The sequence below is a fragment of the Stenotrophomonas sp. SAU14A_NAIMI4_5 genome, assembly GCF_003086795.1.
Lineage (GTDB): Bacteria > Pseudomonadota > Gammaproteobacteria > Xanthomonadales > Xanthomonadaceae > Stenotrophomonas.
In genome coordinates this window covers 2,340,965-2,530,568 of the sequence record NZ_CP026003.1, presented here as the reverse complement: position 1 = coordinate 2,530,568, position 189,604 = coordinate 2,340,965, and the positions used below count along the sequence as shown (strand labels likewise).

Genomic DNA, 189,604 nt, shown 5'->3' with positions numbered 1-189,604 from the left:
CCTACAACCCGACTCTGAAGGCCTTTGCAGAACGTCTCAGCGAGAAAGGAAAGCCATTCAAGGTCATCATGTGTGCGCTGATGCGCAAGCTCATACACCTGGTCTGGGGAGTACTGAAGAGCGGCCGACCGTTTGAGCCTGAAGTCGTCCTTGCCTAGGCAAGGACGACACGGTATCTACAGATCACTCGGTGGCCGGGCTGCGCTCGTCACGCACCGAATAGATCACCGAGAAGATCTTCCAGCCCTGTTCGGTGCGGATCAGCTGCCACATCTCCTTGCCCCAGTTCTGCTTCACGCCATCGGACAGGAACGTGTAGTCGAAGGTCAGAGAGGCGGCGTCGCCATCGGTTTCGATCTTCGGGTTGGAGAAGACCTCTTCCTTCGGCGTGGACGAGGCCACCGCGTTGTCGATGAGCGAGATGAAATTGTTCGAGGGAATCTGCCGCGCCTTGATCGCGTCGGGCTTGGTCCTGCGGATGTCCTGCAGGCGCACGTCCTCGGAAACGAACTGCCAGCCGATGTCCTCGGGCTTGTCCGAGAAGAACAGGCTCATGTAGGTGGGCTTGTCCTTGTTGACCAGCGCGGTGCGGAAGGTCTCCAGCACCTGCTCGATGGCTTTGACGTCCTCTGCATGCGCGGTTGCCTGCGCACCGGCATGGCCGGCGGCCAGCACGCCTGCACAGAGAAGCAGGGCGAAGCGTCCGACGGCGAAGCGCGCGCGCATCAGCGGGCGGGTAGTGCGGTCATCCATGGCATCCGATCCTCTCGTGCCTCGTGGCACCGGCGCCAATCTAGCATGCGGGTGAACGCGCGCTGCGGTCGGTTCACCGCAGGCGGCATGTCGAACAGCTCAGGCAGCAGCCTGGCAACACTCACCCCGCGTGGGTGTCGACGGCCCGTCTGCGCCGGGCCAGATACACACGGAAGGCCAACAGCGCTGCGAAAGCAATGACTGCCGCCTGTGCTGCGGGCGAGGGCGTTGCCCCTGCCTGCGGCCAGAAGCAAAGCCAGCCGGCAAACGCGGCCAGCGCGGCCAGCACAAGCAGGAGCAGCCTCTTTGCCAGCGACCGTGAGAACGGCAGCGCGATCAGGGGCGCTGAAAGCAGAAGGAAGCCAGCACCCGTGACGCCCGCGCCGGTTCGGCCCAGGCCCATCTGCCCGAAGACCGCGATGGCGACCATGCACAAGCCCATCAGTGCGGCGCAGCCAGCGACGATCAATGCCACCGCGTTGCCAATCCTGCCGAGCGCCCGGGGTGGCTGTAGATTCGTTGGCTTCTGTCCGACGGGGCCGCGTCCGTCCATGAGATCGATCGTGTGCGGGGGTGTCGTGGGCAAGTGTGCCCGGAACGTCCGCCGGTGTCCAAGCTGCTTGACTGTTCTTCGCGAAAGGCAGCCGAGCATGGCTCGGCTCTACAGAAGAGCGAGGGGCAGCCGACTGCCTGCAGATCGCGTCGCTTTCGCAATTCTTGCATTGCTGCTGCGCCGCTCGAACGCATGCCGCCGCAGGTCACCCACTATGCGTGCAAATTGCGACACGCATCGGTGTTTCGCAGTGTCCCTCCACCGCATCGCCAAGGCATTCGCGACAGCGCGTTACCCGTCAGCACAGCGGCCCGCGTTACAGCGGCAGCTCCCACTGCAGCCGTACGCTGGGGACCGACTGCCGCGCGCTGCGAACCACCTGGGTGCCGCCATCGCCGAAGCGCCATTGGCCGCTCTCGCTGTCCCGGCCGAGCAGGGTGCTGCCGGTCAGCCGTAGCTTGCCACGCCCGTGGGTGCTGTACTGCACCCACGCCTCAAGCTCTCGCCGGTAAGCGGCGATGTCGATTTCGCCCAGACTGTAGCGGATGCGCCCGCCGCTGCGGTACGTAAATGCCAGACCGCTGCTCCAGCGCGGGGTGATCCGGTAGTCCATGGCCGCGCTGGCAGTGAACGGCACCTGGTCCTGGATGCGGTTGTCGGGCCCGGGGACACCGCGCACCCGTGACTGGTTCCAGGTGGCGTTGCCGCGCAGTTCGATTTCAGGTGCATCGGGCAGCACGCGGGCCAATGGCATCTGTCCGTCGAGTTCGATACCCCAGGCAATGGCGCGGCTGCCGTTGACCGGGGTGGCGACCCAGCGCCCATCACGCAGCAGGGTTACGGTGCGGATGGGTGAATCGATGCGGCGCAGGTAGCCGCCGATGCTGCCTTGTGTGCCTTCGCGGCCGTGCAGCTCCCAGGCAGTGTCCAGGCCCCAGGCCAGTTCCGGGCGCAGTGCCGGGTTGCCGATCTCGTCCGGGTTCAGTGCGCGGTTGTTGGTGGAGGTGTAGGGCCGTGGCACCAGCAGACGCAGCTCCGGCGCGCGGAAGGTGCGGCTGAGGGAGACGCGCAGCTGGTCCTTGCCCTTGGCCCGCTTCCACAGCCCCTGCAGCACCGGGGTGAACACGCTGGCGCGATTGCGCACGGGGGCAAAGTCACGCCCTTCGCTGGTGGTCTGCAGCCGCTCCCAGCGGCCGCCGAGGTAGAAGGCGCTGTGCTCGCCCAGGGCGAACTCATCCTGCGCGTATACCGCAACACGCTGCAGGCGTGCATTGAAGGAGAGATCGCTCGTTGAACCGGCTGCGCCATCGAAGCCCTGCAGCTGCTGCAGGCGCGATTCGCGACGGTCGTCCAGGCTGCCTTCGGCGCCGACCTGCAGGGTATGGCGGCCGCGCGCAGGCAGGGTCCATTGCGCGCGGCTGCTGCTGCCCAGGACATGCAGTCGCGCATCGGTGTGATCGATCAGGTTGTCCTGCCCATCCTGTGCCTGGCCCTGCTCGCGGAAGCGATAGTTTTCGCGGTTGCCGTCCACGGCGCCGCGCACCGTGAGGGTGCCGCCGCGCTGCAGCTGGCGGGTCCATTCCGCGCTGGCCTGCCCTTGGTCCAGGCGCAGGCGCGTGCGCTGGCGGTAGTGCGGCGTGCGCAGGGCGGGTCCACGCTGGGTGTCCCAGTCGATCACCATGTCGCGACGGAAGTCGGACGCATCCAGCAGTGCCTGCAGCGAAACCGTATCGTCCGCCGTGGCATTGAGGGTCATCGAGGGTGACAGCGAAACGTTGTCGCGGCGACCGGTGGCGCGCAGCTGGCTGTTCCGCAGCAGCAGTGGCTGCCCATCGGCATCCCAGGCCTGTTCGCTGCCGTGCTCTTCCACCAAGAACGCGCGTCCGGTGGCGGTTGCCGTAAGTGCATGGTCGACCCGCGCGCCTTGGTGCGTCTGCCGCCAGCTGGCCGTGGGCGTGCTGCGTGACTGGCTCCCGGCCCAGGACAGGGTCAGGCGTTGGCTGTCCTTGGGTGCGGTGGCGCGGGTGACGATGTTGAGGGTGCCGGCGATGGCGCCTGTTCCGTGATCGACGGTGGGCGCACGCAGGATCTCGATGCGTTCGATCTGATCGGTGGCCAGCGAATCGAGGCTGAACCCGGCGGGGGCGCGCTGCCCATCCAGCAGTATCTGGGTGTAGCCGCTGCCCAGCCCGCGCAGCGATACCGCGCCCGGGCGTCCCGGTGCGCCGCTGGAGACGCTCAGGCCGGGCAGGCGCTTGAGCGCCTCCAGCAGATCGGTATCACCGTGGCGCCTCAGGGTTTCGTGATCGACGACGATGCGGCTGGCCAAATCATCACGCCGCGCGTCATAGCGCTGCGTCTGCACCTGCACGGCCTCCAGTTCGGTGGTGGCCGGCGCCGATGGTGCGATCTGCGCAGCAGCGGTGGCGGCGGGCCAGAGCAGGCAGCCGATGGCCAGGCGGGTGCTGGCTTGCAGGCGGCGTGGCGGTCGCTGCGTGGAAGAGCCTTGCATTCTCGTTGGATTCCTTTCTGATGGCGAAGCGGCGGGCAGCAGCGGAGCCTCCCGCGGCCGGGCATCGAGTCACTTCGCTTCGGGTGGCAACGCGCGGCGGGCGCGTCAGCGGGTTACTGCAGCCAGGCCTGCGGATCGACGCGCGTGCCGCTGCGCAGCAGTTCCATGTGCAGATGGGGGCCGGTGGTGCGGCCAGTGTTGCCGGTGCGGGCGATGACCTCGCCCTTGCGCACGCGTTGACCGACAACCACCTCGTAGTCCTGCAGGTGGGCAAGCAACGTCTGCCAGCCACCTCCGTGGTCGATGACCACCACGGTGCCGTAGTTGGGGCCATCAGGGTAAGTGCGAGTGGCGGCGATGATCGTGCCATCGGCCGGCGCCTGCACGGGTGTGCCACGTCGCGCTGCAAAGTCCACGCCACGGTGGGCGCGTTGGCGGAAGTCCGACGCATGGCCGAACACGCTGGTGACCCGCGCTTGGGCAACAGGCGCGGCAAAAGCGGGGGCCAGCGGCACAGTGGCTTCCAGCAGCGTGACCGATGCGGCCTGCAGCGGTACGGCCAGCGATGGCGGGACAGCGGTGGCCGCCGCCTGCACGGCAGCCAGGCAAAGGGTGGCGGTCACACCGGACGCGGCCAGCAGCAGCGTGATGGCCTTGCCGGGATGGCGGCCTGCATCGCCCTGCAGCATGTGCCGCAGGCGCAGCTGGTGGCCGCCGGGATCGCGGTGTGACAGTGCGCTGGCAGGCCGCAGTGCAGTGGCATGGCGCAGCGTTTCCACGTAGGCCTGCGCCAGCAGGCGGCCATCGCCAGCGGCGGGCGCTTCGGCCAGCGCACGGGCATCGCACTGCAGTTCGGCTGCGAGCTGTACGCGCGCGGCAATGCGTTGCACGAAGGGATTGAACCAATACAGCGCGGCTACCAGACGCATGATGCCGGCGCGCAGTGGATCACGGCGGTGCAGGTGCGCGGCCTCGTGGCCGATGACCAGGCGCAGTGCGCGATCCGGCAGGGTGAGGCTGGCTGCAGGCAGGAGGATGCGTGCATGGGGCCAGCCGACGGCGAACGGCGTGCCGCCGCCTTCCGTGCAGCGGACAGCGATGCCTGTGGCCTGCAGCTGCCGTACCGCCTGCCGTGATTCTGGGCCCGGCAATTGCGACGTCTGCACGGGGTGACTGCTGCGCAGCACCGCCTGCAGCCGGCGCGTGGCCAGCGCCCAACGTGCCAGCCAAAGCAGCACGCCGCCGCCATACACCGCCCATAGCAGGGCCGGCAGGCCTGCCGCCAGTGACATGCCGAGCGCAGACGCGGGCTCGGCTGCGGGCAGCACGCGGTCCGGCAGCGCGTGCAGTGCGACCGGCAATGCGCCGGTCAGCTGCGGCAATGGTGCGTGCTGAAGCGGCAACAGCAATGCCAGCACGGGCGGCAGCACTGCACACAGCCACGCACCCAGCCAGTAATGCGACGACGCGTGGGAGAGCCGCAGCCTGCGCTGCAGTGCCTGTGCTGCGTACCAGGCCAGGCCAGCGCCGAGCAGGCTGGTTGCAAGCGCGGCCCCCCAGGTGGCGGCTGCCGGCAGGCTCATGGCTGGCCCTCGTCATGTGCACGCAGCAGGGCCTGCAACTGCTCGATCTCCTGGCTGCTGAGCAGCCGGCTGTCAGCGAAGGCCTGGCTGGGCAGCGGCCCATCGATTTCCAGCACGCGGCGCGCGAAATCCGTGCTGAGTGCTGCCAGGGTGGCCACTTTGCCGACCCTGGCGCTGTACACGTTGAGTCCGTGCTGGCTGCCTTCCTTCACCAGGCCCTTGTCGACCATGCGCTCCAGCGTCTTGCGGGTAGAGGAGTACGACCAGTCCAGCGTGGCGACAGCGGCGTTGTGCAGTTCACGTGCGCTGCAGGCGCCGTCGCGCCAGAGGCACTTCAACAGTTCCAGTTCGGCATTGGAGGGGGTGGGTGCGGAGGACATCATCTGGCCTGGCGTTTGATCGATGTCGCAAGTCTGCGACACATGTCGCACGCAACGCAAGTCGGTCGGGCATCACGGCGCGGCGCGAATTGTGCTGACGATCCACTCCGCATAGCGCGAGATGCGTACGTTGTGGACCACCTGGCCGTAGAACCCTGCGTCCAGCGCGTGTTCCGGCACGGCGGTGATCCACGACGCCAAGCCGATGACGTGCCAGCCTGTCTGATCCTGGAGCAGCAACGGGCCGCCGCTGTCGCCGTTGCCGATCACGCCTTCCAGCGGCAGACCGGTGCCCGGGCCATCGAAGCGATACCAGAGATAGCGGTCGTTGCCGCCGGTCACCGCGTTCTCCGCGCGGCGCAGATCGCCCCGGTGAGGCGCACGTGGCACCAGCCCGGTCAGACCGGTACCGGTCGCGCCCTTGCCGACCAGGGTGGCGATCCTGCCGGCTTCGTCCTGCCCTCGGTAAAGGCGAAACGGCGCAACGTCGCTGACCGGCGTGGCCAACTGGATCAACGCAATGTCATCGGAGGCGGCGAGGAAGGCGTGGATCGGGCCCGGGTTGCCGGAGGCCAGAGCCGCCTGGCCCAATGCATCGGGCATGCGCCGGTAGCCCGGATGCACGACCACGCGTTCGACGCGGTAGGCCTGGCCGTTGATCTGCACCTCGGCATCCATGCCCTCCATCGGCGCGGCGTGTGCGGCGGTCACCACCCAGCGCGGCGCGATGAGCACGCCGTGGCCTTCGCCGGGCATGTCGGCCAGGGCCGGGAAGGCGGAGGCCGCAACGCGGTAGGCGCTGTCATCCACATCGCTGCGGATGACGATGGCGCCAGCGGTGAAGGGCAGGGTGGCGATAGCGAGCAGAAGCCAGCGGTGCATGGGTCGGTGCAGTCCTGTGCGGGTCAATCCGCACCGTAGCCCGGTTCCGGCCCCGGGAACACCTGTGTGCGACGAAGGGGCGATCCGGTGTGATCAACCGGGAGGAATGAGGGGTGACGACCGCCACTCCGGCAGACCGACCGCGCGGCGGGTGCGCGTCACGATGGCGGCGATCTCTGCCTCGAAGCCGCCGCCGGGTTGCAGCCGTGACGTGAGCTCGGCACAGTTTCGCTTCAGCACATCGACCCATGGCGCTGTGTGGCTTTCCTCAGCGACCAGGGCCAAGTGCCGGCGAGCCTCGCCGTACGCGCCCGCCAGCCCGGCGGCTATCCCGGCATGCATGTGCTCCCGGATGCCCGGTTTGGGGTGACGGCTCATCAACGCACCTACCTGTCCCGGGGTGGGGAAGCGGTCACGCAGGGCCAGCACCTCGGCGGCCGCCTGCTCGGCCAGTGCCTGTGCGGCCACGGTAAATTCAGCGGTATCGGTGAAGGGCTGGAACGGGGCGACGCGGTGGCCCGCATCGAAGGACAGGAAATCCTTCTCTTCCCAGAGCCAGCACGCGCCGACATTGAGATAGCTGCCCCTGCTCCATCCCGAGGGCTGGAACTCGATCACCCCGACCCACCAGCCGTGGTCGTCAAGCCAGGTGCGTGAGCGACCCTTCTGCACGCAGCTCAACGGGCGCAATGTGGATCTTGCCGCCGCAGTCAGCAGGCGGGTGTGTTCCGGTGTCGGCATCCCCAGCGTCCTTGCGAGTGGCGTGCCGACGAGTATCGCAGAGCACATCGGGCGTGTGGCCCCGGTACGTGCCGGGGCCTCGATGCATCAGCGCAGCACCGCGTCAAACGTGTCCGGGTTGCCGTCGTTGGCGGCCGCCGGTACGTTCAGCAAGCGGGCCAGCAGCGGGTAGACATCCACGTTGTCGAAGCCCTCAACGGTCCTGCCCGCCTGGAAGGAAGGGCCGGTGGCCACGAACACCGCGCGCATCGACGGCTGGGTGTTGTCGTAGCCGTGGGCGCCGCGGTAGGCATGGGCGTGGCGGGCGAGCATGTCGGGCGTCAGTGCATCCCAGCCTTCGTCCATTTCGCAGATGATCGGCGGCGTGCGCGGGTGCTGGCCATACTGCCAGCGCGGCGGCAGGTCGGCGCGCTTCCAGCACTGGTAATGGTCGTGCCGGCCGATCAGGGCCTGCTCGGCCTCGCGCTCGCGACCGGGCCTGGCCTGGAAGCCGACCGGCTGGCCCACGCTGGTGGCCACGGCAACGGCCGGGTCGACCATGCGTTCGGTATCGAGCACGTGGCCTTCCGGCAGCTCGGCCATGCCGTGGTCGGACACCAGCACGATGTTGGTATCGCTGGCCAGGCCCCGCGCGCCCAGGCCGTCCAGCACCTGGCCGACGATGGCATCGGCGCGCTGGATCGCCTGGCGGTACTCGGCTGAGTCCGGCCCGTAGGTGTGGCCGGCCTTGTCGACGTTTTCCATGTACAGCGTGGCCAGGCGCGGCGCCTGCGGGCCGGTCTGCGACAGCCAGCCCAGCACGGTCTGCACGCGGTCTTCCAGAGCGATGTTGCGGTCGTAGACCTGCCACTGGCTGGGCCGCACGCCCTGGATGGCGGCCTCGCTGCCGGGCCACGACCAGGTGGCCGTGCGCACCCCGGCCTTCTCGGCGCTGACCCAGATCGGTTCGCCGCCCCACCAGCGCGCGTCGGTGACGGCGGCCGGGTTGCTGATCTCGAACCCACCCAGCTGCGGGTCCTGCATGCTGTTGTGGATGATGCCGTGGTGGCCGGGACGCAGGCCGGTGACCAGGGTGTAATGGTTGGGGAAGGTCAGCGACGGGTAGGACGGCGTCATCCAGCGCGCGCGCACGCCACCGTCGATCATCCGCTGGATGTTGGGGGTGAGACCGCGATCAAGCGCATCGGCGCGCAGGCCGTCGATGGAGACCAGCAGCAGGCGCGGTGCGGGCTGGATCGCGGCTGGGGGCGTTGCAGCGGCCTGGCGGGGCGACGGCGTGCTGCACGCCATCAGGGAGAGGGCGGCGATCGAGCCGCAGAAAAGGCGGATGTTCATGGCCCATCCTAGCCTTGCGCGATGACAGGTCTAGGTCGGATGTGGCCGTAGAGTCGAGCTTGCTCGACTGTTTTTCCGCAGTCGAGCAAGCTCGACTCTACCGGGCGAGGGCCTGCCAATCGCGTTCCGGCTGCATGCCGAGGCTTTCGATGAAGGGCGCCAGGCCCGCATAGAACGCCTGTGGCACGGGATTCTTCGCGCCGTCCCATTCCAGCTGGTTGCACTGGAAGCAGACCTCCAGCGTGTGGGTGCGCGTGTTCCCTTTGTAGAACTCGAAGCGGTGATGGGGCTCGAAGATGCAGGCGGCGACCCACTGGCTGACATAGGGATCGATGCCCTCCAGCGTGGCCAGGAACGGCTGTTTGTCATTGCCGGCCAGTACCACTTCGCGGTACCTGCGCTCCGGTGGCGGCGTGCCGCTGTTGATGCCTTCGTTGGTGTCGTATCGATAGGAATGCTCAACGACCACGATGCGGTCGGCGTCGCGGGCCACTCGGGCAATATCATCCAGCATGGGTTGGCCCTCGGCATTCGGTGGCCTGTCTTCGATGGCCAGCGGGTCTTCGCTGGCGGCGGCCGGTGGCGGTGTCGTCGCCTGTGGGGTGCACCCGCAGACCACGCCCAGCAGGACCGGAATCATCATTCGCCCCAGCTTGCCGACGAGGAAGGGGTAGAGGCGGGTAGCAGGCAATCCGTTGCGGGTGCTGGGCATGGTGGGGGGGCTGGTGGTGGGCGTGGCCCTGGGTAAGGGTGACTCTACCGGAGGGTGGGCGCGGGCGGATGGGTCTGGTCGACCGAGGTCAAGCGCTACCAGAGCAGGCCTGCCTGGGCGGTTGACGTTATGGACGGCCGGGCGCAGGCTGGCCGGGCATGCTTCCTGGACCGAAGGGAGACTTATGACTGCAAGCGCGTCCTTCCACCCCACGCCGGAAACCCAGGGCCACTCGCGCCTGTGGAGCGTGTTCTGGCTGCAGGGGGTGATTCCCAGCAACATCCTGTGGGCCGTTGCCCTCTGGGCCCTGGCCAACCAGCGCACCACGCTGCTGCTGGCGGTGTTTGCGGTGCTGCTGCTCTACACCGGCTGGATCATCCCGGCGGTGTGGCGGGCTGCACCAAGCGCACGCACCCCCAACCTGGGCGTGGCCGCACGCGGGCTGACCGTGGCCTGGGGGCTGAACACCGTACTGGTGATCTTCTTCCTGACCCTGCAGCTGGTGGCTCAATAGAACTGAATGGGTTCGCCGCTGCGGTCGAAGGCGGCGAAGCGGCCGATCTGGCCGTCATGGATGGCATTGACCATCAACTGCAGCGGACGGGCGGCTTCATCGCTGTTGGGTGCAAACCCGGCACGGCCATCCATCGCAGCCACGAACACCAGGTCCCAGTCGATGCCGGTGCGGGTCGATTCGGTGGCCAGGGCCTGGAAGCTGGGTATCTCCGCGGGCAGCTTGTCCACGCACAGTACCGGTGACAGGGTGCCGCCTTCGCGACGGTCATGCCGCTCGCGCTGGTCGGTGGTGGGCGCCTCGGGCAGGTCGGCACGCACGAACACGAACAGCAGGCGCTGCGGCTCAGCCTGTTCGCCTGCGGCGTGCAGAAGCTGCTGGAAATCGTTCATCATCATGAGGGTTGTCACACATCCGCTGCACGGAAAGCCGCATGCTGCCACAACGCGTGCGCTGCCGGGCCGGCGGCAATTGATTTAAGTCATGCCCAAGGCAAGAGCGGCCGCGTAATCTGGCAACTGTTCCGGCAGGCGAGGAAATCCGGGCCATTCCGGGCACGGGCAAGACGGTGGAGCAACAAGGTGGACCAGCCATGAGCCAACTCACCGACGGATTCGGACGCAGCTTTCCGTACCTGCGCCTGTCGCTGACCGAAGCGTGCAACTTCCGTTGCAGTTATTGCCTGCCCGATGGCTACCAGGGTGAGGGCCGGCCGCGCTTCCTGCAGGTGGACGAGATTGCGCGCCTCGTGCGCGCGTTTGCGGCGCTGGGCATGAGCAAGATCCGCCTGACCGGCGGCGAGCCGAGCCTGCGCAAGGACCTGGAACAGATCATCGGCACCGTGGCTGCGGTGCCAGGCATCCGCAAAGTGGCCATCACCACCAACGGCACCCTGCTGCCGCGGCGCCTGCCCGGCTGGCACCGCGCTGGCCTGACCGCGCTGAACGTGAGCATGGACAGCCTGCAGCGCGAGCGCTTCCACACCATCACCGGGCACGACCGCCTGCCCGAGATCGAACAGGGCCTGGCCCTGGCACAGGCGCTGGGCTTGCCGTCGATCAAGCTCAACGCAGTGCTGCTGCGCGGGCTCAATGACGATGAACTGCCGCAGTGGATGGACTACCTGCGCGACCGGCCTTTCAGCGTGCGCTTCATCGAACTGATGCGCACCGGCGACAACGAAGCCTATTTCCAGCGCCACCACCTGCGCGCCGATGTGGTGATCGAACAGCTGCTGGCCGCTGGCTGGCAGGAGCGCCCGCGGGCGGCCGATGCCGGCCCGGCGCGCGAGTTCGGCCACCCGCAGCACCGCGGCACCGTGGGCATCATCGCGCCGTATTCGCGCGATTTCTGCAAGGGCTGCAACCGCCTGCGGGTGACCGCCAAGGGCGACCTGCGGCTGTGCCTGTTCGGCGATTTCGGCGTGCCGCTGCGGCCGTTGCTGCAGAGCGACGATGACCATGACGCGCTGCTGGCACGCATCACCACCCAGCTCGGCCTGAAAGCGGCCGGGCACGGATTGCACCAGGGCCAGACCGGGCTGACCCCGCACCTGGCCTCGATTGGAGGATGAGCACGACCATGACTGGGGAATTGAACGCGGCCTTCCACATGGCCGATGTCCGCGACAAGCGCATCACCCGCCGCCGCGCGGTGGCAGTGGGCGAACTGCATGCGGGGCCGGTGGCCTACCCGCTGATCGTCGAGCGCCGCCTGCCCAAGGGCGATGCGCTGGTGATGGCCGAGATTGCCGGCCTGCAGGGGGCGAAGATGGCGTCGATGCTGATGCCGCTGTGCCACCCGCTGTCGCTGGAACTGGTGCAGGTGTTCTGCGCACCGGTGCCGGAACGGCAGTCGATCCGGGTCTGGTGCGAGTGCGCCAGCGAGGCACGCACCGGCGTGGAGATGGAGGCGCTGGCCGGTGTCAATGCGGCCCTGCTGACCCTGTACGACCTGAGCAAGCCGGTGGAGCCGGCGCTGCGCATCGAAGGCATCCGCCTGCTGTTCAAGGAAGGCGGAAAGCGCGGCGTGTGGCTGCACCCCGATGGCATGGACGAGGCCGAGCAGGCGCGTTTCAAGCCGCGTGCACCCAGGGGCCTGGAAGGCGCCCGTTGCGCGGTGATTACCCTGAGTGACCGCGCCAGCGATGGCACCTATGCCGATGCATCCGGCCCGAAGCTGGTGTCCGGCCTGCAGGCGCTGGGCGGTGAGGTGGTGGCGGCCGAGGTGCTGGCCGATGGCATCGAACCGCTGGCCGGCCGTCTGCGCGCGCTGGCCGAGAGTGGCGTGCGCCTGTGCATGTGCACCGGCGGGACCGGCCTGGGGCCGCGTGACCTGACCCCGGAGGCGCTGCAGTCGCTGGATGCGCGCCCGGTGCATGGGCTGGCGCAGATGGTGCGCGCGCTGAGTGCACAGCACACGCCGATGGCCTGGCTGAGCCGGGCCGAAGTGGTGCAGCTGGGCGGCATGCTGGTGTTTGCCCTGCCAGGCAGCCCGCGTGCGGCCGCGCAGTGCCTGGACATCCTGGCGCCGGTCCTTGGCCACGCGCTGGCGATGGTGGACGGCGGCGGCCACGGGAGCGCGGCATGATCCCGTACAGCGAAGCATTGCAGCACCTGCTGGACGCGGCGTCGCCGTTGCCGGCCGAGCGCCTGCGCCTGCACGATGCGGGCGGGCGCACCCTGGCCAGCAATATCATCAGCGCACAGTCGCTGCCGCCGTTCGACAACTCGGCCATGGATGGTTTTGCGCTGCGTGCCGAGGGCAACACTTTCGACGCCGGCAGCGAATTTGCCGTGCAGGGCTGGCAGGCGGCCGGCGATGCCGGTGCCGAAGCAGGCGAGGGCGCCTGGGAAATCATGACCGGCGCACGCATGCCGGCCGGCCTGGATACAGTGGTGCCGGTGGAGCAGGTGGAGATCCTGCAGAGTCATGAAGGCCGCCCGACCCGCATCGCCCTGCGCGCCGAGGTCAAGCCGGGCCAGCACGTGCGCCTGCGCGGCCAGGATGTAAACGAAGGTGAGTGCGTGCTGCGTGCCGGCGACGTGCTGGATATCAACGCCCGCACCCTGCTGCACGCCATCGGTGTAGGCGAGGTGGCCGTGGCCGCGCGCCCGAAGGCGGCGGTGATCGCCACCGGCAAGGAACTGGTGACCGACGAGGCGCAGGCACTGGAATCGGGCCAGATCCGTGACAGCAACCGCCCCTACCTGGTGGGGCGCCTGCAGGCGGCCGGCGCCGAGGTGGTCTGGCAGGGCACGGTCGGCGACGACGTGGCCGCCTTCAATGCCGTGCTGGACCAGGCGCTGGACGCCGGTGCGCAGCTGCTGATCAGCACCGGTGCGGTGTCGGCCGGGCGCTACGATTTCGTGCCCGACGCGCTGCGTGACCGCGGCGCCCGCATCATCTTCCACAAGGTGGCGATCCGCCCGGGCAAGCCACTGCTGTTTGCGGTACTGCCCGGCGGCGCGCTGTATTTCGGCCTGCCGGGCAACCCGGTGTCGGCGGCGGTGGGCCAGCGCTTCTTCGTTGAACCGGTGCTGCGGCGGCTGCTGGGGCTGGCCGCGGAAACGCCGCTGCAGCTGCCGTTGCAGGCCGACGTGCGCAAGCCCGAGGGCCTGCGCTTCCACGCCCGTGCGCGGGTGGAAGTGGACGCGCAGGGACGCCTGAGCGCGCGCGTGCTGTCCGGCCAGGAGTCGTTCCGTTTGATGTCCATGCTGCGGGCCAACGCCTGGGTGGTGCTGGAGGCCGAGGGCAACCTGGCCGCAGCCGGTACGTATGTGCGGGTGCAGGGCTGGGGTCACCACGAGCCGGTGCAGCTGGTAAGCGAGGAATCATGATGAAACAGGTGAACCTGCAGTTGTTTGGTGCGTTTTCCGACCTGGATGCGAGCCGCGAGATCACGGTGGACGTCGCCGGGGCCACGATTGCCGACCTGCGCCAGGCGCTGCGCGAGCTGCTGCCGGTGCGCTGGCCGGGCTTCCGTGCCGGCCTGCTGGACTACTCGGCGTTCGCCGACCAGCAACAGGTGCTGCGCGACCACGATGCGCTGCCGGCCGATGGCCGGGTGGCGATCCTGCCGCCGGTCAGTGGGGGTTGAGATGAGCCATCCCACGATCGCGAAGGTGGTGGACCGCGCACAGGCGGCGATCGACCCGTCCGAGGGCATCGCCGCGGTGTCCGACCCCGGCTTCGGGGGTATCGACGTATTCATCGGCAAGGTGCGTGACCTCAACCAGGGTCGCCCGGTGCTGGGCATCAGCTATGACCTGTTCGAGCCGCTGGTGCTGAACGAGGTGCAGCGGCTGGCCGCCGAGGTGCAGGCCGCCTACGGGCCGAAGCTGAAGCTGTATGTGGCCCACGCCAAGGGCCGCCTGGCGGTGGGCGAGGTGGCGGTGGTCGTGGCCGCAGGCAGCCCGCACCGCGATGAAGCCTTCCGTGCCTGCCGGCAGCTGATCGAAGCGGTCAAGCACCAGTGCCCGATCTGGAAGCAGGAGCATTACCAGGACGGCGACAGCGAATGGACCGAAGGCTGCAGCCTCTGCCATGCCGACGACGCGCCGGTGCATGACCATGCCCATGAATGAATCCACTCCACTGGCAGCCACGCATGGCGGGGGTCTACTGACGGTGGGGCCCAGTAGATCCACGCCATGCGTGGATGAGGGCGTGGCGCTGCCATGAGCGCGCCGATGGCCGGCATCGTGCTGGCGGGCGGGCTGTCCAGCCGCATGGGCCGCGACAAGGCGATGCTGCCCTGGCAGGGGCGGATCCTGCTGGAACACATGCGCGGCCTGCTGATGCTGGCAGGTGCGGAGCGGGTCTGGGTGAGCGGTCGCTACCCGGCCTTTGATGGCATTCCCGACCGGGTGGCGCGCTGCGGCCCGCTGGGCGGCCTGTACAGCGTGGCCCTGCAGATGCCCGATGGCCCGGCCTGGGTGGTGCCGGTGGATACGCCCCGGCTAACCCCCCGACTGCTTCAGCAATTGCGTGATGCGCAGTCTGGCCGCTGCACGATCTATGACGGTCATCCGCTTCCGATGCTGTTTTATGTGGACAATGAAAGCCGTACAGTCCTTGAAAGCATGATCCACGATCCCCTTGGCCCGCGTTCGCTGCAGGCCCTGCAACACCGTCTGGGCGCACACGCGGTGCGCCTGTCCCCCGCCGACGAAAGCGCCCTGGTCAACTGCAATACCCCCGCCCAGTGGGAGGATGTCGCCTCATGAAGGTGCAGCTGCAGGAACAAGCGATGCGTCTGCGCCTGGATGAGGCTGAACTGGCGCAGCTGCTGGCCGGTGAATCGGTCGAGAACCTGACCCGGTTCGGCGGCAACGGCGGCTGGGGCACGGCGGTGTCGCTGCACGGCGGCGACCAGGCGGTGCTGCTCGATGGTGGCACCTACTGCCGGCTGGTGCTGCCGCGTGCGGCGGTGGACGGCTTGGCCGGGCGCCTGCCGTGCCGTGATGGGCTCGGCTTTGCGCTGTACCTGGATGACGGCACCACGCTGCAGCTGCAGTTCGATGTGGACGTGCGTGACAGCGTGCGCCAGCGCGGCGTGAGCCGCCGCGGCAGTACCGAGTCACCGATTTGACATTTGTCAGGGGCAGGGTGGAAACCCGCCCCTGATTGATCCAGATCAACCCCGTCATCGCGCAGTGCGGGCCTAATGAGGCCCATGACGACGGGTTACAACTTGAAAGCAGTACCCACGTCATTCCACAGCCCTGGAGCCATGTATGACCGTCGGTAGCGATCCTGTTGTCCGAAGCACTGCCAGTCCCGGCCGCGTCATCAGCGACTGGGCGCCGGAAGACGCTGGCTACTGGGAGCGCACCGGCAAACGGGTCGCCACCCGCAACCTGGTCATCTCCATACCGTCGCTGCTGCTGGCCTTCGCGGTCTGGGTGCTGTTCTCGGCAGTGACCATCAGCCTGCCGAAGATCGGCTTCAGCTTCAGCACCGACCAGCTGTTCTGGCTGGTGGCCCTGCCCAGCCTGTCCGGCGCCACGCTGCGCATCTTCTATTCCTTCGTCATCCCGATCTTCGGTGGCCGCCGCTGGACGGCGCTGTCCACCGCCTCGCTGCTGGCACCGACAATCTGGTTGGGCTTCGCCGTGCAGAACCCGGCCACCCCGTACTGGGTGTTCGTGGTGATCGCGATCCTGTGTGGCTTCGGCGGGGCGAATTTCTCTTCGTCGATGTCCAACATTTCCTTCTTCTACCCCAAGCAGAAGCAGGGCCTGGCGCTGGGCCTGAACGCGGGCCTGGGCAATGTGGGCGTGTCGGTCGCCCAGGCGGTCATTCCGCTGGTGATCACCGCGGGCGTGTTTGGTGCGCTGGGTGGCGCGCCGCAGCCGGCGGTGGAGGGCGGGGCACCGCTGTACCTGCAGAACGCCGGCTTCATCTGGGTGCCGGCCATCGCGGTCTGCGCGGTGGCGGCCTGGTTCGGCATGAATGACCTGACCAGCGCCCGTTCTTCGTTCGCCGAGCAGGCGGTGATCTTCCGCCGCAAGCATAACTGGCTGATGTGCTGGCTGTACATCGGCACCTTCGGTTCCTACATCGGCTTCTCGGCCGGCTTCCCGATGCTGGTCAAGAGCCAGTTCCCGGATGTGAACCCGCTGGCCTACGCCTTCATCGGCCCCCTGCTGGGCGCGCTGATGCGCTCGGTGGGCGGCAGCATGGCCGACCGCTGGGGCGGCGCGCGCCTGACCTTCTGGGTGTTCGCGCTGATGATCGCCGCGGTGTTCGGCGTGCTGCACTTCCTGCCCAGCCATGGCCAGGGCGGCAACTTCTACGGATTCCTGCTCAGCTTCATGGCGCTGTTCGTGCTCAGCGGCATCGGCAACGGCACCACCTTCCGCATGATTCCGGTGATCTTCCGCACCCTGCATGAGCGCTGGTCGGCCAACGACAGCGCCGAGGGCAAGGCCGCCGCCGGGCACCAGGCCAGCATCGAATCGGCCGCCGTGGTCGGTTTCTCCGGCGCGATCGGTGCCTACGGCGGCTTCTTCATCCCCAAGAGCTACGGCTCGTCCATCACCTTGACCGGCAGCCCCGACATGGCGCTGTACGGATTCATCGCTTTCTACTTCACCTGCCTGGCCGTGACCTGGTGGTGGTACTACCGGCGCGGTGCTGAAACCCCCTGCTAGGGGCAGCCCAGCTGACAACCCGAGCAGTGCACCGAAGCCAATGAACACCCCAGCCACGATGCCGATGTCCGCAAAGGGAGATCCACGATGAGTTATTTCCTTGATCGCTTGCAGTTCTTCAAGCGTGAACCCCAGACCTTTGCCGATGGCCATGGTTTTGCCAAGAGCGAGGGGCGCGACTGGGAAAACAGTTACCGCCAGCGCTGGCAGTACGACAAGATCGTCCGCTCCACCCACGGGGTGAACTGCACTGGTTCGTGCAGCTGGAAGATCTACGTCAAGAACGGCCTGGTCACCTGGGAAACCCAGCAGACCGACTACCCGCGCACGCGCCCGGACCTGCCCAACCATGAACCGCGTGGCTGCCCGCGTGGCGCCAGCTATTCCTGGTACCTGTACAGCGCCAACCGCCTGAAGTACCCGCTGATCCGCGGCACCCTGCTGCGCCTGTGGCGTGAAGCCCGCAGGAACATGGCGCCGGTGGATGCCTGGGCCAGCATCGTCGAGGACAAGGACAAAGCGCGCTCGTACAAGACCCGCCGTGGCATGGGCGGCTTCGTGCGCCTGCAATGGGAAGAGGCCAACGAGATCATCGCCGCCTCCAACCTGTACACGGTGAAGCAGTACGGGCCGGACCGCGTGGTCGGCTTCTCGCCGATCCCGGCGATGTCGATGGTGTCCTATGCCGCGGGCGCGCGTTACCTGTCGCTGCTGGGCGGCGCCTGCCTGTCCTTCTACGACTGGTACTGCGACCTGCCACCGGCCTCGCCGCAGATCTGGGGCGAACAGACCGACGTGCCCGAATCGGCCGACTGGTACAACAGCCGCTACATCATCGCCTGGGGCTCGAACGTGCCGCAGACGCGCACGCCCGATGCGCACTTCTTCACCGAGGCGCGCTACAACGGCACCAAGACGGTGGCGATCTGCCCGGACTATTCCGAGCTGGCCAAGCTGACCGACCACTGGCTGCACCCCAAGCAGGGTACCGACGCGGCACTGGCCTTTGCCTTCGGCCATGTGATCCTGCGCGAGTTCCATGTCGATTCGCCTTCGCAGTATTTCCAGGACTACTGCCGCCAGTATTCGGACATGCCGATGCTGGTGCGCCTGGAGCGCCGTGACGATGGCCGCCTGGTGCCGGGCCGCTTCCTGCGCGCCAGCGAACTGGGTGGGCTGGGCGAGGCCAACAACCCCGACTGGAAGACCCTGGCCTACGACGAGAGCAGCGGCCAGATCGTGGTGCCCAACGGCTCCATCGGCTTCCGCTGGGGCGAGAAGGGCAAGTGGAACATCGAGGAAAAGGAGAGCAACGGCGCCGATACCCGTCTGCGGCTGAGCCTGGCCGACGGCCATGAGGGCATTGAAGCGGTCAGTTTCCCGTACTTCGGCGGCATCGAGACCGACGGCTGGACCGCGGCCCCGGCCGAGGACGTGCTCGACCGCAACATCCCGGTGCGTCGTCTGGCCCTGGCCGACGGCGGCGACACCCTGGTAGCCACGGTCTACGACCTGCTGCTGGCCCAGTATGGCGTGGACCGTGGCTTCGGCGGCGGCAACGTGGCCACCAGCTTCGACGACATGGTACCGGGCACCCCGGCCTGGCAGGAACGCATCACCGGCGTGTCGCGCGCTGAAGTGATCGAGATCGCCCGTGAGTTCGCCCGCACCGCCGACAAGACCCACGGCCGCTCGATGATCATCGTCGGCGCGGGCATGAACCACTGGTTCCACAACGACATGAACTACCGCGGCCTGATCAACATGCTGATCATGTGTGGCTGCGTGGGCCAGACCGGTGGCGGCTGGGCGCATTACGTGGGCCAGGAAAAGCTGCGCCCGCAGACCGGCTGGCAGCCGCTGGCCTTCGGCCTGGACTGGAGCCGCCCGCCGCGCCACATGAACGGCACCTCGTTCTTCTACTTCAACACCGGGCAGTGGCGCTACGAGAAGCTGCAGGTGGACGAGCTGCTGTCACCGCTGGCCGACGCCAGCAAGTACAGCGGCAGCCTGGCCGATCTGAACCTGCGTGCGGTGCGCATGGGCTGGCTGCCCAGTACCCCGCAGCTGGACCGCAATCCGCTGCAGCTGGTGCGCGAGGCTGAAGCGGCCGGCGTGGCCCCGGCCGACTACGCGCTGGGCAAGTTCAAGGACGGCTCGCTGGACTTCGCCTTCGCCGACCCGGATGCACAGCAGAACCACCCGCGCATGATGTTCATCTGGCGCTCGAACCTGCTGGGTTCCTCGGGCAAGGGCCATGAATACATGCTGCGCCACCTGCTCGGCACGCGCCATGGCCTGCAGGGCAAGGACCTGGGCGAGATGGGCGCGATCAAGCCGCAGGAAGTGAAGTGGCATGACGAAGCTCCGGAGGGCAAGCTGGACCTGCTGGTCACGCTCGATTTCCGCATGTGCACCACCGCGCTGTATTCGGACATCGTGCTGCCCACGGCCACCTGGTACGAGAAGGACGACCTCAACACCTCGGACATGCATCCCTTCATCCACCCGCTGTCCAAGGCGGTGGACCCGGCCTGGGAATCGCGCAGCGACTGGGACATCTTCAAGGGCGTGGCACGCACCCTCAGCGACATGGCACCGGGCGTGCTGGGCGTTGAAAAGGACCTGGTGCTGGTGCCGACCCTGCATGACACGCCCAATGAGCTGGGCATGCCGTTCGGCGTGGCCGACTGGAAGAAGGGCGAGTGCGAGGCCATCCCGGGCCAGACCATGCCGTCGATGACGGTGGTCGAGCGCGATTACCCCAACCTGTATCGCAAGTTCACCTCGCTGGGCCCGCTGCTGGACAAGCTCGGCAACGGTGGCAAGGGCATGAACTGGGATACGAAGCACGAGATCGATTTCCTCGGCAAGCTCAACCATACCGTGCACGCCGAGGGCGTCAGCCAGGGACGACCGGCCATCGAGACCGCCATCGACGCGGCCGAAGTGATCCTGCACCTTGCCCCGGAGACCAACGGCCACGTGGCAGTGAAGGCCTGGGAATCGCTGGGCACGTTCACCGGCCGCGAGCACACCCACCTGGCGGTGGGCAAGGAACACGAGGCGATCCGCTTCCGTGACATCCAGGCGCAGCCGCGCAAGATCATCTCCTCGCCGATCTGGTCGGGCCTGGAGGACGACAACGTCAGCTACAACGCGGGCTACACCAACGTGCACGAGCTGATTCCGTGGCGCACCGTGACCGGGCGCCAGCAGTTCTACCAGGATCATGAGTGGATGATCGACTTCGGCGAGGCCTTCATGAGCTACCGGCCGCCGGTCAACACGCGCACGGTGGAGCCGCTGCTGAACCAGCGCCCGAACGGCAACAAGGAGATCGTGCTGAACTGGATCACCCCGCACCAGAAGTGGGGCATCCACAGCACCTACAGCGACAACCTGATCATGCAGACGCTGTCGCGTGGCGGCCCCATCGTGTGGCTGAGCGAGGACGACGCGCGCAGTGCCGGCATCGTCGACAACGACTGGATCGAGCTGTTCAACGTCAACGGTGCGATCGCCGCGAGAGCGGTGGTCAGCCAGCGGGTGATGCCCGGCATGGCGATGATGTACCACGCCCAGGAACGCATCATCAACGTGCCGGGCTCGCAGATCACCGGCACCCGTGGCGGCATCCACAATTCGGTCACCCGCATCGTGCTCAAGCCCACCCACATGATCGGTGGCTACGCGCAGCTGGCGTACGGTTTCAACTACTACGGCACCTGCGGCACCAACCGCGATGAGTTCGTGATCGTCCGCAAGATGGACAAGATCGATTGGCTGGATGGCGAGGCCGTTCCGGCCGCCGCCAAGGAGGTGGTGTGATGAAGGTCCGTGCACAGATCGCGATGGTACTGAACCTGGACAAGTGCATCGGCTGCCATACCTGCTCGATCACCTGCAAGAACGTCTGGACCTCGCGCGAGGGCGTCGAGTACGCCTGGTTCAACAACGTGGAAACCAAGCCAGGCATCGGCTACCCCAAGGAGTGGGAGAACCAGGACAAGTGGAATGGCGGCTGGGTGCGTACCCGCGCCGGCAAGCTGGTGCCGCGCGCCGGTGGCCGCTGGCGGATGCTGGCCAAGATCTTCGCCAACCCGGACCTGCCGCAGATCGACGACTACTACGAGCCGTTCGACTTCGACTACCAGAACCTGCACACCGCTAAGGACAGCCAGCACCAGCCGACCGCGCGGCCGCGTTCGCTGATCAGCGGCGAGCGCATGCAGAAGATCGAGTGGGGCCCGAACTGGGAGGAGATCCTCGGTTCGGAGTTCAGCAAGCGCTCGCGCGACTACAACTTCAATGAAGTGCAGAAGGAGATCTACGGGGCCTTCGAAAAGACCTTCATGATGTACCTGCCGCGCCTGTGCGAGCACTGCCTGAACCCGGCGTGCGTGTCGGCGTGCCCGTCCGGTGCGATCTACAAGCGCGAGGAAGACGGCATCGTGCTGATCGACCAGGACAAGTGCCGCGGCTGGCGCATGTGCGTGTCGGCCTGCCCGTACAAGAAGATCTACTACAACTGGAAGAGCGGCAAGTCGGAGAAGTGCATCTTCTGCTACCCGCGCATCGAGATGGGCGAGCCCACGGTGTGTTCGGAAACCTGCGTGGGCCGCATCCGCTACCTGGGTGTGATGCTGTACGACGCCGACCGGATTGCCGAGGCCGCTTCGGTGGCCGCGGAGAAGGATCTGTACCAGGCACACCTGGACATCTTCCTGGACCCGGAAGACCCGGCGGTGATCGCTGCTGCGCGCAAGGAAGGCATCCCGGACAGCTGGCTGGAAGCGGCCAGGCAGTCGCCGGTGTACAAGCTGGCCATCGACTGGAAGCTGGCCCTGCCGCTGCACCCGGAATACCGCACGCTGCCGATGGTCTGGTACGTGCCGCCGCTGTCGCCGATCCAGTCGGCCGCCGAGCGGGGCCGCATCGGCATGAGCGGCGAGCTGCCGGACGTGGCGTCGCTGCGCATCCCGGTGCGCTACCTGGCCAACCTGCTGACCGCGGGCGACGAAGCGCCGGTGGTGCGCGCGCTGGAACGGCTGATGGCGATGCGCGCCTGGCGCCGGGCCAAGAACGTGGATGGCGTGGAGGACACCGCGGTACTCGACCAGGCCGGCCTGAGCATCGCCCAGGTCGAGGAGATGTACCGCTACCTGGCCATCGCCAACTACGAGGACCGTTTCGTGATTCCCACCGGCCATCGCGAGTACGCCAGCGATGCCTTCGGCGAGCGCGGCGGCTGCGGCTTCACCTTCGGCAACGGCTGCAACGGTGACAGCCCGGCCGACCTGTTCGGCCAGCGCAAGACCACCAGCTTCGTGGTCAACAACGGGCCGAATCACCGGCGCCGCAAGGAGGTGGTCGAATGAGCGTCCTGAAGCTGGTCGGGGTGCTGCTGGATTATCCCCGCGAAGAACTGTGGCAGCACGGCGACGAACTGCTGGCCGCCTGTGACCAGGCCACGTTGTCGGCTGGCCGCCGCCAGCAGCTGCGCGGTTTCGTGCAGCAGCTGCTGGACAGCGATCCGCTCGACGCGCAGGCCGCCTGGCTGGCGACCTTCGACCGCGGCCGCTCGATGAGCCTGTTGCTGTTTGAACACATCCATGGCGAATCGCGTGACCGTGGCCAGGCCATGGTCGACCTGGTGGAGACCTACCGGCGGGCCGGTTTCGAGCTTGATGCCCGCGAACTGCCGGACTACCTGCCACTGCTGCTGGAATTCCTGGCGCACCGGCCGCAGGAGGAGGCCCGCGAATGGCTGCACCACATCGGCCATATCGCCGGGATGCTGGCCGCACGTGCGGCCGAGCGCAAACTGCCGCATGTGCCGCTGCTGGAAATCCTGGTGGAGGCCGGCGACGGCAAGATCAACCTGGAGGCGCTGCGGCAACGCGCCAGCGAGGAACCCCGCGACGATACCGCCGAGGCGATGGACCGGTTGTGGGAAGAGGAGGCGGTACGCTTCGGCGCCGAAGCCCCTGCCGAAGACTGCAAGCCACCGACGCGCTCGCCCGGCCGTCCCGTGCACCGTGAGGTCCAGCCATGAACTACTACCTGCATCAATTCGCCTTCCAGTACTACCCGTACATCGCCGTGGCGGTGCTGCTGATCGGCAGCTGGGCCCGCTATGACAAGGCCATGTACACCTGGCGCACCGGCTCCAGCCAGATGCTGTCGGACAAGGGCATGCGCATCGGCAGCAACTGCTTCCACATCGGCATCCTGGCCATTCTCGGTGGCCACCTGGTGGGCCTGCTGACCCCGCATGCGGTGTACGAGCACTTCATCACCTCCTCGCAGAAGCAGGTGCTGGCGATGGTGGTGGGCGGCGTGTTCGGTGCCCTGTGCTTCATCGGCATCAGCATCCTGCTGGTGCGCCGGCTGTTCAATGCACGGGTGCGCGCCACCGGCAGTTTTGGCGACACGCTGGTGCTGGTGCTGCTGTTTGCCCAGCTGTGCCTGGGGCTGTACAGCATCCGCATCTCGTCCGGGCACCTTGATGGTGGGGTGATGGTGCAGCTGGCCGAGTGGGCGCAGCATATCGTGACCTTCCGTGCCGGTGCCGCCGACTACATCGAGGGTGTCAGCTGGGTCTACCAGATGCACATCTTCCTGGGCCTGACCCTGTTCCTGATCGCACCGTTCACCCGCCTGGTGCACGTGTGGAGCATTCCGATCAGCTACCTGTGGCGGCCCTACCAAGTGGTGCGCCGCCGCCAGGCCCCGCTGCGTTACGGTCCGCGGGAGTAAGCCATGGGCAGCCTGCCGAAGTTCCTGCCGATCACCGTGATCGACTCCAATGCCCCGGTTCCGGCCGAGGCCCATTCGCACCACCACGAGGCGGGGGCGCAGGGGCCGCGCTCGCTCGGGCAACCGGCGCCGTGCCGGCTTTACGTGGACGAGACCGCGATCAGCGAGGCCGACATCGCCCGCGAGATGCAGCACCACCGGGCGATGCGTCCGGAACAGTCGCGGGCCGAGGCGGCACGTGCGCTGGTGGTGCGCGAGCTGCTGCGCCTTGAGGTGCAGCGGTTGGGCCTGCACGCAGCGCAGGGTGGCCGGGTGAGTGACGAGGAAGTGCTGATCCAGCAGCTGATCGAGGACGCGATCGAAGACCGCGTGCCCAGCGACGAGGACTGCCGGCGCTATTTCGAACAGAACCCGGAACGCTTCCGTTCGCCCGATCGCGTGCGCCTGCGCCATATCCTGCTGGCGGCACCGGCCGATGACGTGGCCGGGCGGCTGGATGCACGCAACGAAGGCGAGCGGCTGGTGGCCGAGCTGAAGGAGGCTCCGCACCTGTTCGCCGACTTCGCCCTGCGCCATTCGCGCTGCCCGTCCAGCAGCGACGGCGGTGATCTGGGATGGCTGCAGCGTGGCCAGACCACGCCCGAGTTCGACCGGCAGGTGTTCCGGCTGCGCGAGGGCCTGGCCGGTTTCCCGGTGGAATCGCGCTGGGGCTACCACGTGGTCTGCATCGACGCGCGCGAGGAGGGGCAGCCGCAGCCTTTCGAGGCGGTGCTGCCGCAGATCCGCGACTACCTGGAACTGCAGGTGCGCCAGCGCGAGGTGCAGGCCTACCTGCTGCAGCTGCAGGAACGCTACCCCGTGCGCGGGCTGGATGAGATCGAAGCTGAAGCCGGGAACGGCTGACCCACTCTTGGGAAAGGAGATTGCATGAACCAGGCCCTTGCCCCCGTCAGTGCCGGGCAGCAGCAGCGTGCGCTGTGGCTGAGCACCTTCGCCTTCACCGTGTGCTTCGCGGTGTGGATGATCTTCTCCATCATCGGCATCCAGATCAGCGAGCAGCTGGGGCTGAACGACACCCAGTTCGGCCTGCTGATCGCCACCCCGGTGCTGACCGGATCGATCAGCCGGGTCTTCCTTGGCATCTGGTCGGACCAGTTCGGTGGCCGCAAGGTGATGGTGCTGGTGATGCTGTGTGGCGCGGTGGCCACCTGGATGCTGACCTACGCCCACACCTACACCCAGTTCCTGTTCGCTGCGCTGTGCGTGGGCATTGCCGGTGGCAACTTCTCGGTGGGCGTGGCCTATGTGTCCAAGTTCTTCCCGGCCAGCAGGCAGGGCACGGCACTGGGCATCTTCGGCGCGGGCAACATCGGTTCAGCGGTGACCAAGCTGCTGGCGCCGCTGGTAATGGTGGCGGCCGGCTGGACCATGGTGGCCAAGGTCTGGGCGGTGGCGCTGGCGGTCACCGCTGTGCTGTTTTTCCTGTTCAGCAAGGAAGACCCGTCGCTGGAGCAGCGCCGCCGTGACGGCGTCAAGCCGGTGCCGTTCGCCGAGCAGATGGCACCGCTGAAGAACCTGCAGGTGTGGCGCTTCTCGCTGTACTACTTCTTCGTGTTCGGCGGCTTCGTCGCCCTGGCACTGTGGCTGCCGCACTATCTGGTGGGCGCCTACGGCATGGACGTGGGCCACGCCGGCATGCTGGCGGCCTGCTATTCGATTCCGGCCAGCCTGTTCCGCGTGGTCGGCGGCTGGATGGCTGACAGGATCGGTGCGCGGCGGGTGATGTACTGGACCTTCGGCGTCTCGGCCATCTGCACCTTCCTGCTGGCCTATCCGGATACCGAGTATGTAGTGAAGGGCATCCACGGCCCGATCCACTTCCACCTGGCCATCGGCGTGGTGATGTTCACCGTGCTGGTGTTCGTGCTGGGCTTCTTCATGTCGCTGGGCAAGGCGGCGGTCTATAAGCACATTCCGGTGTACTACCCGCAGCACGTGGGTGCGGTGGGCGGCGTGGTCGGCATGATCGGTGGCCTGGGTGGCTTCATCCTGCCCATCGTGTTCGGCGCGCTGAACGATGCGCTGGGCATCTGGAGCAGCTGCTTCATGCTGCTGTTCGTGCTGGTGGCCACGGCGCTGGCGTGGATGCACTTCGCGATCCGCCGGATGGAGCGCCGGCATTTCCCGCAGATCGACCGCGAAACCGACCTGCCCGAAGCCATCGACGCGGCCGCGGCCGATCGCGCACGGCAGCAGCGTCACGCTTGATTTCAATCAGGACCCTGCGCAGAGGAACGCTGGAAAATGTCCGCCATGAGCTTCCCCGTCGATGCAAGCGAAGACACCGCACTGAAGGCTGCATTGCTGCAGCAGCCGCGCCACGTACTGTTTCCGGCCGCCGACCAGTTCAGTGCCGGCTTCGGCGAAAGTGGCTGGCGCGCAGCCGTGCGGGCCAGCAACGAGCACCTGATTCCGCGCGGCCTGACCCTCGGGTTCCAGGCGGGGCGGGCAGGGCAGCTGACCACCGCCAACATCTATCTGGATACGCTGTTGACCGCCCTGCGGCGCCAGGCCGATGTGCTGGCCGACGACCGCGAAGTGGTGGCCATGGTGCTGCAGCTGGGTCTGGCCGAGGTACTGGGTGCCAGCGCGCTGGGCCAGCTGCTGGATGCCGTGCCCCAGCATCTGCGCACGGTGGCTCGGCCGCAGGTGGAAGTGCGGCTGGATGCCGGTAGTACGCTGGCCCCGGCGCAGCTGCGTGCGGTGGGCTGTACCCGGCTGACCGTGATCGATCGTGCCGATGCAATGGGGCCGACCCTGCTGGCGCAGTCACGCCAGGTTGGGTTCACTGCGCGCTACTACCAGTTGCGGGTGCCATCGCTCGCGGATCAGGGCTTCATCGAACGCGTACATGAAGTGCTGGCCGAGGCACCCGAACGGGTGCTGCTGCCCGCGCCGTGCGGGTTGCCGGAGCAGCCGGCGGCCGGGCAGTGGCTGCAGGCCTGGCGGCTGCTTGGCGATGCCGGCTATGTCGCCATCGGTGGCGACCACTACCAGCGCGGTGACCTGCCCGATCCCAACGGGCCCGGCGATGGCCAGCGCCATTGTGACCTGGCCGGCGTGCCGCGCCGCGACCGCAGCGACTTCGTCGGCCTGGGGCTGGCGGCCTGCAGCCAGATCGGCGAGGTGTTCTACCGGCTGGAGGACGACCTTGCACAGTGGCAGGCACGCCTGCAGGCCGGCCAGATCGGCGTGACCGCCGGGCTGATCCTGTCCGAGCAGGAGCGGCTGTCGGCCGAGGTCGCGCAGAGCCTGGCCTGCGACCATTCGGTGGATGCCGCCGCCTTCGAGTGGCGCAACGACGTCGCCTTTGATGATTGTTTCGCCGAGGCCACGCCGGAACTGCAACCGCTGCTTGCGCGCGGCTGGGCGCACTGGGATGCGCGCGTGCTGCGCCTGGCTGCGGAGGGGCGGCTGCTGTGGCGTATGATGGCGGCATGTTTCCGGCCGGCGGTCGCCAGCGCTTGAGTGTCGCTCCGATGTCCATGAATCCGCCTTCCCGCGGCCGCCTTGGCCAGGCCACACCGAACCCCGCCGCCGCCGATGACGGTGATGCGCTGCATTTCTGCAGCACCTGTGCGTTTTCCGATGCCTGCATCTCGCAGGGCTATGACAAGACCGCGCTGGGTGACCTGCACGTGCTGGTCGACCATGTGGGTCCGTTCCATGCCGGTGACTATATCTTCCGTGCCGGCGAACAGTTCGATTCCATTGCCGCGGTGCGTGCAGGCATGGTCAAGACCTTCGTCGATGACAGCCAGGGCAACGACCAGGTGCTCGGCTTTGCCCTGCCGGGTGAAGTGATCGGCCTCAATGCGATCCACGGTTCGCGCTTCCCCTGCAATGCGGTGGCGCTGGATACAGTGCACCTGTGCCGCATTTCGTTTCCCAAGCTGAGCCTGCTGGCCACGCGCATGCCTGGGCTGCAGGCCAAGCTGTTCAGCCTGCTCAGTGCGGAGATCGGCAAGGTCGCCACGCTGGCCGCCAACCACCGCACCGAGGAGCGCATGGCCGCGTTCCTGCTGGACATGTCCGCGCGTTACGCGCGGCGCGGTTTCTCCGCCACGCGCTTCAACCTGACCATGGCCCGCACCGAAATCGCCAACTACCTGCGCATGGCGCCGGAAACCGCCAGCCGTGTGCTGCGGCGCTTGAGCGATGACGGTGTGATCGCGGTCAAACAGCGCGAGATCCTGCTGCTGCAACCTGAGCGCCTGGCTGCGCTCGCCATGGCCGACGAATCCGAACCAGACTGATACCCACCGGGAGCCGATGATGAAGCGTGCAGGACTGTTGTTACTGGGGGTGCTGGCCGCGATGCCGGCCTGGGCCGCCGACCTGACGGTGTCGGCGGCGTCGAGCCTGACCGAGAGTTTCCGCGAACTGGGCGCGGCCTACGAAAAGGCCCATCCGGGCACCAAGGTCGATTTCAACTTTGCGGCCTCCGGCGTGCTGCTGCAGCAGATCAGCCGTGGTGCGCCGGTGGATGTGTTCGCCTCGGCCGACGAAACCACGATGGACCAGGCCGGGCAGCAGAAGCTGCTGGCGCCCGGCACCCGCCAGGTATTCGCGGTGAACGCGCTGTGGGTAGTGGTGCCACCGCAGGCCAAGGCCGCACCGCGTGCGCTGAAGGATCTGGCCGGTGCCGGCGTGCAGCGCATCGCGCTGGGCAACCCGGACAGCGTGCCGGTGGGCCGCTACGCCAAGGGCACGCTGGAGAAAGCCGGGCTGTGGCCGGCGGTGCAGGGCAAGGCCATCACCACCCAGAACGTGCGGCAGTCGCTGGACTACGTGGCACGGGGTGAAGTGGATGCCGGCTTCGTCTACGCCACTGACGCGCAGGCGATGCCGGACCGCGTGCGCCGCGCCTTCGAGGTGCCGGTGAGCGGGCGCATCGCCTATCCGCTGGCGGTGATCCAGGCCAGCACTCATGCGGTCGAAGCGAAGCGCTTCACCGCCTTCGTCCGCTCGCCGCAGGGCCAGGCGATCCTGGTCAAGCACGGGTTCGGCAAGCCCTGAGGCATGGATCTGGACTGGAGCGCGCTGGGCTTGTCGCTGAAAGTGGCCGGCTGGGCCACGGCGATCAACCTGGTGCTGGGCGTGGCACTAGGCGCACTGCTGGCGCGCCGGCGCTTTCCCGGCCGTGAGCTGCTGGATTCGGTGCTGACCCTGCCGATGGTGCTGCCGCCGACGGTGCTGGGCTACTACCTGCTGGTGCTGATCGGCCGGAATGGCCCGATCGGCGTGTGGCTGCAGTCGTGGTTCGGCATCAACCTGGTGTTCACCTGGCAGGCGGCGGTGATTGCCGCCGCGGTGGCCTCGCTGCCGCTGGTGTTCAAGCCGGCGCGGGCTGCGTTCGAAGGCGTCGATGGCCAGCTGGAAAATGCTGCGCGCACGCTGGGCGTGTCCGAGGCGGCGGTATTCTTCCGCATCACCCTTCCGCTGGCCTGGCGAGGCATTCTCGCCGGGCTGCTGCTGGCCTTTGCGCGTGCGATGGGCGAGTTCGGGGCCACGCTGATGGTGGCGGGCAGCATCCCGGGCCGCACCCAGACGCTGTCCATCGCCATCTACGAGGCAGTGCAGGCCGGGCAGGATGGCAAGGCCAATGCGCTGGTGATCCTCACCTCGGTGGTGTGCATCGTCATCCTGCTGCTGGCCGCGCGGCTGGTCGGCGGGCGCCGCCAGGAGCTGCGCGATGTGGCTTGACCTGCAGGTGCACCGGCCGATGCAGGCGGCGACGCCGCAGTTCGTGCTGGACGTGGCGCTGCAATGCACGCAGCGCCAGGTGGTGCTGTTCGGCCCCTCGGGCGCGGGCAAGAGCCTGACCCTGAAAGCGGTGGCCGGCCTGCTGCGGCCCTGGCGTGGCCATGTGCGGCTGCAGGGCCAGGCGCTGTTCGACAGCAGCAGCGGGATGAACCTGCCACCGCAACGGCGCCGGCTGGGCTATGTATTCCAGGACTACGCGCTGTTCCCACACCTGAGCGTGCGCCAGAACGTGGCCTTCGGCCTGGAACGTGGCTGGTTCAATCCGCGCCGTGGTGCGCGCATCGACGCGGTGGAGCGCTGGCTGCACGCGTTCCGTATCGATCACGTGGCCGACCTGCTGCCGTCGCAGGTCTCCGGCGGCCAGCGCCAGCGTACCGCGCTGGCGCGCGCCCTGGTGACCCAGCCGCAGGCGCTGCTGCTGGATGAGCCGTTTGCCGCGCTGGACCATGACCTGCGCCAGCACCTGCGGCAGGAACTGCAGGCGGTGCTGGTTGAAACCGGCATTCCGCTGCTGCTGATCAGCCACGACCCGCACGACGTGGACATGTTCGGCCAGCAGGTAGCACGCATGGTGGACGGCCGCATCGTCAGCGATTGAGGTAGTGCCGGCCGCTGGCCGGCAACCCCGCAATCCTGAGGAGCCGGCCAGCGGCCGGCACTACCGATCAGCGGTCCGTTGCCCACTGGATGAATGCCCAGCGCCGGGTCGGGGCCATGCCGAACCGATGCTGCGGCGCGCAGCCCGCCGGGCATGGCCCGGCGCTACCAAGGGCAGCAGCGTGCCGCAGGCGGTAGCGCCGGGCCACGCCCGGCGGAATGGATCCCGGCGTCAGTACAGCTCGCAGTGCGTGCGGCCTTCACCGCGCAGCGCGTCCCACTGCCCCTGGCCCCCGATCGCATCGATGGCCTCGCGTACCGCGCCTTCCAGATGCCGCTTGTTGCCACACAGGTACAGATGCCCACCACGTGACAGCAGGTCGCGCACGTCGTCGGCGCGTTGCTGCAGCACGTGCTGTACATAGACCTTTTCGGTGCCGTCACGCGAGAAGGCGGTGTGCAGCCCGGCCAGCAGGCCGCCAGACTGCCAGTCCTGCAGCTGTTCGCGGTACAGATAATCGTGCTCGCGGTGCTTCTCACCGAACACCAGATGCACATCGCGCGCACAGGCGCCGGCCTGCAGTTCCTGCATCAGGCCCATCAGTGGTGCGATGCCGGTGCCGGTGCCGACCATCAGCAGTGGCGCGTCGGGGGCGTCGGGCAGATGGAAGCCGGGGTTGGAGCGGCAGTACACGCGGGCATGGCCACGGCCATGCAGCAGGCTGCCGGTGGCCGTACCGAAGCGCTCGCGGCCGCGCAGGGTGTAGCGCACTTCGCGCACGCACAGGCTTACCTGGTCATCGCCAGGATGGGAGGCAATCGAATAGGCGCGGGGCAGGCGCTGCGAGAGCAGGCCGCACAGCCGTTCCAGCGGGACGCTGTCCGGGGTCGCGTGGTCCTGCAGCAGGTCCAGCATGTCCAGCCCGTGCAGGTAGGCGTCCATTTCGCGTTTCTGGCTGACCTTGAGCAGGCCCTTCAACGTCTCGCTGCCGCTGAGGCGGGCCAGCTCGCGCAGCACGCTCTTGCTGTGCAGGCGCAGTTCGCGGTCCTGCAGGGCGGTGATGGCAGCAGGATCGCCGTACCACGTGGCCAGCGCCTGCAGCAGTGACGGATCGTTGTCGGGCACTACGTGCAGGGTGTCGCCGGCCCGGTAGGCCATGCCGCTGCCGGCGATCTCGAGTTGCAGGTGCCAGGCCGCCGGCCCATGGCTGTTCAGGCGGCGGCGTTCGAGGATGGGCGCGGCGAAGGCGTTGTCCTCACCATAGGCCGTCACCTGCAGCCGCAGGTCCTGGCCGGCGGCCAGATCCCCCTGCAGCACCTGGCCCAGCACCGGCCGCCATTGCTGGAAGAACTGTTCGTAGCCGAGGTCGGCATCCACGCGATGCAGCAGAGGGATGGCCTTGCGCTCGCTCAGCGCCGTGTCCAGCGCCTTGGTGAAGCCGCAGAAGCTGGGGTAGCCGGTGTCGCCGAGCCCGAACACTGCGTAACGCAGGCCCGGCAGCTCGGTGATCTGGCGGAGGCTGTCGAAGAACTGCTCGCCGTTGGCCGGCGGCTCGCCATCACCGAACGAACTGGAGATGGCCAGCAGCACGTCGCCGTGGCCGAGGCTGGCGACATCGATCTGGTCGAACGGCAGGACCTGCGGCGCGTGCGGCTGCAGGTCCGGGTCCGCGCCCAGGCGCTGGGCCAGGGCGCGGGCATTGCCCGATTCGGAGGCGAAGCCCACCAGCAGTCGACCGATGGGGAGCCCCGACAGGTGGCTGGCGGGCAGCGCGTTCATGCGGCTTCGTAGAAGTCGTCGAAGGTTTCCTTGCTGAACTCGACCAGGTCGTAGTTCTGCATCAGATCGTTCACCACGCGGCGGATGCTGATGTACGAGGTGATGTTGCCCTCGGCGTCAAACAGGGGCTGCACGGTGGTATCGACCACGTAGAGCGCGCCGCCCTTGCCGAGGTTCGGCACGATGCCGGTCCAGATCTTGCCGGCCTTGATGGTGTCCCACATGTCCTTGTAGACGGCCTTGGGCACGTCCGGGTGGCGGACGATGCTGTGCGGCTGGCCGATCAGCTCCTCGCGCGCAAAGCCGGTGAGCGTGCAGAACAGGTCGTTGGCATAGGTGATGTTGCCCTGCAGGTCGGTGGTGGAGATCACCATGACGTTCTGCAGGGCGTTCAGCAGCTGGGCGTTGTCGGGGGTGTAGCTCATCGCAGGTCCTCTGGAAGCCGGCAGCGCCGGTGTTGGGGTTCCTGCATAGAGATACGCGCCCGGTGAATGCTGCGGATTGATATTGGTCAAGTGCAGCCGGGTGAGGCCCTGCGACCGGGTGACGCAGGGTGCCCGCAGCGGTGCGCACCCAACGTTGCGTACTGAACTGATGACGCGCTGTCACAAACAAATCGCCATCGCTTCACGGCTGTTTGATATGGAACAGTGCACATTCGCGTAGAGCCTACGCAAACGTCCCCCACGTTCCGCGACGACTTCCTTCCCAGACCTGGCGCCCATTCGGGCGTGGCTGGCGTCTGCCTGACTGATTCAGAGAAGTTCACCATGGCCCTCGACCTCGTCGCCGATTCCCTGCACGATCCCGTTGCAGAGACTGTCCTGCCCGCCCTCGACCTGGTGCCGATCGGCACCCGCCGTGGCCCATCACAGCCGATCGAACTGCCGGAGCTGGTGCAGCGGGTACTGTTCGTTGCCACCGAAATGGCGGACTTCATCAAGGCCGGCGGCCTGGGTGATGTGGCAGCCGCGCTGCCGCGCGCGGTGCGCAGCGGCTGTGATGCACGCGTGCTGTTGCCGGGCTATCCCGAAGTGCTGCAGCGCCTGCCGCATCTGCGTGAGGTAGGTCGCGTCGCCGGGCGTGCCGGGCTGCCGGCCTGCACCGTGGCCATGGCGCTCCAGGCCGATGGCCTTCCTATCTATGTGCTGCTGTCGCCGGCGCTGTACGAGCGCGAGGGTTCGCCCTACGTGGATGCGCAGGGCCGCGAATGGCAGGACAACGCGGTGCGTTTTGCCACCTTGTCCCATGCCGCTGCGGAAGTGGCCGCCGGTCGTGCCGGGCTGGACTGGGCGCCGCAGCTGCTGCACCTGAACGACTGGCCGGTGGCGATGGCCGCTGCCTATGTACGCTGGGATCGAACCGCGGTGCCGACCCTGCTGACCATCCACAACCTGGCCTACCAGGGGCTGTTCCCGTTTGCTCTGGCGCCGACCCTCGGCGTACCTGCGGAGCATCTGGACGAACTGCATTTCCATGGCCATATGTCCTTCCTGCAGGGCGGCATTGCCAATGCCACCCGCCTGAACACGGTCAGCCTGCGCTATGCGCAGCAGATCACCGCTGCCGAGGATGGCTGTGGCCTGCACGAACTGCTGGCGCAACGCGCTGCCGGTGGACACCTCAGTGGCATCGTCAACGGCATCGACGCCAGCTGGGATCCGCGCCGTGACATTCACCTGAAGGCACGTTTCAGCATCGGCCAGTGCGCGGGCCGTGAAGAGAATGCGCAGGCCGTGCGCCAGGCCTTTGGGCTGCAGCCCTCGTCGGGCCCCTTGTTCGCCGTGGTCTCGCGTCTGGTCCATCAGAAGGGCCTGGACATCACCTGTGACGTCGCCCCGCAGATTGTGGCGGCCGGTGGCCAGCTGGTGGTGATCGGCGGTGGCGAGCCGCAGGTGGAAGCGCAGGTGCAGGCACTGGCCCAGCGCTACCCCGGGCGGGTCGGCGCCTTCATCGGCTTCGAGGAGGGCCTGGCGCGGCAGATGTTCGCCGGCGCTGATTTCCTGCTGATGCCCTCGCGCTTCGAACCCTGCGGCCTCAGCCAGATGTATGCACAGCGCTTTGGCTGCCTGCCGGTCGCGCACGCGACGGGCGGATTGGTTGATACGGTCGAGGACGGCGTGACCGGGTTCCTGTTCCATGGTGCCAATGCCGATGGGCTGCGCCGCTGCGTGGAGCGGGCGATGCGCACGTTCCGGCTGCCGGCACTGATGCACGCGATGCGACGTGCGGCGATGCTGCGTCCGGGCGGTTGGGAAACGGCCGGCAAGGCCTACCTGGCGCTGTACCAGCAGACCTGCCAGGTGGCTGCATGAACGACGAGGGGCGGGGTGCGGTGGCATTCGACTACGACGCGGTGACGCAGGGTGATGAGGTTGCGCCGATGGCGGCCGAGTTGCAGGCGCTGGTGCAGGGTCGCCCGGCCGATGCGTTCGCCTGGTTGGGCCCGCATGCCGATGGCAACGGTGGTCGTGTGATCCGCGCGCTGGTTCCGAACGCACAGCGGGTGGAGGTGATCGAGGGCAGCGGCCGCCGCTGGGACCTCCGTTGCACTGATCTGCCGGGCCTGTTCGAGGGGCGCGCCGGTGCCGACGCGGTCCCGCTACTGGCGCTGCACTTCCCCGATGGCGTCGAGCAGGTGCACGACGCATATGCGTTCGGCCCGCTGCTGGATGAGGCGCTGCTGCAGCGTATCCACCAGGGCGACGCCGAAGCGGTGCGCGCGCTGGGCGCTACCGAAATGACCGTTGAAGGCATCGAGGGCGTGCGTTTCGCCGTCTGGGCACCGAACGCGCAGCGCGTGGCGGTCGTCGGCGACTTCAATGGCTGGGACGGTCGCCGCCACCCGATGCGGTTGCGCCATGCCGCAGGCGTGTGGGAGCTGTTCATCCCCGGGGTGCGGCCGGGCGCGTGCTACAAGTTCCGTCTGATCGGCGCAGACGGCCAGACCCTGCCCGACAAACTCGACCCGATGGCACGCTGGGCCGAGCGCTCACCCGCCACCGCCTCACGCGTGGTGTCTGCCGCGCCGCTGCAGTGGACCGACCAAGCTTGGCTGCAGCGGCGCAGCCGGCAGGGCATCAACGCGCCGTTGTCCATCTATGAGGTACACGCGGGATCCTGGCAGCGCGCCGAGGATGGCAGCGTGCTGGATTGGGATGCACTGGCGGATCGGCTGATCCCCCACGTCACCGGGCTGGGCTTCACCCACATCGAGCTGCTGCCGATCAGTGAGCATCCCTTTGGTGGCTCCTGGGGCTACCAGCCGCTGGGCATCTACGCACCGACGGCGCGCTACGGCACCCCGGAAGCCTTTGCCCGCTTCGTGGACCGCTGTCACCAGGCCGGTCTGGGCGTGATCGTTGATTGGGTCAGCGCGCATTTCCCCGACGATGCCCACGGTCTGGCGCGCTTCGATGGCACCGCCCTGTACGAACACGCCGATCCCCGTGAGGGCAAGCATGCCGACTGGGACACGCTGATCTACAACTACGGCCGCAATGAAGTGTCGGCCTACCTGATTGGCAGCGCCCTGGAGTGGATCGAGCACTTCCACATCGACGGACTGCGCGTGGATGCAGTGGCGTCGATGCTGTATCGCGATTACAGCCGCCCCGAGGGGCAGTGGGTGCCCAATGCACAGGGCGGCCGCGAGAACCTGGAGGCGGTGGCCTTCCTGCAGCGCATGAACCAGACCCTGCGCGAGCGTTTCCCGGACGTGCTGGTGATCGCCGAGGAGAGCACGGCCTGGCCCGGTGTGACCAATGCGGTGGCCGGCGGCGGGCTGGGCTTTACCCACAAATGGAACATGGGCTGGATGCACGACACGCTGCACTACCTGCAGCGCGACCCGGTGCATCGCCCGCATCATCACAGCGAGATCAGCTTCGGCCTGGTCTATGCCTTCTCAGAACGTTTTGTGTTGCCGCTGTCGCATGACGAGGTGGTGCACGGCAAAGGCTCGCTGCTCACCAAGATGGCGGGCGACCGCGTCCAGCAGTTCGCACAGCTGCGGGCGTACTACGCCTTCATGTGGGCGCACCCGGGCAGCAAACTGCTGTTCATGGGGGGCGAGTTCGGTCAGTCGGGCGAGTGGGCACACCAGCGCGGACTGGAATGGGAGCAGGCGGCGACAGCCGAGGGCGGCGGATTGATGCGTCTGGTCGGTGATCTGAATGCACAACTGCTGCATCAGCCCGCACTGCATCGCGATGAGCGCGACGAGCGCGGCTTTGCCTGGAGTGTGGCCGACGACAGCCGTAACAGCGTTTACGCCTTCATCCGGCAGGACCCGACCGGCGACGCACCGGCGATGCTGGTGGTCAGCAATTTCACGCCTGTGCGCCGCGAGGGCTACCGCGTTGGCGTACCCGAATCCGGCCTGTGGTCGGAGCGGTTGAACACCGACAGCCACCATTATGCAGGCGGCAACGCCGGCAATCTGGGCGCGGTGGCCACCGATGCGAGACCGATGCACGGGCACGCGCAATCACTGCGACTGACCCTGCCGCCGATGTCCACGCTGTACCTGCAGGTTGTCGCATGACCGCTGCCGGTCGTCTGGGTGCGTGGCCAGCGGGCGCGGGGATGGTGGAGTTCAGGCTGTGGGCGCCTGACATCAGCCAGGTGGAGCTGGTACTGGGCGGCGCCACGTTACCGATGCTTCGGCAGGCCGATGGCCTGCATTGGATCCGCACGACGGCGGGGCAGGGCGATCGTTATCGCTTCCGCCTGCCGGATGGCAGCGAGGTGCCGGATCCCGCTTCGCGCTGGCAGCCCGAGGGTGTTGAAGGCCCCAGCGCCGTCCTGGCCGAGGATGCGTATGCCTGGCAGACGCGGGATTGGGGCGGCGTCGCCTGGCCGGACATGGTGATCTACGAGGTGCACGTCGAGGCAGCCGGCGGATTTGCCGCGCTGACGGCGCAGCTGCCGATGCTGGCGGCGACGGGCATCACCGCCATCGAGCTGATGCCGGTGGCGCAGTTCCCAGGGAGCCGCAACTGGGGCTATGACGGTGTATTTCCCTACGCCCCGGCACAGGCCTATGGCGGACCCGAAGCACTGAAGCGATTCGTCGATGCGGCGCATGCCGCCGGCCTGGCGGTGCTGCTGGATGTGGTCTACAACCACTTCGGGCCACAGGGCAACCATCTGGCGCAGTATGCCAAGGACTTCTTCCACAGCGGTCGCAACACCCCGTGGGGTGAGGCCATCAATTTCGAACAGCCGCATGTGAAGCGCTTCTTCATCGACAACGCGCTGATGTGGCTGCAGGAGTATCGGTTTGACGGGCTGCGCCTGGATGCGGTGCACGCCATCGATGATGACCGCTTCCTGCAGCAGCTGAGCGATGCGATCCGCACCGAGGTGCCGCGCGCGCACCTGGTGCTGGAAAACGAGCGCAACCAGGCGCGCTGGTTGCGAGGCGCCTACCAGGCGCAGTGGAATGACGACTTCCACAATGCGCTGCATGTGCTGCTGACCGGCGAGCACGAAGGTTACTACGCCGCCTACGCGGGCCGTGCCGAAGCGCTGCTGGCGCGCTGCCTGGCTGAGGGCTTCGCCTGGCAGGGTGAGCCCGACCTGCATGGCGAGGCCCGTGGCGAGGCGAGTGGCGACCTGCCGCCGTCGCGTTTCGTCGTGTTCGCGCAGAACCACGATCAGGTTGGCAATCGCGCCTTTGGTGAGCGCCTGAGCCAGCTGCTGGAGCCTCCGGCGCTGCGCATGGCCACCGCGCTGACTGTGCTGACGCCCATGGTGCCGCTGCTGTTCATGGGCGAGCCGTGGCAGGCCACGTCACCGTTCCTGTTCTTCACCGATTACCACGCGCCGCTGGACGAAGCAGTGCGCGAAGGGCGTCGACGTGAGTTCGCTGGCTTCAGCGCATTTGCCGACGCCGCCTCGCGGGCGCGGATTCCCGACCCGAATGATCCCGCGACGCTGCAGGCATCGTATGTGCCGCCACCGGCCGCCGGATTTGCGGCACAGGACTCGCTGGCGTGGCTTCGCGATCTGCTCGCCCTGCGCCGACGCTGCCTGCAGCCCGGGCTCGAGCAGGCGCGCTCGCTGGGCGCGACGGTGCTGGGCACGGGCGCGGTGCAGGCGGGGTGGCAGTTGCCTGTCGGGCAATGGTGGATCGCCATCAACGCAGGGCCTGCCGAAGTGCCGCACTCGCTGCCTGACGGAGAATCGCTGCTGGATCTGCCCACCGGCCCGTGGCTGCAGGCGGGCGGTGGTCTGCAGCTGCGCTGGCTGCCGGCATGAGCGGCGATATAGCGCTGCAGGCAGCCGCGCGTTCTGCGGGGCTGATGCCGCAGTGGGAGGATGTTGCCGGGCGGCATTGCGAGGTGGCGCCGGAGGTGCTGCGCGCTGTTCTGCAGGTGCTGCAGCCGCAGGCGGAAACGGCGGGTGCGCTACTGCACACCGCGATCTGCGGGGAGGCGGTGGTCCTGCCGGGTGCTGCAGGCGCAGCGTGCTGGGTCGATGAGACCGGCCGGCAATGCGATGCGCAGCAGGATGCGGCTGGGCGATGGCCGGTGCCGCTGCAGCCTGGCTACTGGCACTGGCAGCAGGGGCCGCGTCGCATCGCGGTCGCCGTCGCACCGCAGAAGGCTTGGTGGCCCGCGCATCTCGACCGAGGCTGGGGCCTGGCGGCGCAGGTCTACAGCCTGCGCAGCGCAGGCGATGCCGGCATCGGAGACAGTGCCGGTTGTGCACCATGGCTGCAGCGGCTGGGGCAGCACGGTGGGCAGGCGCTTGCGCTCAGCCCGATGCACGCCGGCTTGCCGCCGGGTGCCGGCTACAGTCCATATTCGCCCAGCGACCGCCGCTGGCTCGACCCGCTGCAGGCCTCGTTGTTGCAGGCGCTACCGGATGCCGCCCGCGCCGTGCTGTCGGAGGATCCAGCGCTGGCCGAGGCGGTGAACGCTGCTACGGCCGCGCGGCGGATCGACTGGCCCGGTGCGGCTGACCTCAAGTGGCGCTGGCTGCTCGCCACGCGACGGCAGCTGCAGCAGGCGCAACCCGATCTGTGGGCCGAGGTCTGCCAATGGCAGGACCAAGCAGGCGCGGCGCTGCAGGAATACGCTGCGCTGGCGGCCGATGCCCGCAGTGGCAACGCGCAGGACCACGCCTTCGCACAGTGGGTCGCGCAGCGCTGCTGGACACAGCTGCACTCGCAGGCCCGCAGCAATGGCGCGGCCATCGGCCTGATTGCCGATCTGGCGGTGGGCTGCGCACCCGACGGTGCCGAAGCGCGAACGCAGGCCCACGCCATGCTGGCCGGCCTGGAGCTGGGTGCGCCACCTGATGCCTTCAATACCCTGGGCCAGGCGTGGGGCATCACCAGCTTCTCGCCGCTGGCCCTGCGCAGCCAGGGCTATGCGCCCTTCATCCACCTGTTGCGGGCGGTCATGGCCGGCCGTGGTGGCGTGCGCATCGACCATATCCTCGGCCTGCACCGGCTGTGGGTGCTGCCGCAGGGCGCATCCGCCCGCGACGGGGTCTATCTGCAGTTTCCGCTGCAGGATCTGTTGAACCTGCTGGTGCTGGAATCGTGGCGGCACCAGTGCCTGGTGATCGGTGAGGACCTGGGTGTGGTTCCGGCAGGCATCCGCCAGCAGCTGGCCGCGCGCGGTGTGCTGGGTGTGGATGTCCTGCCGTTCACCCGTGATGCGGCGGGCTTCCTGCCTTCCGAACGCTGGCGCCGCGACGCCGTCGCCATGCCGTCGACCCACGATCTGCCGCCGCTGGCCGGCTGGCTGCGCGGGCGTGATCTGCGCTGGCGCGCACGGCTGGGCGAAATCGAAGACCTGCCCTCAGCACTGGGGCAACGGCGCCTGGATGCCGTGGCCCTGTCCGACCTGATTCATGGAGATTGCGTGGAAGACGATGCACTGGGCCTGCTGGCCAGGACCCCCTCGCGGCTGGCCCTCCTTCCATTGGAAGACGCGCTGGGACTGCGTACACAGGTCAACCTGCCGGGTACCGTCGGTGGCCACCCGAACTGGCGGCGGCGCTTGCCGCTGCACTGGAATGAGGCCGCACTGCAGTCGCGGCTGCAGCGCGTCAGCGCGGGTCGCGACGGAGGCCACGCATGACCGCACTTCGCGCGACCGCACGCCTGCAGCTGCATGCCGGCTTTGATTTCGATGCAGCGGCGGCACAGGCGGACTATTTCGCCACGCTGGGCGTCAGTCACCTGTATCTGTCACCCATCGCCGCAGCGATGCCGGGTTCCACGCACGGTTACGACGGCATTGATCCCACCCGGATCAACCCGGAACTGGGCGGCGCGGACGGCTTCCTGCGGCTGGCGCGTCGCGCCCGCGAGCGTGAGCTGGGGCTGCTGCTGGACATCGTGCCCAACCATCTGGCCGCCGCGCCGCAGAATCCGTGGTGGTCGGACGTGCTGATGCACGGGCGGCGCAGCCGCCATGCGCAGTGGTTCGACATCGACTGGGAGGCGGCCGGCGCGGGTCAGCGGCTCTGGCTGCCCGTGCTTGACCGACCGCTGCAGGGGGCCATCGAGGCTGGCGTTCTGCGAGTAGAAGAGTTCAAGGACCAGCCCTGCCTGGTCCATCACGATCTGCGCCTGCCGTTGTCGCCGCGCAGCTATCCGTTGCAGCCTGGCGCCCGCCAGGGCTGGATCGAGCGCTGCAACCGCTCCGCGGAGCGCATGCACATGCTGCTTCAGCGGCAGCACTATCACCTGGCGTGGTGGCGTACCGGCGGCGACCAGGTCAACTATCGGCGCTTCTTCGACATCACCTCGCTGGCCGCGTTGCGGGTCGAGCGCGAGGACGTCTTCGATGCCGTGCATGCGCTGCCGCTGCGGCTGGTGCGCGAGGGCTGGGTGGATGGCCTGAGGATCGACCACATCGACGGTCTGGCCGATCCAGGCGGTTACCTGCAGCGGCTGCGGGCACATCTCGATGCCGCCGCAGAAGCCTGCGGTCGTCGTGGTGCGGACATCACCCTGCACGTGGAAAAGATCCTCGCCGAGGGTGAGGCATTGCCTGCCGGCTGGGCGTGCAATGGCACCACGGGCTACGACTTCATGGACCAGGCCGGTGCGTGGCTGCATGCACCCGATTCGGCGAAGGCCTTGAGTGACCAGTGGCAGGCGCGCTCAGGCGACACGCGCAGTCTGGAGCAGGTGCAGCAGACGGCCCGCGATGCACTGCTGGATGGATCGCTGCACGCAGACCTGCAGCGACTGCTGGTCTGTGTGCGGCAGACAGTCGGTGAGGCGGCAGGCCTCAGTGACATCAGCGACGCGATGTTGCGTCGGGCACTCTGCGCGCTGCTGCGCCACTATCCGGTCTATCGCCCCTACGCATTGCAGACAACGGCCGAGCGGAGTTTTCTGGCCAGGGCCGAAGCAGCTGCCGTGCAGGGTCTCGACGCCGCGGGGCGCGCGGCCGTGAGCCTGCTGGTCAGCGCCCTGCAGTCGCCCGAGAGCCAGGAACTTCGCGTGCGGTTCGGCCAGCTTTCGGCACCGCTCAATGCCAAGGCGGTGGAAGACACGGCGTTCTATCGCTACTTCCGTGCGCTGTCACGCAACGAGGTTGGAAGCGATCCGCAGCGCATCGGGCTTGACGGCGAAGCGTTGGTTGAAATTGCCGCGGCCCGTGCGCGCCAGCACCCGCTTGCGATGCTGGCCCTGGCTACACACGACCATAAACGCGGCCCGGATGTGCGTGCGCGCCTGGCGCTGATCAGCAGCGATGTCGGGGCATGGCAGTCGGCGCTGGCCGATTGGGAGCAGCAGTGCGCGGCGGCAACGATGCCTATGCCATTGCCCGCTGCCGAAAGCTATGCGCTGTGGCAGGCGCTGGTCGGCGCCTGGCCGATGCACGGCGCGCCCGCCGCGGACTTCCCACAGCGCATGGACCAGTGGCTGCGCAAGGCGCTGCGGGAAGGCAAGCGGATCAGCAGCTGGCTCGATCCCGACCTCGCCGTTGAAGACGCCGCGCAGCAGTGGCTGCAGGCCTTGATGCAAGCCAGGGAACTGCAGGGCGTGCGCGATGCGATGACGGGTTTCGTGAGGACGCTGGCAGCCGCCGGTGCCAGCAACGGGCTTGCACAGCTGTGCCTGCAGCTGTGCCTGCCGGGTGTTCCCGATATTTACCAGGGCACCGAGTTCTGGGATCTCAGTCTGGTCGATCCGGATAACCGGCGCCCCGTGGATTTCGCACAGCGCGCACAGGCATTGGCTGATGATCGATCGTGGTCGGACTTGCTGCAGGACTGGCACGAAGGCGCGCCGAAGATGCGCCTGCTCTCGCAGCTGCTGCAGCTGCGGCGCGAGCATCCGGCGTTGTTCCTGTGCGGAACGCTGCGGAACCTGTCCGATCCCGCTTCAGCAGATCTCGTCTTCGTGCGTGAGCACGCAGGACAGGTGCTGCTGGTGGCGGTGCGCAGGGCGAGTGCCGAGCGATGCCCCGGTCCTGCCCTTGCGTGGACCGAGGACGCGGAGCAGCGCGTGACGGCGGTGCCGCAACGAACGATGCACAACGTGCTGGACGGTCGCACGGAGATTTTCAACGGTTCCGCCTCGGATGCGCTGCTGTTTGACGGCAGCCCCGTTGCGGTGTGGATCAGCCAGGAGAGTGGGGCAGATGGACAGCAGTGAGCGACGCCGACGCATCGAGATGCTGGCGCACCAGATCTGGGAGGCCGAGGGCCGCCCGGATGATCAGGAACAACGTCATTGGCACATGGCCGAGCGTTTGGTGGAAGCAGAGATAGCAGCCCTACATGCGGGTAAGGACGAGAACGATGGCAACCCGTAAGTGGACCCAGACCTCGCGCGTCCGCGAGGGCAGGCCGTTCCCGCTGGGTGCGACCTGGGATGGGCTGGGAGTGAATTTCGCGCTGTATTCGCGCCATGCCACCAGGGTGGAACTGTGCCTGTTTGATGCGCGCAACCGCGAGATCGAGCGCATCGCGCTGCCGGAGTACACCAACGAGGTGTGGCATGGCTACCTGCCGGATGTGCGCCCGGGCCAGCGCTATGGCTACCGCGTGCATGGCCCCTATGCGCCGCAGGATGGGCATCGCTTCAACCCGAACAAGCTGCTGCTGGACCCCTATGCCAAGCAGATCGTGGGCGAGATCAAATGGGCGCCGCATCTGTTCGGCTATACGCTGGGACACCGCGATGGCGATCTGAGCTTCGACCGCCGCGACAGCGCGCCGTACATGCCGCGCTGCGCGGTGATCGATCCGGCGTTCAGCTGGGGCAGCGAGCGCGCGCCCGCAACGCCCTGGGACCGCACGGTCATCTACGAAGCACACGTGCGTGGACTGACGATGCAGCATCCGGGCGTCCCCCAGGCCGAGCGCGGCACCTTCTCGGCGCTGCGGCACGATGCGGTGGTGGACCATCTGGTGTATCTGGGGGTGACGGCCATCGAGCTGCTGCCGGTGCATGCCTACGTTGATGACCAGCAGCTGCTGGAGCGCGGCCTGCGCAATTACTGGGGCTACAACACCATCGGCTTCTTTGCGCCGCAGCCGCGCTATCTGTCGCTGGAGACCGTGGCCGAGTTCAAGCAGATGATCGCCCGCCTGCACAGTGCCGGCATCGAAGTGATCCTCGACGTGGTCTACAACCACACCGCCGAGGGCAATGAACTGGGGCCGACGCTCTCGTTCAAGGGCATCGACAATGCCAGCTACTACCGCCTGGCCGATGACCGCCGCTTCTATATCAACGATACCGGCACAGGCAACACCTTCGACCTGACCAACGCCGGCGCCCTGCGCATGGTGATGGATTCACTGCGCTACTGGGTGACCGAGATGCGCGTCGATGGCTTCCGTTTCGACCTCGCCACCATCCTTGGGCGCGAGCGCCATGGCTTTGATCCGTCGGGCAGCTTCCTCGATGCGGTGCGCCAAGACCCGGTGCTGAGCCAGGTGAAGCTGATCGCCGAGCCGTGGGACATCGGCCCCGGCGGCTACCAGCTGGGTCAGTTCCCGCCGGGATGGGCCGAGTGGAATGACCGGTTCCGTGACACGACCCGTGCGCTGTGGCGGGGTGATGCGGGCCAGTTGCCGGAGTTCGCGGCCCGCTTCACCGGGTCTGCGGACCTGTTCGACCACCACGGCCGCCGGCCCTCGGCCAGCATCAACCTGGTCACAGCGCACGATGGCTACACCCTGCACGACCTGGTGAGCTACAACGACCGCCACAACGAGGCCAATGGCGAGGACAACCGAGATGGCCATTCGCACAACCTGTCGTGCAACCACGGCGTGGAAGGCGATACCGACGATGCGGGCATCCTCGCCCTGCGTTCGCGGCAGATGCGCAACCTGCTCGGCACGCTGCTGCTCGCGCAGGGTACGCCGATGCTGCTGGCCGGCGATGAGTTCGGCCATTCGCAGCAGGGCAACAACAATGCCTACTGCCAGGACAATCCGCTGAGCTGGATCGACTGGGAGCGCGCGGCGCAGCCGGGTCCGCAGGCGCAGGCGGCCTTCGTTCGGCGCGCGTTGGCATTGCGCCGGCGTTATGGACTGCTGCGACGCAATCGCTTCCTGACCGGCGACTTCGACGCGTCGCTCGGAATGCGCGACATCGAGTGGCGGCGCCCCGATGGGGAGCCGATGGGCGAGGGCGACTGGCACAACCCCGAGCAGCGTGCGTTGCTGATCGTGCTGGACGGCCGCAGCCCGGACAGCGGACTGCGCGAGCCCGGGCGCCATGTCAGCCTGGCCCTGCTGCTGAACCCGAGCGATCAGCAGCAACGGTTCCGCCCTTCCGACGAGACGTTGTCGTTCCGTCGCGTAGTCCTGCAGACCGATGACGCGCCACTGGAGATGGATGAGGAGGGGCAATGGACCTTGCCCGCCCGCAGCCTGTGCCTGCTCGCATCCAGCAGCGCAGCGTGATGCTGCGGCAAGGGTAGCGCCGGGCCATGCCCGGCGGGTGCCGCGTCACCCCAGCACGTACCGCAGCACGCCCGCCGACACCACGCCGATCAGCACCGTCGGCAGCATCGACAACCGCGTGGCGGCCAGCAGGGTAATGGCCAGCGCCGCCAGGTCGGCCGGGTTGTCTGCCACGAAGTCCGGTGCGATCACCGAGATCAGCACGCAGCCCGGCGCCGCCTCCATCACCGTCACCGCGCGCCTGCTCAAGGTGCGGTTGCGCAGGGCGAGGTAGCCGACGATGCGGGTGAGATAGGTGACCGCGGCCATCAGCACGATGGTCAGCAGCGCGGTCCAGTGGATCAGTCCGCCGAGGATCATGCTGCGTCCTCCGCCAGCAGCCACGCCGCGGCCAGGCCGGCCAGCGGGCCGCTGGCCACGTACCAGGCGCCGGGTACCAGCAGGTAGGTGCCCGCCGCCACCACCAGGCTGACCAGCCAGGGCCGCGCGGGCTTCATGCCCTGCCACATGCCACGCAGCAGGACCAGGAACACGGCCGGGAAGGCCATGTCGAAGCCATAGGCATGGATGTCGCCCAGCAGCGGCCCGACCAGTGCGCCGAGGGTCGTGCACACCACCCAGACGGTGTAGAGGCCGGCCGAGACACCCAGGTAATAGGCCAGGCTGAAGCCCAGCGCCCGCCGGCGGGCATCGGCCACGCCCAGCGCCCAGCTCTCATCGCACATGAAGAACAGTGCGGGCAGTACCCGGCGCCGCGGCAGGTGCTGCAGCAGCGGGGCCAGGCTGGCGCCCATCAGCAGGTGGCGGCTGTTGACCAGCGCGGTGATCGCCACGATCAGGGCGATATGCGGCGGCGAGGTCCACAGCTCGACGGCAGCGAATTCCGAGCCGCCGGCGAAATTGAGACCGGTCATCAGCGGTACTTCCAGGGCGCTCAGGCCCTTCTGTGCGGCCTGCGCACCCAGCACCAGGGCGAACGGCAGGAAGCCGATCATCACCGGGACGGCGGCGCGCAGGCCGCGCAGGAATTCGGCACGCGGCGCGGTGTCGCAGGCGGGGTCGGGCAGGGGCAGGGTGGTGCGGGCGTCCATGGAGCGATCGCGTGTGTGGGGACGACCATGCTAGCGGCGAAGCCGCAGAATCGGGTTGCGTTGATGCCGCAATGATCCGACTATTTGAAATCCTGTGCGCTCTTGTGCCAATCCGGTGAAATGCCATGCAGAACGAGCTTGACGCCCTCGACCGCCGCATCCTCGATGCCCTGCAGCGCGATGGCCGGCTGCAGAACCTGGAGCTCGCCCGCCAGGTGGGCCTGTCACCCTCCGCGTGTCTGCGCCGGGTGCGCCTGCTGGAAGAGGGCGGCTACATTGATCGCTACGTGGCGCTGCTGAACCCGGCCAAGGTGGGCCGGGGGTTCACCGTGTTCGTGCGGGTCTGGCTGCGCGGGCAGGACGAGGACACCACCAACCACTTCATCAACAGCATCAAGTCCTTCCCGGAAGTACTCGAGTGCCACCTGATGGCGGGCGACTGCGATTTCCTGCTGCGGGTGGCGGTGGCCGATCTCGATGCCTACCGCCAGTTCCAGATCCGGCACCTGAACCGGATCGCCGGCGTGCAGAACACCAAGACCGAGATCCCGATGCAGCGGATCAAGCAGACCACCGAATTGCCGCTCTGAAACCCGGCCCTCAGCCGGCCTGGCCGCGCTCGCTGGTGATGCGGGCGCCTTCGCGCATCACCAGGGTCACCGGGGTCTTTTCCACCACCTCCAGCAGCCGCGACCACTGCGCATCGCTCAGCTCGGCACTGGCATGCAGCACCCGGTGCACGTGCAGGCGACCGTCCTCGTCGCGCTCGGAGCGCAGCTCGGCACCAAATTCGCCCAGTTCCCAGCCCTTGCGCTGGGCATACATGCGCAGGGTGATGGCGGTGCACGACGCCAGCGAGGCCAGGTACAGATCGAAGGGGGCAAAGCCGCGGCCCTGTCCGCCCAGCGTGGCCGGCTCGTCGGCGTCGACGCTGAAGGTGCCGTTGCTGACGTGATGCAGGTAGTTGTCGGCGGTGGAGATGATGCGGGCGTAGGCCATGGTGGGACAGGGGGGAGTGGAGACCGGGAAATGGTACCGCCGCCGGCCCGGCGCGGGCGCGCGTGCGCGGTCGTCACGCGCTCTTGTAGGCCGATTGGCCACCCTTTGCCTGCAACAGTCGGAAGTGCCGCCTGGACAGGAGCGTTGTACGTGTTGGAAGCCGTTGATAATCCGGGCCTGGAAGGCGTGCGTGTACTGGTGGCGGAAGATGAATTCGCCATCGCCATGTTCCTGGTCGACTACCTGGAACTGAAGGGCGTGCAGGTCGTCGGGCCTGCGGGCGACCTCGCCGCGCTGGGCAGGCTGGTGGATGAACAGCCCATCGATGTGGCGCTGCTGGATATCAACCTGGGTGGCCAGCAGGTCTACCCGCTGGCCGATCGCCTGGTCGAAGCCGGCATCCCCTTCCTGCTGACGTCCGGCTATGACGACAACGTGCCCAGCCGTTTCGCCGACGTGCCGCGCTGTGCCAAGCCCTATCACATCCAGGCGCTGGCCCAGCAGCTGGAGACGCTGGTGCAGGCCACGCGTGCGGCCGCAGGTGGCCAGTGAAGGCTGCACATGGGTAGCCGATTGCAGATGAGCTCGCCCGTGGCGACCACGCCGGTGCTGCCGACGTCGCCGCCCCTGCACGCGCTGCGTGGCGGCATGGCCGAGCGCATCGCCGCCCACGACTGGTCGGCGACGCCACTGGGTGCACGCGAGGAGTGGGCACCCCACCTGCGGGCGACCGTCGATCTGATGCTGGCCCACGGCTTCCCGATGATCGTGCTGTGGGGTGAGGAACTGGTCCAGCTGTACAACGATGGCTACGCCGAGATCCTGGCCGACAAGCACCCGGGCGGCCTTGGCCAGGCCACGCGTGTCTGCTGGCCGGAGGTGTGGCACATCAACGGCCCCATCTATGCCCGCGTCTGGCAGGGCGAGACCATCACCTACGAGGACAAGCTCTACCCGCTGGCCCGCCAGGGCGTGCTGGAAGACATCTGGTTCACCATCACCTACAGCCCGATCCGTGACGCCGGCGGGCGCATCGAAGGGGTGCTGGTGACCATGTTCGAAACCACGTCCGCGCACACGGCGCACGCCGCGCGGGCGCACGAGCAGCAGCGCCGGCGGCAGAGTGACGAACGCCTGTCACTCGCCTTCCAGATGCTGCCGGTGGGGCTGTGCATCGTCGACACCGAGGGTCGGGTGCTGCAGTCCAACGAGCAGATGCGCGCCTACCTGCCCACCGGTGAGCTGCCTTCGCGTGACACCGGCAACATGCAGCGCTGGCAGGGGTGGCACGAGGATGGCAGCGCGATTGGGCCCGAGGACTTCGCGGTCGCCCGTGCGCTGCGCGGCGACACGGTGGTGCCCGGGCTGGAATTCCAGTTCACCCACGATGATGGACAGGTGCGCTGGACACGCATCGCAGCGGCGCCGCTGCGTGATGCGCAGGGCGAGGTCACCGGCGTGTTCGCCATCGCCATCGACATCGACACGCTGAAGCGTGCAACCGAGCGCCAGGCCGTGCTGTTGGCCGAGCTGCAGCATCGGGTGCGCAACATCATGGCGATGATCCACGCCATTGCATGGCGCACGCAGGAAACGGTAAGCAGCGTCGAAGAATATGCAGAGCGCCTGTGCGGCCGCCTGATGTCGCTGGCCCGCACGCAGGCGCTGCTGACGCGCGCCGACAATGCCGGCGTGTGCCTGCGCGGCATGCTGGACGAGGAAATATCGGTGCAGGTGCATCGATCGGACCAGTACGGGCTGGAGGGCCCCGACCTGCTGCTGCCGCCGAAAGCGGCCGAGGTGTTGTCGCTGGCCGTGCATGAGCTGGTGACGAACTCGCTGAAGTACGGCGCCATCAGCAGGAATGGCCGCATCAGCGTGTCGTGGTCCGTGCAGGCGGAGGACGGGGGTAGTCCCTGGCTGGCGCTGCATTGGTGCGAGAACCATGTGACGGTTTCGGACTGGTCGCCGCCGCAGCGGCGGGGCCTGGGCTGCTCGCTCATCGAGAAACGCGTGCCCTACGAACTGGCGGGCAGCGGGCAGCTGCAGTTCCGCGCTGACGGCGTAGATGCCCATATCCGCTTCCCGCTGCGTGAGCGCGACAGCCTGCTGCAGACGGACGCGCCGGCCACGGGGTGAGCAGTCGTCGGCATTGGCCGCGCCGGGTGCACGGCCTGTGCGATGATCCGGGGCATTGAAGCCATGGATGAGGATGCAGCACATGAACGAAGGGATGCAGTGGCTGGTGCGCGGTCCGCGCGCGTCTGTCACGGGGGACGCCATGCACGTACGTCGCTTTGCCGGCGCATTGTCTGCATTGATTGTGGCCGCGCTGGCCCTGCCCCTGCAGGCGGCACCCGCGCCGCCCAGCCTGGTGCAGGCGCTGAAGGCGGCCGAGGCTACGCTGCAGCTCATTCCGGGCGATGACATCGAACTTGACTTCCGACCTGCATGGACTGGCGTGGCCGATCTGGATGGCGATGGCCGTTCTGAGATCATCTACTTCTACACGTCCACCTACACCGGGGGAACGTTCGCACAAAGAAACGTCGTTGCCGTGATGACGGCACTGACGCCGGATGATCCACGCGGCAAGGAGAATCCGAAGAGCCTGTCGCCGGTGGATGCAGAGGATTACGCGGCCATCCGTGCATCCGGCTATGCCGATGATGCGGGCATGCAGATACCGGGTGCGGTGCAGTCCATCCGCATCGAGGGCAGCCGCATCATCGTCGACTTCATCGTGACCGCCGGTGCGACGGTCTGCGAGATACCCCGCGGCTTCCGCCACGTCTGCCCGCCAGAGGGGCCGTATCAGTGGGTCCTGCACTGGACGCCGGGAAAACTGACCCGGCAGGAACCGTAGCGTCGAGCTTGCTCGACTGATCCAACTCTTTGTAGAGCCGAGCCCATGCTCGGCTGCTCCCGCTTTTTGTAGAGTGGAGCTTGCTCGACTGGCTTGCAAGAAACAGTCGAGCAGGCTCGACTCTACATCGCTCACCGGAGGGCTGGATCATGTGCCTGCAACCGGCTCGTGCAGCGGACACCGATTGTGCTGCGACCGGTGCGCACGCGAGGCGGCCATGACGACCTTGCGTGCGCGGTTAAGCGCACCCAGCGGCCGATGTGCTTCCAGCGCGTGCCATGGACTGAACGCCAGCCGGTCTTCGACGCCCGGTGATTCCGCATCATCCCAGCTCACCTGGGGCGGAACATGCAGCTCGGCCACGGCAATGAACGGGCTCTGCTCCTGTGGCCATTCCACCGAGGCATCCTCGATGGGCATCGCTTCTTCGTCCCGGCACAGCTGCGCACACAGCTCCCAGACCAGATCGCCGCGCCCGCTCGCAAGCGCCTCCTGGATGGCATCGCGCTGGCTGTCCTCGCTGTTCTCTACCGGTGCACCATCCAGTGCCTGCAAGGTCGCCGACACAGGACGCAGGCAGAACTTGGCCACGTAGGGGCCGAAGCGGAACGGCACCTGGCTGAAGAAGGTTTCCCCCATCGGGTGTGTCTGCGGTTCGCCGCCCATCCCCTTGATCTTGCCGCTGCCGCCGCCTGCGGCTTCCAGCAGCCTTTCACCGCCGCGGAGGGCGGCCGAAATCACTGCCTTGGTTCGCGGCATGCGCTCGGTGGTTGCCGCCAGCAGCTTTGTTGAACGGAGAAAGCCTTTTGGACCCGGGCTGGTGAAGGCCGGGCCGTTCACCATCAGGAAGTCCTGGCTGTGCTGTTCTTCGCTCTCCGCAACGCGGGCGCCGCTCACACCAAGGATCTTGATGGCGATGGCCCGCGGCGTGGACACCGTGTCCGGCAACTGTTCGGCGGGCGGGGAAGAGAAGCGAACGACGGCCTCGTACGTAGCAGGCGCAGCGAAGAGTCCTTGTGCCAGTTCCTGTGGCAGGCCATCAGAAACCTTCAGCCTGCCCTTGAGAAGCGCTTGGCCTTTTGCATGCACGGCACGATGCGCATGGCCTTCGGCTGCGGCCACCGTTCGCGCCATGCCGAGGAACACCTCGCGCAGCGCGTCGATGGTCTCGGCCTCGTCAGCCTCTGGCTGCTCCATGCCGGCGTGGAAGGGAACGGGCGGAAGTAGCGTGCGCATGGCTGTCTCCATCAGGGATGAAGCCAGCATGCGTGATTGCGGTTATCCGACAGTGCAGGGCCGGCATGGGCCCCTTTCACGACCCATGCGCGGGCGCCTACGATGCCTCAGGCAGGCTTGGGCGTCTCGCCGTCACCGGCTTCCGGCAGCGGCGGCAGGGTCGGGTCCACCGTCACCGGCCCGTCGCTCTTCAGCAGGGCGGCGGCCTCCTTGTCGCTGGCCACGGCCGGCGGCGAACCGCGCAGCGGCATGTTCGCCGTCTCCTTCACGAACATCATGGTGATCAGGCCGATCACTGCCGCAATCATCAGGTAGTAGGCGGGCACCAGCGGATCCCCGGTACGCTCGACCAGCCAGGCGGTGACCAGCGGCGTGGTACCGCCGAACAGCGACACCGACACGTTGAACGCGATCGACAGCGCGCTGTAACGCACCGGCGTGTAGAACAGCGCCGGCAGCGTGGACGGCATTGAACTGGTGAAGCACACCAGGGCAAGGCCCAGCAGCATCAGGCCGAGGAAGATCAGCCAGTCGTTGCCGCTGCCGATCAGCAGCAGGCACGGCACGGCAAGCACCAGCAGCGCGATGCAGGCGCCGATGATCATCGGCCGGCGGCCGAGCTTGTCGCTGAAAAGACCGCCGACGATGTTCAGCGGCATCATCACCAGCATCACGATGATGATCAGCAGCAGGCCCTTGCTCTCCGCATAACCCATGGTCACGCTCAGGTAGCTGGGCATGTAGGTCAGCAGCATGTAGTCGGTGACGTTGAACACCAGTACCAGGCCCATGCACACCAGCAGCTGGCGGCCATGCACGCGGAACAGGTCACCCAGGCCCGGGCGGTCATGCTCGCGCTTCTCGGCTTCCTCGGCGAAGGCGCGGAAGGCCGGGGTCTCTTCCAGCTTCATGCGCATGTACAGGCCGAGCAGGCCCAGCGGACCGGCGACCAGGAACGGGATGCGCCAGCCCCAGTCCAGCATGTCCTCGCTGCTCAGCAGCATGTGCAGCGCGGTGACCGTGCCGGCGCCGGCGATGTAGCCGCCCAGCGTGCCGAACTCCAGCCAGCTGCCCATCAGGCCGCGGTTGCGGTCGGTGGAATACTCGGCGATGAAGGTGGCCGCGCCGCCGTACTCGCCACCGGTAGAGAAGCCCTGCACGACGCGCGCGAGCAGCAGCAGGACCGGGGCCCAGATGCCGATGCGTTCGTAGGACGGAATCAGGCCGATGGCAAAGGTGCCCAGCGCCATCAGGATCATGGTGAAGGCCAGCACTTTCTGCCGCCCGTAGCGGTCACCCAGCGGACCGAACACGAGGCCGCCCAGCGGGCGCACCAGGAAGGCCACGGTGAAGGTCGCGAACGCGGCGATCACCTGCGCGGTGGGATTGCTGGAGGGGAAGAAGACCTGGCCGATGGTCACGGCAAGGTAGCCGTAGACGCCGAAGTCGAACCATTCCATCGCATTGCCCAGTGCAGCGGCACCGACGGCGCGCTTGAGCATGGGCTTGTCGACGACGGTGATCTCGTCGACCTTCAGGTGGCGGCGGCGTTTGAACCAGCCGAAATGGGCATGGGCATCGGAGTTGTCCTGCATGGGGACGTCCTTTCTGTTCTTGGAGGGGGAGTGCGGAATAGGCGGTGTGGTGTGTCCCGGAAATCGGAAACGGCGATGCTGGCGCAACTGGCGCAGGGGCATCGAAGCGGGCGGTCCACGCTGGACCAGGACGTACGGGAAAAGATCACGCACGGGAAACTACGCCGTGGATCGGCGAGGGCTGGTGAAGATCAATGCCAGCGGTGATGGCAGATGCCGCCGATCAGAACGGGCTGACCGGACCAAGCGGGGTGCGCATCGAAAAAAAGTGAAGATCAGCGCCTGAGCGGCGTCATCCACCCGGATCCTGCACGCGGCGAAGGAATGAGGGGGTGGGAGCGGGTGTGGCAAGCGGTACGCCGGTCGGCCGTGCTTCCCACGTAACAGGCGTGCCTGCCACGTAGTACGTCGTGTCGATCATCGGTTCATGATAACGGTTACGGCGTGAACATGCAGCGAAGCGGGCTGTAGCGGACGCTGTGTTCCAACCTGCCTGTTCATGTGCGTGCTTTGATGTCGCCTGCTGCGATGACATGCTGTGGACGCAGTGTGGCCGCATCGCTCACAACGCAGCCTTTACGGTGGTGGCGAACCAACGCAACCGGAGCATCGCATGACCCGTCGCATTCCCGAAGGTACCCTTGTCGTCGTCACTGATGGTGGTTCGGCGCGCGTGTTCACCAACGTCGGCACCGATCATCAGCTCACGCTGAAGCAGCAGGGCGAGCTGCGCCTGCAGGACATCAGCGAGCAGGGCGTGTCGGGACAGGGGCCTGCCGGTGCCGTGCCGAAGGATATGTCCATTTCCCAGCTCAACGAAGCGACGTTCGCCAAGCAGGTGGCCGAGCAGTTGAACGAGGATGCGTTGAAGAACCGCTACTCGCACCTGATCCTGGTGGCCGATCCGATCACCCTGGGCCGCATCCGCCCGCTGCTGCACAAGGAAACGCAGGCGCGGCTGCTGGATGACCTGGCCAAGAACTTCACCAACGCACCGCTGGAAGACATCCAGCGCGCACTGGCGGCGTAACGGCATGCCCTTCATGCGCGACCACCAGGCCGCCGAGCCGGCCCGCAGCGATGTCGATGCGCAGGCCGGCTGGCTGCTGATCGAATTCGGTGCGCCGTGGTGCGGCCATTGCCAGGCCGCGCAGCCGGCGCTGCAGCAGTTCGTGGACGCGCATGATCTGCCGCACTGGAAGATCGAGGATGGCAAGGGCAAGCCGCTGGGCCGCTCGTTCCAGGTGAAGCTGTGGCCGACGGTGGTACTGCTGCGCGACGGCCAGGAAGTGGCACGCGTGGTGCGGCCGGTGGACAGCGCCGATCTGTCCACCCTGGTGGCAGCGCTGCCGACGTAGCGTCGAGCTTGCTCGACGGCTGTTGCCTTTGCCTTTCGCTCTGGTAGGCGTCGAGCCTGCTCGACGGAACGGCAAAAGGCGGTCAAGCAAGCTTGACCACTACGGAGCGCAGCCCCGCCGCAGCGCTATAATCCGCCGGTGCTGTCGCTCTGCTTGAATTCCGATGACCTCTCCGCTTTCCGCTGAATCCCCGCGGCTTCACGCCGCACCCGCGATCTGGGATGACCTGCTCGCCCATCGCTTCGAGGCCATCGAGTCCGCCTTGCCCGAGCTCCTCGCACCGCAAGACGCCGAGGGCGGTGCGCGTGCACTGGCCCTGCTTGCGCCGCCGCAGGCGCTTTCGATCAATGCGCTGTGGCAGGCTCTGGGTGTGTGGCAGCGGCAGGTTCCGCAGGCTGATGCGCCACTGATGCTGGCCGCCTTGGTGTGGGACCGCATCGCCGTCGATCTGCGCGGCTCGGGCTGGACGTCAACGGTGGGCGAGGGCGCCTGGTCCAGCGTGCATGCCGCGCAGACCGCGCTGTTCGTCCACGCCATTGCCCTGGCCGATCGCGGGCCATTGCCCTGGCCGCTGCTGCACCAGCTGATGCGCAGCGTGGCGGCGTTCGGTGTGCCGGTGTGGATGAGCGACTGGATGCACGATGGCTTCCATCCCGCCGATGGCGCCGGCCCGTGGCGCGACATGCAGGCCCTGCTCGGCGCGTGGATGGCCGAGGCGCCGCGCCTGCCGGAGCTGCCGGCGCAGATGCCTGCGTCCTGGTCTGCCGCGATTCCGCCGCCGCCGGAACTGGATGAGGAGGGCGACCCGATCGCGAGCGACGAGGCTTCGCCGCAGCCGGCACTGGCCTGGCTGCAGATGGGCCTGCAGGCTGCAGGGCACGCACTGCCGCTGCTGGACACCTACGCGCGGCTGCGTACGCCGCGCTGGGGCGGCAGCCATGAAGAGATTCTGGCGCTGGCCGAGGGTCCCCTGGCCGAAGGCCTGGACGCATCGCAGCGCAACCAGCTGCGCATGATCGTGTGGCTGGATGCCATCGACGTGGACAGCATCGACACCGACGACCGCAGCGCGGTGCAGCAGGCCTTCGCGCGCGGCATGGAACTGCTGGCCCAGCCGCAGTCGGCGCTGGAGCGGACGGGTATCCATCTGCAGCTGGCCGAGCTGGCATCGCGGGTGGACAACGCCGAAATGGCTGCGGCGTACTACGCGCAGGCGGCCGACCCGAGCGTGCCGCGCGGTTTCGATGATCATCAGCTGATGCGCATGCTGCATGCAGCCGCGGCAACTGGCATGGGTGAGTGGCTGGCGCCGGTGGTGGCACGGCAGTGGCGAAACTCGGCCTGGGCGGCGGTAATGCAGGGCGTACTGCGCGACACCGGTTGGTGCGGGGTGACGCCGGATGCGGCGCAGGCCGAGGCGGCCTGGCGCCACGCGGCCGCGCTGATGGCGGTGCCGGCGCCGGGCGCGGACTGCCCGTTCAACGACGTCTACCATGCCTTCGACGAATCGCTGCAGCACACCGCGCTGCTGCACATGGCGCAGGTCGGTGCCGAACTGGGCTTCCCGGAGATGCAGGCCGCGCTCGGCTACCACTACTTCGAGCACGCGCCTGCCTACGATCCGGCGCTGGCCATCCAGTGGTACCGCCGTGCGGCCGAGCGGGATAGTGGCCGCGCGCTCTACAACCTCAGCCTGGTCTACGACCGTGGCTTGGAGGAGGGCGGGATCGCCGGCATCGGCGCGGACGAGCTGGTGCATCTGTCCAATGCCTGCGAGCTGCGCTGCCTGGAGCTGGCGGCGACCGAAGAAGAGTGGGGCGAGCGTCTGCAGCGTCGCGTCCGCAGCTGCGTAGCGGGTGCGGGGTACTACCTGCGCACGCAGGTGCCTGCCGAGGGGCGCCTGCCGCGCCTGCTGGATACGCTGGAGTTCTGGGGTGGACAGGCGTGGACGCAGGCGGCCTGGATGCTGGCGCAGTACTACGCCGCGCGCAGCGAGGTCGAGTTTGACCGCGCGGTGTTCTGGGCCGAGCGCGCCTGCGCGCAGCAGCCGGAAGAGGACGAGGTGCAGGCGTTGCGCACGACCCTGCAGCGCGGCCTGTTTGGCAGCCGCCGCTACCGGCAGGCGATGGAACGCGTGAGCGACGGCCTGCCAGCGCGGTGACGCCCTTGTAGAGTCGAGCATGGCTCGACTGCTCTTGTAGAGTCGAGCCTATGCTTGACTGCTGTTCCAGCCGAGCATGGGCTCGGCTCTACAGAAGGCGTCAGCCGAGCGTCGGCCCGGCGCTACGCCGTCCGCTGCACCTTCACCGCGAACTGCTCCGGCCAGTCGCGGTACAACGCCACCTGGCCCTCGCGGCGCACCGCAGAGACCGCGGCGGCATCGATCTGCCCGATCAACCAGCGGCTTTCCTCGGTGAACACCCGCTCGCTCTCGCACAGCACGCCGTTGGCCGGCATGCCGCGGTCGGCCGGCACATACATCGCCGCGCGGCCGTAGTTCACATCCACCGACGGGCTCCAGCTGGCCATGCCGGCGGTGGCCGAGACCAGCACCGGTAGCTGGTTTTCCAGCGCACGCGCCTGCGAGCCGATGCGCACGCGGTGGTAGCCGGCCTCGGTATCGGTGCAGCTCGGTGCCAGCAGCAGGTCCACGCCGGCCTCGGCCAGCTGCCGGGCCAGCATCGGGAATTCGGTGTCGTAGCAGATCAGGATGCCCAGGATGCCCAGTGGCGTCTCGAACGTGCGCAGGCCCTCGCGGCCACCGGCGATGTTCCATTCCTCGCGCTCGAAGCGGGTCATGATGAGCTTGTCCTGATGGCCCAGCAGGCCCTGCGGGCCGAACAGGAATGCGCGGTTGCGGTACTGGCCATCAGCGTCCAGCACCGGTGCCGAGCCGGGGCAGAACCAGACGCGATGGCGCTGGGCGATCTGTGCGCACAGCGCCAGCCAGCGCGGCAGCAGCGGCTGGATACCGGCCATGGACGCGGCCAGGTTGCCGCGCTCGTCCGGCGGCAGCTGGCCGGTCAGGGTCATCGCCGCGTACTCGGGCAGCAGCACCAGCTGCGCGCCGGCCGCGGCGGCTTCTGCAACGTGGGCGTCCAGGTGGGTGGCGTAGTCGTCCCACTGCTCGATCAGCTCGATCGCGTACTGGCTGGCAGCGAAGCGGATCATGCGGTCAGCGCCTTCAGCCAGAACGACATTGGCTTGGCAGTCTTCTCGCTGTGGCCGACGTCGCGCCAGGTGAACGACGTGCTCAACTCGGGGTGATGGACGTAGCCACGGTTGTGCCAGAACGCATCCAGCGGCTGGTAGTCGGCCGGGCGCAGCGGATGGTCAAGCGGGCGCTGCACCGCGCTGAAGCAGCACAGGTCGAAGCCGGCCTGCCGGGCGTGCGCCTCGCGTGCCTCGAAGAAACGCACGCCCAGGCCCCGGCCGCGGTACTCCGGCAGCAGCACCGATTCGCCGAAGTAGAAGATCCGGTCGGTGTCCCAGGCGCTGCCCAGGAATGGCGCCTGGAACTCAGCGGTCTCCTCGCGCATGGGGATTCCCGTGGACGCGCCGACCACGCGGTCGCCATCCTGGGCCAGCACGATGATGCTGCCGGCGGCCGCCGCGTAGGTGGCCGCGTAGCCGCGCTCGTAGGCCAGGTCGCCTTCATAGAGATACGGGAAGTCACGGAAGACGCGAATGCGCAGGCGCGCGAGGTCGTCCAGGAAGGGGGTTGCTGCCAGCCCCTGTAGCGTGGTGATGCGCACGTTCGTTGTCGCCCATGGATACTGGGGGTGAGTATAGGCTATGCTCCCCGGCCCGCCCATCCCCAGGATCCTCCCATGAGTGCCACCGACGTCATCCGCGCCTACTACGACGCCTTCAACAGCGGCGATATCGAGGCGTTCGTCGCCCAGGTCACCGACGACGTGGTGCATGACATCAACCAGGGCGGCCGCGAAGTGGGCAAGGACGCGTTCCGTGCGTTCTGCCAGAAGATGGCGCGTTCCTACCGCGAGCAGCTGACCGACATCGTGGTGTTCGGCAGTGCCGATGGCAGCCGTGGTGCCGCCGAGTTCACCGTCAACGGCCAGTACCTGGCCACCGACGAAGGTCTGCCTGAAGCGCACGGCCAGCCGTACGTGCTGCCGGCGGGTGCGTTCTTCGAGATCCGTGACGGCAAGGTCGCGCGCATCACCAACTACTACAACCTGCCGCACTGGATCGCCGCGGTGGGTGGCTGAAGAGAGGGAATCGAGGGAGCCGGGCAGGGCCCGACTCCCTCGTTGCACGCTTACCAGCTGTAGCTCACGCCCACCTGCGCGGCATTCTGGTGGTAGCCACTGGCGCGCTGCAGCGACAGCCCGCCCCAGATACCCACACCGCTGCCGAACTTCACCGACGCACCGGCACTGAACTCGCCACGGCTGCGCGGGATGCGGGCATCCACCACCTCGTCGTCCATGCTGATCTGCGACTCGGCGCGGGTATGCAGCCAGTTGGCGGCCAGATAGGGCTGCACTTCGGCAACACCATTGCCCCAGCGGGTCACGCCGGACAGGCGCAGGCCGGCGCGCCCGAACAGGCCATCGGCGTTCTCGGTACCGACCACGGTGCCGTTGGTTTCGGTGTGGCGATCATCATCCCAGCGGCTGTAGCCGACCTGCAGCTGCGGTTCCAAGTAGATGCCGCCGTTGCTGGCGCCTCCCAGGCGGAAGGCATAACCGGTTTCCACCGCGCCCTGCCAAGCCCGGCTGTCGTAGCGCTCGCCGGCCAGGCCGATGCCTTCCACACGGTTGCGGAACTGCGCACGCTGCACCGAGCCATCCACGTAGAAGCCCGCATACGGGTCGGCGCCATTGCCGCCGCGCCACGTGCCATACAGGCCCAGCGCCTCGCCCTTCACCTTGCCGCGGGCGTAGTAGCCGGTCAGCTCGTTGGTGGAGGTGCTGCTGGCATTGCCGGTGGACAGCATCACGCCCACGCTGCTGCCGGAATCGAGGCGCCACAGGTCGGCACCCACCGTGAGTGCCTGGCTGTTGCCACGGATGTCCAGCTGCTGGCTGACCGCATCGAAGCCGTTGCGCGAACCATCCACGCGGGCCCACGCGCGACCCGCATTCTGACCAGCATGGCGATCGTGGTAGCCAAGGCGGAACATGGTCTGCGCCGCCTGCAGGTTGGCCAGGTAGGCGCCGGGCTCGGGGCGCAGTACCGGGTCGGGATCCGGACCCGGACCCGGACCCGGAAGTTCCGGGTTGCACTCGGGCAGGCTCGGATCGACCTCGCACGGGTCCGGTGCGGTCGGCAGCACCGAACGCAGGTACCAGTTGCCATCGGTGCCGGTGCCCTTGTGCAGGAAGTACTCGTACTGGCCGCCGACCGCGCGGCCAGCCAGGTTGAACTGGCCGTTGGACGCGCCAGCCACGCTGATCAGCTCGATACCGTTGACCGTCTGCGCGCCTGCGCCGCCGACGTTGTTGACCCGCACGTTGGCGGTGCCGCTGGTATCACCACCGATGACCAGCTTGTCGCTGGCAGCATCGTCGCCGGCCAGCACGGTGTTGAACAGGAAGGTGCCGTCGTTGCCGGTGAAGTTGCCGGACACGTTGAGGGTGTGGAAGGCGGAGCCGTCGCCCAGTGCGATTTCACTGCCACTGCCCAGAGACAGGCTGCCGGTGCTGCTGTCGCCGCTCAGCTGCCAGCGGGCGTTGTCCAATGCCATCGAAGTGATGTTCTGGGTGGTGCCGAGCAGGCTGGCGTTGTTGGTCAACGCAATGTCCACTGTGCTGCCGCCGGTGTTGATGATGTTACCGGTGAGGTTGGAGTCGTCGACGGTGAAGCCGACTTTGGCTGCCGTGGAGGTTACTTCAAGCAGGTTGCCGTTGCTGCCGACGACTTCGGCGCCATTCTGTGCCGTGAACAGAATTTCAGAGTCGTTGCGGCCAGCGCGTGCTGGGCCGACAAAAAGCGCCGATCCAGCCATGCCTTCCACCCGCGAAGCGTCAATTACAACCTTTGCTGGGTCGTTGAGATTTACCGCTGTTTCGAACGCAAATATCCCATTCTGCTCACCAGTGATGGTGCTGCCGTTGGCGATCAGCACTTCTGAGTTTCCAAGTACCAGCATTCCGTTGCCGCCAAGTGCGCCCGGCGTGCCGTCCAGGCGGCCCAAGACTTTGGTGTTGTCGAGATTCAGCGTTGCGCGTTGTCCTGGTTCGCGGATCGACAGACTGATTCCAAGACCAAGCCCAGTGATTGTACTGTTGCTGATGTTGGCCGCGGGCGCCGATAGGCCAGTCGATATCGCCGTTGCAAGGTTCACGCCTCGGCCGTAAGCGTTCTCCACAACGGTATCCGCCATTTCCAACGTGCTGTTCAGTACTCGTACGCCGCCGGAATCTGCTGACGAGCCGGATATCTGGGCGCCGGACAGTCGGACATTCGATTCGCGCGTCGCATCAATATTCAACGAACTGCCACCCGGATTGATGACAAGCGTCGCTCCGTTAAGATTCCAGTCTTCAGGTGTGTCACCGGGCTGCACCGTGGCACTTTGCCCCGGGGTAAGCGAGCGCGCATATGCCGGTGCGAAAGCCAAGGCAAGAGAGCTGGCCACAGCCAGTGCGAGGTAACGACGAACGGCGATCTTCATGAGAAAGCTCCTTTTGGAATCCAACTTCAGGAAAGGGCCGCGTTTACTTCGCTGCGCTGTTGCACCGCCTCTGCGAGGCGACAGACCGTAAGGACGGCGCCCTTCCAATGGGGTTACAGGGTGTCATGCGCATCTAACGCGCATGACACCCCGAAAGCACGGTTTGCCGGCTCGATTACCAGCTGTAGCTCACGCCCACCTGCGCGGCGTTCTGGTGATAACCACTGGCGCGCTGCAGCGACAGCCCGCCCCAGATGCCCACACCGCTGCCGAACTTCACCGAGGCACCGGCACTGAACTCGCCACGGCTGCGGGGGATGCGGGCATCCACCACCTCGTCGTCCATGCTGATCTGCGACTCGGCGCGGGTATGCAGCCAGTTGGCGGCCAGGTAGGGCTGCACTTCAGCCGCACCATTGCCCCAGCGGGTCACGCCGGACAGGCGCAGGCCAGCGCGCCCGAAGAGGCCATCGGCATTCTCGGTACCAACCACGGTGCCGTTGGTTTCGGTGTGGCGATCATCATCCCAGCGGCTGTAGCCGACCTGCAGCTGCGGTTCCAGGTAGATGCCGCCGTTGCTGGCGCCTCCCAGGCGGAAGGCATAACCGGTTTCCACCGCGCCTTGCCAGGCCCGGCTGTCGTAGCGCTCGCCGGCCAGGCCGACGCCTTCCACACGGTTGCGGAACTGCGCACGCTGCACCGAGCCATCCACGTAGAAGCCCGCATACGGGTCGGCGCCATTGCCACCGCGCCATGTGCCATACAGGCCCAACGCCTCGCCCTTCACCTTGCCGCGCGCGTAGTAACCGGTCAGCTCATTGGTGGAGGTACTGCTGGCATTGCCGGTGGACAGCATCACGCCCACGCTGCTGCCGGAGTCGAGGCGCCACAGGTCGGCACCCACCGTGAGTGCCTGGCTGTTGCCACGGATGTCCAGCTGCTGGCTGACCGCATCGAAGCCGTTGCGCGAACCATCCACGCGGGCCCACGCGCGGCCGGCATTCTGGCCAGCATGGCGATCGTGGTAGCCCAGGCGGAACATCGTCTGCGCGGCCTGCAGGTTGGCCAAGTAGGCGCCCGGCTCAGGGCGTAGCACCGGGTCGGGATCCGGACCCGGCAGTGACGGGTTGCACTGCGGCAGGCTCGGATCGACCTCGCACGGGTCCGGCGCGGTGGGCAGCACCGAACGCAGGTACCAGTTGCCATCGGCGCCGGTGCCCTTATGCAGGAAGTACTCATACTGGCCGCCGACCGCGCGGCCGGCCAGGTTGAACTGGCCGTTGGAGGCGCCGCCCACGGTGATCAGTTCGATACCGTTGACCGTCTGCGCGCCTGCGCCGCCGACGTTGTTGACGCGCACGTTGGCTGTACCGCTGGTGTCACCGCCGATGACCAGCTTGTCGCTGGCGGCATCGTCGCCGGCCAGCACGGTGTTGAACAGGAAGGTGCCGTCGTTGCCGGTGAAGTTGCCGGACACGTTGAGGGTGTGGAAAGCAGAGCCGTCGCCCAGCGCGACTTCACTGCCACTGCCCAGTGACAGGCTGCCGGTGCTGCTGTTTCCGGTCAGCTGCCAGCGGGCGTTGTCCAGTGCCATCGAGGTGATGTTCCGGGTGGTGCCGAGGAGAGTGGCGTTGTTGTTCATTGCAACGTCCACTGTGCTACCTCCAACACTCACGATATTGCCAGTGAGGTTGGAGTTGTCGACTGAGAGGCCGACGACTGCCGCAGAAGCATCAACAAGCAGCAGGTTTCCATCACCGCCAACCAGCTGCGCATTGTTCTGTACCACGAACTGGGAAACGACCGCTTCTCTGCCGCCACGTGGGTTGGACACATGAAGCGCAGATCCGGTGCGGCCCTCGACGCGTGAGGCGTCGATGATGATATGTGTCTCGTCGTCCGCGATGGCGTTCTCAGCGTGGTAGATTCCGTGGTTGTCGCCCACGATCTGGCTGCCGTTCCTAATGGTGACGTCGGCAGCGCCAAGAACAAGCAGGCCATGGCCGCTGAATTGCTGTGAGGCATCCTGGGCTGTAGCATCGACCAGTGTCTGGTCAAGTAGTAGTGTGGATCGCTGGCCCGCGTCGCGAGTACTGACGCTGATGCCGATGCCAACGCCAAAGAGCTGACTGTTCGTGATCGTTGCGTTTGATCCTGCCAGGCCGGTGCCGACACCACCTACCAGCGTAAGGGCGCGGCCTGTGGTGTTGCTGATGGAAGAATTCGCCATTGTGAGCGAGCTGTTACTGAACCAGATGGGCGATTCGTGGCCTGCATTGTCTGCTGCCCCAGTCATTGTTAGACCATCGATCTGAACGGTCGAGCCGCTGCTTGCAGCGATTCCCAGCACGTCACCGCCAGGAACAACCCTGAGGCTCGCGTTATCCAGCGTCCATCCTTCTGGTGTATCCGCGGTGCCAACTGAGGCGCTGTTTCCTGGGCCGAGGTGCCGGGCTTGCAGCGGGGATGCAATGCAAAGAGCGGCTGTGACAGCCAGTGCAAGCGAACGACGGACAGCGTCTTTCATGACGAAACTCCTGTTGTGAGAGTACTTCCGGAATACACCCGTACAGACTGCGTCAATCTGTATCAGGCGCTAAGAGGGCGTGACGCGGGTGTGACCCGACAGTGGTTCCTGACAAAGGTGATGCGGCAATCCCGCTCCCTGCCTTGGCACGCAATCGTCTTAATTTCGGGCCCGTCCACTCTGCGGCGCTTAGGTGGCGGCACAGTGTCATCACCGGTGACGCCGGCAGAAATACAAAAAGTTGCAGATGAAAAACGGACTGATTCTGTCGCGTATGGAACGGTTCAGCTGCACCGCAACATGCAGAGTCAAGGGCGTGATGCTAGGCTCCTGAGCACCACCTGAATCGATCCAAATGCCGATGCCCCTGTCGCAACGTCGTTTCCTGCTCGCTGTCGCTGCCTCGGCGATGTTCGCTTCCGGTCTGGCCGGTGCTGCCCCTGCGCGGTCCGCCGCCGACAAGGCCTATGCCTCGGTCGACCCCTTCATCGGCACCGGTGGGGAAGGGCATACCTACCCGGGTGCCACGGTGCCGTTCGGCATGGTCCAGCTCAGCCCGGACACGCGCATCCAGCCACGCGAAAAGGCCTATGGCTGGGCCGCCGGCTACCGCTACGACGACAGCAGCATCGTCGGCTTCTCGCACACGCATTTCTCCGGCACCGGTCATTCGGACCTGGGCGATATCCTGGTGATGCCGTTCACCGGCGAGCCCGGCCTGGAACGCGGCGATCCGGAAAAACCGCGCAGCGGCTATGCCTCGCAGTTCCGCCATGACGACGAGAAGGCCGAGCCCGGCTACTACGCCGTCACCCTCGACGATTACAAGGTGCGCGCCGAGCTGACCACCAGCGCCCGCGTCGGCGTGCATCGCTACACCTTCCCCAAGGGCACCGACGCGAAGATGCTGCTGGACATGCGCACCAGCATGTACGACTACCCGGGCAAGATCCTGTGGTCGCGGGTGCGCGTACGCGACGACGGCACCGTCACCGGCTTCCGCGAAACGCGCGGCTGGGCGGCGGGGCGCCAGCTGTATTTCGCGATGCGCTTCTCTCGGCCGCTGACCAGCCACGAGCTGCACAGCACCGAGAAGGACATCGTCTACAAGGGCTTCGCGCCCCCGGGTGAGAAGGACCCGAAGCAGCGGGCACAGATTGAGGGCCGGCAGCTGGTCGGCACCTTCGAATTCGGCAAGCTCGATGCGCCGCTGATCGTCAAGGTCGCGATCTCGCCGGTCAGCGAGGCTGGTGCCATCGCCAATCTCGACGCGGAAGTGGCCGACTTCGACTTCGACCGTGTGCGTGCGCAGGCGAAGCAGGAGTGGACGAAGGCGCTGTCGGTGCTGGATATCGATGCGCCGGAACATGCACGCCGCAGTGCCTACACCGCGCTGTACCACACCATGCTGGGGCCGACGCTGTTCATGGATGCCGACGGCCAGTATCGCGGCGCCGACAATGCCGTGCACAAGGCCGAGGGCTATACCAACTACTCGACCTTCTCGCTGTGGGATACCTACCGCGCCCTGCATCCCTTGCTGACCCTGGTGCAGCCGGAGAAGCGCAACAGCCACTTCATCAATTCGATGCTGGCCCACCACGACCACAGCCCCTACGGCATGCTGCCGGTGTGGTCGTTCCACGGCCTGGAAGACTGGTGCATGATCGGCTACCACGCGGTGCCGGTGATCGCCGATGCCTACGTCAAGGGCATCCGTGGCTTCGACGCCGACAAGGCGCTGAAGGCCATGGTCGAGACGGCCAACTACGGCCCCTACGACGGCATCGCGCAGTACCGCGAGCTGGGCTATGTGCCGATCGACGAGGAAGGCGAGGCCGCCAGCAAGACGCTGGAATATGCCTTCGACGACTGGACCATCGCGCGCATGGCGCAGGCGATGGGCAAGACCGACGTGGCCACCACCTTCGACAAGCGTGCCGGCAACTGGCGCCATGCGTTCGACAAGGACACCGGCTTCATGCGCGCGCGCAAGCGTGATGGCAGCTTCCGCACGCCGTTCGACCCGAGTGCCAGCGGCTACGGCACCGACTACACCGAAGGCAACGCCTGGCAGTATTCCTGGTACGTGCCGCAGGACGTGGCCGGGCTGGCCGCAGCGCACGGTGGCAGCGACAAGCTGCTGGCGCGGCTTGACGAGGTGTTCAACGCCAAGGTCGATCCGTCCATCTTCGAGCACATGGAAGACATCACCGGCCTGATCGGCTGGTACGCGCACGGCAACGAACCCAGCCACCACGTGGCCTACCTGTACTCGTACGCAGGCCAGCCGTGGCGCAGCCAGGCCCGTCTGAAGCAGATCATGGACACGCAGTACGCCGACCGCCCGGATGGCCTGGCTGGCAACGATGACGTCGGCCAGATGTCGGCGTGGTACGTGTTCACCGCGCTGGGCTTCTATCCGGTGGCGCCGGGTTCGGGCGAGTACATCCTCGGCCGTCCGTTCCTGCCGAAGACCGCGATGCGCCTGCCGAACGGCAAGACGTTCACGATCGTGGCCAACGGCCTGGACGACAAGCACACCTACGTGGGCAGCGTGAGCCTCAACGGCAAACCGCTGCAGCGCACTTTCCTGCGCCATGACGAGATCCTGGCCGGTGGCGAACTGACCTTCACCATGCAGGCCGAACCGAACAAGGAATGGCCGGGGCAGGGGGCGCAGGCGCCGTACTCCATGAGCCGTTGATGCGGCACGCATGACGCTGCTTTGGTAGGTGCCAACCTTGGTTGGCACACGGGGAACCACGGCGCCAACCAAGGTTGGCGTCTACCGGGTGCGGAACCGCATTCCTACCCGTGCGCCACCCATCGGTGCACTGCCGATCTCCAACGCGGCGTCATGCCGCTGCGCGATCTCGGCCACGATGGCCAGGCCCAGGCCACAGCCATCGCCCTGGCTGCTGGCGCGGTAGAAGCGTTCCGTGACGCGGCCACGTTCGGCCGCGTCGATGCCGGCGCCATCATCATCCACCCAGACCTGCACGCCGTCCGCATCGCGTTGCACGCTCAGGGTGATCATTCCGCGCACGGCGCCATAACGCAGCGCGTTGTCCAGCAGGTTGCCCAGCGCTTCGCGCAGCAACGGTGCATCACCCCGCACCGGCACGCCTTCGTCCGGCCCCTCGTAGCCCAGGTCCACCCCGGCAGCCAACGCCCGGTCGGCGTAGCGTTCGACCACGGTGCGCGCCAGCGAGGCCATGTCCAGTACCTGCAACGGCAACGAAGCGCCCTGTGCATCTTCCGAACGGCTGAGCAGCAGCAGCTGGTTGACCAGGTGCTGCAGCCTCGACAACCCGGCCAGCGTTCCGGACAGCGCCAGCTGTTGCGCCTGTGGATCCTGCTGCCGCAGCGAACTCTCCAGCTCCACCTGCATGGCCGCCAACGGCGTGCGCAGCTGGTGTGCGGCATTGCTGACGAAGCGCCGCTGCGCCGCCTGCATTGCATCCAGCCGCTGCAGCAGTGCGTTGTAGGCCTCCACCGCGGGCCACAGCTCGCGCGGTGCCTCCTGCTGCGGGTCCAGAGGCGCAAGCGGGTCCGGTCGCGGGCTGGCCAGTCGCCGCGCCACCTGGTTGGCATGGCGCGCTGCCGCGCCAGTGCCCGACCAGGCCAGCCAGGCCGCCAGCGCGAGGATGGCGGCCTGGAACGGTACGCTGGTCATCAGCAGCTTGCGCTCCAGCCGGTGCCGCTTGCGCAGCGTCTCGGCCACCCGCAGGCGCACCTGATGCCCGCTCGTGGTCGGCACCAGCACCTCCACCATGCGAACCGCTTGCCCGCGCAGCCGCGCATCGTAGTAGACGGCGTCGTCATCGGCGGTCTGTGCGGGCCGCGGTAGTGCCTCGGCCAGATCGCCATACAGCCGCGCGCCGCTGGCATCGACCACTTCGCCATGTACTTCATCCACCGTGTCCCAGGTGAACATGCGTGACATGGCCGGCGTCACGTCCATCACCGCGCGACCATCCTGCTCCTTCACCAGCTCGGACAGGGACATCGCCGAGTCCAGCAGCCAGCGGTCATAGACCTGGCCGGCAAAGTAGCGCGCCAGCGCGAACGAGCCCACCGCACTGCACAGCAGAAGCACCAGCAGCGGCAGCCACAGCCGTCGCAGCAGCAGCCCACGCAGGCTCGCCACACGCTCAACCATCGATGGCCTCCAGCCGGTAGCCGAGGCCACGCAGCATGCGGATGCCTACATCCGCGCCGGCCTGTTCGAACTTCCGGCGCAGGCGGCTGACGTGCACTTCGATCACGGAGAGGTTGGCCTCGTGGTCCCAGCTGTACAGCGCGTCGAACAGGCGCTGCTTGGTCACCGTACGTCCGGGCTGCTGCATCAGCGCATCGACCAGGGCCAGCTCGCGTGCGGTCAGCTCGATGCGCTGGCCGTCCACCTGCACCTCCTGGCGGATGCTGTCCAGGCACAGGCGGCCCAGCCGCTTCTGTGCGGGCGCATCGCCGCGGCGTCGCGCCAACGCGCGCAGGCGCGCTTCCAGTTCGCCCAGCGCGAAGGGTTTGGCCAGGTAGTCGTCGCCACCGCGGTCCAGGCCGAGGATGCGGTCCTCCACGCCATCGCGTGCCGTGAGGATCAGCACGGGCAGGCTGATGGCCTGGCCGCGCAGGCGCGACAGCAGGTCGAGGCCGTCTACATCGGGCAGCGACAGGTCCAGCACCATTACGTCATACGGCGCAGCAGCGAGTGCCGCCGGCGCCAGCAGGCCCTGCGCCAGGTGGTCACACAGATGGCCGGCGCCCTGCAGGGCGCGCACCAGGCCGTCGGCCAGGGCCGCGTCGTCTTCGATCAACAGGATTCGCATTGCAAGCTTCGCGCAAGGTTCGGGAAAGTTTGGCGCAAGTGCGTCACCTTACCGTGGCGCGCATGAATTTCCTCCCTCGTTCGGCGGCCCTGCTGGCCGCACTGGCGTGTGCACCTGCGGCGTGGGCGATCAGCCTGCAGGACGCGCAACGTGCCATGGATGCGCACAACCCTGACCTGCGCGCGGCGGCGCTGGAACTGCGCGGTGCGCAGGGTGACGCGCTGACCGCTGCATTGCGGCCTGCACCGGAACTGTCGCTGGGCACCAGCAAGATCAGCCCGAAGCACGGCGTCGGCAGCGGCCGCTGGCAGGACAAGCGCGTCGACAGCACGGTCGGCCTGGGCTTCACCTGGGAACGCGGCGGCAAACGAATGCTGCGCATGCGCCAGGCCGATGCGCTGGTGGAGGCGGCCGGGCTGGAACAGCTGGACATGCGCCGCCGGCAGCAGGTGGCCCTGCACGAAGCCTATTTCGGGCTGAAGGCCGCGCAGGATGTACGGGACATCGCCGAGGCCAACCACCGCAGTTCGGCCGAGCAGATGGCCGCTGCGGAGCGGCAGGTCGCCAGCGGTGCGATGGCACCGGTGGATCGTGCCCGCCTTGCCGTGGATGACCTCGCAGTGGCCGATGCGGCCCGCGACGCGGCGCTGGACCTGCGCGATGCGCAGCACACGCTGGCCCTGCTGCTGGGCAGGGAGGAAAGCGCCTCTCTCAGTGCGGACGACGCCTGGCCTGACGCCAGCAGGGAGCCGGCTGGCAGCGCTGCCGATCCGCAGCAGCGGGTGGACCTGCGTGCCGCGCGTTCGCGCCTGGCCGCGGCCGATGCGGGCGTGGCACTGGCACGCAGCGAGCGCCGCCGCGACATCCAGTGGGGCGTGGAGGCCGAGCGCGAGCCGACCGACATCAATGGCGTGACCTGGGGTGTGTCGGTGACGATCCCACTGGGGGCGCCGTCGCGCGCGCAGGGCGGTATCCAGCGCGCCGAGGCCGACCGCGATGCCGCCGCACTGGAACTGCATGCGCTGCAGCGCCAGACCTGGGCCGAGCTGGACCAGCTGCAGGCCGGCGCCGAAGCCGCCGCGCAGCGCCGCCGGGATTACGAGGGACTGCAGGCCGACAGTGCACGCAAGGCCGTGCAGGGCATCGAACTGGCCTATCGCCGGGGTGCCGCCAGCCTGACCGACCTGTTGGATGCGCGCCGCAGCTGGCGCGAGTTCGAAGCCGCGCTGATCCAGGCGCGTGCCGACCACGCCATTGCACTGGCGCGCTGGAGCGCCGCCACGTCCGTAGCCGAAGGAGAGACCCTGTGAACCCGCATGCCGCCACTCAACCGCGTGCGCGCCGCGCACTGCTGCCTGCGCTGCTCGCGCTGGCCCTGCTGTCCGGCTGCGGGCGTGAACCGGCCACCTATGCCGATGGCGCGCCGGTGGTCAGTGCCGGGCAGATCCAGTTCCCGGCCGACAGCCGCCAGCTGGACGTACTGCGCAGCGAGGCGGTGAGCGAGGGCGCCAGTGCATCGCTGCAGCTGCCGGGCCGCGTGGTCTGGGACGAGACCCGCTCCAGTGCGCTGCGCGCGCCGTTGCCGGGCCAGGTCTCGCGCATCGAGGCGCAGCCGGGGCAGAAGGTCAAGGCGGGGCAGGTGATTGCCTGGATCACCTCGCCGGAGTTCGGCCAGGCGCAGGCCGAAGGCGTGCGCGGGCGCGCCGAGCTGCAGCAGGCCCGCCGCGAACTGGAGCGCACCCGCGAACTGCATGCCGCCGGCGTGGCCTCGGGCCGCGAACTGGACGAGGCCGCAGCACATTTCGCCGGCAGCCAGGCCGACCATGCACGCGCCGCTGCGTTCGCCACCGCCTATGGCAATGGCAATGGCAACCGCGTGGACCAGCGCCTGCCGCTGCGCGCGCCCATCGACGGCGTGCTGGTGGAACGGCGGATGAGCCCGGGCATGAACGTGGGCCCCGATGGCGAGCAGCCGCTGGCGGTGATCGGTGATCCCGACCGCCTGTGGCTGTTGCTGGACATTCCCGAGAGCCTGGCCGGGCGCCTGCAGGCCGGCCTGCAGGTGCAGGTGCCGGCTGCCGATGGCAGCACGCTGCAGGCGACCCTGCAGCATGTGGATGACTTCGTCGACAGCGAGCGCCGCGTGGTGCAGGCGCGTGCCGAACTGGACAACCACGGCCGCAGCTTCAAGGCCGGCCAGTACGTGCGCGCCCAGGTGGCGCTGCCGGCGCAGGGCGGCGTGTCGCTGCCGGATGCTGCCGTACTGCTGATCGATGGCAAGCAGGTGGTGTTCGTGGACGAAGGCAAGGGCCACTACGCGCGTCGCGCCGTGCAGGCCGAGGAGCTGGGTGACGGGCGCCTGTGGGTGCGCGAAGGGCTGGCGGCCGGCAGCCGCGTGGTGGTCGAGGGCGGCCTGCTGCTGCAGCAGCTGGTGGACAGCGCACCGGCACCGGCCCCGGCGACGGCGGCCTCCGCAGCTGCCGCTCCCGCCAAGGGGCATGCCGCACCATGATCGATCGCCTGATTGCCTACTGCCTGCGCCAGCCGCTGATGGTGATGCTGGCGCTGCTGCTGTTCATCGGCGCCGGCATCGCCGCGTTCCGCGTGCTGCCGGTGGAAGCCTTCCCCGATGTGTCCGACACCCAGGTGACCGTGGTCTCGCTGCATCCGGGGCGCGCCGCCGAGGAGGTCGAGCGCGAAGTGACCATGCCGCTGGAAGTGGCCCTGTCGGGCATCCCGCACTCGGTGCGGGTGTTCTCGCATACGCAGTTCGGCCTGTCGATGATCATCCTGACCTTCGACGACAAGGCCGATGACTACTTCGCGCGCCAGCAGGTGATGGAACGCCTGCAGGGCGTGGACCTGCCCGGGGGCGTGACGCCCGAACTGGAGGCGATGAGTTCGGCGGTGGGCGAGATCTACCGCTACGTGCTGAAGGCCCCGCACATGAGCCCCACCGAACTGCGCACCGTGCAGGAGTGGGTGATGGAACGTGGCCTGCGCACCGTGCCGGGCGTGGCTGATGTGATCAGCTTCGGCGGCTATGCGCGCACGTTCCAGGTCAAGCCCGACCTGGACAAGCTGCGTGACCGCGGCATCAGCCTGAGTGAGTTTTCCGAAGCACTGGAAAAAGGCAGCTCCAACGCCGGTGGCGGCTACGTGGAGCGTGGCCAGCAGCAGTTCCTGATCCGTGGCGTCGGCCTGATGCGTTCCCCGGCCGACATCGGCAGCGTGGTGGTCGCGCAGAAGGGTGGCACGCCGGTGCTGGTGCGCGACCTGGCCAGCATCGCCGATACCGGCCTTCCGCGGCAGGGCCTGGTCGGCCAGGACGACAACGATGACGCGGTGTTCGGCATGGTGCTGATGCGCAAGGGCGAGAATCCGTCCGATGTGCTCGACGCCCTGCATGCGCGCGTGGCCGAGATCGAAGCCAACCAGCTGCCGGCAGGCGTCAGCATCGAGCCGTTCTACGACCGCTCCTGGCTGGTCTCGACCACGCTGAAGACGGTGTTCCGCAACCTGCTGGAAGGTGCGGTGCTGGTGTTCCTGGTGCTGTGGCTGTTCCTTTACAACGCCCGCGCCGCGCTGATCGTGGCGGCGATGATGCCGCTGGCCCTGCTGTCGACGTTCCTCGGCCTGCACCTATGGGGCGTGCCGGCCAACCTGCTGTCGCTGGGGGCGATGGACTTCGGCATCATCATCGACGGTGCAGTGATCGTCACCGAGCACATCGTTTCGCGCCTGTCGGCGCTACCGCGTACGGCAGACCGGAAGACACGGTTCTCCACCGTGCTGTCGGCGGCCTCGGAAGTGGGGCGGCCGACGTTCTTCTCGATGCTGATCATCATCGCCGCGCATATTCCGATCTTCACCCTGCAGCGGCAGGAAGGCCGGATGTTCGCGCCGATGGCCTATTCGGTGACCTCGGCCCTGATCGGCGCGCTGATCCTGGCGCTGACCGTGGTGCCGCTGTTCTGCTACTGGTGGCTGCGGCGTGACCGCATGCGCGGTGAGAACCCGCTGATGGACCGCCTGACCGGCTGGTACCAGCCGGTGCTGGAGCGTGCGCTGGCCCGCCCGCGGGCGGTGGTGCTGACCGCAGTTGCGTTGCTGGTCGGTACGCTGGCGCTGGGCACGCGCTTGGGTTCGGAGTTCCTGCCGGAGCTGGATGAGGGCTCGATCTGGCTGACCGCCACACTCGACCCCAGCACCAGCCTCGCCGAGGCGCAGCAGCAGTCGCGGCGCATCCGGGAACTGGTGAACACCTATCCGCAGGTCTCCACGGTGGTGGCCAAGCTGGGCCGTCCCGAGGACGGCTCCGATGCCAAGGGCGCGAACCAGATCGAGGCGCTGGTGGCGTTGAAGCCGGAGAAGGAATGGCCGAAGGGCGTGGACAAGCGGCAGCTGATCGCCGACCTGCAGCGCACCCTGGAGCAGCGCATTCCGGGACCGGAGTTCTCGATCTCGCAGCCGGTGCGCGACAACATCCTGGAGAGCATCTCGCAGATCAAGGGCCAGGTCGTCATCAAGGTCAGCGGTGCCGACCTGGATGTGCTGAACCGGGAAGCCCAGGCCATCCTCGGCCAGGTGCGCGGCGTGGATGGCGTGGAGAGCGCCTTCATCGACCGCGATGGCTCGCTGCCGCAGCTGCAGGTGCAGATCGATCGTGACCGTGCCGCACGCTATGGCCTGAACGTGCGTGACATCGATGAGGTGATCGAAACGGCTCTGGGCGGGCGCGAAGTGGGCGAGCTGTGGGAAGGCGACCGCAAGTTCCCGATCACCCTGCGCCTTGACGATGCCGACCGTGACCTGCAGCGCCTGCGCATGGTACCGGTGGGGATCGGCGATGGGCATACCGTGACCCTGTCCGATGTCGCCGATTTCCACATGGCCAGCGGTGCGATCAACATCTCGCGCGAAAACGCACAGCGGGTGAAGGCGGTGAGCATCTTCATCGCCGGCCGTGACATGGGCAGCGTGGTGGCCGACATGCGTTCGCGGGTGGGTGCCAGCGTGAAGCTGCCCGAGGGCTACCGCCTGGAGTGGTCGGGTGAGTTCGAGAACCAGCAGCGCGCGATGAAGCGGCTGGGCTGGGTGATCCCGCTGTCGGTGCTGATCATCTTCGTGCTGCTGTTCGATGCGTTCAAGGACATCAGTAGTGCAGCGCTGATCCTGGCAAACGTGCCGCTGGCGATGATCGGCGGCATCCTCGCCCTGTGGTTGACCGGCATTCCGTTGTCGGTGTCGGCGGCGATCGGCTTCATCGCGTTGTTCGGGCAGGCGGTATTGAACGGCGTAGTCATGCTCAGCCGGTTCGCGCAGCTGCGCGAGCAGGGCATGGACCTGCTGCAGTCGGTGGTGCAGGGTTCGCTGCAGCGCCTGCGCACGGTGCTGATGACCGCGCTGCTGGCGATGTTCGGGTTGCTGCCGATGGCCACCTCGCACGCTATTGGTGCCGAGACGCAGAAGCCGCTTGCGGTGGTGGTGATCGGCGGCCTGCTGTCGGCGATGCTGCTGACCCTGTTGGTGCTGCCGACGCTGTATTACTGGGTGCACAGCCGCCGCGCCGCAAATGGGTAGGTGCCAATCTTGGTTGGCGCACGCCACATCCGCCGGGCATGCGGCGCTACCGGCCTGCTGCGCGAACGCGACGCGCAGGGTCTGGCCCCCGACGCCGGGTAGCTGCCAACCTCCTCTGAGTGCGTTGCCGGCCAGCGGCCGGCACTACCGGACGTAGCGCGCGGCCCGAGATCGGGTAGTGCCGGCCGCTGGCCGGCATCCCCCCGCGCATCGCGCGCAAAGAGAAATCGGGTAGTGCCGGCCGCTGGCCGGCATCCCGACGTTAGCGCACGCGGTGCAGCGCCCGCCGGTTGAGGATGTGGGCGGTGGCCAGCAACACGCCGCCACAGGCGGTCGCCACGCCGTGCCAGACCAGTGATTCCTTCAACGGCATGTACAGCGACGACGCCAGCAGCGCGACCGCGCCGCAGGCCGCCAGCCGCAGCGGCCGCCACTGCTGGTGGCGACGCCAGCCCGACACGGTGCTGGCCATGGCCACCGTGGAGGCGACCAGGGCAAACACCCATTCCCAGCGCGACATCACCAGCAGCGCGGTCATCGCGCCGTGGGCCGGGTGCTGGAACGAGCGCAGGGCCATCATCGCCGCCGGCACGAAGGCCAGCAGCAGGGGCAGGGTGATGCAGTGCGCGGCGCAGGCCAGGGACAGCCAGGCGCCGGCGAGGTCGAGACGGGGGTGCCAGCGTGCCGAAGCTGGCGGCTGGGGCAGTGCCCTTGCGGGCGGCGTGGGGATGTGGTCCATAATGTTACATAGTAACAATGATGGAGTCCCCCATGAAGCGTTCTGTTTTCCTGTTCCTGTTGTTTGCCGCCCCTGCCGTGCACGCACACGACGTGCGCCAGCTCGGTGCCCACGTGCATGGCCAGGCCACGGTCGACCTGGCCGTGGACCAGGGCACCCTTGAACTGGCCCTGCAGGCGCCGGGCATCGGCATCCTCGATTTCGAAAGGCCGCCAGCCAGTGCCACCGAACAGGCGGCGCTGGACGCTGCACTGGCCACGCTGAAGCGCGGCGACTGGTTGACCCTGCCCACCGCAGCGCAGTGCACGCCGCTGAAACGTGACGCGCGCGCCGACGGCTTTGCCGCCGCCGCACCCGCGAGTGCGAGCACGCCGGCCAAACATACGCATGCCGGCTTCAATGCCGAGCTGCGCTACCAGTGCGCCAACCCGGCCGCGCTGCGCGTGCTGGTGCTGGCCTTGCCGAAGGCCTTCCCGAACCTGCACGAGGTCATCGTCAACAGCGCGACGGCGGCCGGCCAGAGCCGCACCGTGCTGACCGCTGACAACCTGCGCGTGGTGCTCGCCCCATGAACACCGCCGCGGTGATCGCGCTGGAGCAGGTGCGTTTCAGCTATGGCGGACGCACCGTCCTGGATATTCCGCAGCTTCGCATCGCCGCCGGCAGCAGCGTGCTGCTGCGCGGCGCCAGCGGGTCGGGCAAGAGCACCCTGCTGGGCCTGCTGGCCGGTGTGCTGCGCCCCGAACAGGGCGAGGTGAGCGTGGCCGGCACGGCCGTGCACACACTGAAGCCGGCGGCGCGCGACCGCTTCCGCGCCGATCATCTCGGCGTGATCTTCCAGCAGTTCAACCTGCTGCCCTTCCTCAGCGTGCGCGACAACATCGCGCTGGGCCTGCGCTTCGCGCCCGCGCGCAGCGCTCGGGTCGGTCGGCCGCTGGATGATGAAATCCTCCGCCTGCTGCAGGCCCTGCACCTGGACCCGGACCTGCTGCAACGCCGGGCCGGCACCCTCAGCGTCGGCCAGCAGCAGCGCGTGGCGGCGGCGCGCGCGTTGATCGGTCGCCCGGCCGTGCTGCTCGCCGATGAGCCGACCTCGGCCCTGGACCGCGAAGCGGCCACCGCCTTCCTGCGGCTGATGGCCGCGCAATGTGCCGCGGCCGGTACCACCGCGGTGGTGGTCAGCCATGACGACAGCCTGCAACCGCTGTTCGACCGCGTCGTGCAGCTGCAGGACATCAACCACGCCGGAGCCGCCCATGTTTGAACTTGCCTGGGCCAGCCTGCGCAGCCGTGCGCTGAGCGTGTCCTTGACCGTCCTGGTCATCACCCTCAGCGTGACCCTGCTGCTGGGCGTGGAGCGCGTGCGCGTGCAGGCGCATGAGGGTTTCGCCAGCACCGTTTCGGGCACCGATCTGATCGTCGGCGCGCGCTCGGGGCCGGTGAACCTGCTGCTGTACTCGGTGTTCCATATCGGCGACCCGACCAACAACGTGTCCTGGCAGTCCTACCAGGAACTGTCGACACTGCCGCAGGTGAAGTGGGCGGTGCCGCTGTCGTTGGGTGATTCCTGGCGCGGCTACCGGGTGATCGGCACCACCGGTGGCTATTTCGAGCATTACCGCTACGGTGCGGGGCACACGTTGGCCTTCGCCGGGGGCAAGCCCTTCGATGATCTGTACGATGCGGTGGTCGGCGCCGATGTCGCCCGCGCGCAGGGCGTGCAGGTGGGCGATGAGATGGTGCTCGCTCATGGCACTGCTGCGGTGACACTGGCCAAGCATGCCGACAAGCCATTCCGCATCAGCGGCGTGCTGCAGCGGACCGGAACGCCGGTGGATTCGTCGGTGCTGGTGTCGTTGCCTGCGATCGAGGCCATCCATGTGGATTGGCGTTCGGGCGTGCAGCTGCGCGGGCACAAGGTCAGCGCCGAGGAGGCGCGGCACCTGGACCTGACTCCGACCAGCATCACCGCCTTCATGCTCGGCCTGAATTCGCGCATCGCCACGTTCTCGGTGCAGCGCGCGATCAATGACTACCCCGACGAGGCACTGCTGGCGATCCTGCCCGGCGTGACCCTGCAGCAGCTGTGGCAGTCGCTGGGCACGGCCGAGCGGGCGCTGCAGCTGATCAGTGCGATGGTCGTGCTGCTGGGGCTGGTCTCGCTGGTGGCGCTGCTGGTGTCGACCCTGCAGGAGCGACGCCGCGAGATGGCGGTGCTGCGTGCCACCGGAGCGCGACCACGCTACATCGCCGGCCTGCTGGTGCTGGAGGCGGTGGCGACCAGTGGCATGGCCTGCGTGCTGGCGCTGGCCGTGCTGGTGGCCGCGAGCCTGGCAGGGCGTGGCTGGGCGCTGGCCAACTTCGGTCTGTCGATCACCCATGTCTGGCCGGATCTGCGCGAGCTGGCGTGGGTGGGCGGGGTGCTGGTGCTGAGTGCGGTAGCCGGAATGGTGCCGGCCTTGCTGGCCTATCGGCGCACCCTGGCCGACGGCCTGTCGGCAGGAGCCTGAGCGATGCGTGCGTGGCTTTCCCTTGCCGTGATCCTTCTGTTGGCCGGCTGCGAGCGTCCGGTGGATACCGGCGTGCAGGCCCTGCCACCATCGCCTGTGCAGGACGGTGCTGCAACCCAAGCGGCCGCCGAGCAGGAGCTGGACTGGCTGCAGATGATGCCCGCCGACGAACTGGCCGCACTGGAGCGCGGTGACGGGCCGGAAGTGAAGCACAACGGCAACCGGCGCATGGCCCAGTTCGGCACCTTCCGCACGGTGGATACGGTGCTGGACCGCGCCGTGCGCCTGCCCGGTTACGTGGTGCCGCTGGCCAATGCCAGCGATGGCCGCCTGACCGAGTTCCTGTTCGTGCCGTACTACGGCGCCTGCATCCACGTGCCGCCGCCACCCCCGAACCAGATCGTGCACGTGCGGTTGTCGCGGCCGATCGACATGCCGGACATGTACTCGCCGTTCTTCCTCGCCGGCACGCTGCGCGCCGAGCGCGTGGACGACGACCTGGCCGGTTCGGCCTACACCATGGCAGACCCCGAGTTGAGACCCTATGAACCGTAACGCCTGTGTCCTGGTGCTGATGGTGTTGGCCGGTTGCAGCCGGCCCGGTGGCGATGTGCCCGACGCGGCGGCCGAACCTGCAGCCGCCACGGCGACATCCGATGCCGTGAGCACGGCGGACAAGGCCGCGCCTGCGGAGGGCGCGATCACTGCCTGGAATGCGTTGATGCCGGAGGACGATGCGTTCCTGCGTCCGCCGCCGCAGATCGGCATCGACCGCAGCGGCGGCATGGGCGCGATGTCCGGCGTCGGTGGGCTGATGGATGACACGGGCTCGGGCACGCCGCCGGGCCCGGCCATCGACCACTCCAGCCCCGATCGCGCGCAGCAGTTCGGCTCCGCTGCCGTCGTCGATGACGTGGACGGTCGCGAGGTCGACCTGGACGGCTATGTGGTGCCGTTGGGCATGGATGATGCCGGTGCGGTGAACGAACTGCTGTTCGTGCCGTTCTACGGCGCCTGCATCCACGTGCCGCCACCGCCACCGAACCAGATCATACACGTGACCCTGGCCAAGCCGATTGCACTCGGCAATCTGTGGGATGCCTATCGGCTGTCGGGGCACCTGCGGATCAAGCGCTTCGAGGCCGACATCGCCAGCGCGTCCTACGATGCGGACGCGGCCACGCTGACGGCGATCGGCAGCTGATGCGGCGCGCGCACTGGCTGGGGATCGGTGCGGTGTTGTTGCTGGCCGGTGCCGCGCTGCTGGTGTGGCAGCGGTGGGCATTGCAGGGTCGCCCGCCGTCCGTCGCGTTCCCCGCACCGGTGCCCGCGCTGCAGGCCGACATCGAGCGGCACCTGCGCGAGGATCGGGCGTTCCGTGATGACGTGGTGTTCCTGCTGGCGGCCACCGTGCGTGATCGCTGCGTGCCGGCCGAGGCTGGTGTGCTGGCACGGATGGCCAATCGCGCCGCGCTGCCGGTGCTCGGTGCGGTCAGTGCGGTGACCGCGCAGGACCGTCGGCTTGATCGGCCGATCTACCAGTTCATCCAGCACCGCGCCGACAGCACGGACTGCGGTGCACCGCTCCAGTTGCCCGCCTCAGGCGCGATGCCGCTGCAGGTGGACGTCGAGGAGTACGCGCGCAGCTTCCCCGACAGCTATTACGACCCGGCGCACAGCAGCGTGCCGCGCGACTTCGGCGGCCGCAGCCTGGTCGAGCGTGCAGGCAATGCCTGCAACAGCGTGGTCTATTCGGTGCTGCCGCTGGGCCCGGGGGACTGGCGCTGCAGCATGCTGCGGTCCAACGCGCGCAGGCGCGTGCGGGGTGCCTGCGAGAGCGAGCTGCAACGCCAGCACGGCAGTACTGGTGGCGAGCTGGACATGGCCGTGGGGCAGGGCATGCAGGGGGCGGTCGTCGCGGCCATCGCCGCCTTGCCGGAAGGCTGCCGGTAACCGGCTTTTGTAGAGCCGAGCCCATGCTCGACTGCCGTCGCTTATGTAGAGCCGAGCCATGCTCGGCTGCTCCAGAGACAGTCGAGCATGGCTCGACTCTACAAAGGCAAAAGCTGAACCGCGCCAGCGCTCGCCCTCATAACTATACAGTACATCCTGTATAGTTATGACCACCCCATACCCTCTCCTGGTGTGTTCCATGGCGCTCTCCCAGCCCCTGGCCGGTGCTCCGGCCCTGTCGCGTGCCCGTCGCTGGGCGCTGCTCTTCACCGTCGCCGCCGGCCTGCTCCTGGTCACGCTGGACAACTCCGTGCTGTACACCGCGTTGCCCACCCTCACCGAGGAACTGTCGGCCAGCGCCGGGCAGGCGCTGTGGATCATCAACGCTTACCCGCTGGTGATGGCCGGCCTGCTGCTCGGCGCCGGCACCCTGGGCGACCGGCTGGGCCATCGCCGCATGTTCCTGATCGGGCTGGTGGTGTTCGGCATCGCCTCGCTGGCAGCCGCATTCTCGGCCACACCTGCCCAGCTGATCGGCGCGCGTGCCTTCCTGGCGGTAGGCGCGGCGGCGATGATGCCGGCCACCCTGGCACTCATCGGCCTGAGTTTCCACGAGGAGCGTGAGCGCAACATCGCCATCGCGATCTGGGGCTCGGTGGCGATCGTCGGTGCGGCGCTCGGCCCGATCATCGGTGGCCTGCTGCTGCAGCACTTCTGGTGGGGTTCGGTGTTCCTGGTCAACGTGCCCGTGGTGCTGGTGGCGTTCATTGCAACGTTGCTGCTGGCCCCCGAAGGCCAGCGCGATACTTCGCGCCCGTGGGATCTGCTGTCCTCGCTGCTGGCGCTGGCGGCACTGTCCGGCCTGGTGCTGGCGATCAAGTCGCTGATCGCCACGCCGCCCTCGTATTCACTGGGTGCCGGTGCATTGCTGCTGGCGCTGGTCAGCGCGGTGGCCTTCGCGCGTCGCCAGCAGCGCCTGCCGTATCCGCTGCTGGACTTCGCGATCTTCCGCAATCCCGCCTTCCTCGCCGGCACGCTGTCGGCGGTGTTCACCCTGTTCGCCCTGGCCGGCCTGCAGCTGGTCACCACCCAGCGCTTCCAGCTGGTCGCCGGCTTCAGTCCGCTGCAGGCCGGCCTGCTGGTCTCGGTGGCGGCGTTGGGCAGCCTGCCGAGTGCGCTGTTGGGTGGCAGCATCCTGCACCGGGTCGGCCTGCGTCCGCTGATCAGCGGTGGCCTGGCCACCGGCGCGGTGGGCGTGGCCGTGGTCGCGTTCGGATTCCCGCATGGCCTGGGCTGGGTGGTGGCGGGCATGGCGCTGACCGGCGTCGGCATGGGCGCGGCGATCTCGGTCGCGTCCACCGCCATCCTCAACAACGTGCCGGCGCACCGTGCGGGCATGGCTTCGTCGGTGGAAGAGGTGTCCTACGAATTCGGCGGGCTGCTGGCAGTTGCGCTGCTGGGCAGCCTCGGCGCAGCGATGTACGGCGCCTTCCTGCCCGATGCGGCGGACATGCCGGCCGCGGCGCGCGAAGGGTTCAGCCAGGCACTGCACGTGGCGCGCGAAGGCGGGCAGGGTGCGTGGTTCGCACAGGCGGTGGCCGCCTACGACCGCGGCTACCAGATCGTGCTGCTGGTCATCATGGCGGTGCTGGCGGCGGGTGCAGCGTTCCTCGCGCGCGTGCTGCGCGGGCGCGTGGGTGGCCGCGACGGTGCAGGTGATCGCGTAAAGTAACGGCAATGAGAACCAGCAAGCGCGACCGCATCCTCGACGCCGCCGTGAGCGTCATCAACCGTGACGGCCTCGGTGCCGTCACCTTTGAATCGGTGGCGGCCGAGGCACAGCTGACCCGCGGTGGCCTGCTGTACCACTTCCCCTCGCGCGAGGCGCTGCTGCGCGGCATCGACGAACACCTGGTGAAGGCCTGGGAGGCGTCGATGGAAGCGCTGCTCGGCAAGCGCGCCGAGGAGGCGACGACGCTGGAGCGCTATCGGACCTTCGTGCGGGTGTCGGCGCAGAGCGCGACCCGGGCCGAGTTGATGTTCATGCTCGAATCGATGGACCCGGAAGCGGGCGAACGCCCGTGGGGCCCGGTGATGAAGCGCTGGGCGCCGTCACCCCCGGCCAAGGCCGTGGCCGACCCGGCCGCGCTGGATGATTTCGTGGCACGGCTGGCCGCCGATGGGCTGTGGATCTACGAGGCGATGTACGAGGGTCAGCTAGATCCCGAAGTACGCGCGCAGGTGACCGAGCGGATTGCCGGGTTGTTGTCGGCCGGCAAGCCCTAGCGCCCCTGCTGCCGTTTGTAGAGTCGAGCCATGCTCGACTGGCGTCGCGTCTGTAGAGTCGAGCTTGCTCAACTGGCTCTTGTAGAGCCGAGCCATGCTCGGCTGCCGTCGCGTCCGTAGAGCCGAGCCATGCTCGGCTGCTGTTTGCAGAAACAGTCGAGCACGGCTCGACTCTACTTAAGCGGTTGTCGAGCACGGCTCGACTCTACATAAGCGGTTGTCGGGCATGGCTCGACTCTACATGGGCGCGGCCTGCGCCAGCCACGCCCGGGGCGATACCCCCATCCGCTTGCGGAACGCCTTCGACAACGACGCGGTATCGGCAAAACCGACCTCCACCGCAACCTGCTTCACCGGCGCGCCCGCTCGCAGCTGCGCGCAGGCCAGGCTCAGCCGCCAGTCCAGCAGATAGCTGGCCGGGGTGGTCTGCATCAGCTCCTTGAACACCGCCGCGAACGCGCTGCGCGAGAGCCCGGCGATCGCCGCCATCCGCGGCAGCGTCCATTCCTCCTGCGGTGCCTGGTGCAGCGCGACCAGGGTGCGGGCCAGGCGTGCATCGGACAAGCCGCGCATCAGGCCATGGCTGACCCCGGCCGCATCCGGGTGGTCGACCACCCAGCGCAGCACCTGGATCAGTACCACTTCGAACAGCCGGTTGGTCAGCAGCCTTGAGCCGCAGCGCTGGCGGTCGGCCTCGCCGAACAGCAGCTGCAGGGTGCCATCCAGCTCGCCGATGTCGGCCAGCGGCACCACCATCACCGGCGGCAGCGACTGCACCACCGGGTTGCGCGCGCCCCCATCGAAATCCAGCGTGGCACAGGTGAAATCCGGGCCATCCAGCGGTGCGTTGAGGAAGGTGTGCTGCAGCGGCTGCGGGTACAGCAGCAGGCTGGGCTGGTCGATCCGCAGGCGGGAGGGCAGGCCCGCCTCGGCATGGCGCACTTCCATCTCACCCTTGCGCAGGATGTGCAGGAACGCGCGGCCCGGCTGCGGGGCGAACTCATGGCGCCCGCACAGGGGGCCGGAGTGGAACAGCGCGGCCTGCACGCGGAAGCGCTCGAGCAGGGCGGACAGACGGTCTGGGGGAGTGTCCATGGACGAATGGATAACCGATGCGGACAAATGTGGGGGATTCGTCCTGCGAGTCTACCTACGATGACCCCATCGTCCAATCCCGGACGCGTTACCGAAGGAAACCGCCATGTCCCGTATCGCCCTGATCGACGCTGCCACCACCACCCCTGACCGCCAGGCCCTGCTGGGCCAGGTCCACGCCGCCTTCGGCGCCACCCCGGCCATGTTCCGCGCCGTGGCCAACTCGCCAGCCGCCCTGGCCAGCATGTGGGGCTCGTTTGGCGCCCTCGGTGGCGGCCGCGTCTCGCCGCTGCTGGGTGAGCAGATCGCCGTCGCCATCGCCAACCGCAATGCCTGCGAGTACTGCCTGGCCGCGCACACCGCACTGGGCCGCAAGGCCGGCGCCAGCAGCGAGCAGATGGCTGCCGCCCAGGTCGGTCAGTCCAGCGACCCGGCCACCGCCGCTGCACTCGCCTTCGCCCTGAAGGTGGTGGAGAACCGCGCGCAGATCGGCGACGCCGACGTGCAGGCGCTGCGCGACGCCGGCTTCGACGATGAGCTGATCGTCGAGATCCTTGCCCACGTGGCGCTCAACCTGTTCACCAACTACGTCAACGTGGCGTTCGACGTGCCGGTGGACTTCCCGAAGATCGCGCTGCGCTGAGGCCTGCGGGCAACCAGGCAAGACCGACGGGTAGAGTCGACTGTCATTCGACTATCGCGCGAAGCGCGGGGTTTTCGGGCGGTCCGTGGAACAGCAGTCGACTGACAGTCGACTGTACCCAGTCGGCTCTACCCGGCCTGCAACCGCTCGGGGTGGGTATACACATTGAACCCGCCATCGCGGGCGAACCCCACCAGGCACAGGTCGGCGTTGCGGGCCAGGTCGATGGCCAGCGCCGTGGGCGCCGAGACTGCCGCCAGCACGCTGGCACCGGCGCGCGCCGCCTTGCTGACCATCTCGTAGCTGGCGCGGCTGGAAATGACCAGCAGGCCGCCTTCGCTGCTGTGTCCGTTGTGGTGCAACGCGCCGATCAGCTTGTCCAACGCGTTGTGGCGGCCGACATCCTCGCGTACCCAGCCGATGCGGCCACCGGCATCGGCCCAGGCAGCGGCGTGTGTGGAACCACTGACGGCATTCATCGGCTGGTGCTGGGCCAGGCCGGCCAGGGCGCGTTGCAGTGCAATGGGTGAGTACGCGCGGCGATCACCTACCGGCGGCAGCGGTCGCAGCACGTCCTCCAGCTGCCGCGAGCCGCACAGGCCGCACCCGCCCCGGCCCGGCAGCAGACGACCGTCGGACGGGTCCAGCGCCGCACCGGGCGCGTCGGCGGCAACGGTCATCTTCAGTTCGATGCCTTCCAGTTGCACCTGCACCTCGATGGCCAGCAGCTGCTCCGGGCGCGCGACCAGGCCCTCGCTGAGCGAGAAGCCCATCGCGAAGTCCTCCAGGTCGCAGGGCGTGGCCATCATCACCGCGAAGGCCGCGCCGTTGTAGCGCATGGCCACCGGTACTTCCTCGGCGATGAGGTCGACCCGTTCGTCCTGCCCCGTTTCACGCCAGCGCTGCAGGGTGCGCAACGCAGTACCGGCAGGCGGCGGAGAAGGCGGGGTCGATGCGGGCATGCAGTACGTCCTGGGTGGAGCACGAAGGCCATCTACCGTTGCAGGATAGCGCAGCGGTCACGGGAAGACGCCGTTGTAACTGTTGCCGTGGCAGGCTGGCGCCCCTCAACCGGGTGATGGCGCGACGGCCGTGGTCGTGCTTGACTGGCCCCGGTTCCTTGCGCGCTACCAGGTTGCCGAGCCATGTCCGAACAGAAGCCGCCGCGATACACCTCCTACACCCAACCGGCCGGTGGCTGGGGTGCGGCCGGGGCGACGGCCAAAGTGCTGCTGCAGCAGAGCGTGGTCGGCAAGGGCTCCAAGGCGCTGCTGGCGATGAACCAGCCGGGCGGCTTCAAGTGCCCCAGCTGCGCCTTTCCCGACGCCGACCATCGGCGGAAGTTCGAGTTCTGCGAGAACGGTGCCAAGGCATTGGCCTGGGAGGCGACCGAGCACCGTGTAACGCGTGAGCTCTTCGCCGAACACACCGTCAGCGAACTGATGGAACAGAGCGACTACTGGCTGGAGATGCAGGGGCGGCTGACCGAGCCGATGCGCTACGACGCGGCAAGCGATCACTACGTGCCGTGCACCTGGGACGAGGCCTTCGCGCTGATCGGCCAGCACCTGCGCGCGCTTGACCATCCCGACCAGGCCGAGTTCTACACTTCCGGGCGCACGCCGAACGAGGCGGCGTTCCTGTACTCGATCTTCGTGCGTGAGTTCGGCACCAACAATTTCCCGGACTGCTCCAACATGTGCCATGAACCCACCAGCCGCGGCCTGCCGCCGGTGATCGGGGTGGGCAAGGGCACCATCGTGCTGGACGACTTCGAGCATGCCGAGGCGATCTTCGTGATGGGCCAGAACACCGGCACCAATTCGCCGCGGATGATGAGCAACCTGGTGGAAGCGCGCAAACGCGGCATTCCCATCGTGGCGGTCAATCCGATGCCCGAGCGTGCGCTGATCCGCTTCACCGAGCCGCAGGACATCGTGCAGATGGCCACGCTGGGCTCGACCGAGATCACCAGCGAGTTCGTGCACATCCGCATCGGCGGCGACCTCGCCTTCATCAAGGGCATCATGAAGGTGATGTTCGAGCGCGAGGCGCAGGGCGAGAGCGTCCTTGACCACGCCTTCCTGGTCGAGCACACCCTGGGCCTGGATGCGCTGCGCGAGGACGTGATGGCGCAGGACTGGGACGAGATCGTGCGGGTGTCGGGCATCGCCGAGGTGCAGATCCGGCGCTGCGCGGATATCTACATCCGCTCGCAGGCCACGGTGATCTGCTACGGCATGGGCCTGACCCAGCATCAGTATGGCTCGCGCCTGCTGCAGCAGGTGGCCAACCTGCTGTTGCTGCGTGGCAATTTCGGCAAGCGCGGCGCTGGCATCGGCCCCATCCGTGGCCACTCCAACGTGCAGGGCGACCGTACCGTCGGCATCGACGAGAAGCCCAAGCCGGCCTACCTGGACCGGGTGCGCGAGGTGTTCGGCTTCGATCCGCCGCGCGCGAATGGCCATCACGTGGTCGAATCCATCCAGGCCATGCTGGACGGACAGGCCAAGGTGTTCATCGGCCTGGGCGGCAATTTCATCCATGCCGTGCCCGATACGCCGCGTGCCTACGAGGCGATGCAGCGGCTGGAGCTGACCGTGGGCATTGCCACCAAGCTCAACCGTGGCCATCTGGTGCATGGCCGAGATGCGCTGATCCTGCCGGTGGTGGCGCGCTCGGAATGGATCCGCACGCCGGCCGGCGAGCAGTTCGTGACCATCGAAGATGCGATGTCCAATGTCAGCGCCTCGCGCGGCGTGCTCGAGCCGGTCAGCGAACACGTGCTCCCGGAAGTGGAGATCGTCTGTCGCATGGCCATGGCCACGCTGCCGGACAGCCGGGTGGACTGGGCGTCCTGCATGCACGACTACGCGCCGATCCGCGAACTGATCGCAGCGGTCTACCCGGAAATCTACGCCGGCTTCAATGAGCGCATCCAGCAGCCACATGGCTTTCATCTGGACATCGCGCCGCGCCGTCGGGTGTGGCCGACAGACACCGGCAAGGCAAACATCCTGGTGATGCCCGGCCTGGAGGTGAATGACATCGTGGACGACCCTGACATGCTGCGCCTGGCCACGGTGCGGTCGCACGATCAGTACAACACCACCATCTACAGTTACAGCGATCGCTACCGTGGCGTCTACAACGACCGCAACGTGGTGTTCATGAACATCGAGGACCGGCTGGCACGTGGGCTTGGCAAGGAAGCGCGGGTGAGCCTGGAGACCATCGCCGGCGATGGCGTGGTACGGCGCATCGAGGGCCTGACCGTACTGGACTATCCGATGCCGCGCGGCGCGCTGGCGGGGTACTACCCGGAACTGAATCCGCTGCTGCCGCTGGACTACCATGACCGCATCAGCGGCACGCCGGCGGCCAAATCGATCCCGGTGCGGGTGCGCGCGATGGCCGAGGTGCCGTAGCGGCCTGTGCTTTCCGTAGAGCCGAGCGATGCTCGGCTGCCCTTGCCTTGTGTAGAGTCGAGCCATGCTCGGCTGCTCCAGAACAGTCGAGCATGGCTCGACTCTACAAAGGCCAGTCGAGCAAGCTCGACTCTACCGGGCCAGGGCTGCGTCGAGCTTCTGCTGCGCGTCATCCGCATACGCACCGCAGGTCACCGCCTTGGCGCCGGCCGCAGCCCCCGCCGCATAGTCCCAGCCACTGGCTCCCGGGTGCGGGGTCAGCAGCACGTCGCAGGGCAGGGCGCGCACGGTGGCGAAACTGCGGCGGAAGTCCTCGACCAGATGCGGGTAACGCGGGTTGTCCTTCAACGTGTAGCCCGGCGCACCCAGGCTGTCGGCGTAGGCGATGCGCACCGGCTTGCCGTTACGGGTATCCGTCCAGGTCCAGGCCGTGCTGCCCGGGGTGTGGCCCGGCACGAAATGCGCGGTGAAGCGCACGTCGCCGACGTCGACGGTCTCGCCATCCATGATGATGCGATCGACCTGGGCCGGCGGGAAGGCGAAACGATCGCCGAAGTGCAGGTCATCACTGCCACCACGGGCCAGCAGCACCGCCGATTCCGCATTGGCCACTATGCGCGCGCCAGTGCGGCGCTTGAGCTCGGCCACCGACCCGGCATGGTCGGCATGGGCATGGCTGAGCAGGATCACGCGCAGGTCGGCCGGGGCCACGCCGCGCAGCTGCAGGTTGTGCAGCAGGTGATCGGCCATCTGTGGCATGCCGCCGTCCAGCAGTACCGCCCCCTGCGGGGTCTGCACCAGCAGCGAGGTGAGGTTGGCAGTACCGATCTGCCAGGTGTGGTCGGCAATCTGCAGCGGGGTGATCGGCTGCAGCCAGGAGGGATCAACGGTGTAGGCCTTCAGCTGCGGCAGCGCCGGTTCGGCGGCATGGGCGGCCAGCGGCAGGCAGGTGGCAAAGGCGAGGGCAAGAGGCAGCAGGCGCATGCGGAAAGGTCGCGGGTGAAGGTGCAACGACGCTATCACGGCCCCTTCTTCTCCCGTTTCGCGTATTGCTCATGGCTGCAATAAGCGCGATGGTTGGCTCGGCCACCGATCAGGAGTTTCCATGGTTCCCGGCATCCGTGTTCCTGCCCTGCGCCGCCGCGACGGCCACCACGCGCGGGTGACCTACGAAGAGCTGTTCTTCGATCTGGTCTACGTCTTCGCCGTCACCCAGCTCAGCCACCACCTGCTGCACCACCTGGGCGTGCTCGGCGTGCTGCAGACGCTGGTGCTGTGGTTCGCGGTCTGGCTGGGCTGGCAGTACGCGTGCTGGGTCAGCAACTGGTTCGATCCGCAGGCGCCGCGCATCCGCGGCCTGCTGTTCACCACCATGCTGCTGGCACTTTTGATGTCCTCTTCCATTCCGGAGGCATTCGGCGAACGCGCCTGGGTGTTCGCCGGGGCCTACGCCACGATGCAGGTGGGGCGCACCGCGTTCGTGTTGTGGGAAGTGGGCCGCCACCACGCGCTGGCGCCCAACTTCCGCCGCATGCTGGCCTGGGTGCTGGTGTCGGCCTGCTTCTGGCTGGCGGGTGGCGCGGCCGAGGGCAACCTGCGGCTGGGCCTGTGGGCGCTGGCGGTGGCCTGCGAGTACCTGTCTCCGATGTTCGGTTTCGCCTTCCCGGGGCTGGGCCGCTCGCACACGCGCGAATGGACGATCGAGGGCGGGCACCTGGCCGAGCGCTGCCAGCTGTTCGTCATCGTCGCATTGGGCGAAACGCTGCTGGCGACCGGCGGCGTGCTCAGCGAAGCCGGCAGCTGGAACGGCGACATCGTGTCGGCGGTGCTGGCCACCTTTGCCGGCACCCTGGCGATGTGGTGGCTGTACTTCGGCACGTCCAGCCAGGATGCCACCGACACCATCACCCGCTCTGCCGATCCCGGTCGCATCGGCGCCTACTTCCACTACGTACACGCGTTGCTGATCGCCGGCATCATCGCCACCGCGGTTGGCAACGATCTGGTGATGGACGCGCCGGAGGAAGGCGTATCGCTGGCGCACGCGGCGATGCTGGTGGCCGGGCCGCTGATCTACCTGCTGGGCAGCGCGCTGTACAAGCGCGTGGTGTATGGGCGGATGCCGCGCTCGCACCTGCTGGGCGCCGTCCTGCTGCTGGTGATGGGCCCGCTGCTGCCGATGACCCATCTGCTGGCCGCCGGTTGGCTCACCAGCGTGGTGCTGCTGCTGGTGGGCCTGGTCGATACGCGGATGCAGCGGCGAACGGCGTAGCCCTGCCGGCGGGAACAGCGCTCAGGCCAGCCTGGCCGCCATCATCGCCAGCTTGGTGACGGTGTTGAGGTTGCGCGCGGTGCCGTGGGCCGCGCAGGGAATGCGCAGCTTCGAATCGGCCATGCCGTCGCCGTAGTGCACGTACAGTGCGCGTGGCCCCAGCGCCAGCTGTTCGCCGTTCAGGCCTGCCACGCCCTGCAGCGGGTCGCTGGGCAGCGGGCCATCGACGAACAGCGCCACCACGCGATTGCCGGCCGCCTGCGCGAACGGATTGCGTGCGGTCACCTCGGCCATCTCCGCGGCGCTGCGCACCAGCACGCCCACCGGTCTGCCGGCGTAGGCCTGCAGTCGCGCCGCCAGGGCATCGCGTACCGTCACCTCGTCCGCGCTGCTGCGGAACACCACGTTGCCGCTGGCGATGTAGGTGCGCACCTCGCCGAAGCCGGCGTCCATGCACATCGCCACCAGTTCGGCCATGGGCAGCTTGCCGGTACCGCCCACGTTCACCGCACGCAGCAGGGCCACGTAGGCGTTCATGGCGCAGCAGCCTGCAGGCGGTCATACATGCGCACCAGGTCGACGAGCGTGCGCGCCTCCATCTTGCGCATCACCTGCGCACGCCGGACCTTCACCGTGATCTCACTGACGCCGAGGTCGGCGGCGATCTGCTTGTTGAGGCGGCCGCGCACCACGCCGTCGACCACCTCGCGCTCGCCCATGCTGAGGGTGTGCCAGCGTGCCTGCAGCTCGCCCAGCGCCTCGCCTTCGCGGCGGCGCTCGCGATCCAGGGTGATGCCCTTGTGGATCGCGTCGAGCAGCTCCTGGTCGCGGAAGGGTTTGGTCAGGAACTCGATGGCGCCGGCCTTGATCGCGTTGACGCCCATGGCGATGTCGCCGTGGCCGGTAATGAACACCACCGGCAGCTGCAGGCCCAGGTCCGCCATGCTGCGGTGGAAGTCCAGGCCGCTCTGGCCGGGCATGCGCACATCCAGCACCAGGCAGGCCGGGACATCGTCGCGCGGGTGGTCGAGGAAGGCCTGGGTGGAGGCGAAGGCGCGCACCTGCAGCCCCATCGAGGCCAGCAGGTCCTCCAGTGCCGCGCGCACGGACGCGTCGTCGTCGACGACGTAGACGATGGGCGCCAGCTCGGCTGGCGGTGTGAGTGGCTTACGCATGGTCATCCTTGCCGGCGGCCGGCAGTTCGAACACGAAACAGGCGCCGCCGCCGGCCGGGCGCTCGGCGCGGATGCGGCCACCGTTGGCCTCGATCATCGAACGGCTCAGGCTGAGGCCCAGGCCGAGGCCATGGGCCTTGGTGGTCCAGAACGCATCGAAGACGCGGTCCGGCTGCTCGCTGGGCAGGCCGACGCCACGGTCGCGCACGCTCAGGCTGACCTGGCCGCGGCCATCGCGCGCCGTCGCCAGCGCAACACGCCGCTCGGCAGGCGGCAGCAGGGCCATCGCGTCGACCGCGTTCAGCAGCAGGTTGCCGATCACCTGCTGCACCTGCACGGGATCGGCGAAGACCGGCGGCAGGTCCGCATCGAGCAGCAGCGCCACATCCACCTGGTGCTGGTCCAGTTCATTGCGTGACAGGGCCAGCATGTCCTGCACGGCCTGGTTCAGATCGAAGGCGCGGCGTTCGGGCGCGGCGCCCTGGGTCAGGCCGCGGATCCTGGCAATCACGTCACTGGCGCGGTGCGCATCGGACAGGATGCGGGCGATGGCCTGAAGCGCCTTGTCGACATTGGCGGGCGATTGCGCCAACCAGCGCTGGCTGGCCTCGGCGCTGCTGGCGATGGCGGCCAGTGGCTGGTTCACTTCATGGGCGATCGAAGTGGTCAATTCGCCCACCGTGGAAGCGCGGGCCACCCGCAGCAGGCGCGCCTGGGCTTCCTGCACGGCCGCCTTGGCCGCCTCCATTTTCAGCACCAGCCAGGTGGTGATGCCGATGACCAGCATGCCGATGGTCGAGTTGACCAGGCCGATGCGATAGGTGCCGAAACGGGTCAGGAAGAAGCTCAGGCCGGTGAGCGCGATGCAGGCGGCCGCCAGGATGAGCAGGCCGCGCGGGGCCATCAACCGCGAGGCGGCGAGGATGACCGCTGCGTAAAAGCAGGCGGCGGCCACGGCATAGTCGGTGACGGTGTCGAGCAGGAAGATCGCCGCCATCACCACGATCAGGGCGAGCAGCGCCAGCGGGCGGCGGGGCGACAGCGACGGCATCGGGAACAGCTCCCTGGCGGGTGGTGGGGGGATGATAAGCGGCGGGTCTGGTAGATGCCCACCTTGGTGGGCAATGCCGGCCAGCGGCCGGCACTACCGGGGTGCGAACATGCCGGCAGTACCGGGGTGGATCATTCTTCGAGGCTGGCATTCCAGAACCCCTGCAACACGCCCGGCGTGCCGGCCAGGTTCTCCAGCACCGCATCCAGTTCCGCGGCGTCGACCGAGGTGGCATACAGCACCGCCTCGATCTCCACGTCGCGTTCGCCGAATGGCCGCTGGTCCACCGCACGCACCGGGTACTGCGCCTGCTCGAGCAGCAGCAGCAGCCGGTCCAGCACCTCGGCCTGCTGTTCGCGCTGGCAGACCACGTTGATTGCATACGTCGCCTCGCTGAAACCCTGCGCCAGCGGCTGCCGCTGGATGCGGTTGACCACCGGCCGCAGCAGGGTGTTGGCGGCCAGCACGAACACGGCCGCCATCACCGCTTCCGGCAGCAGCTTGACGCCGGCACAGGCACCGACCGCTGCCGAGCCCCACAGCGTGGCCGCGGTGTTCAGGCCCGAGACCTGCGCACCGTCCTTCATGATCGCGCCGGCGCCGAGGAAACCGACGCCGGAGATCACGTAGGCGACCACGTGCAGCGGCGAGGGCGGCCCGCCGTACAGATCGTGGAAACGCACCGCCAGATCGACGAACACCGCCGCACCCACCGCCACCAGCGTGTTGGTGCGCAGTCCGGCGGTGCGCTGGCGCAGCTGCCGCTCCAGCCCGATCGCCGCGCCGAGCACGAAGGCCACGGTCAGGCTCAGCAGCGAGCCCAGCGTCGCACCGGCGTTGAACGGCGGCAGGTTCACCTGCAGGCCCAGCATCACTGCCACCCGTAGCGGCGGATGTAGAGCCGCTTCATCGCCGTGGTCAGCACCGCATAGCCGAACAGGATCGCCACCAGGAACGGCCAGTAACCCAACGGCAGGGGCTGCAGCTTGAAGTAGCCGGCCAGCGGGCTCATCGGCAGCAGCACGCCGATGGCCATGATCGCTGCGGTCATCAGCAGCAGGGCCGGCGCGGCGATGCTCTGCAGGAACGGCACCTTGGGCGTGCGGATCATGTGCACGATCAGGGTCTGGGTGAGCAGGCCGACCACGAACCAGCCGGACTGGAACAGGCTCTGGTCGGCCACCGTGCGCGCGTCGAACACATGCCACATCAGCGCGAAACAGCACAGGTCGAAGATCGAGCTGATCGGCCCGAAGAACACCATGAAGCGCCCGATGTCGGCCGGGTTCCACTTCAACGGCTGGCGCACCAGTTCCTCGTCCACGTTGTCGAACGGGATGGCGATCTGCGAGATGTCGTACAGCAGGTTCTGCACCAGCAGCTGCAGCGGCAGCATCGGCAGGAAGGGCAGGAACGCCGAAGCAACCAGCACCGAGAACACGTTGCCGAAGTTGGAACTGGCGGTCATGCGGATGTACTTGAGCATGTTGCAGAACGTGCGCCGGCCCTGGATGACGCCGTCCTCCAGCACCATCAGGCTCTTCTCCAGCAGGATGATGTCGGCCGCTTCCTTGGCGATGTCCACCGCGCTGTCCACGCTGATGCCGATGTCTGCCGCGCGCAGGGCGGGGGCATCGTTGATGCCATCGCCGAGGAAGCCGACCACCTTGCCCTGCGCGCGCAGGCAGCGCACCAGCCGCTCCTTGTGCAGCGGCGTCAGGCGGGCGAACACCCGGTGCTGCTGCAGGGCCTGCGCGAGCGAAGCATCGTCCATGCGTTCGATCTGCGGCCCGGTCACGATGGCATCGACCTCCAGACCGACCTGGGCGCAGACGCGGGCGGTGACCAGTTCGTTGTCGCCGGTGAAGACCTTGACCTCCACCCCATGCGCAGCCAGCGCCTGCAGGGCCTGTGCGGTCGATTCCTTGGGCGGGTCGAGGAAGGCCACGTAGCCGACCAGGGTCAGGCCGCACTCATCGGCCTGCGAATACACCGACTGGCTGGCCGCGGTCTCCTTCATCGCCACGGCCACCACGCGCAGGCCCTGTTCGTTCAGTTCCTCGGTGGTCTGCCGTACCCGTGCCAGCCGTGCCGCATCCAGCGGCTGGTCGATGTCGCCCTCGCGCACGGTGCTGCACACCGCCAGCATCTCTTCCACCGCGCCCTTGCAGATCAGCTCGTGGTGGTCCTCGCGTTCGGCCACCACCACCGACATGCGGCGGCGCTGGAAGTCGAACGGAATCTCGTCGACCTTGCGGTAGTCCTGCGACAGGCGCAGCGAGCTCTGCAGCTCCACGTGCTCGAGCACGGCACGGTCGAGCAGGTTGATCAGCCCGGTCTGGAAGTGGCTGTTGAGGTAGGCGAACTTCAGCACGTCCTCCGAGTCCTGGCCGAACACATCGGTGTGGCGCTCCAGCGCGATGCGGTCCTGGGTGAGGGTGCCGGTCTTGTCGGTGCACAGCACCTCCATCGCACCGAAGTTCTGGATCGCGTCGAGGCGCTTGACGATCACTCGCTGCCGCGACAGCAGCACCGCGCCCTTGGCGAGGGTGGAGGTGACGATCATCGGCAGCATTTCCGGGGTCAGCCCGACCGCCACCGACAGCGCGAACAGGAAGGCTTCGGTCCAGTCGCCCTTGGTCCAGCCGTTGATGAGCAGCACGAACGGCACCATCACCAGGGCGAAGCGGATCAGCAGCCAGCTGACACTGTTCACCCCGGCCTGGAACGCGGTCGGCGCGCGCTCGGTGGCGGTGCTGCGCTGGGCCAGCGTGCCGAAGTAGGTGCGGTTGCCGGTGGCCAGCACCACCGCCGTGGCCGTGCCCGACACCACATTCGTGCCCATGAACAGCAGGTTGGCCTGTTCCATCAGCCCGGCCTCGGCGTCGCCCGGGCTGGCGAATTTCTCCACCGGCAGCGACTCGCCGGTCATCGCGGCCTGGGCCACGAACAGGTCCTTGGCGCTCAGCACGCGGCAGTCGGCCGGAATCATGTCGCCGGCCGAGAGCACGATGTGGTCGCCCGGCACCAGCGCACGGATCGGCAGGTCGAGCAGGCGCGAGGGACGCCTGCTGTGCAGATGCGCGCCGAAGTACTGGTCGGCCAGTTCCGCCGCCTCGGTGCCCGCGCTGCGGCGCAGGACCCGGGAGGTGTTGCCGACCAGCGCCTTCAGCCGTTCGGCGGCGCGGTTGGAGCGACCCTCCTGGACGAAGCGGATGAGGGTGGAGAGCACCACCATCGCAGCGATCACCACCGTGGCCTTGGCGTCCTCGGTCAACCAGGACACGGCCGCCAGCACGCTGAGCAGCAGGTTGAACGGATTGCGGTAGCACTGCCACAGATGGCGCCACCACGGCAGCGGCTTTTCGTGATCGACTTCGTTGGGCCCGAGACGGGCCAGGCGCTCGGTGGCCTCCTGCGGGCTGAGGCCATCGCTGTGCGAATCCAGCGCGGCCAGCAGGCGGGCATCGTCGAGTCGGGCCAGGGTCAGCAGGCCATCGGTGAGTGCGGAAGGCGCGGCCTGGGCGGCACCACGGCCAAAGCCGGCCTCGGGCAAGGCGCGGCGGCGGAACAGGCTTCCTGCGCGGCGGCTGCGCAGGAAGGCGTTGAACCAGGCGTTGAGCAGGCTCATGGGTCATCCTCGGAAGTGCCGACCCGGGCTGCCGGGTCGCGGAGTGGCGTGAATCAGGCGCGGCGCAGGGCCAGCACGGACGGCGACCACGGCTGCAGGTGCAGGCGCTGGCTGCCGCCGATGCACAGCGGCTTCATGGCGTCGCGCAGAGGGTGGGGCAGGTGGCGCAGCACGGTGATGCGTTCGCTGATCGGCAGCAGCGAAAGCGCGTCGGCGACGACCCGCGGTGAACCGAGCGCCAGTGCATGGGCGAACAGCACCGGGCCGTGCTGCAGCAGGCGGCTGCGCAGGCCGGCGACATCGCGCTCACCAATCAGGCGGCGCAGGCTGATGTAGAGGATCTTGTAGGACATGGGAAACTCCGGGCAGGCGACGCCCGGGGCCCCCATCACGCGTGCGGACAGGGACCGGCGATGGGCGCCAGCAGGGAACAGGCGGCGGTACTCGGGGGCGCGGTGCGCCCGGCAGGGTCGGGGTCCATCAGCGTCTCCATCGGTGGGGCCTGTGTGGGCCGGTGGCGCTATTGTCCGCGCGCGGCCGCGCCGGGCCTAGATGCCCGTGGGTAAGCGCGGATATACGTTGGTATAGGGGCGCGCGCGATGCGTGGCGAACGCCATCCACGCGTGGCGTGGATCTACCAACCGTTCGCAAAGGTGTCAGTCGCCTGTCCTGTAGAGCCGAGCCATGCTCGGCTGCCTTTCGCGCGATGCGTGGGCAACGCCATCCACGCGTGGCGTGAATCTACCAACCGTTCGCAAAGGTGTCAGTCGCCCGTCTTGTAGAGCCGAGCCATGCTCGGCTGCCTTTCGCGCGATGCGTGGCGAACGCCATCCACGCATGGCGTGGATCTGCTAACCATCCGCGAACGCGTCGGTCGCCTGTCCTGTAGAGCCGAGCCATGCTCGGCTGCCTTTCGCGCGATGCGTGGGCAACGCCATCCACGCGTGGCGTGGATCTACCAACCGTTCGCAAAGGTGTCAGTCGCCCGTCTTGTAGAGCCGAGCCATGCTCGGCTGCCTTTCGCGCGATGCGTGGCGAACGCCATCCACGCATGGCGTGGATCTACTAACCATCCGCGAACGCGTCGGTCGCCTGTCCTGTAGAGCCGAGCCATGCTCGGCTGCCTTTCGCGCGATGCGTGGTGAACGGCATCCACGCATGGCGTGGATCTACGGACGCGCGGCACGGTCCGCGAACGCGTCGGTCGCGCGGACCAGCGCATCGGTGGTGGCCGGCTCGGTGGCGCTGTGCCCGGACAGCACCATCTCCAGCCGGGCTTCCGGCCAGGCGCAGGACAGGTCCCAGGCGCTGCGGGCCGGGCAGATGATGTCGTAGCGCCCCTGCACGATCACCGCGGGCAGATGGCGGATGCGATCGACGTCGCGCAGCAGCTGCCCGTGCTCGAGAAATGCGTTGTGGCGGAAGTAGTGCGCCTCGATGCGGGCCTTGGCCAGCGTATCCAGCGGATCGGCATCGGAGACCGCATCGACATCGTGCACCAGCGTGGCGGCGTGGTCTTCCCACCCCAGCCAGGCGAGGCCCGCGGCAATGCGCGTGGCAGGGTCTGCGCTGTCCAGCCGTTTCCAGTACGCCGCAATCAGGTCGCCACGCTCGTCCTCCGGAATATGCGCCTCGTAGCGCGCCCAGCGTTCCGGGAAGATCCAGCGGGCGCCGCCGTCCGCCTCGGCGAACCAGGCGTTCTCCTCGGCGCGGCCCAGATACACACCGCGCACGATCACGCCGGTCGCGCGCTCGGGGTGGGCCTGTGCGTAGGCCAGCGCCAGCGTGGAGCCCCAGGAGCCGCCGAACACCAGCCAGCGTTCAATGCCGAGGTGCTCACGCACCCGCTCGATGTCCTCCACCAGGTGCGCGGTGGTGTTGTCACGCAGTTCGCCGAACGGCGTGGAGCGGCCGCAGCCGCGCTGGTCGATCAGCACGATGCGGTAGCGCGCCGGGTCGAAGAAGCGACGATGCGTGGGCGAGACGCCGGCCCCGGGGCCGCCATGCAGGAACACGGCGGGGCTGCCCGCCGGGTTGCCGCATTCCTCGATATGCAGCGTATGCAGCGCATCCACGGCAAGGCGGTGCTCGCGGTAAGGCGTGATCGGCGGAAAGAGCGTACGCATGGCGGTGTCTCACGAGCAGGAACGACAAGCATAGCGGTGCCGGTCGGACGGCGTCGCATCGCGCGTGCCATGTGACGGTGGTCGGCCGCTTGGCGATAGCCGACAATAGGGCATGCCCGCCACGCCGACCCTCGATGATCTGCGCCGTTACGCCGTAACGCGCACGCTGTTCAGGCCAACGACCCTGCTGGCGGCCATCCGTCGCCTTGGGTTCGTCCAGGCCGATCCCATCCGGGCTCCCGCCCGCGCCCAGGATCTGACCCTGCGCCACCGGGTCAAGGGCTATCGGGCCGGTGATCTGGAACGACGCTACGCGCGCCTGCCGGTGGAAGAGGACTGCCTGGTCAACTATGGCTTTCTGCCGCGCGAACTGCTGGCGCTGATGCATCCGCGGGTCTCATCGAGGGTGTGGGATGCGGCGACCCGCCGCAAGGCGGCCGAGGTGCTCGAATTCGTGCAGGCGCGTGGCAGCGTGCATCCCCGCGAGGTGGACCAGGCCTTCGCGCATGGCCGGGTGACCAACTACTGGGGCGGCACCAGCAACGCCAGCACCCATCTGCTTGATGGTATGCACTACCGCGGCATGCTGCGCGTGCAGCGGCGTGACAGCGGCACACGCATCTACAGCGTGGCCGACCACCCGCAGGCAGACACCGGCGCGGCCGCGCAGGCGCAGCGTGCCGCCGCCCTGGTCGACCTGGTGGTGCGCAAGTACGCGCCCCTGCCGGCCGCCAGCCTGACCTACCTGGTGCGCCTGCTCGGCTATGGCGCGCCGCACCTTGCTGCACCGCTGCAACAGGCGTTGCGTGAGGCCCGGCAGACGCTGGCCAGCGCCGTTGTCGAAGGGACGACCTGGTACTGGCCGGCGGAAGAGAATCCGCGCTCGCGGCGCTTCGCGGTGGATGAGCAGGTGCGCCTGCTGGCACCGTTCGATCCGGTAGCGTGGGATCGTCGGCGCTTCGAACTGCTCTGGGGCTGGACCTACAAGTTCGAGGCTTACACGCCCGCAGCGAAGCGCCGCTTCGGTTACTACGCACTGCCACTACTGTGGCGCGACCAGATCATCGGCTGGGCCAACATCACGGCGCCCGATGGCCGCCTGCAACCGGCATTGGGTTACGTGACTGGCAAGGCGCCGCGCGAGGCGGCGTTCCGCGCGGCGCTGGACGACGAACTGCAACGCATGGACGACTTCCTGCACGGGCCAGGCAGCGGCGCCTGAGCGGCGCCTCCACGGTCAGCCACGTCCTCGTCCTGGCAGCGGCAACCCTCCTGTAGCGGCGATGGCCGGCGAGGCGACGGCCATTACGTGATCGCACTCCTCCAGCCGCGCATTGGCCACGGCCTGGGTCGCGCCGCAATGGGTGCAGGCGAGGATGGTGCCGCCATCCAGTCGCGCGATCTGTGCACCTTCGGTGCGGGTGACCTCACCGCAGGCTTCGCAGCGCAGTGCCATCGAACGGATCTGCACGATGGCGCCTGCCGGGTCCCTGTCTGCATCGAGAGCCAATACGAAAAAACGACCGGTATTGGGCATGGCGCTGTCTCCGTAGAACCTGCTGACAGGGTGCCCGCAGCGCTGGCTGCAGGGCGTGATGGAAGGCTCAATCGGATGTGGACGCGGATGTCCCCGGCATCACGGCGTCATCCTCGCGCTGGACCCGGCGGACCCGCTCGCGGGTGCTGTACAGGCCGTTGTCGGCGCGATGGATGGTGTCGGCGACCAGCTCGCCACGGGCATGCGTGGCCGCGCCCATGGAGAACGCGATCGGGGCGAGACCGGCGTTCTGCTCGTACCAGTCCAGCAGCGCCTGCAGGCGCTCGCGGGCCGGCTGGATCAGCACCACCATGAATTCATCGCCGCCCAGCCGGACTTCGCTTTCCCCGGCACCCAGCGGCGAGCGCAGGAAAGCAGCGAACTCGACGAGGATGGCATCGCCGCGACGGTGGCCCTGGGTGTCGTTGACCTGCTTGAAGTGGTCCAGGTCGAACACCACGCAGGCCCAGGATTCGGTCTCCAGTTGTTCCAGACGGTGCAGGTAGCGGCGGTTGTGGCACAGGGTCAACGGGTCGCGCTGGGACAGTTCGCGCAGACGCTCTTCCTGCTGTCGCAACGCGGTGACATCCTGCGCGTGGCCGAGCACGAAGGGTGGGTGTGCCTCGCTGTCGAGGACGTTGTTGTAGGCCCAGTAGCGACGGCTGCCATCGGCGGCGATCAGCTCGATCACGCCGGCATCGGTGTGGTTGCTCTCGATCCGCGCCAGGTAGGCCTTGAAGGCATCGCGCTTGTCCGCAGGCATCAGGTCGCAGAGACTGCGGCCGACCATCTGGCTCTCGGGGAACCCCAGCGACTGCACCGCGGCCGGGTTCACCGAGGTGACTGTCCCGTCGAGGGTGTGCGTGCAGATCAGGCCCAGGCTGTAGTGGAACAGGCGGCGGTAGCGCACTTCGCTGGCCTCCAGTGCGTCCAGCACGGCGCGTTCCTCGGTGATGTCCTGGATGGCCCCGACCAGGCGTGGCCGCCCCTCGACCTGCTGGCGGCTGCCGACCACGCGCGTCCAGATCGCGCGGCCGTCAGCGGTGGACATCGGCAGCTGCACTTCCCACGGCGTGCCGGCGTCGATGCAACGCTGCACCGAGGCCCGGATGATGGCGCGGCTGTCCTCGCGATAGAACGAGAGGGCGCTGTCCAGGGTCGGCTGGTAGCTGGCGCGCACGCCATGGATCTGCTTGGTTTCGCGGGTCCAGCGCACCTCGTTGCTGGTCAGGTCCAGTTCCCAGCCGCCGACCCTGGCGGCGGTGTTGGTGCGTTCGAGGAAATCCTCGCTGCGTTTGAGGTCGCTGTGCAGGTGCTGCGCCTGGGCGACTTTCTGCAGCAGCGTGGCGCGCTGTTCCAGCACCTGGGTGGTGACCCGGCCCAGGTGCACCATCAGTTCGCGCTGCGAGGGCGACAGCACGCCGGGCATGGTGTCGAGCAGGCACAGGGTGCCAATGCGCGCGCCATGCGCGGTACCCAGCGGGATGCCGGCGTAATGGCGGATGCGCGGCCCGCCGGTGACCAGTGGATTGGCGGCGAACAGCGGATCCTGGCGCGCATCGGGGATCTCCATCAGCGCATCGCGTTCGATGGCATGCGTGCAGAAGGAAATGTTGCGCGGCGTTTCGCTGGTGTCCGGCAGGCCGATGTTGGCCTTGAACCATTGCCGGTGCTCGGCAACGATGGAAATCAACCCCATCGGCATGCCGGTGGCGGCCTGGGCGGCGGCGACGATCGCATCGAAGACGGGTTCGGACGGAGTGTCGAGCACTCCCAGGCGGTCGATCTCGCAAAGTCGGAAAGCTTCATCCATAACTGGCGCGCTGGCTTCTGCAGGGAAGGGCGGGGCAGGCCCCACGCTAGTGGGGTAATTGTTAGCATTCCGCGTTCCAGGGTGATGCCCGCGTGAGGTCGGCCGAGGGCGTCTCAGCTGTGTTTCTTCAAGGCGGCCTGCCGTGCTGCGAAGACTTCCGGGGTCTGCGGCTTGACGAACAATGCCACCAGTTCGGGAAATTCGTCCTTGACCGCCGTCTCGATACGGGTGATGCAGGCCTCAATCTGCGGTGTCCGGCGGTCATCCTCGAACTCGGCACTGAGCATGGCGACCACCTGTTCCGGGCCCATCTGCATGGTGGTCACGCCATTTGCACGCAGCAGGTCGGGATCGGTCACCGCCACCGCCATGATCCGCTGTGCCACCGCCGGGTGCGCCGGTTCACCCACCAGCAGGCCCTTGGTTTCGCGGGCCAGCAGGAAGGCGGTCACCGCGAGCACGGCGGCGATGCACAGGGAGGCCACCCCGTCGAGCACGGGCATGTCCAGCAGCTGCGCGGCGAGCAGGCCGGCGAGGGCAAAGCCCAGGCCGAGCAGCGCCGCGCTGTCTTCCAGCAGCACGGTGAAGGTGGACGGATCCTTGCTGCGCCGGAAGGCCTCGAAGTAGCCCATCGCCCCCTTGCTGCGGCGGAATTCGCGCAGGGCGATGTACCACGAGCTGCCTTCGAACAGCAGCGATACGCCCAGCACCGTGTAACTGAGGGCGTGGTTCGTGGCCGGCTGCGGATGGCGGATGTGCTGGATGCCTTCGTAGGCCGATACACCGGCGCCGGCGGCAAACACCAGCAGGGCGACGATGAAGCTCCAGAAGTACAGCTCACGCCCATAGCCGAACGGATGCAGCGTGTCGGGCGACTTCTCGGCACGGTGCAGGCCGTACAGCAGCAGGACTTCGTTGAGCGTATCGACCAGCGAATGCACGCCTTCGCTCAGCATGGCCGAACTGCCGGAAATGCCGGCGGCGACGAACTTGGCGATGGCGATGGCAAGGTTGCCGAACAGTGCGGCGTATACGACCAGGCGTGAGCCTGTGGGAGCGGCCATGTCAGGGGGCAGGTGGAACGGACACCCCATGGTGCGATGGGGGGTGTCCGCGCCGCGTATACGGTCCGCTCAGCGCTGTCGGGGGTTGAGGTAGATGCGGGTGCCGTCCGACTCGCGGCGGCCCGACCAGCGTCCGCCACCGCTCGGGCGGAAACGGCCGATGACCTGGTTGTTGGTGTCGGTCAGCAGCAGCTGGTTGCCTGACAGCAGCCAGCGGTTGACCGAGAAGAAGCCATCGGGGCAGCCAGCCGGCACCCACGCGCCGTAGCCGCCGAACCACTGGCTGTCCTTCAGGGTGATGGTGCAGCTGCTGCCGTTCTCCTGGCCCAGCGTCCAGTCGCCGAACAGATCGCTGTCGTTGATCGGGGGGCCACCGCGGTGGCGGTCACGGCCCCAGTCGTCACCGCGGTTGTCGGGGCGGCCGATATCCACTTCGACGTCGGAACCGTGGCTGCGTGACTCCGAATGCGAACTGCCGGTGGTCGTGATCTCGGTGGTCATCGAGCCCATGTTGCCGAAGTCGGAATCGCCCTGCGTCTGGTCGCTGCCATCCTGGCTGGTGCCGGTGTCCGACTGGGTGGTGACGGTGGTCTGTGAGCTGCTGCTGGACGACTGCGTGGTGGTGGTGTCCTGGCCGAAGCCGATCGACGCGTCCTGGGCCACGGCAGCGACAGGGAGGGCAAGGCTGCACAACGCCAGCAGCCCGTAATGCGGGAAGAGCTTGGCCATCATGGAATCCTCGTTGGGGTACGCTGAAACCGCTGATCTGCGTGTGGGGCGGCAGCCTCCCGCGCCGGCGGAGCATAGCGCCGGCTGGACGGGGGCGGTGTGAGGGCCGTGTGCGGGTGCAGGCACGGCGGGGCGGCGGCCAGCGCATCGTGAACGTAGCGCCAGCCATGCCTGGCGGATGCCATCAGGGGCCGCTGCGCTCGTCGGGCATGGCCCGGCGCTACCGGTCCTCATTGCGTTGGTAGCGAAGGGATCCACGCAGCCTTGGTAGCGCCAGGCCATGCCTGGCGGATGTCATCAGGGGCCGTTGCGCTCGCCGGGCGTGGCCCGGCGCTACCAGTCGTCCTTGCGTCGGTAGCGAAGGGATCCACGCAGCCTTGGTAGCGCCAGGCCATGCCTGGCGAAGGCCTCCGGGTGCCGCTGCGCTCGCCGGGCTGGCCCGGCGCTACCGATCATCATTGCGGCGGTAGTGAAGGGATCGACGCAGCTGTGGTAGCGCCAGGCCATGCCTGGCGAATGCCATCAGGTGCCGCTGCGCTCGCCGGGCATGGCCCGGCGCTACCGATCATCATTGCGACGGTAGTGAAGGGATCGACGCAGCTGTGGTAGCGCCAGGCCATGCCTGGCGAATGCCATCAGGTGCCGCTGCGCTCGCCGGGCATGGACCGGCGCTACCGTTCGTCATTGCGGCGGCCTGTCGATCCACCCGGCGGCAGATGCGGCGCGCAGATCGTCCGGGTTGTCGATGTCACGGAGGCACACGTCGCTGGCACAAAGGGCGACGCCCGGGGTCTGCCGCAGGCGGCGACCGAAACCGTGTTCGCTACCGCTCTGCGGCAGGTCGTTGAACCACGCGGCGGGGACAACGGCCGGCGAACCCGGCACCCCGCCTTCCAGCGTAGCAGCGCAGTGGCACGGCGTGCTGGCGGCGGCGTCGAGCAGGGCACGAAGATGTGCCGCATGGAGGCGCGGTTGGTCGCAGACCAGGACCAGCACCTGGCGGGCGGTGCCGAGGTGCGGCGCTGCCAGCAGGAGGCTGCTGCCGACCCCCAGCCCGGGCGTGGGATTCTGCACCTGGACGGCACGCAGTCCGGCCAGCTCCGGACCGAAGGCAGGGCCCTGCGGCGTCAGTACGATCAGCACGTCCGGATCTGTCTCAGACGCCAGCCGCGCTGCACGCCGCAGCAGTGATTCGCCATTGATCTGAAGCCACTGCTTGGGTCGGCCCAGGCGACGGCTCATTCCGGCGGCGAGCACCACGGCAGCGTGCCCGCTCACGTACTGCCCAGTGCGCTGCCATGGCGCCATGCCTGCAGCTGGGCGGTGATGCTCAGGGCGATTGCCTCGGGCCCCCGTCCGCCCAGTGCCAGGCCGATGGGTGAGCGCAGCCGGGGCTCAAGCGCGACGCGCGTACCTGCGTCCAGCAGCTTGAACAGATCATCCCTGCGCTGGCGAGGGCCCAGCAATCCGATGAAAGGAATCCTTGATCGGGCAAGCAATCGCAACGCATCCAGGTCCAGCTCGAAGTTGTGGTGCATGACCAGTGCCGCATCCACTTGGCGGTCTGCCTGTTCCTCGTTCGTCTGCTGCAGCGCTGGCAGGCGCGCCTGCCACGCCCTTCGCGGCTCCACGATCTGTATGAGCCAGCCCTGATGTTCCAGCATTGGCACCAGCGTCAATGCCTCAGGTCCGGCGCCATGCAGCTGCACCAGCGGTGGCCGGTGCCATTGCAGGCGCCATGCGCTGGTCTCGATGGCCTCGTCGCTCTTGAGCACCGGCAGTTGGGTGCAGAACGAAGATCCGGCGCAGCGACCTTCAACAAGACCCTTGGTCGCCAGGGACAGGCGCAGGGTGTCACGGCCCTGCAGCCAGACATCCAGGCAGTCTGCCAGGCCCGGCAACTCGTGCAACGGCAGCAGCGCGATCCACTGGCAGCCGCGGCAGCCCACGGCGTTGCCGGAAAACAGCGCATCATCATCGCGGGTATCAATTTTTACCCAGCAGAGCTGCCCTTCCGCTGCGACTCTGCAGGCCGCACGTGCGAGCTCCGGCTCAAGGCAGCCGCCACTGAGCCAGCCGATCTGTTCGTCGCCGGCAAACAACACGCAGGTCCCCGCACGGCTGTAGGTTGATCCTTCGGTCTGCACCACGATGGCCAGCACCGCCGGAGAGCGATTGCGTGCGGCATCGGCAGCAGCACGCAGGGCGGGCCGCGCATTGCCCGTTTCAAGGTCCAGCGGTGCGGGAAAGAACGACGTCGTCATGCGAGGTCTGGCAGGCCTGCCAGCAGCTTGTCCAGCGTCAGCGGGTAATTCCTGACCCGTACGCCGGTTGCGTTATAGACGGCGTTGGCGATGGCGGCACTGACACCACACAAGCCCAGCTCGCCGACGCCCTTGGCTTTCATGGGCGATGACACGGCATCGGCCTCGTCGAGGAACACCACCTCCTGGTGGGGCACATCGGCATGCACCGGAACCTCGTAGCCTGCCAGATCATGGTTGACGAAGAAGCCCAAGCGCGGGTCGACGACCAGTTCCTCCGACAGCGCAGCACCGATGCCCATCGTCATCGCGCCTATGACCTGGCTGCGCGCCGTCGTGGGATTCAGGATGCGTCCCGCAGCGCAGACGGCCAGCATCCGCCGGATGCGCGTTTCGCCCGTCGCGACATCAACGCCGACCTCCACGAAATGCGCGGCGAAGGTCGATTGCTGGAACTTCTCCTGCAAGGTTCCGAACTCGATGCTGTCCTCGGCAACCATTTCCCCGCTGCCAGTTGCCTCTGTCAGGGAAGCGCGTCGTTGCCCATCGATGACATGGCCGTCTTCAAACCGTGCCACGGCAGCATCCATCCCCAGCGCGCTGGCGACCTTGGTCCGCAATGCCATGCAGGCCGCGTAGACGCCTGCAGTAGAACTGTTGGCACCCCACTGTCCGCCGGAGCCGGCGGCAACCGGAAAGCGCGAGTCGCCCAGCTTCACCGTGACCTGCTCCAGGGGAACGCCCAGCATTTCGGCGGCGGTCTGGCCGATGATGGTGTAGCTGCCGGTGCCGATATCGGTCATGTCGGTCTCGACGGTCACGTGCCCATCAGTGGCCAGGCGCACGCGCGCGCCGGACTTCATAACCAGGTTGTTGCGGAAGCCCGCTGCCACACCCATGCCGACCAGCCATCGTCCATCGCGATTGGCGGCCGGGACGGCGCTGCGACGCTCCCAGCCAAAGCGCGAGGCGCCGGATTGCAGGCACTGCACCAGTTGTCGCTGCGAAAACGGACGAGACGGATCGCTGGGGTCGACCTGCGTATCGTTGCGGATGCGGAACTCGATCGGATCCAGCCCGACCTTCTCAGCCATCTCATCCATGGCGATTTCCAGGGCCATCAGCCCGGGCGTCTCGCCAGGTGCGCGCATCGCGTTGCCTTCGGGAAGATCCAGCGCAGCCAATCGCAGGGCGGCCAGCCGATGCGCGCCGGCATACAGGAAACGGGTCTGCTGCACGGCTTCCTCGGGCGAGCCGCCCGCGAGGTTGCCTGACCAGGATTCGTGTCCGATGGCGGTCAACGTTCCGTTCGGGGATGCGCCCAGCCGGATGCGCTGGATGGTGGCGGGTCGGTGAGTCGTGTTGTTGGCGACCAGCGGGCGTTGCAGCGCTACCTTCACCGGGCGCTTCGCCGCACGTGCCGCGAGCGCTGCAAGCAGGGCATCGGAGCGCAGGAACAGCTTTCCGCCGAAGCCCCCGCCAATGTAAGGCGATACCAGTCGTACATTGTCCTTCGGTATGCCCAGCGTCCTGGCCAGGTCCGTCCGGCCCCAGTCGATCATCTGGTTGGATGTCCACACGGTCAGGTGGTCACCGTCCCAGGCCGCCAGCGTTGCATGCGGCTCCATCATGGCGTGTGACTGGTCAGGGGTGTGGTACGTCGCATCGAGGGTGATGTCGGCCTGCTGGAATGCCTTTTCGAAATCGCCCACCCGGGCATCGGGTTCGGGCGTCTTCAGTGACGCCTCATCCTTGCGGGCCGCAGCCAGGTCGAATGAACCGTGCCGGGGCGCGTAGCGCACGCGGACCCTGGCGGCCGCCGCGCGTGCCTGCTCGAAGGTCTCGGCAACCACCACCGCCAGCGCCTGATGATAGTGGCTGATGGTCGGGCCACCGAGCAGCGGCGCAGCGTTGCGCTTCACGCGCTGCAGCGGCCCTGCATTGTCGGCAGTGACGATGGCCAGGACGCCTGGCGAGCGGCGAGCGGGCTCGAGATCCAGTGTCGCGACGGTTCCGGTGGCTATCCCTGCGCCGACGACCACGCCGTAAGCCGGCGTTTCGGGTAGCGCGTCATGCCACTCGTAGGCGTAGGTCGCCTTTCCTGAAACCTTCAATGGACCGTCGATGCGAGGGTGCGGTTGCCCGACGACCTTCCTTGCATCGATGGGATTGGTGCCAGCAGGCGTAGTGAACTTCATGCGCGCGCCCTCAGATCCTGCAGGATGGATGCCAGCGTGCGTTCGGCCAGTACCGCCTTGAAGTGGTTCTGGCCGGTCGGTGCCGCACCCTGCAACAGCGTCGAGATGACGGCCGAAGCGCCCTGCGGCAGCGCGGCGTCGGCGGCGTCGCTGCGCCATGGCTTGTAGGCCACGCCGCCCAGGGCGATGCGCCCGCTGCCATCGGCCTGCACGATGGCAGCAACCGAAACAAGCGCAAACGCATAGGAGGCGCGGTCACGCACTTTCCGATAGACATGGGTGCCACCTGCCGGGGGTGGCAGGATCACAGTCTGGATCAGCTCGCCTCGCAGCAGCGTGGTCTCAAGGTGTGGCGTTGCTCCCGGCGGGCGGTACAGGGCATCCAGCGCAATGAGCCGCCGCGTGCCGTCGGCACGCAGTGTTTCCACCGATGCGCCCAGGGCCATCATGGCCACTGCCATGTCGCTGGGATGCGTGGCGATGCAGTCTGCGCTGCCGCCGATAATCGCCAGCTGCCGGCTTGCGCCTTCAACTGCGGCACACCCGCTGCCCGGCAGGCGCTTGTTGCAGGCCTGGGCCGTATCGTAGAAGTAGGGGCAGCGCGTGCGCTGCAGGAGATTGCCTGCCGTGGTTGCCTTGTTGCGCAGCTGTCCGGAGGCACCCGACACCAGCGCCCGGGTCAGCAAGGCGTAGTCGCGACGGACGCGGGCGTCTGCGGCCAGATCGGTATTGCGCACGAGTGCACCGATCCGGACGCCGCCGTCGGCCGTCGCTTCGATGCCGTCCATGCCCAGCCCGTTCACATCGATCAGATGCGACGGCGTTTCCACTTCCAGCTTCATCAGGTCGAGCAGGTTGGTGCCCCCTGCGATGAAGCGTGCGCCCGGTGCGCGCGTGGCGGCGGCAATGGCATCGGCCGCGCTGGCAGGGCGTTCATAGGTGAAAGCCCTCATGAGCGCTTCCCCGCTGCATCCTGGATCGCTTCGATGATGTTGGAGTAGGCGCCGCAGCGGCAGATATTGCCGCTCATCCGTTCGCGGATCTCTTCAGGTGTCAGTGCCGCAGGCTCGTCCAGGCGCGCAGTGGCGTGGCTGGGGACATCCCGCTGGATTTCGTCGAGCACCGCCACGGCCGAGCAGATCTGGCCCGGCGTGCAGTAACCGCACTGGAAACCATCATGCTTGACGAAGGCGGCCTGCATGTCGCTGAGGTTGCCAGGTGATCCCATTCCCTCGATGGTGGTAATGCTGGCGCCTTCATGCATCACCGCCAGGGTCAAGCACGCATTGATGCGACGGCCGTCCAGCAGGACGGTGCAGGCACCGCACTGCCCATGGTCGCAGCCCTTTTTTGTGCCCGTCAGCTGCAGGTGCTCACGCAGCGCATCCAGCAGGGTGACCCGGGTGTCGAGCAGCAGTGAGCGGCTTGCACCGTTCACTTTGAAGGTCACCTGCGTGGTGACCGGGGCGCGTGCGGAGGAGCGGTCGGGCTCGGCGGCGGCAGCGACAGCGGCGGGCATGGCCATGGTGGTGGCCGAGCCCGCACTGAGCTTGAGCATGTCGCGCCGCGTGAGCGGAAGCTTGGAAGGGGGATTCATCGTGACTCCGCTGGCTGCAGTCGGCTGACGGGATTACGTGTCAGCATGGCTGTGCTGCGGTAGGCAGGTGGTGAAGTCCCTCACGGCCGCCCATTCAGTCTGTTGCGACGCGGGTTCGAACCGGCGGCCGCGCAGGCCGAGTTCGAGCTCGGCATGCTGGCCCTGATCCGCGGTGCGGTGGCGATGCTGCCTTCGCTGCCCGCCGGGAAGCACTCAGGCTCAGCGTTCCGCGGAGAGGACGGCGCGGACGCGCGTGGCGAGTTCGCTGATGGTGAATGGCTTGCCGATCAGCTGCACATGCGCGTCCAGCACGCCGTCGTCGACCAGGGCATTGCGGCTGTTGCCGGTGGCGAACAGGACCTTCAGGTGCGGATGCCGCGCCAGGGCCTTGTCGGCGAGCTGGCGGCCGTTGACCCCGGGCATCACCACGTCGGTGAACAGCAGCGCGATGCCGGGGTGGGCCTGCAGCAGGGGCAGGGCGCTGGCAGCGCCATCGGCCGACAGCACGCGGTAGCCGAGTTCGGACAGCGCATCGACCGAGAACGCGCGTACCGCTGCGTCATCGTCCACCACCAGGATCTGCTCGGCGCCACCGCCGAACAGCGGCGCCACATCGGCCTTGGCCGGCGGCAGGGCGTCCACCTCGGCCAGCAGGCGCGGCAGGTAGATGATGACGGTGGTGCCCGTGCCGGGTGCGGACTGCAGGCGGACGTGCCCGTTGGACTGCTGCACGAAGCCATAGACCTGCGACAGGCCCAGGCCGGTGCCCTGGCCGACCGGCTTGGTGGTGAAGAACGGATCGAACGCGCGTGCCATCACCTCGGGCGCCATGCCGCCGCCGGTGTCGGTCACGGCGATGCGCACGTAATCGCCGGTGGGGACGCCGCCGTGCTCGGCCACGCTGGCCAGGCCGATCGGGCAGTTGCTGGTCTGCAGCGTCAGGCGACCGCCGCCCGGCATGGCATCGCGCGCGTTCACCGCCAGATTGAGGATCACGTTCTCCAGCTGGTTGGCATCGGCGTGCGTCCACCACTGGCCGCCACCCAGCACGGTTTCGAGGATGACGCTGCTGCCGAGCGAATGCACCAGCAGATCGGTCATGCCGGCCACCAGATGGTTCACGTCCAGGGCAACCGGCTGCAGCGGCTGCTGGCGTGAGAAGGCCAGCAGCCGCTGGGTCAGCTGGGCGGCACGCTGGGCACCGTCCAGGGCCATCTCGATGTAGCGCACCGCGCGTGCATCACTGTCGCCGATACGCAGCGCCAGCAGGTCCAGCGGGCCGATCACCGTGGCCAGCATGTTGTTGAAGTCGTGCGCGATGCCGCCGCTGAGCTGGCCGACGGCTTCCATCTTGCGGCTCTGCCGCAGCGCGTCCTCCACCCGCATGCGCTCCGCCACTTCGGCACGCACCCGCGCTTCCAGCTGCTCGTTCAACTCGCGGAGGCGCTCGTCGGCCGCCTTGCGTGCGGTGATATCGATGGCCACGCCCAGCAGGCGTACGCAGCGCCCGGCCTCGAAGATGCCCCGGCCCTTGGCCGCGACCCAGCGCACCACGCCATCTTCCTTGCCGACGGTACGGTACTCCACATCGTAGTTGGCGCGCCGCTGTGGATCGGCAGATGCATCGAGTGCTGCCAGCGTCGCGGCACGATCGTCCGGATGCAGGCCGTTGCGGAAATCCTCGATGTCCACCTCCGCGTCGGGGGAGATGCCGAACATCGCCTTCATGCGCGCGGGCCAGAGCAGGACTTTCTGCACCAGGTCCAGGTCCCATAACCCAAGCTCGCCTGCTTCCGTGGCCAGGCGCAGGCGCTCCTCACCCTCGGCCAGCGCTGCTTCGGCCGCCTTGCGTCCGGACAGGTCGAGCATGGCGCCGATCATCCGCTGCGGGCGGCCATCAACGTCGCGCAGCACCGCACCACGATCAAGCACGGCGGCATAGCTGCCATCTGCGCGACGGAAGCGATACTCGCCGGTCCAGGTGATGCCGTCGCCGTCGATGACGGCGTGGATGTTGCGATCGATGCGCTCGCGGTCTTCGGGATGGATGTGGTCGAGCCACCACTGCGCGCTGGTCTCCTTCACCGGGTGACCGAACAGGCTGGACAGCGCCTCGTTCCAGACGACGTGCCCGTCGACCATGCGCCAGTCCCAGATCGCATCGTTTGTGGCCTGTGCGGCCAGTCGATAGCGTTCCTCGATGTCGAGACGCTCGGCCTCGGCCGACTTGCGGTCGGTGATGTCCAGCGAGGTGCCGACCAGGCCGATCACTTCGCCAGCATCGTTGCGCAGCGGCGCCTTGGTCGACAGCCACCAGGCCCGGCGGCCGTCTGGAAAGCTGACTTCTTCTTCCAACTGCTCGCTGCGGCCGCTGGACATTACCCGCTCGTCGGTAATCATCACCGCTGCAGCCTGAGCGGGGTTGGCCAACAGCTCGGCATCGGTCCGCCCGAGATACTCCGCCGGGGGGCGCCCGATCAGTGCCGTTGTGCCGCTGTTGCCCATCAGCAGGCGGCCCTGGCGATCCTTGGCATACATCACGCCCGGCGCGGCCTCAACAAAGGAGCGCAGCAGGGCCTGGGCCTGGTCACGCTCGGCCTGCACCCGCAGCCGTTCGTCGATGTCGATCAGGACGCCAGGGAAGCGCAGTGCCCGACCGTTCTCGTCCAGGTCGACGCGGCCGATGCTTTCCAGCCAGTGGTAACCGCCATCGGCGCCGCGCGTGCGGTACTGATGCGCGAAGCGGCCGCCGTGCCGCACGGCATGCTCGATGGCCGAGGTCAGCCCGGCCAGGTCATCGGGGTGCACCGTGCCCAGCACCTCGTGCAGCTGCAGCTTGCGCTGCGCAAGCGCCGGGTCGAGCCCGAACGCGCGGGCCAGGGCTTCATCAACGGTCAGCTGGTCGTTCGGCACATCCCAGAACCAGGTGCCGACGATGGCACCCGCTGCCAGCGCCATCGTTACGCTTTCGGAGGCATGGGCGGCTTGCGGCTGGGGAACGGGAGGCTGGTTCACGGTCGATCTCGAACGGCGGGGCGTTGCCCGCCCCAGGCAGGGGCAGGCAGAACATGGGCCGCCAGTCTAGATCAAGGCCGCGTCACGGCAGCGTGGTGCCGTGTCAGTCACCGCTGGGCTTCACCCGCACCACCCGTTTGCGGTACTCGTACACGTTGTCACCGCGCACGCGCCGTTCCTGCGTGCCGGTGATCGAATCCACGCGACGGTCCGAGCCGGTGACCGGCTTGGCGTCGATCGCGGTCTCGTGTTCGAACGAATGCGATTTGTCGGTGTTGCGGTAATAGCGGTACAGCGCCCAGTACAGCGCGGTAGCACCGGCCGGGCCGGCCGCCAGCAACCAGAGACCACTGTCGTCACTCATGTTGTCGCCACCAGGAAGGCAATTGCGAGGGCTTCGATGACCGTACCGGTCGCCAGGGCGGCCAGCAGCATCTTCCACTGCTGCACGGGGACGCTGCCCATGGTTTCGCCGGTACGGCCGTTCACCGCGATGTAGTGCAGCATGCCGCCATTGGCGCCGGGCTGGTGGTAGGAGTACAGCCAGACCGGCAGGTACATCGACACCCAGCGGCTGCCGTGCACGTCCAGCTGTTCCTGCTCCCAGCGCACGCCGCGGTCGTAGCGGCGCACGCTGGCTTCGACCTGCGCGCGGGCGATCGACAGCAGCTGGTCTTCCAGCCGTGGGCGCAGCTTCTCCACATCCACGTTGCGCTTCTCGGAGGTGAAGCCCGCCAGGTAGGACGCGTTCCACTTCACCGCGTTCTTGGTGTCGAACGGCAGGATGGTGTTGATGATGTTGTTGGTGTTGGTGCGCGTGTCGAGGTTGCCGCGCTCGGCCGAGGATTCCAGCGGCAGGTCGTCGACGGTGAATTCGACCTGGCGCTCGACCTGGTAGATGTCCGCGTCGTAGTAGGTCTGCTTGTTCTTCTCGGTGCCGCGGGTGTACTCGCGGGTCTTGATCTCGCCCTTGCCGGCCACGGCCGCGCTGACATTGCTGTCCACGATCATGTAGGGCAGGTACACGCCCACCACGTTTTCCGGGGTGAACTGGTCCTTGAAGGCCTTCAGCGCGAACATCCGGCGCTTGTCGACGAACTGGCGGATGCGCGCAACCGCATCGTCCTTCTTGATGTGGAAGGGCAACACGGCATCGGGCACGGCGCCGTTGCTGATCTGTTCGTTGACGCCGAACACGTGGCGGCACCAGTGGCAGCGCGCGGTCATCGTGCTTTCGGTGTTGACCGTGACCTCGGCACCACAGCCGCCGCACTTGAAGGTCATCAGCGCCGAGGTGTCGGCGTCGATGTCGCGTGCGCCGGAGGCGATGACCGTGCCCTGCAGCTGGTCCAGCGCGTCGCCCAGCCCGAATTCCTCCTCCACCCGCGCGCCATGCCATTCGTGACGGCAGTACAGGCAGACCAGGACGTCGGTGCCGAGCCTGGGGCGGATGTCGGTGCTGCCACACTTCGGGCAGCGGTTCAGGCCGTCCTTGAGTTCGCTGGCCGAGGTATCGATGGCCAGCGGATCGGGCGCCTCGACCTCATCACGGATGGCCTGCGGCAGGGTGCTGGTATCCAGCGGGAAGCTGCCAGGCAGGGGCGGGACGTCCTGCGGCGAACCCGGACCATCCAGCTTCGCCGCCGGCAAGGGCGGGGGCGAAGCGGGGGCGGCCTGGGGCAGCGGCGGAGGACCGTTTCTGGGGTCGGACATGGGTCTGCGCGTCCGGCGGCTTACAGGCCCAGCGCCTTGGCCTTCAGCGCGTCGTAGTCGCCCTGGGTGATCAGGCCCAGGTCGAGCATTTCCTTGGCCTTCTTCAGCTTGGCCACCGGATCATCGGCGGCCGGCGCGGTCGGCTGCTGCAGGCTGCCCGCACCGAACATGCCCGAGGCCATGCCGACGCCGACCAGGCCCGCCGCGCCACCGTTCTCGCCGGCCGACTGGATGCCCTGGGCCACGCTGGCCTGCAGGTTGGAATTGCCGCGCGAACCGGACAGCGCATCGGCGCGCTGCACGGTCTTCAGCAGTTCACGGGTGTTGGCGTCGTACTCGATCGAAACGATGGCGGTCTTGACGATGGCCAGGCCACGGTCGGACTTCCACTGGTAGGCCTGCTCGACGGCCGCCGACAGGCTCTGCGCGAAGCCGATCGAATCCTGCTGCAGCTTGGTGATGCGGTTGCCCTTGGACGGGTCGTTGCTGTACAGGCTGAACGCCGGTGCCAGCGAACCCACCACTTCATTGAACAGCTGGGTGGCGGCGGCATTGTCCATGTCGGTGAAGTCGAACACCTGGCCCGGGCGCAGGTAGCTGGCCGGCACGAAGTTCTTCACGAACAGGATCGGGTCGACGATCTTCAGCGTGTACGAGCCACGGGTAACCGCGCCGACCTGGGTGTTGAGGAAGGCATCGTCCCAGTAGATTTCCGACTGGGTGCCGAAGCGGTTGTCCGGCAGTTCCTTCAGCGAGACGAAGAAGGCGGCCTGCTGCGAGCCCGGCTGGCCGCCGAACTTGAAGCGTTCCCAGCTCTGCTTGATGAAGGTGCTGACCAGCCCGTCACCGGCGAAGATCGACTGCGAGTTGAGGTCGTCCGAGCGCCACTCGTAGCCACCCGGCTCGGCGACGAAGGCAGTGATCGCGCCGTCCTGGAACAGCAGCAGGCCGTAGCCTTCGGGCACGACGATCTTCGAGCCGTTGCTGATGATGTTGGACGAGCCGCTGGTGTTCGAGCCACGGCCGGCATTGGTGCCCTGCGGCACGGCCGCGAACAGGGCCGCGGTCGACGGCAGGCCCGTCGGCACGGTGTAGAAGTCTTTCCACTGGTCGGCCAGAACACCGCCCACTGCACCCTTGACCGCCTGTACCAGACCCATGACCTGCTCCCTGTGGTTACCGGACAGGCACCGTGCCTGTCGTGCCCGGCTGACTATAGAGGAGCGGGGCGGTGCCTCGCCACCGGTACCGGTGGTGCCCATTCATGTGGCGGGATCAACGCACGGACTGCGGAACCTTCCTCAGCTTCGAGGTGTCATAGCCCATCGCGGCGATGCGCTCGACCGCAGCCTGATACTCCTGCGGTGACACCTGCGGCGTGCGCGCCATGTACCAGACATAGTCGCGCTTGCTGCGGCCGACGATCGTCTGCTGATAGTCGTCGTCCAGCCAGGCGATGATGTACTCGGCCTGGATCGGCCAGATGAACTGCATGCCCCACACCGCGCCGGCGCCTTCCTCTTCCACCCGGCCGACCGGGTGCATGCTCTTGTATGGCGCCTGGAAGTTGCCCTTACGGTAGGTGAAAGTGGTCTGGATGCGGCCATCCGGGCGTAGGGAATAGCTCTCGACGGCGTCAAAAGCCTCGCGCTCCGGCCGGGAGGGAATGTGGGCGATCACGTACCAGTCGCCCATGAAGCGTGGCACGTCCACCGACGCTTCGCGTGGCAGTGGCCGGGTGTCCTGGCTGCTGCAGCCTGTGCCGAACAGGGCCAATGTCAGCAGGGTGAACAAGGGGGGCATACGCATCGCCAGTCTCCTTCAGCGGGGGCGGAACAGGTAGTGGGCGACCAGCCACTGCTGGCCATCGTCATAGCCGAACAGCTCGGCGCAGGCCATCCAGAACATGCGCCAGCGCTGCCACCAGATGCGCGCGGCGGCCTCGCCGTAGGTCGCCTGCAGGATCGGCATCAGCTGCGCACGGGCCGCGTCCTGGTTGTCCAGCCAGTGGTTGGCGGTGCGCTGGTAGTGCGTGCCGTCCAGCAGCCAGCGCTGGTCCAGCTGCAGGTGCTGCTGGAAATGCAGGAGGGTGTCGGCGGCCGGCATCAGGCCACCGGTGAAGAAGTGCCGCCCCATCCAGTTGTCATCACCTTCGGTCTCGAACGGGTACATCAGTGTGCGGTGGGCGAAGATGTGCACGAACAGTGCGCCGTCCGGCCGCAGCCAGGCAGAAATGCGCTGCAGCAGCTGCTGGTAGTTGCGCACGTGCTCGAACATCTCCACCGACACGCAACGGTCGAAACGCGCGCTCGGCAGCTCCAGCTGGTTCACGTCGCGGGTGAGGACCTCGACGTTGCGCAGGCCACGTGCCTGGCACTGGCCCATGATGTGCTCGCGCTGGCTGTGCGAGTTGGACACCGCGGTGATGCGCGCATTCGGGTAGCGCTCGGCCATCCACAGGGTGAGCGAACCCCAGCCGCAGCCGAGCTCGAGGATGTCCTGGCCGTCACGCAGCCCGGCGCGCTGCCCATACAGCTCCAGCATCGCCTCTTCGGCCTGGTCCAGGGTTTCGTGACCGGTGCGGTAGTAGCAGCTGCTGTACTTCAGGCGCTTGCCGAGGCAGGCCTGGAAGAACGCGGCCGGCACCTCGTAATGCTGGCGGTTGGCGGCATCGACGTGCAGGGCGAGCGGGCTGCCGGCCAGTTCGGCGATGCGACGCTGGAAGCGTACCGACTGTCCTTCCTGGCCGCCCTCGTCCTCCTCCTGCAGGCGCTGCGCGCACAGGCGACGGATGCCTGCACGCAGGGCAGCGTCCGGGATCCAGCCGCGCTCGGCCCAGCCGGTCAGGCCGCCTTCGATCTCGACGGGAGGGTGCAGCGTGCTGGTGGCGTTCATGGCGTGCGGTCCTGGGAAGGGGAAGTGCGGGGGAACCACGGGAAGAACATCGAGGTGCTGCGCTGGTAGTCGCGGTAGTCATCGCCGCGGCTGCGCAGGGCCTGTTTCTCGGTGAAGGGGACGCCGCTGAGGTAGCGCAGGAACAGGTACATCACCACCGGTCCCGACCACGCCAGCCACCATAGCGGTGAGCCGACGGCCAGCAGCACATAGGTGAACCAGTGCAGCCACTCGAAGAAATAGTTGGGATGGCGCGAGTAGCGCCACAGCCCCTGCCGGCAGGTCCGGCCCTTGTTGGCGGGGTCGGCGCGGAAGCGTGCGAGCTGGCGGTCGGCCACGGCTTCGCCACCGACGCTGAGCAGCCATACCGCAATGGCCGCGGCGATCCAGCCGGCATGGCCGGTGGCCGGGTTGCGCGCCACGGCCAGGAACGGCAGGGCGAACAGCACCACCAGCAGCGCCTGGGCCATGAAGAAGCCGAAGATCTTTCCCTGGTGACCGTTCCAGTGTTCGCGCAGATAGCGGTAGCGACCGTCCTCGTCTTCACTGCGCACGCGGTGCCACAGATGCAGGGCCAGCCGGCTGCCCCATAGCCCGCCCAGCACCGCCAGCGCGATGCGCGGCTGCAGGCCGCCGTCACCCAGCCAGGCCAGCAGCAGTGCGCCCGCGGCCACGCCCTTGGCCCACAGCACGTCGACCACGCCGATGTTGCGGTGGCGGCGCTGCCAGACCCAGCCCCAGCACATCACCAGCACTGCGTAGAGCAGCACCCAGCCGAGCAGGTTCATGCGCGTACTCCTTTGTCTGTGCTTGCGGCTGCGTTGCCATTGCCGCGGCGTGCCAGCGCGCACAGCAGCGGCAGGGCGATGCTCCAGCCCACCCCCAGCAGCAGGACGCCCTGCCACACGGGTGCGTAAAACTGCACGGCCTGGAAGCCACGCGCCGCCGACAGATAGGCCAGCGGTGCCAGCAGCAGGCCGAACAGCACCGGCAGCAGGCGGTGCCGCTGCAGGAAGGTCATCGAGCTGGTCAGGGTCATCGCGAACGCCGCCCACAGCGCCATGATCCACGGCGGCGGTGCCCAGCCCAGCGGCGCGGCGGCATAGCGCACGGTGCCGCTGGCGGCGGCGATGCCATCCACCAGCCAGGCGCAGGCGAGGGCGAGCAGCAGCAGGCGCAGGTCAATGCGCGGCACCGGGCTGGTCAGCAGCTGGCTGGCGACATGCAGCGCTGCGGCCAGCAGTGCCGGCCATTGCCAGCCCCGGCCCGCGCCAGCCACCGCGCACAGCCAGACCAGCTGGTTGCCGAACAGGTTGGCCCAGGTCCGTTTCATATAAGGCCTCCCATCTCAGGCCTCGCGGCCGGTGGGGACGTCGGTGCAATGGCCCGGCCGCGCCAGCAGCAGGTGCGACACGCCGATGGAGCGCTCCAGGAAGCCACCCTCGCAGTAGGCCAGGTAGAACTCCCACAAGCGGCAGAAGCGCTCGTCGAACCCCTGTGCCTGCACGGCGGCGCGCTGGGCCAGGAAACGCTGGCGCCAGGCGCGCAGGGTGAGCGCGTAGGAATGGCCGAAGTCCTGCTGGGCGATCAGCTGCAGGTCGCTGGCCCGGGTCTTGGCCGCCATGATCGCGTTGATCGAAGGAATGAAGCTGCCCGGGAACACGAAGCGCTTGATGTAGTCGACGCTGCGCCGGGCCTGTTCGTAGCGGTGGTCTTCGATGGTGATCGCCTGCAGCAGGGCCACGCCATCGGGTTTCAGCAGGCGCTGCAGGGTGCCCATGTAGGTATCGAGGAACTCGGCGCCGATGGCCTCGATCATCTCGATGGAGACCAGCTTGTCGAACTGGCCCTGCAGGTCGCGGTAGTCCTGCATCAGCACGGTCACGCGCTCCTGCAGACCCGCGTCCTGCACGCGCTGCACGGCCAGTGCGTGCTGTTCGGCGGAAATGGTGGTGGTGGTGACGTGGCAGCCGTAATGGCGTGCCGCATGCACGGCAAAGCCGCCCCAGCCGGTGCCGATCTCGACCACGCGGTCGCCCGGCTGCAGCTGCAGCTGCTCGCAGATGCGGTCCAGCTTGCGGGTCGAGGCCACTTCCAGCGGCTCGTCCGCCTGTGCGTACAGCGCCGAGGAATACATCAGGTCCGGCGACAGGAACAGCGCGAAGAAATCATTGCCGAGGTCGTAGTGGGCGGCAATGTTGCGGCGGCTGCCCTCGCGGCTGTTGCGGCGCAGGCGGTTCCAGCCGCGCAGCAGCCAGCCGGCGGCGCGTGCCGGGCCGCGCTCCATGCCGTCCAGCAGATCGCGGTTGCGCACCAGCAGGCGGACCAGCGCCACCAGGTCATCGCAGCGCCAGTCGCCGTGGATGTAGCTTTCGCCGGCGCCGACGCTGCCCTGCGCGGCCACCTTGCGGTAGAAGGCCGGGTCGTCGATGGTCACCGTGGCCTGCAGCGGGCCCTGGCCATCGCCCAGCAGCACCTCGCCGAAGGCATCGCGTACGCGCAGCTGGCCGTCGTGCATCGGGGCCAGCTGGGCCAGCAGGCGACGGCGCAGGAAGGCGTCCAGTGCACCGGCACGGGGCAGGGCCACCGAAGGCGTCAGATTGTTCATCGCGGTTTCTCGGCAAGGGAAGGGTGGTCGTGCACGGGGTTGCGTTTCAGCCACAGGCGCAGCGCCTGCCAGTGGATGGCGGCGACCACCTGCACGGTCATCAGCGGGTAGCCCAGCAGCACCCGCGCCAGGCCGCGGCCGTCCAGCGGATGGCGCTGCATGGACTGGGTCGCATCGAACTGGCGCACGCCCTCGCGCCAGACCTGCATGTGCACGCGCAGCGCATCGCCGGGAGCGTTGAAGCGCCAGTCGTAGCGGCAGTCCATCGGCATGAAGGGCGACACGTGGAAGCACTTGTCGAACTGCCAGCGCAGGCTGCCACCTTCGTGCTGCGCCTGCTCGACCGGCAGTACGTAGGCGTGGCGTTCCTTCCACGGAGTATTGGTGATGTCGGCGACGATGCAGTCCAGGGTGCTGCCGTCGGCCTGGTAGCAGTAGTAGAAGCTGACCGGGTTGAACACGTGGCCGCCAAAACGCAGGTGGGTCAGCAGCCGCACGGGTCCTTCCGGGCGACGGCCCAGCACGGTGGCGGCATGGTCGCGCACGGCATCGGCCAGTGGCACCTTCGCATCGCCCAGGTAGTCGCTGCGGCGGAACTCGGCCAGGTTGCGTCGGTTGACCGACCACAGCCAGCGCCCGGCGAAGATCGTGTCCAGCTCGTCCAGATCCAGCAGCAGCTGCGCCACCGGGTAGCGGAATGCGTGCGCATGCGGATGGTGCCGGCGGTGCTGCACCTGCCCGACATAGAGCGCACTGGCGGTCATGCCGTGATCTCGGTCGGCCGCAGCGGCGACGCGATGCCGGTGCGGGCGCGCAGCGCATCAACCGTGCGCCGTGCGCTGGCAATGCCGTCCTCGTGGAAACCCCAGCCCCAGTAAGCACCGGCGAACCAGGTGTGGCGGTGGCCCTGGATCTCGCCCCAGCGCTGCTGTGCCCGCACGGCGGCATGGTCGTGCACGGGGTGCGCATAGTGCAGGCGGCGCAGCACCTTGGACGGATCGATGGCATCACTGCGGTTGAGGGTCACCACCAACGGCGTCCCGCCGGGCAGGCCCTGCAGCAGGTTCATGCAGTAGCTGACCGTGCAGGGCGCCGAAGGATCTTCCGGTACGTGTGCGTTCCAGGCGGCCCAGGCCTTGCGGTTGGCGGGCAGGAGCGAGGCATCGGTGTGCAGCACGGCCTCATTGGCCTGGTAGCGGATCGCGCCCAGCACGGCGCTTTCAACCGGATCGGCGTCTGCCAGCAGGGCAAGGGCCTGGTCGCTGTGGCAGGCCAGGATCACCTCGTCGAAGCCTTCAATACCGGCCGAGCTGTGCACGCGCGCGCCCCACGGCATGCGCTCGACCGCCTGCACCGGCGTTTCCAGCCGCTCATGCACGCGCCAGCGGCCGCGCAGCGCCTCGACATATCGCGCCGAGCCGCCCTTGACCACCCGCCACGGCGGGCGACCGGTCATCTGCAGCATCTGGTGATTGGCCATGAACTGCACCAGGTAGCGCGCCGGGAAGTCCAGCACGGTGGCGGTCGGCGATGACCACAGCGCCGAGGCCATCGGCAACAGGTGTTCCTCCACGAAGGCATCGCCGAAGCGCTGCTGGCGCAGATACTGTCCCAGCGTCGGGCCTTCGGCCTCGGCCAGCAGCAGCGGCGCATCCCGATAGAAGCGGCGCAGGTCGGCCAGCATGCCCCAGAAGCGCGGCGAGACCAGGTTGCGGCGCTGGCAGAACAGGCCGTCCAGCGAGGTGGCGTTGTACTCCACGCCACTGCGGTCGCTGTGCATCGAGAAGCTCATGGTGGTGGGCTGTGACGCCACGCCCAGCTCGTCGAACAGGGCCGTCAGCAGCGGATAGTGCTGCGGATTGAAGACGATGAAGCCGGTGTCGACCGACATCTGCTGGCCGTCGACCTGCACCCGATGGGTGTGGGTGTGCCCGCCCAGATAGTCGTTGGCTTCATACAGGGTGACTTCGTGCTCGCCGTCCAGCCAGTACGCACTGGCCAGCCCTGCAATGCCCGAACCGATGACCGCGATGCGCATGCTCAGTCCTTCGCCTTGGCCAGCACCCACTCGGGTATCGGCTTCAGTCCGCTGACCAGGCCGACGGCGGCCATCAGGCGCAGGCCGTACCAGGTCAGGTCCACTTCCCACCAGCGGAAGCCCTGGCGGGCGGTGCCGGGGAAGAAATGGTGGTTGTTGTGCCAGCCTTCGCCGAAGGTCAGCAGGGCCAGCCACAGGTTGTTGCGGCTGTCATCGCGCGTCTCGAAGCGGCGGCTGCCGAAGCGGTGGGCCAGCGAATTGATGGTGACCGTGGCATGGAACAGCACCACAGTGGAGATGAAGAAGCCCCAGACCAGCAGCTGCGGGCCCGTCGTGTGCAGGCCGGGTGCCATGCGCTCCAGCAGCGCGCCGAGGCCGTACAGGCCCGCGGCCAGTAATACTGGTACGGCGATGTCGAAGCGGTCCAGCCAGCGCAGTTCAGGGAAACGGGCCAGGTCGGGCACGCGCGCCAGATCCGTGGCAAAGGCTTCGCGGGTCAGGAACCAGCCCATGTGGCTGCGCCAGAACCCGCCCTCATTGGGCGAATGCGGGTCCTGCGGCTGGTCGGCATGGCGGTGGTGATGGCGGTGGTGGGCGGCCCACCACAAGGGGCCACGCTGCACACTGGACGCACCGATCACCGCGAAGATGAACTGCACCGGGCGCGAGGCCTGGAAGGTGCGGTGCGAAAAATAGCGATGGTAGAAGCCGGTGATCGCGAACATCCGCACCGCGTACAGCGCGAGCGCGACCGCTACCGCGGTCCAGGACACGCCGACCCAGATCACCCCCAGGCACGCCACATGCAGCAGGACGAAGGGCACGGCCCGCAGCCAGTCGATGCGGCCGCGCTGCGCCGGATCGGCCTGCGCCGCGGCGGCCTCGGTATCGAACCAGCGTCGCAGGGTGCGCAGCAGTCGCTCACGTCGGCGTGGAAGGGGCGCAGCAGCGGACATGGGCGAAGTCTCGAGGGCGTGTCTGTCCATATCTACGCAGCACGGCGTGGATTGGATGCACTCAATCGGCATTGCGTGACAGCTTCACCTGCTGCTCACGCCGCAGGACGCCACCAGCGGTTGTGCCCAGGCCTGCTGCCACTGCGCCTGTGGCTGCGTCGTCGCGGGTGAGGCGAAGCGGACAATGACGGCCGGATAGGCGCCATGGCCATCACGCAGGTTGCTGGTGCCGCGAAATTCCAGCAGGCGGCGGTCATCATCGGCGTAGACCAGGGACAGCCGCGGAGCGACCGCGCCGTACCAGGTGGCCAGGCGCGCCTCGATGGCCTGTGCGGGTGCACCCTGCCAGGTGAGCGCACCGGTACGGCGCACGCTGACCGGGTAGAAGCGCTGCCGGCCCGGCACCAGAAAAGGCAGGCGGACCTCATCGCCCTTCATCAGTGCAGGCCAGTGCGCGCGCACTGCGGCGTCGAATCCGGTGTCGATCACCGCGTCGGCAGGCAGTGGCACCTGCGCACGCCGTTCCGCGTCGGGCGCGCTTTCCTTCCAGTCGATGCTGACCTTTCCGCCGGCCACCACCACTCTGGCGGCCTGGCCGCTGCGTCCGTCCTGCAGCAGGTAGCCCCGCGCCTGCGGCTGGGCGGTGCCCGGCAGCTCCTTGCGTGCGAACGGGCGACCGTCCGGGCACAGGTACTGCACCCAGCGCGCCGCACCTTCGGGCGCCCCGCGCCGCCAGTGCACCTCGCGGTAGGCGGGGGTGCCGTCGGCCAGGCTGGCAACGCCTTCGCTGCGCAGCAGGGGCGTGGCGCTGGCCACGGTGGACAGGTACAGCAGCAGCCCGGCGGTATGCATGGGGGTCCTGGCAGGTTGGCCTGCTGAACATACGCACCACAGGCCCGGCTGGATGCAGGGCGGTGCGCTGCATCCAAACCCGCCTCTGGTGCGTACAGCACACAGACTCCCTTCACCTGCCTGATCGCCGCCCGGATGTACCCTGACGCCGCCAGCCCTTCCTTTGACTTCGACGCCGCACGCATCGTGTCCAGTTCCCAGCAGCCAAGCAGCGAGCCGACGAACTGGACCGGTGACATGGACGGTGTGGCGCGCCTGCGCGACCGCAGCTGTTTCATGCGCATCTACGACCACTTCATGCCACGCCTGTGTGTTTACCTGCGCGGGCTCGGCGCGCCCGAAGCGGTGGCCGAGGAGCTTGCGCAGGAATGCCTGCTGCGGCTGTGGCTGCGCGCGGCCGACTACGATGCGGCGCAGGGTGCGCTGAGCACCTGGCTGTACCGGATCGCGCGCAACCTGCAGATCGACCGGGTGCGCCATGAGCGCAGCTGGATGCAGGTGCAGGCCGCGGTGGAGGAAGCTGCCAGCGGCGACGCGCAGTCTCACAGCAGCGCCGAGCACTATGCCGACCAGGCGCGCCTGCGCCAGCGCATCAACGAGCTGCCCGCAGTGCAGGCGCGGCTGGTGCGCATGTCCTATTTCGAGGCCAAGAGCCACGGCGAGATCTCCGAGGCGCTGGGCATGCCGCTGGGCACGGTGAAATCACACCTGCGGCGGGCCTTCCTGCAGCTGCAGTCGAAGGTGGGGGGCATGCCATGAGCCCGCACCACCACCTGCATGAATCGACCCTGCTCAGCTATGCGGCCGGCGCGTTGCCGGCGCCGCTGAGCGTGGTCGCCGGCACCCACCTGGAGCAGTGCCCGCATTGCCGCCAGCGCCTGCGCGAGGCCGAGGCCATCGGCGCGGCGCTGATCGAACAGACCCAGCCGATGGTGGTTGGCGGCCGCAGCCAGGCGCTGCGTGCGGCCATGCTGGCCGAGCTGGAGCGTGACGAGCCAGCGGTGGCTGCCATTGCCGTCGCGCGGCCGGCCGCGCCGCCGGTGGAGCGGCCGGAGGTGAGTGCGGACCATCTGCCGGCGTCCCTGCACCCGTACTTCGGTCGCTCGCTGGCTGCGCTGCGCTGGCGCTGGATCGCACCGGGCGTGCACTGCATCCGCTCCGCGGAAATGCCCTCGTTGATCATGCTCAAGATCGCGCCGGGCAAGTGCCTGCCGATGCACAGCCACGGCCGCAGCGAGCTCACCCATATCCTGCGCGGCGCCTACAATGATGCGCTGGGTCTGTTCGCGCCAGGCGATGTGGCTGATCTGGACGAAGACGTGGAGCACCAGCCGGTCACCGCACCGGGCGTGCCCTGCATCTGCGTATCGGCGTTGGATGCGCCGCTGGTGTTCAGCGGTTGGCTGGCGCGCAAGATCCAGCGGTTCGTAAAGCTCTAGAACGCTGGAGGAAAGCCCGATGGGCAATGGCAATGCAATGCGGGTGCTGCTGGTGGGCGCCACCGGGTTGGTCGGGCAGGGCGTGCTGCAGGCCTGCCTGCAGTCCGCGGATGTCGGCCACGTCGCCGCACTGGTGCGCCGGCCCGGCAGCGTGCCGGGCAACGTTGATGAGATCGTACTGGCGGACTTCCAGCGAGCCGCCACCCTGGGCGATGCGCTCGCTGGATTCGACGCCTGTTTCTATTGTGCGGGCGCACCACCGGTGGGCACGGCCGAGCCCGAGTACCGGCAGGTCACGCTGCAGGTGACCCGCACCGTGGCTTCAGCCTGGGCGGCGGCGAATCCTGAGGGATGCTTCCTTTATGTGTCAGGCGCGCACGCCAACCCGGACAGCCGGATCATGCCGCTGCGGGTCAAGGGCGAGACCGAGCAGGCGCTTGCCGACCTGCCGGTGCGCACGGTGATGCTGCGACCGGCCGGCGTGCGCCCGGTATCCGGCACCGGCACGCGACACACGCTGCTCAAGCCGTTCTATCTGCTGGCCCGCCCGCTGATGGCGGTGGCCGAGGGGCTGCTCCCGGCGCTGACCACCAGCAACCGTCGCATCGGCCAGGCGATGATCGCGCTGGCCCGGGTGCCGTTACCGCCGGCGGTCGTGGAATGCGCGCAGATCAACGCGCTGGCGCGCGATCCTTCAGCACGCTGATGATCGACTCGGCCAGGTCGCTGCGGGTGAACGGCTTCGACAGCAGGGGTGCCGAACGGCCCTTGCTGCCGGCGGCATCGTGGTCGCGCGGATAGCCCGAGGTAAACAGCACGGCGACCTCCGGCCAGCGTTCGCGCACTTCACGGCCCAGCGCCCAGCCTGACATCCCCGGCATCACCACGTCGGAGAACAGCAGGTCGATCTTCGCATCCGGACGCTCCAGCAGGCGCAGCGCGGACGGGCCATCGTGCGCTTCCAGCACGCGGTAGCCCAGCTGGCGCAGCGACTCGACGGTGTAGGCGCGCACGTCGTCGTTGTCCTCGGCCACCAGGATCGTTTCTTCGCGCGGCTCGTAACCGGCCAGGCCGGTGGCCGCCACGGCGGTCTCGCAGGGCAGGTCCAGCATGGAGCGCGGGAACATCATGGTGATGCTGGTGCCGCCGCCTTCCACCGAATCGATGAGGACGTGGCCGCCGGACTGCTTGACGAAGCCGTGCACCATCGACAGGCCCAAGCCGGTGCCGCGGCCTACCTGCTTGGTGGTGAAGAAGGGCTCGAACACCTTGGCCATCGTATCGGCGGACATGCCGTGGCCGTTGTCGCGCACGCGCAGCATCACGTATTCGCCCGGCGTCGCGTCCGGGAACAGCGCGGCATAGTCATGGTCGAGGTGACTGTTGTCGACCTCCACCACCAGGCGCCCGCCACCGGACATCGCGTCGCGCGCGTTCACTGCCAGGTTCAGCACCGAAGCCTCGAGCTGGCTGACGTCGAGTTCGACGCACCAGATGCTTTCGCCGGTGCGGATGTCCAGCTGGACCAGTTCGCCCAGTGCCCGCTGCAGCATGTCATGCATGCCCAGCAGCGCGTCGTTGAGGTTGACCGCCTGGCTGCGCAGCGGCTGCTTGCGCGCAAACGCAAGCAGCCGTTGGGTCAGGCTGGCCGCTCGGCCGACGCCCTTCAAGGCGTTGTCCAGCGCACGCGCACTCATGTTGCCGGGCTGGCCGTCACGCTGGTTCAGCAGCATCGCGTGCTCGACGTTGCCGGCGATCACGGTCAGGATGTTGTTGAAGTCATGGGCGATGCCACCGGTGAGCTGGCCCACCGCCTCGATCTTCTGTGCCTGCCTCAGCGCGTGCTCGGCCTGGATGCGGGCGGTGGTTTCCACGGCCTCGGAGACCACGGCGGTCACCGTGCCCTCGGCACCCTGCAGCGGGCGGAAGGTGAAATCAAAGCTGCGGCGACCGGTGGGCAGTTCAAGGTCCATCGCCTGCACCGCACTGCGGCCGCGCGCGGCATCGGCCACCGCCTGGTCGACGACGCCGGCCAGCCCGGGCGTCGCGGCAAACCACGGCGATTCCCAGAACGGCAGGTCGATGACATCGTCCTTCTCGGCCAGTACCGCGGCGAGCGAGGCGACATTGGCATCGACAATGCGGCCGCTGCGGTCCAGCAGCACCTGGTGCTGGAAGCTGGATTCAAAGATGGCCTGCAGGCGCCGCTTGCTGGCCTGCAGTTCGGCGGTACGCGCCTGCACCTGCCGTTCCAATGATTCGTTGTCCTCGCGCAGCGCCAGTTCGGCGCGCTTCAGTGAGGACACATCGCTGCCCAGGCACGTGTAGCCGGTGACGTTGCCATCGGCGGCACGCTCGGGCACGCAGTCCATCTGCAGGAAGCGCGACTCGCCACTGCGGTGCACCAGGGTGACCTGGAAGCTGGCGCGTTCGCCAGCCAGTACCCGCTGCAGGCTGGGCAGGGCGTTGGTGAAGGCCTCCTCGCCGCCAACGTCCGCGGCGGTCCGGCCGAGGATGCTCTGCAGGTCGGTGCCGTGCCAGTCGAGGAACGCCTTGTTGGCGAAGCGGTAGCGGTGGTCGGTGCCGAGGTGGGCGATCAGCGCCGGCACGGCATCGGTGATCTGCTGCAGCTGAGCCTGGCTTTCGTCCAGCGCCGCGCGGGCCTGGGTCAGCTGGTTGCGCTCGCTGGCTTCCTGGCGCGCGCGACGGATCGCGTCGGGCAGGCGCTGCAGGCGCTGCTTGACCACATAGTCACGCGCGCCACGGGTCAGCGCCTGCACCGCCAGTTCTTCGGTCAGGGTGCCGGAAACGAAGATGAAGGGGATGTGCGGCGCGCGCTCGCGCGCGAGGTCGAGCGCGGCATCGCCGTCAAAGCCTGGCAGCACGTGGTCGGCCAGGATGACGTCGAAACGATCGCTCTCGATCGCGTTGATGAAGGCGTCGCGGGTCCACAGGCGATCGATCTCGAAATCCAGCCCGCCCCGCTGCAGTTGCGCCGTGATCAGCTCCGCATCGAGCGCGCTGTCCTCCAGCATGAGGATGCGCAGGTGCGAAGCACGGCGCGCGGCATCACGCATCGCGGGGGCCTGTTCCGACCGACGGGTGCGGTGGCGGCTGGTTGGTGATGCCCCAGAACATGCCAAGGCCCTGGATGGCGTCGAAGAACTCCTTGAAGTCCACCGGCTTGACCACGAAGGCGTTGACGCCCAGCTGATAGCTGCGCACCAGGTCCTGCTCCTCGCGCGACGAGGTGAGCATGACGATCGGCGTGCTGCTCAGCGTCGCGTCGTTGCGCACCTGTTCCAGCACTTCCAGGCCATTGATCTTGGGCAGTTTCAGGTCGAGCAGGACCACCACCGGGCCACCATGCTGCGTACCGGCATAGGCGCCTTCACAGCGCAGGTAGTCCAGTGCTTCGGCACCGTCGCGCACATGGATGACGTCGTTCAGCAGCTGGCAGCGTGCCAGTGCTGCCATCGTCAGCTCGGCATCCTTGGGGCTGTCTTCAACCAGAAGGATGGGCCGCAGATCCCTCATGGGTGTTCTCCGTTTTGATGGGGCAGGGTGAAGTAAAGCGTGGCGCCCTTGCCCAGCGCGCCCTCGGCCCAGGTGCGGCCGCCATGGCGGCCGACGATGCGGCGGACATTGGCCAGGCCGATGCCGGTGCCTTCGAATTCCTCGACGTGGTGCAGACGCTGGAACACGCCGAACAGCTTGTCAACGTAACGCATGTCGAAGCCGCAGCCGTTGTCGCGGACAAAGAAGACGTTCTCCTCGTCGGTGCGTTCACAGCCGATCTCGATGACGGCGTGCTCGCGTTCGCGGGTGAACTTGACGGCGTTGGACAGCAGGTTCTGCCAGACCAGTCGCATCATCGTCGGGTCGGCCTCGATGACCGGTAGTGCGCCGACCTTCCACTCGACCTCGCGCCCGGCATAGTCGAAGGCCAGGGTGCGGCGCACATCGCTGACCAGGGCGCCCATGTCCAAGCGCATGCGGCCCAGTGTCGAGCGGCCCATCTGCGAGAAGCTCAGCAGGTCATCGACCAGCGTGCCGGCCGACTTGGCCGACTCGACGATAGTGTCCAGGAAGCGGCGCTCGGTAGCGTTCAGGCGCTCGGCGGCGGAACTGCCAAGCAGCTCGGAGTAGCCGACGATATGCCGGAACGGCGCGCGCAGGTCATGGCTGACCGAGTACGAGAACGCCTCCAGCTCCTTGTTGCTGCGCAGGAGCTGCTCGTTGAGTTCGGCCATCTCCTCGGCCTTGCGCAGCACGATGTCGACGATGGCGGTGCGCATTTCGTGCGCGGCATCGCGGTCGGCATCGCTCCACGGCAGGCTGCGCTGCTGCACGGTTTCCTTCCAGGCTTCGAAGGAATTGCGTGGTGACAGCACCGTTCCCGGCGCCGCGGTCTTGCGCGGGTCGCCGCCCCAGCGCACGGTGCGCACCACTTCGGGGCGGAACCACATCAGGAAACTGTCGTGCAGCTGGGAGATCGAGACCGCCAGCAGGCCGCTCGCGGTCTCGGTCAGGGCTTCGCCCGCAGGCCAGCTGCTGGCCAGGTGATCGGTGGCATAGACCTCGTCGCCGGCGTGCTCGCTGGCCAGCCAATGGGCGATGTCCAGCACCTCGTTGCGGGCGGGGCAGTGCCCGACCAGCAGGCAGTCGCCCTTGTGCACGATCGCAGCGCCGGCGGCATTGGTCAGCGACATCAGGCTGGCCGGATCCTGGCGCAGCGCGGCCATGAACTCTTCGTCACCGGCCATGCGCCCCAGCAGCCGGACCAGCACCGAGCGGCGGTTGATGCGTTCTTCCACCGCACGGGCCCGTTCCTTCAGGGCAATCTGCAGCGAGACGATCTGGCCCATGAACTCACAGGCGGTGCGCACCGGGTAGGGCAGGCGCCGGGCATCCGCGCTGTGGCAGGACACCAGACCCCACAGCTGGCCTTCGTGGATCAGTGACACCGACATCGACGAGCCGGTACCCATGTTGCGCATGTACTGCAGGTGCACCGGCGAGACGCTGCGCAGCACCGACAGGCTCAGGTCGGTCGGCGCCGCATCGGCATGCTGCGCAGCGCGCACCAGCGGCACCGCGCTGTAGTTGGCATCGGCGATCAGGCGCACACGGTTGCGGCGGTACAGTTCGCGCGCCTGCGCCGGGATGTCCGACTCGGGGAAGCGCAGGTCGAGATAGGAGGGAAGCACCCCATTGCCATCCTCGGCAATGACGATGCCATTCCAGCCGCTGTCGAACTGATAGACCAGGGTGCGGTCGAAGCCGGTCATCGCGCGCATGTGCTCGGCGGCGATCTGGCACAGCGCCTCGACCGTGCTGGCGGTCTCGATGGCCGCCATCAGTTGGCGGATGGCGGGATACAGGGCTTCCAGCGAGGTCGGCTGGCCCACAACCGGTGATTCGAGCTCCAGCAGCAGCGCCTGCGGCGAGCGATGGGCCAGCACCTGATGCCGCCCGTAGTCCGGCAGCTCGATGGAGCCGAGGTGCACCGAACTGTCCATGGCCACCTGGCCGACCGGCTCGATGCAGCCCGCCAGCGCGCCGCCCAGCACGTCGGCCAGCGACTGTCCCAGCGGGTCGCCGAAGCGTTCAAGCAGGGCTGGCTCGCTCACCGCGCGCTCGAGGACCTGCAGCGAGTGCGGGTCGACCACCAGCAGCACGCCGTACGGCTGGATGGCACCCGGCGTGTGGATGGGCTCACGCGCGCAGAGGTCCAGCGCGGCGTCCTGCGCGGTTTCAGCAGATGACATCAGCAGCAGCGCTCGCGGTTCGGGGCAGGTTGGCAGCGCCGGATTGCACGCCACGACGCAAGTCTGAGTCGGAAGAAAAAGCCATCGCTACATGGTGAAGCAAAAACCGTGATTCGCATACCACTCTTTAATGTGAAGACTCAGGGTTGAAACGCTGAACAATTCAGCAAACTTCGGGTGAAGGCACAGCGCGCCTTCGCAGCAGCTGCATCGGCACTGCACGCTTGCTGCACGCGCGGCTGCATACAGTAAAGCCACTCCCCTCATGGCGACGCCGCGTGAACCTGCAGCCTTCCATTCCTTCCTTCGATCGTCATCCTTCCTTCCCGCGTCGGCCGATGGCGGACAGTGCCCACTTCGAACTGCTCGACGTCAGTGCACTGCAGGATCCCTGCAGCGGCCGCATCGTCCACCTCTATGCGCTGGTGGCGCGCTGCACGGCGTGCGAGACGGTGTTCAAGGCAGAGGAAGGCGCTGGCCTGGTCAGCACCTCGTCGGCCCGCGTGGTCCGCTGCCCATCCGGCTGTGGCCAGCAGTCGTTCACTGGCGCCGCGCTGCGGCAGTGGCGGGCGGCGGCCGTACCCGCCGCCTGAGCCCCGCTCACAGCACCGAAGGATTGAGCTGCCAGACCGAATGGTTGAGTGCGGTGGCGAAGCTGACCCAGGCCAGGTAGGGCAGCAGCAGCCACGCCGCCAAGGCCCTGCGACGGGCGAAGGCCAGCATCGTGGCTACGATCAGTACCAGCAACAGCAGGATGTCGGCGAACGCCGCACCGCCGAGCTTCCATGCGAAGAACAGCCAGCTCCAGAGCACGTTGACGACCAGTTGCGCGACGTACAGTCCGAGCGCGGTCCGATTGCTGCGCCAACCGCCCTGGCGCCAGACCAGCCAGGCGCTGAGCGCCATCAATACATATAAGAGTGTCCAGACCGGTCCAAAGACATTGGCCGGCGGCGCCCAGCTGGGCTGGACCAGCTGCCCGTAGAACTGCGCGGCGGTGATCGAGGCGCGCGCACCCAGCGCCGCTGCTGCGAGCGTCAATGCCAGCGAACCCACCAGGCCGGCCATCTGTCTTCTGTGATTCATCACTGATCCTCTCGAACGTTTGCCATCGCACCCGGTCTACGCAGACCGGTGCGTATTGGATGCAGGCGCCGCGCCGCTCAGTCTGCGGTACCCGGTGCGCCCTCGGCAGGCAGCAGGGCCGGTCGTCCGTCGAACCATTTGCGTGCACCCGCCAGATGCCACTGGCGCTGCTTGCCGTCCAGTTCGATGCCGGCACCCAGCAGTCCCCAGCGCAGGTAGAGATCGCCGCGCTTGTTCTGCTCCAGCAGATCCAGCCGTGCGCGCAGGGACAGCCGCTCGTTCTCGGCTTCCAGGCCGTCGAGCACCAGATGGCCTGCCTGCCAGCGCAGGCGGGTGGTTGCGTTCACCTGCCCGGAATCGAGCAGGGACAGCGCCCAGCGCGGGTAGTCGCCACGCTCGGCGAACACCGCCAGCAGGGGTGCGGCATCGCTCATGGTCAGCGCGGCGCTGGCATCGACCCGGAACGGTGCCTGCGCATCGATGCGGCCCTGCTTGAACTGCACGCGTCCCTGCCAGGGTGTCTTGCGCTGCTGCTGGCCAACCTGCACGTTGCGCAGCTGCACCGACGTGCCCGACAGGTCGAAGTAGCGCTGCTTGAAGTCGGCGCGGCGCAAAGTGGCGTCGACCTGTGCATTGCCAAGCAGGTCGAGGCCGGCCACCTGCAGGCGCGCGCCGTTGCCGAGCAGGGTGGCGGTGCCATGGCCGACCCGGCCGTCGGTATCCAGTTCCACATCGCCGGTGAGGGTGCCGGTGCCACCCAGAAGCTTGGCCTGGCCCTTGCCCAGATAGCGGTTGTAGGCGGTCAGATCGGGAATGGTGGCATTGCTGAAGCGCAGGCGCGCGCGCATGTCTTTGCGGAACTCGCGCAGCCGGCCATCGCCGCTGAGCTGCAGCGACAGGCCGCGCCCGTCGAACAGGGTGTCTCCCTTTGCACCGCCAGCGCGTGCGTTGAAACGCGGCACCCGCACATCCAGCGTGGCACGGGTGGGCGTGCCTGGCGCCAGCTCGCCGTGTGCGCTGGCCGTACCGGTCATGCGCACGCCGGCCACCTCCGCGGTCGCCGCCGCTTCGGGAATATCCACCGTACTGCCGGCCGCAAGCTCACCCGCTTTCAGCTGCAGGTCGGCCCGCACGGTGCCGCCGCCGTCCAGCTGTACCCAGGGCTTGCGCAGGAACAGGGCGGGAATCCAGTTGAGCGAGGTGAAGGTCCATTCGCCCTGCACCCGACCGGAGGTGCGCTCGATCAGCTGGCCGGGTTCGCGGAAGGGAATCTTCCGTCCCATGATATGCAGGTCGGCATCAAGTGAGGCGCCCGTGCCCTCGCGTGCCGGCAGGCGCGCTTGCAGGCGGATGTTTTGGGCAGCGTTCAACTGCAGGGCCAGCGTGCCGCGATCGGGGGCGCCGGCGCCGGCCTGCAACGGCACACGCCACACCGCGCGACTGCCCGGCTGCAGGGTGCCGCGGTCGAGCGTGATGTCGGCCTGCAGCTGGCCCGTGCTGGGTGAGCTGGATACCGCCAGGGTGCGAGCGTCGGTGTCCACCCGGATGCCGTGACTGCGCGCATCCACCTTCAATGCGCCGCGGAGGATCTCGAACTTGGCCAGGCCGGGCGCCTGGTCGCGGTAATGCCACGGGTAGCCGAACGTTGCCTCGACCTTCATCGCGTCCAGCAGCTGCACGCCGTCATAGCTGGCCCTGGCATCGCTGAAGGCCACCTGCGAGTCGTACAGTTCCGAGGGGCCGCCACGAAGCTGCTTGCGGAAGCCGACCGTGCCCTGGCCCTGGCCGATGATCAGCAGCTTGCCGAAGCGCGCGTGCTGGATGGAATCACTGTGGATGGCATCGAAGCGCAGGGTCCAGCCCTGGTTGCCACGCGGTGGCGGTGGCACGACATCGTCGACACGGGTGACTTCGGCCGACACGCCACTGGCCTGCAGGTGCGGCACGCGCACTTCGCGGTGGAACAACGGCCACAACGCCAGACGGGCACTGGCACGGTCGGCGTGCAGCACATAGACCGTGTGGTTCACATGGCCGCGCATGTGCACGTTCCAGGCGATGACATGCCCCGGCAGCAGGGTGATGGCCGGGCCGGTGCGCATCACGAACTTCTGCGGTTTGCGGTTGGTGGCAAGGTCGAACAGCGGTGTGTTGAGGAAGATATTGCCTGCCAGCAGATAGAGCGCGTAAACGCCGGCAACGCTCCAGGCCAGCAGCCGCCAGCGGCGCGGCCAGTGGGTGAAACGTGCGGGAAATGCGGGCATCCGGGCTCTTCAACGGGTGGGACATGCGTCACTATCCCGAACATCACTGCGTGATGATGTGAATGCCTGCCGATATCGCCTGTCTATAATCGCGGGCTACGTAGAGGAGCCCATGGCATGACTGCACAGGCTGGCAAGGACAGCACCACCGCTTACGACGCCGCGGACAAGGCGGCCTTCGATCCCACTTACACCTCCAGCGTGCACGAAGCGCGGCGGACGTCGCGCGACGGCAGCGTGACGGTCTCCGAGACCGGGGTGAAGTCCAGCGGCGAACGCAAACTGGCCGGGACGAAGTTCGCGGGACAGTTCGTCGATGCCAGCGCCGCCGTCACTGAAACGGTCGTCGATGGACGCAACGAATTCCAGCTGGAGGTGGCCAATGCCACTCGCAGCCAGCTGAAGGCGGGCATCGTCGAAGCTGCAGTGACTGCCGGTGGCCGTGGGCGCTACAAGGTGGCCCTGCCGCAGAACGACACCACCGATCCGCGCGAGGTCAGTCCACTGGACCCAACCACGATCCCGCGCGGTGGCAGCGTCATCCTCGATGGCCAGCAATTCACTGGCACGCAGATGGAAGCGCGGTTCCGCAACATGGCCGCCGAGAGCCAGCTGACCGAGGCGCAGGGCGCGAGCTATCGCGTCGATCGCCTCAGCGATGGCCGCGTGCGCGTCAGCACGGGCCCGAACGACGCCGTGGAGGCCTTCAATGGCGTGGGCTTCTCGGCAGGCAAGTTCAGCGCCGTTGCCGGCCGACAGGATGGACTGGGGCAGTCGTCGGTGCGCAGTGCGGCCTTCGACCTGGAGCAGGCCGATGGCCGGGCGGCCTACGCGCAGTTTATCGAGACCGGGCGGATGCAGGCCGGCACGCCCGGCGTGCAGGACCTGGCCACCATCGAGCGGATCGGCATGAACTCGCAGACCCGTCTGAAGCTGGATTACAACGACAAGCTCGGCGTCGACCTGGCCGGCCAGCGCAATGCCGGCGATATCGTGCGCGTGCGCCGCGAGGATGGCAGCTACACCGAGCGGATGAACCTGGAGTACAGCGGCAACCTGCCGATGAGCCGCATCAGCGCCTACGGTGCCGACGGCAGGGAAGACCTCGCGCAGCGCCGCTACGAATTCACCTTCGACCTGAAGGACAACCCCAACGGCGAGCAGATCGCCAGCCTGGCCAACAGTGCGCTGGCCGGGCGCGCCGGCAACGATGTGCGCGGGCCTTTGAAGGCCGGCGAAGTGAACACGCTGGTGCTGGACGAGGGCCAGATGCGCGGGCTGATGCAGCGCACCCAGGCGATGGTGAAGGACAACCCGATGATGGGCCCGGCCTGGCATCTGCTGGTCGAGGACGGACAGGGCAGGCCGCAGCAGGATGTCGATGCCTTTGCCGTGGCGCTCGCGCGCAACCAGGGCCATTCGGCCTATGGCATGGCCGAGCGCCTGTTCCACGTCGCCGCCGCCGGCGGCCAGGATCTGCAGAAGATCGACGCTACCGTGCGCGGTGACCACCTGCAGGGCCTGCCGCCGCCTTCGCCGCTGCTGCCGCAGCAGGACCCGCGCCATGCCAGCAGTCCGGACCACGCGATGTGGTGCCAGAGCCAGGGCGCGGTCCGCAGCCTGGATCAGGCCATGGGCCGCACCCCGGACGAAATGAGCGAGCGCCTGAGCATGGCTCTGCTGGTGGCGGCGCGGCGCAACGGCATGGAGCGCATCGATGAAGCCGTGCTCAGCGAAGATGGCCGCTACGCGTTCGCCGTGCAGGGTGAAGCGCATGCGGCTGATCGGCAGATCGCCTGCGCGGACACCGCGAAGGCCGTCGCCACGCCGGTGAGCGAGCAGGTGCGCGAGCTGCCCCAGCCTGCCGAGCGCGGCACGGAGCACACACAGGCCGGGCAGCAGGAACAGCAGGTGCAGCAGGAGCAGGCCAATCGAGCGATGGCGCGCTGAGCGCTGTAAGGACGGAATGCCCGGCAATTTCACATGACGAAAACGTCTTCACAGTGCTTAATACGCTTCCTGACGAGTAGGGAGCTTGTCTGACAGGACGGCTCCCGGCGTTTCCAACTACCTGGACCGTACCCATGGCGGCTTTGCAGCAGCGCACCATCGATCTCATCCGTGAGCATCAGTCGACCCTGATCGCGCAGTGGCGTGACAACCTCAATGCCGCCGGCCAGAACGATGACAGCCGCATCGGTGCGCGCGACCTGGACATCCAGGTCAATGAATTCTGGCAGCTGCTGCTGCCCTCGCTGTCGGCCGCCGATGCAGGCAACCTGCACGGCGCCGAATGGCAGGCCATCCGCCATTTCCTTGAAGACCTCTCTCGCGACCGCGCGATCAAGGGTTTCTCGTCCTCGGAGACGGCTACCTTCATCTTCTCGCTGAAGCGGCCGCTGTTCCAGCTGCTGCAGCAGCACCACAGTGGCGATCCGCAGGCGCTCGGCGAACAGCTCTGGTCGATCTCCGAGCTGCTGGACGTGCTCGGCCTGCACACGGTGAAAGCCTTCCAGCGCACCCGCGAGGATGTCATCCAGCGCCAGCAGGAAGAGATGCTGGAGCTGTCCACCCCGGTGGTGAAGCTGTGGGATGGCGTGCTGGCGTTGCCGATGATCGGCACGCTGGATTCGCAGCGTACCCAGGTGGTGATGGAATCGCTGCTGCAGCGGATCGTCGACACCGGCTCTGAAATCGCCATCATCGACATCACCGGCGTGCCCACCGTGGACACGCTGGTCGCCCAGCATCTGCTGAAGACCGTCACCGCCATCCGCCTGATGGGCGCCGACGCCATCATCAGCGGCGTGCGTCCGCAGATCGCGCAGACCATCGTGCACCTGGGCCTGGACCTGCAGGGCATCGTCACCAAGGCCAACCTGGCCGACGCCCTGGCGCTGGCCCTGAAGCGGAACGGCCTGTCCGTCAGCCAGGCCAACCGCTGATGGACCGCATCCCGATCCTGCAGATGGGCGACCTGCTGCTGGTCACCATCCAGGTGGACATGCACGACCAGCTGGCACTGAACCTGCAGGACGACCTCAGTGAGCGCATCCGCCGCACCTCCGCGCGTGGCGTGCTGATCGACATCTCCTCGCTGGACATCGTCGATTCCTTCATCGGCCGCATGATCGCCACCATTTCCGCGCTGTCGCGGGTGATGGACGCGACCACCGTGGTGGTGGGCATGCAGCCGGCCGTGGCCATCACCCTGGTTGAACTCGGCCTGGACCTGAGCGGCGTGCGCACGGCGTTGAACGTGGAGCGCGGCATGAAGCTGCTGCGCCTGAGTGATGAACTGCCATGACCGCACGCCAGGGGACGTTACCCGTGCGGGTCGAGCAGGACGTGGTGCTGGCCCGCCAGGCCGTGCGCCAGGCGGCAGTGGCCTGCGGGCTGCGGCTGGTCGACCAGACCAAGCTGGTGACCGCCGCCAGCGAGCTGGCGCGCAACACCGTCATCTACGGCGGTGGCGGGCAGATGGACTGGGAACTGCTGGATGAAGGGCTGCGCCGTGGCGTGCGCCTGGTGTTCTCCGACCAGGGGCCCGGCATCGCCAACATCGAGCAGGCGCTGACGGACGGCTGGTCTTCGGGCAAGGGCATGGGCCTGGGCCTGTCCGGCTCCCGGCGGCTGGTGGATGTCTTCGAGCTGGACAGTGCACCGGGCCAGGGCACGCGCATCGCCATCACCAAATGGACGTGAATTTCTCCGGCCACGTCACCCGCGTCGTGGCCGTTGAGGAACCGACCCAGGTCGGGCAGGTGCGCCGCGAGGCGCTGGCCCTGGCCGCACGGATCGGTTTCGATGAAACGGACAGTGGCCGGGTCGCGCTGGCCGCCAGCGAGCTGGCCAGCAACCTGCTGCGCCATGGTGGCGGCGGCAAGGCGTATCTCTCGGTCGTGCAAGGGTACGACGCCCGCGGCGTCGAACTGTATACCGTCGATTCCGGTCCTGGCTTCGTGCTGTCGCAGGCATTGGTGGAAGGCTATTCCACCGGCGGCAGCCAGGGCCTGGGACTGGGTGCGGTAAAGCGCCAGGCGACGCTGCTCGACAGCTGGTCCGACGCGCGCGGCACGATCGTGGTGGCGCGGATCTACCCCGAACATGCCGGCCCACGCGTTGATCTCGCGTACGGCGCCCTGCGCCTTGCGATGCGGGGCGAAGAGGCCTGCGGCGATGCCTGGCACCTGTCGGTACGGGAAGGGCAGGCGACGCTGACCGTGATCGACGGCCTGGGCCACGGCCTGCCTGCCACCGATGCCGCGCAGGAGGGCACGCGCCGGGCCGCGGAAGTGGGCGTGGATGCGCCGAACGCGCTGATTGAAGCGCTGCACCAGGCCATGTCCGGCACCCGCGGCGGTGCTGTTGCCGTGGCGACCCTGCCGCTGGCCGGGGGCGAGCTGCAGTTTTCCGGCATCGGCAACATCAATGCCGGCATCGCCGATGCAACGACCTATCGCGGCCTGGCCTCGATGCCAGGCATCGTCGGCGTGCAGTACCGCAAGGCACAGGCATTCAACGTTCACGCCGCGCACGGCACGCTGCTGATCATGCACAGCGATGGCCTGCAGGGGCGCTGGCGGTTGCAGGACTATCCGGGCCTGGTCCATCGGCACCCGGCGCTGGTGGTGGCGGTGCTGCAACGGGATTTCGACCGTGGTCGTGACGATGCCAGCATCGTTGCCCTGCGCATGGGAGCGTGGTGATGGGGCAGGAACAGATGCAGGAAGAGAACACCCGCCTTGCGGCCGAGAATGCCGCCCTCCGCGCCGAGCTGGAGGAGACCAACCAGGGCGTGCTGGCGCTGTATGCCGAGCTGGACCAGCAGGCGTTGCAGCTGCGCGAGGTCTCCGACCTGAAGAGCCGGTTCCTGTCCTACATGAGCCACGAGTTCCGCACGCCGCTGGGGTCCATCCTGAGCATGACGCGGCTGCTGGAAGACGGTTTCGACGGCACGCTCAACGATGAGCAGCTGCGCCAGGTCCGCTTCGTCAGCGCCTCGGCATCGGAGCTGCGCGAGATGGTGGACGACCTGCTGGACCTGGCCAAGATCGAGGCCGGGCGCATCACCATTTCCCCGGGCTGGTTCGACCTGATGGACCTGTTCGCCGCCCTGCGCGGCATGTTCAGGCCATTGGTGGACAGCAACCAGCGCATCGAGCTGGTGTTCGAGGATCCGCCGCCTCTGCCGATGCTCTACACCGACGACAAGAAGCTGGCACAGATCCTGCGCAACTACATCTCCAATGCCATCAAGTTCACCCCGGAAGGCCAGGTGGTGGTGTCGGCGGCGATGGAGAGCGACGCGGAGGTCCGCTTCACCGTGCGCGATACCGGCATCGGCATTGCCCCGGAGCTGCTGCCCGCGCTGTTCGAGGATTTCGTGCAGGTCGATTCGCCGCTGCAGAAGCGCCTGCGTGGCACCGGCCTGGGCCTGTCGCTGTGCAAGCGGTTTGCCGAACTGCTGGGCGGCCGGGTAGCGGTGGAAAGCCTGCCCGGCAGCGGCTCGGCGTTCCATGTAGTCTTGCCGGTAGCACTGAACGAGGCGACGGAGGACGCCCATGCCGCACTCTGATCGCGTATTGGTGGTCGATGACAACGCAGCCACCCGCTATTCCGTGCGGCGCGTGCTGGAACATCATGGTTACAGCGTCAGTGAAGCGGCCACTGGACAGGAGGGGCTGGACCGGCTGGCCGACTCGGAGTTCGGCGCGGTGGTGCTGGACGTCAACCTGCCAGACATGAGTGGCTTTGATGTGGTACGCCAGCTCCGTACCCAGCCACGCACCCAGCTGCTGCCGGTGGTGCACGTGTCCGCGGCGTCCATCGCCACCGGCGACATGATTACCGGCCTGGACAACGGTGCCGATGGCTACCTGATCCATCCGGTGGACCCGGACGTGCTGCTGGCGACGCTGCGCAGCCTGCTGCGCGCGCGACGCGCCGAGGAAGCCCTGCGTGAAGCGGATGCGCGGTTCCAGGAGATCTTCAGCCAGGTCAATGCGCCCATTGCGGTGCTGGATGAGCAGCTGCAGATCCGCGAAAGCAACTCCGCGTTCGCCCGCCTGCTCAGCGAAGCAGATGCCAATGGATCGCTGTTTGCGCTGCTGGGCAGCAACAAGGAATTCGTGCTGGACCTGCAGGACGCACTGGCCCGGCAGGAGCGCTGGCAGGGCGTGCTGTCGATCGCCAGCCGGCAGGGCGTGCGCAACACGCAATGGCGGCTGACGCCTGACCGCCGCACTGGCCATGGGCTGGTGGTGGTGGAGGACGTGACCGAGCACCATGTGCGCGCCCGCGAACAGCGTGCCGAACTGGAGACCGCCAACACCGAGCTTGCGCACCAGATCGCCGAGCGCAGCCGCACCGAAGCCGAGCTGCTGCAGGCGCAGAAGATGGATTCGCTGGGCCAGTTGACCGGCGGCATCGCGCATGACTTCAACAACCTGCTGACCACGATCATCTCCGGCCTGGACATGATCGAACTGGCCGTGTCGTCGTCGCGACTTGAGAAGGTGCCGCAGTACAGCAGCATCGCCGCCGCATCGGCCCAGCGCGCTGCCGCCTTGACCCAACGCATGCTGGCGTTCGCCCGCAAACAGCCGCTGGATTCGCGCCCCTTCGACCTGGTGGCGCGCACGCGCTCGCTGGAAGACCTGCTGCGCCGCTCGATCGGCGAGAACATCGAGCTGGAGTTCGAACTGGGCGAGGAACCGCTGGTTGCCATTGCCGACGTCAACCAGTTCGAGAACGTGGTGCTGAACCTGGTCATCAACGCGCGCGATGCCTTGGGCGGCCGCGGCCTGATCCGCCTGCGCGCGGAGGCCTGCGAAGTCCAGCGCGAGAACGAATTGACCTCAGGCCGCTATGTCAGCCTGAAGGTGATCGACAACGGGCCGGGCATTCCACCGGAACTGGTGGCGAAGGTCTTCGAACCCTTCTTCACCACCAAGCCGCAGGGCGAGGGCACGGGCCTGGGCCTGTCGATGACCTATGGTTTCGCCCGGCAGTCGGGCGGGCTGGCGCGCATCGCCAGCGAGCCCGGCGAAGGGGCCGAGGTCGAGCTGCTGCTGCCCGCCGGTGAAGTGACACATGCGGAAACGAGCGCCGAGCAGGTCGCGCCGCCGCGTGGCCAGTCCGAGCGCATCCTGCTGGTCGATGACACCGATTCGGTGCGGATGATGGTGGGTGAAATGCTGTCCGAAGCGGGTTACCAGGTGACGTTGGCGGCGGATGCGCGCCAGGCGCTGCGCCACCTGCGGCAGGATCCGGCCTTCGATCTGCTGCTGTCTGACGTCGGCCTGCCCGGCATGGACGGGCGCGAACTGGCAGATGCCGCGCGCGAGATCAATCCCGTTCTGCCGGTGCTGTTCATCACCGGCTACACCGAACGTGCTGCGGTGCGTGAGTCCTTCCTCGGTACCGGCATGAGTCTGCTGCCCAAGCCGTTCAGCCTGCTGGAGCTGATGGCCGCGGTGCGCGCGGCGCTGTAGGGCGGCGCGGCCGGCTGCAGGCCTGACCTCAGGGCCAGGCCTGCGCGCTCAGTCAGCCCGGCAGGTCGCACTGCATCTTGCCGTCCACGTAGTACGGCTTGGGGACGTTCGGGTTCTCGCTGGTCTTTTCGAAGACCACCTCGAATGAGTCCACCTTCGGCGTTCCCTTGCGCTCGGTGCAGGCGTCGTTGAGTTTCTTCTTGACCGCGGTGATGCCGGCATCGCGGTTGGCGCCGTCGGCGCTGTTGGTCAGGTTCACCGTTTCAGCCAGGGCGAGCGGGCTGATGGCCAGCAGGCCGGCGGTGACGATCAGGGTGTGCAGACGGGTCATGCATTCTCCTCGGGCGTTCCATTGCGGATGCGCCGCAGACGTGCGGCGCGCAGACAGGATAGGGAAGGCCGGTTAAGGCACCGTGCTCGGCCTGTCATCGTGTCAGGCTGCGACCGATTGTCGCTCCAATAGTAGTGGGAACCATTCGCATCTGCTATGATTTAACGCGCCCTTAACCAGCGCCGCAGCCGCCGCCTCCAGGCGCGCCTCCCAGAAGCAGGTCCCCCATGTCCAACCTCCGTTCTACTTCCCGCGAGCCGATGCGCTCGCTGCTGTCCGTGTCCGTTGCCGCGCTGCTGGCCCTGCCGCTGGCCGCGCAAGCCCAGTCGGCGATGCCCGATGGCGCCACGCCCACCGATCTGGACGCGGTGCACGTCAACGCCTACCGCACCATCACCCACACCTCCGGCGCGACAAAGACCGATACCCCAGTGGCCGAGATGGCAAAGTCGGTGTCGGTCATCGCACGTGAGGAACTGGACGCGCGCGGCGTGCAGAACCTCAACGAGGCGATGCGCTATGTGGCCGGCGTTTCGCTGGAAAGCACCGGCATCGACAACCGTGTCGACGACTTCCGCATCCGCGGCTTCGATGCCGGCAGCTGGAGCAACAACGTCACCGTCGATGGCATGCGCGCGCCGCAGGGCGGCCAGTGGAACCGCACGATGGTCGACAGCTGGAACCTGGACCGCGTGGAAGTGCTCAAGGGCCCTTCGGCGGTGATGTATGGCCAGGTGGCTCCGGGCGGCATGGTCAACCAGGTCAGCAAGACGCCCACCCCGGACCAGCAGCAGGTGCTGCAGCTGGGCGTGGATGGCAACGGCCAGTACAGCACCGCCTTCGATGTCGGCGCGGGCAGCGATGACAAGCGCCACCTGGGCCGCCTGGTCGGCTTGTACCGTGACGGCGACACGCAGATCAAGCACACCGACCAGGAGCACTGGTTCCTGGCGCCGAGCTACACCTTCCAGATGGCCGAGCACACGCGCCTGACCCTGCTGGGCCTGTACCAGCGCGACGATGGCGGCTCGACCTACCAGTTCCTGCCAATGGCCGGCACCCTGGTGGCCACGCCCTATGGGCACATGAAAAACAGCACCTTCATCGGCGAGCCGACCTGGAACACCTACGACCGCACGATCTGGTCGGGCGGCTGGTTGTTCGAGCACGCCTTCAACGAGCACTGGACGCTGAGCCAGAGTGCGCGCCGGTTGAACGTGGAATCGATCTTCCGCAGCGTGGTGACCAATGGCGCGTTGAACGCCGATGGCCGCACGCAGAAGCGTCGTTCCACCTGGGGTGAGGGTGATTCGCGCGGCGATACCGCCGATACCCGCCTGACCGGCAAGTTCAGCACCGGCGCCGCCGAACACACCCTGCTGCTGGGCGTGGACTGGCAGAAGGCCGACTGGACCGCGGCGCGCGGCGCGATGGGCACGACCACCGATACGCCAACCGCGATCGACATCTTCAACCCGGTCTACAGCGGCTACATCCCGGCCACCACCTCGATCAGCTATTCCGGCGGCATCAACCGACAGACCGGTGCCTACCTGCAGGACCAGATCGCGCTGGACAAGTGGCGCTTCACCGTCGGTGGCCGCTACGACTGGACCAAGGATGACACCTGGACCCAGGCCTACACCGTGGCTACCAACCGCTATGGCGCACGCACGCCCAGCCACATCAAGAACGATGCCTTCAGCGGCAATGCCGGCATCCTGTACGTGGCCGACAACGGCCTGACCCCGTACCTGAGCTATGCCGAATCGTTCCAGCCGGCCGGCAGCACGGCCACGCAGTCCTACGAGCGTACGGCGTTCGATCCGATCACCGGCAAGCAGTGGGAAGTGGGCCTGAAGTACCAGCCGGCCAGCTTCGATGGCCTGATCACCGTATCGGCCTACGACCTGCGGCAGCAGAACGTGCTGACCGACGACCCGGACAGCAGCCACAACACCTGCGGCACCACCGGCACCAGCCAGTGCCAGGTGCAGGATGGCGAGGGCCGCGTGCGCGGTGTCGAACTGGAAGGCCGCGTCACCGCGCTGCCGGGCTTCAGCGTGATCGGTGCCGCCTCGTGGATGGAATCGGAAGTGACCCGCAGCAACAACGGCTACGCCGGCAACGAGCTGGCGATGGTGCCGGACTGGACCACCTCGCTGTGGGGCGACTACACCTTCCAGGGCGGTGCACTGGAAGGCCTGAGCCTGGCGGCGGGCATGCGCTACAACGGCAAGAGCTACGGCGACAGCGCCAACCTGTACCGCATTCCTTCCTACACCCTGTGGGATGCCGCCATCCGCTATGACATCGGCCTGTACGGCGCGGTGGGGACACAGCTGTCGTTGAACCTGAGCAACCTGGCCGACAAGCGTTTCGTGTCGACCTGCACCGGCGTATCGTCGTGCTACTACGGCACTGGCCGCACGGTGACGGCGACGGCGCGCTTCACCTGGTGAAGCAGACCGGGTGATGCAGGACTGCCGCCGCACCCGGACGGGGCGGCGGCAGCGCCGATCACGCCGCAGCGTTGGCGGCGTAGGCGGCCAGCACGGCCGGCAGCTCGTGCATGGATTCGAAGATCACATGCGCGCCGGCTGCACGCAGGGCCTCGGGCGTGCTGTGGTACTGGCCGCCCGGGCTGTAGCCGAACACCGTGGCACCCGCGGCCACGCCTGCGGTGGCACCGGTCACGGTGTCTTCGATGACCGCGCAGCGGGTCGGGTCCACGCCCAGTGCCGCGGCGGCTGCCAGGTACACATCCGGGTGCGGCTTGGTTCGCGGCTGGTCCTGGCCGCTGAAGATCTGCCCGGCGAAGGCATCGAGGATGCCGATCTTGCCCAGCTGCAGGCGGACTTTCAGCAGGTCGGCACCGGAGGCGCAGGCAATCCTGCCGCCGGTCGCGGCCTGGATCGCACGCACGGCGGCCGGGGCGCCGGGAATTTCAGTGAGGTCACGTTCCAGCGCCACGTTGCGCTGGCGGCGGAATTCATCCAGCCATTCATCGGTGAAGGGCTTGCCGGTACGCTCCTCGATCAGGCCGGCCAGGCCGGCGACGGATTTGCCGAGGAAGATTTCACCGGCCTGCTGCTGGGTCAGCGGCCAGCCGCGCTCGCTCAGCATTTCCGACAGCACGCGGGCGACCAGCGGCTCGGAATCGACGAGGACGCCGTCGCAGTCGAACAGCACGGCATCGAAGGGGAAGGGGGACATCAGGAACTCCTTGCAACAACCAACGGGGGAAGCTGCGCGCTATTTTCCCACAGGGCGGGGGCGGGCACCCCGCGCCTCGATGAACGCCGCAATCCGGCTTGCCGGTAGAGTCGAGCTTGCTCGACTGCACGCAATGCCGCGGCAAAGGCAGTCGAGCAAGCTCGACTCTACGGCTATCGGCGCGCCTCGATGAACGCGGCGATCCGCTGCAGCGTCTCCGGGGTGCCGGCGGTGTAGACGATCATCGACAGGTCCGGGCGCGCTTCCACGGCAAAGGTCGAGAAGTCCAGCTCCAGCAGGCCCAGCTCCGGGTGCTTGAGCCGCTTGCTGCCATCGCCTTCGCTGGCCACGTCGTTGCTGCGCCAGAGCGCGGCGAATTCAGGGCTGCTGGCGGATAGCTCGGCGGCCAGCTCGGCCACTTCGGTCTCGGCACCGGCACGGATGGCGTCTGCACGCAGCGACGCCACCACGAAGCGGGCGACACTGCTCCAGTCGTCCTGCGCCGCGCGCACCCGGCTGTTGCTGAAGATGAAGCGCAGGATGTTGCGCTCGCGCGGCGGCACCTGGGCGTAGTCGGTCAGCAGGAGGGCGGCTGCCTGGTTCCAGGCGACCACGTCCCAGGTCGGGGTACGGATCAGTGCCGGGCTGTAGGGCAGGGCGTCCAGCACCCGCTGCAGGCGCGGCGAGATGCTCTCGCCGCTGCGGTACTTCACTTCCGGCGGGCGGCCCAGCCCCAGCATGTAGAGGTGTTCGCGCTCGGCGTCGGTCAGCCGCAGGGCGGCGGCGATGCGGTCCAGCACCTCGGCGGACGGCGCGCCGCCACGACCCTGTTCCAGCCAGGTGTACCAGGTCGGGCTGATGCTGGCGCGCTGCGCGACCTCTTCGCGGCGCAGGCCGGGCGTGCGCCGGCGACCGGTGGCGAAGCCGAAACTGGCTGGATCCAGCCGCGCGCGACGGCTCTTGAGGAATTCGCCAAGCGAATGCTGGTTCATGCCGGTGACCGCCTGCCTGTCAGTGGCTATACCTGTATAACGTCACTACTTTAACAGGATGAGGCGAACGGGATACTGGGCCTACTTTCCAGTGGAGGCAGACCTCATGCGTGTATTCCTGACCGGTGCCACCGGCTTCATCGGCAGCCGCGTACTCCAACAGCTGCAGGCTTCCGGCCACCAGGTCATCGGCCTGACCCGATCGGAGGCGGGTGCGGAGGCACTGCGTGCAGCGGGCGCCGACGTGCAGCACGGCGAACTGGGCGACCTCGCCAGCCTGCGCGCCGGAGCCGAGGCGGCCGATGCGGTGATCCACACCGCCTTCGACCACGATTTCAGCCGCTTTGCGGCCAACTGCGAGCAGGATGCCGCGGTGATCGGCGCAATGGGCGAGGTGCTCAAGGGTTCGGCGCGACCGTTGCTGATCACCTCCGGCGTCGGCATGGGTGAAGCGAAGCCCGGCCGGCCGGCGCTGGAGACCGTGTTCAATCCGGGCCACGGCAACCCGCGCATCGCCTCCGAACGCGCAGGCAACACGCTGCTGGAGGCTGGCGTGGACGTGCGGGTGGTGCGCCTGCCGCAGGTGCACGATACCGTCCGCCAAGGGCTGATCAGCTATTTCATCGATATATCCCGGCAGCAGGGCGTGGCCGCCTATGTGGGCGAAGGTGCAAACCGCTGGTCGGCGGCGCATGTGGAAGACGTCGCCCGTGCGTACTGCCTGGCGCTGGAGCGCGGTCACACCGGCGAGCGTTACCACGCGGTGGCCGAGGAAGGCATCAGCGCACGACGCATCGCCGAGGTTGTGGCTGCTGGGCTGGACGTGCCGGTGCGCAGCACCACGCAGGAAGAAGCAGCTGCGATATTTGGCTGGTTCGCGCTGTTCGCCGGGATGGATCTGCCCGCATCGAGTGGGCTGACCCGGCAACGCCTTGGCTGGCAGCCGGGTGGCCCGACGCTGCTGCAGGATCTGCTGGCGATGGATTACCGCGCAGGGCGCTGACAGGGGGTGAATGGCCGTGCACCGCGCGTGCATCTGGCCGCGCGGATACTGGCAACCCTTGAATCGTGCATTGGGCCAGCCGGGGCCTCCGCCATGCCACGTCGGAAAACGCTGCGCATCGCCACCTTCAACGTCAATGGGATCGGCCCGCGGCTGCCGCAGCTGCTGGCATGGCTGGACCGTGAAGCACCAGACGTGGTCGCCCTGCAGGAGCTGAAGGCCACGGATGCAGCGTTTCCGGCAGCGGAGCTGGAGCAGGCGGGCTATGGCGCGATCTGGTGCGGCGAAGCGCGTTGGAACGGTGTCGCAGTGCTCGCGCGCGACGCGATACCGATCGAAAGCCGTCGCCGGTTGCCGGGTGATCCCGAAGACAGCCAGAGCCGTTATCTGGAAGCGGCCGTGCATGGCATCGTGGTGGGCGCACTGTACCTGCCCAACGGCAACCCGCAGCCCGGTCCGAAGTTCGATTACAAGCTGCGCTGGATGCAGCGCCTGCTGGGCCATGCCCGCTCGCTGGTCGATCTTCCGCACCCGGCGGTGCTTATGGGCGACTTCAATGTCATCCCCACTGAGCTGGATGTGTATGACCCCAAGGCGTGGAAGCGTGACGCGCTGTTCCAGCCCGATGTCCGCGATGCTTTCGAACGACTGCTGGCGCAGGGATGGTCCGACGCCCTGCGCAAAGTACACGGGGAGGACGTGATCTACACCTTCTGGGACTACTTCCGCCAGCATGCCGAGCGCGACCGCGGGCTGCGCATCGATCACCTGCTGCTCAATCCGGTGCTTGCGTCGCGGCTGAAGGATGCCGGGGTCGATCGCTGGGTGCGCCTGCAGGACAAGGCCAGCGATCACGCGCCGACCTGGATCACCGTCAGCGTCTGAATGCTTCATCGTGACGTTGGGCAGCGGCCGTGACGATGCATATCCACGGCAATCATCCAGCGGATACATCAGCAAGACAGCAACGTGACCGGGGAAGGCCTACGTTCCAGATCTGTCCCCTGCGACGTTCACGAAATGCTTGCTCCCGTCCTGCCTCCCCCGTTGTCCAACCTTGCCAGGCAGCGCCTGTTGCAGGTGCCTGATCTTCCGCTTCCGGGCCAGGGCCGCACCCTTGAACGCTGGCGTGCACTGGCAGCACTGGGTCATGAAGACCTGTGCCTGGCCAAAGTGCTAGAAGCCCATCACGATGCGATCGCGATCCTGCACGAATTGCGCGTGCCCGTGCCTTCAGAACAACTTCTGGCGGTGTGGGCGGCAGAGGGCCCGGCCTGCACGCTGCGGGCGGAGCACGACGGCCGGTTGCGCGGCGACAAGCCGTGGTGCTCGGGAAGCAATCTGGTCGACACCGCGCTGGTGACCGTGCGCGGCGAGGCGGGCGTGCAGCTTTACAAGGTGGACGCCTCGCAGTGGCACTGCATGGATGGCGAGCCGTGGCCGGCCGCTGGGATGGCCGGTGTGCCGTCCACCACGGTGCGCTTTGATGGCGCAGAAGCCGAAGTGGTGGGTCCGATCGATGGCTATCTGGAACGACCGGGCTTCTGGCACGGCGGCGCCGGCATCGCGGCAGTATGGTTCGGTGCGGCGACAGCCCTGGCCGAGCGCATGCAGCACGGCTGCAGCGAGGGCCTGCGCGCGCGGTTGCTGGGCAAGGTCGATCTGGCGTTGGCACCGGCAGCCGCGCTGCTGCGGGAACTGGCCATGGCCATCGACGCAGCACCGCAGCTGACACACCGCGTGCAGGTGGTACGCGTGCGCAGCGTCGTCGAGCGCGCCGCCACCCAGGTGCTTGATCTGGCCGGCCGCGCGCTTGGCCCCGCGCCGATGTGCATGGAAGATGCCCATGCACGGCGCTGGGCGGATCTGACGGTGTTCATGCGCCAGAGTCACGCCGACAAAGATTGGCAATGGCTGGGTGAGCAGTGCGCCCGACAGGTGATGCCATGGTCGCTGTAGCCACCATCCACGGCCAGGGTTCGGAGGAGCGTGCGTGGGAACACTGCGACTGGCTCTGGCAACAACCTGAAACCGCGCTTGCTGACCTGTGTGCAGGCATTTGCCGGCTCGTAGTGGTCGCGCCGCACCCGGATGACGAGGTGCTGGCGTGTGGCGGGCTGCTGTGTGCGGCCGCAGGCATCGGCCTGGAAGTACAGGTCGTTGCGGTGACCGACGGTGAGGCCTGCTACCCGGGCGAGCGCTGGTGGACGCCGCAGCGCCTGCGCCAGGCACGCCGTGAAGAGTTGCGCGATGCGCTTGGCGCGCTGTCCATTGATGCCGGCGCCATTGTCCATCTTGGCATTGCCGATGGGGGCGTCACCGACCACGAAGCCGGCCTCGAAGACTGGCTGTGGCAGACCCTGCGCGAAGACGACCTGGTGCTGGCGCCGTGGCGCTTCGATGGCCATCCCGATCACGAAGCGGCCGGCCGCGCCGCCTGGCGTGCGGCCCGGGCGGTCGGCTGCAGACGTCTTGAATACCCCGTCTGGGGCTGGCACTGGCTGGACCCCGGCTGCGCCCACATGGCGTGGGAGCAGCCGAAGCTGCTCGACATTTCCGCCGTCGCCGCGCACAAGCGCGAAGCGATCGCACAGTTCCGCACCCAGACCGGCGATGTCTCGAGGCTGCACGCCGAGCCCATCCTGCCGGCCCACGTACTCACCCGATTCTATAGAAACCACGAGGTTTACTTCGCATGAGCGCCCAGCCGTACTTTGATGACCTGCATGCCAACGAAGATCCGTTCGGCTACCGCACCCGCTGGTACGAAGAGCGCAAACGCGACCTGCTGATGGCCAGTCTGACCCAGCCCAGTTTCCAGCGCGGTTGGGAGCTGGGCTGCTCCAACGGGGTACTGACAGAGCGCCTGGCCGGCCGCTGCGAGCGCCTGCTGGCTACCGACATCAGTCCGCGCGCCGCCTTCCAGGCGCGTCGTGGGCTGGCCCATCTGCCGCATGTGCAGGTGCATTGCGCGCAGCACCCGCAGCAGTGGCCGGCCGGTCGCTTCGATCTGATCGTGTGTGGCGAGATGGGCTACTACCTGGGCCCGGAAGCGCTGGTCGAGCTGCGCGATGGGCTGCATGCCGCGATGAAGGACGACGGCCTGCTGGTTGCCTGCCATTGGCTGCCGTCATTCCCGGGCCGGGCCAGTCGCAGCGCGCTGGTGCACGAGCGGCTCGGGCATGGCCTGCAGGAGGCGTTCTGCTACCGCGATAGCGATTTCATCCTGCAGGGCTGGACGCGCAGGCCGCTCTCCCTGGCCAGCAACGAGGGCCTGAGATGATCGGCGTGCTGGTGCCGGCGCATAACGAGGCCGAGCACCTGGCCGCATGCCTGCGCTCGCTGGCCATCGCTGCAGCGCATCCAGGGCTGGCTGGCGAGCCGGTGCAGATCATCGTCGCGCTGGATGCCTGCACGGATGGCAGCGCCGAGGTCTGTTCGCGGTTGGCGACGGAGACGCTCAGCCTGCAGGCGCGGTGTGTGGGCGCTGCGCGCGCGGCCGCGGCGGGCGTGCTGCTCGAGCGCGGCGCCGCATGGCTGGCCAGCACCGATGCAGACAGCGCAGTCCCGGCCGATTGGCTGGTGGCGCAGCGCGCCGCAGGCACCGACGTGTTCTGTGGCGTGGTCGATCTCGGCTCTCTGGAGCCGCAGCAGGCGTGGCTGCGCAGCTGCTTCCAGCGCAGTGAGCGCTGGGGTGAGGGGCATGGTCGCGTGCATGGGGCCAACCTCGGCGTCTCGGCCGTTGCCTACCGGCGGTCGGGCGGATTTGCGGCGCAGCGATGCTCCGAAGATGTGGACCTGGTGCGCCGATTGGAGGTGGCGGGTGCGTCGATCCGTTGGGCCAGCGCGCCTGTGGTGACCACCAGTGGCCGGTTGTCAGGCCGCGCCGTCGGTGGCTTTGCCGATTATCTCGCCAGCCTGGCCGCTGCTGAGGCTCTGCCGTCTCCTCAGCTCTCCCTTGCCAACTGACAGAACCTGCAACTCCGCTGCCTGCCGATAGGCCACCTCATTTCACCCGGGTGGGCAGGGCAGGGCAACAGTCGTCTGCCCCACCAGTCAATGCTTGGTTGCGCCGCAGGGGAAGACCTGCGGCAGGCAAGCAGCAGGTTACACGGTCACTGCGCCACCGGAGATGGTAAGCAGTGCGCCCGATGTGTAGCTGGCGCTGTCCGCTGCCAGCATCACATAGGCAGACGCAAGCTCGGCGGGCTGGCCAGGGCGGCCGAACGGGGTCTGGCTGCCGAAGCTCTCAACCTCCTCTGCAGCCATGCCGGCAGGAATGAACGGCGTCCAGATCGGGCCCGGGAGGACCGCGTTGACCCGGATGCCTTTTTCGGCCAACAGCCCCGCCAGGCCGATTGTGAGATTGGCGACCGCACCCTTGGTGGTCGAGTACGGCAGGATGTTCGGCGTCGGCTTCTTGGAGTTCACCGAGGCGGTGTTGATGACCGAGCCGCCGTCCTTCAGGTGCGGAACGCTGAGGCGGGTCAGGTTGAACAGCGCATGGACATTGGTGTCGAACGTCCTGCGCCAGTCTTCCATCGTAATCTCGTCAAACGACTCGTAGTAGCGCTGGTAGGCGGCGTTGTTCACCAGGATGTCCAAACCGCCCAGCTCGGTCACGACGCGCTGGATCAACTGTTCGGCCTGCGCCTCGTCACTGATATCGCAGGGGACCAGAACCGCCTTCTGGCCGGCCTCCTGGATGAGCTTGCCGATGGCGGCAGCATCGTCCTTTTCGCTTTCCAGGAAGGCGATCGCCACATCCGCACCTTCGCGTGCATAGGCAATGGCCACGGCTGCGCCGATGCCGCTGTCGCCACCGGTGATGAGTGCCTTCTTGCCCTCAAGCTGGCGGTGACCCTTGTAGCTCTGTTCACCGTGGTCCGGTTTCGGGTCAAGTTTGCTGGTCTTGCCAGGGAAAGACTGCTGCTGCGCCTTGAATGGCGGCTTCGGGTAGTTGGGGACTGGCATGCGTGCGTCCTGTGTGGGGGAAGAGAGCTGCCAGTGTGGGCACCCCGCGGTAAACGCCGTGGCCCAGCAATGTCGGCACGGCGTGCACGGCGTGGGTCACAGCGGGTGCGCGATGGTGGTCATGATGCTGTTCGCCGCCTGGCGCGAATCAAGGCGCGTGTGCTGCACCACCACGGGCACGTCGGACTCGATGACGCAGGAGAAGCCAACGCCCAGCGGCACCGGGGCTGGTTCCTGCAGGTCGTTGAAGCGTTTGTGGCAGGTGCGCTGGGCAGGAACGGTGAAGGTGTAGGGCCCCTGCGGCGCTCGATCTTCGAAGTACAGCATCAGGCTGATACGGGCATCGGTGCTGCCGGCATTGAGGATGCAGCACGTGTCGTGACTCTGCAGCTCGGGCCCAGGCCCGTTGCTCCAACCGGGAATGTAGCCCTCGGCAATGGCCCAGCGCGTGCGCCCGAGGGCGCCGGGGTTTTCCTGCGTCATGGTTTCTCTCCGTACGGGGGGGCACCAGAGTGGTCGAGGCGCCCGCGCCGAAGGCGTGCACGTCAAGTGTCCACGGCATCAACATGAAGCGTTCAGTGGCGTGCACCGTTACGCGTTGGCCGTCCTGCGGCGCTTGCCTATCATGCACCGCTGGTCCCACTGCACCTGACTGCTGCCCTTCATGCCTTCCAATGCGCAGGCCGCGCGACGTTCCGCCCGCGCCGCCGGGTATGTGTTTCCCGAGCATCTGCGCGAGCAGGCGCAGGCGCTCCCCGCACAACCCGGCGTCTACACGTTCCATGGCCGCGAGGGCGGCCTGCCGCTCTACATCGGCAAGAGCATCAACCTGCGCACGCGGGTGATGGACCATCTGCGGACGGCTGAGGAGGCTGCGATGCTGCGCCAGTCAGAGCGCATCAGTCATCTGCCGATGGCGGGCGATCTGGGCGCGCAGCTGCTGGAGGCGGCGATGGTGAAAGAACAGCGCCCGCTGTACAACCGGCTGCTGCGGCGGTTGCCGCGTCAGTTCAGCCTGCGTCTGTATCGGGGCGAGATCAGTGTGGTGAACTCGTCAGAGGTGGATCTGACGACCACGCCGATGTTGTACGGCATCTATTCGAGTGCCCGCGCCGCGCGTGAGTCACTGCGCCGCGTGGCGGATGAGAATCGGCTTTGCTATTCGCTGCTGGGCCTGGAACGGCTTCCCTCTGGACGCCCGTGCTTCCGCTCGATGCTGCGCCAGTGTGCCGGTGCCTGCTGCGGCGGCGAGACCCTTGCCGAGCATCAACAGCGGCTGGCCGATGCGCTCATGCTGCTGGAGATTGCCGAATGGCCCTACGCCGGCCCCGTGGCCATCGAGGAACGCGGCGAAGCGATGCGGCAGTTCCACGTCGTTGATGGATGGTTCTATCACGGCAGCGCGAAGACCCTGGCCGCTGCCCGGCGCGTGCGTCGGAGTGATCCGGTGTTCGACCGCGACGCGTACCGGATCCTTCGCAAGGGGCTGTCGTTGGGCCAATGGGCCCTGCACCCGCTTTAGCAGGCCGCACAGGCGGAGTCACGCAGCGTGGACGACCTGTTCTGTATCCCTCCGGGCAGGCCATGCAGGGAGAATACCGTGACCGATCTGTTCGAGCTGGGCATGCCGTGGTTCGAGTTCGTATTACGGGCCACCGCCGTCTACGTGGTGGTGCTGCTGTTGACGCGCCTCAGTGGCAAGCGATCGATCGGGCAGTCCGCACCGTTCGACATGCTGGTGATCGTCCTGCTGGGCACGGCAGTGCAGAACTCGCTGATCGGTGAGGACACCTCACTGCTTGGCGGACTCATCCTTGCCGCCACGTTGCTGGGTCTGAACTGGCTGGTCGGTTTCGTGACCGCGCGCAATCGTCGGCTGCACCGTTGGGTGGAGGGCGCGCCGGTGGTGCTGGTGCGCAACGGCAAGGTGTTCTGGGAGCAATTGCGCCGTTGCAATGTGGCGCCGGAGGACCTGGACGTGGCCATGCGCAAGGCAGGCTGCGATGGCCATCACCAGATCGAACTGGCCATGCTGGAAACCTCGGGAGAGATCACCGTGGATGCCGAAGGCCGCTGAAGCTGCAGTGGAATCCACACGCCGCACACGACAAGGTCACCGTGGGCACAGCCGTGCCCATGCAACCCTGCAGTCCCCAACGGCAGGAGAACGACGATGCAGGCGCTGACCTATCACGGCCGCAAGGATGTCCGCGTTGAGACCGTGCCCGATCCGGTGCTCGCCGCCGAGGATGATCTCATCCTGCGCGTTACCGCCACCGCCATCTGTGGCTCCGACCTGCATCTGTACCGGGGCAAGATTCCGGACCTTCACACCGGAGATGTACTCGGCCATGAGTTCATGGGCATCGTGGAAGAGGTTGGCAGGGGCGTGACCCAGGTGCGCCCCGGTGACCGAGTGGTCATCCCGTTCGTGATTGCCTGTGGTGAATGCTTCCACTGCCAGCTGGCGGAGTATGCCGCGTGCGAGACCACCAATCCCGGCAAAGGCGCGGCACTCAATGCGAAGGGATTGATGCCGCCTGCCGCATTGTTTGGCTACAGCCACCTCTACGGTGGGGTCGCTGGCGGCCAGGCGGAATTCGTGCGGGTGCCCAAGGCCAACGTCGGTCCACTGCGCATTCCTGAAGGCGTGGCAGATGAACAGGTGCTGTTCCTGTCCGATATCCTGCCGACCGGCTATCAAGCCGCACTCAACGCCGGGGTGAAGGCGGGCTCGACGGTAGCCATCTTCGGTGCAGGCCCGGTGGGGTTGATGAGCGCTGCCTGTTGCCGCCTGCTGGGTGCGGAAACCATCTTCATGGTCGATCATCTGCCGTATCGGCTGGATTTCGCGCAACGGACCTACGGCATCACGCCCATCGACTTCAGCAAGGTGGACGATCCCGCCGACTACATCGTCAGCCAGACCAGCGGGCGAGGCGTGGATGCCTGCATCGAGGCGGTCGGGTTCGAGGCGGAGGGCAGTTCGCTTGAGACTGCATTGACCGCAGTGAAGCTTGAAGGCAGCAGCGGCGCGGCCATCCGCCAGTGCATTGCTGCCGCTCGCCGCGGTGGGGTGGTCAGCATTCCTGGCGTGTATGCCGGCTTCATCCATGGCTTCCTGCTGGGGGATGCATTCGACAAGGGCCTGACCTTCAAGATGGGGCAGACCCATGTGCAGGGCCTCATGCCTGAGCTGTTGACTGCCATCTTGGAGGGAAAGCTGGACCCCGGCAACATCATTTCGCATCGGATGAGTCTGGCCGAGGCAGCGCAGGGCTATGCCATGTTCGATGCGAAGGATGATGACTGCCGGAAGATCGTGCTGACCCCGTGACAAGCGATCCTGCGAGCGGTACGCCGCTGACCCCTGACAAGCGTTACATCGTGGTGCGCGGCCGGCTCTGGCGCGCGACCAACCCGAACCTCACCGCCACCGAGCGTGCGCGGTGGGTGGCGGCGCTCATGGACGCGCGGCGCGCGGTGCAGGCGGCAATGCGAAGCGGGGAGGCCACATCACTACGCGCGGCGCGCCGCGCGGTGGATGCGGCGAAACGGGGCCTGGGAGAGCGTGGCCCAGTGTGGTGGACAGATGGGGGGAAAGACTACAACCGCCACCTGGTGAAGAATACGCCGTACGCCGGTTGGTTCGACGCGCTTCAAGCCGTACCGGCAGCGTGACTCAGCTTTTCGAGCCCCGACGACCCGCCGTCGGATCGACCTCTGGTCGCTCGTAGTCGTCCGGATGTGCTGTCTCGTCCTGTTCCGGCATGTCCTTGCCTTTCTTCCAGCTCTGGTCGGTACGGACCTTGTCCGGCGTATGCGCCTTGTCCTGGTCGCTGGCGTCGCCCGTGGGATTGAACGGTAGCTTGCTCATCAGAGGAGTTCCTTTGTAAGGATGAAATCTCAGCGCTGTGACGGGCGCGCGGCACGGCCCTGCGCGAGCGTCTGGTTGACCGCTTCCTGCAGCTGCGGGATGTGGAAGGGTTTGGCCACGAAACGGGCTTTCTGGTGGCGGGCCGGAACGACCTGATCGTAGACCGCCGATGCGAACAGGAAGGGCACACCCAGCTCCGCCAAGCGGTCGGCGACAGGGAATACCACACCGTCGCCCAGCTCGATATCGAGGATGGCTGCGTCGAACTGCTCGCTGCGGAGCAGGCTCAATGCCTCGAACACGCTCTCAGCATGTGTGATGGTACTTCCGTCGATGGACAGTGCATCTTCAACCAGCTCGGCCAGGTCCAGCTGATCCTCCACCAGCAACAGGCACTGTTCCTCGACGCGTTCACTTCCGTACTTCTGCATGCCGAACCTTGTCCGTTACCTCTTATTGGAAGGTACTGTCCGCTTCCGGGCATCAAGGCAGTGCCTGCCCGCTGTGTGCGGCATGCGAAAGCGGCATATGGCCTCCTGAAACACTTCACGCGGGCAGCGTGCCCGGCTCACCACCGCAGCACGGACGCTGCGCGAAGCTGGATGAATGAAGACCGCGTCCGCCACCTCGGCATTTGAATCCATTCAGGTGGGCTGTGCAGGGTGGTCCTTGCCTTCCGCCCACGTCAGCGACTTCGGCGAGGGGCAGAGCGCACTGCAGCGTTATGCCACCCGCTTTTCGCGGGTGGAGATCAACTCCTCGTTCTATCGTCCGCACAAACCGGAGACCTATGCCCGATGGGCGCAGGCCGTCCCGGCGCATTTCCGCTTCTCGGTGAAACTGCCACAGGCCATCACTCATGACTGCGGCCTGCGCGGTGCGGCACCGCTTCTTGATCCATTCCTGCATGCGGTGAACCATCTGGGCGACCGGCTGGGCGCGTTGCTGCTGCAGTTGCCGCCGCGGCTGGACTTCGATGCCCGCGTGGCATCTGCCTTCTTCCGCGCCGTCCGGCGTCGCACGGGGGTCGCCATCGCCTGCGAGCCCCGTCACGAAAGCTGGTTTTCGGCGGCGGCGGACTCGATGCTGGAGCGTCATGGCATCGCGCGCGTCGCTGCAGATCCCGCGCGCCTTGCCCAGGCCGCTGAGCCTGGCGGCGCGCGCCACTGGAGTTACTGGCGATGGCATGGCAGGCCGCGGATGTACTACAGCAGTTACGGGGACAATGACCTGCGGGCCCTGGCGCAGGCGGCAGGTGCGGCCGCAGGAGACGGTCCGGCCTGGATCATCCTCGACAACACTGCGCATGGGAACGCCATACCCAATGCACTGCGTCTGCAGACGCTGCTGCAGGAGAACACGCATGCCTGAAGGTCCTTCAATCGTACTGCTGCGCGAGGAAACGGCCCGGTTCAGGGGCAGAACAGTGCGCGAGGTCGGTGGCAACAGCCGCGTCGACCTGACGCCTCTGGTTGGACGCCGGATCAAGGCGGTACGCAGCTGGGGCAAGCATTTCCTCCTGGAATTCAGCCATGTCACTCTGCGGATCCACCTCATGATGTTTGGCAGCTACCGTATCAACGAGCGCAAGGATGCCGCGCCGAGGGTCTCGCTCCAGTTCGACAGGGAAGAGCTGAACTTCTATGCGTGCTCGGTGAAGCTCATCGAGCAGTCGCTGGACGATGTCTACGATTGGCGGGCAGACGTCATGAGCGACCTCTGGGATGCGCGCCTGGCGCGTCGTAAGCTCAAGGCCATGCCCGATGTCCTGGTCTGCGATGCCCTGCTGGATCAGTCCGTGTTCTCCGGGGTCGGCAACATCATCAAGAACGAGGTCCTGTTCCGCATCGGCGTGCACCCAGGGAGTCGGGTTGGATCCCTGCCTCCCCGTCTGCTGAGCCGCCTCATCCATGAGGCGCGCGACTACAGTTTCGACTTCCTGCGCTGGAAGCGCGAGCACGAACTCAAAAAGCATTGGCAGGTTCACACTCGGAAGACGTGCCCGAATTGTGGTGGGCCAGTCAGCAAGCTGTACATGGGAACCACGCAGCGGCGAACGTTTTTCTGCCCGGATTGCCAGCGCCTGTACGGACCAGCGGGAGCTCCATCGCCGTCGCCAGGGCAGGCGGCATCTTCCCGGCGATCACGCCCAAAGGTTCCGCGTTGACGGCTGACAGGCCTGGCGCATCTCACGGCACTGAGCAGCAACAGCGATTGGTGACCACGAACACCGCGGCGCCCAGGACGGCGCTGTAAACGGTGAACTCTGCCTGATCAGTGTCGCCATCGATACCGTCGCAGCGTCCCGGTCGGGAATGTCGGGATGCATGCGGGCTCTTGGGTGACAGCATCCGCAGGAACGCCGCCATTGCTGGCGGCGTCAGCGAAAATCCGCGCTTCTGCCAATCACGCTGCGTTCGATCGTGGCCCTCCACACTCACGTCCAGTTATCCCAGAGGAGTTTGAATGAGCCAGGTTTTCATCGTCGGCGCGGCCGGCAAGGTCGGTCGTTCATTGGCCCAGCAGGCCAGCGCACGCGGCCATCGCGTACTGGCCCTGCATCGCGCGCAGGAACAGGCCGCCGAACTCACCGCCCTCGGCGCACGCCCGGTGCAGGGCGACCTGCTGCAGCTGGATGTCGCCGCGCTGGCGGCACTGATGAAAGGCTGTGACGTGGTGGTGTTCTCGGCCGGTGCTGGCGGCAAGGGCGGCGCGTCGATGACCGACGCCATCGATGGGCGCGGGCTGGATTTGGCCGTGGCTGCGGCTCAGGCCGCCGCCGTGCCGCGCTTCCTGCTGGTGTCGGCCTTCCCGGAGGCCGGGCGCGGCAAGCACCTGTCGGATACGTTCGAGAACTACATGGTGGTGAAGAAACGTGCCGACGTGCATCTGGCCGAAAGCTCGCTGGACTGGGTGATCCTGCGCCCGGGCACGCTCACCGACGAACCGGGCACGGGCCGGGTGCGTGCCGGCCTGGCCATTCCCTACGGCAACATTGCCCGCGCCGACGTCGCCGCCACGCTGCTGGCATTGATCGAACACCCGCAGCTGCGCCGCTGCATCATCGAACTCACCGAGGGCGAAACCCCGGTGTTCGATGCACTGCAGGCGCTGTCGCCGGCATGAGGGCTTGACCACGACAACGCGCTGACGCAGCATCGAGCGCATGGTCCTCCGCGCCGCCACCGTCACTACCACCACGACTGCCCACGGCAGGTCGTGAGGTCGTTACGTGACGTGATGTAGCGCCACGCCTCAGGACCCCGCCAGTCATGGACGGGGTCTTCTGTTTCTCCGTCCGTGCCCACCCCACAGGAGAAACACCATGTCCCCATCCCGAATTCCCCGCCGCGGCCTGCTGGTCATTGATATGCAGCACGGCCTGTTCAACGGCGCGCACCGTCCGTACCGCGCTGACGACGTGCTGGCCAACATCAATGCGCTGGTCGACCGCGCGCATGCCGCCGGTGCCCCGGTGTTTGCCGCACGCCATGTCGGCCCCGCAGGCTCGCCGCTGGCCAGCGACAGTCCGCTGTCGCAGCTGCTGGCTGACCTCGCCATCGATCCCGCGCGCGACACCGTGTTCGAGAAGACGCGGCCGAGCTGCTTCTTCGAGACCGGCCTGGCCGAGCGGCTGGCGGCGGCTGGCGTCGAGGAACTGGTCATCGTCGGCATGAAGACAGACTACTGCGTGGATACCACCTGCCGCGCCGCGCGCGACCTCGGCGTTGCGGCCGTGCTGGTGGCCGACGCGCATACCACCACCGATTCGGCCGTGCTTGAGGCGCAGACCATCGTCGAGCATCACAACGCCACGCTCGGCGGGGCGTTTGTCAGCCTGGTCGCCAGCGCAGACTGCACGTTCGCGGCAGGGTAAGCTCCGGTCAACGAAGTCAGCCAGGAGGGCAGATGGGATCGATGACCCAGACACGGACACTCCGCAGCAGCCTTGTGCTGATGCTGCTGTCCGCAGTGGCGGGCTGCAGCACGGCGGGGGGCGGTGATCGCCATCCTTCGTCGCAGCTGCGGTTGGTGAAGCTGACCCCGGCGGAGTCTTCCATCCTGTTGACGGCTGCAGCGACAGGTACGATCGCGCCGCGCGGTAGGTGCGTGTACTTCGTCGGTGCGCGCGATCAGCGAACGCTGGCGCTGTGGCCTGCGTACTTCGAACTGGACACGCTGCGTGGAGTGCCTGTGGGGGTGCGCAATACCCTCACTGGCACGCGCGTGGCCTTCGGCGAGCCGCATACCTTTGGCGGCGGTAACATGGAGGCCTTGCCCGGCATGGTGCTGGAGCCGGTACCCGCTGGATGCAGCGGGCCGGCCATGATGCTTTACTTCGATTGAATCGAGCCTGCCTGAGGCAGGCTCAGCGCTGCTCGTCCTTGCGCGCGCTCAGCTCACGGTCGGCGCGCAGGAACACCGCGCTGGTGCTCTCTTCGCCGGTGCCGCCGGCGGCGCCCAGCAGCAGCGGCCGCGGCAGTCGCGCGGAGGCATCGTTGGCCACGGCCTGCAGGGCGGCCAGGGTCGCGGCCGCCTGGTCGCTGCCCAGCACCGCGATGAACTCGCCGCTGCCGGTGACGCGGTTGATGCTGTCGCCGCGCCCGGCATCCAGGCACTGCTCCAGCGCCACGTCCAGCTGCTGCAGCTGGCGTTCCAGGCTGCGCTCGCCCATCTGTTCGGCCAGGCCGGCGAGGTCCTGCAACTCGAGGATGACCACGGTGCAGGCCGTGCCGGTGGTGGCGTGCGCGGCTTCCACCAGCGGGCTCTGCTCGAGGATGGTCGCTACTTCCTGCTCGCGCTCGCGGCTGCGCGCTTCCATCAGGTTCATGGTCAGCCGGGCCAGGGCCTGCAGGGCCTCGCGCTGCTCCTGGCTGAGCGAGCGCGGAGTCAGGTCGACCACGCAGACGCTGCCGACCGCCGCGCCTTCGCGGGTGACCAGCGGCATGCCCGCGTAGAAGCGCGCGCCCATCTCGTTCAACACCGGGTTGTCGGCGAAGCGGCTGTCCTGTTTCAGGTCGCCCACTTCCAGCAGCTGCTCGGGCTGGCGGATGGCGTGGTCGCACACCGCCACGTCGCGGTCGGTTTCGCTGCCATCCACGCCGATGCGGGCCTTGAACCATTGGCGATCACGATCGATCAGGGTCACCAGGGCCATCGGCGTACCGCAGACGGCGGCCGCCACCTTCACGATGTCATCGTAGGCCGGCTCGGGCAGGCTGCCGACCACGTGCAGCGCATCCAGCGCGTGCTGGCGTTCGGTTTCAGTGAATGCGGCAGAAGAATGATCCGTCATGATGATCCTGGGCAGTCAAAGGTCGTCGCTCATGCTAGAGCACGCCCGCGCCCAATGGATGAACCACCACCTCACCAGGCCGGCGACCCGTACCCCGGCGCATGGCCGGGGCAGGCTGCAGGGCTCAGCCGAGGTCGCAACCGGCCGGCTGCGGCCAGGTGGTCGCCGGCAGCATGTTCTTCAGCGACGCCGGTGCGTTGATCGCCACGTAGCTGGCGCCGAGCAGTTCTTCCAGATCGGCGATGGTCACCAGGTAGTTGTCCAGGCTGCCCAGGTTGGCTTCGTTGGGAATGATCCAGCTGATCGCCTTGGCGGTACCGGTCTGCGGGTCGCGGGTGATGATCGTCTTCCAGAAGAACTCCGGCGTCGGAATGCCGTGGCTGGCCAGGAAGTAATCGTTGGCGGCATCGCCGTAGACCACGCCGCCATAGACGTCCACCGGCGCGATGTCGCGGTAGCACTCGGCCACGTTCTCGGCCTTCACCCAGATGCCCTGGTTGAAGCTGGACACCTGCGGCACGATGTTGGTCATGAAGTTGGCGCGGCGGATGTAGGTGGTGTCGTAGTCCATGTGGTTGGAGGTGACCAGGTGGCCACGGTCATAGCCGGCGTGGATGCTGGCGTACGACGCGGTGCTGTTCTGGCCCAGGCAGCCGGTGGGCAGGTCGGTGTCCTTGTAGAAGCTGGACGGGCGCTTGGCCGTGCCGGTATCGGCCAGCAGGGTGTATTCGTACCGCGTGGCGCTGTGGATGCTGCAGTCGTAGGTCAGCACGAAGCCGCCCTTGTTGAGGGTGACCGTTTCCGCGTGGGCGGCGCCGGCAAAGGCGCTGAGGACCAGGGCGAACAGGAACGTGGCAAGGCGCATTGCAGTGTCTCCGTCAGGTTTTTCCAGGACGCAGGACGCCCTCACGGCGAAAGCGTTCGCCATGCGGCGGCACTGCGCGTGCGGGTGGGTGAGGACTGCGGTTGGAACCCGGCGGGTGCCGGTCATGCAGGAGGAACTCGACCGCGCTCCCTGGCCACCGAGGTGGCGCGCGGTGTCGTAAGCGTCAGTGCGTGTCGCTTTCAGGTCAACGCTGGATGTCCGGAGTTGTGACCCGGCGCAAACGTCCTGCGTGTGTCAGATCGCAGACCGCAGGATGAAACGTGCGCATGGCAGGCGCGCGGGCCGGTATCGGCAGGCGGGGGATTGCGGCAGAATCAGCGCGTTGATCCATGGGAAGCGTGACGCGTCACACGCTCGCGCCACCGCAGTGCAGACTCAAGGAACGAGGACAGGTCATGGAAGTTCGCCCCCTGGTGCTGGCGTGGCTGCTGGTAGCCGCACTGCCGGCCGCCGCGCAGCAGATCCGCTCCGCGACCGGCCCCGCGCGCAAACCGCTGCCGGCCGCGCCACGGCCGGCCCACAATTCGATGGCGAAGAGCACCACGCCCTTCAACTGCGCGCAGTACGCGTGGCCGAATCATCCGCATCCGGCGGCCAAGGCGTACTGCGATGGCGTCGAGGCCAATACCCTGCAGTACGAAGCCCGCCAGGCCGGACGTCCCGGCCCCTCCACCGAGGTGAGCGCGCTGCCTGCGCTGGGTTCGGCCGAAGCCAAGCGGACCGGCACCGCCTGCATTGGTGGCCAGGCCTTCCGGCGGCTGGCCAATGGCTGGGAACAGGTGGCCTCGCCGTCGGGCGGGTGGCTGCGCTGCCGGGAACGCTAGGCCAGCGTTGCCGCAGGCGGCGGCAGCGAGAGGGACTGCAGATCCACTTCGCCACGTACGACCTGCAGCGCGCCCAATACCAGGGCATGCATGCCCTGGGCGAATTCGCGGCCCACTTCGTCGGCATCACGCGCGCGCTCACCGTCTGACAGCCCGTCTTCCCGCGTGCTGGCGTACAGCGTCTCGGCAACCGCGACGCAATGGAATGCCACGGTCGACAGCAGCCAGCGTGCCTGCTGTGCCGGCAGGCCATAGGCGGCGGCAACAGACGCCTGATGCTCGGCGATGCGCCCGCTCATCGAAGGCGAGGCCAGCGAGCGCCGCAGCAGGTAAGGCGTAAGGCCGGGGTTGGCGATGACAAGGTCCCGCAGCGAGGCGATGAAGACGATCAGATAGTCGGGCAGGGCCAGCCCGTTGGCGGCATCCACCGGCGGCATCTGCCAGCCGTCGAAGATGGCCTCGGCCACGGCACCTTTCAGTGCCTCCAGGTTGGAGATGTGGTTGTAGAGGGTCATGTGGGTGACCCCCAGCGCTGCGGCCAGGCCGACAAAGGTCAAGTCACGCAGGCCCATGGCCATCCCGGCCTCGACGATGCGTGCATGGCTGAGTTTCTTCGGGCGCCCGCGTGCGGGGGCCTGTTCGCTGTCCTTCATCGACCTTCCATTGTGGCGGGCGCGGCCACGCGGCGACCTTGCCGGTTGGCTTGACCATTTATTTTATAGCAATGATAATTAATCTCATCGCGCGGCACATCGCCTGCGCCAGGGCGTGATCGTAGCAATCGCGTCCACCTGCTCCCAGCCAGGCATCGACCCAGCCAACAACCTCCGCCTGCGTCAGCACTCCCTCGATCGTCGGGCTCCGCGCCACGGCGCAGGCCCCGTCATGCCCAGGAACACCGATGACGTCCGATGTCCGTTGCCTTGCTCCCTTGTCCTGCCTGCACAGGGGTGCCGCCACTCCGCTGCTGTTCGCCCTTGGCGGCCTGCTCATCCTTCCCGTGCCTTCGGCGCTGGCCCAGGCCATTGCGTTGGCCAACGACCGTTCGGCCGAGGTATCCACCCTGGATTCGGTCAACGTCCGCGAGACCAAGGCCGTCACCGATCCCTATGCCGGCGGCCAGGTCGCGGCTGGCGGTCGCATGGGGCTGCTAGGCAACCGGGATTTCATGGATACGCCGTTCAACACCATCAGTTACACCGAGGCCTACATCGCCGATCGCCAGGCGCGTGACATCACCTCGGTCATCGCCGCTGCCGATCCGACGGTGTTCACCAACAACGCTTCAGGCGCATGGAGCGAGAACTATTCGATCCGCGGCTTTGCCTCCAGCACGACGGACATGACCGTGGACGGGATGTTCGGGATGGCGCCGTTCTACCGCACCTCGCCGGAGATGTTCGAGCGCATCGACGTGTTGAAGGGGCCGTCTGCGCTGCTCAATGGCATGCCGCCGGGCGGTTCGGTGGGCGGCACCATCAACCTGATTCCCAAGCGCGCCGCCGATGCGCCGCTGACCCGGGTGAGCGTGGACTATGGCTCGGACGCGCAGTTCGGTGGCCACGTGGATGTGGGCCGCCGCTTCGGCAGCAGCAGGCAGTGGGGCGTGCGTTTCAACGGTGTGTATCGTGACGGCGAGGGGGCCATCCGCCACCAGGACAAGGCCTACCAGCTGGGGTCGCTGGCCCTGGATTGGCGCGGCGAGCGCAGCCGTGCATCGCTGGATGTCTACAGCGCCGAGGATCTCATCCACGGCCCGACCCGCGGCGTGAGCCTGGATGTGGGCGTGGCCGTGCCGAGGCCGCCGCGTGCCGATGTGTTGATCAACCCGGTGTGGGGCAGGGTGGAGAGCCGTGACAAGGGAGCGATCGCGCGCGGTGAGTTCGACTTCAATGATCACCTGATGGGCTATGCCGCCTTCGGTGCCAGCGAGACGAACTACAGCTACAACGGCGCCATCAGTGCCCTGGTGCTCAACGACGCCGGTGACTTCCGCACCACCGTGGCCCAGCTGGCCTTCCACACCCGCAAGCAGTCGGCGGATGTGGGGGTGCGTGGCAGTTTCCAGACCGGTCCGGTCAGCCACCAGGTGGCGGCCAATGCGACCGCCTACCAGCACAAGCAGGACGACTACGGCCGCCGCAGCGTACCCGAGGCCAGCTGGGTGACCAATCTGTACGCCCCGACCTGGAACGAGGCGCCGCCGTTCATCACCCCGCACATCATGCATACCGAGGTGAAGCTGCGCAGCGTGGGCGTGGCCGACACGATGGGGTTTGCCGGGGATCGCCTGCAGGTGACCCTGGTGGTACGCCGCCAGCAGGTGCAGAGTGATGCGTTCGACATCAACACCGGTGCACTGTCTTCGCGCTACAAGCAGAGCGCCACCACGCCTGCCGCCGCGGTGCTGTTCAAGCTGGGCCGCAAGGTGTCGGTGTATGCCAACAGCATCGAGGGCCTGAGCCAGGGCGCGACCGCCCCCACCACCGCGGCCAATGCCGGTGAGGTGTTTCCGCCGTTCAAGACCCGTCAGAAAGAGCTGGGCCTGAAGCTGGACGCGGGGCGCTTTGCGCATTCCTTCAGCCTGTTCGAGATCAAGCGGCCCAATGGCTATACCGACCCCGTCTCGAACATCTATTCGTTTGGCGGCGAGCAGCGCAACCGCGGCGCGGACTGGAGCTTCTTCGGTTCTCCGCTGGAAGGCGTGCGGCTGATGGGTGGCGTGGCCTATGTGCAGCCCAAGCTCACCCGCACCCAGAGTGGCATCAATGAAGGGAAGCTGGCCACCGGCCTGCCGAAGGTGCAGGGCAAGGTGGGCGCCGAATGGGACCTGCCGATGCTGGAAGGTGTCAGCATCAATGCGGGGATCACGTCCATGTCCCGGCAGTTCATCAGTGCCGACAACACGCAGTGGGTGGCCGGGCACACCGTGTATGACCTGGGCGCGCGCTACAGCACGCGGCTCTCGGGTCGTCCGCTGACACTGCGCGGCACGGTCAACAACCTGACCAATACCGCTTACTGGGGTCAGCCACTGCTGTCCAGCCTGGCGCTGGGTGCACCGCGGACCTACACGCTGTCGGCGACCATCGATTTCTGAGGGTGGCGCGCCCATCCGGCAGCGTCGCGTTGCCGGATGGATGCGCGCGCAGGCCTCAGAGCCTGCCTTCGGCCGCGTAACGCGCGGCGCCCCGGTCCACCAGCGCCTGCAGCTCCTGCAGCAGTGGCTCATCCCAGCGGTCGAAGTTGAAGCAGGACTTGCCCTGCATGCGCTGCTTCAGCGCAGGGCTGATGCCCGCCAGCAGTTCGGAATGGTCATAGACGGGCATCAGGTGGAAGGCGTGCTTGCGTCCGGACACCTTCACCGCACCGAAGAACTGCGCCTTGCCATTGGCGGCCGGCGTGCGGCAGTTGGCGTAGAAGTGCTGATCCGTGTCGTGGACCACGAGCAAACCATCGCGATGACGCAGCAGCATCTGGCGCAGGGCGCCAAACAGATCGGGCGGCACCGTCTCGGTGGACGCCTTGGGTGTCGCCTGGGTGCGCTTCATGGGAACTGCCCGGTGTGGGGAAGGCTCTGGGAAATACGCAGCGTGCCTGTGTGCGCACCGTAGCACGGCCAAGTGGAGCGATCCGGGCGTGTGCGCCGGATCGCTCCTTCGTGGCACTCAGGCCTTGGCGACTGCCTGGATCAGCACCGTGGCGGCTTCGGCCGACGAGCCCGGGTTCTGGCCCGTCACCAGCAGGCCATCGCGGCGCACGTACGAACCCCAGTCCGGACCCTTGCTGTAATCACCGCCCAGGCCCTTCAGCATGTCCTCCACCAGGAAGGGCACGACCTTGGTCAGGCCCACCGCGTCCTCCTCGGTGTTGGCAAAGCCGGTGACCTGCTTGCCGGCGACCAAGGGCTTGCCATCGGGCGCCTTGACCTGGCGCAGCACGCCCGGTGCGTGGCAGACCAGGCCGACCGGTTTGCCGCTGGCAACGAACGATTCGATCAGCGCGATGGAGTGGGCGTCATTGGCCAGATCCCACAGCGGACCGTGGCCGCCGGGGTAGAACACGGTGTCGAAGTCGGCAGCATCGACGCTGTCCAGGCGCACGGTGGCGGCCAGCTGCGCCTTGGCGTCGGCGTCGGCCTCGAAGCGGTGGGTCAGTTCGGTCTGGAACGCCGGCTCGTTGCTCTTCGGGTCCAGCGGCGGCTGGCCACCCTTGGGCGAGGCCAGCACGATCTCCGCGCCCGCATCCTTGAAGGCGTAGTAGGGCGCGGCCAATTCTTCCAGCCAGAAGCCGGTCTTGTGCCCGGTGTCGCCAAGCTGGTCGTGCGAGGTCAGAACGATGAGGACTTTCATGGTGGTGCTCCTGTTGGAAGGTTGGTGCAGTAGACCGGTCGTCTAGCAGTTGGTCGTAAAAAAACACTCCGCAGGGAGTGTGTCGGATGCATCCCTCGCTCAGCGTGAGGGATGCAGGATCTGTCGCGTGGTAAGCCGTGCGTTCTCGAAGGGCTGCGGACCGCGCACGATCTTCACCATGATGCTGGCGCCCAGCCACAGCTGGTAGAGGCTTTGTGCCAGCGCGGCGGCATCACCGTTGCTGGCCAGGGAGCCGTCGGCCTGGCCACCTTCGATCGCCCGGGTCAGGCGCTCGATGATGCCGGCCGTGCCACTGCGCAGGGCCGCACGCATGGCCGGCGAGAGGTCAGCCACTTCGGCGCCCAGCTTCACCGCCAGGCACTTGCCCTGGCAGTCCTCGAAGGACTGGCTCTCCATCCAGGCGGCAAAGTAGCGCTCCAGCTGCTCGGCCTTGTTCTGGCCGGCGCTGCCGAAGATCTGGTCCATCTCGGCCAGGTACTCGTCGAAGTAGTCCTGCAGAAGGGCTTCGCCGAAGGCCTCCTTGGAGCCGAAGTAGTGGTAGAACGAGCCCTTCGGCACGCCCGCAGCGGTCAGCACCTCGTTCAGGCCGACCGCCGAGAAGCCCTTGCCGCCCATGGTGCGGCGGCCGCTGGCCAGGATCTTCTGGCGGACGTCGGTGCCTGCAATGTCGGGGGCGGGGTGCATGGGAGCCACGATACTCCCGATTAGACCGGTCGTCTAGTGCCGTCTCAAGCGCGTGCGCTTGCCCAGTTTATGTAGAGTCGAGCCATGCTCGACTCAGGCCCTGCAGCCGAGCATGGGCTCGGCTCTGCAGATCAGCCTTTGCGCACCCTCTGCAGGAAGGCCTCGACCGCCGGCACCTGGTAGGCCCCCTCGCGGCGCAGGATGCTGAGCGGCCGTTGCAGCCCCAGCGCCCGCACCGGAAGCCGGGCCAGGCTGCCGTCCTGCAGGTCACGTACCACGCTGATGCTGGGCAGCCAGGCGATGCCGCCGCCATGGATCGCGGCCTGCTTCAGCGCCTCGGTATTGCCGAACTCCACGATGCTGCCGGTCTGCACATCCAGCTGCTGCAGCAGCTCGCCGATCAGCTCGCGGGTGCCCGAGCCGGGCTCACGCATCAGCAGCGGCAGACCGTTGATGTCGGCCGGTTTGGCGCGTCTGCGCCTGGCCAAGGGATGCTGCGCACCCACCACGGGAATCAGCTCATCACGGCTGAATTCCTCGGCGACCACGCCTTCGACCCGCACCGGCCCCTCCACGAAGCCCACGGTGAAGCGCAGGTCGGTCACGCCCTGCGCGACCTGTCCGGTGTTGCCGACGAACAGGGAAATACCCACCTGCGGGAACAACGTGCGGAACTGGGCGACGAAACGCGGCAGCACATAGGTGCCGATGGTGTTGCTGGCGCCCATCGACAGCTGCCCGGCGCGGGCATCGGCGAAATCACGCATCGCCGCCTGCGCGCTGTCGGCCACCGCGAACAAGCGCGCCGAGTAGGCATGCAGCACCTTGCCCGGTTCGGTCAGCCGCATGCCGCGCGGCAGCCGCTCGAACAGCACCACCCCCAAGCGCCCCTCGAAATCCTTCAGCTCCCTCGACAGCGCCGGTTGGGACACGCGCACGCGGATCGCAGCGGCGGAGATGCTGCCGGTCTCGGCGATGGCGTGGAAGATGGCCAGGTGATGGAGGTTCATGCGCGCGGGTTTCGGTCAGAGCTGCCCGATAAAGTACTGCACCACGAGGCTGCTGGTCGCTACGGTCACCCATACGCCCAGGCCCAGCAGGATGGGGCGGATGCCAGTGGCGGCCATGCGCCGCAGGTTGGCGGAAAGGCCGATGGCGGACAGCGCGAACACGATCAGCACTTCAGCCAGCGTGTGCAGCGCTGGCAGCGCGGCGTCCAGTACCCAGCCCGCGGTACGCACGCCCGATGCCACCAGGAACCACAGGATGAACCACGGGAAGATCGCGCCGAGATTGAAGCCGCCCGCACTGCCTGCGGTGTTGCTGCGCCGCTTCGCCAGCGCCGCCATCACCACGGTCAGCACCAGGCACACCGGGATGATCAGGGTCGAGCGGGTCAGCTTGACGATGGTCGCGTAGCCGCCTGCCAGATCACTGTAGGCGTAGCCGGCGGCCACCACCGACGAGGTGTCATTGATGGCCGTGCCCGCCCACAGGCCGAAGCCCAGGTCACTCATGTGCATCAGGTGGCCCAGCAGCGGGAACAGCAGCACCGCCACTAGGTTGAACAGGAAGATGGTGGAGATCGAGAACGCCGTTTCGTGATCGTCGGGCTTGAGGATGGGCGTGACCGCGGCAATCGCCGAGCCACCGCAGATCGCCGTACCCACGCCGATCAGCACGGTCATCTTGCCGTCCACGCGCAGCCAGCGTCCGAGCAGCCAGGCGCTGAGGAAGGCCACCGACATCGTCACCAGGGTGACCGACAGGGATGACATGCCGGTCTTCAGCACCTCGCCAAGGCTGAGCCCGAAGCCCAGCGCGATGATCGACCACTGCAGCACCTGTTTGCCGCCGAAGCGGATGCCGGCATCGAAGCGGCTGCCCGGCGCGAGCAGGTTCTTCAGCACGATGCCGAGGACGATGCCGAACACCGGACCGCCCACCAGTGGTAGCCAGTGCCCCAGCACGAGTGCGACGGCGGCGACGGCGGCCGTCAGCAGCAGGCCGGCGTAATGGTGCTGGATCCAGGACGGGGTGGGGGAGAGCGGGCGGTTCATTTCAGCAGTTGCGTGGGATGGGATGGCCAGTGTGGTCGCCCGCCAGCCATGCATCCAATACAAATAATGCAGTCATTCCATATCGAAATGGCATGGCATCGGCTTCGGCCCAGCGCTGTACCATCGGCAGCGCCCCCCGGATCCGGCGAAGACGGCACACGATGCGATGAACCAAGCTGCTGTTGATGGAAACACCACGCCGTTTCGGGTCATCTTCGCTGGCATCTGCGCGCTGGTGCTGACCGTCGGCCTCGCCCGATTCGCCTACACGCCGATGCTGCCGATCATGAAGGCGCAGGCCGGCCTGGACTACGTCGCCGCCGGTTGGCTGGCTGCCATCAACTACGCCGGCTACATGGCCGGCACGCTGCTGGCGGCATCGGCGGGCGATCTCCGCCGGAAGTACGTGCTCTACTGCATCGGCCTGGTGGTGGCCGTGGCCAGTACCGTGGCCATGGGACTGACCCGCGACCCGGTGGCTTGGGGCGTGCTGCGGTTCCTGTCGGGGCTGTCCAGCGTGGCCGGGCTGCTGCTGGCATCTGGCCTGGTATTGAACTGGCTGCTGCAGCGCGGGCGGCGCCCGGACCTGGGCCTGCACTTTACCGGCATGGGGCTGGGCATCGTGGTGTCCGGTGCGGCGGTGGTGTTGACCCTGCCTGCGCTGACCTGGTCGGGGCAGTGGATCGCCTTGGGCGTGCTGGGCCTGCTGTTCTTCGTGCCGGCCTGGCTGTGGATGCCCGCACCGGCATCCGCGCCCAGCACCGCGGTTGCGCAGGGTGCAGCTCCACCGGCCACGTCCGCCGCGTGGATGCGCCTGCTCAACGCGGCCTATGTCTGCGCGGGCTTCGGCTTCGTCATCGGCGCCACCTTCATCGTCGCCATCCTTGAAAAGCTGCCCGTGCTGCAGGGCAGGGGCGGCTGGGTCTGGGTTGTCGTCGGCGTGGCCGCGCTGCCGTCCACCTTTGCCTGGGACCGCATCGCCCGCCGCTTCGGTGCCACCCGGGCACTGCTGCTGGCCTACATAATGCAGGGCATCGGCATGCTGCTGCCTGCGGTCTCGTCCGGCACGGCCATCAATCTGTTGTCGGCAGCGCTGTTCGGCGCCACCTTCGTCGGCATCGTCAGCCTCACCCTGGCGCTAGTTGGCCGCCATGTGCCGTCCAATCCCTCCAAGGCCATGGCGCGCATCACCCTCGGCTATGGCGTGGCACAGATCATCGGTCCGGTCATCGCCGGGTACATGGCCAGGGCGACCGGCAGCTACCAGGGCGCGCTGCTGGCCACGGCGGTACTGATGGGCTGCGGGGCGCTGCTGCTGTATGTGGTCGATCGCAGGGAGCGCGGTCACGCTTGACGGCCAGCGCAGTCGACGCTGAAGATCGGCACCACGCGCCGACGCTCAAGGATTGAACATGTCTGGCTTCATCGGGGACCTGCTGGAAGGCATCGCGGATTTCTTCATCGATGTCTGGATGCTGCGCGCGTAGCGCTCCATATCTGGGCCGAGGCGATCCAATGAACATTCTCTGGGCCACTGCAGCCGCCATCGCACTGGCATGCGCCGGGTTCCTGGCCTGGCGCGGGTCGGTCGGCGGTAGCGGGCTGTTCCAGGCATTTCTACTCGGCGCGGCAGCGTCCATCGCCTGCGTCATCCTGTCGGTTGCGATGGGCGGGCCCAGGCGAAGGCTTGTCGCCGGCCTGCTGCTGGCCGGCTACGGGCTGGCATTGATCGGCTTCCTGGTCGCCGTCGGCAATGTTCGCTGAGGGGCGGCGGCGCGGTCACGCTTGACGGCCAGCGCAGTCGACGTTGAAGATCGGCACCACGCGCCGACGCTCAAGGATTGAACATGTCTGGCTTCATCGGGGACCTGCTGGAAGGCATCGCGGACTTCTTCATCGATGTCTGGATGCTGCGCCGCCATCGCGCCGTGAAGGGGCGGCCGTCCAACCGCTGGGATGAGGACGCGGCCGATGTCGTGGTGTTCAACGGCTGGGTGATCGCGGTTTCGGTCGTGGTACTGGTCGCCAGCGTCGTGCTGTTCTTCGTGCTGAAACTGCCGGTCTGGATCAGCCTGCTGCCCATTGCCGCCGGTGCCGTGTATGTGGGCTACCGGTGGATGGCGCTGGTGCGCGCATAGCCATCCGGAGCGAATCCCAGGTGACCCCATGAAGATTCTCTGGGCCTTGGCAGCGGCCATCGCACTGGCATGCGCCGGGTTCCTGGCCTGGCGCGGGTCTCTCGGCGGCAATGGGTTGTTCCAGGCATTTCTGCTCGGTGCGGCGGCGTCCATCGCCTGCGTCATCCTGTCGATTGCGGTGGGCGGACCCAAGCGAAGGCTTGTCGGCGGCGCACTGCTGGCCGGCTATGGGCTGGCATTGATCGGTTTCCTGGTCGCCCTCGGCAACGTGCGCTGAGGGCGGGGCGGTGAACTGCGATGCCCGGTGATACATTTCGCCAGATTTCACCAATTGATAACTAATCTCATTTGGCATAGCATTCCGTCCGCCAGCCCCGGACCTTCGTCTCGCCAGCGCCCACGCTCACCGACACGAAGGCCCCATGAAGACTCTTTCCCTGCTCGCCGCCGCCGCGCTGGCGATGGCTGCATCCCTGCCGGCACACGCCCATACGCCCTATCTGGTGCCCAGCAACTTCGCGCCGCGTGCAGGGCAGACCGTTGCCATCGACGCCTCGTTCGCCGAGACCTTCTTCGTCCCTGAAACCGCGTTCGATGACAGCCAGTTCACCGTGACCGGCCCGGATGGCAAGCAGGCGCCGCTGGCCTCGCAGGTGATGAAGACCCGCACCGTGGCCGAGTACACGCTGCCGGCAGGCACGGGCACCTACCGCCTCAGCACCGGCCCGCGCCTGGGTGCGCTGTTCCGCACCTGGGAACAGAATGGCAAGCGCGAGAGTTCGCGCGACCCGGCGGTGAAGATTCCGACCGGTGCCAAGGTGATCTCCGATTTCCAGTCGCTCACCCAGGCCGACAGCTACGTCACCGTCGGCAATCCCGACCGCGCCGCGCTGGCGCCGCGCAACAAGGGCGTGGAGCTGGTACCGGTCACCCATCCCAACGATCTGTACGTGGGCGAGACCTTCGATTTCATCGTGCAGTACGACGGCAAGCCGCTGGCCGACCAGGCCGTGGAAGTCACCGAGGCGGTGTGGAGCTCGGACCGCACGCCGCAGGTGGTCAACCTGAAGAGTGATGCCGCCGGGCACGTGCGCTTGCCGCTGTCCGCAGCCGGCACCTGGATCGCGCTGACCCGCCACCGCACCGCTGCGCCCGCCGGCGCGCCGGTGGCCGAGTACAGCAACAGCGTCACGCTCTCGTTCCGCGTGCTGAATCCCTGATTTCCCCGTAACACCGCCTTCGAGGTCGACATGAAAACCACCGTGCTTGCCAGTGCGTGCGTTGCCGCGCTGCTGCTTTCTTCCGCTGTCTCCGCACAGACCGCGCCCGGCCCGCGTCCGCTGGTGGGAGGCCACGGCAACAACGTGCTGGCCTTCATCGCCGAGCACGATGACAACGGCGATGGCCGCGTGACCTGGGACGAGTTCGAGACCTTCCGCCGCACCCGCTTCGACGCCACCGATACCGACAAGAACGGCACCATCGAAGAAGCCGAATACGTGGCCGAGTTCGATGCCCGCGTGGCCGCCGAGATCGAGCGCGAACGCGCCGCCCAGGTCGAGCAGACCAAGGCCCGTTTCGCTGCGCTGGACACCGACAGGAATGGCCAGGTCTCGCGCGCCGAGTTCGATGCCGCCGGTGAGAAGACCTGGCAGGGTGGGCAGAAGGCGCTGGCCAGCAAGGGCGCGGATGCCAAGGCCGCACCGCAGCGCGAAGCGAAGACCGCGGCCGGCGCGCAGCGCTTCGACAACCAGCAGCGCAGCCGCCTGGGTATGCCGACCAGCCACACCGCGGCCGGCTTCCTCGAGCTGTACGACGAGAACGGTGACGGCAAGGTCGACCGCGCCGAGTACCAGCGCGTGCGCGATGCGCAGTTCGCCCGCACCGACAGCAGTGGCGATGGCCAGCTGAGCCTGGATGAGTACCTGGCCGAGTTCGAGACCCGCGTGGACCGCCGCATCGATGCGCTGGACCAGGGCGGCGACCGCCAGGTGCACGTGCGCTTTGGCGTGCTGGACGGTGACAAGGATGGCCACATGACCTTCGCCGAGTACCAGGTGTCGGGCAAGCGACTGTTCGAAACCGCCGACCGCAACAAGGATGGCGTGGTCGATGCGGCCGACGCCAAGGTGCCGGCACCCGCACCGCGCCGTTGATTGCCCGGGTCACCCGCGCGGGTGACCCGTCGTTGCAACCGTTGTTCTTTCTGCTGACCGGGCCGCCTGCATCAGGTGGTCCGGGAGGCCCCGTGCCTGATCGAGCCCTCGATGACGTCCTTTTCCAACCTGCTGCTGGCGACCTGCGTAACGCTGTGCGGACTGCATGCCGGCAGCGCCAGCGCTGCCGAACTGCACCGCGACGATGTGCTCGGCACCTCGCTGGACCTGCGCATCGACGCACCTGCAGCGCAGGCGGCGGCTGCCCAGCGTGCGGCGCTGGCCGAGATCGAGCGACTGGATGCCGTGCTCAGCCGCTGGCGCGCGGACAGCGAGCTCAGCCGCTTCAATGCCAGCAACGCGCCGCAGCAACTGTCCGGCGATCTGCGCGCCGTGCTGCGTCTGTGCGAGGAATGGCGGGCACGTACTGAGGGGCTTTTCAGCTGCCGCCTGGGTACGCTGGCACGGCGTTGGCGGCAGGCCCAGGAGAGCGGCGCGCTGCCGACGCGCGAGGAACTGCGCGCATTGGCATCGGCTGCGGCCAATGCCGACGTCAGCCTTGATGACCGCGCGCCGGTGACCCGTCCGCAGGCAGTGGTGTTCGATGTCGTTGCCCTCGCCAAGGGTTACATCATCGATCGCGCCCTTGCCGCCGCGCGTGCAGCGGCACCTGCCGCCACCGCGATCGGCCTGGATATCGGCGGCGATGCCCGTTACTGGCAGGCCAGCGGGGCAGGGCAGCCCTGGCCGGTGGGCGTGGCCGATGCCCGCGCACCGCGTGACAACCGGCCCGTGCTCGCCACCGTGGCGCTGCGCTCGCAGGCCATCGCGGCCAGCGGCCATGCGACTCGGGGCTACACGGTGGGCCGTCGCCAGTACAGCCACATTCTCGACCCCTGGTCGGGCTGGCCCATGCAGTTCGCACCGTCGGCGACGGTGGTGGCGCCCGATGCGAGCAGCGCCGATGCGCTGGCCACTGCGCTGTCGGTGATGCCGATCCGCTCCGGGCTGGAACTGGCCGATGCGATGCCGGACGTCGCCGCACTCATCCTCAGCGACACCGGTACCGCCTTCGCCTCGCAGCGCTGGCCGGCCCTGTTGGCGGCCACAGACGGTGCAGCCACTGCGCCTGAGCAGCTGGTCATCGATTACCAGGTGCCCAACCTCGCCAGCGAGCGCTATCACGCGCCGTATCTGGCGATGTGGATCGCCCGCGAGGATGGCAGCCCGGTGCGCCAGCTGCTGGTGCTGGGCGAGCGCTCCCGCTATCTGCAGGATCTGCCGCAGTGGTGGCGCCACTACGGCCGCGACGATCTGCCGGCCATCCAGGGCATCGCCCGGCCGACCCGCATGCCCGGGCGCTATTCGGTGGCCTGGGATGGTCGCGATGATCGCGGCCAGGCGCTGCCGCCGGGTGCGTACCGCGTGCAGGTCGAGGCCGCGCGGCAGGGCGGGGGGCACGAATTCCTGTCCGTGCCGTTCGATACCGGCCAGGGCGGCGGTCTTCCCGCCAAGGCGCAAGGCAGCAGCGAGATCGGCAGCCTGCAGGTCTCCAGGCCCTAGCCACACCCCATTCCCGATTACTCCCAGCAACGCAGACCGCGCCGCACCCCGGCGCTCCGCAGCCAGGAACGCCCCGGGCCACATCGCCCACGGGCACAACCACCTTCCACAACTGCGGAGTTCCCGATGAAACTGCAACCCTCACTGCTGGCCCTGGCCGTCGCCACCAGCCTCGCCGTGCCGGCCCTCGCCCGTGCGGCCACGCTTGAAGCCGACAGCACCCTCGACACCATCCAGGTGACCGAGACGCGCAAGAAATCCGACAACCAGAACGTCACCACGCTGTCGGCCAAGAACCTGCAGCAGCAGGGAGCGCAGAGCATGGAGGACGCCATCCGGTACGTGCCCGGCGTGGAAATGGTCGATCTCGGTCGCGCCGGTTTCAACGGCTTCAACATCCGCGGCATGGAAGCCGACCGCGTGTCCATCACCCTGGACGGCCTGAGCTTCCCGCAGAGCATGGACCCGGGCACCTACCAGCCCTATGAATTCTTCCGTTCCGGCCGCGGCAGCGTCGATCTGGAAGCAGTGAAGACGGTGGAGATCATCAAGGGTGCCGACGCGATCACCGCCGGCAGCGGTGCGCTCAGCGGCGCGGTGATGTTCACCACCAAGGACCCGGCCGACTTCCTCAAGGCCAGCGGCAACGACAGCTTCGGTTCGGTGAAGTACGGCTACACCGGTTCCAGCGACGAGAACATGGGTTCGCTGACCCTGGCCAACCGCACCGGCAGGTTCGAGTCGCTGCTGGTCTACACCAAGCGCGATGGCCACGAGACCGAATCCTGGTACGACACCACCATCGATCGCCTTGGCCCGGGCCGCCGCACGCCCGATCCGGTCGACCGCGAGAGCGACAACCTGCTGTTCAAGGTCAACTTCCTGGCCACCGACACCCAGACCCTGGGCGTGGTGTATGAGCGCGCCCGCTCCACCAACGATGTCGACAACTGGACCCGCAGCGATGGTACCGGTTCGTACTTCTTCCGCAGCGCCGAAGACCGCAGCGATCGCGACCGCTACGGCCTGAAGTACACCTGGCGCGCGGACAACGCGCTGTTCGACAGCATGGAAGCCACCGCCGACTACCAGAAGAACTACATCCAGGGCCAGACCAACGTGCTGGTGGCCAACGGCACCGCGGCCACCTATGGCACCCGCTGCTCGACCACCGATCCGTGCTCGCGCCAGGAAAACCGCTGGGACACGCAGAAGCGCAACCGCGTCGCCCTGGACTTCGACAAGAGCCTTGAAGCCGCCGGCCTGCGCCATGACATCGTCTACGGTGCCGCCTGGCAGCAGGCGAAAATCCACTGGAACTCCGTGGACTCGCGCTGGGGCAACGATGGCAGCCTGTTCACCCGCGATACCGATCCGTCGCTGTGGCCGGACACCCGCGAGACCGACCTGACCGCCTACGTGCGTGACCGCGTGCGCCTGCTCGACGACCGCCTCAGCCTGACCGGCGGCCTGCGCTACGACAGCTACAAGTACACCCCGGAGACCTCGGCCGGTGGCAATGGCCAGTCGGGCTACGAGGACGACGCAGGCAGCGTCGGCGTCTCCAAGTTCTCTTCGCCAACCTGGAACCTGGGCGCCGAATTCAAGTTCACCGACACCCAGTCGCTGTGGGTGCAGGGCGGCCGCGGCTTCCGCGCGCCGGGCGTGAATGACATGTACGGCAGCGCGTCCAGCACCGACTACACCCGCGTGTCCGACGGCGCTACCGTGTCGTTGCCCGATGGCCGGAGCAACCCGGACCTGGACGCCGAGCGCAGCCTGAACCTGGAAATGGGCTGGCGCTTCCAGAGCGATCGCCTGCGCGTTGGCGTGTCGGTGTTCCGTGACAAGTACAGCAACTTCATCGACACCGCCCAGTACCTGGCCGACGAAGGCATCCAGTACCGCAACAGTCGCGGCGTGGTCAGCAACGGCTACACCTACACCATGCCGATCAACCGCGGCGACGTGGAAGTGAAGGGCGTGGAAGCCGAAGGCATGTGGCTGCTGGCCGATGACTGGCTGGCCCGCGTGGCCTACTCGTACAACGAAGGCACCGACAACGACGGCGAGCCGCTGGCCAGCATCATCCCGGCCAAGGCCGTGGGCGGCCTGACCTACAACGCGCCGTCGCGCCGCTGGAGCGTCACCGCCAACATCACCCACCAGCAGCGCAAGGATCCGTCGGACTACGGCAAGAGCATCACCAACGGCAGCTACGGCGTTGAAGTGGTGCCGGTCTACGCCTACAAGGCGCGCGAGTACACCCTGCTGGATGTGTTCGGCAGCTACGCCATCACCCCGAAGATCAACCTGACGGCCGGCGTCTACAACGTGTTCAACAAGGAGTATTACCTGTGGAACCGCGTGCGTACGGCGGGTGCAGGTACCGCGATCTTCCAGGGTGCAACCAGCCCTGATGGCATCGGCCGCTGGTCGCAGCCGGGCCGCAACGTGCGCCTCACCCTGAGCTACGACTTCCTGTAAGCAGGGCAGGGGTCGGATCCCTTTCCGCAGGAAAGGGCTCCGACCCCGTTGCACGGAACGCATCCACGCACGGCGTGGATCTACTGAGGGAGTTCCGCCTTGGTAGATCCACGCCATGCGTGGATGAACCGGCCGGTCCACGCGGTTTGGTTGGCGTCAGACGGTGCTTGGGTCATGCAGCCCGCGCAGCTTCTTCTTGTTGATCTTGCCCACGCTGGTTCGTTCCAGCGACTCCACGAACGCAACCCGTTCGGGAATCGCATAGCGGGAAAGATCACCCGCACGGCTGCGCGCGGCGATCAGCTCGATGATCTCGGCCTCGCTCACCTCGCGTCCTGCATGCCGCACCACCAGGGGCAGGGGGCGCTCGCCCCATTTCGTGTCGGCGATACCGATCACCGCCACCTCGTTCACTGCCGGGTGCAGGGCGATGATGTCCTCCAGTGCCAGCGAAGAGATCCATTCGCCACCGGTCTTGATCACATCCTTGATGCGGTCGGTCACCCGCAGGTAGCCACCGGCATCGATGTTGCCGATATCCCCGGTGTGCAGGTAACCACCGGCCCACAGCGCGGCCGATGCATCAGGGTTGTGCAGGTAGCCCTGGGTCAGCCAGGGCGCGCGCACCACCACCTCACCCGTGGCGACGCCGTCGTGGGCCACGTCCTGCATCTCTGGTTCGACGATGCGCAGGTCCACCAGCGGCACCGGAATGCCCGCCTTGGTCCGCAGCGAGAGTTCCTCCTCCGCATCGTCCAGCGCGTCCACATCGATCTACGCCAGCGTCAACAGCGGGCAGGTCTCGGACATGCCATACCCCCCGAAGATGTCGACGCCCAGCGCCAGCGCACGCTGCGCCAGTGCCCGTGGCAGGGCCGCGCCGCCGATGATCACCTTCCACTGGCTCAGGTCGATCTGTGCCGCGCTGGGGTGTTCCAGCAGCATGTGCAGGATGGTAGGCACGCAGTGGGAGAACGTCACCTTCTCGCGGTCGATCAGGGCCAGCAGGTTGCCGGGCAGGTAACGGCCCGGATAGACCTGCTTGATGCCCATCAGGGTCGCCACGTAGGGCACGCCCCACGCATGCACATGGAACATCGGGGTGATCGGCATGTACACGTCGCCGCGATGCATGCGCCCCTGGCTGGCCGCGCTGCCCAGCGCCGCCATCGCCGCCAGCGAATGCAGCACCAGCTGCCGGTGGCTGAAATACACGCCTTTCGGCAGTCCGGTGGTGCCGGTGGTATAGAACACGGTCGCGCGGGTGTTCTCGTCGAAGTCCGGGAACGCCGTGACGGGCGTGGCAGCGCGCAGGCCGGCCTCGTACTCGGTCACGAAACCGGCGGGCAGTTCGCCCTCGGCATCGTCGAGCAGGATGCGGGTGCGCAGGTCGGGCAGGTGCTCCTCGATGGCGGCCAGCATCGGCAGGAACTCGCGGTTGGCGAGGATCACCCGCGCACCGCTGTGATTGAGTGTGTAGGCAATCTGCTCCGGCGCCAGGCGGATGTTCACCATCATCAGCACAGCGCCGATCATCGGCACCGCGAAGTAGCTCTCCAGGTAGCGGTTGCTGTCCCAGTCCATCACCGCCACGGTGTCGCCGGGCTTCACCCCCAGCGAGGTGAGCAGGCCGGCCAGCTGGCCGATGCGCGCCTGCAGGGTGCGGTAGTCGAAGCGCACGTTGTCGCCGTAGACGATTTCCTGCCCGGGGTTCACCGCCAGTGGCGTGAGCAGCAGCTGCTTGATCAGCAGCGGATAGGCGTGCGCCTCGACGGCGGACGGGTGTGCGGCGGGGGTCGATGACATGGACGGTCCTTGTGGGTGGCGCATCAGCGGCCGTTTTTCATGCAGCCACGTTAGCAATCCGGTAGACGCGCACCAGCGTACCTAGGTACCCGTGCCCGACCGCGGATGTTTTGCTAATCTCGCTTGAACATGCCAACCCTGCTTATCGCCGACGACCACCCGCTGTTCCGCGCTGCGCTGCACCGCGCGGCCGAAGAGGCCGTCACCGATCTGCAGATCAGCGAAGCCGATTCGCTGGACAGCGTGCTGGAAACCCTGGAACGCCAGTCGATCGACCTGATGCTGCTGGACCTGCACATGCCGGGCAACCACGGCCTGGCAGGGCTGGCCACCATCCGCGCCCTGCAGCCGGGGCTTGCGATCATCATCGTCTCGGCCAACGAGGAACCGCAGGTCATCCGCCGCGCGATCGATCTGGGCGCCGCCGGCTACCTGCCCAAGAGCTCAGGGCTGAGCGAACTGCAGCTGGCCCTGCAGTCGGTGCTGGAGGGGGAGCGCTGGATTCCCGCGATCCTGCGTGAGCCGGTCGCACGCGTGGCGCCCTTCAGCAAGGATGCCGACCTGGCCGCGCGCCTGGCCAGCCTGTCCGCGCACCAGTACAAGGTACTGGGGCTGGTGGCCGAGGGCCTCCTCAACAAGCAGATCGCCGACCGCCTTGGCGTGCAGCTGCGCACGGTCAAGGCGCACATGACCCGCATCATGGAGCGGCTGGGCGTGCGCAACCGCGCCCAGGCCATTCGTGTGCTGCACGAAATGGGTCTGAGCGACCCTTCGCGGCACATCGAAGACGCGCAGGACGCCTGATCGATCAGGCGGGCAGGGTGTTCGGCGCCGCCAGCAGGTGGTTGATCGCCCAGCGCAGCGCCAGCGGCTTGAACGGCTTGTTCAACAGCGAGAGCCCGGCGCCGCGCACCGCCTCGCGCGTGTCGCTGCCGGTATCGGCGCTGAGGATCACCGTCGGCCGCGGCCCATGGGTCGCGACCAGTCGCTGCCAGAGCGCCACGCCGGTGTCGCCGTCATCGAGGTGGTAATCGAACAGCCACAGCGCCGCGTCCCCGGCCGAATCCTGCAACGCAGCGGCATCGGCCACCGCAACGACATCGCAGCCCCAGGCCAGCAGCATCTGCCGCATCGCCTCCAGTGCCTCGGCATCGTTGTCGACCACCAGCACGCGCAGGCCCTTGATGGTGCTGCTGCCACCGCTCACCGGCGCGCTGCGCGGCACCTCCGGCGGCGTTGCCCGCGAAACGCTGATCGAGAAGGCCGACCCGCGACCGGGCACGCTGCGCAGCTGCAGTGGCGCATGCAGCAGCGCCGCGATGCGGTGGGCGATGGTAAGGCCTAGCCCCAGGCCCTGGCCATTGCTGCGGTCGACCCGGTGGAACTCCTCGAACACCACCCCCTGCTGCTCCTGTGCGATGCCGGGACCACTGTCATGCACGCCGATCGACAGCCGCTCGCCTTGGCGGCGTACACCGGCGGTGCCTATGCGCTGCTGGCCGGCAGCATCTACTCGCCGGACAGCAACGGGCGCCTGGCCTGGCAGTGCTCGGGTTCGCCGAAGCCGCGACCGCTGCCGGTGCTGGTCTTCCATGGCACGGCCGATACCACGGTGAACCCGATCAACGGGCAGCAGGCGGTGCGCCAGTTCCTGCAGACCAATGACCTGGCCGACGATGGCGTGGACAACGACTCGGTGAAGTACGTGCCGACCAGCACGTACCACGGCCAGGTGCCGGGCGGCCGCGCGTACACGGTGGATACCTACGCCTACAACGGCAGGATCCTCGCCCAGCACTACGTGGTGCAGGGCATGGGCCATGCCTGGAGCGGCAGCCAGTCCGGCCTGCCGTTCACCGACCCGCAGGGGCCGGATGCCACCCTGATCACCTGGCTGTTCCTCAAGGACAACCAGCGCTGACGCAGTTTTGTAGAGTCGAGCCATGCTCGACTGGCTTTTACAGCGCCATGCTCGACAAAAGGCTGGGGGACCATCGCCAGTGCGGCGGCCGCATGCTTCCGCACTGGCGCATGGTTTTGGTAGCGGTCGAGCTTGCTCGACCAGGGCCGCCGATCAACCAGGCCCGCTCAACGCGCCCGTTCCAGCTCCTTCATCCTCGCCTTGGCACGCTCCAGCCACGGCGCGTTGTGGCTGCGCGCATGGCGCGACCAGTGCCGAGCGTCGTCCAGGATGCTGGCAAACAGACTGCGGCTCTTCTCGCGGTCCGCCGCATCCGGCTGGGCCAGCAGCCACTCGGCGTACAGGCAGCGCGCCGCAGCATCATTGCCGCATTCCACGGCACGTTCGAAGGCCGCCCGGGCGGCCGGGGCGTTGCTGTCAGCCAGGGCCTGCGCGTACAGCAGGGTCTGCTCGGGCTTGCGGCGCACATCCGGGTGGCGGGCGAACAGACCTTCCAGCGTCTCCACGGCAAGCGCGGCATGCCCGGACTCGAGCCGCGCACGCGCCAGGCCGGTCAGGATGTAGGGGTCATCGCCCAGCGGGGAGCTGGCGGCCTGTTCCAGCAGCGTCCTGGCCTCCTCGGCCTGGCCGGAACCCAGCAGCTCCATGCCAAGGCGCACGCGGTTCTGCACGGTCGGCGTGCGGTCAAGCTCTGCCCGCGCATTACGCAGGCCCTTGCCTGGGTCAATGAACTGCTTCGCCGAGTGAACCACTTGGCGGGCACCGTGTGAATGGCGGATTTCCGGCAGATAGATCGCCACGAAATAGACCAGGCTGCCCAGCAGCGGGAACGAGAACAGCAGCAGGAGCCAGTACAGGCTCTGGCCTGAGCGGATGGCATGCACGGCAAAGTAGATGGCCGCGATGAAGTGGAGTCCGATTCCGATGTAGGGCATGGTGTGCCGGCAGTTCGCTCTGAGGGTTGGAACTATAAAGGGATCGCGTCTCCCGCTTCGCCGGATTGACGCAGATCAGACTTTTCCTACTCCTGGATGGGTCGTTTTCCTACCCCATGGACGGACGGAAAGCGGCGCAGAATCCGCACAACCGTCCAGAGAATGGAAAGGCAATGTCCAGAACGCGCATCGTGCTTCTTTCCGCCATCCTCCTTGCGGGTTCCGCTGCGGCGGGCCCGCCCGCAACCCGCGCCGACGCCTGGATGCCGGCCGACCTTGACCACCTCAGGCAGGACGCATGGCGCAACGATCTACCCACCGCCTTTGCCAGCGCAACGCTCGACATGAATGGCGACGGCCTCATGGACGAAGCCATGCTTGTCACCGATCCTGTCGGCCATCGCTCAGGGCTGCGCATCTGCCTTGCATCGAAGCACCCGAAGGCGTCCCGCGAGTGCCACGTGCTGGCCGTGGTCGACGACGCACTGGGATACGACGTGATGGGATTGCTGGTCGAGCCCGCAGGATGCTACGACTATTTCGCGTTGAACGATGGTCCCGAGGTCAAGGCCAAGGTGTGCAGCCGCGCCCAGGTGCTGGACTACTTCAGGTTCGGCAGTGCTGCCTCTTACTTCGTGTACGACCGGAAGACCAGACGGTTCAATCGTTACTGGTATTCGGATTGACGAGGGGCCCGCTGCCATCCGCCGCTCAGCCCTGATCCACGCTGTCCTCGCCCAGGCTGAGGATCCCGCGCTGCAGCGACAACGTCACGGCATGGGTCCGGTCGCGCGCGCCAAGCTTGCTCATGGCGTTCTTCATGTGGGCTTTCACGGTCTGCTCGGAAATGCCCAGCTGATCGCCAATCCGCTTGTTGGAACTGCCGGCAGCAACCAGCACCAGAATCTCGATCTCCCGCGGTGACAGCGCGTCGTGGGTGACATGCGCGGCGATATTGGTCGCCACCTCGGCCGGCAGCGGCACGCGTTTTCCCGAGTGCACCAGGCGGATGGTCGACAGCAGTTCGTGGCGCAGCATGTCCTTCAGCAGGTAGGCGCTTGCACCGGCGTGCAGTGCCTTCACCGCCTTGGCATCGCCGCTGTAGGTGGTCAGCACGATGATGCGGGCCTCCGGCGAGGTGGCGCGGATGCGGGCGATCGCCTCGATGCCATCCATGCGCGGCATCTGCAGGTCCATCAGTACCACGTCCGGGCGGTGTTCCAGGTACGCGCTGACGGCCTGCACGCCATCACCGGCCTCGGCCACCAGCTCCATGTCGGGGCTGCTCTGCAGCAGGGCCAGCAGGCCCTCGCGCAGCAGGGGGTGATCGTCCACCACCAGGATGCGGATCGGGGTGTTCATGTCAGCTCCTCAGCCGTTTCAGCAGGCGCGACCACGGCGTCGCCGCGCGGGTCTGGTTCAAGCGGTGCGTGGGAATGGACAGCGCGACTTCGGTGCCCAGTCCCGGCCGCGACCAGATCTTCAACGCGGCGCCCAAGCGAAGGGCACGTTCACGCATGCCCTGCAGTCCCCAGTGGCCTTCGCGCACCCGGTCCGGCTCCATGCCCTGGCCATCGTCACGCACATGCAGGCGGAAAGTGGTGCCGTAGCCAATCTCGACCTCGATCGCAGACGCGTGCGCGTGTTCGATGGCGTTGCGGATCGCCTCGCGGCCGATCAGGTAGATTTCTTCCAGCGCCTCGGTGCGGATGCGCGTGGGTTCGCCTTCCACGGTCACGCGCAGCCGGCGGTCATCGGGCTGGGTGTGCTGGCTGAAGACTTCCGACAGGGCCGCGGCGAGGTCGGCGCGGTTGTCCGCTTCCTGGCGCAGTGCGGTAACCCGGTCGCGACCCTCGCGCAGGCTGTCCTCGGCGGCCTGCATGGCCGACTCCAGTCGTTCCTGCGCGCCGGGGGGCAGGGCAGGCATCACGCTGATGGCATGCAGACGCAGCAGCAGGCCCTGGCTGCCCTGCAGCAGGGTGTCGTGCAGGTCGCGGGCGATGCGCTCGCGCTCATGCAGGCGTTCCTCGTAGCGCGCCTTCACCAGCGCGGTGATGTTGCGTGCACGCATGCGCGCGGCCGCGGCAACCAGCAGGATGAGGGCGATGGCCACCAGGCTGCGGAACCAGAATGTCTGCGTCAGCAGCGGTTCGATGGTGAAGCTGGCGGCGGTCGGCGCGGTGCCCCAGACGCCATCCTCGCTGGCCGCGATGACTTCGAATGTGTAGGTGCCCGGGCCGAGGTTGGTGTAGTAGGCCGTGGTGGCACTGCCGGCATCACGCCAGCCCGCATCGACGCGCGACAAGCGATAGCGGTAGCGATTGCGTTCCGGCCGCGCGAGCGACTGGGCGATGAAATCGATCTGCAGCTGGGTGATGCCTGCGGGGATCGTCGCGCCGTCCGCCAGCGGCGCCTGCTCATCGCCATAGTGGACGTTGCCGATGCTGGTGACCGGCGCCGAGCGGCTGCGGTTGGGCTTCAAGGTATCCAGCCACGCCAGGCCCTGGTTGGTGCCGAGCCACAGCAGGCCATCCGGCGCAAGCTGGGCGGTGGGCAGCGGCCCGCTCTGCAGTGCGACGCCCGGCATGCCATCGACATCATCGAACAGGCGCGGGGAGACCACGACGCCCTGGGTCGCGCTTTCCAGTGCGGTGGAAAGATCGAGCCGCACAAGGCCGCGGCCGCCGTTGAGCCAGAGCTGCCGTGACCGATCCACCACGATGCCGGTGATGCCTTCCAGGACGCCGGCAATATCGGTGCGGACCGCGCCGAATGCCGAAGCGCCGCGGCGGATGGCCAGGCCTTTCTCACCTGCGACCAGCAGCAGGTTACCCTCCGCCAGGATCGCGGTGATCGGCCCGACGTCCAGGCCGTCCTTCTTGCCCAGGGTCTGCAGCCGCGTACCGTCGTAGAGCGCGACGGCGCCATCGGCAAACCCGGCGATGAGGCCGCCGCGACCATCCGGCGCCAAGGCGCTGCAGCTGTTGCGCTGCAGGTCTACCGGGCTGAGCCACGCGCCGTTGTCGTAGTGGCTGAGCAGGGTGCCCTGCACGCAGGCCCAGGCTTCGTGCGCATTGGGAAAATACAGCGCCTGCGGCTGCAGGCCTTCGGCCGTACCCGGGAACGGGATGCGTTGCAGTTCGCGCCCACGCCGCAGCACCAGGTTGGTCCATTCAAACTGCCAGAACGGTGTGCGGTTGGCGAGCGCCGCGGCCTGCAGGCCGGCGCGCGACAGGCCCACCGTCTGCCGCTGCAGCGCGTAGGGCACGGGATCTTCGCCATAGCCGAGCAGGTCGCCCGCGGAATTGCGGCTGACCACACGATACGGATCGTTCGGCCCCTCGGTGAGCGTGCGAACGCTCTGCGCGCGGAAGCGGCTGAGGCCGAGATTGGTGCCGATCCAGATGTTGCCTTCGCGATCCTCGAACACCGGCACCGCAGCTGGCGAAGTCAGGCCCTGGGCGACGTTGAAGGTTTCCATCGACACCGCGGTCTTGCCGTCGAAGATCACCCGTGCGGTGCCGCCGATACCGTCGATACCGCGCATCGGCGCCCACATCACGCCATCGGAGGTGAAGACGAGGCGGCTGGCAACGATATCGGGAAGGCGGCGCGCCTCACGCTCGGTCTCCGGCAGCATGCCGTGGGCATCGGCAATCGGCATCGTGCCGCGGCCGCGGTCGGCCAGCCAGATTTCGCCGGACGGACTCTCGGCCAGCGTGGACATCTGTGCAACGCCGATGCCGGTGGCGATGAATCGCGCGCCGCCCTTGGGGATGTACCAGACCTGCTGCCCCACCAGTGCCCAGAAGGTGCCGCGTGAGTCATTGAGCAGCCAATGGCCACGTCGCTCGGGCACGCCCATCGAGGCCGGCAGCTTCTCCCAGCGGCCGTTGATGAAGCGGCGAAGGCCCTGTTCCACGGCGGCCCAAAGCACACCCTGGTCGTCATAGGCAAAGCTGGAGACCACGCCGGGGGGCACGCCTTCGGCGCGCTGGTACGTTTTCAGGTGTCGCCCGCCGGTGAGGTGGCCGATGCCGGCGTGGTAGTAGCCGATCCACATGCTGCCCGGGCGGTCGGCAAACAGGGTGATCATGTTCAGCGAGGGCGCATCGGCGCCGGCCACGCTTTCCTGGCGCTCGAAGCGCTGGCCATCGAAGGTGTAGAGACCCGAGCCGGTGGCCAGCCAGAGCTTGCCGGTTTCGTCCTGCTGGATATCCCAGATATCGCCCGGTGCGCCCTGACCGGCCCGCCACGCGGTGTGGTTGTAACCGCTGAAACCCACGTGGACCGGCGGATGCTGCGTGGCCCAGGCAACGGAACACACGGCCAGCAGCGCGCTCAGGATGAGCACCCGGATGGCGCGGCGGGTGACGGCGCGGCAGAGGATCATGCGGAAATACTGCGGGGATGCGGCGAGGTAGGGGAGGGCTCCCGGTGCGCGGACAGCGGCCAGCCAGCAGGAGCGGGGCGAGCTTAGCACCCGGTTGCAGAGGGCAGCCATAACGCATTGGCAGTAGCTGCCGGTGCCGCGCATGGGCGCGATATACCCCGTTCGGGGCAGGCGGATACCGATTACACCGGCTACTAATGCGCTTCATGGCTCAGGGGGAGCGATCTTGCAGCGGCTTTACGTGATGTTCCCTGACAGGGCGCCCGGCATCGGGCTGCTCTGGATGCGCCTGTGCCTGGCCGCGTCGCTGTGCCTGTCGATCGGCGATGACCCGTGGCACACCGCCGTCTCGCTGCTGGTCTCGGCGCTGGTCGCGGCCGGATGGCTCACCCTGTTCGCCGTGCTGCTGGCAACCGGCGTGATGCTTTGGAGCGGGCCGTTGACCGCTCTGGTCCTGCTTCCGCTGGGCCTGTTGCTGCTTGGGCCGGGCGCGTATTCCCTCGATGCCTGCTCCTTTGGCCGGCGCGTGATCGACCTGGTTGGCGCCGCACGTAACCCGAAAGAGTAATCAACGCGGCCATCCAACAGGGCTACGCCGCCACGCGAAACACCGTCAAGCTGTGCTGCCCCCACGAACCCCTGCGGTCGATGGCCCACACCGTTCCCTCCGAAGCCACGCGGCCAGCGAAGGCTGCCCGCCAGTGTGCGGTACTTCTGCCCCTGGCCCTGCTGGCCACGCCGTCACTGGCGCTGGCCTGTGATGGCGGCGCCTGCACCGACGTCGGCGATGGCCAGCTGCAGCTGGATGCCTCGCTGCGCCTGCGCGGCATGTACTACGACCCGACCCGGTTCGGCATCGGCGAAAGCGAGGACGGCTATGGACTGCTGCGCGCCCTCGCATCGGCGCGGTACCGCCAGGACAACTGGCAGGCCATGCTGCAGCTGGGCGCCCATGCCGAAGAAGGCAAGGCCGGCGGCCCGGGCAAGACCGACCGCGGCGCACTGGACATCCAGCAGGCCTATTGGCGCTGGGAAAACAACGGCATGCACGTGCAGCTGGGCCGTCAGGAAGCCGGCTATGGCAGCTCGCGGCTGCTGTCGGTGCGAGACGGGCCGAACATCCGCCTTGCGTTCGACGGTGCACGCGTCGGCTGGGCCGGTCGCCTGGGCAAGCTGGACCTGATGGCGCTGCGCGCGGTCGAGAACCGCCCCGGTGCCTTCGATGACCGTGGCGAGCACGGTGCGCATCTGTGGGGCGCCTACGCCACCACCGCCCCCGGCCACGGACCGGGCCAGTGGGACCTGTACCTGCTCGACTACCGCCGGGAGGCAGGCCGCTTCGCCGCCGGCAGCGGCATCGAGCGCCGGCAGACCGTGGGTGCGCGCTGGTTCGGCCATGCAGGCGCCCTGGACTGGAACACCGAACTGGTCGCCCAGGGCGGTGAACTGCGTACGGCGGCGGCCGACCTGGACATCCGTGCCTGGACGGTCGCCACCGACACCGGCTGGCAGTGGCAGAACGTGCCGCTGCAGCCGCGGCTGGGCGTCAAGGCGGATATCGCCAGCGGCGATGGCAACCTGCACGATGGTCGCCTGGGCACGTTCAACGCGTTGTACCCGAAGTCGGCGTACTTCAGCGAAGCCAGCCTGCTGGCGCCGGCCAACCTGATGGACATCCAACCCACGCTGGCCCTGCGCCTGCATGAAAAGGTGACCACCGAACTGGGCGTGCAGCTGGCCTGGAAGCACCGTCGCGCTGACGCGGTCTACACCACGCCGACGCCGCTGGTGGCACTGCCCGGTACGGCAGGCGGCCCCCGTCGCATCGGCAATCAATACAAATCCGAAACACGCTGGCAGGCCAGCGAACACTGGCAATGGCAGCTGCAGCTGGCCTGGATGGATGCGGGTCCTGCACTGAAGCAGGCCGGCGGCCAGGACACGCTGTTCGCCTCAATCGTTGGAGCATGGCAATGGTGACTGCAGCCGCATCACAGAACTCTTCCCAGGCCGGTGCCTGGTCCCCGCTGAAGATCGGCATGTTCCGATCGCTGTGGTTGGCCATCCTGGCCAGCAACATCGGCACCTGGGTCAATGACGTGGCCGCGGCCTGGGTCATGGCCGAGCGCACCGGCTCGCCGCTGATGGTGGCCCTGGTGCAGTCAGCCACCACGGTGCCGATCGTGCTGCTGGCGCTGGCCGCCGGCACGCTTGCTGACATCGTCGACCGCCGCAGGTACCTGATATTCACCCAGGGCTGGATGCTGCTGGTAGCACTGGTGATGGCCGTGCTGACCCACCTGCAGATGCTCAGCCCGGAACTGCTGGTACTGCTGACGTTCTGCATGGGCTGCGGCGCGGCGATGGCGATGCCGGCCCAGGCCGCGATCGTGTCCGAACTGGTGCCGCAGCCGATGCTGGCGTCGGCGGTTGCACTCAACTCGATCGGCATCAACATCGCACGCTCGATAGGCCCGGCCATCGGCGGCGTCATCGTGTCCCAGCTCGGTGCCATGTACGCGTTTGCCTTCAACGCCATCACCTTTGCCGCCATGCTGGCGGTGGTGTGGGCGTGGAAGCGCGACGCGACCGCGTCCAGCCTGCCGCCGGAAGGCTTCGGTGCCGGCCTTAAGGCAGGCATCCGTTACGCCACCAAGGCCGGCAAGCTGCAGGCGGTGCTGATCAAGTCGGTCGGCTTCTTCTTCTTTGCCGCCGCCGCCAACGCGCTGCTGCCGGTGGTGGTGCGCGGCCAGATGCACGGCGGGGCAGGGCAGTACGGCATGTTGCTGGGCTGCATCGGCATCGGCGCGGTCGGCGGCGCACTGCTGCTGCCCAAGCTGCGTGCCAGGCTCGACCGCGACATGCTGGTGCTGCTGGCCACGCTCGCCCTGGCAGGCAGCCTGGTGGGCCTGGCGCTGCTGCGCAGCTGGTATCTGCTGCCGCCGGTGATGATGATCAATGGTTTTGCCTGGATCACCGTGCTGTCCTCGCTGCAGATCGCGGCGCAGACGTCGGTGCCGGCCTGGGTGCGTGCGCGCGCCCTGGCGCTGTACATCATGATCTTCTCGGCCGGCATGGCCGCCGGTGGCCTGAGCTGGGGCGCCCTGGCCCAGAAGACCTCGCCGGAGCTGGCCCTGCTGGTGGCCGCCATCGGTGCGGCGGTCGGTGGCCTGCTGGTGTGGCGCGTACGCATTGCCGGCACCGAGGAACTGAACCTGCGTCCGGCCGGGCACTGGCCCGCACCGGAGCTGTCGGTAGCCGTCTCGCATGATCGCGGCCCGGTGCTGGTCACCCTCGAGTACCGCATCGACGAAGCAGACCGCGCGGCCTTCCACAAGCATATGCACCAGCTGGGCATCATCCGCCGCCGCGATGGTGCCGTGGTCTGGGGTGTGGTCGAGGATGTCGCCAGCCCGGGCATCCACCTGGAATATTTCGTTGCGGCGTCCTGGCTGGAACACCTGCGCCAGCACGAACGCATCACCGCCGACGACAAGCAGATCCAGGAAGCGCTGCGGGCACTGCACAAGGGCGAGCGTGCCCCCGTGGTCCGCCACTTCGTGGGCGGCGGCGATGCGCCCGTGACCCCGCCGGCACACCACCACCAGGACATCTGACAACGCCGTTGTCTGCAGCAATGCGTTAGACCGCAGGGCGCCCCAACGGACGCCTTGCGCACATGAGCCCTTCCGGAATTCTCCGATGCAGTCCCTGGCAATCCACTC

General features: G+C 67.5%; 174 protein-coding genes and 4 pseudogenes (1 of these 178 only partly in view). 97 read left to right on the top strand and 81 right to left on the bottom strand.

Going from position 1 to position 189,604, the window contains the following annotated elements; translation table 11 throughout:
• Positions 1-158, top strand: a pseudogene (locus C1925_RS11835) (IS110 family transposase); the annotation flags it as partial.
• 25 nt (positions 159-183) lie between these two features.
• Here the strand turns inward: C1925_RS11835 and C1925_RS11830 are convergent.
• The 9 genes from C1925_RS11830 to C1925_RS11790 all read right to left on the bottom strand — a co-directional run bounded on the left by C1925_RS11830 (position 184) and on the right by C1925_RS11790 (position 9,451).
• On the bottom strand, positions 184-753 hold the full coding sequence (locus C1925_RS11830) for a nuclear transport factor 2 family protein (protein ID WP_254051313.1): 570 nt from the start codon (positions 751-753) through the stop codon (positions 184-186).
• Between the two features lie 121 nt (positions 754-874).
• Positions 875-1,228, bottom strand: coding sequence for a hypothetical protein (locus tag C1925_RS11825; RefSeq protein ID WP_254051312.1), 354 nt, complete (start codon positions 1,226-1,228; stop codon positions 875-877).
• Between the two features lie 394 nt (positions 1,229-1,622).
• Positions 1,623-3,818, bottom strand: a complete 2,196-nt coding sequence (locus C1925_RS11820) for a TonB-dependent receptor (RefSeq protein ID WP_108769052.1) — start codon at positions 3,816-3,818, stop codon at positions 1,623-1,625.
• 113 nt (positions 3,819-3,931) lie between these two features.
• Positions 3,932-5,401: a M23/M56 family metallopeptidase gene (locus C1925_RS11815; protein WP_108769051.1), complete on the bottom strand. Its 1,470-nt coding sequence runs from the start codon at positions 5,399-5,401 to the stop codon at positions 3,932-3,934.
• Positions 5,398-5,781, bottom strand: coding sequence for a BlaI/MecI/CopY family transcriptional regulator (locus tag C1925_RS11810; RefSeq protein WP_108770696.1), 384 nt, complete (start codon positions 5,779-5,781; stop codon positions 5,398-5,400). Before C1925_RS11810 ends, C1925_RS11815 begins: the two co-directional genes overlap by 4 nt.
• 72 nt (positions 5,782-5,853) lie before the next feature.
• The gene (locus C1925_RS11805; protein WP_108769050.1) at positions 5,854-6,663 is read right to left on the bottom strand and encodes a trypsin-like serine protease; all 810 of its coding nucleotides are present in this window, start codon (positions 6,661-6,663) and stop codon (positions 5,854-5,856) included.
• A 93-nt stretch (positions 6,664-6,756) separates the two neighbouring features.
• Positions 6,757-7,404: a hypothetical protein gene (locus tag C1925_RS11800; RefSeq protein WP_254051311.1), complete on the bottom strand. Its 648-nt coding sequence runs from the start codon at positions 7,402-7,404 to the stop codon at positions 6,757-6,759.
• A gap of 87 nt (positions 7,405-7,491) precedes the next feature.
• Positions 7,492-8,739: an ectonucleotide pyrophosphatase/phosphodiesterase gene (locus C1925_RS11795; protein WP_108769049.1), complete on the bottom strand. Its 1,248-nt coding sequence runs from the start codon at positions 8,737-8,739 to the stop codon at positions 7,492-7,494.
• Between the two features lie 97 nt (positions 8,740-8,836).
• On the bottom strand, positions 8,837-9,451 hold the full coding sequence (locus C1925_RS11790) for a hypothetical protein (protein ID WP_159097519.1): 615 nt from the start codon (positions 9,449-9,451) through the stop codon (positions 8,837-8,839).
• A gap of 184 nt (positions 9,452-9,635) precedes the next feature.
• Here C1925_RS11790 and C1925_RS11785 point away from each other — a divergent pair, with 184 nt between their 5' ends.
• A complete protein-coding gene (locus C1925_RS11785) occupies positions 9,636-9,965 on the top strand; it encodes a hypothetical protein (RefSeq protein WP_108769047.1) in 330 nt (109 codons plus the stop codon).
• Here C1925_RS11785 and C1925_RS11780 read toward each other — a convergent pair.
• The gene (locus tag C1925_RS11780; RefSeq protein WP_108769046.1) at positions 9,959-10,363 is read right to left on the bottom strand and encodes a ribonucleotide reductase subunit alpha; all 405 of its coding nucleotides are present in this window, start codon (positions 10,361-10,363) and stop codon (positions 9,959-9,961) included. The genes C1925_RS11785 and C1925_RS11780 overlap by 7 nt on opposite strands.
• 194 nt (positions 10,364-10,557) lie before the next feature.
• On the opposite strand from C1925_RS11780, the gene moaA reads away from it, so the two are divergent.
• The 19 genes from moaA to C1925_RS11685 all read left to right on the top strand — a co-directional run bounded on the left by moaA (position 10,558) and on the right by C1925_RS11685 (position 30,308).
• Positions 10,558-11,538, top strand: a complete 981-nt coding sequence (moaA, locus tag C1925_RS11775; protein ID WP_108769045.1) for a GTP 3',8-cyclase MoaA — start codon at positions 10,558-10,560, stop codon at positions 11,536-11,538.
• A gap of 8 nt (positions 11,539-11,546) precedes the next feature.
• Complete coding sequence (gene moaCB / locus C1925_RS11770; RefSeq protein WP_108769044.1) at positions 11,547-12,554, top strand: bifunctional molybdenum cofactor biosynthesis protein MoaC/MoaB; 1,008 nt, start codon at positions 11,547-11,549, stop codon at positions 12,552-12,554.
• Positions 12,551-13,804 carry a gephyrin-like molybdotransferase Glp gene (gene glp / locus C1925_RS11765; protein WP_108769043.1) on the top strand — a complete coding sequence of 418 codons (1,254 nt, stop codon included), beginning with the start codon at positions 12,551-12,553 and terminating at the stop codon, positions 13,802-13,804. The genes moaCB and glp overlap by 4 nt, the downstream gene beginning before the upstream one ends.
• On the top strand, positions 13,804-14,064 hold the full coding sequence (locus C1925_RS11760) for a MoaD/ThiS family protein (protein ID WP_108769042.1): 261 nt from the start codon (positions 13,804-13,806) through the stop codon (positions 14,062-14,064). Before glp ends, C1925_RS11760 begins: the two co-directional genes overlap by 1 nt.
• A 1-nt stretch (position 14,065) precedes the next feature.
• Positions 14,066-14,551, top strand: a complete 486-nt coding sequence (locus tag C1925_RS11755) for a molybdenum cofactor biosynthesis protein MoaE (protein WP_108769041.1) — start codon at positions 14,066-14,068, stop codon at positions 14,549-14,551.
• A gap of 93 nt (positions 14,552-14,644) precedes the next feature.
• The gene (locus tag C1925_RS11750; protein WP_108769040.1) at positions 14,645-15,193 is read left to right on the top strand and encodes a molybdenum cofactor guanylyltransferase; all 549 of its coding nucleotides are present in this window, start codon (positions 14,645-14,647) and stop codon (positions 15,191-15,193) included.
• Positions 15,190-15,558, top strand: coding sequence for a hypothetical protein (locus C1925_RS11745; RefSeq protein WP_108769039.1), 369 nt, complete (start codon positions 15,190-15,192; stop codon positions 15,556-15,558). The genes C1925_RS11750 and C1925_RS11745 overlap by 4 nt, the downstream gene beginning before the upstream one ends.
• 145 nt (positions 15,559-15,703) lie before the next feature.
• Positions 15,704-17,122 carry a NarK family nitrate/nitrite MFS transporter gene (locus C1925_RS11740; RefSeq protein ID WP_108769038.1) on the top strand — a complete coding sequence of 473 codons (1,419 nt, stop codon included), beginning with the start codon at positions 15,704-15,706 and terminating at the stop codon, positions 17,120-17,122.
• An 87-nt stretch (positions 17,123-17,209) separates the two neighbouring features.
• Positions 17,210-20,953 carry a nitrate reductase subunit alpha gene (locus C1925_RS11735; RefSeq protein WP_108769037.1) on the top strand — a complete coding sequence of 1,248 codons (3,744 nt, stop codon included), beginning with the start codon at positions 17,210-17,212 and terminating at the stop codon, positions 20,951-20,953.
• The gene (gene narH / locus C1925_RS11730) at positions 20,953-22,503 is read left to right on the top strand and encodes a nitrate reductase subunit beta (RefSeq protein WP_108769036.1); all 1,551 of its coding nucleotides are present in this window, start codon (positions 20,953-20,955) and stop codon (positions 22,501-22,503) included. The genes C1925_RS11735 and narH overlap by 1 nt, the downstream gene beginning before the upstream one ends.
• Positions 22,500-23,180: a nitrate reductase molybdenum cofactor assembly chaperone gene (gene narJ, locus C1925_RS11725; RefSeq protein ID WP_108769035.1), complete on the top strand. Its 681-nt coding sequence runs from the start codon at positions 22,500-22,502 to the stop codon at positions 23,178-23,180. Before narH ends, narJ begins: the two co-directional genes overlap by 4 nt.
• On the top strand, positions 23,177-23,884 hold the full coding sequence (gene narI / locus C1925_RS11720; protein ID WP_108769034.1) for a respiratory nitrate reductase subunit gamma: 708 nt from the start codon (positions 23,177-23,179) through the stop codon (positions 23,882-23,884). The genes narJ and narI overlap by 4 nt, the downstream gene beginning before the upstream one ends.
• A gap of 3 nt (positions 23,885-23,887) precedes the next feature.
• The gene (locus tag C1925_RS11715) at positions 23,888-24,787 is read left to right on the top strand and encodes a peptidylprolyl isomerase (protein WP_108769033.1); all 900 of its coding nucleotides are present in this window, start codon (positions 23,888-23,890) and stop codon (positions 24,785-24,787) included.
• A 24-nt stretch (positions 24,788-24,811) separates the two neighbouring features.
• Entirely contained in the window at positions 24,812-26,152 is a 1,341-nt protein-coding gene (locus C1925_RS11710; protein WP_108769032.1) for a nitrate/nitrite transporter, read from the top strand.
• A gap of 45 nt (positions 26,153-26,197) precedes the next feature.
• Positions 26,198-27,412 (top strand): coproporphyrinogen III oxidase, encoded by a 1,215-nt coding sequence (locus C1925_RS11705; protein WP_108769031.1) that lies wholly within the window; start codon positions 26,198-26,200, stop codon positions 27,410-27,412.
• Between the two features lie 11 nt (positions 27,413-27,423).
• Complete coding sequence (locus C1925_RS11700) at positions 27,424-28,200, top strand: helix-turn-helix domain-containing protein (RefSeq protein WP_108769030.1); 777 nt, start codon at positions 27,424-27,426, stop codon at positions 28,198-28,200.
• A gap of 19 nt (positions 28,201-28,219) precedes the next feature.
• Complete coding sequence (gene modA, locus C1925_RS11695; RefSeq protein WP_108770694.1) at positions 28,220-28,963, top strand: molybdate ABC transporter substrate-binding protein; 744 nt, start codon at positions 28,220-28,222, stop codon at positions 28,961-28,963.
• Between the two features lie 3 nt (positions 28,964-28,966).
• Positions 28,967-29,650: a molybdate ABC transporter permease subunit gene (gene modB / locus C1925_RS11690; RefSeq protein ID WP_108769029.1), complete on the top strand. Its 684-nt coding sequence runs from the start codon at positions 28,967-28,969 to the stop codon at positions 29,648-29,650.
• The gene (locus C1925_RS11685; RefSeq protein WP_108769028.1) at positions 29,640-30,308 is read left to right on the top strand and encodes an ATP-binding cassette domain-containing protein; all 669 of its coding nucleotides are present in this window, start codon (positions 29,640-29,642) and stop codon (positions 30,306-30,308) included. The genes modB and C1925_RS11685 overlap by 11 nt, the downstream gene beginning before the upstream one ends.
• A 231-nt stretch (positions 30,309-30,539) precedes the next feature.
• On the opposite strand, the gene C1925_RS11680 is transcribed toward C1925_RS11685, so the two are convergent.
• Complete coding sequence (locus C1925_RS11680) at positions 30,540-32,087, bottom strand: sulfite reductase flavoprotein subunit alpha (RefSeq protein ID WP_108769027.1); 1,548 nt, start codon at positions 32,085-32,087, stop codon at positions 30,540-30,542.
• Positions 32,084-32,512, bottom strand: a complete 429-nt coding sequence (locus tag C1925_RS11675) for a PAS domain-containing protein (protein WP_108769026.1) — start codon at positions 32,510-32,512, stop codon at positions 32,084-32,086. The genes C1925_RS11680 and C1925_RS11675 overlap by 4 nt, the downstream gene beginning before the upstream one ends.
• 345 nt (positions 32,513-32,857) lie before the next feature.
• On the opposite strand from C1925_RS11675, the gene glgA reads away from it, so the two are divergent.
• The 7 genes from glgA to glgX are packed head-to-tail and all read left to right on the top strand — an operon-like array spanning position 32,858 to position 44,990.
• On the top strand, positions 32,858-34,402 hold the full coding sequence (gene glgA / locus C1925_RS11670; protein ID WP_301553955.1) for a glycogen synthase GlgA: 1,545 nt from the start codon (positions 32,858-32,860) through the stop codon (positions 34,400-34,402).
• Positions 34,399-36,633, top strand: a complete 2,235-nt coding sequence (locus C1925_RS11665) for a 1,4-alpha-glucan branching enzyme (protein ID WP_108769025.1) — start codon at positions 34,399-34,401, stop codon at positions 36,631-36,633. Before glgA ends, C1925_RS11665 begins: the two co-directional genes overlap by 4 nt.
• Entirely contained in the window at positions 36,630-38,351 is a 1,722-nt protein-coding gene (treZ, locus tag C1925_RS11660; protein ID WP_108769024.1) for a malto-oligosyltrehalose trehalohydrolase, read from the top strand. Before C1925_RS11665 ends, treZ begins: the two co-directional genes overlap by 4 nt.
• The gene (locus tag C1925_RS11655) at positions 38,348-40,186 is read left to right on the top strand and encodes a 4-alpha-glucanotransferase (protein WP_108769023.1); all 1,839 of its coding nucleotides are present in this window, start codon (positions 38,348-38,350) and stop codon (positions 40,184-40,186) included. Before treZ ends, C1925_RS11655 begins: the two co-directional genes overlap by 4 nt.
• The gene (gene treY / locus C1925_RS11650; protein WP_108769022.1) at positions 40,183-42,723 is read left to right on the top strand and encodes a malto-oligosyltrehalose synthase; all 2,541 of its coding nucleotides are present in this window, start codon (positions 40,183-40,185) and stop codon (positions 42,721-42,723) included. The genes C1925_RS11655 and treY overlap by 4 nt, the downstream gene beginning before the upstream one ends.
• Positions 42,710-42,883 (top strand): DUF2934 domain-containing protein, encoded by a 174-nt coding sequence (locus tag C1925_RS11645; protein WP_108769021.1) that lies wholly within the window; start codon positions 42,710-42,712, stop codon positions 42,881-42,883. Before treY ends, C1925_RS11645 begins: the two co-directional genes overlap by 14 nt.
• Positions 42,870-44,990: a glycogen debranching protein GlgX gene (glgX, locus tag C1925_RS11640; RefSeq protein WP_108769020.1), complete on the top strand. Its 2,121-nt coding sequence runs from the start codon at positions 42,870-42,872 to the stop codon at positions 44,988-44,990. The genes C1925_RS11645 and glgX overlap by 14 nt, the downstream gene beginning before the upstream one ends.
• A gap of 45 nt (positions 44,991-45,035) precedes the next feature.
• Here the strand turns inward: glgX and C1925_RS11635 are convergent, their stop codons facing one another.
• Positions 45,036-45,350, bottom strand: a complete 315-nt coding sequence (locus tag C1925_RS11635) for an AzlD family protein (protein WP_108769019.1) — start codon at positions 45,348-45,350, stop codon at positions 45,036-45,038.
• A complete protein-coding gene (locus tag C1925_RS11630; RefSeq protein ID WP_108769018.1) occupies positions 45,347-46,081 on the bottom strand; it encodes an AzlC family ABC transporter permease in 735 nt (244 codons plus the stop codon). Before C1925_RS11630 ends, C1925_RS11635 begins: the two co-directional genes overlap by 4 nt.
• 125 nt (positions 46,082-46,206) lie before the next feature.
• Between C1925_RS11630 and C1925_RS11625 the strand changes: the two genes are divergently transcribed.
• On the top strand, positions 46,207-46,671 hold the full coding sequence (locus tag C1925_RS11625) for an Lrp/AsnC family transcriptional regulator (protein ID WP_108769017.1): 465 nt from the start codon (positions 46,207-46,209) through the stop codon (positions 46,669-46,671).
• Between the two features lie 10 nt (positions 46,672-46,681).
• On the opposite strand, the gene C1925_RS11620 is transcribed toward C1925_RS11625, so the two are convergent.
• On the bottom strand, positions 46,682-47,080 hold the full coding sequence (locus tag C1925_RS11620; protein ID WP_108769016.1) for an OsmC family protein: 399 nt from the start codon (positions 47,078-47,080) through the stop codon (positions 46,682-46,684).
• A gap of 150 nt (positions 47,081-47,230) precedes the next feature.
• Here C1925_RS11620 and C1925_RS11615 point away from each other — a divergent pair, with 150 nt between their 5' ends.
• The 3 genes from C1925_RS11615 to C1925_RS11605 all read left to right on the top strand — a co-directional run bounded on the left by C1925_RS11615 (position 47,231) and on the right by C1925_RS11605 (position 49,946).
• Positions 47,231-47,632 carry a response regulator gene (locus tag C1925_RS11615; protein ID WP_108770692.1) on the top strand — a complete coding sequence of 134 codons (402 nt, stop codon included), beginning with the start codon at positions 47,231-47,233 and terminating at the stop codon, positions 47,630-47,632.
• Positions 47,633-47,659: 27 nt separating this feature from the next.
• A complete protein-coding gene (locus tag C1925_RS11610; RefSeq protein WP_254051309.1) occupies positions 47,660-49,219 on the top strand; it encodes an HWE histidine kinase domain-containing protein in 1,560 nt (519 codons plus the stop codon).
• 94 nt (positions 49,220-49,313) lie between these two features.
• A complete protein-coding gene (locus C1925_RS11605; protein WP_254051308.1) occupies positions 49,314-49,946 on the top strand; it encodes a hypothetical protein in 633 nt (210 codons plus the stop codon).
• A gap of 147 nt (positions 49,947-50,093) precedes the next feature.
• On the opposite strand, the gene C1925_RS11600 is transcribed toward C1925_RS11605, so the two are convergent.
• Together C1925_RS11600 and proP are read right to left on the bottom strand one after the other, a co-directional pair.
• Positions 50,094-51,182, bottom strand: a complete 1,089-nt coding sequence (locus C1925_RS11600; protein WP_108769014.1) for a catalase family protein — start codon at positions 51,180-51,182, stop codon at positions 50,094-50,096.
• A gap of 107 nt (positions 51,183-51,289) precedes the next feature.
• Positions 51,290-52,777, bottom strand: a complete 1,488-nt coding sequence (proP, locus tag C1925_RS11595) for a glycine betaine/L-proline transporter ProP (protein ID WP_108769013.1) — start codon at positions 52,775-52,777, stop codon at positions 51,290-51,292.
• Positions 52,778-53,390: 613 nt separating this feature from the next.
• Here proP and C1925_RS11590 point away from each other — a divergent pair.
• From C1925_RS11590 to C1925_RS11580, 3 genes are all read left to right on the top strand, one after another.
• Positions 53,391-53,807 carry a host attachment family protein gene (locus C1925_RS11590; RefSeq protein ID WP_108769012.1) on the top strand — a complete coding sequence of 139 codons (417 nt, stop codon included), beginning with the start codon at positions 53,391-53,393 and terminating at the stop codon, positions 53,805-53,807.
• A 4-nt stretch (positions 53,808-53,811) separates the two neighbouring features.
• Entirely contained in the window at positions 53,812-54,135 is a 324-nt protein-coding gene (locus C1925_RS11585; RefSeq protein ID WP_108769011.1) for a thioredoxin family protein, read from the top strand.
• A gap of 163 nt (positions 54,136-54,298) precedes the next feature.
• Complete coding sequence (locus C1925_RS11580; RefSeq protein WP_108769010.1) at positions 54,299-56,296, top strand: DUF4034 domain-containing protein; 1,998 nt, start codon at positions 54,299-54,301, stop codon at positions 56,294-56,296.
• Positions 56,297-56,418: 122 nt separating this feature from the next.
• Here C1925_RS11580 and C1925_RS11575 read toward each other — a convergent pair whose 3' ends face one another.
• Together C1925_RS11575 and C1925_RS11570 are read right to left on the bottom strand one after the other, a co-directional pair.
• Complete coding sequence (locus C1925_RS11575) at positions 56,419-57,306, bottom strand: carbon-nitrogen hydrolase family protein (RefSeq protein WP_108769009.1); 888 nt, start codon at positions 57,304-57,306, stop codon at positions 56,419-56,421.
• Complete coding sequence (locus C1925_RS11570; RefSeq protein ID WP_216821970.1) at positions 57,303-57,890, bottom strand: GNAT family N-acetyltransferase; 588 nt, start codon at positions 57,888-57,890, stop codon at positions 57,303-57,305. Before C1925_RS11570 ends, C1925_RS11575 begins: the two co-directional genes overlap by 4 nt.
• 75 nt (positions 57,891-57,965) lie before the next feature.
• On the opposite strand from C1925_RS11570, the gene C1925_RS11565 reads away from it, so the two are divergent.
• Positions 57,966-58,367, top strand: coding sequence for a ketosteroid isomerase-related protein (locus C1925_RS11565; RefSeq protein ID WP_108769007.1), 402 nt, complete (start codon positions 57,966-57,968; stop codon positions 58,365-58,367).
• Between the two features lie 50 nt (positions 58,368-58,417).
• On the opposite strand, the gene C1925_RS11560 is transcribed toward C1925_RS11565, so the two are convergent.
• Positions 58,418-60,778: an autotransporter outer membrane beta-barrel domain-containing protein gene (locus tag C1925_RS11560; RefSeq protein WP_108769006.1), complete on the bottom strand. Its 2,361-nt coding sequence runs from the start codon at positions 60,776-60,778 to the stop codon at positions 58,418-58,420.
• A gap of 175 nt (positions 60,779-60,953) precedes the next feature.
• The gene (locus C1925_RS21325) at positions 60,954-62,420 is read right to left on the bottom strand and encodes an autotransporter outer membrane beta-barrel domain-containing protein (protein WP_254051307.1); all 1,467 of its coding nucleotides are present in this window, start codon (positions 62,418-62,420) and stop codon (positions 60,954-60,956) included.
• Between the two features lie 243 nt (positions 62,421-62,663).
• Here C1925_RS21325 and C1925_RS21455 point away from each other — a divergent pair, with 243 nt between their 5' ends.
• Positions 62,664-62,798: a hypothetical protein gene (locus C1925_RS21455; RefSeq protein ID WP_301553954.1), complete on the top strand. Its 135-nt coding sequence runs from the start codon at positions 62,664-62,666 to the stop codon at positions 62,796-62,798.
• Between the two features lie 862 nt (positions 62,799-63,660).
• Positions 63,661-66,012 carry a GH92 family glycosyl hydrolase gene (locus C1925_RS11550; RefSeq protein ID WP_108769004.1) on the top strand — a complete coding sequence of 784 codons (2,352 nt, stop codon included), beginning with the start codon at positions 63,661-63,663 and terminating at the stop codon, positions 66,010-66,012.
• Between the two features lie 81 nt (positions 66,013-66,093).
• Here C1925_RS11550 and C1925_RS11545 read toward each other — a convergent pair whose 3' ends face one another.
• Positions 66,094-67,470 carry a sensor histidine kinase gene (locus tag C1925_RS11545; RefSeq protein WP_108769003.1) on the bottom strand — a complete coding sequence of 459 codons (1,377 nt, stop codon included), beginning with the start codon at positions 67,468-67,470 and terminating at the stop codon, positions 66,094-66,096.
• Complete coding sequence (locus C1925_RS11540; RefSeq protein WP_108769002.1) at positions 67,463-68,137, bottom strand: response regulator; 675 nt, start codon at positions 68,135-68,137, stop codon at positions 67,463-67,465. Before C1925_RS11540 ends, C1925_RS11545 begins: the two co-directional genes overlap by 8 nt.
• A 62-nt stretch (positions 68,138-68,199) precedes the next feature.
• On the opposite strand from C1925_RS11540, the gene C1925_RS11535 reads away from it, so the two are divergent.
• Genes C1925_RS11535 through C1925_RS11525 form a run of 3 tightly spaced genes read left to right on the top strand, consistent with a single transcriptional unit; the run spans position 68,200 to position 73,720 of the window.
• A complete protein-coding gene (locus C1925_RS11535; protein WP_108770690.1) occupies positions 68,200-69,447 on the top strand; it encodes a TolC family protein in 1,248 nt (415 codons plus the stop codon).
• Positions 69,444-70,649, top strand: coding sequence for an efflux RND transporter periplasmic adaptor subunit (locus C1925_RS11530; RefSeq protein WP_108769001.1), 1,206 nt, complete (start codon positions 69,444-69,446; stop codon positions 70,647-70,649). Before C1925_RS11535 ends, C1925_RS11530 begins: the two co-directional genes overlap by 4 nt.
• Positions 70,646-73,720: a CusA/CzcA family heavy metal efflux RND transporter gene (locus tag C1925_RS11525; RefSeq protein ID WP_108769000.1), complete on the top strand. Its 3,075-nt coding sequence runs from the start codon at positions 70,646-70,648 to the stop codon at positions 73,718-73,720. The genes C1925_RS11530 and C1925_RS11525 overlap by 4 nt, the downstream gene beginning before the upstream one ends.
• A 262-nt stretch (positions 73,721-73,982) precedes the next feature.
• Here the strand turns inward: C1925_RS11525 and C1925_RS11520 are convergent, their stop codons facing one another.
• Complete coding sequence (locus tag C1925_RS11520) at positions 73,983-74,459, bottom strand: MerC domain-containing protein (RefSeq protein ID WP_108768999.1); 477 nt, start codon at positions 74,457-74,459, stop codon at positions 73,983-73,985.
• 32 nt (positions 74,460-74,491) lie between these two features.
• Between C1925_RS11520 and C1925_RS11515 the strand changes: the two genes are divergently transcribed.
• From C1925_RS11515 to C1925_RS11480, 8 genes are all read left to right on the top strand, one after another.
• Positions 74,492-75,031, top strand: a complete 540-nt coding sequence (locus C1925_RS11515; RefSeq protein WP_108768998.1) for a DUF2796 domain-containing protein — start codon at positions 74,492-74,494, stop codon at positions 75,029-75,031.
• Positions 75,028-75,723: an ABC transporter ATP-binding protein gene (locus tag C1925_RS11510; protein ID WP_108768997.1), complete on the top strand. Its 696-nt coding sequence runs from the start codon at positions 75,028-75,030 to the stop codon at positions 75,721-75,723. Before C1925_RS11515 ends, C1925_RS11510 begins: the two co-directional genes overlap by 4 nt.
• Complete coding sequence (locus tag C1925_RS11505; RefSeq protein WP_108768996.1) at positions 75,716-76,969, top strand: ABC transporter permease; 1,254 nt, start codon at positions 75,716-75,718, stop codon at positions 76,967-76,969. The genes C1925_RS11510 and C1925_RS11505 overlap by 8 nt, the downstream gene beginning before the upstream one ends.
• Positions 76,970-76,972: 3 nt before the next feature.
• Positions 76,973-77,524: a DUF3299 domain-containing protein gene (locus C1925_RS11500; RefSeq protein ID WP_108768995.1), complete on the top strand. Its 552-nt coding sequence runs from the start codon at positions 76,973-76,975 to the stop codon at positions 77,522-77,524.
• Positions 77,514-78,173, top strand: a complete 660-nt coding sequence (locus C1925_RS11495; protein WP_108768994.1) for a DUF3299 domain-containing protein — start codon at positions 77,514-77,516, stop codon at positions 78,171-78,173. The genes C1925_RS11500 and C1925_RS11495 overlap by 11 nt, the downstream gene beginning before the upstream one ends.
• On the top strand, positions 78,173-78,922 hold the full coding sequence (locus C1925_RS11490; protein WP_108768993.1) for a hypothetical protein: 750 nt from the start codon (positions 78,173-78,175) through the stop codon (positions 78,920-78,922). The genes C1925_RS11495 and C1925_RS11490 overlap by 1 nt, the downstream gene beginning before the upstream one ends.
• A gap of 199 nt (positions 78,923-79,121) precedes the next feature.
• On the top strand, positions 79,122-80,654 hold the full coding sequence (locus tag C1925_RS11485) for an MFS transporter (protein ID WP_108768992.1): 1,533 nt from the start codon (positions 79,122-79,124) through the stop codon (positions 80,652-80,654).
• A 5-nt stretch (positions 80,655-80,659) separates the two neighbouring features.
• Positions 80,660-81,208 (top strand): TetR family transcriptional regulator, encoded by a 549-nt coding sequence (locus C1925_RS11480; RefSeq protein ID WP_108768991.1) that lies wholly within the window; start codon positions 80,660-80,662, stop codon positions 81,206-81,208.
• A gap of 237 nt (positions 81,209-81,445) precedes the next feature.
• Here C1925_RS11480 and C1925_RS11475 read toward each other — a convergent pair whose 3' ends face one another.
• Complete coding sequence (locus C1925_RS11475; RefSeq protein WP_254051306.1) at positions 81,446-82,303, bottom strand: AraC family transcriptional regulator; 858 nt, start codon at positions 82,301-82,303, stop codon at positions 81,446-81,448.
• A gap of 106 nt (positions 82,304-82,409) precedes the next feature.
• Between C1925_RS11475 and C1925_RS11470 the strand changes: the two genes are divergently transcribed.
• Complete coding sequence (locus tag C1925_RS11470; protein WP_108768990.1) at positions 82,410-82,946, top strand: carboxymuconolactone decarboxylase family protein; 537 nt, start codon at positions 82,410-82,412, stop codon at positions 82,944-82,946.
• A 128-nt stretch (positions 82,947-83,074) separates the two neighbouring features.
• Here the strand turns inward: C1925_RS11470 and fdhD are convergent, their stop codons facing one another.
• Positions 83,075-83,908 carry a formate dehydrogenase accessory sulfurtransferase FdhD gene (fdhD, locus tag C1925_RS11465; RefSeq protein ID WP_108768989.1) on the bottom strand — a complete coding sequence of 278 codons (834 nt, stop codon included), beginning with the start codon at positions 83,906-83,908 and terminating at the stop codon, positions 83,075-83,077.
• Positions 83,909-84,091: 183 nt separating this feature from the next.
• Between fdhD and C1925_RS11460 the strand changes: the two genes are divergently transcribed.
• Positions 84,092-86,374 (top strand): FdhF/YdeP family oxidoreductase, encoded by a 2,283-nt coding sequence (locus tag C1925_RS11460; RefSeq protein WP_108768988.1) that lies wholly within the window; start codon positions 84,092-84,094, stop codon positions 86,372-86,374.
• Positions 86,375-86,506: 132 nt separating this feature from the next.
• Here C1925_RS11460 and bla read toward each other — a convergent pair whose 3' ends face one another.
• Positions 86,507-87,358 carry a subclass B3 metallo-beta-lactamase gene (gene bla / locus C1925_RS11455; RefSeq protein WP_108768987.1) on the bottom strand — a complete coding sequence of 284 codons (852 nt, stop codon included), beginning with the start codon at positions 87,356-87,358 and terminating at the stop codon, positions 86,507-86,509.
• A 121-nt stretch (positions 87,359-87,479) separates the two neighbouring features.
• On the opposite strand from bla, the gene C1925_RS11450 reads away from it, so the two are divergent.
• A complete protein-coding gene (locus C1925_RS11450) occupies positions 87,480-88,646 on the top strand; it encodes a low temperature requirement protein A (protein ID WP_108768986.1) in 1,167 nt (388 codons plus the stop codon).
• Between the two features lie 21 nt (positions 88,647-88,667).
• Here C1925_RS11450 and C1925_RS11445 read toward each other — a convergent pair whose 3' ends face one another.
• The 7 genes from C1925_RS11445 to pip form a co-directional block, all read right to left on the bottom strand.
• On the bottom strand, positions 88,668-89,183 hold the full coding sequence (locus C1925_RS11445) for a DUF1697 domain-containing protein (RefSeq protein ID WP_108768985.1): 516 nt from the start codon (positions 89,181-89,183) through the stop codon (positions 88,668-88,670).
• On the bottom strand, positions 89,180-89,821 hold the full coding sequence (locus C1925_RS11440) for a response regulator transcription factor (RefSeq protein WP_108768984.1): 642 nt from the start codon (positions 89,819-89,821) through the stop codon (positions 89,180-89,182). The genes C1925_RS11445 and C1925_RS11440 overlap by 4 nt, the downstream gene beginning before the upstream one ends.
• Complete coding sequence (locus tag C1925_RS11435; protein WP_108768983.1) at positions 89,814-90,872, bottom strand: ATP-binding protein; 1,059 nt, start codon at positions 90,870-90,872, stop codon at positions 89,814-89,816. The genes C1925_RS11440 and C1925_RS11435 overlap by 8 nt, the downstream gene beginning before the upstream one ends.
• Positions 90,873-91,003: 131 nt before the next feature.
• A complete protein-coding gene (locus C1925_RS11430; protein ID WP_174213546.1) occupies positions 91,004-91,741 on the bottom strand; it encodes an MgtC/SapB family protein in 738 nt (245 codons plus the stop codon).
• A gap of 2 nt (positions 91,742-91,743) precedes the next feature.
• The gene (gene mgtA, locus C1925_RS11425; protein ID WP_108768981.1) at positions 91,744-94,503 is read right to left on the bottom strand and encodes a magnesium-translocating P-type ATPase; all 2,760 of its coding nucleotides are present in this window, start codon (positions 94,501-94,503) and stop codon (positions 91,744-91,746) included.
• 53 nt (positions 94,504-94,556) lie between these two features.
• The gene (locus tag C1925_RS11420; RefSeq protein ID WP_108768980.1) at positions 94,557-94,856 is read right to left on the bottom strand and encodes a hypothetical protein; all 300 of its coding nucleotides are present in this window, start codon (positions 94,854-94,856) and stop codon (positions 94,557-94,559) included.
• An 816-nt stretch (positions 94,857-95,672) separates the two neighbouring features.
• Positions 95,673-96,629 carry a prolyl aminopeptidase gene (gene pip, locus C1925_RS11415; RefSeq protein ID WP_108768979.1) on the bottom strand — a complete coding sequence of 319 codons (957 nt, stop codon included), beginning with the start codon at positions 96,627-96,629 and terminating at the stop codon, positions 95,673-95,675.
• Between the two features lie 112 nt (positions 96,630-96,741).
• On the opposite strand from pip, the gene C1925_RS11410 reads away from it, so the two are divergent.
• Complete coding sequence (locus tag C1925_RS11410) at positions 96,742-97,851, top strand: crosslink repair DNA glycosylase YcaQ family protein (protein WP_108768978.1); 1,110 nt, start codon at positions 96,742-96,744, stop codon at positions 97,849-97,851.
• Between the two features lie 15 nt (positions 97,852-97,866).
• On the opposite strand, the gene C1925_RS20975 is transcribed toward C1925_RS11410, so the two are convergent.
• The 22 genes from C1925_RS20975 to C1925_RS11305 all read right to left on the bottom strand — a co-directional run bounded on the left by C1925_RS20975 (position 97,867) and on the right by C1925_RS11305 (position 121,908).
• Positions 97,867-98,166 carry a hypothetical protein gene (locus C1925_RS20975; protein WP_159097518.1) on the bottom strand — a complete coding sequence of 100 codons (300 nt, stop codon included), beginning with the start codon at positions 98,164-98,166 and terminating at the stop codon, positions 97,867-97,869.
• Positions 98,167-98,233: 67 nt separating this feature from the next.
• Positions 98,234-99,979: a PAS domain S-box protein gene (locus C1925_RS11405; RefSeq protein ID WP_108768977.1), complete on the bottom strand. Its 1,746-nt coding sequence runs from the start codon at positions 99,977-99,979 to the stop codon at positions 98,234-98,236.
• 113 nt (positions 99,980-100,092) lie between these two features.
• Complete coding sequence (locus C1925_RS11400; RefSeq protein ID WP_108768976.1) at positions 100,093-101,043, bottom strand: cation diffusion facilitator family transporter; 951 nt, start codon at positions 101,041-101,043, stop codon at positions 100,093-100,095.
• A gap of 69 nt (positions 101,044-101,112) precedes the next feature.
• Entirely contained in the window at positions 101,113-101,775 is a 663-nt protein-coding gene (locus C1925_RS11395) for an AprI/Inh family metalloprotease inhibitor (RefSeq protein ID WP_254051305.1), read from the bottom strand.
• Positions 101,776-102,453: 678 nt separating this feature from the next.
• Complete coding sequence (locus tag C1925_RS11390; RefSeq protein WP_108768974.1) at positions 102,454-103,080, bottom strand: nucleotidyltransferase family protein; 627 nt, start codon at positions 103,078-103,080, stop codon at positions 102,454-102,456.
• Positions 103,047-104,036, bottom strand: a complete 990-nt coding sequence (locus tag C1925_RS11385) for an XdhC/CoxI family protein (protein WP_108768973.1) — start codon at positions 104,034-104,036, stop codon at positions 103,047-103,049. The genes C1925_RS11390 and C1925_RS11385 overlap by 34 nt, the downstream gene beginning before the upstream one ends.
• A complete protein-coding gene (paoC, locus tag C1925_RS11380; RefSeq protein WP_108768972.1) occupies positions 104,033-106,234 on the bottom strand; it encodes an aldehyde oxidoreductase molybdenum-binding subunit PaoC in 2,202 nt (733 codons plus the stop codon). The genes C1925_RS11385 and paoC overlap by 4 nt, the downstream gene beginning before the upstream one ends.
• Complete coding sequence (locus tag C1925_RS11375) at positions 106,231-107,187, bottom strand: xanthine dehydrogenase family protein subunit M (protein WP_108768971.1); 957 nt, start codon at positions 107,185-107,187, stop codon at positions 106,231-106,233. The genes paoC and C1925_RS11375 overlap by 4 nt, the downstream gene beginning before the upstream one ends.
• Positions 107,184-107,831 (bottom strand): aldehyde dehydrogenase iron-sulfur subunit PaoA, encoded by a 648-nt coding sequence (gene paoA, locus C1925_RS11370; protein WP_108768970.1) that lies wholly within the window; start codon positions 107,829-107,831, stop codon positions 107,184-107,186. Before paoA ends, C1925_RS11375 begins: the two co-directional genes overlap by 4 nt.
• A gap of 219 nt (positions 107,832-108,050) precedes the next feature.
• Positions 108,051-110,789, bottom strand: coding sequence for a PAS domain-containing sensor histidine kinase (locus tag C1925_RS11365; RefSeq protein WP_108768969.1), 2,739 nt, complete (start codon positions 110,787-110,789; stop codon positions 108,051-108,053).
• A gap of 160 nt (positions 110,790-110,949) precedes the next feature.
• The gene (locus C1925_RS11360) at positions 110,950-111,210 is read right to left on the bottom strand and encodes a hypothetical protein (RefSeq protein WP_108768968.1); all 261 of its coding nucleotides are present in this window, start codon (positions 111,208-111,210) and stop codon (positions 110,950-110,952) included.
• A complete protein-coding gene (locus C1925_RS11355) occupies positions 111,207-112,559 on the bottom strand; it encodes a hypothetical protein (protein ID WP_108768967.1) in 1,353 nt (450 codons plus the stop codon). Before C1925_RS11355 ends, C1925_RS11360 begins: the two co-directional genes overlap by 4 nt.
• Before the next feature lie 20 nt (positions 112,560-112,579).
• The gene (locus C1925_RS11350) at positions 112,580-113,719 is read right to left on the bottom strand and encodes an SPFH domain-containing protein (RefSeq protein WP_108768966.1); all 1,140 of its coding nucleotides are present in this window, start codon (positions 113,717-113,719) and stop codon (positions 112,580-112,582) included.
• Positions 113,720-113,834: 115 nt separating this feature from the next.
• A complete protein-coding gene (locus C1925_RS11345) occupies positions 113,835-114,368 on the bottom strand; it encodes a lipocalin family protein (RefSeq protein WP_108768965.1) in 534 nt (177 codons plus the stop codon).
• A 12-nt stretch (positions 114,369-114,380) separates the two neighbouring features.
• Positions 114,381-115,454, bottom strand: coding sequence for a cyclopropane-fatty-acyl-phospholipid synthase family protein (locus C1925_RS11340; protein WP_108768964.1), 1,074 nt, complete (start codon positions 115,452-115,454; stop codon positions 114,381-114,383).
• Entirely contained in the window at positions 115,451-116,242 is a 792-nt protein-coding gene (locus C1925_RS11335) for a DUF1295 domain-containing protein (RefSeq protein ID WP_108768963.1), read from the bottom strand. The genes C1925_RS11340 and C1925_RS11335 overlap by 4 nt, the downstream gene beginning before the upstream one ends.
• Positions 116,239-116,787, bottom strand: a complete 549-nt coding sequence (locus C1925_RS11330) for a DUF2878 domain-containing protein (protein ID WP_108768962.1) — start codon at positions 116,785-116,787, stop codon at positions 116,239-116,241. Before C1925_RS11330 ends, C1925_RS11335 begins: the two co-directional genes overlap by 4 nt.
• A 15-nt stretch (positions 116,788-116,802) precedes the next feature.
• Positions 116,803-118,062 carry a cyclopropane-fatty-acyl-phospholipid synthase family protein gene (locus tag C1925_RS11325; protein WP_108768961.1) on the bottom strand — a complete coding sequence of 420 codons (1,260 nt, stop codon included), beginning with the start codon at positions 118,060-118,062 and terminating at the stop codon, positions 116,803-116,805.
• Positions 118,059-118,826, bottom strand: coding sequence for a DUF1365 domain-containing protein (locus tag C1925_RS11320; RefSeq protein WP_108768960.1), 768 nt, complete (start codon positions 118,824-118,826; stop codon positions 118,059-118,061). Before C1925_RS11320 ends, C1925_RS11325 begins: the two co-directional genes overlap by 4 nt.
• Positions 118,823-120,100, bottom strand: coding sequence for an FAD-dependent oxidoreductase (locus C1925_RS11315; protein WP_108768959.1), 1,278 nt, complete (start codon positions 120,098-120,100; stop codon positions 118,823-118,825). The genes C1925_RS11320 and C1925_RS11315 overlap by 4 nt, the downstream gene beginning before the upstream one ends.
• A 2-nt stretch (positions 120,101-120,102) precedes the next feature.
• Entirely contained in the window at positions 120,103-121,056 is a 954-nt protein-coding gene (locus C1925_RS11310) for an acyl-CoA desaturase (protein ID WP_108768958.1), read from the bottom strand.
• A gap of 84 nt (positions 121,057-121,140) precedes the next feature.
• On the bottom strand, positions 121,141-121,908 hold the full coding sequence (locus tag C1925_RS11305; protein WP_108768957.1) for a hypothetical protein: 768 nt from the start codon (positions 121,906-121,908) through the stop codon (positions 121,141-121,143).
• Positions 121,909-122,043: 135 nt separating this feature from the next.
• On the opposite strand from C1925_RS11305, the gene C1925_RS11300 reads away from it, so the two are divergent.
• From C1925_RS11300 to C1925_RS11290, 3 genes are read left to right on the top strand one after another with little or no spacing between them, the layout of a single operon-like run.
• Positions 122,044-122,667, top strand: a complete 624-nt coding sequence (locus C1925_RS11300; protein ID WP_108768956.1) for a sigma-70 family RNA polymerase sigma factor — start codon at positions 122,044-122,046, stop codon at positions 122,665-122,667.
• On the top strand, positions 122,664-123,347 hold the full coding sequence (locus C1925_RS11295; protein WP_108768955.1) for a ChrR family anti-sigma-E factor: 684 nt from the start codon (positions 122,664-122,666) through the stop codon (positions 123,345-123,347). Before C1925_RS11300 ends, C1925_RS11295 begins: the two co-directional genes overlap by 4 nt.
• Positions 123,348-123,384: 37 nt before the next feature.
• Positions 123,385-124,053: an NAD(P)H-binding protein gene (locus C1925_RS11290; RefSeq protein ID WP_254051304.1), complete on the top strand. Its 669-nt coding sequence runs from the start codon at positions 123,385-123,387 to the stop codon at positions 124,051-124,053.
• Here the strand turns inward: C1925_RS11290 and C1925_RS11285 are convergent.
• Genes C1925_RS11285 through C1925_RS11275 form a run of 3 tightly spaced genes read right to left on the bottom strand, consistent with a single transcriptional unit; the run spans position 124,019 to position 129,118 of the window.
• Entirely contained in the window at positions 124,019-126,424 is a 2,406-nt protein-coding gene (locus C1925_RS11285; protein ID WP_108768953.1) for a hybrid sensor histidine kinase/response regulator, read from the bottom strand. The two genes, C1925_RS11290 and C1925_RS11285, sit on opposite strands and share 35 nt — an antisense overlap.
• A complete protein-coding gene (locus tag C1925_RS11280) occupies positions 126,417-126,884 on the bottom strand; it encodes a response regulator (RefSeq protein ID WP_108768952.1) in 468 nt (155 codons plus the stop codon). Before C1925_RS11280 ends, C1925_RS11285 begins: the two co-directional genes overlap by 8 nt.
• Positions 126,881-129,118, bottom strand: coding sequence for an ATP-binding protein (locus tag C1925_RS11275; RefSeq protein WP_108770688.1), 2,238 nt, complete (start codon positions 129,116-129,118; stop codon positions 126,881-126,883). Before C1925_RS11275 ends, C1925_RS11280 begins: the two co-directional genes overlap by 4 nt.
• A gap of 338 nt (positions 129,119-129,456) precedes the next feature.
• Between C1925_RS11275 and C1925_RS11270 the strand changes: the two genes are divergently transcribed.
• The gene (locus C1925_RS11270; RefSeq protein WP_108768951.1) at positions 129,457-129,711 is read left to right on the top strand and encodes a hypothetical protein; all 255 of its coding nucleotides are present in this window, start codon (positions 129,457-129,459) and stop codon (positions 129,709-129,711) included.
• 7 nt (positions 129,712-129,718) lie between these two features.
• Here C1925_RS11270 and C1925_RS11265 read toward each other — a convergent pair whose 3' ends face one another.
• Complete coding sequence (locus tag C1925_RS11265; RefSeq protein WP_108768950.1) at positions 129,719-130,204, bottom strand: TspO/MBR family protein; 486 nt, start codon at positions 130,202-130,204, stop codon at positions 129,719-129,721.
• 77 nt (positions 130,205-130,281) lie between these two features.
• Complete coding sequence (locus C1925_RS11260) at positions 130,282-132,468, bottom strand: hypothetical protein (protein ID WP_108768949.1); 2,187 nt, start codon at positions 132,466-132,468, stop codon at positions 130,282-130,284.
• A gap of 117 nt (positions 132,469-132,585) precedes the next feature.
• Here C1925_RS11260 and C1925_RS11255 point away from each other — a divergent pair, with 117 nt between their 5' ends.
• From C1925_RS11255 to C1925_RS11225, 7 genes are all read left to right on the top strand, one after another.
• Positions 132,586-134,418 (top strand): XVIPCD domain-containing protein, encoded by a 1,833-nt coding sequence (locus C1925_RS11255; RefSeq protein WP_108768948.1) that lies wholly within the window; start codon positions 132,586-132,588, stop codon positions 134,416-134,418.
• A gap of 134 nt (positions 134,419-134,552) precedes the next feature.
• Entirely contained in the window at positions 134,553-135,413 is an 861-nt protein-coding gene (locus tag C1925_RS11250; protein WP_108768947.1) for an STAS domain-containing protein, read from the top strand.
• Positions 135,413-135,775 carry an STAS domain-containing protein gene (locus C1925_RS11245; protein ID WP_108768946.1) on the top strand — a complete coding sequence of 121 codons (363 nt, stop codon included), beginning with the start codon at positions 135,413-135,415 and terminating at the stop codon, positions 135,773-135,775. Before C1925_RS11250 ends, C1925_RS11245 begins: the two co-directional genes overlap by 1 nt.
• Entirely contained in the window at positions 135,772-136,173 is a 402-nt protein-coding gene (locus tag C1925_RS11240) for an anti-sigma regulatory factor (RefSeq protein WP_108768945.1), read from the top strand. Before C1925_RS11245 ends, C1925_RS11240 begins: the two co-directional genes overlap by 4 nt.
• Complete coding sequence (locus tag C1925_RS11235) at positions 136,164-137,177, top strand: ATP-binding protein (RefSeq protein WP_108768944.1); 1,014 nt, start codon at positions 136,164-136,166, stop codon at positions 137,175-137,177. The genes C1925_RS11240 and C1925_RS11235 overlap by 10 nt, the downstream gene beginning before the upstream one ends.
• Positions 137,177-138,046 (top strand): ATP-binding protein, encoded by an 870-nt coding sequence (locus tag C1925_RS11230; RefSeq protein WP_108768943.1) that lies wholly within the window; start codon positions 137,177-137,179, stop codon positions 138,044-138,046. The genes C1925_RS11235 and C1925_RS11230 overlap by 1 nt, the downstream gene beginning before the upstream one ends.
• Entirely contained in the window at positions 138,033-139,964 is a 1,932-nt protein-coding gene (locus C1925_RS11225; protein WP_108768942.1) for a response regulator, read from the top strand. Before C1925_RS11230 ends, C1925_RS11225 begins: the two co-directional genes overlap by 14 nt.
• Before the next feature lie 52 nt (positions 139,965-140,016).
• Here C1925_RS11225 and C1925_RS11220 read toward each other — a convergent pair whose 3' ends face one another.
• Positions 140,017-140,295, bottom strand: a complete 279-nt coding sequence (locus C1925_RS11220) for a hypothetical protein (RefSeq protein WP_108768941.1) — start codon at positions 140,293-140,295, stop codon at positions 140,017-140,019.
• Between the two features lie 227 nt (positions 140,296-140,522).
• Here C1925_RS11220 and C1925_RS11215 point away from each other — a divergent pair, with 227 nt between their 5' ends.
• Positions 140,523-142,757 (top strand): TonB-dependent siderophore receptor, encoded by a 2,235-nt coding sequence (locus C1925_RS11215; RefSeq protein WP_254051303.1) that lies wholly within the window; start codon positions 140,523-140,525, stop codon positions 142,755-142,757.
• 58 nt (positions 142,758-142,815) lie between these two features.
• On the opposite strand, the gene C1925_RS11210 is transcribed toward C1925_RS11215, so the two are convergent.
• Together C1925_RS11210 and C1925_RS11205 are read right to left on the bottom strand one after the other, a co-directional pair.
• The gene (locus C1925_RS11210; protein WP_108768939.1) at positions 142,816-143,511 is read right to left on the bottom strand and encodes an HAD family phosphatase; all 696 of its coding nucleotides are present in this window, start codon (positions 143,509-143,511) and stop codon (positions 142,816-142,818) included.
• 173 nt (positions 143,512-143,684) lie between these two features.
• Positions 143,685-144,503, bottom strand: coding sequence for a helix-turn-helix transcriptional regulator (locus tag C1925_RS11205; protein WP_108768938.1), 819 nt, complete (start codon positions 144,501-144,503; stop codon positions 143,685-143,687).
• Between the two features lie 106 nt (positions 144,504-144,609).
• On the opposite strand from C1925_RS11205, the gene C1925_RS11200 reads away from it, so the two are divergent.
• The 6 genes from C1925_RS11200 to C1925_RS11175 all read left to right on the top strand — a co-directional run bounded on the left by C1925_RS11200 (position 144,610) and on the right by C1925_RS11175 (position 149,475).
• The gene (locus C1925_RS11200) at positions 144,610-145,506 is read left to right on the top strand and encodes an SDR family oxidoreductase (protein WP_108768937.1); all 897 of its coding nucleotides are present in this window, start codon (positions 144,610-144,612) and stop codon (positions 145,504-145,506) included.
• A 93-nt stretch (positions 145,507-145,599) separates the two neighbouring features.
• Positions 145,600-146,391 carry an exodeoxyribonuclease III gene (gene xth / locus C1925_RS11195; RefSeq protein ID WP_108768936.1) on the top strand — a complete coding sequence of 264 codons (792 nt, stop codon included), beginning with the start codon at positions 145,600-145,602 and terminating at the stop codon, positions 146,389-146,391.
• Positions 146,392-146,553: 162 nt separating this feature from the next.
• A complete protein-coding gene (locus C1925_RS11190) occupies positions 146,554-147,465 on the top strand; it encodes an acyl-CoA dehydrogenase (RefSeq protein ID WP_254051302.1) in 912 nt (303 codons plus the stop codon).
• A complete protein-coding gene (locus C1925_RS11185) occupies positions 147,453-148,205 on the top strand; it encodes a PIG-L family deacetylase (RefSeq protein WP_108768934.1) in 753 nt (250 codons plus the stop codon). The genes C1925_RS11190 and C1925_RS11185 overlap by 13 nt, the downstream gene beginning before the upstream one ends.
• On the top strand, positions 148,202-148,789 hold the full coding sequence (locus tag C1925_RS11180) for an SAM-dependent methyltransferase (RefSeq protein ID WP_108768933.1): 588 nt from the start codon (positions 148,202-148,204) through the stop codon (positions 148,787-148,789). The genes C1925_RS11185 and C1925_RS11180 overlap by 4 nt, the downstream gene beginning before the upstream one ends.
• Positions 148,786-149,475: a glycosyltransferase gene (locus tag C1925_RS11175; protein WP_108768932.1), complete on the top strand. Its 690-nt coding sequence runs from the start codon at positions 148,786-148,788 to the stop codon at positions 149,473-149,475. Before C1925_RS11180 ends, C1925_RS11175 begins: the two co-directional genes overlap by 4 nt.
• A gap of 138 nt (positions 149,476-149,613) precedes the next feature.
• On the opposite strand, the gene C1925_RS11170 is transcribed toward C1925_RS11175, so the two are convergent.
• Positions 149,614-150,480 carry an SDR family oxidoreductase gene (locus C1925_RS11170; protein WP_108768931.1) on the bottom strand — a complete coding sequence of 289 codons (867 nt, stop codon included), beginning with the start codon at positions 150,478-150,480 and terminating at the stop codon, positions 149,614-149,616.
• 96 nt (positions 150,481-150,576) lie between these two features.
• Positions 150,577-150,963 carry a sensory rhodopsin transducer gene (locus C1925_RS11165; RefSeq protein ID WP_108768930.1) on the bottom strand — a complete coding sequence of 129 codons (387 nt, stop codon included), beginning with the start codon at positions 150,961-150,963 and terminating at the stop codon, positions 150,577-150,579.
• A gap of 181 nt (positions 150,964-151,144) precedes the next feature.
• Between C1925_RS11165 and cho the strand changes: the two genes are divergently transcribed.
• From cho to C1925_RS11145, 4 genes are all read left to right on the top strand, one after another.
• Complete coding sequence (cho, locus tag C1925_RS11160; RefSeq protein ID WP_108768929.1) at positions 151,145-152,002, top strand: excinuclease Cho; 858 nt, start codon at positions 151,145-151,147, stop codon at positions 152,000-152,002.
• A 78-nt stretch (positions 152,003-152,080) separates the two neighbouring features.
• Positions 152,081-152,557 (top strand): YetF domain-containing protein, encoded by a 477-nt coding sequence (locus C1925_RS11155; RefSeq protein ID WP_108768928.1) that lies wholly within the window; start codon positions 152,081-152,083, stop codon positions 152,555-152,557.
• Between the two features lie 96 nt (positions 152,558-152,653).
• Entirely contained in the window at positions 152,654-153,817 is a 1,164-nt protein-coding gene (locus tag C1925_RS11150; RefSeq protein WP_108768927.1) for a zinc-dependent alcohol dehydrogenase, read from the top strand.
• Complete coding sequence (locus C1925_RS11145) at positions 153,814-154,161, top strand: hypothetical protein (protein ID WP_108768926.1); 348 nt, start codon at positions 153,814-153,816, stop codon at positions 154,159-154,161. The genes C1925_RS11150 and C1925_RS11145 overlap by 4 nt, the downstream gene beginning before the upstream one ends.
• Before the next feature lies 1 nt (position 154,162).
• On the opposite strand, the gene C1925_RS11140 is transcribed toward C1925_RS11145, so the two are convergent.
• Together C1925_RS11140 and C1925_RS11135 are read right to left on the bottom strand one after the other, a co-directional pair.
• Complete coding sequence (locus tag C1925_RS11140) at positions 154,163-154,357, bottom strand: hypothetical protein (RefSeq protein WP_108768925.1); 195 nt, start codon at positions 154,355-154,357, stop codon at positions 154,163-154,165.
• 29 nt (positions 154,358-154,386) lie between these two features.
• A complete protein-coding gene (locus tag C1925_RS11135) occupies positions 154,387-154,788 on the bottom strand; it encodes a response regulator (protein WP_108768924.1) in 402 nt (133 codons plus the stop codon).
• 175 nt (positions 154,789-154,963) lie between these two features.
• Between C1925_RS11135 and C1925_RS11130 the strand changes: the two genes are divergently transcribed.
• The 5 genes from C1925_RS11130 (at position 154,964) to C1925_RS11110 (ending at position 158,704) form a co-directional block, all read left to right on the top strand.
• On the top strand, positions 154,964-155,728 hold the full coding sequence (locus C1925_RS11130; protein WP_108768923.1) for a DUF72 domain-containing protein: 765 nt from the start codon (positions 154,964-154,966) through the stop codon (positions 155,726-155,728).
• Positions 155,721-156,524 (top strand): DNA-formamidopyrimidine glycosylase family protein, encoded by an 804-nt coding sequence (locus C1925_RS11125; protein WP_108768922.1) that lies wholly within the window; start codon positions 155,721-155,723, stop codon positions 156,522-156,524. The genes C1925_RS11130 and C1925_RS11125 overlap by 8 nt, the downstream gene beginning before the upstream one ends.
• A gap of 299 nt (positions 156,525-156,823) precedes the next feature.
• The gene (locus tag C1925_RS11120; protein ID WP_108768921.1) at positions 156,824-157,483 is read left to right on the top strand and encodes an NAD(P)H-binding protein; all 660 of its coding nucleotides are present in this window, start codon (positions 156,824-156,826) and stop codon (positions 157,481-157,483) included.
• Between the two features lie 199 nt (positions 157,484-157,682).
• Positions 157,683-158,234 carry a cysteine hydrolase family protein gene (locus C1925_RS11115; protein ID WP_108768920.1) on the top strand — a complete coding sequence of 184 codons (552 nt, stop codon included), beginning with the start codon at positions 157,683-157,685 and terminating at the stop codon, positions 158,232-158,234.
• Positions 158,235-158,266: 32 nt separating this feature from the next.
• A complete protein-coding gene (locus C1925_RS11110; protein ID WP_108768919.1) occupies positions 158,267-158,704 on the top strand; it encodes a hypothetical protein in 438 nt (145 codons plus the stop codon).
• Between the two features lie 22 nt (positions 158,705-158,726).
• On the opposite strand, the gene C1925_RS11105 is transcribed toward C1925_RS11110, so the two are convergent.
• Both C1925_RS11105 and C1925_RS11100 read right to left on the bottom strand, forming a co-directional pair.
• The gene (locus C1925_RS11105) at positions 158,727-159,653 is read right to left on the bottom strand and encodes a GAF domain-containing protein (protein ID WP_108768918.1); all 927 of its coding nucleotides are present in this window, start codon (positions 159,651-159,653) and stop codon (positions 158,727-158,729) included.
• Positions 159,654-159,777: 124 nt separating this feature from the next.
• Positions 159,778-160,518: a DNA/RNA non-specific endonuclease gene (locus C1925_RS11100; RefSeq protein ID WP_108768917.1), complete on the bottom strand. Its 741-nt coding sequence runs from the start codon at positions 160,516-160,518 to the stop codon at positions 159,778-159,780.
• Between the two features lie 416 nt (positions 160,519-160,934).
• Between C1925_RS11100 and C1925_RS11095 the strand changes: the two genes are divergently transcribed.
• Entirely contained in the window at positions 160,935-161,363 is a 429-nt protein-coding gene (locus C1925_RS11095; protein WP_254051301.1) for a hypothetical protein, read from the top strand.
• Here the strand turns inward: C1925_RS11095 and C1925_RS11090 are convergent.
• Positions 161,360-162,016, bottom strand: a complete 657-nt coding sequence (locus C1925_RS11090) for a TetR/AcrR family transcriptional regulator (RefSeq protein WP_108768916.1) — start codon at positions 162,014-162,016, stop codon at positions 161,360-161,362. The genes C1925_RS11095 and C1925_RS11090 overlap by 4 nt on opposite strands.
• Positions 162,017-162,264: 248 nt before the next feature.
• Between C1925_RS11090 and C1925_RS11085 the strand changes: the two genes are divergently transcribed.
• Complete coding sequence (locus C1925_RS11085; RefSeq protein ID WP_108768915.1) at positions 162,265-164,463, top strand: TonB-dependent siderophore receptor; 2,199 nt, start codon at positions 162,265-162,267, stop codon at positions 164,461-164,463.
• A gap of 55 nt (positions 164,464-164,518) precedes the next feature.
• Here C1925_RS11085 and C1925_RS11080 read toward each other — a convergent pair whose 3' ends face one another.
• The 5 genes from C1925_RS11080 to C1925_RS11060 form a co-directional block, all read right to left on the bottom strand.
• Positions 164,519-164,914, bottom strand: a complete 396-nt coding sequence (locus tag C1925_RS11080; protein WP_108768914.1) for a hypothetical protein — start codon at positions 164,912-164,914, stop codon at positions 164,519-164,521.
• Between the two features lie 117 nt (positions 164,915-165,031).
• Complete coding sequence (locus C1925_RS11075) at positions 165,032-165,715, bottom strand: type 1 glutamine amidotransferase domain-containing protein (RefSeq protein WP_108768913.1); 684 nt, start codon at positions 165,713-165,715, stop codon at positions 165,032-165,034.
• A 99-nt stretch (positions 165,716-165,814) separates the two neighbouring features.
• The gene (locus tag C1925_RS11070; protein ID WP_108768912.1) at positions 165,815-166,420 is read right to left on the bottom strand and encodes a TetR/AcrR family transcriptional regulator; all 606 of its coding nucleotides are present in this window, start codon (positions 166,418-166,420) and stop codon (positions 165,815-165,817) included.
• A gap of 131 nt (positions 166,421-166,551) precedes the next feature.
• Positions 166,552-167,430, bottom strand: coding sequence for a LysR family transcriptional regulator (locus C1925_RS11065; protein WP_108768911.1), 879 nt, complete (start codon positions 167,428-167,430; stop codon positions 166,552-166,554).
• Positions 167,431-167,445: 15 nt separating this feature from the next.
• Entirely contained in the window at positions 167,446-168,480 is a 1,035-nt protein-coding gene (locus C1925_RS11060) for a putative sulfate exporter family transporter (RefSeq protein WP_108768910.1), read from the bottom strand.
• Between the two features lie 166 nt (positions 168,481-168,646).
• Between C1925_RS11060 and C1925_RS11055 the strand changes: the two genes are divergently transcribed.
• The 8 genes from C1925_RS11055 (at position 168,647) to C1925_RS11020 (ending at position 176,824) form a co-directional block, all read left to right on the top strand.
• Positions 168,647-169,834, top strand: a complete 1,188-nt coding sequence (locus tag C1925_RS11055) for a YbfB/YjiJ family MFS transporter (RefSeq protein ID WP_108768909.1) — start codon at positions 168,647-168,649, stop codon at positions 169,832-169,834.
• Between the two features lie 161 nt (positions 169,835-169,995).
• The gene (locus C1925_RS11050; RefSeq protein ID WP_108768908.1) at positions 169,996-170,244 is read left to right on the top strand and encodes a hypothetical protein; all 249 of its coding nucleotides are present in this window, start codon (positions 169,996-169,998) and stop codon (positions 170,242-170,244) included.
• 83 nt (positions 170,245-170,327) lie between these two features.
• Positions 170,328-170,618 (top strand): hypothetical protein, encoded by a 291-nt coding sequence (locus tag C1925_RS11045; protein WP_108768907.1) that lies wholly within the window; start codon positions 170,328-170,330, stop codon positions 170,616-170,618.
• 28 nt (positions 170,619-170,646) lie between these two features.
• Positions 170,647-170,895, top strand: coding sequence for a hypothetical protein (locus C1925_RS11040; RefSeq protein ID WP_108768906.1), 249 nt, complete (start codon positions 170,647-170,649; stop codon positions 170,893-170,895).
• Between the two features lie 145 nt (positions 170,896-171,040).
• On the top strand, positions 171,041-171,838 hold the full coding sequence (locus C1925_RS11035; RefSeq protein ID WP_108768905.1) for a DUF4198 domain-containing protein: 798 nt from the start codon (positions 171,041-171,043) through the stop codon (positions 171,836-171,838).
• Between the two features lie 30 nt (positions 171,839-171,868).
• Positions 171,869-172,774, top strand: a complete 906-nt coding sequence (locus tag C1925_RS11030) for an EF-hand domain-containing protein (protein WP_108768904.1) — start codon at positions 171,869-171,871, stop codon at positions 172,772-172,774.
• A 111-nt stretch (positions 172,775-172,885) separates the two neighbouring features.
• Positions 172,886-174,337, top strand: a complete 1,452-nt coding sequence (locus tag C1925_RS11025; protein ID WP_108768903.1) for a DUF2271 domain-containing protein — start codon at positions 172,886-172,888, stop codon at positions 174,335-174,337.
• A gap of 126 nt (positions 174,338-174,463) precedes the next feature.
• On the top strand, positions 174,464-176,824 hold the full coding sequence (locus C1925_RS11020; RefSeq protein WP_108768902.1) for a TonB-dependent hemoglobin/transferrin/lactoferrin family receptor: 2,361 nt from the start codon (positions 174,464-174,466) through the stop codon (positions 176,822-176,824).
• Between the two features lie 156 nt (positions 176,825-176,980).
• Here C1925_RS11020 and C1925_RS11015 read toward each other — a convergent pair.
• A pseudogene (locus tag C1925_RS11015) lies at positions 176,981-178,630 on the bottom strand (fatty acid--CoA ligase).
• A gap of 129 nt (positions 178,631-178,759) precedes the next feature.
• Between C1925_RS11015 and C1925_RS11010 the strand changes: the two are divergent.
• The gene (locus C1925_RS11010) at positions 178,760-179,434 is read left to right on the top strand and encodes a response regulator transcription factor (protein WP_108768901.1); all 675 of its coding nucleotides are present in this window, start codon (positions 178,760-178,762) and stop codon (positions 179,432-179,434) included.
• 4 nt (positions 179,435-179,438) lie between these two features.
• On the opposite strand, the pseudogene C1925_RS11005 reads toward C1925_RS11010, so the two are convergent.
• Positions 179,439-180,107, bottom strand: a pseudogene (locus C1925_RS11005) (ATP-binding protein); the annotation flags it as partial.
• Here C1925_RS11005 and C1925_RS11000 point away from each other — a divergent pair.
• A pseudogene (locus C1925_RS11000) lies at positions 180,105-180,551 on the top strand (PHB depolymerase esterase); the annotation flags it as partial. The pseudogenes C1925_RS11005 and C1925_RS11000 sit on opposite strands and share 3 nt — an antisense overlap.
• Before the next feature lie 167 nt (positions 180,552-180,718).
• Here the strand turns inward: C1925_RS11000 and C1925_RS10995 are convergent.
• Positions 180,719-181,486 carry a tetratricopeptide repeat protein gene (locus C1925_RS10995; RefSeq protein ID WP_108768900.1) on the bottom strand — a complete coding sequence of 256 codons (768 nt, stop codon included), beginning with the start codon at positions 181,484-181,486 and terminating at the stop codon, positions 180,719-180,721.
• Between the two features lie 173 nt (positions 181,487-181,659).
• Here C1925_RS10995 and C1925_RS10990 point away from each other — a divergent pair, with 173 nt between their 5' ends.
• Positions 181,660-182,172, top strand: coding sequence for a hypothetical protein (locus tag C1925_RS10990; RefSeq protein WP_108768899.1), 513 nt, complete (start codon positions 181,660-181,662; stop codon positions 182,170-182,172).
• 25 nt (positions 182,173-182,197) lie between these two features.
• On the opposite strand, the gene C1925_RS10985 is transcribed toward C1925_RS10990, so the two are convergent.
• Together C1925_RS10985 and C1925_RS10980 are read right to left on the bottom strand one after the other, a co-directional pair.
• A complete protein-coding gene (locus C1925_RS10985; RefSeq protein WP_108768898.1) occupies positions 182,198-182,848 on the bottom strand; it encodes a response regulator transcription factor in 651 nt (216 codons plus the stop codon).
• A 1-nt stretch (position 182,849) separates the two neighbouring features.
• Complete coding sequence (locus C1925_RS10980; RefSeq protein WP_108768897.1) at positions 182,850-185,879, bottom strand: sensor histidine kinase; 3,030 nt, start codon at positions 185,877-185,879, stop codon at positions 182,850-182,852.
• A gap of 226 nt (positions 185,880-186,105) precedes the next feature.
• Between C1925_RS10980 and C1925_RS10975 the strand changes: the two genes are divergently transcribed.
• The 4 genes from C1925_RS10975 to C1925_RS10960 form a co-directional block, all read left to right on the top strand.
• A complete protein-coding gene (locus C1925_RS10975; protein ID WP_108768896.1) occupies positions 186,106-186,447 on the top strand; it encodes a hypothetical protein in 342 nt (113 codons plus the stop codon).
• An 80-nt stretch (positions 186,448-186,527) separates the two neighbouring features.
• Positions 186,528-187,859, top strand: a complete 1,332-nt coding sequence (locus C1925_RS10970; RefSeq protein WP_108768895.1) for an alginate export family protein — start codon at positions 186,528-186,530, stop codon at positions 187,857-187,859.
• Positions 187,853-189,496 carry an MFS transporter gene (locus C1925_RS10965; protein ID WP_108768894.1) on the top strand — a complete coding sequence of 548 codons (1,644 nt, stop codon included), beginning with the start codon at positions 187,853-187,855 and terminating at the stop codon, positions 189,494-189,496. Before C1925_RS10970 ends, C1925_RS10965 begins: the two co-directional genes overlap by 7 nt.
• An 85-nt stretch (positions 189,497-189,581) precedes the next feature.
• On the top strand, positions 189,582-189,604 hold the start of the coding sequence (locus C1925_RS10960) for a hypothetical protein (RefSeq protein WP_108768893.1). It continues 307 nt past the right edge of the window; 23 of the gene's 330 nt are visible here — the first part of the coding sequence; it begins with the start codon at positions 189,582-189,584; its stop codon lies beyond the right edge, outside the window.

What these genes read in the sequence shown, in the direction of transcription:
- C1925_RS11610 (WP_254051309.1), top strand. Translation starts at nt 47,660, where the DNA reads ATGAGCTCGCCCGTGGCGACCACGCCGGTGCTGCCGACGTCGCCGCCC.
- C1925_RS11235 (WP_108768944.1), top strand. Translation starts at nt 136,164, where the DNA reads ATGGACGTGAATTTCTCCGGCCACGTCACCCGCGTCGTGGCCGTTGAG.
- C1925_RS11305 (WP_108768957.1), bottom strand. Translation starts at nt 121,908, where the DNA reads ATGCATACCGCCGGGCTGCTGCTGTACCTGTCCACCGTGGCCAGCGCC.
- C1925_RS11760 (WP_108769042.1), top strand. Translation starts at nt 13,804, where the DNA reads ATGAAACAGGTGAACCTGCAGTTGTTTGGTGCGTTTTCCGACCTGGAT.
- C1925_RS11545 (WP_108769003.1), bottom strand. Translation starts at nt 67,470, where the DNA reads ATGGTTGAGCGTGTGGCGAGCCTGCGTGGGCTGCTGCTGCGACGGCTG.
- C1925_RS11515 (WP_108768998.1), top strand. Translation starts at nt 74,492, where the DNA reads ATGAAGCGTTCTGTTTTCCTGTTCCTGTTGTTTGCCGCCCCTGCCGTG.
- C1925_RS11075 (WP_108768913.1), bottom strand. Translation starts at nt 165,715, where the DNA reads ATGAAAGTCCTCATCGTTCTGACCTCGCACGACCAGCTTGGCGACACC.
- C1925_RS11295 (WP_108768955.1), top strand. Translation starts at nt 122,664, where the DNA reads ATGAGCCCGCACCACCACCTGCATGAATCGACCCTGCTCAGCTATGCG.
- C1925_RS20975 (WP_159097518.1), bottom strand. Translation starts at nt 98,166, where the DNA reads ATGCCCAATACCGGTCGTTTTTTCGTATTGGCTCTCGATGCAGACAGG.
- C1925_RS11010 (WP_108768901.1), top strand. Translation starts at nt 178,760, where the DNA reads ATGCCAACCCTGCTTATCGCCGACGACCACCCGCTGTTCCGCGCTGCG.
- C1925_RS11445 (WP_108768985.1), bottom strand. Translation starts at nt 89,183, where the DNA reads ATGAACGCCTACGTGGCCCTGCTGCGTGCGGTGAACGTGGGCGGTACC.
- C1925_RS11375 (WP_108768971.1), bottom strand. Translation starts at nt 107,187, where the DNA reads ATGAGGGCTTTCACCTATGAACGCCCTGCCAGCGCGGCCGATGCCATT.
- pip (WP_108768979.1), bottom strand. Translation starts at nt 96,629, where the DNA reads ATGCGTACGCTCTTTCCGCCGATCACGCCTTACCGCGAGCACCGCCTT.
- C1925_RS11175 (WP_108768932.1), top strand. Translation starts at nt 148,786, where the DNA reads ATGATCGGCGTGCTGGTGCCGGCGCATAACGAGGCCGAGCACCTGGCC.
- C1925_RS11735 (WP_108769037.1), top strand. Translation starts at nt 17,210, where the DNA reads ATGAGTTATTTCCTTGATCGCTTGCAGTTCTTCAAGCGTGAACCCCAG.
- C1925_RS11210 (WP_108768939.1), bottom strand. Translation starts at nt 143,511, where the DNA reads ATGTCCCCCTTCCCCTTCGATGCCGTGCTGTTCGACTGCGACGGCGTC.
- C1925_RS11345 (WP_108768965.1), bottom strand. Translation starts at nt 114,368, where the DNA reads ATGCGTATGCCCCCCTTGTTCACCCTGCTGACATTGGCCCTGTTCGGC.
- C1925_RS11280 (WP_108768952.1), bottom strand. Translation starts at nt 126,884, where the DNA reads ATGAGGGATCTGCGGCCCATCCTTCTGGTTGAAGACAGCCCCAAGGAT.
- C1925_RS11330 (WP_108768962.1), bottom strand. Translation starts at nt 116,787, where the DNA reads ATGAAACGGACCTGGGCCAACCTGTTCGGCAACCAGCTGGTCTGGCTG.
- C1925_RS11230 (WP_108768943.1), top strand. Translation starts at nt 137,177, where the DNA reads ATGGGGCAGGAACAGATGCAGGAAGAGAACACCCGCCTTGCGGCCGAG.
- C1925_RS11340 (WP_108768964.1), bottom strand. Translation starts at nt 115,454, where the DNA reads ATGAACGCCACCAGCACGCTGCACCCTCCCGTCGAGATCGAAGGCGGC.
- C1925_RS11095 (WP_254051301.1), top strand. Translation starts at nt 160,935, where the DNA reads ATGGAAGTTCGCCCCCTGGTGCTGGCGTGGCTGCTGGTAGCCGCACTG.
- C1925_RS10985 (WP_108768898.1), bottom strand. Translation starts at nt 182,848, where the DNA reads ATGAACACCCCGATCCGCATCCTGGTGGTGGACGATCACCCCCTGCTG.
- C1925_RS11485 (WP_108768992.1), top strand. Translation starts at nt 79,122, where the DNA reads ATGGCGCTCTCCCAGCCCCTGGCCGGTGCTCCGGCCCTGTCGCGTGCC.
- C1925_RS11090 (WP_108768916.1), bottom strand. Translation starts at nt 162,016, where the DNA reads ATGAAGGACAGCGAACAGGCCCCCGCACGCGGGCGCCCGAAGAAACTC.
- C1925_RS11130 (WP_108768923.1), top strand. Translation starts at nt 154,964, where the DNA reads ATGAAGACCGCGTCCGCCACCTCGGCATTTGAATCCATTCAGGTGGGC.
- C1925_RS11810 (WP_108770696.1), bottom strand. Translation starts at nt 5,781, where the DNA reads ATGTCCTCCGCACCCACCCCCTCCAATGCCGAACTGGAACTGTTGAAG.
- C1925_RS11240 (WP_108768945.1), top strand. Translation starts at nt 135,772, where the DNA reads ATGACCGCACGCCAGGGGACGTTACCCGTGCGGGTCGAGCAGGACGTG.
- glgX (WP_108769020.1), top strand. Translation starts at nt 42,870, where the DNA reads ATGGCAACCCGTAAGTGGACCCAGACCTCGCGCGTCCGCGAGGGCAGG.
- C1925_RS11200 (WP_108768937.1), top strand. Translation starts at nt 144,610, where the DNA reads ATGCGTGTATTCCTGACCGGTGCCACCGGCTTCATCGGCAGCCGCGTA.
- C1925_RS11105 (WP_108768918.1), bottom strand. Translation starts at nt 159,653, where the DNA reads ATGACGGATCATTCTTCTGCCGCATTCACTGAAACCGAACGCCAGCAC.
- C1925_RS11125 (WP_108768922.1), top strand. Translation starts at nt 155,721, where the DNA reads ATGCCTGAAGGTCCTTCAATCGTACTGCTGCGCGAGGAAACGGCCCGG.
- C1925_RS11065 (WP_108768911.1), bottom strand. Translation starts at nt 167,430, where the DNA reads ATGAACCTCCATCACCTGGCCATCTTCCACGCCATCGCCGAGACCGGC.
- C1925_RS11605 (WP_254051308.1), top strand. Translation starts at nt 49,314, where the DNA reads ATGCAGTGGCTGGTGCGCGGTCCGCGCGCGTCTGTCACGGGGGACGCC.
- C1925_RS11250 (WP_108768947.1), top strand. Translation starts at nt 134,553, where the DNA reads ATGGCGGCTTTGCAGCAGCGCACCATCGATCTCATCCGTGAGCATCAG.
- C1925_RS11560 (WP_108769006.1), bottom strand. Translation starts at nt 60,778, where the DNA reads ATGAAGATCGCCGTTCGTCGTTACCTCGCACTGGCTGTGGCCAGCTCT.
- C1925_RS11245 (WP_108768946.1), top strand. Translation starts at nt 135,413, where the DNA reads ATGGACCGCATCCCGATCCTGCAGATGGGCGACCTGCTGCTGGTCACC.
- C1925_RS11020 (WP_108768902.1), top strand. Translation starts at nt 174,464, where the DNA reads ATGAAACTGCAACCCTCACTGCTGGCCCTGGCCGTCGCCACCAGCCTC.
- C1925_RS11255 (WP_108768948.1), top strand. Translation starts at nt 132,586, where the DNA reads ATGACTGCACAGGCTGGCAAGGACAGCACCACCGCTTACGACGCCGCG.
- C1925_RS11285 (WP_108768953.1), bottom strand. Translation starts at nt 126,424, where the DNA reads ATGCGTGATGCCGCGCGCCGTGCTTCGCACCTGCGCATCCTCATGCTG.
- C1925_RS11110 (WP_108768919.1), top strand. Translation starts at nt 158,267, where the DNA reads ATGGGATCGATGACCCAGACACGGACACTCCGCAGCAGCCTTGTGCTG.
- paoC (WP_108768972.1), bottom strand. Translation starts at nt 106,234, where the DNA reads ATGAAGTTCACTACGCCTGCTGGCACCAATCCCATCGATGCAAGGAAG.
- C1925_RS11780 (WP_108769046.1), bottom strand. Translation starts at nt 10,363, where the DNA reads ATGATGATGAACGATTTCCAGCAGCTTCTGCACGCCGCAGGCGAACAG.
- C1925_RS11395 (WP_254051305.1), bottom strand. Translation starts at nt 101,775, where the DNA reads ATGATGGCCAAGCTCTTCCCGCATTACGGGCTGCTGGCGTTGTGCAGC.
- C1925_RS11620 (WP_108769016.1), bottom strand. Translation starts at nt 47,080, where the DNA reads ATGGCCTACGCCCGCATCATCTCCACCGCCGACAACTACCTGCATCAC.
- C1925_RS11655 (WP_108769023.1), top strand. Translation starts at nt 38,348, where the DNA reads ATGAGCGGCGATATAGCGCTGCAGGCAGCCGCGCGTTCTGCGGGGCTG.
- C1925_RS11420 (WP_108768980.1), bottom strand. Translation starts at nt 94,856, where the DNA reads ATGTCCTACAAGATCCTCTACATCAGCCTGCGCCGCCTGATTGGTGAG.
- C1925_RS11265 (WP_108768950.1), bottom strand. Translation starts at nt 130,204, where the DNA reads ATGAATCACAGAAGACAGATGGCCGGCCTGGTGGGTTCGCTGGCATTG.
- C1925_RS11325 (WP_108768961.1), bottom strand. Translation starts at nt 118,062, where the DNA reads ATGAACAATCTGACGCCTTCGGTGGCCCTGCCCCGTGCCGGTGCACTG.
- C1925_RS11300 (WP_108768956.1), top strand. Translation starts at nt 122,044, where the DNA reads ATGTACCCTGACGCCGCCAGCCCTTCCTTTGACTTCGACGCCGCACGC.
- modB (WP_108769029.1), top strand. Translation starts at nt 28,967, where the DNA reads ATGGATCTGGACTGGAGCGCGCTGGGCTTGTCGCTGAAAGTGGCCGGC.
- C1925_RS10980 (WP_108768897.1), bottom strand. Translation starts at nt 185,879, where the DNA reads ATGATCCTCTGCCGCGCCGTCACCCGCCGCGCCATCCGGGTGCTCATC.
- C1925_RS11820 (WP_108769052.1), bottom strand. Translation starts at nt 3,818, where the DNA reads ATGCAAGGCTCTTCCACGCAGCGACCGCCACGCCGCCTGCAAGCCAGC.
- C1925_RS11410 (WP_108768978.1), top strand. Translation starts at nt 96,742, where the DNA reads ATGCCCGCCACGCCGACCCTCGATGATCTGCGCCGTTACGCCGTAACG.
- C1925_RS11120 (WP_108768921.1), top strand. Translation starts at nt 156,824, where the DNA reads ATGAGCCAGGTTTTCATCGTCGGCGCGGCCGGCAAGGTCGGTCGTTCA.
- C1925_RS11185 (WP_108768934.1), top strand. Translation starts at nt 147,453, where the DNA reads ATGGTCGCTGTAGCCACCATCCACGGCCAGGGTTCGGAGGAGCGTGCG.
- C1925_RS11740 (WP_108769038.1), top strand. Translation starts at nt 15,704, where the DNA reads ATGACCGTCGGTAGCGATCCTGTTGTCCGAAGCACTGCCAGTCCCGGC.
- C1925_RS11215 (WP_254051303.1), top strand. Translation starts at nt 140,523, where the DNA reads ATGTCCAACCTCCGTTCTACTTCCCGCGAGCCGATGCGCTCGCTGCTG.
- C1925_RS11535 (WP_108770690.1), top strand. Translation starts at nt 68,200, where the DNA reads ATGAATTTCCTCCCTCGTTCGGCGGCCCTGCTGGCCGCACTGGCGTGT.
- C1925_RS11275 (WP_108770688.1), bottom strand. Translation starts at nt 129,118, where the DNA reads ATGTCATCTGCTGAAACCGCGCAGGACGCCGCGCTGGACCTCTGCGCG.
- C1925_RS11115 (WP_108768920.1), top strand. Translation starts at nt 157,683, where the DNA reads ATGTCCCCATCCCGAATTCCCCGCCGCGGCCTGCTGGTCATTGATATG.
- C1925_RS11705 (WP_108769031.1), top strand. Translation starts at nt 26,198, where the DNA reads ATGAGCTTCCCCGTCGATGCAAGCGAAGACACCGCACTGAAGGCTGCA.
- C1925_RS11310 (WP_108768958.1), bottom strand. Translation starts at nt 121,056, where the DNA reads ATGTCCGCTGCTGCGCCCCTTCCACGCCGACGTGAGCGACTGCTGCGC.
- C1925_RS11795 (WP_108769049.1), bottom strand. Translation starts at nt 8,739, where the DNA reads ATGAACATCCGCCTTTTCTGCGGCTCGATCGCCGCCCTCTCCCTGATG.
- C1925_RS11625 (WP_108769017.1), top strand. Translation starts at nt 46,207, where the DNA reads ATGCAGAACGAGCTTGACGCCCTCGACCGCCGCATCCTCGATGCCCTG.
- moaA (WP_108769045.1), top strand. Translation starts at nt 10,558, where the DNA reads ATGAGCCAACTCACCGACGGATTCGGACGCAGCTTTCCGTACCTGCGC.
- C1925_RS11140 (WP_108768925.1), bottom strand. Translation starts at nt 154,357, where the DNA reads ATGAGCAAGCTACCGTTCAATCCCACGGGCGACGCCAGCGACCAGGAC.
- C1925_RS11365 (WP_108768969.1), bottom strand. Translation starts at nt 110,789, where the DNA reads ATGGCGCTGGCAGCGGGTGCCATCGTCGGCACCTGGTTCTGGGATGTG.
- C1925_RS11495 (WP_108768994.1), top strand. Translation starts at nt 77,514, where the DNA reads ATGAACCGTAACGCCTGTGTCCTGGTGCTGATGGTGTTGGCCGGTTGC.
- C1925_RS11710 (WP_108769032.1), top strand. Translation starts at nt 24,812, where the DNA reads ATGAACCAGGCCCTTGCCCCCGTCAGTGCCGGGCAGCAGCAGCGTGCG.
- C1925_RS11600 (WP_108769014.1), bottom strand. Translation starts at nt 51,182, where the DNA reads ATGCGCACGCTACTTCCGCCCGTTCCCTTCCACGCCGGCATGGAGCAG.
- C1925_RS11520 (WP_108768999.1), bottom strand. Translation starts at nt 74,459, where the DNA reads ATGGACCACATCCCCACGCCGCCCGCAAGGGCACTGCCCCAGCCGCCA.
- C1925_RS11715 (WP_108769033.1), top strand. Translation starts at nt 23,888, where the DNA reads ATGGGCAGCCTGCCGAAGTTCCTGCCGATCACCGTGATCGACTCCAAT.
- C1925_RS11460 (WP_108768988.1), top strand. Translation starts at nt 84,092, where the DNA reads ATGTCCGAACAGAAGCCGCCGCGATACACCTCCTACACCCAACCGGCC.
- C1925_RS10970 (WP_108768895.1), top strand. Translation starts at nt 186,528, where the DNA reads ATGGCCCACACCGTTCCCTCCGAAGCCACGCGGCCAGCGAAGGCTGCC.
- modA (WP_108770694.1), top strand. Translation starts at nt 28,220, where the DNA reads ATGAAGCGTGCAGGACTGTTGTTACTGGGGGTGCTGGCCGCGATGCCG.
- C1925_RS11470 (WP_108768990.1), top strand. Translation starts at nt 82,410, where the DNA reads ATGTCCCGTATCGCCCTGATCGACGCTGCCACCACCACCCCTGACCGC.
- glp (WP_108769043.1), top strand. Translation starts at nt 12,551, where the DNA reads ATGATCCCGTACAGCGAAGCATTGCAGCACCTGCTGGACGCGGCGTCG.
- C1925_RS11680 (WP_108769027.1), bottom strand. Translation starts at nt 32,087, where the DNA reads ATGAACGCGCTGCCCGCCAGCCACCTGTCGGGGCTCCCCATCGGTCGA.
- C1925_RS11260 (WP_108768949.1), bottom strand. Translation starts at nt 132,468, where the DNA reads ATGCCCGCATTTCCCGCACGTTTCACCCACTGGCCGCGCCGCTGGCGG.
- C1925_RS11785 (WP_108769047.1), top strand. Translation starts at nt 9,636, where the DNA reads ATGACTGCAAGCGCGTCCTTCCACCCCACGCCGGAAACCCAGGGCCAC.
- C1925_RS11035 (WP_108768905.1), top strand. Translation starts at nt 171,041, where the DNA reads ATGAAGACTCTTTCCCTGCTCGCCGCCGCCGCGCTGGCGATGGCTGCA.
- C1925_RS11170 (WP_108768931.1), bottom strand. Translation starts at nt 150,480, where the DNA reads ATGCCAGTCCCCAACTACCCGAAGCCGCCATTCAAGGCGCAGCAGCAG.
- C1925_RS11505 (WP_108768996.1), top strand. Translation starts at nt 75,716, where the DNA reads ATGTTTGAACTTGCCTGGGCCAGCCTGCGCAGCCGTGCGCTGAGCGTG.
- C1925_RS11205 (WP_108768938.1), bottom strand. Translation starts at nt 144,503, where the DNA reads ATGAACCAGCATTCGCTTGGCGAATTCCTCAAGAGCCGTCGCGCGCGG.
- C1925_RS11405 (WP_108768977.1), bottom strand. Translation starts at nt 99,979, where the DNA reads ATGGATGAAGCTTTCCGACTTTGCGAGATCGACCGCCTGGGAGTGCTC.
- xth (WP_108768936.1), top strand. Translation starts at nt 145,600, where the DNA reads ATGCCACGTCGGAAAACGCTGCGCATCGCCACCTTCAACGTCAATGGG.
- C1925_RS11025 (WP_108768903.1), top strand. Translation starts at nt 172,886, where the DNA reads ATGACGTCCTTTTCCAACCTGCTGCTGGCGACCTGCGTAACGCTGTGC.
- C1925_RS11750 (WP_108769040.1), top strand. Translation starts at nt 14,645, where the DNA reads ATGAGCGCGCCGATGGCCGGCATCGTGCTGGCGGGCGGGCTGTCCAGC.
- C1925_RS11635 (WP_108769019.1), bottom strand. Translation starts at nt 45,350, where the DNA reads ATGATCCTCGGCGGACTGATCCACTGGACCGCGCTGCTGACCATCGTG.
- C1925_RS11475 (WP_254051306.1), bottom strand. Translation starts at nt 82,303, where the DNA reads ATGGACACTCCCCCAGACCGTCTGTCCGCCCTGCTCGAGCGCTTCCGC.
- C1925_RS21325 (WP_254051307.1), bottom strand. Translation starts at nt 62,420, where the DNA reads ATGAACAACAACGCCACTCTCCTCGGCACCACCCGGAACATCACCTCG.
- C1925_RS11550 (WP_108769004.1), top strand. Translation starts at nt 63,661, where the DNA reads ATGCCGATGCCCCTGTCGCAACGTCGTTTCCTGCTCGCTGTCGCTGCC.
- C1925_RS11745 (WP_108769039.1), top strand. Translation starts at nt 15,190, where the DNA reads ATGAAGGTGCAGCTGCAGGAACAAGCGATGCGTCTGCGCCTGGATGAG.
- C1925_RS11435 (WP_108768983.1), bottom strand. Translation starts at nt 90,872, where the DNA reads ATGCCGTCGCTGTCGCCCCGCCGCCCGCTGGCGCTGCTCGCCCTGATC.
- C1925_RS11575 (WP_108769009.1), bottom strand. Translation starts at nt 57,306, where the DNA reads ATGATCCGCTTCGCTGCCAGCCAGTACGCGATCGAGCTGATCGAGCAG.
- C1925_RS11225 (WP_108768942.1), top strand. Translation starts at nt 138,033, where the DNA reads ATGCCGCACTCTGATCGCGTATTGGTGGTCGATGACAACGCAGCCACC.
- C1925_RS11805 (WP_108769050.1), bottom strand. Translation starts at nt 6,663, where the DNA reads ATGCACCGCTGGCTTCTGCTCGCTATCGCCACCCTGCCCTTCACCGCT.
- C1925_RS10990 (WP_108768899.1), top strand. Translation starts at nt 181,660, where the DNA reads ATGTCCAGAACGCGCATCGTGCTTCTTTCCGCCATCCTCCTTGCGGGT.
- C1925_RS11630 (WP_108769018.1), bottom strand. Translation starts at nt 46,081, where the DNA reads ATGGACGCCCGCACCACCCTGCCCCTGCCCGACCCCGCCTGCGACACC.
- C1925_RS11830 (WP_254051313.1), bottom strand. Translation starts at nt 753, where the DNA reads ATGGATGACCGCACTACCCGCCCGCTGATGCGCGCGCGCTTCGCCGTC.
- C1925_RS11350 (WP_108768966.1), bottom strand. Translation starts at nt 113,719, where the DNA reads ATGGGTCTGGTACAGGCGGTCAAGGGTGCAGTGGGCGGTGTTCTGGCC.
- C1925_RS11150 (WP_108768927.1), top strand. Translation starts at nt 152,654, where the DNA reads ATGCAGGCGCTGACCTATCACGGCCGCAAGGATGTCCGCGTTGAGACC.
- C1925_RS11490 (WP_108768993.1), top strand. Translation starts at nt 78,173, where the DNA reads ATGCGGCGCGCGCACTGGCTGGGGATCGGTGCGGTGTTGTTGCTGGCC.
- C1925_RS11135 (WP_108768924.1), bottom strand. Translation starts at nt 154,788, where the DNA reads ATGCAGAAGTACGGAAGTGAACGCGTCGAGGAACAGTGCCTGTTGCTG.
- C1925_RS11165 (WP_108768930.1), bottom strand. Translation starts at nt 150,963, where the DNA reads ATGACGCAGGAAAACCCCGGCGCCCTCGGGCGCACGCGCTGGGCCATT.
- C1925_RS11755 (WP_108769041.1), top strand. Translation starts at nt 14,066, where the DNA reads ATGAGCCATCCCACGATCGCGAAGGTGGTGGACCGCGCACAGGCGGCG.
- C1925_RS11645 (WP_108769021.1), top strand. Translation starts at nt 42,710, where the DNA reads ATGGACAGCAGTGAGCGACGCCGACGCATCGAGATGCTGGCGCACCAG.
- C1925_RS11790 (WP_159097519.1), bottom strand. Translation starts at nt 9,451, where the DNA reads ATGCCCAGCACCCGCAACGGATTGCCTGCTACCCGCCTCTACCCCTTC.
- C1925_RS11290 (WP_254051304.1), top strand. Translation starts at nt 123,385, where the DNA reads ATGCGGGTGCTGCTGGTGGGCGCCACCGGGTTGGTCGGGCAGGGCGTG.
- C1925_RS11220 (WP_108768941.1), bottom strand. Translation starts at nt 140,295, where the DNA reads ATGACCCGTCTGCACACCCTGATCGTCACCGCCGGCCTGCTGGCCATC.
- C1925_RS11315 (WP_108768959.1), bottom strand. Translation starts at nt 120,100, where the DNA reads ATGCGCATCGCGGTCATCGGTTCGGGCATTGCAGGGCTGGCCAGTGCG.
- paoA (WP_108768970.1), bottom strand. Translation starts at nt 107,831, where the DNA reads ATGAATCCCCCTTCCAAGCTTCCGCTCACGCGGCGCGACATGCTCAAG.
- C1925_RS11700 (WP_108769030.1), top strand. Translation starts at nt 27,424, where the DNA reads ATGTCCATGAATCCGCCTTCCCGCGGCCGCCTTGGCCAGGCCACACCG.
- C1925_RS11320 (WP_108768960.1), bottom strand. Translation starts at nt 118,826, where the DNA reads ATGACCGCCAGTGCGCTCTATGTCGGGCAGGTGCAGCACCGCCGGCAC.
- C1925_RS11580 (WP_108769010.1), top strand. Translation starts at nt 54,299, where the DNA reads ATGACCTCTCCGCTTTCCGCTGAATCCCCGCGGCTTCACGCCGCACCC.
- C1925_RS11585 (WP_108769011.1), top strand. Translation starts at nt 53,812, where the DNA reads ATGCCCTTCATGCGCGACCACCAGGCCGCCGAGCCGGCCCGCAGCGAT.
- C1925_RS11080 (WP_108768914.1), bottom strand. Translation starts at nt 164,914, where the DNA reads ATGAAGCGCACCCAGGCGACACCCAAGGCGTCCACCGAGACGGTGCCG.
- C1925_RS21455 (WP_301553954.1), top strand. Translation starts at nt 62,664, where the DNA reads ATGTGTCTCGTCGTCCGCGATGGCGTTCTCAGCGTGGTAGATTCCGTG.
- C1925_RS11440 (WP_108768984.1), bottom strand. Translation starts at nt 89,821, where the DNA reads ATGCGTAAGCCACTCACACCGCCAGCCGAGCTGGCGCCCATCGTCTAC.
- narJ (WP_108769035.1), top strand. Translation starts at nt 22,500, where the DNA reads ATGAGCGTCCTGAAGCTGGTCGGGGTGCTGCTGGATTATCCCCGCGAA.
- fdhD (WP_108768989.1), bottom strand. Translation starts at nt 83,908, where the DNA reads ATGCCCGCATCGACCCCGCCTTCTCCGCCGCCTGCCGGTACTGCGTTG.
- moaCB (WP_108769044.1), top strand. Translation starts at nt 11,547, where the DNA reads ATGACTGGGGAATTGAACGCGGCCTTCCACATGGCCGATGTCCGCGAC.
- C1925_RS11500 (WP_108768995.1), top strand. Translation starts at nt 76,973, where the DNA reads ATGCGTGCGTGGCTTTCCCTTGCCGTGATCCTTCTGTTGGCCGGCTGC.
- C1925_RS11030 (WP_108768904.1), top strand. Translation starts at nt 171,869, where the DNA reads ATGAAAACCACCGTGCTTGCCAGTGCGTGCGTTGCCGCGCTGCTGCTT.
- C1925_RS10995 (WP_108768900.1), bottom strand. Translation starts at nt 181,486, where the DNA reads ATGCCCTACATCGGAATCGGACTCCACTTCATCGCGGCCATCTACTTT.
- mgtA (WP_108768981.1), bottom strand. Translation starts at nt 94,503, where the DNA reads ATGAGCCTGCTCAACGCCTGGTTCAACGCCTTCCTGCGCAGCCGCCGC.
- C1925_RS11685 (WP_108769028.1), top strand. Translation starts at nt 29,640, where the DNA reads ATGTGGCTTGACCTGCAGGTGCACCGGCCGATGCAGGCGGCGACGCCG.
- treZ (WP_108769024.1), top strand. Translation starts at nt 36,630, where the DNA reads ATGACCGCTGCCGGTCGTCTGGGTGCGTGGCCAGCGGGCGCGGGGATG.
- C1925_RS11675 (WP_108769026.1), bottom strand. Translation starts at nt 32,512, where the DNA reads ATGAGCTACACCCCCGACAACGCCCAGCTGCTGAACGCCCTGCAGAAC.
- C1925_RS11800 (WP_254051311.1), bottom strand. Translation starts at nt 7,404, where the DNA reads ATGCCGACACCGGAACACACCCGCCTGCTGACTGCGGCGGCAAGATCC.
- C1925_RS11385 (WP_108768973.1), bottom strand. Translation starts at nt 104,036, where the DNA reads ATGACGACGTCGTTCTTTCCCGCACCGCTGGACCTTGAAACGGGCAAT.
- C1925_RS11390 (WP_108768974.1), bottom strand. Translation starts at nt 103,080, where the DNA reads ATGGCGCCATGGCAGCGCACTGGGCAGTACGTGAGCGGGCACGCTGCC.
- C1925_RS11355 (WP_108768967.1), bottom strand. Translation starts at nt 112,559, where the DNA reads ATGTCCGACCCCAGAAACGGTCCTCCGCCGCTGCCCCAGGCCGCCCCC.
- C1925_RS11450 (WP_108768986.1), top strand. Translation starts at nt 87,480, where the DNA reads ATGGTTCCCGGCATCCGTGTTCCTGCCCTGCGCCGCCGCGACGGCCAC.
- proP (WP_108769013.1), bottom strand. Translation starts at nt 52,777, where the DNA reads ATGCAGGACAACTCCGATGCCCATGCCCATTTCGGCTGGTTCAAACGC.
- bla (WP_108768987.1), bottom strand. Translation starts at nt 87,358, where the DNA reads ATGCGCCTGCTGCCTCTTGCCCTCGCCTTTGCCACCTGCCTGCCGCTG.
- cho (WP_108768929.1), top strand. Translation starts at nt 151,145, where the DNA reads ATGCCTTCCAATGCGCAGGCCGCGCGACGTTCCGCCCGCGCCGCCGGG.
- narH (WP_108769036.1), top strand. Translation starts at nt 20,953, where the DNA reads ATGAAGGTCCGTGCACAGATCGCGATGGTACTGAACCTGGACAAGTGC.
- C1925_RS11565 (WP_108769007.1), top strand. Translation starts at nt 57,966, where the DNA reads ATGAGTGCCACCGACGTCATCCGCGCCTACTACGACGCCTTCAACAGC.
- C1925_RS11060 (WP_108768910.1), bottom strand. Translation starts at nt 168,480, where the DNA reads ATGAACCGCCCGCTCTCCCCCACCCCGTCCTGGATCCAGCACCATTAC.
- C1925_RS11100 (WP_108768917.1), bottom strand. Translation starts at nt 160,518, where the DNA reads ATGCGCCTTGCCACGTTCCTGTTCGCCCTGGTCCTCAGCGCCTTTGCC.
- C1925_RS11055 (WP_108768909.1), top strand. Translation starts at nt 168,647, where the DNA reads ATGAACCAAGCTGCTGTTGATGGAAACACCACGCCGTTTCGGGTCATC.
- C1925_RS11540 (WP_108769002.1), bottom strand. Translation starts at nt 68,137, where the DNA reads ATGCGAATCCTGTTGATCGAAGACGACGCGGCCCTGGCCGACGGCCTG.
- C1925_RS11480 (WP_108768991.1), top strand. Translation starts at nt 80,660, where the DNA reads ATGAGAACCAGCAAGCGCGACCGCATCCTCGACGCCGCCGTGAGCGTC.
- C1925_RS11270 (WP_108768951.1), top strand. Translation starts at nt 129,457, where the DNA reads ATGGCGGACAGTGCCCACTTCGAACTGCTCGACGTCAGTGCACTGCAG.
- C1925_RS11525 (WP_108769000.1), top strand. Translation starts at nt 70,646, where the DNA reads ATGATCGATCGCCTGATTGCCTACTGCCTGCGCCAGCCGCTGATGGTG.
- C1925_RS11590 (WP_108769012.1), top strand. Translation starts at nt 53,391, where the DNA reads ATGACCCGTCGCATTCCCGAAGGTACCCTTGTCGTCGTCACTGATGGT.
- C1925_RS10965 (WP_108768894.1), top strand. Translation starts at nt 187,853, where the DNA reads ATGGTGACTGCAGCCGCATCACAGAACTCTTCCCAGGCCGGTGCCTGG.
- C1925_RS11665 (WP_108769025.1), top strand. Translation starts at nt 34,399, where the DNA reads ATGAACGACGAGGGGCGGGGTGCGGTGGCATTCGACTACGACGCGGTG.
- C1925_RS11510 (WP_108768997.1), top strand. Translation starts at nt 75,028, where the DNA reads ATGAACACCGCCGCGGTGATCGCGCTGGAGCAGGTGCGTTTCAGCTAT.
- C1925_RS11040 (WP_108768906.1), top strand. Translation starts at nt 170,647, where the DNA reads ATGAAGATTCTCTGGGCCTTGGCAGCGGCCATCGCACTGGCATGCGCC.
- C1925_RS11180 (WP_108768933.1), top strand. Translation starts at nt 148,202, where the DNA reads ATGAGCGCCCAGCCGTACTTTGATGACCTGCATGCCAACGAAGATCCG.
- C1925_RS11400 (WP_108768976.1), bottom strand. Translation starts at nt 101,043, where the DNA reads ATGGCCGCTCCCACAGGCTCACGCCTGGTCGTATACGCCGCACTGTTC.
- C1925_RS11070 (WP_108768912.1), bottom strand. Translation starts at nt 166,420, where the DNA reads ATGCACCCCGCCCCCGACATTGCAGGCACCGACGTCCGCCAGAAGATC.
- C1925_RS11050 (WP_108768908.1), top strand. Translation starts at nt 169,996, where the DNA reads ATGAACATTCTCTGGGCCACTGCAGCCGCCATCGCACTGGCATGCGCC.
- C1925_RS11815 (WP_108769051.1), bottom strand. Translation starts at nt 5,401, where the DNA reads ATGAGCCTGCCGGCAGCCGCCACCTGGGGGGCCGCGCTTGCAACCAGC.
- treY (WP_108769022.1), top strand. Translation starts at nt 40,183, where the DNA reads ATGACCGCACTTCGCGCGACCGCACGCCTGCAGCTGCATGCCGGCTTT.
- C1925_RS11045 (WP_108768907.1), top strand. Translation starts at nt 170,328, where the DNA reads ATGTCTGGCTTCATCGGGGACCTGCTGGAAGGCATCGCGGACTTCTTC.
- C1925_RS11335 (WP_108768963.1), bottom strand. Translation starts at nt 116,242, where the DNA reads ATGAACCTGCTCGGCTGGGTGCTGCTCTACGCAGTGCTGGTGATGTGC.
- C1925_RS11085 (WP_108768915.1), top strand. Translation starts at nt 162,265, where the DNA reads ATGACGTCCGATGTCCGTTGCCTTGCTCCCTTGTCCTGCCTGCACAGG.
- glgA (WP_301553955.1), top strand. Translation starts at nt 32,858, where the DNA reads ATGGCCCTCGACCTCGTCGCCGATTCCCTGCACGATCCCGTTGCAGAG.
- C1925_RS11360 (WP_108768968.1), bottom strand. Translation starts at nt 111,210, where the DNA reads ATGAGTGACGACAGTGGTCTCTGGTTGCTGGCGGCCGGCCCGGCCGGT.
- narI (WP_108769034.1), top strand. Translation starts at nt 23,177, where the DNA reads ATGAACTACTACCTGCATCAATTCGCCTTCCAGTACTACCCGTACATC.